At 67.4% G+C, this 192,827-nt stretch carries 163 protein-coding genes, 2 pseudogenes and 1 riboswitch (1 of these 166 only partly in view); of the genes and pseudogenes, 84 read left to right on the plus strand and 81 right to left on the minus strand.

Annotated elements, in window-relative coordinates; genetic code table 11:
• The 3 genes from C4B30_RS02870 to C4B30_RS02880 form a co-directional block, all read left to right on the plus strand.
• A protein-coding gene (locus C4B30_RS02870) for a type II toxin-antitoxin system HipA family toxin (protein ID WP_089501898.1) crosses the window boundary here: on the plus strand, positions 1 to 609 show its 3' end. Its footprint begins 726 nt before the window's first position; the window shows 609 of its 1,335 coding nt (coding positions 727–1,335); its start codon lies off the left edge, out of view; its stop codon occupies positions 607 to 609.
• Between the two features lie 423 nt (positions 610 to 1,032).
• The gene (locus tag C4B30_RS02875) at positions 1,033 to 2,289 is read left to right on the plus strand and encodes an oxalate decarboxylase family bicupin (RefSeq protein WP_027780868.1); all 1,257 of its coding nucleotides are present in this window, start codon (positions 1,033 to 1,035) and stop codon (positions 2,287 to 2,289) included.
• Positions 2,290 to 2,382: 93 nt separating this feature from the next.
• Positions 2,383 to 3,690 (plus strand): Nramp family divalent metal transporter, encoded by a 1,308-nt coding sequence (locus C4B30_RS02880; protein ID WP_105131664.1) that lies wholly within the window; start codon positions 2,383 to 2,385, stop codon positions 3,688 to 3,690.
• Between the two features lie 54 nt (positions 3,691 to 3,744).
• Here the strand turns inward: C4B30_RS02880 and C4B30_RS02885 are convergent, their stop codons facing one another.
• The 5 genes from C4B30_RS02885 to C4B30_RS02905 form a co-directional block, all read right to left on the minus strand.
• Positions 3,745 to 5,334, minus strand: a complete 1,590-nt coding sequence (locus C4B30_RS02885) for an ABC transporter substrate-binding protein (RefSeq protein ID WP_105131665.1) — start codon at positions 5,332 to 5,334, stop codon at positions 3,745 to 3,747.
• 127 nt (positions 5,335 to 5,461) lie between these two features.
• Positions 5,462 to 5,794, minus strand: coding sequence for a sugar ABC transporter ATPase (locus C4B30_RS02890; RefSeq protein WP_105131666.1), 333 nt, complete (start codon positions 5,792 to 5,794; stop codon positions 5,462 to 5,464).
• A gap of 253 nt (positions 5,795 to 6,047) precedes the next feature.
• Positions 6,048 to 6,377 carry a hypothetical protein gene (locus C4B30_RS02895; protein ID WP_027780864.1) on the minus strand — a complete coding sequence of 110 codons (330 nt, stop codon included), beginning with the start codon at positions 6,375 to 6,377 and terminating at the stop codon, positions 6,048 to 6,050.
• A gap of 151 nt (positions 6,378 to 6,528) precedes the next feature.
• Positions 6,529 to 8,088, minus strand: a complete 1,560-nt coding sequence (locus C4B30_RS02900; RefSeq protein WP_105131667.1) for a DHA2 family efflux MFS transporter permease subunit — start codon at positions 8,086 to 8,088, stop codon at positions 6,529 to 6,531.
• A gap of 416 nt (positions 8,089 to 8,504) precedes the next feature.
• Entirely contained in the window at positions 8,505 to 9,407 is a 903-nt protein-coding gene (locus C4B30_RS02905; RefSeq protein ID WP_027780862.1) for a LysR family transcriptional regulator, read from the minus strand.
• Positions 9,408 to 9,553: 146 nt separating this feature from the next.
• On the opposite strand from C4B30_RS02905, the gene C4B30_RS02910 reads away from it, so the two are divergent.
• Positions 9,554 to 11,584, plus strand: a complete 2,031-nt coding sequence (locus tag C4B30_RS02910; protein ID WP_105131783.1) for an FUSC family protein — start codon at positions 9,554 to 9,556, stop codon at positions 11,582 to 11,584.
• A 14-nt stretch (positions 11,585 to 11,598) separates the two neighbouring features.
• Here the strand turns inward: C4B30_RS02910 and C4B30_RS02915 are convergent, their stop codons facing one another.
• Positions 11,599 to 12,519 (minus strand): bestrophin family protein, encoded by a 921-nt coding sequence (locus C4B30_RS02915; protein WP_105131668.1) that lies wholly within the window; start codon positions 12,517 to 12,519, stop codon positions 11,599 to 11,601.
• A gap of 12 nt (positions 12,520 to 12,531) precedes the next feature.
• Positions 12,532 to 14,856 carry an FdhF/YdeP family oxidoreductase gene (locus C4B30_RS02920; RefSeq protein ID WP_105131669.1) on the minus strand — a complete coding sequence of 775 codons (2,325 nt, stop codon included), beginning with the start codon at positions 14,854 to 14,856 and terminating at the stop codon, positions 12,532 to 12,534.
• Positions 14,857 to 15,008: 152 nt separating this feature from the next.
• On the opposite strand from C4B30_RS02920, the gene C4B30_RS02930 reads away from it, so the two are divergent.
• On the plus strand, positions 15,009 to 16,430 hold the full coding sequence (locus C4B30_RS02930) for an aminotransferase-like domain-containing protein (RefSeq protein ID WP_089501891.1): 1,422 nt from the start codon (positions 15,009 to 15,011) through the stop codon (positions 16,428 to 16,430).
• 58 nt (positions 16,431 to 16,488) lie between these two features.
• Here C4B30_RS02930 and C4B30_RS02935 read toward each other — a convergent pair whose 3' ends face one another.
• Positions 16,489 to 17,730: a mechanosensitive ion channel family protein gene (locus tag C4B30_RS02935; protein ID WP_027780857.1), complete on the minus strand. Its 1,242-nt coding sequence runs from the start codon at positions 17,728 to 17,730 to the stop codon at positions 16,489 to 16,491.
• 455 nt (positions 17,731 to 18,185) lie between these two features.
• Between C4B30_RS02935 and C4B30_RS02940 the strand changes: the two genes are divergently transcribed.
• Positions 18,186 to 19,904 (plus strand): SulP family inorganic anion transporter, encoded by a 1,719-nt coding sequence (locus tag C4B30_RS02940; RefSeq protein WP_105131670.1) that lies wholly within the window; start codon positions 18,186 to 18,188, stop codon positions 19,902 to 19,904.
• Positions 19,905 to 20,026: 122 nt separating this feature from the next.
• On the opposite strand, the gene C4B30_RS02945 is transcribed toward C4B30_RS02940, so the two are convergent.
• The 6 genes from C4B30_RS02945 to C4B30_RS02970 form a co-directional block, all read right to left on the minus strand.
• A complete protein-coding gene (locus tag C4B30_RS02945) occupies positions 20,027 to 21,487 on the minus strand; it encodes a DHA2 family efflux MFS transporter permease subunit (protein WP_105131671.1) in 1,461 nt (486 codons plus the stop codon).
• Positions 21,484 to 22,047, minus strand: coding sequence for a cysteine hydrolase family protein (locus C4B30_RS02950; RefSeq protein ID WP_105131672.1), 564 nt, complete (start codon positions 22,045 to 22,047; stop codon positions 21,484 to 21,486). The genes C4B30_RS02945 and C4B30_RS02950 overlap by 4 nt, the downstream gene beginning before the upstream one ends.
• A 67-nt stretch (positions 22,048 to 22,114) precedes the next feature.
• Complete coding sequence (locus tag C4B30_RS02955; RefSeq protein WP_027780853.1) at positions 22,115 to 22,570, minus strand: MarR family winged helix-turn-helix transcriptional regulator; 456 nt, start codon at positions 22,568 to 22,570, stop codon at positions 22,115 to 22,117.
• 91 nt (positions 22,571 to 22,661) lie between these two features.
• Positions 22,662 to 22,895: a DUF7661 family protein gene (locus C4B30_RS02960; protein WP_105131673.1), complete on the minus strand. Its 234-nt coding sequence runs from the start codon at positions 22,893 to 22,895 to the stop codon at positions 22,662 to 22,664.
• 44 nt (positions 22,896 to 22,939) lie between these two features.
• Positions 22,940 to 24,022: a serine hydrolase gene (locus C4B30_RS02965; RefSeq protein ID WP_105131674.1), complete on the minus strand. Its 1,083-nt coding sequence runs from the start codon at positions 24,020 to 24,022 to the stop codon at positions 22,940 to 22,942.
• 198 nt (positions 24,023 to 24,220) lie between these two features.
• The gene (locus C4B30_RS02970) at positions 24,221 to 24,499 is read right to left on the minus strand and encodes a hypothetical protein (protein ID WP_027780850.1); all 279 of its coding nucleotides are present in this window, start codon (positions 24,497 to 24,499) and stop codon (positions 24,221 to 24,223) included.
• 51 nt (positions 24,500 to 24,550) lie between these two features.
• Between C4B30_RS02970 and C4B30_RS02975 the strand changes: the two genes are divergently transcribed.
• Complete coding sequence (locus C4B30_RS02975; RefSeq protein ID WP_105131675.1) at positions 24,551 to 25,426, plus strand: LysR family transcriptional regulator; 876 nt, start codon at positions 24,551 to 24,553, stop codon at positions 25,424 to 25,426.
• A gap of 71 nt (positions 25,427 to 25,497) precedes the next feature.
• Positions 25,498 to 25,782 carry a transcriptional regulator gene (locus C4B30_RS02980; RefSeq protein WP_105131784.1) on the plus strand — a complete coding sequence of 95 codons (285 nt, stop codon included), beginning with the start codon at positions 25,498 to 25,500 and terminating at the stop codon, positions 25,780 to 25,782.
• A 109-nt stretch (positions 25,783 to 25,891) separates the two neighbouring features.
• On the opposite strand, the gene mgtA is transcribed toward C4B30_RS02980, so the two are convergent.
• The 3 genes from mgtA to C4B30_RS35135 form a co-directional block, all read right to left on the minus strand.
• Positions 25,892 to 28,657, minus strand: coding sequence for a magnesium-translocating P-type ATPase (mgtA, locus tag C4B30_RS02985; protein ID WP_105131785.1), 2,766 nt, complete (start codon positions 28,655 to 28,657; stop codon positions 25,892 to 25,894).
• Positions 28,658 to 29,379: 722 nt separating this feature from the next.
• Entirely contained in the window at positions 29,380 to 31,044 is a 1,665-nt protein-coding gene (locus tag C4B30_RS03000) for a S8 family peptidase (RefSeq protein ID WP_105131676.1), read from the minus strand.
• Positions 31,041 to 31,202 (minus strand): hypothetical protein, encoded by a 162-nt coding sequence (locus C4B30_RS35135; RefSeq protein ID WP_155257265.1) that lies wholly within the window; start codon positions 31,200 to 31,202, stop codon positions 31,041 to 31,043. Before C4B30_RS35135 ends, C4B30_RS03000 begins: the two co-directional genes overlap by 4 nt.
• A gap of 264 nt (positions 31,203 to 31,466) precedes the next feature.
• Between C4B30_RS35135 and C4B30_RS03005 the strand changes: the two genes are divergently transcribed.
• From C4B30_RS03005 to C4B30_RS03025, 5 genes are all read left to right on the plus strand, one after another.
• A complete protein-coding gene (locus C4B30_RS03005) occupies positions 31,467 to 32,363 on the plus strand; it encodes a glutamate/aspartate ABC transporter substrate-binding protein (RefSeq protein ID WP_051421289.1) in 897 nt (298 codons plus the stop codon).
• Positions 32,364 to 32,776: 413 nt separating this feature from the next.
• A complete protein-coding gene (locus C4B30_RS03010; protein WP_105131677.1) occupies positions 32,777 to 33,619 on the plus strand; it encodes an ABC transporter substrate-binding protein in 843 nt (280 codons plus the stop codon).
• 102 nt (positions 33,620 to 33,721) lie between these two features.
• Entirely contained in the window at positions 33,722 to 35,224 is a 1,503-nt protein-coding gene (locus tag C4B30_RS03015; RefSeq protein ID WP_105131678.1) for an amino acid ABC transporter permease/ATP-binding protein, read from the plus strand.
• Positions 35,225 to 35,258: 34 nt separating this feature from the next.
• Positions 35,259 to 36,602, plus strand: coding sequence for an amidase family protein (locus C4B30_RS03020; RefSeq protein WP_105131679.1), 1,344 nt, complete (start codon positions 35,259 to 35,261; stop codon positions 36,600 to 36,602).
• A gap of 61 nt (positions 36,603 to 36,663) precedes the next feature.
• The gene (locus C4B30_RS03025; RefSeq protein ID WP_105131680.1) at positions 36,664 to 37,062 is read left to right on the plus strand and encodes an ectoine synthase; all 399 of its coding nucleotides are present in this window, start codon (positions 36,664 to 36,666) and stop codon (positions 37,060 to 37,062) included.
• Positions 37,063 to 37,131: 69 nt separating this feature from the next.
• Here the strand turns inward: C4B30_RS03025 and C4B30_RS03030 are convergent, their stop codons facing one another.
• Positions 37,132 to 37,806, minus strand: a complete 675-nt coding sequence (locus C4B30_RS03030) for a GntR family transcriptional regulator (RefSeq protein WP_105131681.1) — start codon at positions 37,804 to 37,806, stop codon at positions 37,132 to 37,134.
• Positions 37,807 to 37,884: 78 nt separating this feature from the next.
• Complete coding sequence (locus C4B30_RS03035) at positions 37,885 to 38,745, minus strand: urea carboxylase-associated family protein (RefSeq protein WP_105131682.1); 861 nt, start codon at positions 38,743 to 38,745, stop codon at positions 37,885 to 37,887.
• 333 nt (positions 38,746 to 39,078) lie between these two features.
• Between C4B30_RS03035 and C4B30_RS03040 the strand changes: the two genes are divergently transcribed.
• On the plus strand, positions 39,079 to 40,326 hold the full coding sequence (locus C4B30_RS03040; RefSeq protein WP_105131683.1) for a multidrug effflux MFS transporter: 1,248 nt from the start codon (positions 39,079 to 39,081) through the stop codon (positions 40,324 to 40,326).
• Between the two features lie 80 nt (positions 40,327 to 40,406).
• Here the strand turns inward: C4B30_RS03040 and C4B30_RS03045 are convergent, their stop codons facing one another.
• The 3 genes from C4B30_RS03045 to C4B30_RS03055 form a co-directional block, all read right to left on the minus strand.
• Entirely contained in the window at positions 40,407 to 41,096 is a 690-nt protein-coding gene (locus tag C4B30_RS03045) for a hypothetical protein (protein ID WP_105131684.1), read from the minus strand.
• A 125-nt stretch (positions 41,097 to 41,221) separates the two neighbouring features.
• Complete coding sequence (pbpC, locus tag C4B30_RS03050; protein WP_105131685.1) at positions 41,222 to 43,477, minus strand: penicillin-binding protein 1C; 2,256 nt, start codon at positions 43,475 to 43,477, stop codon at positions 41,222 to 41,224.
• Between the two features lie 10 nt (positions 43,478 to 43,487).
• Complete coding sequence (locus tag C4B30_RS03055) at positions 43,488 to 49,532, minus strand: alpha-2-macroglobulin family protein (RefSeq protein ID WP_105131686.1); 6,045 nt, start codon at positions 49,530 to 49,532, stop codon at positions 43,488 to 43,490.
• A 304-nt stretch (positions 49,533 to 49,836) separates the two neighbouring features.
• On the opposite strand from C4B30_RS03055, the gene C4B30_RS03065 reads away from it, so the two are divergent.
• From C4B30_RS03065 to C4B30_RS03105, 9 genes are all read left to right on the plus strand, one after another.
• On the plus strand, positions 49,837 to 50,343 hold the full coding sequence (locus tag C4B30_RS03065) for a sugar dehydrogenase complex small subunit (protein WP_089501874.1): 507 nt from the start codon (positions 49,837 to 49,839) through the stop codon (positions 50,341 to 50,343).
• Positions 50,343 to 51,962 (plus strand): GMC family oxidoreductase, encoded by a 1,620-nt coding sequence (locus tag C4B30_RS03070; RefSeq protein ID WP_027780833.1) that lies wholly within the window; start codon positions 50,343 to 50,345, stop codon positions 51,960 to 51,962. Before C4B30_RS03065 ends, C4B30_RS03070 begins: the two co-directional genes overlap by 1 nt.
• Positions 51,963 to 51,964: 2 nt before the next feature.
• A complete protein-coding gene (locus tag C4B30_RS03075) occupies positions 51,965 to 53,242 on the plus strand; it encodes a cytochrome c (RefSeq protein ID WP_089501873.1) in 1,278 nt (425 codons plus the stop codon).
• A 173-nt stretch (positions 53,243 to 53,415) separates the two neighbouring features.
• Positions 53,416 to 53,835, plus strand: coding sequence for a DoxX family protein (locus tag C4B30_RS03080; RefSeq protein ID WP_089501872.1), 420 nt, complete (start codon positions 53,416 to 53,418; stop codon positions 53,833 to 53,835).
• Positions 53,836 to 53,898: 63 nt separating this feature from the next.
• Positions 53,899 to 55,005: a porin gene (locus C4B30_RS03085; protein ID WP_105131687.1), complete on the plus strand. Its 1,107-nt coding sequence runs from the start codon at positions 53,899 to 53,901 to the stop codon at positions 55,003 to 55,005.
• A 545-nt stretch (positions 55,006 to 55,550) separates the two neighbouring features.
• Positions 55,551 to 58,055, plus strand: coding sequence for a type VI secretion system Vgr family protein (locus C4B30_RS03090; RefSeq protein WP_027780829.1), 2,505 nt, complete (start codon positions 55,551 to 55,553; stop codon positions 58,053 to 58,055).
• 60 nt (positions 58,056 to 58,115) lie between these two features.
• Positions 58,116 to 61,052 (plus strand): calcium-binding protein, encoded by a 2,937-nt coding sequence (locus C4B30_RS03095; protein WP_105131688.1) that lies wholly within the window; start codon positions 58,116 to 58,118, stop codon positions 61,050 to 61,052.
• A gap of 3 nt (positions 61,053 to 61,055) precedes the next feature.
• Positions 61,056 to 61,631 (plus strand): lysozyme inhibitor LprI family protein, encoded by a 576-nt coding sequence (locus tag C4B30_RS03100; protein ID WP_158683363.1) that lies wholly within the window; start codon positions 61,056 to 61,058, stop codon positions 61,629 to 61,631.
• A gap of 33 nt (positions 61,632 to 61,664) precedes the next feature.
• Positions 61,665 to 61,916, plus strand: coding sequence for a PAAR domain-containing protein (locus C4B30_RS03105; RefSeq protein ID WP_080681162.1), 252 nt, complete (start codon positions 61,665 to 61,667; stop codon positions 61,914 to 61,916).
• Between the two features lie 42 nt (positions 61,917 to 61,958).
• Here the strand turns inward: C4B30_RS03105 and C4B30_RS36175 are convergent.
• From C4B30_RS36175 to C4B30_RS03115, 3 genes and pseudogenes are all read right to left on the minus strand, one after another.
• Positions 61,959 to 62,111 (minus strand): annotated as a pseudogene (locus C4B30_RS36175) (hypothetical protein); the annotation flags it as partial.
• Between the two features lie 316 nt (positions 62,112 to 62,427).
• Positions 62,428 to 63,747, minus strand: coding sequence for an MFS transporter (locus C4B30_RS03110; RefSeq protein WP_105131690.1), 1,320 nt, complete (start codon positions 63,745 to 63,747; stop codon positions 62,428 to 62,430).
• A 44-nt stretch (positions 63,748 to 63,791) separates the two neighbouring features.
• On the minus strand, positions 63,792 to 64,976 hold the full coding sequence (locus C4B30_RS03115; RefSeq protein ID WP_105131691.1) for a M20 aminoacylase family protein: 1,185 nt from the start codon (positions 64,974 to 64,976) through the stop codon (positions 63,792 to 63,794).
• Between the two features lie 182 nt (positions 64,977 to 65,158).
• Here C4B30_RS03115 and C4B30_RS03120 point away from each other — a divergent pair, with 182 nt between their 5' ends.
• Together C4B30_RS03120 and ppnP are read left to right on the plus strand one after the other, a co-directional pair.
• Positions 65,159 to 66,061, plus strand: a complete 903-nt coding sequence (locus C4B30_RS03120; RefSeq protein WP_027780824.1) for a LysR substrate-binding domain-containing protein — start codon at positions 65,159 to 65,161, stop codon at positions 66,059 to 66,061.
• 187 nt (positions 66,062 to 66,248) lie between these two features.
• A complete protein-coding gene (gene ppnP, locus C4B30_RS03125) occupies positions 66,249 to 66,569 on the plus strand; it encodes a pyrimidine/purine nucleoside phosphorylase (protein WP_006478890.1) in 321 nt (106 codons plus the stop codon).
• Between the two features lie 98 nt (positions 66,570 to 66,667).
• Here ppnP and C4B30_RS03130 read toward each other — a convergent pair whose 3' ends face one another.
• The 4 genes from C4B30_RS03130 to C4B30_RS03145 all read right to left on the minus strand — a co-directional run bounded on the left by C4B30_RS03130 (position 66,668) and on the right by C4B30_RS03145 (position 71,002).
• Positions 66,668 to 67,000, minus strand: a complete 333-nt coding sequence (locus C4B30_RS03130; protein WP_175888591.1) for a hypothetical protein — start codon at positions 66,998 to 67,000, stop codon at positions 66,668 to 66,670.
• Between the two features lie 484 nt (positions 67,001 to 67,484).
• Positions 67,485 to 69,272 carry a chloride channel protein gene (locus C4B30_RS03135; protein WP_105131692.1) on the minus strand — a complete coding sequence of 596 codons (1,788 nt, stop codon included), beginning with the start codon at positions 69,270 to 69,272 and terminating at the stop codon, positions 67,485 to 67,487.
• 20 nt (positions 69,273 to 69,292) lie between these two features.
• Positions 69,293 to 69,706, minus strand: coding sequence for a MarR family winged helix-turn-helix transcriptional regulator (locus C4B30_RS03140; RefSeq protein WP_027780821.1), 414 nt, complete (start codon positions 69,704 to 69,706; stop codon positions 69,293 to 69,295).
• Between the two features lie 123 nt (positions 69,707 to 69,829).
• Entirely contained in the window at positions 69,830 to 71,002 is a 1,173-nt protein-coding gene (locus tag C4B30_RS03145) for an HPP family protein (protein WP_105131693.1), read from the minus strand.
• A 364-nt stretch (positions 71,003 to 71,366) separates the two neighbouring features.
• Here C4B30_RS03145 and C4B30_RS03150 point away from each other — a divergent pair, with 364 nt between their 5' ends.
• Entirely contained in the window at positions 71,367 to 72,335 is a 969-nt protein-coding gene (locus C4B30_RS03150) for a LysR family transcriptional regulator (protein ID WP_089501863.1), read from the plus strand.
• Between the two features lie 25 nt (positions 72,336 to 72,360).
• Here C4B30_RS03150 and C4B30_RS03155 read toward each other — a convergent pair whose 3' ends face one another.
• Both C4B30_RS03155 and C4B30_RS03160 read right to left on the minus strand, forming a co-directional pair.
• Positions 72,361 to 73,725 (minus strand): MFS transporter, encoded by a 1,365-nt coding sequence (locus C4B30_RS03155; protein ID WP_105131694.1) that lies wholly within the window; start codon positions 73,723 to 73,725, stop codon positions 72,361 to 72,363.
• A gap of 64 nt (positions 73,726 to 73,789) precedes the next feature.
• Positions 73,790 to 74,728, minus strand: coding sequence for a 2-hydroxyacid dehydrogenase (locus tag C4B30_RS03160; RefSeq protein WP_105131786.1), 939 nt, complete (start codon positions 74,726 to 74,728; stop codon positions 73,790 to 73,792).
• 113 nt (positions 74,729 to 74,841) lie between these two features.
• Here C4B30_RS03160 and C4B30_RS03165 point away from each other — a divergent pair, with 113 nt between their 5' ends.
• The 3 genes from C4B30_RS03165 to C4B30_RS03175 all read left to right on the plus strand — a co-directional run bounded on the left by C4B30_RS03165 (position 74,842) and on the right by C4B30_RS03175 (position 78,338).
• Positions 74,842 to 75,750, plus strand: coding sequence for a LysR substrate-binding domain-containing protein (locus C4B30_RS03165; protein WP_105131695.1), 909 nt, complete (start codon positions 74,842 to 74,844; stop codon positions 75,748 to 75,750).
• Positions 75,751 to 76,407: 657 nt separating this feature from the next.
• Positions 76,408 to 77,178, plus strand: coding sequence for a hypothetical protein (locus C4B30_RS03170; protein ID WP_027780815.1), 771 nt, complete (start codon positions 76,408 to 76,410; stop codon positions 77,176 to 77,178).
• Between the two features lie 20 nt (positions 77,179 to 77,198).
• On the plus strand, positions 77,199 to 78,338 hold the full coding sequence (locus C4B30_RS03175; RefSeq protein ID WP_105131696.1) for a transporter substrate-binding and LysM peptidoglycan-binding domain-containing protein: 1,140 nt from the start codon (positions 77,199 to 77,201) through the stop codon (positions 78,336 to 78,338).
• Between the two features lie 86 nt (positions 78,339 to 78,424).
• Here the strand turns inward: C4B30_RS03175 and C4B30_RS03180 are convergent, their stop codons facing one another.
• Entirely contained in the window at positions 78,425 to 79,513 is a 1,089-nt protein-coding gene (locus tag C4B30_RS03180; protein ID WP_089501860.1) for a calcium:proton antiporter, read from the minus strand.
• Between C4B30_RS03180 and C4B30_RS35560 the strand changes: the two genes are divergently transcribed.
• The 6 genes from C4B30_RS35560 to C4B30_RS03205 all read left to right on the plus strand — a co-directional run bounded on the left by C4B30_RS35560 (position 79,512) and on the right by C4B30_RS03205 (position 85,788).
• Positions 79,512 to 79,697: a hypothetical protein gene (locus C4B30_RS35560; RefSeq protein ID WP_199779032.1), complete on the plus strand. Its 186-nt coding sequence runs from the start codon at positions 79,512 to 79,514 to the stop codon at positions 79,695 to 79,697. The genes C4B30_RS03180 and C4B30_RS35560 overlap by 2 nt on opposite strands.
• A 358-nt stretch (positions 79,698 to 80,055) precedes the next feature.
• The gene (locus tag C4B30_RS03185) at positions 80,056 to 81,612 is read left to right on the plus strand and encodes a 3-hydroxyacyl-CoA dehydrogenase (protein ID WP_105131697.1); all 1,557 of its coding nucleotides are present in this window, start codon (positions 80,056 to 80,058) and stop codon (positions 81,610 to 81,612) included.
• A 55-nt stretch (positions 81,613 to 81,667) separates the two neighbouring features.
• Positions 81,668 to 82,990, plus strand: coding sequence for a phenylacetate--CoA ligase PaaK (gene paaK / locus C4B30_RS03190; RefSeq protein WP_105131698.1), 1,323 nt, complete (start codon positions 81,668 to 81,670; stop codon positions 82,988 to 82,990).
• A gap of 38 nt (positions 82,991 to 83,028) precedes the next feature.
• The gene (locus tag C4B30_RS03195) at positions 83,029 to 83,829 is read left to right on the plus strand and encodes an enoyl-CoA hydratase-related protein (RefSeq protein WP_089501857.1); all 801 of its coding nucleotides are present in this window, start codon (positions 83,029 to 83,031) and stop codon (positions 83,827 to 83,829) included.
• 137 nt (positions 83,830 to 83,966) lie between these two features.
• Entirely contained in the window at positions 83,967 to 84,638 is a 672-nt protein-coding gene (locus C4B30_RS03200) for a MarC family protein (RefSeq protein ID WP_027780810.1), read from the plus strand.
• A 169-nt stretch (positions 84,639 to 84,807) separates the two neighbouring features.
• Positions 84,808 to 85,788 (plus strand): aldo/keto reductase, encoded by a 981-nt coding sequence (locus C4B30_RS03205; protein ID WP_105131699.1) that lies wholly within the window; start codon positions 84,808 to 84,810, stop codon positions 85,786 to 85,788.
• A 21-nt stretch (positions 85,789 to 85,809) separates the two neighbouring features.
• On the opposite strand, the gene C4B30_RS03210 is transcribed toward C4B30_RS03205, so the two are convergent.
• The 3 genes from C4B30_RS03210 to C4B30_RS03220 form a co-directional block, all read right to left on the minus strand.
• Positions 85,810 to 86,676 (minus strand): CPBP family intramembrane glutamic endopeptidase, encoded by an 867-nt coding sequence (locus C4B30_RS03210; RefSeq protein WP_105131700.1) that lies wholly within the window; start codon positions 86,674 to 86,676, stop codon positions 85,810 to 85,812.
• A gap of 84 nt (positions 86,677 to 86,760) precedes the next feature.
• Positions 86,761 to 87,417, minus strand: coding sequence for a VC0807 family protein (locus tag C4B30_RS03215; protein ID WP_089502373.1), 657 nt, complete (start codon positions 87,415 to 87,417; stop codon positions 86,761 to 86,763).
• A 303-nt stretch (positions 87,418 to 87,720) separates the two neighbouring features.
• Positions 87,721 to 88,785 (minus strand): 2,3-butanediol dehydrogenase, encoded by a 1,065-nt coding sequence (locus C4B30_RS03220; RefSeq protein ID WP_105131701.1) that lies wholly within the window; start codon positions 88,783 to 88,785, stop codon positions 87,721 to 87,723.
• A 499-nt stretch (positions 88,786 to 89,284) separates the two neighbouring features.
• Here C4B30_RS03220 and C4B30_RS03230 point away from each other — a divergent pair, with 499 nt between their 5' ends.
• Together C4B30_RS03230 and C4B30_RS03235 are read left to right on the plus strand one after the other, a co-directional pair.
• Complete coding sequence (locus tag C4B30_RS03230; protein WP_105131703.1) at positions 89,285 to 90,496, plus strand: MFS transporter; 1,212 nt, start codon at positions 89,285 to 89,287, stop codon at positions 90,494 to 90,496.
• A 58-nt stretch (positions 90,497 to 90,554) separates the two neighbouring features.
• Positions 90,555 to 91,031: a DUF3331 domain-containing protein gene (locus C4B30_RS03235; RefSeq protein ID WP_105131704.1), complete on the plus strand. Its 477-nt coding sequence runs from the start codon at positions 90,555 to 90,557 to the stop codon at positions 91,029 to 91,031.
• Positions 91,032 to 91,055: 24 nt separating this feature from the next.
• Here the strand turns inward: C4B30_RS03235 and C4B30_RS03240 are convergent, their stop codons facing one another.
• A complete protein-coding gene (locus C4B30_RS03240) occupies positions 91,056 to 92,264 on the minus strand; it encodes a GNAT family N-acetyltransferase (protein ID WP_105131705.1) in 1,209 nt (402 codons plus the stop codon).
• A gap of 174 nt (positions 92,265 to 92,438) precedes the next feature.
• Between C4B30_RS03240 and pdxR the strand changes: the two genes are divergently transcribed.
• The 4 genes from pdxR (at position 92,439) to C4B30_RS03260 (ending at position 97,819) form a co-directional block, all read left to right on the plus strand.
• Positions 92,439 to 93,911: a MocR-like pyridoxine biosynthesis transcription factor PdxR gene (gene pdxR, locus C4B30_RS03245; RefSeq protein ID WP_105131706.1), complete on the plus strand. Its 1,473-nt coding sequence runs from the start codon at positions 92,439 to 92,441 to the stop codon at positions 93,909 to 93,911.
• 215 nt (positions 93,912 to 94,126) lie between these two features.
• Positions 94,127 to 95,713, plus strand: a complete 1,587-nt coding sequence (locus C4B30_RS03250; RefSeq protein ID WP_199779033.1) for a trypsin-like peptidase domain-containing protein — start codon at positions 94,127 to 94,129, stop codon at positions 95,711 to 95,713.
• A gap of 228 nt (positions 95,714 to 95,941) precedes the next feature.
• Positions 95,942 to 97,153, plus strand: coding sequence for an MFS transporter (locus tag C4B30_RS03255; RefSeq protein WP_105131708.1), 1,212 nt, complete (start codon positions 95,942 to 95,944; stop codon positions 97,151 to 97,153).
• A 126-nt stretch (positions 97,154 to 97,279) separates the two neighbouring features.
• On the plus strand, positions 97,280 to 97,819 hold the full coding sequence (locus tag C4B30_RS03260) for a DUF4303 domain-containing protein (protein WP_089502372.1): 540 nt from the start codon (positions 97,280 to 97,282) through the stop codon (positions 97,817 to 97,819).
• Between the two features lie 43 nt (positions 97,820 to 97,862).
• Here the strand turns inward: C4B30_RS03260 and C4B30_RS03265 are convergent, their stop codons facing one another.
• From C4B30_RS03265 to cobA, 6 genes are all read right to left on the minus strand, one after another.
• The gene (locus C4B30_RS03265; protein ID WP_105131709.1) at positions 97,863 to 98,561 is read right to left on the minus strand and encodes a fumarylacetoacetate hydrolase family protein; all 699 of its coding nucleotides are present in this window, start codon (positions 98,559 to 98,561) and stop codon (positions 97,863 to 97,865) included.
• A gap of 118 nt (positions 98,562 to 98,679) precedes the next feature.
• Positions 98,680 to 99,621 carry a helix-turn-helix transcriptional regulator gene (locus C4B30_RS03270; RefSeq protein ID WP_027780797.1) on the minus strand — a complete coding sequence of 314 codons (942 nt, stop codon included), beginning with the start codon at positions 99,619 to 99,621 and terminating at the stop codon, positions 98,680 to 98,682.
• An 80-nt stretch (positions 99,622 to 99,701) separates the two neighbouring features.
• The gene (locus tag C4B30_RS03275) at positions 99,702 to 100,301 is read right to left on the minus strand and encodes a uracil-DNA glycosylase family protein (RefSeq protein WP_105131710.1); all 600 of its coding nucleotides are present in this window, start codon (positions 100,299 to 100,301) and stop codon (positions 99,702 to 99,704) included.
• 148 nt (positions 100,302 to 100,449) lie between these two features.
• Complete coding sequence (locus tag C4B30_RS03280; RefSeq protein WP_105131787.1) at positions 100,450 to 101,499, minus strand: CmpA/NrtA family ABC transporter substrate-binding protein; 1,050 nt, start codon at positions 101,497 to 101,499, stop codon at positions 100,450 to 100,452.
• Between the two features lie 5 nt (positions 101,500 to 101,504).
• Positions 101,505 to 102,098: an ANTAR domain-containing response regulator gene (locus C4B30_RS03285; protein ID WP_105131711.1), complete on the minus strand. Its 594-nt coding sequence runs from the start codon at positions 102,096 to 102,098 to the stop codon at positions 101,505 to 101,507.
• A 165-nt stretch (positions 102,099 to 102,263) separates the two neighbouring features.
• Positions 102,264 to 103,025 carry a uroporphyrinogen-III C-methyltransferase gene (gene cobA, locus C4B30_RS03290; protein ID WP_105131712.1) on the minus strand — a complete coding sequence of 254 codons (762 nt, stop codon included), beginning with the start codon at positions 103,023 to 103,025 and terminating at the stop codon, positions 102,264 to 102,266.
• Positions 103,026 to 103,688: 663 nt separating this feature from the next.
• Here cobA and C4B30_RS03300 point away from each other — a divergent pair.
• From C4B30_RS03300 to C4B30_RS03315, 4 genes are read left to right on the plus strand one after another with little or no spacing between them, the layout of a single operon-like run.
• Positions 103,689 to 105,014, plus strand: a complete 1,326-nt coding sequence (locus C4B30_RS03300) for an MFS transporter (protein WP_105131713.1) — start codon at positions 103,689 to 103,691, stop codon at positions 105,012 to 105,014.
• A 21-nt stretch (positions 105,015 to 105,035) separates the two neighbouring features.
• Positions 105,036 to 107,603 carry a nitrite reductase large subunit NirB gene (nirB, locus tag C4B30_RS03305; protein WP_105131714.1) on the plus strand — a complete coding sequence of 856 codons (2,568 nt, stop codon included), beginning with the start codon at positions 105,036 to 105,038 and terminating at the stop codon, positions 107,601 to 107,603.
• 38 nt (positions 107,604 to 107,641) lie between these two features.
• Complete coding sequence (nirD, locus tag C4B30_RS03310) at positions 107,642 to 107,986, plus strand: nitrite reductase small subunit NirD (protein ID WP_027780790.1); 345 nt, start codon at positions 107,642 to 107,644, stop codon at positions 107,984 to 107,986.
• Positions 107,987 to 108,002: 16 nt separating this feature from the next.
• Positions 108,003 to 112,190: a bifunctional nitrate reductase/sulfite reductase flavoprotein subunit alpha gene (locus C4B30_RS03315; RefSeq protein ID WP_105131715.1), complete on the plus strand. Its 4,188-nt coding sequence runs from the start codon at positions 108,003 to 108,005 to the stop codon at positions 112,188 to 112,190.
• Between the two features lie 191 nt (positions 112,191 to 112,381).
• Here C4B30_RS03315 and C4B30_RS03320 read toward each other — a convergent pair whose 3' ends face one another.
• Positions 112,382 to 113,158, minus strand: a complete 777-nt coding sequence (locus C4B30_RS03320) for an SDR family oxidoreductase (protein ID WP_105131716.1) — start codon at positions 113,156 to 113,158, stop codon at positions 112,382 to 112,384.
• Positions 113,159 to 113,162: 4 nt separating this feature from the next.
• The gene (locus C4B30_RS03325; protein ID WP_105131717.1) at positions 113,163 to 113,603 is read right to left on the minus strand and encodes a GlcG/HbpS family heme-binding protein; all 441 of its coding nucleotides are present in this window, start codon (positions 113,601 to 113,603) and stop codon (positions 113,163 to 113,165) included.
• Positions 113,604 to 113,698: 95 nt separating this feature from the next.
• On the opposite strand from C4B30_RS03325, the gene C4B30_RS03330 reads away from it, so the two are divergent.
• The 4 genes from C4B30_RS03330 (at position 113,699) to C4B30_RS03350 (ending at position 119,414) form a co-directional block, all read left to right on the plus strand.
• On the plus strand, positions 113,699 to 114,613 hold the full coding sequence (locus C4B30_RS03330) for a LysR family transcriptional regulator (protein WP_027780786.1): 915 nt from the start codon (positions 113,699 to 113,701) through the stop codon (positions 114,611 to 114,613).
• Between the two features lie 81 nt (positions 114,614 to 114,694).
• Positions 114,695 to 115,129, plus strand: coding sequence for a hypothetical protein (locus tag C4B30_RS03335; protein ID WP_105131718.1), 435 nt, complete (start codon positions 114,695 to 114,697; stop codon positions 115,127 to 115,129).
• A gap of 413 nt (positions 115,130 to 115,542) precedes the next feature.
• A complete protein-coding gene (gene mprF / locus C4B30_RS03345) occupies positions 115,543 to 118,137 on the plus strand; it encodes a bifunctional lysylphosphatidylglycerol flippase/synthetase MprF (RefSeq protein ID WP_105131719.1) in 2,595 nt (864 codons plus the stop codon).
• Positions 118,134 to 119,414: a virulence factor family protein gene (locus C4B30_RS03350; RefSeq protein ID WP_105131720.1), complete on the plus strand. Its 1,281-nt coding sequence runs from the start codon at positions 118,134 to 118,136 to the stop codon at positions 119,412 to 119,414. Before mprF ends, C4B30_RS03350 begins: the two co-directional genes overlap by 4 nt.
• A gap of 82 nt (positions 119,415 to 119,496) precedes the next feature.
• On the opposite strand, the pseudogene C4B30_RS35790 reads toward C4B30_RS03350, so the two are convergent.
• From C4B30_RS35790 to uxuA, 4 genes and pseudogenes are all read right to left on the minus strand, one after another.
• Positions 119,497 to 119,637: pseudogene (locus tag C4B30_RS35790) on the minus strand (DUF934 domain-containing protein); the annotation flags it as partial.
• A gap of 13 nt (positions 119,638 to 119,650) precedes the next feature.
• A complete protein-coding gene (locus C4B30_RS03360; protein ID WP_105131721.1) occupies positions 119,651 to 120,040 on the minus strand; it encodes a hypothetical protein in 390 nt (129 codons plus the stop codon).
• A 318-nt stretch (positions 120,041 to 120,358) separates the two neighbouring features.
• On the minus strand, positions 120,359 to 121,669 hold the full coding sequence (locus C4B30_RS03370) for an MFS transporter (protein ID WP_027780781.1): 1,311 nt from the start codon (positions 121,667 to 121,669) through the stop codon (positions 120,359 to 120,361).
• 72 nt (positions 121,670 to 121,741) lie between these two features.
• Positions 121,742 to 122,803 carry a mannonate dehydratase gene (uxuA, locus tag C4B30_RS03375; RefSeq protein ID WP_199779034.1) on the minus strand — a complete coding sequence of 354 codons (1,062 nt, stop codon included), beginning with the start codon at positions 122,801 to 122,803 and terminating at the stop codon, positions 121,742 to 121,744.
• Positions 122,804 to 123,066: 263 nt separating this feature from the next.
• Between uxuA and C4B30_RS03380 the strand changes: the two genes are divergently transcribed.
• The 3 genes from C4B30_RS03380 (at position 123,067) to C4B30_RS03390 (ending at position 126,864) form a co-directional block, all read left to right on the plus strand.
• Positions 123,067 to 123,789 (plus strand): FadR/GntR family transcriptional regulator, encoded by a 723-nt coding sequence (locus C4B30_RS03380; RefSeq protein ID WP_105131723.1) that lies wholly within the window; start codon positions 123,067 to 123,069, stop codon positions 123,787 to 123,789.
• A 175-nt stretch (positions 123,790 to 123,964) separates the two neighbouring features.
• The gene (locus C4B30_RS03385) at positions 123,965 to 125,095 is read left to right on the plus strand and encodes an extracellular solute-binding protein (protein WP_027780778.1); all 1,131 of its coding nucleotides are present in this window, start codon (positions 123,965 to 123,967) and stop codon (positions 125,093 to 125,095) included.
• Positions 125,092 to 126,864, plus strand: a complete 1,773-nt coding sequence (locus C4B30_RS03390) for a GGDEF domain-containing protein (protein WP_105131724.1) — start codon at positions 125,092 to 125,094, stop codon at positions 126,862 to 126,864. Before C4B30_RS03385 ends, C4B30_RS03390 begins: the two co-directional genes overlap by 4 nt.
• Positions 126,865 to 126,946: 82 nt before the next feature.
• Here C4B30_RS03390 and C4B30_RS03395 read toward each other — a convergent pair whose 3' ends face one another.
• Entirely contained in the window at positions 126,947 to 127,246 is a 300-nt protein-coding gene (locus C4B30_RS03395) for a DUF4148 domain-containing protein (RefSeq protein WP_105131725.1), read from the minus strand.
• Between the two features lie 274 nt (positions 127,247 to 127,520).
• Positions 127,521 to 127,793 carry a hypothetical protein gene (locus C4B30_RS03400; protein WP_027780775.1) on the minus strand — a complete coding sequence of 91 codons (273 nt, stop codon included), beginning with the start codon at positions 127,791 to 127,793 and terminating at the stop codon, positions 127,521 to 127,523.
• A 619-nt stretch (positions 127,794 to 128,412) separates the two neighbouring features.
• Between C4B30_RS03400 and C4B30_RS03405 the strand changes: the two genes are divergently transcribed.
• Both C4B30_RS03405 and C4B30_RS03410 read left to right on the plus strand, forming a co-directional pair.
• On the plus strand, positions 128,413 to 129,309 hold the full coding sequence (locus tag C4B30_RS03405; RefSeq protein ID WP_105131789.1) for a LysR family transcriptional regulator: 897 nt from the start codon (positions 128,413 to 128,415) through the stop codon (positions 129,307 to 129,309).
• 118 nt (positions 129,310 to 129,427) lie between these two features.
• The gene (locus tag C4B30_RS03410) at positions 129,428 to 130,060 is read left to right on the plus strand and encodes a LysE family translocator (protein WP_105131726.1); all 633 of its coding nucleotides are present in this window, start codon (positions 129,428 to 129,430) and stop codon (positions 130,058 to 130,060) included.
• A 70-nt stretch (positions 130,061 to 130,130) separates the two neighbouring features.
• On the opposite strand, the gene yddG is transcribed toward C4B30_RS03410, so the two are convergent.
• The 3 genes from yddG to C4B30_RS03425 all read right to left on the minus strand — a co-directional run bounded on the left by yddG (position 130,131) and on the right by C4B30_RS03425 (position 133,331).
• A complete protein-coding gene (gene yddG / locus C4B30_RS03415) occupies positions 130,131 to 131,072 on the minus strand; it encodes an aromatic amino acid DMT transporter YddG (protein ID WP_158683367.1) in 942 nt (313 codons plus the stop codon).
• Positions 131,073 to 131,239: 167 nt separating this feature from the next.
• Entirely contained in the window at positions 131,240 to 131,545 is a 306-nt protein-coding gene (locus tag C4B30_RS03420) for a hypothetical protein (RefSeq protein ID WP_234015376.1), read from the minus strand.
• Positions 131,546 to 131,645: 100 nt separating this feature from the next.
• The gene (locus tag C4B30_RS03425) at positions 131,646 to 133,331 is read right to left on the minus strand and encodes a purple acid phosphatase family protein (protein WP_105131727.1); all 1,686 of its coding nucleotides are present in this window, start codon (positions 133,329 to 133,331) and stop codon (positions 131,646 to 131,648) included.
• A 323-nt stretch (positions 133,332 to 133,654) separates the two neighbouring features.
• Between C4B30_RS03425 and C4B30_RS03435 the strand changes: the two genes are divergently transcribed.
• The 8 genes from C4B30_RS03435 (at position 133,655) to C4B30_RS03470 (ending at position 139,813) form a co-directional block, all read left to right on the plus strand.
• The gene (locus C4B30_RS03435; RefSeq protein WP_105131791.1) at positions 133,655 to 133,954 is read left to right on the plus strand and encodes a YXWGXW repeat-containing protein; all 300 of its coding nucleotides are present in this window, start codon (positions 133,655 to 133,657) and stop codon (positions 133,952 to 133,954) included.
• 226 nt (positions 133,955 to 134,180) lie between these two features.
• Positions 134,181 to 134,966 carry an RNA polymerase sigma factor gene (locus C4B30_RS03440; protein WP_105131728.1) on the plus strand — a complete coding sequence of 262 codons (786 nt, stop codon included), beginning with the start codon at positions 134,181 to 134,183 and terminating at the stop codon, positions 134,964 to 134,966.
• Entirely contained in the window at positions 134,963 to 135,382 is a 420-nt protein-coding gene (locus tag C4B30_RS03445) for a hypothetical protein (protein WP_089501829.1), read from the plus strand. Before C4B30_RS03440 ends, C4B30_RS03445 begins: the two co-directional genes overlap by 4 nt.
• Positions 135,379 to 135,882 (plus strand): periplasmic heavy metal sensor, encoded by a 504-nt coding sequence (locus tag C4B30_RS03450; RefSeq protein ID WP_105131729.1) that lies wholly within the window; start codon positions 135,379 to 135,381, stop codon positions 135,880 to 135,882. The genes C4B30_RS03445 and C4B30_RS03450 overlap by 4 nt, the downstream gene beginning before the upstream one ends.
• 258 nt (positions 135,883 to 136,140) lie before the next feature.
• Entirely contained in the window at positions 136,141 to 136,758 is a 618-nt protein-coding gene (locus C4B30_RS03455) for a LysE family translocator (protein ID WP_089502367.1), read from the plus strand.
• A 223-nt stretch (positions 136,759 to 136,981) separates the two neighbouring features.
• Positions 136,982 to 138,376, plus strand: coding sequence for a DUF1800 domain-containing protein (locus tag C4B30_RS03460; protein ID WP_105131730.1), 1,395 nt, complete (start codon positions 136,982 to 136,984; stop codon positions 138,374 to 138,376).
• 2 nt (positions 138,377 to 138,378) lie between these two features.
• Positions 138,379 to 139,536 (plus strand): DUF1501 domain-containing protein, encoded by a 1,158-nt coding sequence (locus tag C4B30_RS03465; RefSeq protein WP_105131731.1) that lies wholly within the window; start codon positions 138,379 to 138,381, stop codon positions 139,534 to 139,536.
• Between the two features lie 58 nt (positions 139,537 to 139,594).
• On the plus strand, positions 139,595 to 139,813 hold the full coding sequence (locus C4B30_RS03470) for a YXWGXW repeat-containing protein (RefSeq protein ID WP_105131732.1): 219 nt from the start codon (positions 139,595 to 139,597) through the stop codon (positions 139,811 to 139,813).
• 27 nt (positions 139,814 to 139,840) lie between these two features.
• On the opposite strand, the gene C4B30_RS03475 is transcribed toward C4B30_RS03470, so the two are convergent.
• A complete protein-coding gene (locus tag C4B30_RS03475; protein WP_105131733.1) occupies positions 139,841 to 141,034 on the minus strand; it encodes a tyrosine-type recombinase/integrase in 1,194 nt (397 codons plus the stop codon).
• Positions 141,035 to 141,328: 294 nt separating this feature from the next.
• Here C4B30_RS03475 and C4B30_RS03480 point away from each other — a divergent pair, with 294 nt between their 5' ends.
• A complete protein-coding gene (locus C4B30_RS03480) occupies positions 141,329 to 141,709 on the plus strand; it encodes a DUF4377 domain-containing protein (RefSeq protein WP_105131734.1) in 381 nt (126 codons plus the stop codon).
• Positions 141,710 to 141,718: 9 nt separating this feature from the next.
• Here C4B30_RS03480 and C4B30_RS03485 read toward each other — a convergent pair whose 3' ends face one another.
• Together C4B30_RS03485 and C4B30_RS03490 are read right to left on the minus strand one after the other, a co-directional pair.
• Positions 141,719 to 143,107 (minus strand): DHA2 family efflux MFS transporter permease subunit, encoded by a 1,389-nt coding sequence (locus C4B30_RS03485; protein WP_105131735.1) that lies wholly within the window; start codon positions 143,105 to 143,107, stop codon positions 141,719 to 141,721.
• A gap of 386 nt (positions 143,108 to 143,493) precedes the next feature.
• The gene (locus tag C4B30_RS03490) at positions 143,494 to 144,720 is read right to left on the minus strand and encodes an acyltransferase family protein (protein WP_105131736.1); all 1,227 of its coding nucleotides are present in this window, start codon (positions 144,718 to 144,720) and stop codon (positions 143,494 to 143,496) included.
• 498 nt (positions 144,721 to 145,218) lie between these two features.
• Here C4B30_RS03490 and C4B30_RS03495 point away from each other — a divergent pair, with 498 nt between their 5' ends.
• The 6 genes from C4B30_RS03495 (at position 145,219) to C4B30_RS03525 (ending at position 149,146) form a co-directional block, all read left to right on the plus strand.
• Complete coding sequence (locus C4B30_RS03495; protein ID WP_027780756.1) at positions 145,219 to 145,455, plus strand: FitA-like ribbon-helix-helix domain-containing protein; 237 nt, start codon at positions 145,219 to 145,221, stop codon at positions 145,453 to 145,455.
• A complete protein-coding gene (locus C4B30_RS03500) occupies positions 145,442 to 145,858 on the plus strand; it encodes a type II toxin-antitoxin system VapC family toxin (protein WP_234015377.1) in 417 nt (138 codons plus the stop codon). The genes C4B30_RS03495 and C4B30_RS03500 overlap by 14 nt, the downstream gene beginning before the upstream one ends.
• Before the next feature lie 433 nt (positions 145,859 to 146,291).
• Positions 146,292 to 146,495: a cold-shock protein gene (locus C4B30_RS03505; RefSeq protein WP_006483056.1), complete on the plus strand. Its 204-nt coding sequence runs from the start codon at positions 146,292 to 146,294 to the stop codon at positions 146,493 to 146,495.
• Between the two features lie 465 nt (positions 146,496 to 146,960).
• Positions 146,961 to 147,224 carry a translation initiation factor IF-1 gene (infA, locus tag C4B30_RS03510; protein ID WP_027780754.1) on the plus strand — a complete coding sequence of 88 codons (264 nt, stop codon included), beginning with the start codon at positions 146,961 to 146,963 and terminating at the stop codon, positions 147,222 to 147,224.
• 429 nt (positions 147,225 to 147,653) lie between these two features.
• Entirely contained in the window at positions 147,654 to 148,901 is a 1,248-nt protein-coding gene (locus C4B30_RS03520) for an alkaline phosphatase family protein (RefSeq protein WP_105131738.1), read from the plus strand.
• Positions 148,898 to 149,146, plus strand: coding sequence for a hypothetical protein (locus C4B30_RS03525; protein WP_105131739.1), 249 nt, complete (start codon positions 148,898 to 148,900; stop codon positions 149,144 to 149,146). Before C4B30_RS03520 ends, C4B30_RS03525 begins: the two co-directional genes overlap by 4 nt.
• An 85-nt stretch (positions 149,147 to 149,231) precedes the next feature.
• On the opposite strand, the gene C4B30_RS03530 is transcribed toward C4B30_RS03525, so the two are convergent.
• Complete coding sequence (locus C4B30_RS03530) at positions 149,232 to 150,611, minus strand: MFS transporter (protein WP_105131740.1); 1,380 nt, start codon at positions 150,609 to 150,611, stop codon at positions 149,232 to 149,234.
• A 91-nt stretch (positions 150,612 to 150,702) separates the two neighbouring features.
• Positions 150,703 to 150,957, minus strand: a complete 255-nt coding sequence (locus C4B30_RS03535; RefSeq protein WP_158683369.1) for a hypothetical protein — start codon at positions 150,955 to 150,957, stop codon at positions 150,703 to 150,705.
• A 53-nt stretch (positions 150,958 to 151,010) separates the two neighbouring features.
• On the opposite strand from C4B30_RS03535, the gene C4B30_RS03540 reads away from it, so the two are divergent.
• Positions 151,011 to 151,259 carry a hypothetical protein gene (locus C4B30_RS03540; protein ID WP_027780749.1) on the plus strand — a complete coding sequence of 83 codons (249 nt, stop codon included), beginning with the start codon at positions 151,011 to 151,013 and terminating at the stop codon, positions 151,257 to 151,259.
• 61 nt (positions 151,260 to 151,320) lie between these two features.
• Here C4B30_RS03540 and C4B30_RS35565 read toward each other — a convergent pair whose 3' ends face one another.
• Positions 151,321 to 151,545: a hypothetical protein gene (locus C4B30_RS35565; protein WP_199779038.1), complete on the minus strand. Its 225-nt coding sequence runs from the start codon at positions 151,543 to 151,545 to the stop codon at positions 151,321 to 151,323.
• Between C4B30_RS35565 and C4B30_RS03545 the strand changes: the two genes are divergently transcribed.
• The 5 genes from C4B30_RS03545 to C4B30_RS03570 all read left to right on the plus strand — a co-directional run bounded on the left by C4B30_RS03545 (position 151,478) and on the right by C4B30_RS03570 (position 155,286).
• A complete protein-coding gene (locus C4B30_RS03545; RefSeq protein WP_027780748.1) occupies positions 151,478 to 151,777 on the plus strand; it encodes a hypothetical protein in 300 nt (99 codons plus the stop codon). The two genes, C4B30_RS35565 and C4B30_RS03545, sit on opposite strands and share 68 nt — an antisense overlap.
• Positions 151,778 to 151,941: 164 nt before the next feature.
• Complete coding sequence (locus C4B30_RS03550) at positions 151,942 to 152,586, plus strand: DUF1326 domain-containing protein (protein ID WP_105131742.1); 645 nt, start codon at positions 151,942 to 151,944, stop codon at positions 152,584 to 152,586.
• The gene (locus tag C4B30_RS03555) at positions 152,583 to 153,374 is read left to right on the plus strand and encodes a DUF2182 domain-containing protein (RefSeq protein WP_105131743.1); all 792 of its coding nucleotides are present in this window, start codon (positions 152,583 to 152,585) and stop codon (positions 153,372 to 153,374) included. Before C4B30_RS03550 ends, C4B30_RS03555 begins: the two co-directional genes overlap by 4 nt.
• A gap of 53 nt (positions 153,375 to 153,427) precedes the next feature.
• Positions 153,428 to 153,775, plus strand: a complete 348-nt coding sequence (locus tag C4B30_RS03560; RefSeq protein WP_105131792.1) for a copper-binding protein — start codon at positions 153,428 to 153,430, stop codon at positions 153,773 to 153,775.
• Between the two features lie 263 nt (positions 153,776 to 154,038).
• Positions 154,039 to 155,286: a collagen-like triple helix repeat-containing protein gene (locus tag C4B30_RS03570; RefSeq protein ID WP_199779036.1), complete on the plus strand. Its 1,248-nt coding sequence runs from the start codon at positions 154,039 to 154,041 to the stop codon at positions 155,284 to 155,286.
• 106 nt (positions 155,287 to 155,392) lie between these two features.
• Here C4B30_RS03570 and C4B30_RS03575 read toward each other — a convergent pair whose 3' ends face one another.
• Positions 155,393 to 155,854, minus strand: a complete 462-nt coding sequence (locus C4B30_RS03575; protein WP_105131746.1) for an Lrp/AsnC family transcriptional regulator — start codon at positions 155,852 to 155,854, stop codon at positions 155,393 to 155,395.
• Between the two features lie 115 nt (positions 155,855 to 155,969).
• Here C4B30_RS03575 and C4B30_RS03580 point away from each other — a divergent pair, with 115 nt between their 5' ends.
• Positions 155,970 to 156,602, plus strand: coding sequence for a LysE family translocator (locus C4B30_RS03580; protein ID WP_105131747.1), 633 nt, complete (start codon positions 155,970 to 155,972; stop codon positions 156,600 to 156,602).
• On the opposite strand, the gene C4B30_RS03585 is transcribed toward C4B30_RS03580, so the two are convergent.
• From C4B30_RS03585 to C4B30_RS03620, 8 genes are all read right to left on the minus strand, one after another.
• A complete protein-coding gene (locus C4B30_RS03585) occupies positions 156,599 to 156,835 on the minus strand; it encodes a DUF6331 family protein (RefSeq protein ID WP_234015378.1) in 237 nt (78 codons plus the stop codon). The two genes, C4B30_RS03580 and C4B30_RS03585, sit on opposite strands and share 4 nt — an antisense overlap.
• Before the next feature lie 7 nt (positions 156,836 to 156,842).
• A complete protein-coding gene (locus tag C4B30_RS03590; protein WP_105131748.1) occupies positions 156,843 to 157,844 on the minus strand; it encodes an alpha/beta hydrolase in 1,002 nt (333 codons plus the stop codon).
• Between the two features lie 22 nt (positions 157,845 to 157,866).
• The gene (locus C4B30_RS03595; RefSeq protein ID WP_105131749.1) at positions 157,867 to 158,439 is read right to left on the minus strand and encodes a TetR/AcrR family transcriptional regulator; all 573 of its coding nucleotides are present in this window, start codon (positions 158,437 to 158,439) and stop codon (positions 157,867 to 157,869) included.
• 107 nt (positions 158,440 to 158,546) lie between these two features.
• Positions 158,547 to 160,475, minus strand: a complete 1,929-nt coding sequence (locus C4B30_RS03600; RefSeq protein WP_105131750.1) for a TonB-dependent receptor domain-containing protein — start codon at positions 160,473 to 160,475, stop codon at positions 158,547 to 158,549.
• A 215-nt stretch (positions 160,476 to 160,690) separates the two neighbouring features.
• A riboswitch (cobalamin riboswitch) is annotated at positions 160,691 to 160,883 on the minus strand.
• Between the two features lie 201 nt (positions 160,884 to 161,084).
• The gene (locus tag C4B30_RS03605) at positions 161,085 to 161,333 is read right to left on the minus strand and encodes a hypothetical protein (protein WP_089501806.1); all 249 of its coding nucleotides are present in this window, start codon (positions 161,331 to 161,333) and stop codon (positions 161,085 to 161,087) included.
• 118 nt (positions 161,334 to 161,451) lie between these two features.
• Entirely contained in the window at positions 161,452 to 162,426 is a 975-nt protein-coding gene (locus tag C4B30_RS03610; protein ID WP_105131751.1) for a threo-3-hydroxy-L-aspartate ammonia-lyase, read from the minus strand.
• Between the two features lie 66 nt (positions 162,427 to 162,492).
• Positions 162,493 to 163,131 (minus strand): helix-turn-helix transcriptional regulator, encoded by a 639-nt coding sequence (locus C4B30_RS03615; RefSeq protein ID WP_089501804.1) that lies wholly within the window; start codon positions 163,129 to 163,131, stop codon positions 162,493 to 162,495.
• Positions 163,128 to 163,649, minus strand: coding sequence for a YbaK/prolyl-tRNA synthetase associated domain-containing protein (locus tag C4B30_RS03620; RefSeq protein ID WP_105131752.1), 522 nt, complete (start codon positions 163,647 to 163,649; stop codon positions 163,128 to 163,130). The genes C4B30_RS03615 and C4B30_RS03620 overlap by 4 nt, the downstream gene beginning before the upstream one ends.
• 403 nt (positions 163,650 to 164,052) lie before the next feature.
• On the opposite strand from C4B30_RS03620, the gene C4B30_RS03625 reads away from it, so the two are divergent.
• The 3 genes from C4B30_RS03625 (at position 164,053) to C4B30_RS03635 (ending at position 168,343) form a co-directional block, all read left to right on the plus strand.
• On the plus strand, positions 164,053 to 165,636 hold the full coding sequence (locus tag C4B30_RS03625) for an isocitrate lyase (RefSeq protein ID WP_089501803.1): 1,584 nt from the start codon (positions 164,053 to 164,055) through the stop codon (positions 165,634 to 165,636).
• 81 nt (positions 165,637 to 165,717) lie between these two features.
• Complete coding sequence (locus tag C4B30_RS35145; RefSeq protein WP_158683373.1) at positions 165,718 to 166,023, plus strand: hypothetical protein; 306 nt, start codon at positions 165,718 to 165,720, stop codon at positions 166,021 to 166,023.
• Positions 166,024 to 166,477: 454 nt separating this feature from the next.
• A complete protein-coding gene (locus C4B30_RS03635; RefSeq protein ID WP_105131753.1) occupies positions 166,478 to 168,343 on the plus strand; it encodes a phosphoenolpyruvate carboxykinase (GTP) in 1,866 nt (621 codons plus the stop codon).
• A gap of 297 nt (positions 168,344 to 168,640) precedes the next feature.
• Here C4B30_RS03635 and C4B30_RS03640 read toward each other — a convergent pair whose 3' ends face one another.
• A complete protein-coding gene (locus C4B30_RS03640; RefSeq protein ID WP_105131754.1) occupies positions 168,641 to 170,305 on the minus strand; it encodes an acid phosphatase in 1,665 nt (554 codons plus the stop codon).
• Between the two features lie 461 nt (positions 170,306 to 170,766).
• Here C4B30_RS03640 and ftsH point away from each other — a divergent pair, with 461 nt between their 5' ends.
• Complete coding sequence (gene ftsH, locus C4B30_RS03650; RefSeq protein WP_105131793.1) at positions 170,767 to 172,743, plus strand: ATP-dependent zinc metalloprotease FtsH; 1,977 nt, start codon at positions 170,767 to 170,769, stop codon at positions 172,741 to 172,743.
• Positions 172,744 to 172,908: 165 nt separating this feature from the next.
• Here ftsH and otsA read toward each other — a convergent pair whose 3' ends face one another.
• The 3 genes from otsA to C4B30_RS03670 all read right to left on the minus strand — a co-directional run bounded on the left by otsA (position 172,909) and on the right by C4B30_RS03670 (position 179,122).
• A complete protein-coding gene (otsA, locus tag C4B30_RS03655; RefSeq protein WP_027780730.1) occupies positions 172,909 to 174,315 on the minus strand; it encodes an alpha,alpha-trehalose-phosphate synthase (UDP-forming) in 1,407 nt (468 codons plus the stop codon).
• A gap of 645 nt (positions 174,316 to 174,960) precedes the next feature.
• The gene (locus tag C4B30_RS03665; protein WP_105131756.1) at positions 174,961 to 176,580 is read right to left on the minus strand and encodes a methyl-accepting chemotaxis protein; all 1,620 of its coding nucleotides are present in this window, start codon (positions 176,578 to 176,580) and stop codon (positions 174,961 to 174,963) included.
• A gap of 463 nt (positions 176,581 to 177,043) precedes the next feature.
• Positions 177,044 to 179,122, minus strand: a complete 2,079-nt coding sequence (locus C4B30_RS03670) for a TonB-dependent receptor (RefSeq protein ID WP_442778442.1) — start codon at positions 179,120 to 179,122, stop codon at positions 177,044 to 177,046.
• 428 nt (positions 179,123 to 179,550) lie between these two features.
• Between C4B30_RS03670 and adhP the strand changes: the two genes are divergently transcribed.
• Positions 179,551 to 180,579 (plus strand): alcohol dehydrogenase AdhP, encoded by a 1,029-nt coding sequence (gene adhP, locus C4B30_RS03675; protein ID WP_089501799.1) that lies wholly within the window; start codon positions 179,551 to 179,553, stop codon positions 180,577 to 180,579.
• 69 nt (positions 180,580 to 180,648) lie between these two features.
• On the opposite strand, the gene C4B30_RS03680 is transcribed toward adhP, so the two are convergent.
• The 3 genes from C4B30_RS03680 to C4B30_RS03690 all read right to left on the minus strand — a co-directional run bounded on the left by C4B30_RS03680 (position 180,649) and on the right by C4B30_RS03690 (position 183,894).
• On the minus strand, positions 180,649 to 182,094 hold the full coding sequence (locus tag C4B30_RS03680; RefSeq protein ID WP_105131757.1) for a sialidase family protein: 1,446 nt from the start codon (positions 182,092 to 182,094) through the stop codon (positions 180,649 to 180,651).
• Between the two features lie 454 nt (positions 182,095 to 182,548).
• A complete protein-coding gene (locus C4B30_RS03685; RefSeq protein ID WP_027780725.1) occupies positions 182,549 to 182,980 on the minus strand; it encodes a MarR family winged helix-turn-helix transcriptional regulator in 432 nt (143 codons plus the stop codon).
• Positions 182,977 to 183,894 carry an alpha/beta hydrolase family protein gene (locus C4B30_RS03690; RefSeq protein ID WP_105131758.1) on the minus strand — a complete coding sequence of 306 codons (918 nt, stop codon included), beginning with the start codon at positions 183,892 to 183,894 and terminating at the stop codon, positions 182,977 to 182,979. Before C4B30_RS03690 ends, C4B30_RS03685 begins: the two co-directional genes overlap by 4 nt.
• Positions 183,895 to 184,096: 202 nt before the next feature.
• On the opposite strand from C4B30_RS03690, the gene C4B30_RS03695 reads away from it, so the two are divergent.
• From C4B30_RS03695 to C4B30_RS03705, 3 genes are all read left to right on the plus strand, one after another.
• Positions 184,097 to 184,342, plus strand: coding sequence for an AbrB/MazE/SpoVT family DNA-binding domain-containing protein (locus C4B30_RS03695; RefSeq protein WP_105131759.1), 246 nt, complete (start codon positions 184,097 to 184,099; stop codon positions 184,340 to 184,342).
• Complete coding sequence (locus tag C4B30_RS03700) at positions 184,339 to 184,737, plus strand: PIN domain-containing protein (RefSeq protein WP_105131760.1); 399 nt, start codon at positions 184,339 to 184,341, stop codon at positions 184,735 to 184,737. Before C4B30_RS03695 ends, C4B30_RS03700 begins: the two co-directional genes overlap by 4 nt.
• Before the next feature lie 99 nt (positions 184,738 to 184,836).
• Positions 184,837 to 185,592 carry a Fic family protein gene (locus C4B30_RS03705; protein ID WP_105131761.1) on the plus strand — a complete coding sequence of 252 codons (756 nt, stop codon included), beginning with the start codon at positions 184,837 to 184,839 and terminating at the stop codon, positions 185,590 to 185,592.
• A 95-nt stretch (positions 185,593 to 185,687) separates the two neighbouring features.
• Here C4B30_RS03705 and C4B30_RS03710 read toward each other — a convergent pair whose 3' ends face one another.
• The 6 genes from C4B30_RS03710 to C4B30_RS03735 all read right to left on the minus strand — a co-directional run bounded on the left by C4B30_RS03710 (position 185,688) and on the right by C4B30_RS03735 (position 192,565).
• Positions 185,688 to 186,620 (minus strand): ABC transporter substrate-binding protein, encoded by a 933-nt coding sequence (locus C4B30_RS03710; RefSeq protein WP_105131762.1) that lies wholly within the window; start codon positions 186,618 to 186,620, stop codon positions 185,688 to 185,690.
• Between the two features lie 34 nt (positions 186,621 to 186,654).
• Positions 186,655 to 188,448, minus strand: coding sequence for an amino acid ABC transporter permease/ATP-binding protein (locus C4B30_RS03715; RefSeq protein ID WP_105131763.1), 1,794 nt, complete (start codon positions 188,446 to 188,448; stop codon positions 186,655 to 186,657).
• 61 nt (positions 188,449 to 188,509) lie between these two features.
• Positions 188,510 to 189,862 carry an LLM class flavin-dependent oxidoreductase gene (locus tag C4B30_RS03720; protein WP_105131764.1) on the minus strand — a complete coding sequence of 451 codons (1,353 nt, stop codon included), beginning with the start codon at positions 189,860 to 189,862 and terminating at the stop codon, positions 188,510 to 188,512.
• Positions 189,863 to 189,872: 10 nt separating this feature from the next.
• Positions 189,873 to 190,922: an LLM class flavin-dependent oxidoreductase gene (locus tag C4B30_RS03725; protein ID WP_105131765.1), complete on the minus strand. Its 1,050-nt coding sequence runs from the start codon at positions 190,920 to 190,922 to the stop codon at positions 189,873 to 189,875.
• A gap of 53 nt (positions 190,923 to 190,975) precedes the next feature.
• Positions 190,976 to 191,929, minus strand: a complete 954-nt coding sequence (locus C4B30_RS03730; protein WP_105131766.1) for an ABC transporter substrate-binding protein — start codon at positions 191,927 to 191,929, stop codon at positions 190,976 to 190,978.
• 75 nt (positions 191,930 to 192,004) lie between these two features.
• Positions 192,005 to 192,565 (minus strand): GNAT family N-acetyltransferase, encoded by a 561-nt coding sequence (locus tag C4B30_RS03735; protein ID WP_105131767.1) that lies wholly within the window; start codon positions 192,563 to 192,565, stop codon positions 192,005 to 192,007.
• Between the last annotated feature and the right edge of the window lie 262 nt (positions 192,566 to 192,827).

The raw sequence follows: 192,827 nt of genomic DNA on the forward strand, positions 1-192,827 counted from the left end.
CGTGTGTTGCATCGTGACGGCGGGTGGCTGTTGCGCTTGCCGCAGGAAGATTTCTGCCAGGCGCTCGGCGTGCCGCCTCACCTGAAGTACGAGTCGCAGGGCGGCCCCGGCGTGCCCGATCTGGCCGGCCTGCTGCGCCGTTCGGAGACGGCGCGGGAGGATCTCGACACACTGTTCGCCGCCCTGATCGTGTTCTGGATGCTCGCCGCACCGGACGGGCATGCGAAGAACTTCAGCCTGCGCCTGCTGCCGGGCGGCCGTTTCCGCCTCACGCCGCTCTATGACGTGATGTCGATCTGGCCGGTCGAAGGCGATGGCGCGAACCAGTGGTCGTGGCACAAGGCGAAGCTCGCGATGGCCGTGCACGGCAAGCGCAAGCACTATGCGATGCGCGATATCACGCGACGGCACTTTAGCGCGATGGCCGAATATTGCCTGCTCGGCGATATCGCGACACCGATCGTCGAACGGCTCATCGCCACGACGCCGCACGTGATCGAGTCGGTCGGCGCTGCGCTGCCGCCCGGTTTTCCGGCAAGGGTCGCGGAGCGCATTCTGGGCGGATTGCGGTTCGCCGCGCAGCGGCTCGCCGACATGCCGCGGGAGTAAGCCGCGGCCCGGCGCGGCCCGGTCAGCCGGTGTCGACATATCGGCGTTCGCCCCGTTTTCCGTTTTTCACGATCGGTTATCCGAATCGACTGCATCGCATTGCATCGGTGATTGCACGTTGCGCGCGTCAATCGTCTCCTGTCGCCATGCGTGACATCACGACCTGACGCGGTCGTATTTCCTCATTCACCGTACCTGACCGATTCGCCGACATCCGTCGCCGTCCGGCATCCCTCCGCGCCGAAATAATTACAAAATTAAAGCCGATCAGATTAAATCATTAATTCAGACTAATAATTCATTTAAGTTTTTCGGGGATTTGGATTTAACTTGCGTCACGGGATGTTTGATTTTCGATAATCCGAAAAGCAGTAAATGTTCCGTAATGGAAATTCTCTCTATTGCAGGAATGAAGAGGAAATCATGACGAATCTTTCTCGACGCAAGATGCTGGCGGGTACGGCCGGCGCCATTGCCGCCGCGGGCATCGCGGTATCGGCCAAGGCCGCCTCGTTCGGCAATCCGGACAGCCCGCCGGAAGGCGCGGTGAATGCGCGCAACCGCCAGAGCCTGACCGACCCGGGGCCTAAAAATCCGGCCATCGCCAATCAATTCCCGTCTTTTCAGAATCCACCGGCCACCGATATCAACGGAATGCCGTTATTCTGGGCGTCTTTCAATAATGCCCATAAACGCATTCAGAATGGCGGGTGGGCGCGCGAAGTGACGCAGGACGATTTCGCGATTTCCGAAACCATTTCCGGCGTCAACATGCGGCTGACGCGCGGCGGCATTCGCGAGATGCACTGGCACCAGCAGGCCGAGTGGGCCATCATGCTCGACGGCCGCTGCCGGATCACGGTGCTCGACGAGCTCGGCCGGCCGTCCGTGCAGGACGTCAAAACCGGCGATCTCTGGTATTTCCCGCCCGGCCTGCCGCATTCGCTGCAGGGCCTCGGCCGCGACGGCGCCGAATTCCTGCTCGCGTTCGATAACGGCCGCGCATCGGAATTCAACACGCTGTTGCTGACCGACTGGATCGCGCATACGCCGCCCGACGTGCTCGCGCTCAACTTCGGCGTGCCGGCCGACGCGTTCAGGAACGTGCCCCTCGACAACCTGTGGATCTTCCAGGGCGACGAACCGGGCCCGCTCGCGGACGCGCAGCGCGCGTCGGCCGCGTCGGCCGGTGCGCCGCCGCATCCGTTCGTCTTTTCGCTCGGCGACATGAAGCCGGTCAGGAAGACGCGCGGCGGCGAGGTGCGGATCGCGGACAGCACCAACTTCAACGTGTCGACGACGGTCGCGGCGGCGCTCGTCACCGTGCATCCGGGCGGCATGCGCGAACTGCACTGGCATCCGAACGCCGACGAATGGCAGTACTACCTGCAAGGCGAGGCGCGAATGACGGTGTTCGACACGGGGCCGAAGGCGCAGACGGCCGACTTCCGCGCGGGCGACGTCGGCTATGTGAAGAAGAGCCTCGGTCACTACGTGCAGAACACCGGCCAGACCGACCTCGTGTTCCTCGAAATCTTCAAGACCGACCGCTATGCGGAGGTGTCGTTGTCCGACTGGCTCGCGCATACGCCGCCGAAGCTCGTCGAAGCGCACCTGAACGTCGCGCCGGACGTGATCGCGCAGTTTCCGCGCAATCGTCCCGACGTCGTGCCGCTGTAACGCCGCCATCGTCCTGCCATGGCCGGCACGCGGCAGGCCGGCCGCGGCATGTGCGCCCGAATCAGCCTTCCTCATTCGAACGGAAACTCCACCATGCTTCCCGTCCCGAGCAAACCTGCCGGCGGCTTCGCGCTGCCGGGCCCGTCCGCCGAGCCAGCCGACGGCGCGGCGCGCGCCGCGCTGGAAGGGCGCCGCACCGGCGTCGCCGCGCTGCTGCCGTTCGTCGGCCCGGCCGTGATCGCGTCGATCGGCTACATGGACCCCGGCAACTTCGCGACCAACATCCAGGCCGGCGCCGCGTATGGCTATCGGCTGCTGTGGGTCGTGCTGGCCGCGAACGCGATCGCGATGCTGTTCCAGGCGATGTCGGCGAAGCTCGGCATCGTGACCGGCCGCAATCTCGCCGAGCTGTGCCGCGACCGTTTCCCCGTGCCGGTCGTGTGGGGCATGTGGATCGCGTCGGAGATCGCCGCGATGGCGACCGATCTCGCCGAATTCCTCGGCGGCGCGCTCGCGTTCGGGCTGTTGTGCCACCTGTCGCTGTTCGCGGGGATGATCGCGACCGCGTTCGCGACCTGCGCGATCCTCGCCCTCGAAAAGCGCGGCTTCCGGCCGCTGGAAGCGGCGATCGCGGCGCTGGTCGGCGTGATCGGCGCGTGCTATCTCGGCGAGCTGCTGATCGCGCCGCAGGACTGGCGTGCGGCCGCGTTCCATCTGGTGGTCCCGCAGATTCCCGATCATGCGGCGCTGACGATTGCAGTCGGGATCATCGGCGCGACGATCATGCCGCACACGCTGTATCTGCATTCGGGCCTCACGCAGGATCGCACCGCGCCGCGCGACGACGCGCAGCGGCGGCGGCTCGTGCGTTTCTCGAACCGCGAGGTCGTGGTCGCGCTCGGGCTCGCCGGCTTCGTGAATCTCGCGATGGTGATGATGGCGTCGTCGGCGTTCCACGTGGCCGCGCCGGGCATGACCGACATTGGCGACGCCTATCACACGCTGATCCCCGTGCTCGGGCCGGCGGCCGGCGCGCTGTTTCTCGTCGCGCTGCTGACCTCGGGCGTGTCGAGCTCGGTGGTCGGCACGATGGCCGGGCAGGTCGTGATGCAGGGCTTCATCCACCGCCGCATGTCGATCTGGGTGCGGCGGGCAGTGACGATCGCGCCCGCGTTCGTGGTGGTCGCGCTCGGCTGCGACGTCACGCGGGCGATGGTGGCGAGCCAGGTCGTGCTGAGCTTCGTGCTGCCGATGCCGATGATCGCGCTGGTCATGCTGTCGGCGCGCAGGGATGTGATGGGCGCTTACGCCATGCGGATGCCGCTCACGATCGTCGCCGGCGCGGCGACGATCGTGATCGTCGGGCTGAATGCGTACCTGGTATGGGCGGCGCTCAATTGAACGGGTGCGGGCCGGCCCTTGCTGCTGCATGTCCGGCGCTTCGCGCAGCCGCGATTATTTCGCGAGCGTCCGGTACGACACGAGGTCGTTGATCGGACCGATTTCCGGTCCGGTCGCGCCGGGGCGCGTGGCGACCTGCACGACTTTCTCGAACATGATGATGAACGGCGAGTTCGCGAGCACGGCCTTCTGCAGCGCTTCGTAACGCTGCGCGCGCTTCGCGGGCGACGGCTCGACGAGCGCGGCCTCGGTGTCCTTCGTCAGTTGCGGAATGTTCCAGCTGTTTCGCCACGCGAGCATCTTGGTCGGCGACTGGTCCGAGTTGTCCGGATTCCACGCGAAACCGCGCGCGTTGCTGTTCGGGTCCATGTAGTCGGGCGACCATTCGCCGATGAAGATGTCGTGCTGGCGCGCGCGGTACTTGCCGATCGCCTGCTTCGCGTCGCCGGGGATCAGCTTCACGCGGATGCCGCCCTGCGCGAGGTTCGCCTGCAGCGCCTGGGCGATCTCGAGGTACGGATAGTCGTTCGGCATGTCCATCGTCGCGTCGAAACCGTTCGGCAGGCCGGCCTTCGCGAGCAGCGCCTTCGCCTTCGCGACGTCGAGCTTGTACGGGTTCGTGTTCAGCGTGCCGAGGAAGCCTTCGGGCAGGAAGGTCTGATGCACCTTGTAGGTCGTGCTGACGATGTTGCGCTGGATGCCGTCGTAATCGACGAGCCATTTCATCGCCTGCTGAACCTCGGGCTTCGCGAGGTTCGGGTTCTTCGTGTTCAGGCTCAGGTACAGGAGCGCCGACACCGGCCACGACGCGACCTTGATCTTGCCGGCCTTCGACAGCGCGGCGAGGCTGTCGGGGCTCAGGTTGCGCGCGGCGTCGGCGTCGCCGTTCTCCAGCAGCAGCCGTTGCGCGGACGCTTCGGGCACGTGGCGCAGCACGACGCGCTTCATCGGGTACGGCGTGCGGTATTTGTCGAAGCGCTGCAGCACGATGGTTTCGTTCGGCGTCCACTTGACGAGCTGGTACGGGCCTGAGCCCGCGTCGTTGGTGCGCAGCCAGCCGCTGCCGAAATCGTTGCCTTGCTGGTGCGACAGCAGCAGCTTCTTGTCGAAGACCGAGGCCGGGCACGCGCTCAGCACGTTGAGCACGAAGCTCGGCGCGTACTTGCGGTCGGTTTCGAGCACGACGGTTTGCGGATCGATCACGCGCACCTTCTGCGTCACGTTCGCCTTCGTCAGGCCGAGATCGGCGAGCACGCCGGCCGGCCCCTTGTCGAGCAGGATGGTGCGCTGCAGCGACCACGCGACGTCGTCGGCGGTGACCGGGTTGCCGGAATGGAAGGTGAGGCCCGGGCGGAGCTTGAACGTGTAGGTCACGCCGTCGGCGCCGACCGTCCACGATTGCGCGATCTGTCCGTCGAAGCGCGTCGGGTCCTTCAGGTCGACGCGCACCAGCCGTTCGTAGGTGTTCGCGACGTATTCGGACGGCACCAGCTCGTAGATTCCGCTCGGGTCGAGGGTCGTGAATTCGCCGAGTTGCGTGGCGACGACGAAGATGCCGGGCGGCGTGGCCGCCTGCGCCGGCAGCGCCGGAACAAGCGCGACGAGCGCGGCGCTGACGAACAGCCGGGACAGCAGGTGCTTCATGCGGGCTCCACTGAAAAGGAATCGTGGTGCGATTCTCTCATCGACGGGCACCCGGATGAAAATATTCGGCAGGCGCGCCGGTTGGCGCGTGGCGACGGGCCGGGCGGACGCCCGGCGCGGGAGGGTGTCAGATCGCGCAGCGCGCGACCGCGAAGCGCATCGCTTCCTCGGCCGGCTCGTTGCCCGAGCCGCGCACGACCTTGATCACCGAGCCGTTGCCCGACGGCGTCAGCGTGACGAAGTACGAATTCGAGCCGACGGCGAGGTCGGTCACGCCGTTGTGCTGCGATTGTTCGGTGCCCGACAGGCGGCTGTCGAGGCAGTTCGCGATCGCGTAGGCCGGACGTTGCGACGACACGTAGATCATCGGCGCCGTGCCCGAGCCGGCCGAGTCGGACGACGGAGCGGAACCGCAGGCGGCGAGCAGGGCGGCGGGAAGGAGCAGCAGGAATCGTTTCATGGTCGGTCGTCGGGTGTCTCGTATCGAGGCTGGGGCGCGGAGGGGCGAAACGCGAAGCTTCGCGACGAAACCGCCCGGAATCGGGCCGTTTTTGACGGACGACGATGCAGCAGGCGGCTGACGACGGAGTATACCCGCAGCACTTGACGCCGTTGGCGCGTTGAAACGATTCGATACAACAAGCACCCGCTGCCGCATCGCGGCAGCGGGCGTTCAGCTCGTGGCGAATGGGCGCTTGCCGGTGTTGTCGGTGTTATTGGCCGATCTTGTTGCTGACCGCATTTTCCTGCTGGTTCAGCACGTGCTTTTCGCTCTTCGTGATGTGGCTGTGATCCTGCGCAGCCATGTCCCGCTCTTCCTGGCGGATCTTGCGGTCGTCACGATGCAGGCGGGCGGCCTGCGCGTGCGACATCTCGCCTTCCTTCACTTCGTGATGGATGCGGCGATTCTGGTTGGCGAGACGCTGGTTGACCTCTTCGCGGCGCGGATGCGCGTTCTGCCACGGCGTGTCGGCGAACGCGGTGCCGGTCAGCACCGACATCAGAGCGGCGGCAATCGCGATGTGGCGGGTAAGGGCTCGCATGGTGGTTTCTCCTGTCGTTGCGCGTCCGGATCGTGGGCGCTTGAGGAAAAAACGCGATACGGGCACCGTCTGTTGACGTTTCCGCCTGTATCGATTGCAAGTCTTTATTACGCCTGCCGCGGCGCGGGGCGCGCGCCGCAGCGGGTCCGGATCAATGCGCGCCGGCCGCCGCCGCATCGGCATCGCCGCCGCCCGAGCGCGACGGTTTCGTGATCCAGATGAGCGGGATGATCGCGATGAAGACGATCGCCGACACGTAGAAGATGTCGTTCAAGCCCATCACGGCCGCCTGCGAATCGACCGACGCATTGAAGAACGCGAGCGCCGAATCGGGGCTCAGGTGCAGCAGCGAACGGCTCGTGTCGAGCTGCTGCGTGAAGACCGGATTGGTGACGCTCGCCTGTTCGGTGAGCCGCACGTGGTGCAGGATCGTGCGGTCGTTCCACGCATTGCCGATCAGCGACGTCCCCACCGCGCCGCAGAACGTGCGGCCGAAATTCGACAGGCCGGCCGCGGCCGGAATCTTTTCCGGCGGCAAGCCCGACAGGATGATCGCCGTCAGCGGCACGAAGAACATCGCCATCGGAATGCCTTGCAGCAGCGTCGGCAGTACGAGATCCCAGCGCGACACGTCGGTGTAGAACGTCGTGCGCATCATGAACACGACCGCGAAGCCCACGAATGCGAGCGTCGCGAGATAGCGCGGATCGGTGCGCGGCAGCAGGCGGCCCATGATCGGCGTGAGCAGGATCGCGAACAGCCCGAGCGGTGCGGTGGCGAGCCCCGAATCGACCGCGCGGTAGCCGAGATAGCCCTGCATCCATTGCGGCAGCAGCACGAGCGTGCCGAAGAACATCCCGTACGCGACGGAGATCGCGATCGTGCCGCCCGCGAAGTTGCGCTGCGTGAAGAGCCGCAGGTCGACGATCGGGTTGGCCTCGTGCAGCTCCCACACGAGAAAGAACGCGAAACCGATCAGCGCGACGATGCCCAGTGCAACGACCACGGGCGAGTTGAACCAGTCGAGATCCTTGCCCTTGTCGAGCATGATCTGCAGCGACGCGACCCACAGCACGAGCAGAAGCAGGCCGACCGTATCGATCGGCAGGCGGCGCGTGGCCGATTCGCGATCGCGGAACACGAACCACGTGACGGCCGCCGCGAAGAAGCCGACCGGAATGTTGATGTAGAAGATCCACGACCAGTTGTAGTCGTACGTGATCCAGCCGCCGAGCGACGGCCCGGCGATCGGCCCGACGAGCGCCGTCATCGACCACAGCGCGAGCGCCGTCGACGACTTCTGCCGCGGCCACGCGCCGAGCAGCAGCGCCTGCGACAGCGGCGCGAGCGGCCCCGCGACCGCCCCCTGCAGAATCCGCGCGGCCAGCAGCGTCGGCAGGTTCGGTGCGATCCCGCACAGCCACGACGCGAACACGAACAGCAGGATCGCCGTGACGAACAGGCGTACCTGGCCGAAGCGTTGCGTGAGCCAGCCGGTCAGCGGAATCGACACCGCGTTCGCCGCCGCGAAGATCGTGATCACCCACGTGCCTTCGTCGACCGACACGCCGAGGTCGCCCGAGATCGTCGGGATCGCGACGTTCGCGATCGACGAATCGAGCACGTTCATGAACATGGCGAGCGATACCGCGATCGTGCCGATCGCGAGCTTGCCGCCCGACAGCGGCGCCTGGGGTGACGGAGATGACATGGTGTTCCTGCGTGATGAAGGGGGCGTGCGGGGCGCAAGCGCCGGCGGCCGCGCGCACGCGCGCGACGCCTGCGCGGGCGAGCCGCGAAGCGGACGGACACGCACCGCGCGTGGGCGGCGCCGCAAACGAGCGGCCGCTCGCGCGCCGCGTGCGGTTCAGGCGTTCAATCGGATCGGCGAAGCCGTGACGGGCTTCGGCAAGCAGGCAGGCCGGTCAGGAGGGCGCGACGCGCGTGACGCGTCGGCGGGCAGCGTTCGCGTGGCTGCCGTAGCGTGTGTGGTGGTTTTTCATCGCCACAGGCTAACGATGCGGCGAACGGCGATCAACGCTTGCGCGCTCATTAATTCCTTTCCTGCGCCGCAACAATGCAGCCGACGTGCATCGATTGCAGGTCGTGCGGCGGTGTTTACATTGGCTAGGGCGCGGTCCGCCACGCAGTGAAGATTTCCGTCAGGAACTCGACGAATGCGCGTACCTTGCTGTCGAGCGTCGCGCGCTTCGGGTAGAGCGCGTGCAGCTCGACGTCGTCGGTGCGATGCCAGTCGGGCAGCACGATTTCGAGTTCGTTGCTCTCGAGCCGCCGTGTGGTGAAGTGGGTCGAAATCAGCGCGATGCCGCCGCCGCTCGCGGCCTGGCGCAGCACCGTGACCGATTCGTTCGAGATCAGCACGGGCCGCACCGGCACGTCGGCGACGTCGCCGGCCGCGTTGGTGAGGCGCAACGTCAGGCCGGGCGTGTCGCGGCCGACAAACAGGATGTCGTGATCGGCGAGATCCTGCGGCGTGTGCGGCCGGCCCGCGCGGTCGAGATAGCGCGGGCTGGCCGCGAACTTCGCGTGCGACCAGCCGAGCGAGCGCGCGACATAGCCGGAATCGGTCAGCACGCCGGTGCGCAGCGCGACGTCGAAGCCGTGTTCGACGAGGTCGAGCGCGCTGTTGTCGTAGATCAGCACGAGCTGGACCAGCGGGTAGCGCCGGCGAAACTCGGCGAGCGCCGGTTCCAGTTCGAACAGGCCGATCGCGTAAGGCACCAGCACGCGCAGCGTGCCTTCGGGTTCCGTGCGCAGCGCGCGCACCTGACGGTCCGCGTCGAGCAGAATCTCCTCGGCGCGCAGGCAACGTTCGTAGTAGTCGCGCCCGGCTTCGGTGACGGACACGCGACGCGTCGTGCGGTACAGCAACTGGACGCCGAGGTCGTCCTCGAGCTGCCTGATCTTGCGGCTCACGCGGCTGAGCGGCATGTCGATTTGCGTGGCGGCGGCAGTGAAGCTGCCGCGTTCCACCACACGCAAGAATATCCGGATGCTCTCGAGGTCCATGCGATTCGTTTCAGTGGTCGGCATGCGCGCATCTTACCGTCGCGGGCCGGATCGCCGCGGGTCGAGCCGATTATCCCGCCCGGCGCAATAACGCATCCCGCCGCTGCCCCGTAGTGGCGGCCGGCACGCGACCGTATGCTCGCCGGATGAAATTCGCATTCCCCAGCATGCCGCCGCTCGCGGCCGTCCGGGCCGCGCTGCGCGACGCATGCCCGACGTTGCCGCCCGGCGCGCTTGCATTCGCACTCCGCAATACCGCCGCGTCGCTGCTGGCGCTCTATATCGCGTTCCGGATGAATCTCGACGATCCGATGTGGGCTGCCTCGACCGTATGGATCGTCGCGCAGGGCAGCCGCGGGATGGGGCTGTCGAAGAGTCAGTACCGGATTCTCGGTACCGCGATCGGTGCGGCCGTCGCGCTCGCGCTGACCGGCGCGTTCGCGCAGACGCCCCAATTGTTCCTGCCCGCGCTCGCCGCCTGGATCGGCCTGTGCGCGGGTATCGCGACGTTCCAGCGGAATTTTCGCGCGTATGCGGCGGTGCTCGCCGGTTATACGGCCGCGATCATCGCGATGGACGCGGTATCGGCGCCGCTGCATGCGTTCGACATCGCGGTCGCGCGGTTCCTGTACGTGGTGGTCGGCATCCTGTGCGGCGCGCTGTTCGAAACGGTCTTCGCGCCGGGCGCGCCGCTGAAGGAGGTCCGGATGCGGCTCGCGCGCTATCTCGACCGTGCGGTGGCGGTCGGCGCGAGCGCGCTGCGCCGCGAGCCGAACGGCGCGGCCGTGCACCGCCTGTTCGCGGATGCGCTCGAACTCGATACCGCGGCAGAATATGCGGCGGCCGGCGCACCGCCGGTGCGCAACGCGATCGGCCATTTGCGCGCGGCGGCGCTCGGCGTGCTGGCTGCGCAGGCGGCAGGGCAGGCGATCCGGGAGCACGCGGCGCGCGCGCACGATGCGCCGGAGCCGCTGGTCGACGAGGTCGCGCACGTGCTCGAAGGGATCGCTGCATCGGGCGACGCGGGGCACCGGATGGCCGCGCTGCGCGCACGCGTGGACGACGCGCTGCGCGCCGAGGCCGTCGCGCCCGCCGCCCCGGACACGTCGCGCCTGCTCACGCTCGACCGGCTGTCGGCGTTGCTCGGCGGGTTCGACCGCGCATTCGCGAGCCAGGCATTGCTCGACCGGCCGGTGCCGCCGCCTGCACGCGTGCGCTACGCGTTCCACCGCGATCCGGTGCTCGCGTGTCACAACGGCATCCGCGCGTTCATCGCGGTGCTGGCCGCGTCGGCGATCTGGGTCTTCACCGCGTGGCCGGCGGGCGGCGGATTCGTCGCGATCACGGCCGTGGTGAGCGCCCTGTTCTCCACACGCCCGAATTCGGTGCGTGCGATCGTCGGTTTCATGAAAGGCACGGCATGCGCGGCGGTCGCGGGTGCCGTCTGCAACTTCATCCTGCTGCCGGCGGTGTCGGGCTTCGAGATGCTCGCGTACATCCTCGGCGTGTTCCTGATCGGCACCGGCCTCGCGATGCGCCATCCGCGCACGGCCGCGATGGGCAGCGCGTTCTCGATCTTCTTCTGGAATTTCACGTCGCCGGACAACACGACCCGCATCGGCGATGCCGCGTTCCTGAATAGCGCGCTCGCGACGCTGCTCGGCATCGCGTTCGGCGCGTTGGTATTCGCGCTGGTGTTCCCCGGCGATCCGGGCACGAGCCGGCGACGCCTGCATCGCGCGGTGCGCCGCGATCTGGCGGGGATCGCGCGCGATCCGCGGGCGTGGTCCGCGAGTGCGTGGCTGAGCCGCACGGCCGATCGTCTCGCGCGCGAGCTCGGTTTCGCGGGCGGCCTGCCGCGGACATTGATCGAGCGCGACATGCGCGACCTGCTCGCGATCTGGGGACTCGGCGACAGCTTGCTGTCGCTCGCCGAACTGGCCGCGCGCGAACCGGCCGTGCGTCGCGCGGCGGCGGCGGTGCGCGGGCGCGTCGCACGGGCGGATTTCGCGCGGCTCGAGCAGACCTGCGACGCCGCGGCCGGCCTGTTGCGGCGACGCGTGGCCGCGCGCGCCGGCGACGACGCGCATGCGTTGCTGAACGGCGTGGTCCTGCTGCGACGGATCGCGGATGCGGCCGCCGAGCATCGCGATTTCCTGCGCGGCCGCCGCGATTGAGCGGGGATGGCCGGTCAGGTGAGGCGGTAGGACGGGCCGGGCGTCACCTCGGCCGGCAGCGGTTCGCGGTTCAGTTCGAGCAGCGTGCGCTCGATCTGCCGCGTCATCGCATCGAGTGCGAGATGGTTCGGCCCGTTGCCGAACGGTTCGGCGATCGCATGCGCGATCGCGTCGAGCGCGATCAGCGTATAGGCCACGAAAACTGTTACAAAAGGTGTCGCCGCGCCGATCGAATCGACGAGGCCGAACGGCAACAACACGCAATACGCATAGATGGTCCGGTGCAGCAGCACGTCGTATGAAAACGGAATCGGCGTCGATGCGATGCGCTCGCAGCCGCTCACCATCGCGACGAGATCGTCGAGGCGCGCATCGAGCATCCACAGGCGCGTGTCGGCGAGACGGCCGGCATCGGCGCGCGCGGCGAACGCTTCGCGAAGCGCGTGCACGATGACGACCGGGCGATACCGGGAAGCGGCGACGCGCGCAAGGGTGGCGCCGTCGAGCCGCGCGCGCAGGTCCGCGGCGGGATCGGTGCCGCGCAGTTGATGCTTTAGCGTGTAGACGAACGCGACGACCGTGCGGACGAACGCGCGGCGCGATGCGTCGTCACGGTCGACCGCGCCGTAGCAGAGCGCCTGCGACACCAGCGTGCGCGTGGCGGTCAGCACGCCGCCCCACAGCTGCCGGCCTTCGCGATAGCGTTCGTAGCTGGCGTTGTTGCGAAACCCCGCGAAGATGGCGAGCGTCAGGCCGATCAGCGTGAACGGCGTCGGGTTCAACGGCACCTTTTCGCCGAGCACGCGGCCGCCGCCCCACACCGCGACGAGGCTGATCGCGAGCGTCAGGACGAGCTGCGGCAGGATGGTCGGCAGCACCGAGCCGTTCCAGACGAGCAGCATCCGCAGCCAGTGCTCGCGCGGCCGAACGATCATCGTCGGGCTCCGTCAGGCGGCGGTCGATGCCGGCGCGGCCGCGCGATGCAGCAACACGGGAATCGACTTCGAGGTCGGCGTGTTGCACACGTCGCCGACGCTGTCGAGCGGCACGAGCGGGTTGGTTTCCGGGTAGTACGCGCCGATGCAGCCGCGCGGGATGTCGTATTCGACCAGCAGGAAGCCGTCCGCGCGCCGCTCGATGCCGTCGTGCCACACGGTTTCCATGTCGACCCATTCGCCGGCCTGCAGGCCGAGCATCGCGAGATCGTCGCGGTTGACGAACACCACGCGGCGCTGGCCGAACACGCCGCGATAGCGGTCGTCGAGCCCGTAGACGGTCGTGTTGTACTGATCGTGCGAGCGCGTCGTCATCAGCGTCATCAGCCGGGCGCCGTGCAGCGCGCGGGCGCGCTGGATCGGCGTGTCGGTCGGCAGTGCGTGCGCGATGAAGTTGGCCTTGCCCGTCGGCGTGAGCCATTCGCGGTCGCGCGACGCGACGCGTAGGTGGAAGCCGCCGGGCCGTGCGATGCGCGCGTTGTAGTCGTGGAAGCCGTCGAGCGTGGCCTCGATCGCGTCGCGGATCTTCGCGTAGTCGTCCTTGTACGCGAGCCAGTCGATCGTGCCGCTGCCGAACAGCGCGTGGCCCATGTGCGCGACGATCGCCGGTTCCGACATCAGGTTCGGCGACGCCGGCTTGTTCATCCCGTACGACACGTGGACCATGCTCATCGAATCCTCGACCGTCACGCCTTGCGCGACGTTGTCCTGCAGGTCGATCTCGGTGCGGCCGAGCGTCGGCAGGATCAGCGCGTCGCGGCCGTGGATCAGGTGGCTGCGGTTCAGCTTCGTCGTGATGTGCACGGAGAGTTCGCAGCGCCGCATGCCTTCCCACGTGCGCGGCGTGTCGGGCGTCGCCATCGCGAAGTTGCCGCCGAGGCCGATCAGCACCTTCACGTGGCCTTCGAGCATCCCTTCGATCGTCTCGACGACGTCGTAGCCGTGATCGCGCGGCGGTTCGAAATCGAACACGTGGCCGAGCCGGTCGAGGAATGCCTGCGACGGCTTTTCCTCGATGCCGACCGTGCGGTTGCCCTGCACGTTCGAATGGCCGCGCACCGGGCACAGGCCGGCGCCGGGCCGGCCGATGTTGCCGCGCATCAGCATCAGGTTCGTCAGCATCTGCACGGTGGCGACCGAATGCTTGTGCTGCGTGATGCCCATGCCCCACGTCGCGATCACGCGTTCGCTGCGTGCATAGCGTTGCGCGAGCGCGTCGATCTGCTCGTACGGCACGCCGCTTTCGGCCGTCAGCGCGGACCAGCTTTCGGCGCGCAGATCGTCGGCGAATGCGTCGAAACCGGCCGTGTGCTCGCCGATGAACGCGGTGTCGATGACGCGTGACGCACCGGCGGCGCGCGCGGCGTCGTCGAGTTCGAGCACGCGCTTGGCCATCCCCTTGATCAGCGCGAAGTCGCCGCCGATGGTCGGCTGGATGAACGTCGATGCGATCTTCGTGCCCGACATCGTCAGCATCTCGAGCGGGCTTTGCGGATCGGCGAAGCGTTCGAGGCCGCGCTCCTTCAGCGGGTTGATCGACACGATCGTCGCGCCGCGCTTCGCGCACTCGCGCAGCTCGCCCATCATCCGCGGATGGTTGGTCGCGGGGTTCTGGCCGAAGATCAGCAACGTGTCCGCATGCTCGAAATCGTCGAGCGTGACCGTGCCCTTGCCGACGCCGACCGACGCCGGCAGCCCGCGGCTCGTCGCCTCGTGGCACATGTTCGAGCAATCGGGGAAGTTGTTGGTGCCGTACCGCCGCACGAACAGCTGGTACAGGAACGCGGCCTCGTTGCTGGCGCGGCCGGACGTGTAGAACGCGGCCTGGTTCGGGTCCGGCAGCGCGCGCAGGTGGCGCGCGATCAGCTCGAACGCGTCGTCCCATGCGATCGGCACGTAGCGGTCGATCTGCGCGTCGTACACCATCGGGTCGGTGAGCCGCCCGTGCTGTTCGAGCTCGAAATCCGACTGTTCGAGCAGTTCGGTCACCGTGTGCGCGGCGAAGAATTCGGGCGTCACGCGCTTGCTCGTCGCTTCCGCGGCCACGGCCTTCACGCCGTTCTCGCAGAATTCGAACGTCGATGCGTGCTGTCGGTCGGGCCACGCACAGCCCGGGCAGTCGAAGCCGTCCGGCTGGTTCTGGCGCAGCAGCGTGCGGTAGTTGCCGCCGGCGACCTTTTCCTTGATCAGGTTGATCGTGACGGCTTTCAGCGCGCCCCAGCCGGCGGCCGGGTGGGTGTACGGTTCGATGCGCGCGGTGGCGGATTTCTTTTTCATGATGCGGGTGTCGGGGTCGATGCGTGCAGAGTACGCGCGGCGCCTGTCCCGCTGTGTGTACACCTTTTCACTTCAAAAAAGAGTACAGTTTCGGCCATTCATACGGTGCGGATCGCAACTGTGTTGCCGAAGGGAAGTTGAAAGGGAGGCGCGTGAAGCGTTACGAACAACTGGCCGACGATCTCCAGGCGCAGATCGAGCGAGGCGTGTACCGGCCCGGCGAGCGGATTCCGTCGGTGCGGCAGGCGAGCCGGCAGCAGCAGCTCAGCGTCACGACCGTGCTGCGCGCGTACCTCGTGCTGGAAAGCCGCGGCCTGATCGAAAGCCGGCCGCAGTCGGGCTACTTCGTGCGGGCGCGCGCGGCGGCGCCGGCCGGAGCCGAGCTGCATGTCTCCGCGCCGGCCGCCGAGCCGTCGGCCGTGGACGTGAGCCGGCTCGTGCTGTCGACGCTGCGCTCGATCGCGCGCGACGACGCGGTGCCGCTCGGCTCGCCGTATCCCGACGCGTCGCAGTTCCCGGTGCAGCGCATCGCGCGCTATGCGCAGGCGATCGGGCGGCGGCGCACGCGCTGGGGCGTGATCGACGACCTGCCGCCCGGCAATCAGGAGCTGATCCGCCAGATCGCGCGGCGCTATGCGGAGCGCGGGGTCGCGGTCGAGCCGGGCGAGATCGTGATGACGATCGGCGCGACCGAGGCGATCAACCTGTGCCTGCAGGCGGTCGCGAAGCCGGGCGACACGATCGCGGTGGAGTCGCCGACGTTCTACGCAATGCTGCACGCGATCGAGCGGATGGGCATGCGCGCGCTGGAAGTCGCGACGCACCCGGGCGACGGCATCGATCTCGACGCGCTCGAGCGGGTCCTCGCGCGCGAGCGCATCGCCGCGTGCATGGTGATGCCGAATTTCCAGAACCCGCTCGGCTTCCAGATGCCCGATGCGCGCAAGCGCGCGCTGGTCGAACTGCTCGCGAAGCACGGCGTGCCGGCGATCGAGAGCGACGTCTATCACGAGCTGCACTTCGGCGACACGGCGCCGAGCGCGCTGAAGTCGTTCGATCGCGACGGGCTGGTGCTGCATTGCGCGTCGTTCACGAAGAGCCTGTCGCCGCGCTACCGGATCGGCTGGGCGATGCCGGGCCGTTATCGCGACCAGGTCGAGAAGCTGAAATTCCTGAATACGCTCGCGACGCCCGCGATCGAGCAACTCGCGATCGCCGAGTACCTGAAATACGACGGCTACGATTTTCACCTGCGGCGCATGCGCAAGCAGTATGCGCAGCAGGCGAGCCTGATGAGTGCGATGGTGCGGCGTTTCTTCCCGGAAGGCACGCGGCTGTCGCAGCCGCAGGGCGGGTATGTGCTGTGGGTCGAGCTGCCGCCGCAGGTCGATGCGATGAAGCTGTATACGCTGGCGCTCGCGCAGCGGATCACGGTCGGGCCCGGACACATGTTCTCGGCCGGCTCCGATTACCGGCATTTCATCCGGCTCAACTACAGCTACCCGTGGTCGCGGCAGATCGAGGACGCGCTGAAGGTGCTGGGGCGGCTCGCGTCGGAGTGCGCGGCGCGGTGAGCGCCGCCGCGCGACGGCAGGGCAGGCGGCGGCCGGCCGCCGGCCGCCGTGGCCGGTATCAAGCCGCGCGCGGCGCCTGCAGTCCGGCTTGCGCGGCATCGACCATCTGCCGCATGTCGAAGCCCGACGGATGCTGGTACACGCGCAGCCCGAACTCCGGCAGCACCGCGATCAGGTGGTCGAACAGATCGGCCTGGATGGTCTCGTAGTCGACCCACGAGGTCGTATCGGTGAAGCAGTACAGTTCGAGCGGAATGCCTTCGGCCGTGAGCGGCAGTTGCCGCGCCATGCAGGTCATGTCGCGGCGGATGCGCGGATGGCACTTCAGGTAATTCGCGACGTACGCGCGGAACGTGCCGAGATTCGTCAGCTGGCGGCGGTTCGCCGGGCAGTCGCCGGCCGCGCCGAGCGTGCCGTTCCATTGCTCGATCGCGTCGACCTTGTCCTCGAGATAGTCCTTCAGCAGCGTCAGGCGTTCGAGCCGTTCGATCTCGTCGTTCGTGAGAAAACGCACGCTCGTCGCATCGACGAACAGCGCGCGCTTGATGCGGCGGCCGCCCGCTTCGGTCATCCCGCGCCAGTTCTGATAGCTCTCGGTGATCAGCTTCCACGTCGGCACCGTGATGATCGTGTGATCGAAGTTCGCGACCTTGACGGTGTTCAGCGTGATGTCGATGACCGTGCCGTCCGCGCCGGCCGACGGCATCGTGATCCAGTCGCCGATCCGCAGCATGTCGTTCGACGACAGCTGCACGCCGGCGACGAGGCCGAGCAGCGTGTCCTTGAAGATCAGCATCAGCACCGCGGACATCGCGCCGATGCCGGACAGCAGCAGGCCGATCTGCTTGCCGGTTGCATCGCCGATCACGACGAGCGCGGCCGTGATGAACATCACCAGCTTGACGAGCTGCATCGCGCCTTTCAGCGACAGGCGCGGCTGGTCGCGTTGCGAGGTGCGGTGCGTGTGCTCGAGCGCGGACAGCGTCGCGCCGATGGTCATCGTCACGAGGAACACGATCAGCGCGAACAGCACCTTGTCGGCGACCTGCGCGGCCACGGTCGGAATGCCGGGCACCGTGCCGAGCCCGAGCTTGATCACGACGAACGGGACGATGCGGTTCAGCCATTTGAACGCGCCGAATTCGAACAGCGCGTCGTCGACGCGCGTGGCGGACAGCCGCGCGAGACGCGCGACCACGCGAAACAGCAGGAAGTGGACGACAGCGGCGATCGCGCCGGCGGCGGCGAACAGGACGAGGATGCCGACGAGCGGCGTCAACCAGGATTCGTTCAGGGTCATAGGGGCGGAATGGGGCCTTCTCGTGCGTTGAATCGGCGCCGCGATGCGGCGCGCGCCCGGTGAAGGGCGCATGAAAGGGACCGTGATTGTGCCATCGGGTTCCGGGCGCGTGTCGTGAAGGCCGGTCGATCGGCTCCCGAATCGGCTCACCTTTGTGCAGGTCTCCTCTGCATCGAGGTGAGGGAGAGGGGCGAATCCGCATCACCGCAAGCCGGCGCGCGCGCCGGTTGCCGGAAGCGGGGTACACCGGGACGCGATGCACCTGAAGCCATGACGGCAGGCCTTCGCGTGTCGATGCGCGCGATCGGCGATCCATGCAATCATGCGGACGTCGCAGGCGTCGTCGGTGTGCTGCTCGCGCTGGCGGGCGGCCCGTCCGGCGACGGTGAGCGACACGCGGCATCGTCGCGCACCCGTTCGCGACCCCCGTCATTTCGACCTCACGCATTTCACGCATGCAAGATTCCAACGAAAGCCGTCCGCCACGCGTGCGGCTGCTGAAAGGCATCCTCCCGATCCGCCGCGCGGGCGCCATCCGCGACGTCTTCGCGGGCATTTCGCTTGCGTCGATGGACATCCCGCAGGTGCTCGGCTACGCGCGCATCGCCGGCATGCCGGCCGTCACGGGGCTCTACACGGTGTTCCTGCCGCTCGTTGCGTTCGCGTGCTTCGGCGCGTCGCGCCATCTCGTGGTGGCCGCCGATTCGGCAACCGCGACGATTTTCGCGAGCCGGCTGTCGTCGATGGCGCCGCCGGCCAGCGCCGACTATGCGGCACTGGCCGGCATGGTCGCGTTGCTGACCGCCGCGATGCTGCTGCTCGCGCGGATCTTCAAGCTCGGTTTTCTCGCCGATTTCCTGTCGCGCACGGTGTTGGTCGGCTTCCTCGCCGGGGTCGGCGTGCAGGTGTCGATCGCGATGCTCGGCGACATGCTCGGCCTGTCCGTGCCGTACCCGGCGTCGCGCAGCCTCGCGCAACTCGACTATGTCGTCACGCACCTGGTTCACGCGCACCGGCCGACGCTCGCGCTCGCGGCGCTCGTCGTCGCCGCGATTCTCGCGTGCAAGCGGTTCCTGCCGCGCGTGCCGATGCCGATGATCGCGGTCGCGGGCAGCATCGCCGCGAGCGGTGCGTTCGGCTTCGCCGCGCACGGCATCGCGGTGCTCGGGCCCGTGGCGGGCGGGCTGCCGCCGCTGCGCTGGCCGTCCGTCACGTGGCAGCAGTTCCTCGATCTCGTGCCGGTCGCCGCTTCCTGCTTCGTGATGATCATCGCGCAGAGCGCGGCCGCCGCACGCGTGTTCGCGCAGCAGTATGGCGAGGATGTCGACACCAATGCCGACATCCTCGGGCTCGCGGCCGCGAACGCGGCGGCGGCGCTCGGCGGTGCGTTCGTCGTCAACGGCAGCCCGACGCAGACGGCGATGGCCGACGGCGCGGGCGTGCGCAGCCAGATCGGGCATCTCGCGTTCGCTGCCGTCGTCGCCGTCGTGCTGCTGTTCTTCAGCCCTTACCTGCAGTATCTGCCGCACGCGGTGCTGGCCGGCATCGTGTTCACGATCGCGCTCGGGCTAATCAACGTGCGCAGCCTCGCGGCGATCCGCCAGGAAAGCCCCGGCGAATTCACGCTCGCGCTGATCACGGCCGCGGCCGTCGTGACGGTCGGCGTCGAGCAGGGCATCCTGCTGGCCGTCGCGCTGTCGCTGATGCGGCACGTGCGCCACAGCTACCAGCCGCACACGATGGTGCTCGAACCCGTCTCCGGCAACGGGCGGTGGCAGCCGGTGCCCACCCGGCGCGGCGCGATGACGGCGCCTGGATTGATCGTCTACCGGTTCGGCTCCGACCTGTTCTTCGCGAACGATCACCTGTTCGCTGCCGAAGTGACCGCGCTCGTCGATGCGGCGCCCGTGCCGCCGCGCTGGTTCGTCGTCGATGCGGGCGCGATCACCGATGTCGACTATTCGGCCGCACGGACCCTGGCCGATCTCGTCAGGGCGCTGCATGCGCGCGGCGTCGGCGTGCTGTTCGGGCGCGTGAGCCGCTATCTGCGCGCGGACATGGATCGTCACGGGATCACCGAGGTGATCGGCGCGTCGTGCATCTTCGCCACGCTGCATCAGGCGCTCGAGGCGGCGGGCACGACGCCCGCGCCGCAGGAGCCGGGCACGGTGTAGCGGGCAGCGGCGCTAGGCGACCGCGCGCAGCCGCGCGAAACCGTTGCGCGGGTAGCGGGCCGGCTCCGTCGCGGCGCTGCGGCTGCCGTAGCGGGAGGCCGCGCACGCGGCGCGGCCCGTCTTCAGCGTGAACCGGCCGGTGTGTCGCGGGCCCCTCGCTCGCCGCCACCCGCACCGGCCGACCGCAACGGCAGCCGCAGCGCCGTCGCGAAGCTCGCCGCATGCAGCGCGCACAGCAGGCCGAACGCCCACGCATACGCGACGGCCTGCGTGCCGCCGGCCGACGTCGATTCGGCCTGCAGCCGCCACGCGAGAAACAGCGTGCATAGCGTCGTGAACGTCGGGCCGCCGAGCCGTTGCACGATATTGAGCGACGTGGTCGCCATCGGCAGGTTGCGGCGCTCGACCGACGCATACGCGGCGGCGATCGACGGCGCGCCGATCGCACTCTGGCCCATGCCGCGCAGAAACAGCGCCGGTACGAGCACGAGCGGATCGTAGCCGGCCAGCGCGAGGAACACGAACGGCAGCGTGGCGACGAGTGCGAGCAACGCTCCGGCGGCGGCCAGCCGGCGTACGCCGAACCGGCTCGTCAGCGCGCCCATCGACGGGTAGGTGACGAGCATGCCGAGCCCGAGCGGCGCGAGCAGCCAGCCCATTTCGCCCGGGGTACGTCCGCATGCCTGGATCAGGAACACGGGAATCAGCATCTGGCCTGCATACAGCGCCCCGTTCGACAGGAACTGCGTGCTGGCTGCCGCGCCGAACACGCGCGAGCGGAACAGTGCGAGATCGATCAGCGCATGCTCGCCCCGGCGGCGCTCGAAGCGCAGGAACGCGACGAGCAGCAGCGCCGAGCAGGCGACCGCCGCGAGGCCGAGCGTCGAGCCGATCCGCTCGACGCCGTACAGGAACAGCACGAGGCCCGGCGACAGCAACGCGAGGCCGATCCAGTCGAGTTCGCGCCGCGGCGCATCGTCCCGGTCGCCGGGCAGGAACCGTGCGGCCAGGGCGAGTGCGAGCGCGCCGACGGGCAGGTTCACCAGAAACAGCCAGCGCCACGACGTGTGCTGCAGGATCGCGCCGGCCACGACCGGGCCGAGGATCGGCGCGAGCAGCACCGGTACCGCCGCGTAGCCGATCACGCGCGCCATCTGCTGGCCGGCGACGCGCGCGATCATCATCTGCGCCATCGGCGCGAGCAAGCCGCCGCTGACGCCTTGCAACACGCGGAACGCGATCAGCGACGTCGCGGACCACGCGAGCCCGCACAGCGCCGACGTGAGCGTGAAGGCCGAGAAGCACCACAGGTAGAGCGCCTTCGCACCGATGCGGTCGACGAGCCAGCCGTTCAGCGGCAGCACCAGCGTCAGCGCGAGCAGGTAGCCGCTTGTCACCCACTGGATCGTCGACAGGCTGGCATGCAGGTCGGTCGCGAGGCTCGACAGCGACACGTTGACGATCGTCGCATCGAGTTGCGACAGCAGCGAACCGAGCGTCGCGACCGCGCTGACTTTCCAGATCGACGGATCGAGCCGGCCGCCCGCGTGGCTCGGCGCCGGCCGGATGCGTTCGTCGCTCACGCGCCGCGTCGATCGAGCAGCGCGACGATGTCCTGCGTCGCGCCGGTCTCGCCCAAGCGCGGGAACAGCCGCTCGATGCTGTTGACGTGCGCGTCCGCGTTCAGGTCGGTCATCGCGTCGACGGCGAGCGTCACGTTGTAGCCGAGTTCGTGCGCCTGCCGCGCGGTCGATTCGACGCCGATGCTCGTCGCGACGCCGGTCAGCACGATCTGCGTGACGCCGGCTGCCTTCAGATGCGCGTCGAGACCGGTGCCGGTGAAGGCGCCCCAGGTCTGCTTCGTCACGACGTGGTCGCTCGGCTGGCGGTTCAGTTCGGGCACGAGTTCGGTCCAGTCGGAGGGGAACTGCGCCGTGCGCGGCGGTTGCTCGGTGCGGCCCGGTGCGCCGCCCGCGACGTTGACCAGCACGACCGGCAGGCCGCGGCTGCGGAATGCGTCGAGCAGTTCGCGGGTGCGGGAGATGACCGGTGCGACCGGGTGCGCGGTGGGGAGGGCGACGATGCCTTTCTGCAGGTCGATGACGACCAGCGCCGTGTTCGTGTCGAGACGGGTTACGCTCATGATGGGACTCCGGGGGAGAGGGCCAGGAAAGCCGTGCGCGCGGATGCTGCGTGGCGCGCGGGCCGGTTCATTGGTCGCCGATGCGGCGGATCAGCGGGATTGCCGCGGCGAGCGTGTCGATGTCTTGCGGGTCGAGCTTCTCGATCGCGGCGCCGAGCCACTTGTGTTTCGCGGCGTTGCGCTTGCGTCGTGCGGCGAGGCCGGCGGCAGTGAGTTTGAACAGGATCTGGCGGCCGTCGGTCGGATGCGGTTCGCGCTCGACGAGCGCATCTTCCTCGAGGCTCGCGAGGATCGACTTCATCGACTGCGGCTTCATCGCCTCGGCGCGCGCGAGATCGGCGGTCGTCATCGGCCCGTGCCGTTCGAGCCGCGCGAGCGCGCTCGTCTGGGACATGCCGAGCCCTTCGGAATCGATCTCGGAGCGCAGCCGGCGGATGAGCTGCCCGACCGCGAGGGTCAGGTCGGCGGCGACGGTTTCGGCGGAAACGCCGGGTTTGCGTGGCGGGTTCATGCGGCGAATCATAGAACACGACAGTTAAACTTGCAAGTTTAACTGTCGAATTGGGCGCCGGCTGGCGGCGCTACCCGACGCTACCCGGCGCTTTCCGATGCGACTACGCGCGTCGATGCGCGACCGGTACGACTTCGCTGTATCGCGGGGTCGCGTTTTCGTGCAGCAGATCGCCGAGGTACTGGCCGAGTTCGTCGGCGGCGAGCGTCGCCGGGATCTGCAGATTGGCCGGGCGCCGCTTGCCTTCGGCGCCGAGATCGAACACGGCCCAGCCGCCATCCGTGCGCACCACGGCGAGCAGCCGGCCGAACGCGTTGAAGCGGTATTCGTGCTGCATGACGTCGCTCCCGTGGCATGAACGCGCCGGCTGCCCGTGTGCGCTTACTGGATCGAACAGGACAGCCAGCGATGGATTCGGATTGCGTCGTTCGATACGCCGGCACGCGTCGGTGCGCCGAGCAGCACGACCGTTTCGCGACGGCCTTTCACGCGCATGCGCATCACGACGCCGTGCCCCGATTCGTTGATGAAGCCGGTTTTCTGCAGCCGGATCGGCAGGCGGCTGTAGCGCACGAGCGGATCGGAATTCACGTACACGAGTTCGCCGTCGCCGGGGCGCACGGTGGTCGACAGATCGGTCGAGAAATAGCGGATCAGCGGATCCTGCGCGGCCGCGCCGACGAGCCGCGCGAGATCTTGCGCCGTCGACACGTTGTGCGGCGACAGGCCGGTCGGCTCGCGGAAGTGCGTATGCCGCATGCCGAGCCGGCGCGCTTCGCGGTTCATCGCCTTGACGAATGCGGCGCGCCCGCCCGGATAGTCGCGGCTCAGCGCGGCGGCCGCGCGGTTCTCCGACGACATCAGCGCGATATGGAACATCTCGCGGCGCGACAACGCCGAGCCGACCTGCAGGCGCGAACCGGTGAACTTGATCGTGTCGCGATCGTGTGCGGTCACACGCAGCACGCCGTTCAGCGGACGATCGGCGTCGCGTGCGACGACGGCCGTCATCAGTTTCGAGATCGACGCGATCGGTCGTACGGTGCGCGCATTGCGGGCCAGCAGCGGGGTGCCGGAATCGACGTCGAGCACGTAGGCCGCGCGTGAATGCAGCGACCGGACCGCGCGCGGCGTGTAGCCGCAACTGGCGAGCAGCTTCGGTTTCGCGGGCGGACGCGGCCGCACGACCGTCGTGCGTTTCGCGCGTCGCGGCTGCGGCGCGGGTGCCGCGTGGCGTTTGACCGCTTGATGCGTCACGCGCGAGCGGCGATGCTTGACGGTCTTTTTCTTGCGATGAGGCTTCTTCTTGACGGCCTTCGTGTGTGCATGCGGCTGCGCATGTGCGGTGCGATGCGGCTGCACGCGTTGCGCGGACGCGTTCGTGGCGAATGCGAGCAGCAGGAACGAAAGGGCGAGGATCAGGGTGGTCCGGGCGCGAGGCAGGCGCGCGATGAGGCCGGTCAAGCGAAAGTCTCCTTTTCACGCGCGATGCGGCTGCGCGGAATGCGTGGGCGGTCAGCGGGTGCGGGAAATTATACGGTCGATCGCGGGGCGATGACGATTGGATGCCGCGCAATGACGCGCGATACGGAAGGATTCCGGTCCTTCTTGCGCTGCCGGGCAGCGGTGCGCGTGGGGAGAAAGGCGGCCAGGTGCGCGATTTCAGCGCGGCCAGTTCCGCCGCGACACGACCGCAAAACTGATCGCGATCGATCCCGTCACCGCGCGTGGCGGCGCGTCTTCAAGCGCGTCGCCGAAGCGAAAGCGGCGGCTGCGCCCGTCCGTGCGTTCGGCACGACGCTTCGGTGCGCGCGCATCGGCGGCAACGGCGCATGCGGTTGCCTCCGCGACATCGGATGATGGCTCGGTCACGCAGTCGGCCGCTGGATCGAGGGACATGAAGGTGAATTCCTGGGAGGGCATGTCCGTATTGAACGCCATTGCATTCGATCGGTAAAATGAATATTTCGATCATTACAATTCCGGAAAAGAATGGAACTGAAACTGCTGCGTACGTTCCTGACGGTCACCGAGCTGTGCCATTTCAGCCGCGCGGCCGATGCGCTGCACATGAGTCAGCCTGCGCTGAGCAAGCAGATCGGTGCGCTGGAGGCGAGCCTCGGCGGCAAGCTGTTCGAGCGCGGCCGGCATGGCGCTGAACTGACGCCGTTCGGCGAGCGCTTCCTGCCCGACGCGCAGGCGCTCGTGCGCGATGCCGACGAAATCCTGGCGCGTGCGCGGGAAGCGACCAGTGGCCAGCGCGGGCATTTGCGGCTCGGCATCTGCCTGTCCGTGCTGACGCTCGTACCGAAGCTGATCGCCGAATTCCGTCGTTGCAATCCGGGTATCGCGGTGACGCTGAGCGACCTGTCGTCGTCCGAACAGACGCGCCGGCTGCGCGCCGGCAAGCTCGACGCGGGTTTCCTGCGTCTGCCTTCCGACGAAGGCTTGTCGTCGTTCAAGGTGATCGACGAAGCGCTCGCGCTCGCGGTGCCGCCGCATCTCGGCTTCAAGCGCGTGCCGGCCAACCTCGAGGCGCTCAACGAGATCGGCTTCATCGCGCTGCAGCGTGCGCGTGGCCCGGGGCTGGCCGCACAGATCGACCGATGGTGCGTCGAGCGCCGTTTCGTGCCGCACGTGATGCAGCAGGCGGAGGACGTGCAGTCGGTGCTGACGTCGGTCGCGGCCGGCGTCGGGGTCGCGTTCATCCCGTCGAGCGCGCGGTACCTGCTGCGCGACGCGACGGTGCTGCCGCTCGACGGCCGGGACGCGAAGTGGCGCGTGGGGCTCGCGTGGCTGTCCGATCGCGACGATCCCGTCACCGCGCGTTTCGTGTCGTTCATGCGCGCGGCGCTCAAGGGCGCGTGACGCGGCGTATAGTGTCCGCGATCGTTTTCTCAATGCATGCCGGCGCGACGTCGGCCGACGAACCCGAACCGATGACTTCCGAAACCGACGAATCCCCGCTCGATCCCGCACTCGTCGCCACGCTCGCGGCGCTGAACGAAGCCGCCAGCGATCCGGCCGGCAAGACGTGGTCGCTACCGAAGATCGCGAAGCGCACGCAACTGCCGATGAGCACGCTGCGCCGCGTGCTGACGCAGTTGGACGCCGCGGGCCTGAGCGCGACGACACTGAACGAGGACGGGACCGGCAGCGCCGCGCTGACCGACGAAGGGCGCGCGGTGTGCGCGCAGCTGTTCGGCGCGAACGACGCCCGATGAACGAAAAACGGGCCGCAGATGCGGCCCGTTCGTCACCGAACGACGGTAGAGCGAGTCGTTCGGCCCGCGCCGGTGGGGCACGGGCCGGCACGTCGTCATCGGCGCGACATCAGAACCATTGCTTGTAGCGGCGCACGTAGATCGTCTTGACGATCTGCGCGAGCACGATGTAGCCGACCATCGTCGCGGCGAGCCACAGCCAGAAGGTGCCCGGCAGGTGCATGAAGCCGATCGCGTCCGCGAACGGCGAGAACGGCAGCCAGCAGCCGATCCCGATCGCGGTGAAGGTCGACAGCAGCACCGGCAGCGACGCCGTGCTCTGCAGGAACGGGATCTTCTGCGTGCGCAGCAGGTGCACGACGAGCGTCTGCGACACGAGGCTCTCGATGAACCAGCCCGAGTTCATCACGATCTGGCCGCCCGACCCGCCGTGCAGGTGATACATCGCGCCCGCACCGAACACGGTCCACATCAGGATGTACGTCGTGATGTCGAATACCGACGACGTGGGCCCGACCCACAGCATGAAGCGGCTGATGTTGCCGGCTTCCCACTTGCGCGGCTTCTTCAGGAACTCGGGGTCCATCTTGTCCCACGGCAGCAGCATTTGCGACGTGTCGTAGATCAGGTTCAGCACGAGCAGTTGCGTCGCGAGCATCGGCTCCCACGGCAGGAATGCGCTGGCGACGAGCACCGAAAACACGTTGCCGAAGTTCGAGCTGGCGGTCATGTTCAGGTACTTCAGGATGTTGCCGAACGTCTCGCGGCCCTTGATCACGCCTTCCTCGAGCACCATCAGGCTCTTTTCGAGCAGGATGATGTCGGCGGTTTCCTTCGCGATGTCGGCGCCGCTGTCGACCGAGATGCCGACGTCGGCGTCGCGCAGCGCGGGCGCGTCGTTGATGCCGTCGCCGAGGAAGCCGACCGTGTGGCCGTTCGCCTGCAGCGCCTTGACGATGCGCGCCTTCTGCAGCGGCGTGAGCTTCGCGAACACGGTCGTGCGTTCGACGACCTGCGCGAGCGTGGCATCGTCGAGCGCTTCGATTTCCGTGCCGAGCATCGGTTTGCCGGGTTCGAGGCCGACCTGGCGGCACACCTTCATCGTGACGGTCGGGTTGTCGCCCGTCAGCACCTTCACCGCGACGCCGTTCCCGCGCAGCGCGGCGAGCGCCGGCGCGGCCGATTCCTTCGGCGGATCGAGGAAGGTCAGGAAGCCGCGCACGACGAGGTCGTGTTCGTCGGCGGTGCGGTATTGCGCGCGTTCGTCGCCGCGCGCAATCATGCGGGTGGCGAGCACGAGCACGCGGAAACCGTCCTCGTTGTACGCGGTGGCCTGTTCGAGCAGCCGCTTGCGGGCCACGAAGTCGAGCGGGCGCACGCCGTCCTCATCCTGCACGTGCGTGGAAACCGCCAGCATTTCCTCGACCGCGCCCTTGCAGATCAGCAGGTGCGTGCCGTGCGTATCCTCGACGACGACCGACAGGCGGCGCCGTACGAAGTCGAACGGCAGTTCGTCGATCTTCTTGTAGCCCTGTGGCTTCACGCGTTCGCCGATCTCGTCGGCGCGCGCGACGACCGCGATGTCGATCAGGTTCTTCTGGCCGCTCTGGTGGAAGCTGTTCAGCCAGCCGAGCCGCAGGATGTCCTCGTTCTTGTGACCGGACAGGTCGAGGTGGTGTTCGAGGATGATCTTGTCCTGCGTGAGCGTGCCGGTCTTGTCGGTGCACAGCACGTCCATCGCGCCGAAGTTCTGCACCGAGTTCAGCCGCTTGACGACGACCTTGCGGCGCGCCATCGCGACCGCGCCGCGCGCGAGGTTCGCGCTGACGATCATCGGCAGCATCTCGGGCGTCAGGCCGACGGCCACCGCGAGGGCGAACGTGAGTGCGCTCAGCCAGTCGCCCTTGGTCAGGCCGTTGATCATGAACACGATCGGCACCATCACGAACATGAACTTGATCAGCAGCCAGCTGACGCTCGCGACACCGCGGTCAAAGCTCGTCTCGATGCGTTTGTGGCTCACGACGTTGCGCGCGAGCGAGCCGAAGTACGTATCTTCGCCGGTCGCGACGACGACGGCCGTCGCCGTGCCGCTGACGACGTTGGTGCCCATGAAGCAGACGTTCTCGAGATCGAGCAGCGACGCCGGTGCGTCGTTGGCGGCGCCGGCCGCATGCGTGCTCGCGGATTTGCCGGCCACCGCGCCGAGCGTGTCGTACTTCTCGACGGGCAGCGCCTCGCCGGTCAGCACGGCCTGGCTGATGAATAGGTCGCGCGACGCGAGCAGCCGCACGTCGGCGGGGATCATGTCGCCGGCGGAAAGATGCACGATGTCGCCGGCGACCACCTCACGCATCGGCACCTCGCGGCGCGTCGGCTCCGACGTGTCGGTCATCGCGCGCTGCACGGTCGCGGTCGTCCGGACCATCGCCTTGAGCTTCTCGGCCGCGCGCAGCGAACGGAACTCCTGTACGAAGCGCAGCAGCGCGCTGATCGTGACCATCGTCAGCAGGATCGTCATGCCGACGTAATCCCGATCGTCGGGGGCCGCGAAGTAGACGTCGGTGCAGAAACTGATGGCGGCCAGCACCAGCAGCACGTAGACGAACGGGTTGTGGAACGAGAGCAGCAACTGGCGGGTCCAGTGCGGCGGCTTGTCGTGCGCGATTTCGTTCGGGCCATAATGCTGCAGGCGGTCGGCGGCCTGGTCGTAGGTGAGGCCGCGCGTGCTGGTGTGCAGCGACTTCAGCGTGTCTTCGAGCGGGCGGGCTGCTTCCTGCGCGGCGCGCATGACGCGTGGGTCGTTCTGCTGGCCGGCGCCGGCCTTGATGAAGCCGCGCTGTTTCTTGTGCGAAGTATTGTGTCGTGTCGTCATGAGTCGCTCCTTGCGCACGAGGCGGCGGGCGGGGAGCGACCGTGACGTCATCGACGCACGAGCGCTCCCCGCCGCGTCGCGTCAGGCGCGATCGGATGTGGGTCGGTAAAGGCGGGAACGCTCGCCGGCGCGCATGATGCGGACGGCATGTCGATGCGCAGCGTCGCACCGGCGAGCGGTAATCGACTACTGTCGTCTGAGTTCATCTGCACTCCTGTCGGTTTCGGATAGTCGGCACGGGCGATCGGCAGCGGCGCGCAACGAGGCGCGCGGCCGGACGGCACGCGAACGGAGAGCGCACGCGGCCGACGCCGCGCGCAACACGAACGCACACGCGCGACGGCGCGTCGCGTGCATTCGACAACATCGAAAATTCGGCGGGGGATCTGGCCGGTAATCAGGCCGGAAGGGCGCCGCATCCTGCTTCCCGGGATGCGGCAGAAGACGAGGCTCTGCGCGTTTTCCTCAGGCAGCAGTCAAGTTGGTCAGGAACCAACTACAACTTGCATCGGTGTTCACAGAACACTCCATGTAATTAGACGGGAGCGATGGTAATGGCTCGTCGTGCGAAGCGTCAACCCTTTTGTCAGCCCTTTTTTCAGCGTTATTTCGAGATACTTGATCGCGCCGATGCACGTTCGCGGGTACGCGCGACAGCCGTCACGAAACAGCCGCGCGCGTGCCATGTCGGCATGCGCGCGGCTGCGTCGAACGGGGGGCTGTTACTGGTTCGCCGTCGCGACGGCGGCCCCTGCATCGAGGATGCCCGAGCCTGCCGGCAGCGCCGTGCACGACGTGCCGGCCGCCAGCTTCGCCGCGCGCGTGCCGCCTTGCAGCTTCTGCAGGATCTGCGCGGGCGTGAGATTGCCGTTCACCGACAGCATCAGCGCGGCGACCCCCGTCACCTGCGGTGTCGCGAGGCTCGTGCCGTTCGCGAGGCCATAGGTGTCCGAGCCCGGCGTCGTCGTGCCGGTGTTCGACGTCGACAGGATGTTGACGCCCGGTGCGCTCAGCGCGACATCGGCGCCGAAGTTGCTGAACGATGCGCGGCGGCCCGTCGCGTCGGTCGCGCCGACGGTGATTACGCCGCGGCAGTTCGCGGGCTGGTCGAGTCCGGTCGACAGGCCGTCGTTGCCGGCCGCGACGACCACGGTCACGCCCTTCGCGGTCACGTCGTCGATCGCCTGCTGGAACGTCGTGCTGCATGCGCCGACGCCGCCCAGGCTCAGGTTGATGATCTTCGCGGGATTCGGATTGTTCGGCACGCCGTTGACGGGAATGCCGGCTGCCCAGCGCATGCCGTCGGCGATGTCGCTCGTCACGCCGCCGCACTTGCCGAGCACGCGCACCGGCAGGATTCGGCTGAGCCACGATACGCCGGCGATCCCGGTGCCGTTGTCGGCGGTCGCGCCGATCACGCCCATCACGCGCGTGCCGTGCCAACTGCTGTTGCTCGGCTCGCTTGCGCAGTGATAGTACGGACCGTTGACGTTGTCGAGTTCCTGCTGCGTGACCCAGTCGCCCGGATCGGTTGCGTCCGGGCCGCGCGTCGAGCCGTTGTTGCTGGTGTTGACGTTGCTGATGAAGCTGTAGCCTTGCTGTATCAGGTTGCCGACGAGATCGCCGTGCGGCCGGTAGCCGGTGTCGAGTACGGCCGTGACGACGGTCGGCGAACCCTTGGTCACGTTCCACGCGGGCGGCAGGTCGATGCCGGCGGCCGGGTCGGACATGTACCACTGCTGGTTGTAGAGCGGGTCGCTCGGCGTGTCGCGGATCTGCATCGGGTGATCCGGTTCCGCGTAGTCGACATCGCCGTCGGCCGCGAACGCCTGCGCGAGCGCGGCGGCATCGGCGGCGGCCATGCGCTGGCCGAGCGACAGCACGGCCGCGCCGTTCGAGATCGTTCGCTCGACCTGCACGTTCACCGGCGTTTGCGGGACCGTGCTCGCGTACGCGCGTGCGCTGCCGGTCACCGGCGCGGTCCAGCGCGTCATCGCACGCTGGATCACCGCGTCGAGTCGCGAGCCGTCGTCGATGGCCGCCATCGCACGCGTGGCCGTCAGGGTTTTCAGCTTGACGATGAGGTGGTCGACCGGCGGCTCGACCGGTGCGGCCTGCGCGGCCATCTGCACGGCGGCCTGCTGCGACGAGCACGCATTGCTGCCGGACGACGAGGGCGGCGTGGTCGGGGCCGGCGCGGGAGTGGGCGCCGGCGTCGGTGCGGGGGCCGGTGCGGGTGCCGCGTTGGACGCAGACGGGTTGCTGCCGTCGCCGCCGCCACCGCCGCAACCGGCGAGGGGCAGCAGGGCGGCGGCGGACAGCATGCCAGCGAGCATGCGCGCATGTGCGGGGCGCGCCAGCGCGAAATTGAATCGTTTGGCTCTCATGTTGAAACTCGATCCTCGTAGATAACCGTCGTGCCGGCGGTGGCGCCGGTCCGGGCGAGCCGGACCTTGTCGTTTTTGTCTGACGGTTGCAGCGGGTTGCTGCGACGCGCCATGCACTGGGTAACGGCGTGCGCGGCGGCTTCTTGAGTGCGTTTCACGAGAAAAACGACGGGTGCCGCAAACGATTACGTTGATGCGTCGCAGCACGAACGCGCGTTTGGAACGGCCGGCACAGACGGCGCGACCGACCCCGCGCGCGGGGCGGTCGGGCGAGACGAGCGGCGCGCGGCGGTTTGCGCGGCACGGAAAACATCTTTCAGGATCAGGCCGCGGCGGAAGGTTGTTTACGCTTCTCCTGATGTGACGCGAATATTGTCGGGCGTAGGATCGCGATTCGATCAACGTTTCGTCAGGAGACACGCATGGATCGCCGTTTCCGTTGGCTCGCCATCGCGCTGGCCTGTGCGCTGGCCGGCACCGCGCACGCGCAGGCCCTTACCGGTACGCTCAAGAAAATCAAGGACACGGGCGTCGTGTCGCTGGGCATTCGCGAGTCGTCGGTGCCATTTTCGTATTCGGACAACCAGCAGAAGAACATCGGCTACTCGCGCGACATCGCGTCGCGCATCATCGACCAGGTGAAGACGGACCTGAACCTGCCGAACCTCGCGGTGAAGGAAATCCCGATCACGTCGCAGAACCGGATTCCGCTGCTGCAGAACGGGACGATCGACTTCGAATGCGGCTCGACGACGAACACGCTCGAACGCCAGAAGCAGGCCGCGTTCTCGAACAGCATCTTTTTGTACGGCATCCGTTTCAGCACGCGCAAGGATTCGGGCGTGAAGGACTTTGCGGACCTGGCCGGCAAGACGGTCGCGACGACGGCCGGCACGTCGGACGAGCGCCTGTTGCGCAAGCTCAACGAAGAGAAGGCGATGAACATGACGATCATCAGCGCGAAGGATCACGCCGAAGCGTTCATGAACGTCACGACCGGGCGCGCGGTGGCGTTCGTGATGGACGAGCCGCTGCTGTACGGCGAGATCGCGAAGGACCGCAACCCGGGCGCGTACACGGTGGCGGGCACGCCGCTCGTCCACGAAAACTACGCGTGCATGATGCGCAGGGACGATCCTGCGTTCAAGCATGTCGTCGACGGCGTGATCGCGAAGATGCAGACCTCGGGCGCGGCCGAAAAGCTGTACAACCAGTGGTTCACGCAGCCGATTCCGCCGAAGGGCGTGAGCCTCAACTATCCGCTGTCGGCGGAGATGAAGCAGCTGTTCAAGAATCCGACGGACCAGGCGCAGTATTGATCGTGTCGTAGCGGTATGACGCGGGCCGGCGCGCGAACGCCGGCCGATCGCGCACCGTTCGGGCAGGCTTCGGCTCCCGCACGCCAGCTCCGTACCGAAAATCGCGACGCCTGCAATCGGCGCGCGTACCTCATCGGCGATCCGTCGCGATCGTCGTCTTCCTCTTGTCGTTTCCCCCTTTTTTGAAACCCGCGTCGGCGCAGAACGACAGCGCATGCGTGCGCGCGTGAATCGTGCATCGCAGTTTCGTCTTCCGCGTAAACCCGGATTCAGTTATCAATTTTTACTGGTCAGAATCGGCCGAAATTGTTCAACAATTTTCGGCGTAAAATCCTGTCGAACCGCATGTGGCGGTGCGTGGGAGGCGTTGCAGCGTTTTCGCGCCGGTGCCGAATAACCTCAGGAGCCACGCCATGTCCGGTCAGTTTTCGTTTCGACGTTTCCTCCGCGGCGCGCTCGTGCCGCTGGCTTTCGCGTGCTCGCTCGCGTCGGCGGCGCCGCTGCAGACGGTGCGGCCCGGCACGTTGCTGGTCGGCTCCGACCTGACGTATCCGCCATATGCCTATCTGGACGGCGGCAAGCCGGCCGGTTTCGACGCCGAGTTCTCGCGGATGCTGGCGCGCCATCTGAAGCTCGAGCCGGTTTTCCTCGATACGCGCTTTCCCGACCTGATCCTCGGGATGAAGGCGCGCCGCTTCGATTTCGTCGCGTCGGCGCTCTACGTGACGCCCGACCGCGTGAAGCAGATCGACTTCGTGCCCTACCTGAAAACGGGCGCGTCGTTGCTCGTCGCGAAGGGCAGTGCATTCCTGCCGAAGACGCCGCAGGACCTGTGCGGCAAGCGGGTCGGCACGATCAAGGGCGCGTCGTGGACGCCGAAGCTGCGCGCGGTCTCGCAGGACACCTGCAAGACGACCGGGCGCGGCGAGATCGCGATCCTTGAATTTCCGACCTCGCCGGAGGCGACGTCCGCGCTGATGTCGAAGGCGGTCGACGTGCAGATCGAGGACGCGGCCGTCGCGCAGGGCATTCCGAAGCAGACGACCGGGCGCACCGAGATCAGTTCGACGACGTTGCTGTATCCGATCGTGATCGGCCTCGGCGTGACGAAGGGCGACACGGGGCTGCAAGGCGCGCTGGCGGGTGCGCTGAACGATGCGAAGCACAGCGGGGAGTACGGCGGCCTCGTGAAGAAATACGGGCTGCAGGAACCCACGGCCGCCGACGTCGCCAACGCGCTCGGCACGGCGAAATAACGGCGGCGCTGCCACCGAGCGCCATGGCGGCGCGCCGGCGCGACCTTTCGCACGACACGCGCCGGGCGCTCGCATCACCTATACGCGGTCGAGGAGTCTTCGATGCAGTTCGATTGGCACTATGCGTTGCAACTCTTGTGGGACAAGGATTTCTGGCGCGCCTGCGTCGTCGTCGTCGAGCTGAGCGTGTCCGTCTGGCTGCTCGGCGTGTTGCTCGGCTTCCCGGTCGCGCTCGCGAGACAGTCCCACCACGCGCTGCTGAAACGCGCTGCGAGCGTGTACATCTGGTTTTTCCGCAGCCTCCCGCTGCTCGTGCTGCTCGTGTTCATCTACAACCTGCCGCAGGTTTTTCCCGCGACCAGCGCGGTGCTGTCCGATCCGTTCACGGCCGGCCTGATCGCGATGGTGCTGAGCGAGACCGCGTATTTCGCAGAGATCCATCGCGGCGGAATCCTGTCCGTGCCGCGCGGGCAACTCGAGGCCGGCCGCGCGCTCGGCATCCGCTTCACGGGCATCCAGCGGATGATCGTGATGCCGCAGGCGATCCGCATCGCGTTGCCGGCCCTGGCGAACGAATTCATCACGATCGTGAAGCTGACGTCGCTCGTGTCGGTGATCTCGCTCGCCGAGATCCTGCTCGTCGGCCAGCGGTTGTACACGCAGAACTTCCTCGTGTTCGAAACGATGCTGGCCGTGGCGTTCTATTACGTGTTGATCGTCACGGTGTTCAGCCGGCTGCTCGGCTATCTCGAACGACATCTCGACGTCAGCCGCCGCACGCCGGCCCGGACCGGCCCCGCGAACGTCGCGTGGCCGCTGTCGACGCCGGCCGTCGCGCCGCGGCCACGCGCACACGCGGAATTCGCACTGCGGCTGGCAGGCATCCAGCAGCGCTACGGTCGCCACGAAGTGTTGAAGGACATCCATCTCGACGTCGCGCCGGGGCAGGTCGTGTCGATCATCGGCCCGTCGGGTTCGGGCAAGACGTCGCTGATCCGCACCATCAACGGCCTCGCGCCGGTGAACGCAGGCGAGATCGACCTGTACGGCGAGCCGTTCATCCGCGCGTCGGGCGCCCATCCACCGCGCGTGTCGCACGATCGCATTCTCGACATCGGCATGGTGTTCCAGAGCTTCAACCTGTTCCCGCATCGCACGGCGCTGCAGAACGTGATGATGGCGCCGTGCTATCACCGGCAGGCCGATGCGGGTGCGGTCCGGCTGCAGGCGCTGTCGCTGCTGTCGAAGGTCGGCATGCTCGAACATGCGAACAAATATCCGCATCAGCTGTCGGGCGGCCAGCAGCAGCGCGTGGCGATCGCGCGGGCGCTCGCCACGCGGCCGTCGATCATGCTGTTCGACGAACCGACGTCGGCGCTCGATCCGGAACTCGTCGGCGAAGTGCTGAAAGTGGTCGAGACGCTTGCGAAGGAGGGCATGACGATGATCATCGTGACGCACGAAATGAACTTCGCGTTCAAGGTGTCCGACCGGATCGTCTTCATGGAAGACGGCAGGATCCTGTACGACGTGCCGCCCGACCGGATTCGCGGCAGCGCCGATGCGCGCGTGAAGGATTTTCTGCGCCACGTTCATTTCGCGTGACTCACGATGAACGATCGATCGACGAGGAGCCCGCATGAATGGGTCTGATTTCCGGCAACGCGATGCACACGAGGCGACCTGCGCCGACCGGCTGCGCGCCTGCCTCGCCCGCGCCGACGCTTTTCCCGACGACATCGGCGCCGCATGGCTTGCGCGCCGCGATGCCGAGGCACTGGCCGAAGCACGCGCATGGGACGCATCGGAGGACCGCGCTGCCGCCGATGCGCTGTTGGCCGGTGCGGTGCTGACGGTCAAGGCCTGCTTCGATTGCGCCGGCTGGGTCACGCATGCGGGCTCGCGTGTGCTGGCCGACGAACTGCCTGCGCGAACCGACGCGGCGCTCGTGGCGGCGCTGCGTCGCGCGGGTGCGGTTTTGGTCGCGCAAACGGCGATGACCGAATTCGCGTACGGTGCGCTTGGCGTGAACCGCGCATACGGCACGCCCGCGACGCCGCTCGACGTGCAGCGCGAGCGCGTGGCCGGCGGATCGAGCTCGGGTGCGGCGGTGTCGGTGGCGCTCGGCGCGGCCGATCTGTCGCTCGGCTCCGACACGAGCGGATCGGCGCGCATTCCGGCCGCATTCTGCGGCGTGGCCGGATTCAAGCCGTCACGTGGCCGTTATCCCGATGCGGGCATGCGTTTTCTGTCGGCGACGTTCGACGTGCCGGGGATGCTGGCCGCGACGGCCGACCTGTGCCGGCGGGTCGACGCGGCGCTGTGCGGCCGCGCGGCCGGCCGCCGGCCAGCGCCGGCGCACGTGAAGGATCTGCATTTCGTCGTTCCCGAACGCTTCGCGACGGACGACGTCGACCCGTCCGTCGGACAGGCATTCGACACGTGGCTGTCGCGGCTGTCCGCGCGCGGCGCACGCATCGAGCGCAAGCGGCTCGATTGCACGGCCGAGGCCGGCGCGGTCGCGCGTGCGGGCGGCATTATCGCGGCCGAGGCGTTCATGCTGCATCGCACGCTGCTGGACACGGCCGCGGATCGCTACGATCCGCTCGTTGGCCCGCGCATCGCCGCAGGCGAGCACGTGCGCGCGCACGACTACGCGGCCGCGCTGCTGCGCCTGAAGGCGCTGGCCGACGCGTATCACGCGCAACTCGGCGATGCGCATGCAGTGCTGACGCCGACGGTGCCGATGTTGCCGCCGCGCATCGCCGATCTGTCGGACGAGCCCTTGTATCTCGCGACAAACGCGCGTGCGTTCCGGCTGACCGAATTCGCGAACCGCCTCGACCTGCCGAGTATCAGCGTGCCGGGCGACCGTCGGGAGAAGCAGCCGATCGGCCTGCTGCTGACGGGACATCGCGGCGACGACGCACGACTGCTCGATGCGGCGGTGCTGGTCGAGCGCGCGCTGGCCGATTCCGAATGAACGACTTTTCGGCGGCAAGCATCGTCTTGCCTTTTTTCATTGTCATTATTCAGAGGTACTCATGATCGTCGTAAGATCGGCCGATATCGCCCATACCGAACGCCATGCGCACGGCCCGGGCTGGGACAGCAAGCGCATGATCGTCAAGCAGGACGGCGTCGGCTATTCCGTTCACGAGACGCGCGTGCATGAAGGCGCGGAACTGCATCTGCACTACAAGAACCACTTCGAAACCAACTACTGCGTGGCGGGCGAAGGGGAAGTCGTCGAAACCGCGACCGGCAAGGTGCACCGGATCGCGCCCGGCACGATCTACGCGCTCAACCTGAACGATCCGCACATCCTGCGCGCGACGCGTGGCGATCTGCATCTCGTGTGCGTGTTCAATCCGCCGCTGACCGGGCTCGAGACGCATCGGGCGGATGGCAGCTATGCGCTGCCGGTGGGCGAGGAAGCCTGACGACGTGCGGTGTCGGGTGCGTGCGTGCCGCATCGTGCCGGCCCGCACGCGGGAGGTGCGACGTCCGGCTCAGGCCGCCTCGCGCTGGCCGCGCTTGATCGCGTCGAGCAGCATCCGCTCGGAATCGTCGAGATAGCGGGCGAGCGCGGTGACGGCTTCGCTGCGACGGTTCTGCGTGAGCAGTTCGTAGATCCGGTATTCGCGCTGGATCCAGTCGGCCGTCTGCACGCGCTTTTCGTCGGGATCGGACGCGAATACGAGGCGCAGTTGCGCCGAGATGGTCCGGAAAAATTCGTCGAGCAGCGCGGACTTCTGCAGCGCGACGATATGCTGGTGAAACCGCAGGCTGTGCGTGCCGACGGCCTGCCAGTTCTCTTTCTCGAGTTCGCGCTCGGACGCACGAATGGCCGACCGCATTTTCTCGAGCAGCGCCGGCTGCGCGAGCTCGGCCGTGTTAAGCGCATGCAGTTCGAGCGTGCGGCGCGCGACATAAAGATCGCGCACGTCCTGGCGATTGAGCGTGCGCACGACGACGCCCTTGTGCCGCACGAACGTGACGAGGCCTTCGCGGCCGAGTTGATGCAGGACTTCGCGAAGCGAATTGCGCGACGTGTCGTACTCGGCCGCGAGATCCATCTCGATCAGCGCGGTGCCGGGCGGCAGCTTGCCGCTGATGATGTGCTCGCGCAATTGATGGCTGATCCGGTCGGCGACCGACTGTCCTCTCGCTTTTTCGCTTGCCATGCTGTTCGTTCGCTCCTCTCCTGATCATGCGCCGCCGGCGTGGCTGGCCGGCGGCGTGGCGTCATTCTACGGGCTTTGTCATGGGGTCTTGTCATGCTGCCAGCCGGCCTGCGGTGGCTGCATCCCGTGCAGGCCCTTGTACGGTGCGACGGGCGGTGACGACCAGCCGTCGAGCAGGCCCGGAGCGAGCCGGTATACCTCGACGCCGAGCGGCCGGCACACGTCGATCGGGTCGCGCGCATCGGGGCCCCACATCGGCACCGACAGGTCGCCGCCCGGGCACGTGGACATCGCGCACAGCAGGTCGATTTCGGCGAAGAACTCGAGATAGTCGCCCGGCTTCGCGGGACAAGCCTTCATGAAGTACTTGTCGTCGTCGTTCAGGCCCGTGCACTGGAACACGTTGAGTACGTCGTGCACGTCGAATTCGGTCAGCCCGTACGGCGCGACCGCGCGCACGAGGTTCGAATGGCAGTGGAAGTGAAAGTCCTCGCCGGTCAGCAGCTTGTTCACGTACGGGTCGCAGCGCGTGCCGAGCAGGTCGTGCACGCGGCCGCCGTCGCCGTCGACGCCATAGCCGGCAAGCGTGTCGTCGGTGATCGTGACCATCGGGCGCAGGTAGGGCAATGTCGACCAGATCCGGTCGAACGTTGTCACATGTGCGGCCTGCAGCTGGCGCGTGCGCGATGCCCACATGCGTTCGCGCGGATTGTGCAGGTTCCACATGTTGAAGTCGGCGACCTGAGGGCCTTCCAGCGTGACGATGCGGAACACGTGGCCGGCCGGCACCGTCCATGCGAAGCCGCTGCGGATCGGCACGACGTGCGATTCGATGCGTTGCCGGGCGTCCTGGCGTTGCGCGATCGCGGAATAGAAGGACCGGTCGACGTGCAGGACAGAGCCCTGGGTGACCTGATAGGCGGCGGGATAGTTCGACATGACGCGGTGCTCTCGGTGAAAGTGGGCAGACACGAATATCCGGCCGGAATCATTGGTGCTGGCCGGTCAGGCGTCAATTATCATGCAGGATTGTTCAACAATTATTGGCGCTTCCGGGAGTATTGGCGAAGGCGGGGAGGCGTGTCAATGGGGGGGAAGTGCGAAGTGCCGGCGTCATGCAATCGGCGTTCAACCTCTCACGCGCCGTGGGAATCGCGTCGACTTCGGCAACAACGGGCACAATACGCAATTCGGCACGCTGCGTACGCGCGTTCGTAGTGCGAACGCGCCGGATGTACCGCGTCGTCGTCGCCTTAATCCTTCCCCGCTGTCATGAACGCCACACTCACTCCCGCGCGCGAGTCGAATTCGCCGCGCTTCCTGTTGTTCCTGATCTGCCTGTTCGCGTCCGCCGGCCAACTTGCGATCGACATCTATGTGCCCGCGCTGCCGGACATGGCCCGTTCGTTCGCGACCACGCCGCAGGCGATCCAGTCGAGCGTGTCCGGCTACATGGCCGCCTACGCGCTCGGCCAACTGATCTTCGGGCCGATCGCCGACGCATACGGCCGCAAGCGCGTGCTCGCGTTCGGGCTCGTGATCTACACGATCGGCTGCCTGCTGTCGCTCGGCGCGCCGAACCTCGAGACGTTCGTGCTGGCGCGCTGCCTGCAGGGCTTCGGCATCGCGACCACCAACCTGCTGGCGAAGGCGATCATCACCGATTCGTTTTCCGGCCAGGCGCTGATGCACGCGTTCACGTACATGTCGATCGCGTGGGGGCTCGCCCCGATCATCGCGCCGGTGATTGGCGCGCACCTGCAGGAATGGTTCGGCTGGCGCGCGTGCCTCGTGTTCCTGCTGGTTTACTCGTTGGCGATGTGGGCGCTGCTGTGGCACTACCGCGAAACCTTGCCGAAGCCGGTGCATCTCGAGCCGCGCACGTTGATGGTGAACGCGGGCAAGGTGCTGGCGAGCCCGGTGTTCCAGAGCTGTTTCCTCGCACAGGGGCTGTGCTACAGCATCCTGCTGGTGTTCAACATCGTCGGGCCGTTCATGGTGCAGACCACGCTGCACAAGCCGCCGACCTTCTTCGGTTATCTCGCGCTCGGCATCGGCCTCATGTATTTCCTCGGCGGCCTGTCGAACCGGATTCACGGGCGCGGGCTGCCGAGCGCCGAGCAACGGCTGCGGATCGGTGCGCGCGTGATGGCGATCGCGTCGGTCGTGATGCTGGTGCTGGCGCTGACCGTCGGCCTGCGCGTATGGACGCTCGCGACGCCGGTGCTCGTGATGGGCTTCTGCGCGGGCGCGATGTATCCGACGCTGATGGCCAAGGGCAATTCGCTGTTTCCGCATATCGCCGGCCTGACGAGCGCGATTCTCGGCTGTGCGCTGTTGCTCGTGTCGTCCGCGATGATGGGCCTGGCCGGTTTCGTGTCGATTCACGTGCTGACGCCGCTGGCGGTGTTCTTCGTCGCGTTGTCGTTCATCGTCGTGTGGATGGTGACGAAGTTGCTGCGGTATCTGTCGCAGCAGCAGGCGGCGCCGGTGGTGTGCGGGAGCGGGGAGGCGGCGTAAGCGCCGGCTGGTGACCGACTCATGAACCGGATCCTGCTGAATCGCGTCGCCCGGTCCGACGCCGTCGATCTGGTCGCCGCTTACAGCGGATGGGCGGCCCCGGCCTGCTGCAACAGCGAAACGGCAACCGGATCCGGCAGTCCGTTCGGGTCGATCGCCCCGGCCTTGGCCAGCGCCACGAGATCGCTGTCGACGCCCGGTTGCCCGACCACGAACGAGGTGGTCAGGAACGCCGGTGCGGCGAGCGTGACCGCATAGCGCTGCTGCAGGTTCGTCACCACGGCCGATTGCGCGGCCTGCACGGTGTCCGGGCTGTTCATCGCCCGCTGGTAGCGCAGGGTGCCCTGAAAATTACCGATCAGCCCGGCCGTGTTCGTCCCGAGTTGCGCCGCGAGATAAACGAGCATCAACTCGGTCTCGACCGTCGTATTGAAGGTGCCGCCCGCGTAGGCGAGCGAATGCAGACTCGTGCCGCCCGACGCCACGGTGATGACGCATGGCAGCGCGGCGTTGAGCGTCGCATGGTAATTGCCGCCGCCGTCGGTCAGCGTCGTTGCCGAGCCCGCCGCGCAATTGATCGTGACCTGGGCGCTCGCGAGCGCATCGCCCGTCGCGGCCGTGCCTGACAGCGAGATGGTCTGCGTGTTGTCGTCGAAGCACACGTCGACGCCGAAGCAGGCATCGCCGTTGCAGGCCTGGAGTACGGCGAGCGTTGCAACGCACAAGACGCCCAGTGCGGGGCGGATGAAGCGTTCATGGCAGATGTTCATGGTCGCGGGCAATCGGGAAAATGAGGCACAGCCGGTGTGCGTCGGGAATGCGGCGCTGCTGTCATTCTATGTCCTGAACCGGGTGAAAGCGAATACGGCCAGCCAGTAAGGCCGGCCCTGCCGGCTCAGGGCTTGCGCGCGGCCGGCTTCGCGAACGCGCCGCGCACCTCGAAGCCGATCGCATCCGCGACGTTGCCGCGCGCATCGACGAGTTCCAGCCGGTGCCGGCCGGGCCACGGTAGCCACGCGACGCGGTCGGCATGCCCGATCACCTTGTCGTCGAGCCGCCACGCGAATTTCGTCGCGTGGCCGGCGGAGCGTTCGAACCAGATCCGCTGGTTCTTCGGCGGAATGTCCGGGTCGATCGCGAAGATCGTGCCGTCGGTCGGCGCGCCGATCGTCAGCGGTGCGCGCGCGCCGTCCTTGCCCGGCGCGACGGGCGCCGCGAGCCGGATCGTGTCGACCGCCGTGCCCGCGATGAACCACTCGTTGCGCGCCGGCTCGATGTCGCGCTCGAACGAGATGCGGCGCGTCTCGACGCCGGCCGGCGCGCGCGGCGCACGGCTCGGCAGGTCGCGGTGCAGATAGCCGACGACGGCCGACCACACGGGCGACGCACCCGTGACGCCCGACACGTCCCACATCGGCGAGCCGTCCGCATTGCCGACCCACACGCCGACCGTATAGCGTGATGTGAAACCGATGGTCCAGTTGTCGCGCATGTCCTTGCTCGTGCCGGTCTTGACCGCCGAGAAGAAGCGCGTCGCGAGCGGGTTGTCGAAGCCGAACGTGCGCACGCGCGCGTTGTTGTCGGACAGGATGTCGGTGACGACGAAGCTGGCTGCCTCGCTGAACACGCGCGTGCCGGCGTCCGTCCGCGCGGGCGACGATGCACCGGAGGCCGGCGTCGGCGGCGCGGCCGGCAGGTCGACGATCTTGCGCGCGACGCCGCCGTTCGCGAGCGCGCGGTATGCATTGGTCAGCGACAGCAGCGTGACGTCCGCACTGCCGAGCGCGAGGCTGAAGCCGTAGTAATCGCCTTCCTGCGCGAGCGGCAGGCCGAGCGCGGTCAGCGTGCGCGCGAAGCGATGCGGTGTGACGAGCACCAGCGTGCGCACGGCCGGCACGTTCAACGAGCCGCCGAGCGCACTGCGCACGCTTACCCAGCCCTTGAAATCCTTGTCGTAGTTCTGCGGAATGTACAGGCCGCCGCCGGCAGCGAGGTTGATCGACGCATCGTCGAGCAGCGACGCGGCCGTCAGCCGTTTTTCGTCGAGCGCCTGCGCATAGAGGAACGGCTTGAGCGTCGAGCCGGCCTGGCGCGGCGCGAGCACGGCGTCGACGTCGCGCGCGCTCGACAGCGCCCCCGACGAGCCGACCCACGCGCGGATCTCGCCGGTTGCGTTGTCGATCACGACCACCGCGCCGTCCTGCACGTTGCGCCGGTGCGCGGGCGCGTTGAGTTCGGTCAGCGCGCGCATCAGCGCGTCGCGTGCGAAGCGCTGCAGCCGCGCATCGAGCGTCGTGCGGACCTGCGCGCCGGCCGCCGGCTTGACCTCGGCCGCGATGCGCCGCGCGAAGTGCGGGGCGAGGGCGGCGCCGTCCGCCGTGATGTCGTTACGCACGGCGTTGGCCGGACGCGCCGTGACGAGCTGCACGTAACCGTCGAGCGACGCGCACGCCTGCGCCGCATGCATGTCGCGCAGGATCCGGCACGCGCGCTCGGCGATCTTCGCCGGCGCCGCATTGGGCGCACGCACGAGTGCGGCCGCGATCGCGGCCTCGCGTGCATCGAGGCCCGACGGCGCCTTGCCGAACAGCACCTGCGACAGCGCGCCGAGTCCGATCGTTTCGCCGCGGAACGGCACCAGGTTCAGGTAGGCCTCGAGGATCTGGTCCTTGCGCCAGCTGCGTTCGAGCCACAGCGCGTTCACGGCCTGCGTGGCCTTTTGCGGCAGCGAGCGCTGGCCCGAGCGGCGCGGCGAATCGCTGAGCAAGCCCGCGAGCTGCATCGTGACGGTCGACGCGCCGCGCGTGCGTTCATTCCACAGGTTGCCCCACGCGGCGCCGGCAATGCCGCGCCAGTCGACGCCGCTGTGTTCGTAGAAGCGCTTGTCCTCGGACACGACGATCGCCTCGCGGAACGCGGGCGATACGTCGGCGAGCGACACCCATTCGCCGCGCCGTTCGGTGACGTCGATGCGCGTGCGCTGCAGCGGCGTGCCGTCGCGGGCGAGCAGCACCCAGTCGGAGCTGCGCCAGTTGCGACGCACGTCGTCGTAGCCGGGCAGGGCATGCGCGACGAGCGGCGCGGCCAGCACGACGGCGACGAATACGCGGCCGGCGAAACGCGCCGGCCGCGACAAAGCCAGATCCATCATCGCGGTCTCGTCACTTGCCCGCGTCGGCCGGCTTCACGGTCATCGGCGGGTTCGGCCACAGGCCGTACACGGACGGTGCATACAGTGCCTCGACGCGCGTCGGCGGCAGTCCGAACGTGCCGACGTTGTTCAGCCGCACCGTGTACTCGACCGAGAATTTGCCCTTCGGCAAATAGTCGTAGTACGCGCGGTAGCCGTCGAAGTCGCGCTCGATGAACGTCGGCCACGCGCCGTCCGGCGTTTTCTCGTCCTGCGTCGCGGCTTCGGAATCGCGGCCGAGGCCCGACCCGAGGATCGTCGCACCGGCGGGGATCGGATCGTTGACGGCGACCCACGTCATGTCGCTCTGCGCATCGATGTCGAGATGCACGCGCACGACGTCGCCGCGCGTCAGCACGCCCTTGACGGCGGGCGACACGGGCGTGACGGTCTTCGTGACCCGGTAGCCGGCCGCGAACGGCGAGCGCAGCGGCACGGCCGCGAGACTTTCGACGGTCGCCCACGGGCGGCCGGTGCCGTCCTGCGTGACCGACAGCGTGGCCGGCCCCTGCGACGCACGCGGCCACGGCAGCAGCACGCTGCGCGCGGCGGCCGCGCGGGTCGCGGGAGTGGCCGACGCGGGCGTATCGGCGGGCGCGGCCGATGCCGCCTGCGACCACGAGATCGAGCGCGCGTCGCCGCCGAGCGCAACCTTCGTCGCGCCGGCGACCGGCGTGCTCTCGTAGGTCCGCGAGAAGCGCTCGACCGCGAGCAGGCCGAGCGCGTTCGACGTCGTCGTCTGCCATGCGCCCTGGCGTTGCAGCGCGAGCAGGCCGGCCGTCACGCGCGGCATTTCGTCCTTCCACGCCGGGTCGCCGGCGAATTCCAGCGCGAGACGTGCGGCGTTGGTCTCGTTGCTGGTCATCAGCCACCACAGGTCGTCGTCGCGCGCGGTCGAGAACACGAGCTGCGTGCCCTGGTAGGTCAGGCGCGCCCGTAGGATCTGGTCGACCTGCGCGCGTTTCTCGTCGCGTTGCGGGATGTCCTTCACGCGCGTCAGGATCGCGTGATAGTCGATCACCGCCGACGTCGGCCACTGGTTCGGCGCGATCTCGATCGAACCGAGCATGCGGCCCTGCGCGGCGCCGTAGCGCGACAGCGCCTCGATCGCGGCGAGCTTGCGCAGGTCGCGATCCTGGCGCGGCGCCCACGCGTTGCGCTCGAGGCGGCCGTCGACGAAGCGCGCGAGCCCGGCTTCGAGCTGCGTGCGCAGGTCTTCCGGCAGTGCGAAGCGCGGATCGAGACGGCTGGCTTCGTCGGATACCACGAGCAGATACGACGACAGCGTCGGGCTGCCGTAGTGTGAATCGTCCGACGACGGCGGGAAGTAGCTCGCCAGGCCGTCGCTGTCGAGGTAGACGGGCATGCGGGCGATCAGCGCCTGCCATTGCGCGGGGTCGCGCAGCCCGATCGCACGCGAGGTCTGCTGTTCGAGGCAGCGGTACGGATAGCGCTCGAACCAGCGCCGCACGCCGGGCAGGCCGTCGGCGAGCTTCGACTGCAGCGACACGGCGATGCCGCCGCGCGGTGCGCCCTGTGCGTTGCTCGCCGCGCCGGCCGGGGCCGACACGGGCACCGTCAGCGTGCCGTCGACCTGCGCGAGCGTCGCCTGCTGCACGGTTACCGGCAGCGCGGGCACGACCTTCTGCGCGACGGCCAGCGCGTCGGACGCGCGCTTGCCGCCTTGCTCGGCCGCCTCGATGCGCCAGTTCAGCGCACCGGCCGCATCGAGCGCCTGCTCGGGCACGGTGATCGTCCACGCGACTTCGGTCGCCGCATTCGCCGCCAGCGACACGGTTTGCGGGGCGACGTCGAGACCCGTCACGCGCGGCGTCACGACGACCTGCATCGCGCGGTCGGTCGTGTTGCGCAGCGTGACCTGCGCGCGGAACGCATCGCCTTCGCGCACGAGCGGCGGCAGGCCGGAGATCAGTTGCAGATCCTGCGTGCTGCGGATCGACGTGCTGCCCGTGCCGAAACGGTCGGGGCCGACCGCCGCGATCGCGACGATCCGGAAGCGCGTGAGCGCGTCGTTCAGCGGCACCTCGACGGTTGCGCTGCCGTTCGCGTCGAGCGTCACGCGCGGGTTCCACAGCAGCAGGGTATCGAACAGCTCGCGGGTCGGCGCGCTGCCGCCGCCGCCGCCGGCCGGCACGGCCTTGCGGCCGAAGTGGCGGCGACCGACGATTTCCATCTGCGCGGTGGCCGTCTCGACGCCGTACGCACGCCGGCGCAGCATCGCGTCGAGCAGGTCCCAGCTGTTGTTCGGCATCAGTTCGAGCAGTGCTTCGTCGACGGCCGCGATCGCGATCTGCGTGCCGGCCGGTGCCGGCTGACCGTTCGGCAGCGTGACCTTCACGTGCGCCTGCGCCTTGCTGCGTACCGTGTAGCGCGTCGCGTCGGTGGTCACGGTCACGCCGAGGCGGTGAACGCCCGTGCCGACCTTGATCTCGCCGAGGCCGTAGCGGAACGCGGGCTTCGACAGGTCGACGAACGCGGTCGGCGCCTCGTAGTGGCGGCCTTCGCGCCAGAACGCGCGCGCCCATTCGACCGGCGCCTTCCAGCCCCACGTGAAGAACGAGTACCACGGCACCTCGCGAATCCGGCCGCGCAGCGCGAGCACCGACACGTAGACGTTCGGCCCCCACGATTCGCCGACCTTCAGGTCGACGGTCGGGTTCTTGCCGTTCAGCTCGACGATGTGCGTTTCCATCACGCCGCCGCGCTCGACCGCGACGAGCGCGGTCGCGTAGCGGAACGGCATCCGCACCTGGAAGCGGGCCGTTTCGCCCGGCTCGTACGAGGTTTTCTCGGGGATCACGTCGATCCGGTCGGTGTTGTCGCCGCCGAACCAGAGTTCGTCCTCGCGCGTGACCCATACCGACGTCGATGCATTCGACGTGCGGCCGTCGCCGTCCTTCGCGACCGCGATCAGCTGCACGTTGCCGGCCTGCTCGAGCGTCGCGTCGCAGGCCATGCGGCCCTTGTCGTCGGTCTTGCCCGAGCACAGCACGCCGAGGTCGCGCGTGTCGCTCTTGTTGTCGTACGCATAGAAGCCGCCGACCATCCGCTTGCGCGACGACGTCGTGATGCGCGCGACCCCCTTGATCTCGATCGGCACCGACGCGCGCGGCTTGCCCTGCAGGTCGACCGCCAGGGCCTGCACCGGCACGCGCTGGCCGACCGACACCCACCGGCCGGCTTTGATGCCGGCCACCACCGCGGCCGGCCACAGGATCGTGTCGCCGCGAATCGTCTGCACTTCGCCGTTCGGATCCGCGAAGGTTGCCTCCAGCGCGATGCGCTTCGGTGCGTCGACGTCCGGCAGGCCCTTGAGCGTGACCGAGCCCGCGCCGTTGCGGTCGAGCGTCAGCGGCAGCTTGTCGGCGATCAGCTTCGTCGCGTCGGGATCGTTGTTGTTCGACGACGACGCGTTGTCGCCGTCCTGCGCATCGTCGTCGGCGTTGCCGTCGCTCGTGTCGGGGCGATATGGCGTGAAGCTGAAATCCTCGAAGCGATCCGCGAACGGCGGCGACGCCCATTTCATCAGTGCCGACACCTGCACGGGCAGGTTCGATGCGCCGCCGCCCGACACGTAGTCGATCTGCACCGCGAGCGGCGCTTCCTTCACGGCGACGAGCGGGCTCTTCTGCGCGTCGCGCGCGCCGATCGAGCCTTTCAGCACCGGCAGGCGGAACGCCTCGACGCGGAAGCTGCCGCTGTAGTAGGTGGCGGTGGGCGCGTCTTCCGGGCCGCCTTGGAGTTCGACGCTGTACTCGCCGAGCTTCGCGGCGGCCGGCAGCGTGAACTGCGAGTCCGCGGTGTGGTCGGCCGCCCACGTGAGCGGCAGCTTGTAGGTCTGGCCCGTGCCGAGATGGCGGATCGTCATGCGCGTCGGGTATTGCGACGGGAACGCGAGGCTCTGCAGCGTCTCGGTGCGGATGAAATGCTTCATCGACACGGTTTCGCCGGCGCGCAGCAGCGTGCGGTCGAACACCGTATGCGCGCGCACGGTCGGCGCGCTGTCGGTGTCGGTCGGCACGTTGAAGCGCCACGATTCGATCCCGCGGTTCCAGCCCGAACTGACGAACGCCATGTCGGGGCCCGTCTTCGGATCGTCGACGCGGGCCGAGACGAAGTAGTCGTCGAAGCGCTCCGACGAACTGCACGCGCGCTTCGGCTCGAACGGCCCGTCGATCTTCAGCAGGCCCTGCGCGTCGGTCTTGCCGGCCGCGATTTCGTCGCCGTTGCAGTCGGACACGCGGATCTGCGCGTTCGGGACCGGCTTGCCCTTGTCGAGCGTCGTGACCCACACGAGGTTGTTCTCGCGGCCCTGCTTCAGGTGCACGCCGAGGTTCGTGACGAGCACGGTGGTGCGCACGTACATGCTCGACGGCTTCGCGAGCAGCGAGCGGCCGAGCGCGGGCGACGCAAGTTCGAGCACGTAGAAGCCGGGCTTGTCGATCGGCACGCCGACCACTTCGAACGGGCGCAGCGTCTTCGGGTCGGCCTTCGGCAGCGTCAGCACCTGCGCGCCGGGCTCGCCGGTCAGCAGCGACAGCGAGCGCACGTCGATGCGACGGTTCTGCGGCGCGGGCTGCTTTTCGCCGGCCTGGAGCGGCACGTAGACGGGGTGTTGGCCCTTGCGTTCCAGCAGGCCGGGCATCTGGTCGTCGATCGAGCCGGCCGTCATCGACCAGTTGTCGAAGCGATCGACGGTGCGCATCCATTGGCGGATCGCAGTGTCGTTCTCGACCTTCAGGTTCGCGAATTGCGCGCCGCCCGCATTGAGGCCGGCGATATGCAGGTCGGCCTCGACGTTGCGCAGCGTGACGGGCACCAGCGCGGGCGTATCGGGTTCGGCGAAGCGCTCGACGATCCCGAAGGTGCCCGACGAGAATTTCGCGAGCGGCGGCATCGGCGCGGTGCGCGTCGCGAGCGGGAACAGATCGGCGTTGGACAGCGGCCGGTCGGTCACGTCGTGCAGGCCCGACGGAAGCTCGACGGTCAGGCCGGCCTGCGCCGGCAGCGGCGGATTGAACGTGACGGTCGTCACTTCCTCGCTGTGATCGTCGGCCGCGAAGGTGGGCGACAGCGAACCGTCGGGGCCGCGCAGTTTGATCGCTTCGGCCTGCTTGCGCGAGATCGGGGCGTTGAACGACAGCGTGAGCGGGCGCAGCGGCGTGCAGGGCGCCTTCGCGTTCTCGCGTTCGCACGAGAAGCTTGCGGCGAACGGTGCGCGCACGGTGAAATCGAAGCGCCGTTCGGTTTCGTTCGCGATGCCGCTCGGGCTCGCGACGCCCTTGCCGTATACGAGCTGCATCTTCGCGCTCGCCGGCAGCGCCTGCGAGCACGACAGCGTCAGCACGCGCGCCGCCTCTTTCTTCAACCCGAAATGATCGAGAAGCGCGTTGCGCGTAGCGTCGTCGGTGGCCGTGACGGGAATGCGGTTGCCGATGCCGGACGCTTCGCACCAAATGTTCGCGAGCGCCGAGCGCGGCTCGGCCGGGCCGTTCAGCTTCATCACGAAGACCTGCCGCTCCTCGATCTCGCGGGAGCCGGGGCGCACCGACACCGGAAACGGGCCGCCCGTCTGGAACGTGAAGCGACGCGGGCCGCTGGCCGCATTGCCGGCGACCGAACGCAGCGTGTCGTTGAGCGCGACCGAGCAGCGTACGCCGGGCGGCAGGTCGCTTTCGAAATCGTAAACCCAGGTCTTGTCGTCGAGCCAGTGGCCCTGGCCGCGTGCGGCCGCCGAATCGTTGCAGGTCACGCGCGCCGGATTCGGCGCGGAGGCCGAGCCGAAGGCGACCATCGGTTCGTCGAACTTGACGACGCTCTGCCGGACTTCGGTGACGGTGCCTTGCGGCGACACGCTCACCGTGCGCGCCGCGCCCGCATGCAGCGATACGGCCGCGATGCCGCCGAGCGCCGCGACGGCGCCGATGCGCCAGAGCAGCCGGGTCGTGTGGTTGGTTTGATGCGTTTCTTTGTTGTGTTTGTCGCGCTGCTTCATCGCTCGATTGCCCTCGGAGGGAAGCTTTCTGTTTGATTGCACGGGATTCTAACCGACCGTCATGCGTGCGCAGCGCGGCGTGCAGTGTGTCGTCGGCGCGCGACACGGGCGGACTTGCCACGGACTTGTCGCGTCGACGACACAAAAATGCAGCGAAATGTCGATTGTCACGGATTGCGGAACATTAAATGGACTATAAAAAGATTGTTTGATCCGGCTTGTGCGCGTACATTGCAGGTCCGCGCCAATGTTTGAGAAATATCAAGCGTGGTTTTCCCGAATCCGGTGTTCGAGAGAAGGAAACATGCACAACGACAACACCCCCCACTCGCGTCGTGACAACGACGCAGCCGCAACCGGCATCACGCGGCGTCAATGGCTGCAGGGCGCACTGGCGCTGACGGCGGCGGGCCTCACGGGCTCGCTGGCGTTGCGGGCCCTGGCCGACGATCCCGGCACCGCGCCGCTCGATACGTTCATGACGCTTTCCGAAGCATTGACCGGCAAGAAAGGGCTGAGCCGCGTGACCGGCCAGCGCTATCTGCAGGCATTGCAGAAGGGCTCGTTCAAGACGGCCGACAGCCTGCCGCAACTCGCCGGTGCGCTCGCATCCGGCTCGCTGAATCCCGACCAGGAATCGCTCGCACTGACGATTCTCGGCGCGTGGTATCTCGGCATCGTCGACAACGTCGTGATTACCTACGAAGAAGCATTAATGTTCAGCGTGGTGTCCGATACGCTCGTGATCCCTTCGTATTGCCCCAACAAACCCGGCTTCTGGGCCGAAAAACCGACCGAGAGGCAAGCCTGATGGCCGATACCGATACGCAAAAAGCCGACATCGTCGTCGTCGGTTCGGGTGTCGCCGGCGCGATCGTTGCGCACCAGCTCGCGATGGCGGGCAAGTCCGTGATCCTCCTGGAAGCCGGCCCGCGCATGCCGCGCTGGGAAATCGTCGAGCGCTTTCGCAATCAGCCGGACAAGACCGATTTCATGGCGCCGTATCCGTCGAGCCCGTGGGCTCCGCATCCGGAGTACGGCCCGCCGAACGACTACCTGATCCTGAAGGGCGAGCACAAGTTCAACTCGCAGTACATCCGTGCGGTGGGCGGCACGACGTGGCACTGGGCCGCGTCGGCATGGCGCTTCATCCCGAACGACTTCAAGATGAAGACCGTGTACGGCGTCGCCCGCGACTGGCCGATCCAGTACGATGACCTCGAGCATTACTATCAGCGTGCCGAGGAAGAACTCGGCGTGTGGGGCCCGGGCCCCGAGGAAGACCTGTACTCGCCGCGCAAGCAGGCGTATCCGATGCCGCCGCTGCCGTTGTCGTTCAACGAGCAGACCATCAAGAGCGCGCTCAACGGCTATGACCCGAAGTTCCACGTGGTGACCGAGCCCGTCGCGCGCAACAGCCGCCCGTACGACGGCCGGCCGACCTGTTGCGGGAACAACAATTGCATGCCGATCTGCCCGATCGGTGCGATGTACAACGGCATCGTCCACGTCGAGAAGGCCGAGCAGGCCGGCGCGAAGCTGATCGACAGCGCGGTCGTCTACAAGCTCGAGACCGGGCCGGACAAGCGCATCGTCGCCGCGATCTACAAGGACAAGACGGGCGCCGACCATCGCGTCGAGGGCAAGTACTTCGTGCTCGCCGCGAACGGCATCGAGACGCCGAAGATCCTGCTGATGTCCGCGAACCGCGATTTCCCGAACGGCGTTGCGAACAGCTCGGACATGGTCGGGCGCAACCTGATGGACCATCCGGGCACCGGCGTGTCGTTCTACGCGAACGAGAAGCTGTGGCCGGGCCGCGGCCCGCAGGAGATGACGTCGCTGATCGGTTTCCGCGACGGCCCGTTCCGCGCGACCGAAGCCGCGAAGAAGATCCACCTGTCGAACATGTCGCGCATCAATCAGGAGACGCAGAAGATCTTCAAGGCCGGCAAGCTGATGAAGCACGAGGAGCTCGACGCGCAGATCCGCGACCGTTCCGCGCGCTACGTGCAGTTCGACTGCTTCCACGAAATCCTGCCGCAACCCGAGAACCGCATCGTGCCGAGCAAGACGGCCACCGACGCGATCGGCATCCCGCGCCCCGAGATCACGTATGCGATCGACGATTACGTGAAGCGCGGCGCCGTGCACACGCGCGAGGTCTACGCGACCGCCGCGAAGGTGCTCGGCGGCACCGACGTCGTCTTCAACGACGAGTTCGCGCCGAACAACCACATCACGGGCGCGACGATCATGGGCGCGGATGCGCGCGACTCGGTCGTCGACAAGGACTGCCGCACGTTCGACCATCCGAACCTGTTCATCTCGAGCAGCTCGACGATGCCGACCGTCGGTACGGTGAACGTGACGCTGACGATCGCGGCGCTCGCGCTGCGGATGTCGGACACGCTGAAGAAGGAAGTCTGACCGTGCGGAAATCTACTCTCACCTTCCTCCTCGCCGGCTGCCTCGCGCTGCCCGGCCTCGCACGCGCGGCGGATTCGGCCGATCCGGCGCAGGTCAAGCGCGGCGAATACCTCGCGGTCGCCGGCGACTGCATGGCGTGCCACACCGCGAAGGGCGGCAAGCCGTTCGCGGGCGGCCTCGGCATGCCGGTGCCGATGCTCGGCAAGATCTATACGAGCAACATCACGCCCGATCCCGATACGGGCATCGGCAACTGGACGTTCGACGACTTCGAGCGTGCGGTGCGTCACGGCGTGTCGAAGAACGGCGACAACCTGTACCCGGCGATGCCGTACGTGTCGTACGCGAAGATCAACGACGACGACGTGCAGGCGCTGTACGCGTACTTCATGCACGGCGTCGAACCGGTCAAGCAGGCGCCGCCGAAGAACGAGATCCCCGCGCTGCTGAGCATGCGCTGGCCGCTGAAGATCTGGAACTGGCTGTTCCTGAAGGACGGCGTCTACCAGCCGAAGCCGGCGCAGAGCGCCGAGTGGAACCGCGGTGCGTATCTCGTGCAGGGCCTCGCGCACTGCAGCACGTGCCACACGCCGCGCGGCATCGCGATGCAGGAGAAGTCGCTCGACGAAACGGGCGGCAGCTTCCTGTCGGGCTCGGTGCTCGCGGGTTGGGACGGCTACAACATCACGTCCGACCCGAACGCGGGGATCGGCGGCTGGACGCAGCAGCAACTCGTCCAGTACCTGCGCACCGGCAGCGTGCCGGGCCTCGCGCAGGCGGCCGGCCCGATGGCCGAGGCGATCGAGCACAGCTTCTCGAAGATGACCGAAGCCGACATCGGCGCGATCTCCACGTACATCCGCACGGTGCCGGCCGTCGCCAGCGGCGACGCGAAGCAGTCGCGCTCGTCGTGGGGCAAGCCGGCCGAGGATGGCCTGAAGCTGCGCGGCGTCGCGCTCGCGTCGTCGGGCATCGATCCGGCACGGCTGTATCTCGGCAACTGCGCGACCTGCCACCAGATGCAGGGCAAGGGCACGCAGGACGGTTACTACCCGCCGCTGTTCCACAACTCGACGGTCGGCGCACCGAATCCGACCAACCTCGTGCAGGTGATCCTGAACGGCGTGCAGCGCAAGGCCGGCAGCGAGGACGTCGGGATGCCGGCGTTCCGCCACGAGTTGTCGGATGCGCAGATCGCCGCGTTGACGAACTACCTGACCGGGCAGTTCGGCAATCCGGCCGCGAAGGTGACCGAGCAGGACGTCGCGAAGCTGCGCTGACGCGGCACGCGACGAAGCAGGGCGACAACGTAAAAGAGGAGGAGCACAGCACATCGGGCGGACCCCGATGCCGGTTGTTGCAGAGCGGGGCGGGCGGCGCGGATGGCCGTCCGCCCCGGTTCAAAGGCAATCCGGTGCGTGCGGATGCGCGCATCGTTTTCGTTGATCACACCATGACACCGAATCAACCGTTTCTCGCGTCCCAGCGCGATGTGCTGCTGCTGCTTGCCCGAATCCTGATCGTGATCCTGTTCGTGATGTTCGGCTGGAAGAAAATTATCGACTTCTCCGGTACGATCGCGTTCATGGGTTCGGAAGGCGCGCCTGCGCCCATCGTGTCCGCGGCGATCTCCGTCGTGATGGAGCTGTTCGTCGGGATTGCGATCCTCGTCGGTTTCCAGACGCGGCCGCTCGCGCTGTTGCTTGCGCTGTATACGATCGGCACCGCCATTATCGGTCACCACTACTGGACGATGACGGGCGGCGAGCAGATCAATAACATGATTCATTTCTACAAGAACATCGCGATCTCGGGCGGCTTGCTCGCGCTCTGCGCGGCCGGCCCCGGACGTTTTTCGCTCGATCGCGGGTAAGCCGACCCGAGGCGCGTGCATGGGGCGCGCGTCGGACGGTCGAGACTTCGAGGGGGCATCATTTTGCGACTCAAATACTTCGCATGGCTGATTGCGGCCGCCACGCCTGCGGCCGCGCTTGCACAGACGAGCGTCACGCTATACGGCCGGATCGACGGCGGCATCGAATACCTGAACCACATCGCGAAGCCGAACGGTGGCAGCGGGACGCGCTGGAGCGCGGAAAGCGGCGACTGGGGCACCAGCATGTTCGGGTTGAAGGGCGTCGAGGATCTCGGCGGCGGGATGTCGACGGTGTTCAACCTGGAAACCGCGTTCCAGGTGATGAACGGCCAGACGGGCGGCGGGCGCATGTGGTCGCGGCGCGCGTACGTCGGATTGAAGAGCAACACGTGGGGCCAGTTGCAGGCCGGCCGCAACCTGTTCATCGACAGCGACGGCGTGTGGGAATTCGATCCGTTCGTCCAGCAGGCGTTTTCGTCGGCGTCGCTCGTGCGCGGCCGCAACTGGCAGCAGAGCAGCAACAACATCGAATATCACAGCCCGGTGATCGGCGGCTTCGACGTGCAGGCGCAATACGCGTTCGGCAACCAGTCGCGCGGCTTCAACTACGGCGCGGCCGACGATTTCGGCCGCTCGGACGGGATCATGATCTCGTACCACTCGCCGGTGCTCGACGTGCGCGGCATCTACGACGAGCTGCGCGACAACAACGGCAAGTTCAGCAACATCTTCACGGCGTCGCGCGAGTACTTCGTCGGCGCGAACGTGAAGGTGTCGAAGTTCAAGATCCAGGGCGCCTATACGCACTACCAGGCGCCGGACAGCCCGGCCGGCGTCGCCGACCGCGCCGATCATTACTGGCTCGGCGCGACCTACTCGGCGACGCCGCAGTGGGCCGTGACGGGCGGCGGCTATTACGTGAAGGTGGGCGACGGCGGCGGCGATGCGGCGCACGACCCGTCGGGGCACGCGATGATGTACGTGCTCGGCACCACGTACAACCTGTCGAAGCGCACGTTCCTGTACGGCACGGTTGCGTATGTGCGCAACGGCGGGAATTCGAACTTCTCGCTGCTCGCGACGCCGCGCGACGCAACGTCGGGGACGAGCCCGATGACGGGCGAGTCGCAGACGGGCGCGTATGTGGGGATGATGCATACGTTCTGAGCGCGGGCGGTTTGTGTAGGGGAAAAAGGCACGGGCGGTGAAGGTCCGTGTCTTTTTGCGTTTACGGCGGTTGCGAGGGTCATATAGCGGCCGCTCGTCGCGCAGTCATCGGTTCGCCGAGTGCGCATGACGTGCATGAGCATTGCGTTGCCAGCGGTACGCGCTCGATGGGTTCACATTCTCTAACATTTACTGCCTGGAAATTTGAAGCAAACAACGGTTATACGATTTGTCGCTATCTGGCTGGCCCGGGCTACAACGGGCGCTGTCGCTACCGCTGCCGAATGCAGTGCCCTCACGGCCTGCGTGCTTGTGCGGCCGAACGATATCGTTGTGCTCGAAAGCGTGACGTAAGTTGCATCCGAATTGGATTTGATATGATGAATTCCAGCTCGGTCCGGTGTGCGGCTTGAATCGTGTCTATGCCGAAGACCGCAGCAGTGGCCGGAAAATTCTGAGCTTTTTCCTATTTCGACGAGATACCAATCCGCCGCCCGGCGCTGCCCGGCGGCCGTTTTTGTTACAACACGGTACGGGGTAGCCTGATGGTTTCCGATCTCCTGAACAAGGCACTGCGCACGCAATACGTGCAACACGGACGAATTGTCCGCCTCGATACGCCGCTTGGCGAAGACTGGTTGGTCCCGCTTTATGTCCGGGGGCGCGCGTGCCTTGGGCGAGACTTCGAATTCACGATCGACGCAACGTCGACGCGACTCGAAACGATTCCGGCGAAGGCGCTAATCCGGCAATCCGTGACGCTGTGGATTCGGCAAACGGACGGCAGCGAAATGCCGATTCACGGTTATGTGACTGCGTTCAGTCGCTTGGGCGGGGACGGAGCCAATACGTACTATCAACTCCGCTTCAATTCATTCCTCGCGCTGCTGCGCCTCGGCAGTGACCGGCGCGACTGGATCGAGACACCTGCGCAACAAACCGTGTCCGATGTGCTGGGAAAGTATCCGCAGGCTGCCGGTAACTTTACCTGGCAACTGCGCCAAGCGTTGCGTTCGTATTCTCAGCGGATGCAATGGGAATCCGACTGGAATTACGTGCATCGTACATTCGAAGAGCTCGGTCTTTTTCCGCGTTTCGATATTGCGCAGGACGGCAAGTCTCACAAGGTCGTCATCATGGACGATCTTTTCTCGGTTCCCGAATTGAAGCAAAAAACCATTTCGTTTAGCCGCTCGGTACAGGACGAGGAATTCGATGGTCTTAGCGAGTGGATCGACTCGCAAGAAATTCAGACGGCCGAACTCGACACGGGCACGTTCGACTACAAGCGTCCGGATCTTTCGAAGCACGTCATGATGCCCGCGTTCGATCTTGACGATGTACCGGGGCTGGGCGAGCAGTACGAATACACGGGGGCGCATACGTGGTCCGATCGCGACATGGGCGAGGCTCAGGCAAACGTTGTCACCGAAGAATGGCGCTCACGCGCGCAACGCTTCTACGGTGTGGGCGCGTTGCGTTGCGCATGGCCTGGCCGCTATGGGGTGCTGACCGGGCACCCCGTCCATGATGCGCAGCCGGATCAGGATCGTGAAATGGCGATTCTCTCGGTAAGCTGGCTCATCCAGAACAACGTGCCGGGACTCGACAACCTGATGCGTTTTCGCAGGAGCCTGCGCGCTGAAGTCGAGCAGGCGCGCGCGAGCGGTGCGGGTTCGTCCGTGCGTCATGACGACGGCGGCGTTGGATTCTTCCGCGTCGAAATCGAAGCGCAACGGCGCCGCGTCGCGTTTCGTAGCCCATTCGAACACAAGAAACCGATCATGCAGCTTCAGACGGGCATCGTCGGCGGGCCGGAGGGCGAAGAAATTTATACGGATGCGATGCTGCGAGCGAAGATCCGGCTGACGTCCAATCGACTCAATGACGGCGACCAGAACGTATCGGCGTGGATACGCGCGGCGATGCCGGACGCGGGCCACAAGCGCGGCGGCATGTTTCCACTGCGCAAGAACGATGAAGTTTTGATCGGCTTCATCAACGGTGATTGCGATCGCCCGGTGATTCTGTCGAGAATGCACGGCGGCGAAAGCATGCCGGAATGGCACACGCATGGGCTGACCTCGGGCTTGCTGTCGCGCGAATACGGCGGTGAAGGTTATAACCAACTGATGATGGATGACGCCAGCGGGCAGAACCGCGTGCACTTGTACTCGACGAGTTATAGCTCGCATCTGCATCTGGGCTATCTGATCCAGCATTCGGGCAACACGCGTGGTGCGTTCATCGGGCAGGGCTTTGACCTCAAGTCATTGGGCTACGGTGCGGTGCGGGCCGAACAAGGGCTCTATGTTTCGACGCAACCCGCCGCGACCCAGCCGCTGAGTGTGACGGCAGCGTCCGAACAGCTTACCCGCGCCGAAGCAATGCTGGCGACGACGTCGAAGGCGAGCCAGACGAATCGGGCGCAAAGCCAGCAAAGCGGCCACGACGCGCTGAAAGCCTTCACCGATGCCACGCAGCACGTAGTGGCGGGCACGAGCAAGGGCGGGCGTACGGCGGGCGGCGGCACGGGCAACGCGAACGGTTTTGCGAAGCCGATCATGCTGCTGTCGAGCCCGGAAGGCATAGCCGCATCGACCCAAGGATCGGCGCACATCACAGCAAACAAGCAGACCAACTTGGTTGCGGGGGAAGACATTAACCTCGCGGCCGGACGGGCGTTACTCGCCAGTGTGCTGGAGCAAATCAGCCTGTTTGCGGAAAAACTCGGCGTCAAGATCTACGCGGCGAGCGGCCCGATAGACCTTCAGGCGCAGAATGATTCGATGAGTTTGGCTGCTTCGCAAGATGTGAAGATTACGGCGGGCAAGAAGATGTATCTGTCGGCCGATGAAATCTGGATCGGCGCGAACGGCTCGTATATCAAGCTGACAGCGAACATGATCGAGAACGCAACGTCGGGCCAGATTGTAGAAAAGTGCGCGAATTGGGAGAAAGCAGGAGCGGCAAGCGGCACGCTGAAAAATCCGCTGCATTCGTCGCCGGTATCGGCCGACGGAGGTCGTTTCACGGTGTTCTCCGGTTAAACCGCGCGGGGGGATCGTTCCAATACAAGAAATCCTGAAACCGAATCCGAGTCGGGAATCATGAGCAAGACAACGCCTAAAAAGAAGCACCATCCACCGGCCGCTCCAAAATCGGCCCCCAAACCTGCCGAACCGGCGGATACGCCACTGAGTTGGGCTTACCCGTTCACGCCCGTAGGCAAGAACGACGCAGCCGACCCGATGACCTATTTCACGGCGCTGGCCAAGTGCGAAAACGGCTTTTATCCGCTCGGTGTCAGCGGCATGTGGCACGGCGGCGTGCATTTCGCCGACGGCAGCGCGGAAATGCTGAAGCAGGACAGCGGCGTGCGTGCGATTGCGGACGGCAAAATCGTGGCGTACCGGCTGAACACGAAATACGAGGAAACGACGTACCCGAACAACGTTGGTCTGGCGCACTACTCGACCGGCTTTGTACTGGTTCGCCACGAACTGAAATTGCCGCCGAAACCGGCGCCGACAGAACCCGCGAAACCGGCTTCGGCACCGGCGTTGGCTCCCGCGCCCGCATCGAGTACCGCCACGCCTCCGACACCCGCTCCCGCCGACAACCCGCCCAGCAGCAAACCGGCGAAGGACAAATCCCTCGTGTTCTTCAGCTTGTATATGCACACGATGGATTGGGAAACCTATCAAAAGGGGATGGGGCAAGCGAAAACGGACCGGCATCCGGACCAGCCACTTCCGTCACCGATGTCATATTGGGAAGGCGACCGGTACTATCGGGTGGGCGACAAGGCGAAGGACAAGCAAGCCGTTCCGAAGCCGAAAGCGCCTGCGCAGCTGCCCGCGAAGCGGACCGATGGGGCTGACGATCTGCCGATTAACAACACCAATCAGGACGCACCGCCGCCTCCGAATAGCGATCAAGATGCCGCACCACCGGCTCCCGAGACGGGATTGCACATTCGAGAGTTGCCGGATGGCAAGAGCAAGATTATCGGGATATTACCGACCGGAGCCGAAATCATTGCGGGCGAAGGCGACCCTGCACACCCGGACTGGATCAAGATCAAGGCCATAAAACCGGGCACGGTTTTGTCTGCCGAAGTGGGTAAGCCGGTATCTCCCCAAGCACAGTGGAGCTACGTGTTCAAAGGGGAACTGGACGCCGTTGTCGATCCGAAACCGCTTGATACGGTCGTGATCCTGAAGGAGCCGCAGCACGTCAAGGCAGGCGAAGTCGTCGCGCATGTCGGTCAGTATCAATGGCCCATGAAGGCCAGTCCGATACCGCCCAAGTCGAACTACCCGATGTTGCATCTCGAAGTGTTCGCGGGGCCGGACCTGAAAGACTTCATTGATCAAAGCCGTGCGCGTGCGAAAGAACTGAACGATAAAAACAAACCGCTTCTGGAAATCGAGCCGGGGGCCAAGCTGGTAAGCGAAGTGCCCGCGCCGGATCAGAAGCTGACCCAATCCGGGTTGAAGCTCGTGCCGATAGGCGATGCAAAGGGTTCGCGCTGGATCAGGGTTCAGCCCAAGAGTGTGACAAATGTGCCCGCGAAGGGCAAACAGAAGGCCAAGCAAACGTTCGCGGACGTTGGCAAACCGCTGTGGGTCGAAAGCAGTCTGGCGAACACGATCAGCACGGCGAACGTTGCTGGATGGCAGAACTTTCCGCTGGACGTATCCAAGGCGAGCGAGCCGGGAGCGGATTTCCGAGACGTGCTTCGTCGTACCGAACTTGACAAACTCGGTGAAGGCAGCGTCGCAATTGATGACAAGGGCCATCATTGGTGGAATATCACGATTGGTTTGAAGGACGGTTCGGAACTGAAAGGCTGGGTGTGCGACACAGATCACCCACACGTACAGTTTCGTAGTCCTTGGGAATGGCCGGGTTTCGAATTGGTCGACAACGGCAGCGTCAGCCCTGCCGACATGTTCAAACGCCATATCCATACGACCGAACAATATCTAGCGGACGAGGAAGGGACTGAGTTTATGGGGGAATCGGCGAAGGTCAACGCTGGCGAACTCATCACGAAGCTTGAAAAGGCAATCGATACGGACCACGACGGGAAGGTGACGGCGAAGGAACTGAAACACGCACTGGAAACGCGGTGGATGGCCGAAGCGGTGTCGCATCTTGTGGTGCGCAATGAAACTGAATGGGGCGGCGGTCTGGGCAAGTGGGAAGAACTCAGCCCGCTCATGCAGAAGCAGACCGAGATGTGGAAGACAGAACTGGATCGGCTCGCGAAGCTTCAGTGGTGGGAGGAAATCAAGGGTGTCGATGGCTTCCCCACGGACCTTTCGCCTTGGCACCTCCATCCGATCGGTTTGATTGGAAATTTTATGGCTGGTTGTAGCCAAAAATGTAAAACTGACGTGCTGGAATTTCACACCACGGAGGGAATGTTCTATGCTTCCGTGGAAGGTTTTCACCTTATTCTCGATTCGGAAGGATTTGGTGAAATTCCGTATGTTCCTAAAAATAGCCAGTCCAGTGGTGTAACAATTGGTTACGGCTATGACTTGGGACAACAAACCGAAGCAATGGTTCGCGTTGATTTGGATGGATTCTTTACTGAGGAAGAGATTTCCCTGCTATTAACCGCGCTCGGGAAGCGAGGGGACGCGGCGCGTGCATTTATTCCGTCTTTTAGTGATATAAAAATATCCGAACCCAAAGCCCTCGAGATGGCCAAGAGGGTTAAGCAACGTTACGCTCAATTTACCGTTGATGCATTCCCAGGTACGACAGAACTACATCCTCATTGTCAAGGGGCGCTGCTCAGTTTAGTCTATAATCGCGGGGCTCAGCTTGAAGACAAGCCCGGACAAAAAACACGGGTTCACATGAGAAACATTAGAGCAGCCATTCAGAATAAGAACCTCCCGGAAGTTGCGGCACAGTTACGTGCCATGAAAGTACTATGGGAAGGAACCGGGAACGACGGCCTGCTCAAACGGCGAGAGAAGGAGGCAGTTCTGTTCGAGAAAGGTATGACTTGTGATTGTTGGAGATAAATTGTGACGAAGAATATTGCTTTTTTTGTACTGGTGATGATTTCGAGCGCAGCCTTTTCGAAGGTAGTCTGTAATGGCCAAACCAATGCGGAGTTAACCAATTGTGCACAAACAAATTACGAGGAGGCGGATAAAATATTAAACAGAAGCTACAGTGAATTTCTGGGGAAAGCGGCTCCTCTGGAGAAGCAAAATCTCATCTTAGCCCAAAGGGCGTGGGTTACATATAAAGAGAAATATTGCAATGCGGCTTTTGACGCCACCGCCCCGGGAGCGGAGGCGTCTATCGACAAATGGACTTGTTTGACATCGGCGACAGAGATGAGAACGAATGAAATTCGCTACTTAGGATCATCTATTGGCATGGATGATTTCAGACGATCGCTCTCCGTCATGGCGAATCTTTACGAAAACGGAGACACTAACAAGGTAATATCTAAATTGATAAAAAGCACACCAGATGGAAGCAATCCAGATTGGGTTAAATATGTGGATTTGAATTGCAAGATGACCGCAGCAAAGTTGCGGGAAGAGCACAACGCCTGTGTGGCCAGACTTAATTTCTTTAAAAACTGGTGAATTTGTTCTTCACTTCCCCCGGGTACCCGGCAGATGATCAATTTTATTCGAGTCGGCGATGATACCGATCACGGTGGCAAAGTCGAAACGGGTTCATCGAGCATGAAATTCGATGGCCGCTACGTTGCCCGCAAAGGTGACCATGTATCGTGCCCGGAGCATCCGGACGTGTCGCCGAACGTCATCGAGGAAGGCGACGAGTCGATGAAGGACAACGGCATTCCGATAGCGCGGCACGGCCATCGCGCTACATGCGGTTGTCACGTGATTTCGAGCCTTGTGTAACGCTACAACATCGGACATCCGCGCGAGGCTCGGCCGCATCGGGCAACGAACGATCACGGAGCCGTCGTTCTTCGATAACAAGACGAACTGCGTGAAGCTGTTGGCGGAGGTGTAGCGCGACAGGTAGAGGTCGAGCAGAGGGATCGACGTTTTCAAGCTGTTTTCAATGAACGCGCTTTCGTCTGTCGCTATCATAATTTCGAAGCCTCACAACAGTCGAATGTGGCTTGACCGGCAGTAATCGTTCGACGACGTTTCGCTTGGCGAACGAAATTGCTCCAACGTGTTCAGTGCGTCGGTCATCCGGTATAAGCTGGGCATGAGTTCCACGAAGCGGAACCCTCGCTCGCATGTCAACTGTGTCAGATTGACCGTCGTTAGCGCAATCAGGCGAGCCCGGCTAAGGCGTTCGCGCGGGGCGTAGTCGAAGTGTGGTCGTGGTGTGACGATGGAGCGCATCATGCTTGATGCGCGTGCGCCGCGTCATCACGTGCCGCGCACCGGCCGCTGCTCAATCCAACGCCTTCCCCGCCTTCTCGTCCATGCACCGAATCGCAAGCAACGTCATCGCGCCGCAGCCGATCGCATACCACGCCGGCGCATTCGGATTCCCGGTCGCCGCGATCAGCCACGTGACGAAGAACTGCGCGAAGCCGCCGAAGATCGCGACGCCGACGCTGTACACGAGCGCACCGCCCGTCGCACGCACCGCCCGCGGAAACAACTCGCCGAGCATCGCCCCCGTCGCGCCAATGTTGATCGCATGCACGATCGACAGTGCAGCGATGATCGACAGCAGCGACACGGCGCCCGGCCAACGGTTCAGCGCGATGAACGCCGGATAGATCGCGACCATCAGCACGATGCGCGTCCACCAGACGATCCGGTTGCGCCCGTACACGTCCGACAGATGGCCGCCGATCGGCGTCACGAGCATCAGGATCGCACCGGCGACACAGCCCGCCGTCATCGACAACCAGGTCGGCAAGTGCAGCACCTGCACGCCGTAGATCGCCATGTAGAACACGATGATGTAGTGGATCGACGTGCCGCCGATCGTCACGCCGAGGCCGGCGAACACGGCCTTGCCGTGATGGCGCAGCACGTCGGCGAGCGGCAGCGATGCGACCGGCTCGTCGTGCGTGGCGGCCGGCACGGCGGCAGGCACTTCCTCGACGGTACGGCGCAGCCAGTAGCCGATCGGCATGAACAGCGTGCCGATGATGAACGGCACGCGCCAGCCCCAGCTTTCGAGTTGCGCGGCGCTCAGCGTCGACGTCAGTGCGACGCCGGTGAGTGCGCCCGCGAGCGCGGCGAGCCCCTGGCTCGAGAACTGGAACGACGCATAGAAACCGCGTCGATGCTGCGGCGCCTGTTCGAGCAGCAGCGTCGTCGATGCGCCGACTTCGCCGCCCGACGCGAACCCCTGCAGCAACCGTGCGAGCACGAGCAGCAGCGGCGCGGCGATGCCGATCTGCGCGAAGGTCGGCGCGACCGCGATCATCGCGGTGCCGAACGCCATCAGCAGCAGCGTGAGGATCATCGCCTTCTTGCGGCCGGCGCGGTCCGCGTACATGCCGATCACGAGCCCGCCGAGCGGACGCGTGACGAAGCCGACGCCGAAGCTCGCGACCGCGAGCATCAGTTGTCCAAACGACGAATGCACGGGAAAGAACAGCTTGCCGATCAGGATCGCGAAGAAGCTGTAGACCGTGAAGTCATAGAACTCGAGCGCGTTGCCGACGGCGGCGGCTGCGATCAGCCGGCGTTTCTTGGCGGCGGCACGGGCATCGACCGGCGTGCCGGCGAACGAAAGGGCGGACGTTTCCATGGGGTTCCCTTGCTTTGAGCGCGGAACTGCGTGATGAAGGGCCGTCAGGCCGCGAGCCAGGCTTCGGCGACGCGAACCCAGTAGCTCGCGCCGATCGCGAGGATGTCGTCGTTGAAGTCGTAGCCGGGGTTGTGCACCATGCAGCCGCCCTTGCTGCCGATTCCGTTGCCGATGAACGCGTAGCAGCCGGGGCGCGCTTCGAGCATGAACGCGAAATCCTCGCTGCCCATCAGCGGCGCGGCTTCGGATTCGACGCGCTCGGCGCCGAGCATCTGGCGTGCAATGTCGACCGCGAACGCGGTCGGTTCCGCGTGATTGACGAGCACCGGGTAGCCATAGTCGTAGTCGACTTCCGCGGTGACGCCGAAGCTTTCCGCCTGGCCCTTCACGAGCGCTTCGATGCGGCGCGCGAGCAGTGCGCGCACGTCGGCGTTCAGCGCGCGCACCGACAGCTTCATCACGACGGTTTCGGGAATGATGTTGAACGTTTCGCCGGCCTGCACGCTGCCGACGGTGATCACGGCCGCATGCTGCGCGTCGACCTCGCGTGCGACGATCGTCTGCAGCGCGACCATGATGCTGCCGGCGGCCGACATCGGATCGCGCGCGAAATGCGGCATCGCGCCGTGGCCGCCGACGCCGCGCAGCGTGATCGTCACGCGGTCGGCCGACGCCATCGCGGCGCCGGTGCGGAACGCCATGTCGCCGGCCGCGCGGCCCGGCATGTTGTGGATCGCGAAGATCGCATCGCACGGGAAACGGTCGAACAGGCCGTCGTCCATCATCGCCTTCGCGCCGCCGAAGTTTTCCTCGGCGGGCTGGAAGATCAGGTTCAGCGTGCCGGAGAACTGGCGCGTCGCCGCGAGGTGGCGCGCCGCGCACAGCAGCATCGCGGTGTGGCCGTCGTGGCCGCATGCATGCATCTTGTTCGCGTGGCGGCTTGCGTAGGGCAGGCCCGTGGTTTCCGACAGCGGCAGCGCGTCCATGTCGGCGCGCAGTCCGACCGTGCGCGTGCCTTGCCCTTCGCGCAGCACGCCGACCACGCCCGTCTTGCCGATACCGCGATGCACGTCGTAACCCCAGCCGGTGAGCAGCTCGGCGACGAGGTCGCTCGTGAGCGTTTCTTCGAATGCGAGTTCGGGATGGGCGTGGATGCGGCGGCGCACTTCGACGAGCTCGGGGGCGATCGCGGCGATGCCGGGGATGACGGGGTTCACGGCTTGCAGCATGGTGTCTCCTGTGGGGCCGGTGGGGCGTTTGACGCGCATATGACGGCCAAGCATATAAATTTCTTTTGCGTACCAGAAGCTGCTAAATTGCTTTGGTGCACACCGTCGGTTGCCGCTCGGGAATACCCTGAGCCACTGCACGGCGCGGCGCCCAGGGTTTCCACGGATCACGCATTGCCGCCATGAAATACCATCAGCTGAAAGCGTTCGTCACCGCTGCGGAGGAAGGGAGCATTCGTGCGGCCGCGCGGCGCCTGAACGTGTCGCCGGCTGCGCTCACGAAGGCGGTCAAGGAGCTGGAGATCGCGCTCGGCGTATCGCTCGTCGTGCGCACCGCACGCGGCGTGCAGCTCACCGCGTTCGGCCAGAAACTGCAGGTGCGCGCGCGGCTGATCGTCGCCGAAATGCAGCGCGCCCGCGACGACATCGAGCAGGCACAGGGCGCGATGACGGGTTCCGTCGCGGCGGCGATCACGCCGGCGGCGGCGGTGACGATCCTGCCCGACGCGTTTCGTGCGTTCCGGCGCCGCTTTCCGGTGGCGCGCGTCAATCTGGTCGAAGGGTTTCCGGGCGTCGCGTTGCCGCGCCTGCACGACGGTTCGCTCGATTTCGCGGTGGCCGTCGTCGTGCCCGAACTGCTGGCGGCCGAGTTCGATCATGCGGAGCTCTACGCGAGCCGTTCGCTCATCGTGGCGCGCAAAGGGCATCCGCTCGCGTCGGCCACGTCGCTCGCCGATCTCGTCGAGGCCGACTGGCTGATGAATCCGTCTCCGGAAAGCTCGACACAGGTGTTGTTCAACTCGTTCGTCGCGTACGGGCTGCCGGTGCCGGCGCGCGTCGTCGAATGCCCGAGCTTCGGTCTTGCGCACAGCCTGATGACCGGTTGCGACCTGATCGCATCGATGCCGGAGCAATTGCTGCAAGGCGAATGGGCGCGCGACCAGCTCGCGGTGCTGCCGATCCGCGAGCGCTTGCCGGGCGTATCGGTGCAGGTCGTCACGCGGCGCGACAGCCCGCTGACGCCGGCCGCGGCGATGCTGCTCGATTGCCTGCGCGATTCCGCGCGGCGCAAGGGATTGCGGTGAGCCCGCGCCCCGCGCAGATCACGTAGTGATCCTGACGATCGTGGGGGCGGGCATGCGCTGGCCGCGGATCATTGCGGCCCATATTGCGCGAGCCGGTATCATAGCGGCCGGCCCGCCGCTATGGCTCGCCGCTACGGCCGGCCTTCAACCCCATCGCCATCCGGCATCCAGCAATCAGAGGCATCACATGACCAGTGCAACCCAATTCGACAACGTATCGGTCGTCAAGCGCGCGAACGTCTATTTCGACGGCAAGTGCGTGTCGCATACCGTGCTCTTCCCGGACGGCACGCGCAAGACGCTCGGCGTGATCCTGCCGTGCGCGCTCAACTTCGGCACGGACGCGCCCGAATTGATGGAAGTGCAGGCCGGCAAGTGCCGCGTGAAGCTCGACGGCAGCAGCGAATGGCAGACCTACGGCGCCGGCGAATCGTTCTCCGTGCCGGGCAAGAGCCGCTTCGACATCGAAGTGCTCGAGACGCTCGATTACGTCTGCAGCTACCTGTAAGACGCTTCCCGCGCGGCAAAGAAAAAGCCCCGCCGAAGCGGGGCTCGTCGCAAGCGGATGGCGCAAGGCCATCCGGAGCGCCTGTTCTCGTTACATCGTTACAGGCAGGCGTTGATATCGCCGGCGGACGCTGCGTCGCCGCGCACGCCGACCCACGTCTTCGCACCCGGCTTCCACGACGGACGAACCATCGCGGCGGCGCCGTTCGGCGGCTGCTGGCCCGGTGCGTACACGTCGGTCGCGAGCCCGTTGGCCAGCACGTTCTGCGAGATCACCTGTTGTTGCGACTTGTCGGCCCAGGTCTTGGCGATGCACGCCGAGACGTCGGGAGCCGCTTTCTGGCTTTGTCCCACGTTCTGCACGGCAGGTTCGGCGGCATGAGCAGAAATTGCCACGGTCAATGCGATGAGCGGTAAGTATTTCACGTTCACGTTATCTCCCTCGAGTCGTGATTGATTGAGTGGGATGCGCAGCAGTGCTGCGTGCAAGTGAGATTCGCATCGGGCAGGCGCGGTTCCGGTCATTCCGAAACAAGTTGTTAACGCGCTTGCCAAACGGCGGCTCGGATGCTGCGCATGTTGCTGCGGTGCGGCATGCGTCGCGTACGGCTCGACGTCATGCCTGGCGTGGTCGGTGCGCTGCCCGGTCGTGGTGTGGTGAGATGGCGGCCGCGGCTTGCGGCATGTGCGTGCATGCCGCGCCGCGACTCTTTATCTGATGACGAAGTGGAATGGCTGATGGATGGCCCCGTCGCATGAGCACCATGATGACAAACTTTCGTCTGCCGAATTGTTAACCAACTTTAAACGGAGAAGGTGTGGGGCCGCGATGCGGCGTGCGACGGGCGCGCGGCATCGGGCAGCAAGGCGAGGCGGGGAAGCGGTGCGCGGCCGGACGCCGCGCACGCGGGCCGTGTCAGCCGATCTTGCGCGAGCCGACGTCGCGCAGGTTGGCCGGGACGACCGGACGGAAGCGCTCGCGCTTGTGTTCGTCGTCGAAGTGCTGGAGCGCCGGCTTGATCAGGTCGCTGCGCGACACGATGCCCGTGATGCGCAGCGATTGCTCGTCGGCGACCACCGGCAGGCGTTCGAGGCCGAGCATCGCGAGGCGCGACGCGACGACGCGGCACGTTTCGTGCGCCAGCGCGACGGCCGGTGCGCGGTTGGCGAATGCGGCCGAGATCGGCGCGTCGGCGCCGGCTTGTGCACGCTGCGCATCGAGCGTCGCGCGATCGACGAGGCCGAGCAGGCGGCCGTTCTGCACGACCGGATACGCACGATGCGTCTGCTTCGCGCCGAAGTATTGCGTCTCGACGGTATCGAGCGTCGCCGAGCCGTCGATCGCGACGAGCCGATCGGCCGACGTCATCACTTCGCCGATGTCGTGCCGCTCGAGCGGATCGACGCCGTATTCGCGATAGATGTGGTAGCCGCGGCGTGCGATCTTTTCCGTCATGATCGAGCGCTTCATCACGATGGTCGCGAAGCCGTGCGCGACGAGCGTCGCGGCGAGCAGCGGCAACAGCGCATTGGCGTCGTGCGTGAGGCCGAAGGCGAACACGATCGCGGTGAGCGGGGCGCCGAGCGTCGCGCCGAGCGTCGCGGCCATGCACACGAGCGGCCACAGCGCCGGATCGCCGCCCGGCAGTACCGGCGACAGCACGGTGCCGAGGCCGGCGCCGAGCATCAGCAGCGGGGCGAGCACACCGCCCGAGGTGCCCGAACCGAGCGCGATCACCCACATCACGGCTTTCACGATCAGTAGCGCGAGCGCGATCTTCAGCGCGATGTGCTGGTGCAGCAGGTCGCCGATCACGTCGTAGCCGACGCCGAGCGCGCGCGGCTCGAGCCAGCCGCCGATGCCGATCACGATCGCGCCGAGCGCGGGCCACCACATCCAGTGCACGGGCAGCTTCGCGAAGGCGTCTTCGACGCGGTAGAGCGCCGCCGACAGGCCGCACGCGAGCATGCCCGACAGCAGGCCCGCGACGATGCACGACAGCAGCGCGACGGGCGTCGGCGCGGCGGTCGTCACCGGAAACAGCGGATCGACGCCGAAGAACACCGCGCGTGCGAAGCCCGCCACCGCGCACGCCAGCGCGACCGGCAGGAAACTGCGCGGACGCCATTCGAACAGCAGCAGTTCGACCGCGAGCAGCACGGCGGCCACCGGCGTGCCGAACACGGCCGTCATGCCGGCCGCCGCACCGGCGACGAGCAGCGTCTTGCGCTCGGCGGCGGTCACGTGCACGCATTGCGCGATCAGCGAGCCGAGCGCGCCGCCCGTCATGATGATCGGGCCTTCGGCGCCGAACGGGCCGCCGCTGCCGATCACGACGCCGGACGACAGCGGCTTGAGGATCGCGACCTTCGGCGACATGCGGCTCTTGCCGAACAGAATCGCCTCGATCGCTTCGGGAATGCCGTGGCCGCGGATCTTCTCCGAACCGAAACGCGCCATCAAGCCGACGATCAGGCCGCCGATCACCGGAACGGCGATCACCCATGCGCCGAGCGTGTTGTTCGCGGGCGAATGGTCGGCGAACGAGAACTGCTGGAAGAAGAACAGGTTCGTGAACAGGTGGATCAGGCTCAACAGCACGAATGCGGCAAGCGTGCTGAGCAGGCCGATCCCGGCGGCAAGCAACGCGATCCTGGGCAGGCGTTCGTTGGTCGAAAAATCGCGTTTGTGTGGTGCGTTCATCGGAGTGGCAAGGGCAAGGGTCAGTAATCGATCTGGGGAACCTGGAACGCGTCCTTGAGCGACTTCAGCTCGGCGCGGTGCATGGCCGCGAGACGGGCGAGCAGCGTTTCGCCCGCCTGTTCGAGGTGGACTTCGACCTGGCGACGGTCGGCTTCGCTCGGCTTGCGCTTCACGAGCCCGAGCGCTTCGCAGCGCGTCACCAGCGCCACGACACCGTGGTGCTGCGCCTGCAGGCGTTCCGCGAGTTCGCCGATGGTCGCCCATTCGCGATGCGGGTAGCCCTTGATGTGCAGCAGCAGCAGGTATTGCAGCGGCGTCACGCCTTCGCTTTGCGCGGCGCGTTCGGAGAAGCGCTCGAAGCAGCGCATCTGGTAGCGGAACTCGGACAGTTGCTGGAAATCGCTTTTCGCGAGCGCGCGTCGGGTATCGTTCATCGAGGTCGGTCGGGCAGTCGGTTACGGTGGCGGTAAATATATCACAACATGATATAAATGGCCGAAATCTGGCGAAACGAATGTATTCCGCGTTTCGCAGGCGGTTGCGTCGCGCGATGCGCGCTACGCGGCCTCGAGCATCTGGGTCTGCTGATAAAGGCCCGTGACGAGATCCGTCTGCGTAATGATGCCGACGAGCCGGCGCGATGCATCGACGACCGGAATATGGTGGTGGCCCGAATGCGTGAACAGCGGCACGAGCGCCGTGATCGGCATCGTTTCCGGCACCGACGCGACGTCGCGCGTCATCACGGACGCGACGCTCGCGGGCTGGCCGCCGAACGATTGCGGCAACCGGGCGGACAGGCGCTGCCACAGCGGCGTCGGACGGCGCAACTGACGCGTGAGGTCGGCGCGCGTGACGATGCCGGTCAGGCGGCCTTCGCCGTCGACCACGGGCAGCGCCTTCACGCGGTGACGGTCGAGCAGCGTCAGCGCGGCCGCGACCGACGTCGACGGCGCGACCTCGATCGCATTCTTCGTCATCAGGTCCGCGCACTTCAACTGGCCGAACGTGCGCGTATAAGCCTGCATTTCGGTTTCGCGCAGCAGCGCTTCGAGATCGTCCGGATCGACGTCGAGCCATTCGCTGCGGCGCTTCAGCACCGCGTCGAGGTCGCCGCGCGTGAAGCCACCGCGCGCCGGTGCGGCGCCTGCCTGTTGTTTCGCTTCGGGGCGCACGCCGCCGTGCGGGTAGCGGTGCCCGGTCAGCGCGTGGTAGACGAGCGCGGCCGACAGCAGGATCGCCGATTGCAGCGCGATCGGCTGCAGGACGAAGCCGAAGCCGAGCGAATGGATCGCCGGGCCGCCGACCACGGCCGTGAGCGCGACGGCGCCCGACGGCGGGTGCACGCAGCGCAGCACGAACATGCCGCCGATCGCGCAGGCGATCGCGACCGCGGCGGCTGTGATCGGATCGGCGATCCATTGCGCGCATGCGACCCCGACCGTCGCCGCGACGAGATTGCCGCCGATGATCGACCACGGCTGCGCGAGCGGGCTGGCCGGCACCGCGAACAGCAGCACGGCCGATGCCCCCATCGGCGCGACGAGCAGCGGCACGAGGCCCGGCACGCCGGGCAGCAGCCGCATCGTGACGCCGACCGTCGCAATGCCCACGAGCGCGCCGGTGCACGAGCGCAGGCGCTCGCGCCAGCCGAGTGTCATCGGATGGGGAATGAAGCTGTGCAGCCATTGCCGCAACGTGCGGCGCGACGGGGAGGAGCCTGACGACATGGACGGTAAGCGGTAAAAATGACGATGCGGGGAGGCGCGGCGACAAGCCCGCAATTATATCGTGTTGTGATACATATTGTCGCGCTGCATCAAGCCGTTGCAGACGTGCGACGTGCAAGTCTTGCAAAATCTTTTCGTCGGATGGGAACTTGCCCACGCGGAACCGCGCAAATTTGTCTGCAGCGGCGTACAATTCGGCGCAGTCAATTCCCCCCGTCATGCCAGAACCCCGTCCGCGATGCCCGCTCTCCCGCCTTCTCCTCGGCACGGTGATCGATTCGACGTGGTTCGCGGCCGCGCTCCGTTGCTCCTCTGACGCGAGCGCCGCCGACGCCTCCCCACTGACTCTCCCCAAGCCAATTCAATGGACATGCTCGAAAACATGCGCCTGTTCGTGCGCGTTGTCGAAGCCGGCAGTTTTACTGCGGTCGCGAAGGAAATCGACGCGACCACCGCGCAGGTGTCGCGCGCGGTCTCGAACCTCGAAGCCCACGTACAGACACGCCTGCTGCATCGCACGACTCGCCACCTCGGCCTGACCGAAAGCGGCGAGCGTTATTTCGAGCGCGCGAAATCGATCCTCGCGGAACTCGACTACGCGAACGCGGAGGCGCGCAACGCGCTGCTGCGGCCGAGCGGCAAGATGCGCATTCATGCGATGACGGGGCTCGGGCAGAGCCATGTCGTGTCGTCGATCGTGCGCTACCAGGCGGACAATCCCGACGTGTCGGTCGAGCTGACGCTGGCGCAGCGGATGCCGAATCTGGTCGAAGAGGGCTACGACGTGTCGATCGTGACGGCGTCGCAGTTGCCCGATTCCGGCTATGTCGCGCAGACCTGCGGTACGAGCTGCAGCGTGCTCGTCGCGTCGCGCGAATACCTGGCGCGGCACGGCACGCCGCAGACGCCCGACGAACTGCCGAACCACGTGTGCCTGCGCCTCGACACGCCCGCGTCGCCGGCCGGCGAATGGCGGCTCGAGCGCAGCGACGGCGAGGAGACTGTCTACGCGCTGCAGCCGGCGCCGTTCCAGGTCAACGTGCCGGACGCGCTGTGCGTCGCGGTGCGTGCCGGGCGCGGGATCGCGTGCGTGGCGCTGTATACCGTGCTCGACGATATCCGCGAAGGGCGCCTGATCCGCGTGCTGCCCGAGTACCGGCTGCAGACGGTGAGCGTCTATGCCGTGTATGCCACGCGCCGCTATCTCGATGCGAAGATCCGCACCTTCCTCGATCACCTGCGCACGACGCTCACGCCTGCGCTGGAGAACGATCTGCGCGAGCTCGACCGGCTGACGACGGAGCACATGCCGGGCGGCCGCCGGCGCGCGTGACGACGCGTGCGTGCCGCCGCGACGTTCATGCGGCCGGCGCGATGCGGATCCGCTCGAAGCGGCCCGCGAGCCACGCGTACGCGGCAATGCCGATCAGCCCGTGCGCGGCGACGAACCATAACGCGCCGGCGAACGAACCCGTGCTGGCGACGAAGTAGCCGATCACGAGCGGCGTGACGATCCCTGCGATGTTGCCGAGGCCGTTGAAGACGCCGCCGCTCAGCCCGACCATGCCTTCCGGCGCCGTGTCGGCGAGCACGGCCCAGCCGACTGCCGCGAGCCCCTTGCCGAAGAACGCGATCGCCATCAGCGCGATCACGACCGCGTTCGACGATGCGCCGTTCGCGAGCACGAGCAGCGTCGCCATCGCCATCCCCGCGACGAACGGCGTCTTGCGCGCCCTCGACGGATGCATGCCGCGCCGGATCAGCCAGTCCGATAGCACGCCGCCGAGCACGCCGCCCGTGAAGCCGCAGATCGCCGGCAGCGCGGCGACCCAGCCGGCTTCCATGATCGTCATCCCGCGCCCCTTGATCAGGTAGATCGGGAACCACGTGATGAAGAAGTACGTGAGCGCCGTGATGCAGTATTGGCCGATGTAGATCGCCCACAGGTTCCGGTGGCGGAACAGTTGCGACACGTCGTGCCACGACGCGCGCGGGCGCTCGCGCACGCGGTTCGCCTCGAGATCGACGAGCGCGCCGTGGGCGCGCAGGTAGTCGCGCTCCGCGTCGGTCATGCGCGGGTGGCCGTGCGGCTCGCGATACCACGCGAACCACAGCGCGGCGAGCGCGATGCCGAGCAGCCCCATCCACAGAAATACGTGCTCCCAGCCGAGCGCGTGCGTGAGCCACGCCATCGCCGGCGTGAACAGCACGACGGCCATGTATTGCGCGGAATTGAACAGCGCCGATGCGGTGCCGCGTTCGGCGGTCGGGAACCAGCATGCGGCGATCCGCGAATTGGCCGGAAACGCCGGCGATTCGACCAGGCCGAGCATGAAACGCATCACGAACAGCGTGAGCGTCGCGGCCGCGCCTTGCACGGCGAACCCGCCGACCGTGCCCTGCAGCATCGTGAATACCGACCACAGCAACAGGCTCAGGCCGTACACGCGTCGCGCGCCGAAGCGGTCGAGCAGCCAGCCGCCCGGAATCTGGCCGATCGCATAGGCCCATGCGAATGCCGAAAAGACGACGCCGAGTTGCACGGGCGTGAGCCCGAGGTCGTGCGCGACGCCAGTGCCGGCGATCGACATCGTCGCGCGATCCGCATAGTTGACGACGGTGACGGCGAAAATCAGCGCGAGGACCGCATAACGGACGCGGCCGATCGTGCGCGAGGCGGCGGGCGATGCGGCGACGGCAGCGCCGCTGGATCGATTGGACATGCGTGTCTCCTGGCCTCCGTCGTGCGGAGGCATCCGGTGTTGTAACGAGAGGGCGGTGCCGCGTTCAGCGCGTGACGCTGGTCGGCGGCCGCTGGCCCGCGAAGCACGCGGCGAGGTTGGCGAGCACGAGGCGGCCCATTGCCTCGCGCGTTTCATGCGTGGCGCTCGCGCGGTGCGGCTGCACGACGACGCGGTCGAGTTCGAGCAGCGCGGCCGGCACGTGCGGTTCGTTCGCGAACACGTCGAGACCGGCGCCGGCGATCGTGCCGTCGGCCAGCGCACGCACGAGCGCGGCTTCGTCGACCAGCTTGCCGCGCGCGACATTGATCAGGAATCCTTTGGGGCCGAGTGCGGCGAGCACGTCGGCCGTCACGAGCACGTTGCCGTGATCGGCCGAGGCCGCGATCACGAGCACGTCGCTGTCGCGCGCGAGCGCGGCGAGGTCGGGCACGAAGCGATAGCCGCTGTCGAGATGCTCGCGCGGGCCGAAGTAACTGACGGGCATCCGGAATGCCTGCGCGCGCTGCGCGATCGCGCATCCGACGCGGCCGAGCCCGACGATGCCGAGCCGCTTGCCCGTGACCTGCGTCGCGAGCGGCTGGGCCGTTTTGCCCCAGCGGCCGGCGCGCACGATCCGCTCGCCCGCGCCGAGGTCGCGCAGGGTCATCAGGATCAGCCCCAGCGCCATGTCGGCGACGTCGTCGGTCAGCACGTCGGGGGTCGTCGTCACGTGGATGCCGCGCGCCCGTGCGCGGTCGAGATCGACCGCGTCGGTGCCGATACCGTTGATCGCGACGATCTCGAGCGCGCCGAGCCGGTCCATCAGCGCGGCGGACAGGCCGTTCGCGCCGCCGGTCACGACGCCGCGAATGCGCGGCGCCACGCGATCGAGCAACGCGTCCGGTTGCTCGGCCGCATACAGTCGATGCACGGTGTAACGGGCGGACAGTTCGGCGTCGATGGTGTCGGGGAGCGGCTGGGTCAGCAGGATGTCGATGGTCATGAAGGTCTCGGTCGTCGTGCGCGGCGCGGGCCGCGCATCGGGTGGAACCGAGTATAGAAATCGCATCGATATCGGTCTAACATCAAAAGACTATCGATTGATTCAAGATTTGAATGATTGAACTTCATCAGCTTCGCTGTTTCGTCGCGGTTGCCGAAGAGCTGCATTTCGGCCGTGCGGCCAGACGGCTCTTCATGACCCAGCCGCCCCTCAGCCGGCAAATCCAGTTGCTCGAGCACGCGCTCGGCATCGCGCTGCTCGAGCGCAGCAGCCGGCAGGTCAGCCTGACCGCGGCCGGCGAACGCTTCCTGCGCGACGCGCGGCACATCCTCGAGTTTTCCGCGCGGGCCGAGCAGGCCGCGCAGCGGGTCGCGCATGGCGGGGCCGGGCGCATCACGCTCGGTTTCACGGCCGTCAGTGCGTACCGGATGATTCCGGTGCTGCTCGCGCACGCGGCGCATGCGTTGCCGGACGTCGACGTCGAACTGCGCGAGATGGTGTCGACCGTGCAGATCGACGCGCTCGCGTCGCGGATGCTCGACGCGGGTTTCGTGCGCCAGCGCGCCGCGCGCCAGCCGCTCGAATACCGGCTCGTGCAGCGCGAACCGATGCTCGTCGCGGTCGCGGAAGGCGCGCCGCTCGCGGCCTACGAGCGGATCGGCCCCGACGAGCTCGACCGGCAGCCGTTCATCGCGTATTCGCCGAACGAGGGCAAGTATTTCCACGACATGATTTCGGGGATGTTCGCGGGCGCCGGGCGGCTGCCGAACTACCTGCATTACGTCGGCCAGACGCATACGATCCTCGGCCTCGTGCGTGCGGGGCTTGGCGCGGCGCTGGTGCCGGCGTCGGCGCGCGAGCTTCATGTCGACGGCGTGGTGTTCCGGCCGCTGGCGGGCGTCAACGTGGCGGCCGAGTTGTATCTCGCATGGCGCGCGGACAACGACAATCCGGCGCTGCCGGTGTTCAACGCGATGGTCGAGCGGTTTCTCGTGCAGGAGCCGGATGACGCGACGGCGTAATGCGCCCATGTTGCGTAACAAGCTTTCAATCCGGAAGCTTGCCGCATGCAATGACAAGCAATCCTGATCGAACGCGGCAGCCGGGCGTCGTGCGAATCCTTACCGTCATGAAAGCTGGCGCGATGTCTGCGTTTCAACGGCGCGGTGCGGCGGTTCGCTGCACTGCGACAACCGCTTGACGCTGCATGCCGGCCGGCGCACGATACGTCGGTGCATTTGGAGCGGGCCGCGCCGGCTGTGCGGTTCCTGCACCCGCGATACGCAAAAGAACAACGATGAGCCTTTACGCACTCTTAACGGAACCCCGGCCCCGCATCGATCGGCCTGCCGGCGCAACGATTCTCCCGACGCCCGTCGCGTCACGTATCCGTCATCCCGTTTCGTACCGTGCGTCGGTACACTTTCCCGTCTGCGCGATGGTCGCGACGATGTCCGGCGTTGTTCGGCGCCGCCGCATCGCGCCGCAGCCTCCCGCCCCCGATTTCCGCATCCTGAACGGTGCCTACACCGGCGTTTCGTGACGCCCGCCGGCGCCCGTCCGTGTATTTCGCCGCCGGCTTTCCCGATCGTCCGGCGGCACCGGAGTCCGACGCATTTCGATTGAGCTTGAAGCAGCACACGCACGCAGTTCGGTTCGAGGTACAAGGAGAAAAACTCATGTCGCAGCTTTCGAATGAAGCAAACGGCAGTTCGGGGAATGGCAAGGTCAAGCTGATCAAGTGGGCGATCATCATCGCGGGCGTCGCCATCGCGGCGCCGGCCGCACTGTTCATTCTGAAGGGAATGATCGCGTTGATCACGGCAGGCGTCATCGGCCTCGGCGCGATCTATTTGGCGCCGGTCGTCGCGATGAAGTTCGCGAACCAGAAGGTGAAGATGATCGTCGAGGAGGCGCAGGCGAATCCGATCGAGACGCTGATCAACCAGCTCGCGGAAAAGCGCCAGGCGGCACAGAAATTCGCGGACAGCATCACCGCGTTCCGCACCGAGGTGAAGAACTTCGAGGGCAAGACGGAACTGTTCGAGAAGCAGTATCCGGACGATGCGCCGCGCTTCCGGTCACAGCTCGATACGATGAAGCAGCTCCTCGCGTTTCGCGAGGGCCGCTACAAGCAGGTGCAGGCCGAACTGAAGAATTTCGCGTCGGCGATCGATCGCGCGAAGGCGATGTGGGACATGTCGCAGGCAGCGCAGCAGATGAACAAGCTCGCGGGGCGGCAGGCGGCCGACACGTTCGAGCAGATCAAGACAGACGTGGCCGTCGATTCGGTGATGCGCTCGGTCAACAAGGCGTTCTCCGAAATGGAGACGTCGCTGATGGATAACCCCGAGGTCAAGCAGGCGCAGCAGCAGGCGGTGATGAACGGCAGCCATGTGCCCGGGCCCGATGCGGCGAATCCCGCCGTGTTGCAGTCGAAACAACAATAACTTCCCGCAGGCACGCAACCATGAAAAAACTTCTCGGTGCAGTCGTGTTTCTGGTGGTGCTCGTCGGCGTATGGCTGGTGCATGAGGGCGGCCTGTCGACGCTGATTCCCGCGCATGACGCGGCCCCGGCCCCGGCCGCGACGTCCGCCCAGGCTGGCGACGCGGGCCAGCCCGCGCAGTCGTCGCCGTCGGCCAACGTGCTGCCGGCCGGTTTCACGCCGCAGGCCAGCACGCTGAAGTCGATTGCCGAAAACGGCATCGTGCGAATCTCGGTGCAGAACCCGAGCGAACCGTTCTTCGGCGAGGACAAGGGCGCGCCGCACGGCTTCAACGTCGAATTCGCCCGGCTGCTGTTCGCGGATCCGTCGTTCTCGCACGGCGGCAAGCCGGTCGCCGTCGATACGCGTCACGAGGTCGACACGTACCCGGGCGTGCCGAAGCAACTGCTCGATACGGATGCAAAGGGAAACCACGTCGTCGATGTGGCGATGGACGGGCTGACGTTCCCGGACAACACGCCGGCGGGCATCGTCTATTCGGTGCCGTATGTCGACGATTTCGGCTATTCGCTGATCGTGCGGCAAGGGTCCGCGATCCGCTCCGCCGACGATCTCGCGGGCAAGACGGTCGGCATCCTGAAGGGCGATCCCGACGTGCGCGCGTTCGTCACGCGCCAGTATCCGAACGTCCGGTTCGTCGAGGTCGACGATTCCGATCCGGGGTTCATCGCGAAGAGCATCGACGGCCATACGGTCGACGCGTTCATCTACGACTATCCGTTCGCGGTCCGCTCGATCAAGGACACCGACCTGAAGTTCGCGGTGACCAAGCTCGACGGCTCGAACATCGCGTACAAGATCGGCGTGCGCGCCGCCGATCAGGATCTGCTGATCTACCTGAACGCCGCGATCGCGAAGCTCAAGCAGTCGCCGCAGTATCTCGACCTGTTGCGCAAGTACTTCGTCAGCGACCAGGCGGTGACGACCGCGGCCGCGTCGGGCGAGCACACGTACGTGGTGAAGGCGGGCGACACGCTGAACATGATCGCGGCCAGCAAGCTCGGCAGCGGCCAGCGCTATCGCGAGATCCAGCGCCGCAACAACCTCGCCAATCCGAACCTGATCCTGGCCGGCCAGCATCTGGTGATTCCGGTGCGGTAGCGCTCGCGTGAAGTGAAGGCGTGTGAAGGGACGTGAAGGAAGCGCGCGGCACGGCGGCGATTCGCCGTGCCGCGCGCGTATGGGCGTCAGTGGGTGATCGACAGGAACAGGTACGCGGCGAACAGGGACAGGTGCACGACGCCGTGCAGCACCGTCGTGCGCCCCTGGCTCAGCGTGAGCGTGCTGACCAGCAGCGTGAGCGCCAGCAGGACCGTTTCCATCGCGCCGATCCCGAGCGTGAGCGGCTGGCCGACCCAGATGAACACGGCCGCGACGGTCGGGATCGTGAGCCCGATGCTCGCGAGCGCGGAACCGAGCGCGAGGTTCATGCTGGTCTGCAGGCGGTTCGCACGCGCGGCGGTGACGGCCGCGAGCCCTTCCGGCAACAGCACGAGCGCGGCGATCACGATACCGACTGCGGCTTCGGGCGCGCCGAGCTTCAGCACCGCATGCTCGACGGCCGGCGACAGCAGCTTCGCGAGCAGCACGACCGCGACGAGGCTCGCGAACAGCAGCACCATGCTGGTGACCGCGGTGCGATTGCTCGGCGCCGCCGCGTGTACCGCTTCGTCCGCGCTGTCGTGCTCGGCGAGGAAGTAGTCGCGGTGGCGCACGGTCTGCACGAACACGAATGCGCCGTACAGCACCAGCGACGCGACGCCGGCGAACGCGAGCTGCGATTTCGAGAAGAACGGGCCGGGCGCGGCGCTCAGGTAGTTCGGCATCACGAGCGACAGCACCGACAGCGACGCGAGCACCGCGAGCGCCTTGCTCGCGCCGCGCCCCTGGAAGTCCTGTTCGCCGTGCTTCCATGCGCCGACCAGCAGGCAGATGCCGACGATGCCGTTACAGATGATCATCACGGCGGCGAACACGGTGTCGCGGGCGAGGCCCGATTTCTCGGGGCCCGCGCCGAGCATCACCGACACGATCAGCGCGACTTCGATGACGGTGACGGCGACCGCGAGCACGAGCGTGCCGAACGGTTCGCCGACGCGGTGCGCGACGACTTCCGCATGGTGGACGGCGGCGAACACGGCGCCGGCGAGCGCGGCGGCGAATACCGCGATGACGAGGCCTTCGGCTGGCACGACGCGCGACAGCGCGAGTACCAGCCATGCGGCAAGCGGGGCCCAGAGGGTCCAGCGCGGGAGCTGGTTGGACGAGAGCGGCATGAAGGGTTTCCTTATGCGGGTGACGGCGCGCGACGCGCCGTCACGGATTGACGAAGCCCGGCCGTACTATCCGCCGAACGAGAACGATGAAACCGAAGAGGGGCGGCGCGCAACGGTGCTGCCCAGGGTTCGCTGCCGCGAGGCGGCGAGGGGCGCGGGCGGGCCGAAGCCCGTCGCGGGATGAAACGGTCGATGCGGTTACCCGCGGACGGCGAGACGAGCACCCGTGGTGGCGCGCGGGCCGGAAGCTCGATTCGACCCCGAAACAGGGCGATGGACGGCGGTGACGGCGCGACACGCATTCCCCCTGGAATCCGGCAATTTGTCGAATTTTATCAGGCGTTCGGGGGTCACTATCTCATATTCGAACCCTTACGTTGACCTTTCGGTTTACAAAAAGTGCCCCCATCTTTCGATTTTTTTGTCGTTGCAGGTTTCGTAACGGTCTTTTGCACGACACATTCGGGCTCGCCCTGACATAAATCTACCGACCGGTCGGTTTATAATCGCTCGCACTTCCACTTCATGACGGATCGCAAGCGATGGCTGTTTCCTCTGCACATTCGGTGAACTCGGGCGCGCTGGCGCCGTCGGCCGTCGTCGGCGTGATCGGCGCCGGCGCGATGGGCGCGGGCATTGCGCAGGTCGCGGCGGCGGCCGGCCATGCGGTGCTGCTGTACGACCTGAACGAAGCGGCCTGCGACAAGGCGCTGGCCGGCATCCGCGCGCAGTTCGCGCGGCTGGCGGAGAAGGGCCGGCTCGAACCGGCGCAGGCCGATGCGGCCGGCAGCCGGATCCGCGCGGTGCGCACGCTGGCCGATTTCGCGGGCGCCGCGCTGATCGTCGAGGCGGCGGCCGAACGGCTCGACGTGAAGCGCGAGATCTTCGCGACCCTCGAGCGCCATGTCGACGACGCATGCGTGCTGGCGACCAACACCTCGTCGATCTCGATCACGTCGATCGCGGCCGGGCTGCGCGTGCCGCAGCGCGTCGCCGGCCTGCATTTCTTCAACCCGGCGCCGCTGATGGCGCTCGTCGAGGTGGTCAGCGGGCTCGCGACCGCGCCCGACGTTGCGCGGGGCCTGTATGCGACCGCCGCCGCGTGGGGCAAGCAACCGGTGATGGCGAAATCGACGCCGGGCTTCATCGTGAACCGCGTCGCTCGGCCGTATTACGCGGAGGCGCTGCGCGTGCTGAACGAGCAGGGCGGCGCGCCGGCTTCGATCGACGCGGTGATGCGCGAAGCCGGCGGCTTCCGGATGGGGCCGTTCGAGCTGATGGACCTGATCGGCCACGACGTGAACTTCGCGGTGACCGAGTCGGTGTTCCGCGCATATTTCAACGACCCGCGCTACACGCCGTCGCTGATCCAGCAGGAACTCGTGAATGCGGGCTTCCTCGGGCGCAAGTCCGGGCGCGGTTTCTATTCGTACGCGGATGGCGCGACACCGCCGGCCCCGGAGCTCGAAGCGCCGCGCGCCGCGCCGGCCGACGTCGTGTTGTTTGCGCAGGACGGCCCGGTCACCGCGCTGCACACACGCTTCGCCGAACGTATCGAAGGCGTCCGGCACGCCGGCGCACAGCCGGACGACCTGCTCGCCACGGCCGGCCGCGCGTCGATCGCGCTGACCGATGGCCGGACGGCCACCGCGCGCGCCGCGCAAACCGGCGTGGCGGATCTCGTGCTCGTCGACCTCGCGCGCGATTACGCGCAGGCCGGGCTCGTCGCATTGACGCGTGCGCTCCAGTGCAGCGATGCCGCCTATGCGGATGCGGTCGGCCTGTTCCAGCAGGCGGGTTTTCGCGTCGTCGGCGTCGCGGACGTGCCGGGGATGGTCGCGATGCGCACCGTCGCGATGCTCGCGAACGAAGCGGCCGATACGGTCAACCAGGGCGTGTGCTCGCCGGCCGATCTCGATCTCGCGATGGAGAAAGGCGTGAACTACCCGTGCGGCCCGCTCGCGTGGGCCGATGCGATCGGCATCGGCCGCGTGCATCGCGTGCTGTCGAACCTGGCGGCGAGCTACGGCGAGGACCGCTATCGCGTGTCGCCGCGCCTCGCCGCGCTGCACGCGGCCGGTCGCACGTTCCGGTCATGACCGCCTTGGCACCTCGAACACGACAAAGACATTACTCCATTGGAGGAGCACCCCGATGACTCACCCGACGCATCCCGCCGCCGCCCTCGAGCCGATCGAGACCGCCAGCCGCGACGAACTGCAGGCGCTGCAGCTCGAACGCCTCAAGTGGTCGCTGCGCCACGCGTACGACAACGTCTCGCACTATCGGCGCACGTTCGATGCGGCGGGCGTGCATCCGGACGACCTGAAGTCGCTCTCCGATCTCGCGAAATTCCCGTTCTCGACCAAGAACGACCTGCGCGACAACTATCCGTTCGGCCTCTTCGCGGTGCCGCGCGAGCAGGTCGTGCGCGTGCATGCATCGAGCGGCACGACCGGCAAGCCGACGGTGGTCGGCTACACGGCGCGCGACATCGACACGTGGGCGAACGTGACCGCGCGCTCGATCCGCGCGGCCGGCGGCCGCCCGGGCGATACGCTGCACAACGCGTTCGGCTACGGCCTCTTCACGGGCGGTCTCGGGATTCACTACGGCGCGGAGCGGCTCGGTTGCATGGTCGTGCCGATGTCCGGCGGGCAGACCGAGAAGCAGGTGCAACTGATTCGCGATTTCGAGCCGAAGATCATCCTCGTCACGCCGTCGTACATGCTGAACCTGATCGACGAGATGGTGCGGCAGGGGATGGACCCGGCCGAATCGTCGCTGAAGATCGGCATCTTCGGCGCCGAGCCGTGGACGCAGGCGCTGCGAGACGAAGTGGAGACGCGCGTGGGTATCGACGCGCTCGACATCTACGGGCTGTCGGAAGTGATGGGCCCGGGCGTCGCGTGCGAATGCGTCGAGACGAAGGACGGCCCGGTGATCTGGGAAGACCACTTCTACCCGGAGATCATCGATCCCGTCACCGGCGAAGTGCTGCCCGACGGCAGCCAGGGCGAGCTCGTGTTCACATCGCTGACGAAGGAAGCGATGCCGGTGATCCGTTACCGCACGCGCGACCTCACCGCGCTGCTGCCGCCGACCGCGCGCGCGATGCGCCGGCTCGCGAAGATCACGGGCCGCTCCGACGACATGCTGATCGTGCGCGGCGTGAACGTGTTCCCGAGCCAGATCGAGGAGATCGTCGTCGCGCTGCCGCAGTTGTCGGGCCAGTTCCAGATCACGCTGTCGCGCGACGGTCACATGGATCGGCTCGACCTCGCGGTCGAGTTGCGCTCCGAAGCGGCGGCGTCCGTCACCGACGGCGATCGCGCGGCACTCGCGCGCGAGCTGCAGCACCGGATCAAGACGATGGTCGGCGTGTCGTCCGGCGTGACGGTGCTGGCAGCCGGCGGCATTCCCGCGACCGCGACCGGCAAGGCCCGGCGCGTGATCGACCGCCGCCAGGCCGCCTGATTCCGATGTTGGCTGTTCTACCCGAGGAAACCTGTTCGATGGATGGATTGAAGACCCTGGCCGTCGCGGTCGATGCGCGCGGCATCGCGACCGTGGCGCTGCAGCGCGGCGACGTGCTGAACGCATTCGACGAGACGATGATCGCGGAGCTGACCGACGCGTTCACGACGCTCGGCCGGCGCGACGACGTGCGCGCGATCGTGCTGCGTTCGGACGGTCGCGCATTTTGCGCGGGCGCCGACCTGCAGTGGATGCAGCGCGCCAGCACGAACGATGCGGCCGCGAACCTGCGCGACGCCGAGCGGTTCGCCGCGATGATGCGCGCGATCCGGCAGTGCCCGAAACCGACGGTCGCACGCGTGCAGGGCCACGCGTTCGGCGGCGGCGTGGGCCTGTGCGCCGCCTGCGACATCGTGATTGCGAGCGACCACGCGCGATTTTCGGTCAGCGAGGCACGCTTCGGAATCCTGCCGGCCGTGATCGGCCCGTATCTGGTCGAGGCGGTCGGCCAGCGCCAGGCGCGCCGGCTCGCGCTGACGGCGACGCAGCTCGCGGCTGCCGAAGCCGTCGCGATCGGTCTGATTCATCAGGCCGTGCCGCTTGATGCGCTCGACGACACGCTCGACCGGACGCTCGCGGAACTCGGCCGCAACGGCCCGCACGCGCTGATGGAGATCAAGCGCTTTTTCGATGCGATCGGCGAGTACCCGCCGTCGGACGAACGTGCGGCGTTCACCGCGCAGACCATTTCGCGCGTGCGGGCGACGCCCGAAGCGAAGGAAGGCTTCGCGGCTTTCTTCGCGAAGCGGCCGCCGGCCTGGGACGCGGGCGCCGAATAAGGCTGCACGACGAACCTTCACGACGATCGACGGCGAAACCGGGCCGGCCGCATTTTGCGTCTCGGGCACGGGCGCTTGCACTACAATGCGTGACCCCCGGCCCGCTGCCGGCCCCGTCCCGACCGCTGCTTCGCACGATGATCGTCAATCGCCTCGTCTCCGAGATCCTGTTCGGCTTTACCGGCCTGATCGGCATCATCAATCCGATCGGTATCGCGTTCCTGTTTCTCGAACGGACCGAGGCGCTCACCGCGCACGAACGGGATCTGCTCGCGAGGAAGGTCGCGTTCAACGCGTTCGTCGTGCTGATGGTCGCGTTCTTCGCCGGCACGCCGGTGCTGCATTTCTTCGGGATCTCGATGGAAGCGCTGCGCATCGGCGGCGGCTTCGCGGTTGCCGTGGCCGGCTGGCAGATGCTGAACGAACCGGACGGGCCGGGCGGCGGCGACACGCCGGTCAAGCCGATCGACGCGAACGCGATCATGACGCGCGCGTTCTTCCCGTTGACGGTGCCGCTGACGGTCGGCCCCGGCTCGATCGCGACCGCGATCGCGCTGAACGCGAACCGCACGCACAAGCTGTCGGAATTCATGCTGTCGAGCATCGTGTCGATTGCCGTGTCCGTGCTCGTCGCGCTCGTGATCTGGCAGGTCTACAGCCGCTCCGCGCTGCTCGCGCGCTACCTCGGCAGCGAAGGGACCAAGGTCGCGAAGCGCGTGTCGGCGTTCCTGCTGCTGTGTATCGGCGTGCAGATCATGCTGACCGGCTTCTCCGCGTTCCTGCAGCCGATCGCCGACCAGGCCAAGTAAGCGGGTCTTCCGGTTCGTCCTTTTTCGTCCTGTCCTTTTTGTTCCTTTCACGCAGCCTGCACGCGGCGCGCGGTCATACGCGTTCGCGGCATGCGGGATACCATGCGACGTCTGGCGGATGCGCGGCGCGCATCCGGCCGCAACCCCAAATCGAGTGGCGAGGCGCGCAATGGAATACGTGAAATTCGGATCGACCGGGCTGGACGTGTCGAAGCTGGTGCTGGGCTGCATGACGTTCGGCGAGCCGTCGCGGGGCACGCACCCGTGGACGCTGCCGGAAGCGGAAAGCCGCCCGATCATCCAGCGGGCGGTCGAGGCCGGCATCAACTTCTTCGACACCGCGAACATGTATTCGGACGGTACGTCCGAGGAGATCGTCGGCCGTGCGTTGCGCGATTTCACGAAGCGCGACGACGTCGTGATCGCGACGAAGGTGTTCTACCGGATGCGGCCGGGGCCGAACGGCGCCGGCCTGTCACGCAAGGCGATCATGACCGATATCGACCAGAGCCTGAAGCGACTCGGCACCGACTACGTCGATCTCTACCAGATTCACCGCTGGGACTACGGCACGCCGATCGAGGAGACGCTCGAGGCGCTGCACGATGTCGTGAAGGCCGGCAAGGCGCGCTATATCGGCGCATCGTCGATGTTCGCGTGGCAGTTCGCGAAGGCGCTGCACACGTCGAAGCAGAACGGCTGGACCCGCTTCGTCAGCATGCAGAACCACCTGAACCTGCTGTATCGCGAAGAAGAGCGCGAAATGCTGCCGCTGTGCGAGGACGAAGGCATCGCGGTGATTCCGTGGAGCCCGCTCGCACGCGGGCGCCTGACGCGCAGTTGGGACGAATCGTCGGAACGGCAGCAGAAGGACGATGTCGGCCAGCGGCTGTACGACGCGACGGCCGATGCCGACAAGGCGGTCGTCGAGGCCGTCGCGGCGATCGCCGCCGCGCGCAACGTGCCGCGGGCGCAGGTCGCGCTCGCGTGGGTGGCGCAAAAGCGCGGTGTCACCGCGCCGATCGTCGGCATCTCGAAGCCGCGGCAACTGGACGATGCGCTCGGCGCGCTCGCGCTGGAGCTGACCGACGACGAAATCGCCACGCTCGAACGCCCGTACGTGCCGCACGCGGTGGCCGGGTTCAACTGAGCGGCAGCGCGGGCGCCGCGATCAGCGCGCGGCGGCGAGCATCGGGTAGGTGAACAGGCCGAAGTGGATGACGTTCAGCCCCACATGCGCGAGCGCGGCGGCGAGCAGGCCGCCGCGCCGCCAGGCGAGCCCGTAGCCGACGCCGGCCACCGTGCCGAGCACGATCCATTGCCAGCCGCCTGCCGCATGCGCGGCGCCGAACAGCACCGCCCCGGCCGCGAGCGCGACCCACGGGCCCCATGAGTAGGCGCGGAACACGCGGGTCAGCCCACCTTGCACGTAGCCGCGGAACAGCGCTTCCTCGGCGAGCGTCACCAGCAACAGGTTGTTCGCGAGCCACAGCCAGCCGGACGGCGGCCATTTGGGCGCCCAGCCGACCATCCCGACCGCGAGCGCGCCGGCCAGGCACGCGGCGGCCGTGGCGACGGCCGCCACCACGCCGGTGCGCAGCGCGCGCAACGGCGCGACGTCGGGCGCGACCCACGGCAGCACCCACAACAGCCACAGACCGACGAGCGGCTTGTCGAAATTCAGGTACATCGTGAACGGCACGGCGTCCGGCGTGAAGCGGGTCGGGGCGATCACGCGCGGATTATGGAAGCCGGGAATCAGATGCAGGCTCAGTGCGATCGCGAGCGCGGCGAAGACGAGGTGCGCGGCGACGCGCACCGCGAGCGGGCGCCCGGGCAACACGCCCCAGCCGGCCGCGATCAGCAGCGCGAACGGCGCCAGCGTGATCGGCGCAAGCTGGCCGAACGCCAGGGCGCCCGCATAGCCGAGTGCGGCGAGGCCGATGCTCAGGCGGTGCAGCGGACGATGCCACGCGAATGCGGCGGCCGCGAACAGGGCGAGCCAGATCGTGGCACACGGAAGGAGCGAAAGAGACATGACGGAAACGGATGGGCGGACGAGACGCCGCGCATCATACAGCAGGTGCGGTGACACGCCGCCGGGCAGCCGGCCAGCCGCGTGTCAGCGGCCGGCGGTTTCGGTGACGCCGCCGCGGCCCGGGATGTCGACGCTGTTGCGCACGCGCATCCGCCGCCGGTACCAGAAGGTCCACAGCAGCAGGCAGCCGAACACCGTGTAGCCCATGACCGGGGACACGACCAGCACGCGCTCGACCGGCCAGTTGATCACCATCCACCAGCGCAGCAGCATCTCGAGCGTCATGATGGCGCCCCACACGAACGTCATCAGGCGCAGCATCTGCCGCAGGCCCGGCTGCGCGTCCCAGACCGCTTCGAAGTGCGCGGCGCCGCCGTCCATCTCGCGGGCCACGGTGGCGCGGGCCAGATAGAAGATCAGCGGGCGCTCGCGGAGCAGCGACAGCAGGAACACGACGCCGATCGTGCCCGACCCGATCGATTCGCGCATCAGCAGCGTGCGCGGACTGCCGCCGAACGCCATCCCGACGATCGACAGCGTGATGCCGAGCAGCACGATGGCCGCCACCGCGTCGACGCGGCGCGAGCGGATGAATTCGACGATCGACCAGACGATCGGCGGAACCGCCGATGCGTACAACGCGCCGGTTTCGCCGAAATACGGATGCGCGACCCGATAGGCCACCCAGGGCAGCACGAGGTTGACGAAGAGTTCGAGAATCAGTCCGGCTCGCGGTTTCACGGTGCGCCATTCCACGCAGGTCGGGGGCGGGCGCGCGAGAGGCGTGGTTGCCTCCGGTTGCCCCGAAAAGGGTTCGGCCCAGTATATCGAAGAATCGCGCCGAGCCAGGGATTGCGAATGTTTCAGCATGCCGCATCCGGATGGAACGCGACATGGCAGCTGTTTCTGTCGATGATGACAGCGGGGAAGGGAGGCGCGGGCAGGCGCGCCGCCCTCCGAACGTGCGACGCTCGGCGGCGGGGCGGCCAGCCTGCGCGGCGGGCGCGAATCGATGCCGAATCGACGCCGCGGCCGCGCGTGCGGTCACGAGACGGCCGGCTGGACGATGATCTTCACGTTGCGGTCCTTGTGGTTGACCAGTTCCTCGAAGCCGTGCGCGACGATGTCGCCGAGCGCGATGCGCCCGGTGATGAGCGGCTGCACGTCGATGCGGCCGTCCGCGATGAAGCGGATCACGTCCGCGAATTCGCCGTTGTACGCGAGCGAGCCGATCACTTCCTTCTCGGTCGACACGATGTCGAAGAAGTTGAACGACGTCGGTTCCTCGAAGATGCCGACCATCACCGACTTGCCGGCCTTGCGGATCACGTCGATCGCGAGCTTCGCGGTGGCCGTGTGGCCGATGCACTCGAACGACACGTCGGCGCCGTAGCCGCCCGTCAGTGCCCGGACTTCGGCGATCGCGTCGGACGTCTTCGGATCGATGACGATGCTTGCGCCGACCTCCAGCGCCTTCTGCTTGCGCGCGGCCGACATCTCCAGCGCGATCACGCGCCCGGCGCCCGTGGCCTTCGCGCACATGATCGTGCACAGGCCGATCGTGCCCGCGCCGACCACGACGACGGTCTGCCCGACGATGTTGCCGGCCTTCTTCACCGCATGCAGCCCGACCGCGAGCGGTTCGATCAGCGCGCCGGCCTCGGTCGGGAAGTTGTCGGGCAGCTTGTACAGCAGTTCGGCCGGCACGTTCACGTATTCGGCGAACGCGCCGTTGTTCATCAGCCCGGTGAACGCGAGGTTCTCGCAGATGTTGTACAGCCCGTGCTTGCAATACCAGCAGGTGCCGCAATGCTGGCACGCGTCGGCCGTCACGCGGTCGCCGACCGCGAAGCCCGATACGCCCGCGCCGAGTTCGGCGATCTCGCCGCTGAACTCGTGACCGAGGATGCACTGGCCCTTCAGGCCGGTCAGCGGATGCGGCGCGTCGACCGGGATGAACACCGGCCCGGCGACGTATTCGTGCAGATCGGAGCCGCAGATGCCGCACCAGTGCACGCGGATCGTGACCCAGCCTGCGGGCGGGCGCTGCGGAACGGGAACCTCTTCGACGCGGATGTCGTGGCGGCCGTGCCAGACGGCGGCTTTCATGCTGGGGGTGGTGATCGGTGCCTGTGTACTCACGTTGCTGTCTCCGTCAGGTTGTCGTCGGGCGCGCGGCAACGCTGCCGGTGTGCCCGTCGCGCGATGGCGCGATCGACCGGTATGCAGGAACGGGGCCAGCGTGAATCGGGGCGATGCGTGGCGGTCGCAGAGCGTGCGTTGGATGCGTTGCATCATTTCGCTAACGGCCGACGCGCAAAGATTCGAAAGGAACGGCGTGTCGAATTTGTTGCGATTGCGAAATCGCGGGCCAGGTGAGACGCCGGGACGTTCGTCTCAGCGCAATGAGACGAATCGCGAGACGGCTTCGGTCATCGCGACCGGTGCGCGCGGCATGAATTCGGCCCATTGGCGCCATCGCCGAAACGGATCGTTGCGCGCGTTACCCCTTTACTTGAAGTTAACTTCAATTTGTATCATGTGCGCCAGTCCGATTGCGGCCGCGTGACACATCCCGTTGCACGCGGCCGCTTCAACGGGGGTGAAGATGACCGAATCGCCTGTCGCGGCCGATGCCGCCACGCTGCCGTCGCGCAGCTACCGGGCCGCCGTCGCGAACGTCGTGCTGGCGAGCATCGTGTCGGCGCTGCACGTCGGCAAGGCGACGATCGCATTGCCGTCGCTTCAGCACGAGTTCGGCGGCTCGCTCGCGTCGCTGAGCGGGATCATGTCGGTGTTTCCGTTCGTCGGCGTGTTCGGCGGGATCGCCGCCGGCCTGCTGGTGCGGCGCTGGGGCGACCGGCGGCTGCTGGTGACGGGCCTCGTCATCCTCGGTCTGTCGAGCATCGCCGGCGCATGGGCGGGCAGCTTCGCGCTGCTGCTGACCACGCGCGTCGCGGAAGGGCTCGGGTTCGTGATCGTGGTGGTCGCCGCGCCGGCCGTGCTGAACCGCGTGACGCCGCCCGAGCGGCGCAATCTCGCGTTCGGCCTGTGGAGCACCTTCATGCCGGCCGGCATGGCGTTGTCGATGCTGGTCGGGCCGCTGCTCGGCGGCTGGCGCAACGGCTGGCTCGCAGCCGCGGCGCTGACGCTCGTCGCCGCAGCCGCGGTGCCGGTCACGACGTCGGCCGACGCACCGTCGCGACAGACGGGGGCGACGCGCATCGGACCCGCGCTGCGCAACGTGCTCGCGGCGCGCTCGACTACGCTCCTCGCACTGGGTTTCGCGACCTACAACGTGCAGTTCTTCGCGGTGATGACGTTCCTGCCGGTGTTTCTGATGCAGCGCCTCGGCGTTGCCGTCGGCGCGGCCGGGCTGATCAGTGCGGCGATCGTCGCCGCGTGCGTGATCGGCAATCTGACGGCCGGCTGGCTGCTGTCGCGCGGCGCGCGACCGGGGCTCGTGATGGCCGCGACGTCGGTCGCGATCGGCGCGGCGGGGGCGGGCCTCTTCAGCGCGGCGACGCCCGCACCGCTTGCGGTCGCGCTCGGGTTCGCGTTCTCGGCCATGGCCGGGATGTTGCCCGCGACGATCCTCGCGTGCGCGCCGGGTTCCGCACCGTCGCCGTCGCTGGCGCCGCTCAGCATCGGCTGGGTTGTGCAGGGCAACTATCTCGGCCAGGTGATCGGCCCGCTGACGATCGGCGCGATCGTCGGTGCGTTCGGCTGGTCCGGCGGCATCGGGCTGATGCTCTCGGCCGGCGTCGCCGGCGCGGCGATCGGCCTGTCCCTCCTGCGCGAACCGATGGGCCGGCGCTGAGTGCGGCGCCGGCGTCGTTCAACCTGCACGGAAATCCGTCAAGCATGCTCAAAACACCATGGAAAGCCCGATCTGCGAAGAAGACCTGTCGTGCGACGTGTCCGCGTCCGCGCTCGGCGACGACGATGCGATGCTGCCGCGCGGCGGCGTGGTCGCGCATCCGCTCGTGACGATCGGTCGCGCGCCGATTCCGGAGCACGCGCCGGCCGCGGCGTCGCCGTTGCGCCCGCAACTGTTCGTCACGGTGCTGGAGGCGGGGCACGACGGGCTGCTGGTGCGATGGGTCGAGAGCGGTCGCTGTCATTACGGCGAGCAACGCTGGCGCTTGCGCGTCGCGTTGCAGCCCGGTCGCTGCGCGCTCTCGGGGCAGCCGATCGAGCCCGGCGAACCGGTGTTCCGGCCGGTACGGCGGCCCGTGCCGGCCAATGGCGACGAGATGATCCGCCCGGCAGCGGTGCCCGGCATGGCCGGCGCGGCGCGCGACGACGCGCCGGAGGACGGCGACGCACACCATCCGGCCGATGTTCATGGCTGAACATCGGCCGTCGGGGGCGCGACGTTACTGCTTCAGATCGTGCCGGTACTGGATGAAACCGGCGTTGTTCGCGAGCTTGTCGTACAGCGCGCGTGCGGTCGTGTTCGTCTCGTGCGTGAGCCAGTACACGCGACTCGCGCCGGCTTCGCGGGCCCGTTCATACACGGCCTCGATCAGCGCGCCGCCCGCGCCTTGCCCGCGTGCGTCGGGCGCCGTGTACAGATCCTGCAGGTAGCAGTACGGCCCTTCGGTCCAGCACGAGCGGTGGTAGATCGCATGCACGATCCCGACCAGCGCACCCGACGCGTCGAACGCACCGAGCACGAACATCGGCTCGGCCGGATCCATCAGGCGCGCCCACGTCGTCGCGAACACCGCGTCGCTCAGCGCGGTGCCGTAGAAGTTCTGGTAACCCTGCCACAGCGGACGCCACGCGGCTTCGTCGGCGGCGACGAGCGCACGGACCGTGACGCGCGTGGCGTCGTTCGCGCGGCTGGCGGCGTCGCGCGCGCGGGCCTGCGCGTGGCGGATCGCGGTGAGCGACTGGCGCTGTTCGCCTTGCGCGTCGAAATTCTCCGCGGCGAGCCACGCGTCGAACGCGGCACGGACATCCGGCCATTCGCCGTCGATGATCGAGAACCACGCGGTGTCGCGATTGCGGCCGCGATAGATGATCGCCTGCCGGAACGTGCCTTCGTAGCGGAACCCGAGCCGCGCAGCCGCCTTGCGCGATGGGGCGTTCAGGTCGTCGCACTTCCATTCGTAGCGCCGGTAGCCGAGCGTGTCGAACGCATACTTCATCAGCAGGAACTGCGCTTCGGTCGACACCGGAGTGCGCTTGAGCAGCGGCGAGAACGTGACGGAGCCAACCTCGATCACGCTCACGCCGTTGGCCGGATCGATGCGCATCAGCGCGAGCGTGCCGACCGCGCGGCCCGTGGCGCGGTCGATCACCGTGTAGTGCAGCGGATCGGTGCTCGCCTGCGCGCCGCGCGCGTAATCGCGGTAGCTGGATTCGTCGGCGTACGGGCCGTGCGCCAGATAGGTCCAGTCGCTGCCGTCGGGCGCCTGGGCGTAGGCGGCGTACAGGTCGGCCGCGTGGCGCTCGGCGTCGAGCGGTTCGAGCCGGCAATAGCGGCCGTCGAGCGCGATGCGCTCGGGGCGCGGACGCGCGGACCAGTCGGGAACGGGTTGGCCGATGGGCTGCTGGAAAGCGTTGGTGAGCGTGGGCAAGGTCGATCTCGCTTCGGTTGGCGGCCGGCGACATGCCGGCATGCAGACGATCGTAGTCCCGGCGAGGTACCATGAGAAGCGCCAGAGAACGGCAAATTTATGGTGCCACGATCGGTGGCCGTCGGCCGTACGCCGTTCACCGTACGGTCGACCTTTTCACGCTGCGACGTTCCGATGACGACTCCCTTTCCTTCCGGCGACGCGCCGTTGCTGCCGCTCGATGCGCCGCTGGCGCGTGCGCCCGGCGCACCTTCGCTGCAGCGCCAGTTGTTGCGCCGCGTGCGCGACGCGATTCTCGGCGGCGCGATGCCGGCCGGCACGCGGCTGCCCGGCACGCGCGCGCTGGCCGAAACGCTCGGTGTGTCGCGCAATACGACGGCCGCCGTGTACGAGCAGCTCGTCGCCGAAGGCTTCCTGCAGTCGGACCGTCGCGGCACGCGGGTCGTCGGGTTGTCGCGGCCCGCGCCGCCGCGCCGGCGTGCCGCGCCGCCGGCCGTCGCGCAGCGGCTCGGCCGGATTCGGCCAAGCCTCGTCGGCACCGGCGAATCGGAGGGTTTCCGGCCCGGCGTGCCGGCGCTGTCGCATTTCCCGGTGGATGCGTGGCGGCACGCAATCGACCGCGCGTTGCGCCGCGCCGGCCGCGACCTGCTGGCGTACGGCGATCCGCTCGGCGAGCCGGCGTTGCGCGAATCGATCGCGCGCCACCTGGCCGTCACGCGCGGGATACGCTGCGATCCCGAGCAGATCGTGATCACGGAGGGCGCGCAGGGGGCGATCGCGCTGTGCGCGCAGTTGCTGACCAATCCGGGCGATACGGTGTGGGTCGAGGAGCCCGGCTATCGTGGCGCGCGCACCGCGATGCAGGCGGCCGACCTCGACGTCGTGCCGATGCCTGTCGACGCGGAAGGACTGCGCGCGGCACCGGACGACTGGCGCGAGCGGCCGCCGCGCCTCGTCTACACGACGCCGTCGAACCAGTTCCCGACCGGCGCCGTGCTGTCGATCTCGCGCCGGCTCGCGCTGATCGATGCGGCGCGCCGCCATCGCGCGTGGATCATCGAGGACGACTACGACAGCGAATTCCGTCACACCGGCGAGCCGATCGGCGCGATGCATGGGCTCGCGCCCGATTCGCCGGTCGTCTATCTCGGCTCGTTCAGCAAGACGATGTTTCCGGCGCTGCGGATCGGTTTTCTCGTGCTGCCCGACGCGTTGCTGGCCGCCGTGCGGCCGGCGCTGCCGGAGATGCTGCGCGGCGGGACGCGCCATGTGCAGCTCGCGCTGGCCGATTTCATCGAGACGGGCGAGTACGGCCGGCATCTCGGGCGGATGCGCCGGTTGTACCGTGACCGGCGGCGTTTGCTGCTCGCCGCGCTCGATAGCAGCCTGAGCGTGCCGCACCAGGTCGAGGGCGGCCCGTGCGGGCTGCATCTCGCACTGCGGCTGCCGGCGCGTTATCGCGATCGCGCGATCGTCGAAGCGGCGCGCGCGCATGGCATCGGGCCGTTTCCGCTGTCGGGTTTCGCGATCGATGCGGGGCGGGCCGGCAACGGGCTCGTGCTCGGTTTCGGCAATACGTCGGCCGATGCGTTCGAGCCGATGTTGCGGATGGTGTCGGCGATCGCGGAGCGAGTCGGCGGGGAGTGAGCGGTCGCAGGACTTGTGCGGATTGACGAACCGCGTACTTTGTTCGAAACGAACGCCGTCGCGGTTCCGCCGCCACGGCGCCTCCCGGCATACGGGTTTCGATTCGTATGTTCCACCCGGCACGTGGGCTATAAATGGTTGGGTGTACCGGTGCTTGTCGGGCGCCTGCGCGTCTCGCGCAACGTGGCGCCGCGGCTGCCGGGGGAGGTTGCGCCGTGGTTTGCCAGACGCTTGCTCGCGCCGTGCTTCGCACCGCGTTGATCGGGGGCGTGTTTGCCGGATGTTTGCCGCCGCCCGCCGCCGCTGCCGGCACCCTCGCGCCGCATGCCGCACCGCCGGCGATGAAGGCGCGGCCGCCCGCCGCGCCTTACGCGATGCCGGTCGATTTCCCGGCGATCGTCGAGCGCTACGGCCCGGCGGTCGTGACCATCCTGGCCGCCACCCCCGATCCGCAAACCGGCGGCGCGGCCTTTGCCGTCCTCGATCCCGACGATCCGCTCGCCGCGTTCTTCCGGCATGGCGCACCGCCGCCCGCGCAGGGGCCGCAGGCGCCGGCGCCCGATACGGCGCCGCGCGCGGTGTCCGGCAGCGGCTCGGGTTTCATCGTCAGCGCCGATGGCCTGATTCTCACGTCCGCCCATGTGGTCGACGAGGCGACCGACGTGACCGTGCGGCTTACCGACCGCCGCGAATTCAAGGCGACGGTGCTGGCCGTCGATCCGCAAAGCGACGTGGCCGTGCTGCGCGTCGACGCGACGAAGCTGCCGTTCGTGCGGGTCGGCGATTCGTCGAAAGTCCGCGCGGGCGAACCGGTGATGACGATCGGCGCGCCGGACGGATCGGGCAACACGGTGACGGCCGGCATCGTCAGCGCGACGTCGCGCCGGTTGCCGGACGGCAGTGCATTCCCGTTCTTCGAGACCGACATCGCACCGAACCCGGACAACTCGGGCGGCCCCGTGTTCAATCGCGCGGGCGACGTGATCGGCATCGCGGTACAGGTCTATACGGGCACCGACCGCTACGCGAGCACGACCTTCGCCATTCCGATCGCATTCGCGGCAAAGGTGCGCGCCCAGTTGCGCGCGCAACAGCAGGCGCAGATGCAGACGCAGCAGCCTCAGGCGCCCGTGCCGGGCGCGCCGTCCGTCAATGCATTCGGCATCGACGTGCAGGACGTCGGCGTCGGTCTGGCCGCGGCGTTCGGGCTGCCGCGTCCGGCAGGCGCGCTCGTCAACGGCGTCGAGCCCGGCTCGCCGGCCGCCGTGGCCGGCTTGAAGCCCGGCGACGTGATCGTGAAGATGGGCGACAAGGCCATCGGTCGTTCGGCCGAACTGAACGACCTGGCCGCCGCGCTGCCGCCCGGCGGGAAGGCGCCGCTGCGCGTGATCCGCAACCGTGCGCCGATGATGCTGACGATCACGGGCGCCGACGAAGCGGGCGGGAGCGCGGCGGCGACGGTCGGCATGGCCGCGCCGAAGGCCGCCGTGCGGCCGGGGCCGGGCACTGGCGACACAGGCGACAGCGGCGACAGCGGCGACCGTCTCGGACTGACGATGCACGCGTTGAGCGACGTCGAACGCCGTTCGACGGGGCTCGCGGTCGGGATGATGGTGGACGCGGTGCACGGCCCGGCCGCGCGCGCAGGCATCCAGCCGGGCGACGTCGTGCTGGAGCTCAACGACACGCTGCTCGAGACGCCGGACGAGGTGCAGACGCTCGAAGCGACCGGCGGCAGCGTGATCGCCGTGCTGATCCAGCGCAACAACGCGCGGAAGTTCGTCTCGGTGCACGCGCGTTAGGGCGTTGACGCGACTGCTGTCGTCCGCCTAACATCGTCCGGTATCGCTGGCGGTCCGCCACGCATTCAGGAGCCATTCGGCATGAAAACGGCTTGCTTCATCGTAGTAGTCCACAGGCGCAGGGTCCGGTAGCGGCACCGCGCCGGCATCCATGCGCCCCCGACTCGTTCGGGGGCTTTTTTTTGCATTGCGCACGCCCATGCGGCCCGTGCGTGGGAGGGCATCCGCTTGTCATCGAACCTGTCGACCGCTTACGACCCGGCGTCGCCGCGGCATGCAACGTTGATCCTGCTGTGCGCGTTGTCGGTGCTGCCGCTGAGCCTGTTCCTGCCGTCGCTGCCGGCGATCGTGCGCGACCTGCACACCGACTATGCGCTCGTCGCGCTGTCGCTCGGCGGGTATGCGGCGGTGGCCGCGTCGCTCGAATGCGTGACGGGGCCGCTGTCCGACCGGTTCGGACGGCGGCCGATCGTGCTGACGAGCGTCGCGATATTCGCGCTCGGCTCGCTCGGTTGCGCGATGGCGACCGATATCCGTGTGTTTCTCGGCTGCCGGCTGATGCAGGCGGCGATCACGTCGGTTTATCCCGTGTCGATGGCGGCGATCCGCGACGCCGGCGGCGGCGCGCGCGCGGCGAGCCGGATCGGCTATGCGGCGATGGCTGCCGCGTTTGCGCCGATGCTCGGCCCGACGCTCGGCGGCGCGCTCGACCAGACGGTCGGCTGGCGCGCGAGCTTCTGGTTGCTGGCCGCAGTCGGCATCGCGCTGTTCGCGTGGGGCGCGCTCGATCTCGTCGAAACCCATACGAATCGGCCGTCGAGTTTCGGGCAGCAGCTTCGCGCGTATCCGGCGCTGCTGGGTGCGCGCCGTTTCTGGGCCTATGCGCTCTGCATGGCGTTTTCGACGGGCGCGTTCTACGCGTTTCTGGCCGGCGCGCCGCTCGCCGCGAAAACGCTGTTCGGCATCGCGCCGGCGGAGATCGGCTTCTACATGGGGACGATCACGGCCGGTTTCGTGTGCGGCAGCTTCCTGGCCGCGCGGCTCGCGCGCCGCCATGCGCTGGCCACGACGATCCTCTGCGGGCGGGTCGTGGCGTGTGCGGGCCCGCTGATCGGCCTCGTGCTCGTGTTCGGCGGCGCGACCCACGCGCTCGCATGGTTCGGGCCGTGCGTGCTGGTCGGCATCGGCAACGGGCTGAGCAATCCCGGCGCCCATGCGGGCGCGGTGTCGGTGCGGCGGGAGCTGGCAGGCAGCGCGTCGGGGCTGGCCGGCGCGATGACGATCGGCGGCGGCGCCGCGCTGTCGTCGCTGACGGGCGCGCTGCTGACCCCGGCCAACGCGGGCTACCTGCCGCTCGCGATGATGCTGCTGTCGGCGGCGGTCGCGCTGGCCGCCGCCGTGTGCGTGCGGGTGTTCGACGGGCAGGACGCCGGGCGGTGAGCGCGGGTGCGCCCCGGTACCGGCGCGCGGCCGAATGACGGACAATCCGCCGCATGCCGGGAGACGACGCACGATCCGCGCGCCGCGTGTCCCGACGAGCACGAAAGGCGACTGGACGAGGATGCGATGAGCGACTTTTCTGATTTCCAGCGGGACATTGCCGATGCCGCGAGGGCGACCTTCAGGGCGCTGCGGGCGTTGCACCCGGACGAGCATTTCTACGCGTTTGCGTTGTACACCGACAGCGGCGCGATGACGGTGGTGCCGGCAGCCAATTCGGTCGAAGGGCTGCGCCGGATCAGCGCGCAGCAGGCGGTTGCGGACGACGATCCGTCGTTCGTGTGGGGCGTTTCCGAATGGGCGTACGCGGCGGCCGAGGCGTCGCCGTTCAACGCGATCTGCGGCAGGCTGGCCGACGAAGTGCTGAGCCCGCAGTTCGTCCGGTCGCGATTCACCGAATTTTCGCGGCAACTGCACGCCGACATGATCGAGGCATTGCGCCTGCTCGATCGCGACGGCGTATTCGGCACGGGCGACGACAGGGCGGCCATCACGCTGTTCGTGTCGATCAGCGACGACGATGCAGCCGAGGCGCTGGAAAACGCATCGGCGAAAGCGCTGAACCCGCCGGCCGTCGCCGATGCCTTCCTGCGCCGCTACGACTGACCGGCATCGGGGTATCGCGGGGGCGCTCGCCCCGCGTGCCGCGTTACGGCTTCGTGCCGATCACGAATTCGAACGTCGCGATGCCGTCGACGCCGCCCGTCACGCGATCGCCCGGCTGCAGCGCGCCGACGCCGGCCGGCGTGCCGGTGAAGATCAGGTCGCCGGCCTTCAGCTCGACCGAGCGCGACACGTACGCGATGACGTCGGGCACGGCCCAGATCATGTCGGCGAGGTCGCCTTGCTGGCGGGTCTCGCCGTTGACCGCGAGCCAGATGCGGCCGGTGGCCGGATGGCCGGTGGCCGTCGCCGCGCGCAACGCGGTCACGGGGCCCGATGCGTCGAAACCCTTCGCCCAGTCCCACGGACGGCTCAGCTTCTTCGCCTCGGCCTGCAGGTCGCGGCGTGTGAGGTCGACGCCGACGCCGTAGCCCCACACGTGCGACAGCGCGTCGGCCGCGTCGATCGACCGGCCGTCCTTGCCGATCGCGACGACCAGCTCGATTTCGTGATGGAGATCGTTCGTCAGCGGCGGATAGGCGACCGTGCCGTTGGCCGGGACAATCGCGTCGGCCGGTTTCGTGAAGAAGAACGGCGGCTCGCGGTCGGGGTCGGCGCCCATTTCGCGGGCGTGGTCGGCGTAGTTGCGGCCGACGCAGAATACGCGGCGCACCGGAAAGCGCGCGGACGACTGTTCGACTTCGACGGAAGGACGCTCGGCGGCGTCGATGACATAGGCGGACATCGGATGGCCCTCGTTCGGTAGGAAGACGGATGGCCGGCGCACCGTGCCGGCATGCGTGCAACGATACCCGACGCGCGTGCGCCCGGATGCGACGCAACTGCGTTTTACCGGGACAAAACTACGCGTCGGCGGCCGCCGGCGCATCGTCGTCGGCGGGCAGCGCGGCGTTCGCGTCGCGGTACGCCTTCGGCGACACGCCGACCCGCGCGCGGAAGCGCCGCGCGAAATACCCTTCGTCGCGGAAGCCGACCGAGCGCGCGATGTCCGCGATGCGTCGGCTGGTATGGGCCAGCAGCGATTGCGCCAGCGCGATCCGGCGCTCGGTCACGAGATCGGTGAAGGTGCTGCCGGTTTCCTTGCGGACCAGGTGCGCGAGGTAGTTCGGGGAGAGGAACGCGGCTTCGGCGGTCGCGGCGAGCGTCAAGTCCTCGCGGGTCAGGTTCGCACGCACGTGGCGCAGCACGCGGGCCAGCGCGTCGCGCCGGCCGGCGCGCTGGGCGCCGCGCTGCGCGAGCTTGTCGAGCGCGCCCGCGTACTGCGTGCAGACGAGCCCGATCAGTTGCAGCAAGTAGCCGCGCAGCAACGTGGTGGAGCCGAAGGTGCGCACGCGATCGGCGTCGAGCATGCACAGCGCGAGGCGGCGCGCTTCGTCGTACGTATCGCCGGTCAGGATGAAGTCGAGATGCTCCTGGAAGCGGAACGGCGTGAGCTCGGGGAAGCGGTGCGCGGGCACGTCCTCGAGATCAAGCGGATCGACGTCGAGATCGGCGCGCAGGAACGCCTGGCTGAAGTTGATCACGATGAAGTGCGCGCCTTCCGGATGCGGAATCAGGTGCTCGCGGTGCGGCAGCACGAACGCGAGCGCGCCGCGCGGAAACGGCCGCGTGACGCCGCCGATGCGCTGCTCGGTGTCGCCGCCGAGGTTGAACTGGATCTGGAAATACGCGTGCCGGTGCGGCTCGGTGATCGCCTGGCGCGACGCCTGGTCGCGGATGTAGAAATCGAGCCGGTCGCTGCGTTCGGGCATCCCGTACAGGCGCGGCGGGGCGGTGGAGGGCATGAAGGATTCTGCTGTTCGTGACGCGGTGGAGCCGCGATGGTACAGCGAACCGGGCGCGACGGGGATGGGCGCCTGCGCGGTCAGCCCGCCACGAGCGGCGCGACCCGGCGCCGCAGCTCGGGCACGACCTCGGCGTCGAACCAGGGATGGTGTTTGAACCATGCCTGGTTGCGTGGCGACGGATGCGGCAGCGGCAGGATCGCGGGGCCGTAGTCGCGCCATGCGTGCACGGTGTCGGTCAGCGTCGCCTTGCGCGTGCCGTGCAGGAAATGCCGCTGCGCATACTGGCCGATCAGCAGCGTGAGCCGGATCGACGGCAGTTCGGCCACCAACCGGTCGATCCACAGTTGCGCGCATTCGGGGCGCGGCGGGTTGTCGCCGCTCGCGCCGCGGCCCGGGTAGCAGAAGCCCATCGGCACGATCGCGAAGCGCGTCTCGTCGTAGAAGGTGTCGGCGTCGACGCCGAGCCAGTCGCGCAGCCGCTTGCCGCTCGCGTCGTCCCAAGGGATGCCGCTCGCATGGACGCGTGCGCCCGGCGCCTGCCCGACGATCAGGATGCGTGCGTCGCGATGCGCGCGCACGACGGGGTGTGGGCCGAGCGGCAGGTCGGCTTCGCATGCGCGGCACGCGCGGATTTCGGTGAGCAGCACGTCGAGCGGCGCGCGCGTTCGTTTCGGCATCGATTCGGAGCGGGGACGGAGTGGCAAGGCGCTATCGCACAAGCGGTACGAGCGGTACGAGCGGCACGAGCGGCACGAGCGGCACGAGCGGGCAGCGGCCGGGCGCCGTGGCCCGGCAGCACATGTCGGCTGCACCGCGCGGCGCGCGTCACGCCCGCGATGGGCCTGCGCCGCCTTCGGCGACCGCAGCATCATACAACGCGGTCTGCGCGATCGCCGCGGCGATGCCCGCGTCGTCGTGCGGCCCGTCGAGCATGCCCCAGCGCCGGTATTGCGTCAGGAACCACCGGCCTTCGCGCGGATCGGGCCGGTTCACCGCGCCGCCGTCGTGGAAACGGATCGGCAGCGGCGGCGTGGCGAACGGCCCCGCGCCGTAGTCGCCGAGCAGGCGCGGTGCGATCAGCCGGGCCGGCACGCCGAGCGCGTCGGGCGACGCGAGCCAGTCGGCCGCCTCGCGGCGGTGCGCGGCGCTGTCGAGCCACGCGCACGCATCGACGAGCGTGCGGATCAGCGCGCGTGCGGTGGCCGGATACAGCGAGACGAAGTCGCGCCGGGTCGCGAGCACCTTCTCCGGATGATCGGGCCAAATCTCGCTCGTGACGGCGACGGTGCGGCCCGCGCCGCACGCTTCGGCGACCGCGTGCCACGGTTCGCCCGCGCAGAAGCCGTCGAGCTCGCCGCCCGCGAGCGCGGCGACCATCTCGGGCGGCGGAATCACGACGCTGCGCACGTCGCGCAGCGGATCGACGTCGTGCGATGCGAGCCAGTGGTTCAACCACATCGCGTGCGTGCCGGTCGGGAACGTCTGGGCGAGCAGCGGCTTGCGGCCGAGCGCCGCGAGCGCGTCGCGCACGCTGCCGCGCTCGCGATACGCGTCGGCGAGGCCGCGCGAGAACGAGATGGCCTGGCCGTTGCGGTTCAGCACCATCAGCGCGGCCATGTCCGCCTGCGGACCGCCGATGCCGAGCTGCAGCCCGCAGACGAGCCCGTACAACGCATGCGCGGCGTCGAGCTCGCCGCTCAGCAGCTTGTCGCGCACGGCGGCCCACGACGGCTGGCGGTTCAGTTCGAGCGTCAGGCCGTGCGGCGCGCCGAGGTCCAGGCGTTGCGCGACGATCAGCGGGGCCGCGTCGCTGAGCGCGACGAACCCGAGGCGAAGATGCGCGCGTTCCGGCGCGGCGGGGGGCGAAGTATTCATGGCGGTCATGACTGGGGTGACGCATCGAGCAACTGCTGCGCGACATCGACGATGCGCAGGCCCTGATCCATCGCGCGCTTGCGCAGCGCCGCATACGCATCGTGCTCGGACAGCCTGCGCTGGTCCATCAGCACGCGTTTCGCGCGGTCGATCAGCTTGCGCTCCGCGAGTTCGCGCTCGACGTCGGCGAGCCGGCGGCGCAGCGCATCGTCGTGCGAGAAGCGCGCGAGCGCGACTTCGAGAATCGGCGCGAGGCGCTCGGCCGACAATCCTTCGACGAGATACGCGCTGACGCCCGCGCCGACCGCCGCGCGGATCAGCGCCTGATCGCCGTCGTGACTGAACATCAGCACGGGGCGCGGCGCGGTGGCGTTCATCACCGCGAGTTGCTCGAGCGTGTCGCGCGACGGCGAATCGGTATCGATGATCACGACGTCGGGGCGTTGTTCCTCGACGGCCGCCGGCAGGCGCGCGGGCGTCGCGACGTCGTTCAGCATCTCGTAGCCGAGGCGCGCGAGCGCGTCGCCGAGCTCGCCGATCGGCTTGTCGGTATCGGTGACGAGCAGCACGCGCAGGCGGGGCGGGGCGGACGAACTCATGAGGCGAGCGGAAGCGGCGGAAGGGCGGCGCGACGCGCGAACGGCATGTGGCGGCCGAGTCGGCGCGTGGCCCCGTTACCGTGCGTGCGCGGCCGGCGGCCGGCGCGAACGTGGCCAATGGATTCGGAGAAGGTGAGCGGCCGGCGCCGCGTGATGCAGCCCATGCTACGCGGCCCGGACCAGCGCCGCGTCGCGCGCGGCATCGTCGTGCTGCACGGCCGCCTCGCCGATCGCGCCGCCGACGAGGATCACGGCCGGGCTGCCGAGCCGCGCTTCGTCGATGCCGCATGCAAGGCCGCCGAGCGTGCCGGTCCAACGGCGTTCGTCGGGCGTGCCGGCCCATTGCACGGCCGCCGCCGGCGTCGACGCCGGCAGCGCGGTGAGCAGGCCCGCCGCGAGGCTGTCGACGCGGCTCATCCCCATGTAGATCGCGAGCGTGGTGCCGGTCGCCGCGAGCCGCGCCCAGTCGGGTTCGCCGTGGTCCTGGCGGTGCGCGGTGACGAACGTGACGCCCTGGCAGTGCTCGCGGTGCGTGAGCGAGATGCCGAGGCTCGCGGCGGCCGCGAACCCCGACGAGATGCCGTTGACGATCTCCACGGGAATCGCGGCCGCGCGCAGCGTCGCGAGCTCTTCGCCGGCGCGCCCGAACAGCAGCGCGTCGCCGCCCTTCACGCGCACCACGTGCGCGCCGCGCAGCGCGTAGCGACGCATCAGCCGCTCGATGAACGCCTGCGGCGTGGAGCGGCAGCCGCCGCGCTTGCCGACGCGGATCACGCGCGCCTGCGGCGCGAGTTCGACGATGCCGGGCGCGACGAGATCGTCGAGCAGCAGCACGTCGGCGGCGGCCAGGGCTTTCACGGCCTTCAGCGTGAGGAGATCGAGGTCGCCGGGGCCGGCGCCCAGCAAGGTGACTTTGCCTGTCGTCATGTCGTGTTCCTGTGCCGCATCGCATCCATGCGGCGGTCTGATAACGCGTTGTTGCGCGGCGGCGGCGGGCGGTCGAAACGCACCGGCATCCGGCCGTGCCGAGCACGGGGGACGCCGTTGTCCTGGATGGCTCGCCGTGAAGGGCGAGCAGGGTTTTGCGGGGACTGCCCACCGGCGCCGTTGCCGGTGTGATGGATAGGGTTCAGCAATATCCGGGCCAACCGGCGCAACGTACGGCCATCGCGCGCCGCGATGCACCGCGCGATGGCCGTACGCATGCATGCGCTTGCCGCGCACGGGCCGGCGCGATGCCGCATCGGTGTGCATCGTGCCCCGTCAACGCGCACCGCAATGTCGCACGGCGACAGTGCTGCAGCGCACCACAACTGTGCCTCGCTGCATCGCGGCGCATCGTGCGCCGCGTGCCGGAGGGCGGTGCAGCCTGGCCGGCGAGCCTTGCGCGGCGGGGCCGCCAGCGCGACTCGGGCCGACATGGCACGGTGTTTGCATAAGGTGGTTCGGACGCGTCAATGGCGATGCGTCCGCAGTACCGATTACAGAAGCGCCCGGCAACGGGCTTCATCATGGGCAACGGCGTCCTACGCATCGGGTCTCTCGACGAGACCGGGTGCGCAGGACGCCGTTTTTCGTTTGGCGGATGACATGACCGACAAAGCTACCCGTATCGATCTCTTCAGCTTCCGCAGCGCGCCGATGCGCGCGTTCCATCTGACGTGGATGGCGTTCTTCGTATGCTTTTTCGCGTGGTTCGCGTGCGCGCCGCTGATGCCGCTGATCGCGCGCGAATTCCATCTCACGGCGGCGCAAGTCGCGAACGTCAACATCGCCGCGGTGGCCGCGACGATCGCCGTGCGGCTGCTGGTCGGTCCGATGTGCGACCGCTTCGGTCCGCGCCGCGTGTATGCCGGGCTGCTGCTGCTCGGCGCGATCCCCGTGTTCGCCGTGTCGTTCACGCACGATTACCTGTGGTTCCTGATCTGCCGGCTCGGCATCGGCGCGATCGGCGCGGGCTTCGTGATCACGCAGTACCACACCTCGGTGATGTTCGCGCCGAACGTGGTCGGCACCGCGAACGCGACGACGGCCGGCTGGGGCAATGCGGGCGCGGGCGCGACGCAGGCGCTGATGCCGCTGCTGGTCGCCGCCGGCCTGATGCTCGGCCTCGGCGAACACTCGTCGTGGCGCGTCGCGCTGGTCGTGCCGGGCGTGGCGATGCTCGTGATGGCGTGGGCCTACTGGCGCTTCACGCAGGACTGCCCGCAAGGCGATTTCGTCGCGCTGCGCAAGCAGGGCGTGACGGTCGACAGCGGCAAGAAGGGCGGCTGGGCCAGCTTTTTCGCCGCATGCGGCAACTACCGCGTGTGGATGCTGTTCGTCACGTACGGCGCGTGCTTCGGCGTCGAGGTGTTCATCCACAACATCGCCGCGCTGTACTACGTCGATCACTTCAGCCTGTCGCTGAAGGATGCCGGTTTCGCGGTCGGCCTGTTCGGTCTGCTCGCGCTGTTCGCCCGCGCGCTCGGCGGCTGGCTGTCGGACAAGATCGCCGCCCGCCGCAGCCTCGACGTGCGCGCGATGCTGCTGTGCGCGCTGATCATCGGCGAAGGGCTCGGGCTGATCTGGTTCTCGCATGCGCAAGGCATCGGCATCGCCCTCGTCGCGATGCTGACCTTCGGTCTCTTCACGCACATGGCGTGCGGCGCGACCTACGCGCTCGTGCCGTTCATCGACCGCAAGGCGCTCGGCGGCGTCGCGGGGATCGTCGGCGCGGGCGGCAACGTCGGCGCGGTCGCCGCGGCTTTCCTGCTGAAGGGCGTCGGCGACGTGCAGCACACGCTGAGCCTGCTCGGCCTCGCGGTCACCGCGACCGCGTTGTGCGCGATGGCCGTGCGCTTCAGCGAAGAACACAAGGCGCGCGAAGCCGAACTGCGCGATCGCGCGCTGGCCGCCGCCGGCGCCGCGAACTGATCGACCGAAGGAACCGTCATCATGAAACTCATCGTCATCGGCCACGGCATGGTCGGCCACAAGCTTCTCGAATGCGTCGCGGCGCAAGCCGGCACGGCCGGCGCGCTGCAGGTCACCGTGCTCGGCGAGGAACCGCGCCCGGCCTACGATCGCGTGCACCTGTCGGAATTCTTCGCGGGCAAGTCGGCGGACGACCTGTCGCTCGTCGAAGCCGGCTTCTTCGAGCGCCATCCGCAGTTCGACCTGCGCCTGAACGCGCAAGTCGCATCGATCGACCGCGCCGCGCATACGGTCACGCTCGTGTCGGGCGAAACGCTCGCGTACGACAAGCTGGTGCTCGCCACGGGCTCGCGTCCGTTCGTGCCGCCGGTGCCGGGCCGCGATCGCGCGGGCTGCTTCGTGTACCGGACGATCGAGGATCTCGAAGCGATGCAGGCGTGCGGCGCGCACGCGAAGCGCGGCGTCGTGATCGGCGGCGGGCTGCTCGGCCTCGAATGCGCGAAGGCGCTGCACGACATGGGGCTCGACACGCACGTCGTCGAATTCGCGCCGCGCCTGATGGCCGTGCAGGTCGACGACGGCGGTGGCCGGATGCTGCGTTCGAAGATCGAGGCGCTCGGCGTGACCGTGCATACCGGCAAGAACACGCTCGAGATCGTCGACGGCGAAGCAGGCACGCACCGGATGGCGTTCGCCGACGGCACGCATCTCGACACCGACATGATCGTGTTCTCGGCCGGCATCCGGGCGCGCGACGAACTGGCCCGCGCGTGCGGGCTCGACATCGGCCCGCGCGGCGGCGTCGCGATCGACGACGCATGCCGCACGAGTGACGCCGACATCTACGCGATTGGCGAATGCGCGGCCTGGAACGGCATGGTGTACGGCCTCGTCGCGCCCGGCTACGACATGGCGCGCGTGGTCGCGAAACAGCTCGGCGGCGAGGCCGACGACGCCGCCGCGTTCGCAGGCGCCGACATGAGCACGAAGCTGAAGCTGATGGGCGTCGACGTGGCGAGCATCGGCGACGCGCACGGCACGACGGCCGGCAGCCGTACTTACCAGTACGCGGACGAGCGCCGCCAGGTCTACAAGAAGCTCGTGGTGTCCGACTGCGGCAAGTTCCTGCACGGCGCGGTGATGGTGGGCGACGCAACCGAGTACGGCACGCTGCTGCAGATGATGCTGAACCGCATCGAGCTGCCCGAATCGCCGGAATTCCTGATCCTGCCGTCGTCGGACGGCGTGGCGAAGCCGGCGATCGGCGTCGATGCGCTGCCCGCGGCCGCGCAGATCTGCTCGTGCAACAACGTGTCGAAGTCGCAGATCTGCGCGGCGGTGGCCGACGGCGCGACGAGCCTCGGCGCGCTGAAGACGTGCACGGGCGCCGGCACGTCGTGCGGCGGCTGCGTGCCGCTCGTCACGCAGATCATGAAGGCCGAGATGAAGAAGCAGGGCCTCGCGGTCAACAACCATCTGTGCGAGCACTTCCCGCATTCGCGCCAGGAGCTGTTCCATCTGATCCGCGTCGAGCGCATCACGACGTTCGACGAACTGCTGCACAAGCACGGCCGCGGGCTCGGCTGCGACGTATGCAAGCCGGCCGTCGCGGGCATCCTCGCGTCGTGTTTCAACGAGTTCGTGCTGAAGAAGGAACACGCGGGGCTGCAGGATTCGAACGACTACTACCTCGCGAACATCCAGCGCGACGGCACGTATTCGGTGGTGCCGCGCATGCCGGGCGGCGAAGTCACGCCGGAAGGGCTGATCGCGGTCGGCCAGGTCGCGAAGAAATACGGCCTGTACACGAAGATCACGGGCGGTCAGCGCGTCGACCTGTTCGGTGCCCGCGTCGAACAGTTGCCGTCGATCTGGGAGGAACTGATCGCGGCCGGCTTCGAATCGGGGCATGCGTACGGCAAGGCGCTGCGCACCGTGAAGTCGTGCGTCGGGTCGACGTGGTGCCGCTACGGCGTCGGCGATTCGGTCGGCCTCGCGATCGACCTGGAGAATCGCTACAAGGGGCTGCGCGCGCCGCACAAGATCAAGTTCGGCGTGTCCGGCTGCACGCGCGAGTGCGCGGAAGCGCAGGGAAAGGACGTCGGCATCATCGCGACGGAGAAGGGCTGGAATCTGTACGTGTGCGGCAACGGCGGGATGAAGCCGCGCCACGCGGAGCTGCTCGCGTCCGATCTCGATCGTGACACGCTGATCCGCTACATCGACCGTTTCCTGATGTTCTACGTGCGCACGGCCGACCGCCTGCAACGCACCAGCGTGTGGCGCGACAACCTCGAAGGCGGCCTCGACTACCTGATCGACGTCGTCGTGCACGACACGCTCGCGATCGCGGCCGAACTCGAAGCCGACATGCAGCACGTGATCGACACGTACGAGTGCGAATGGAAGAAGGCCGTCACCGATCCCGAAACGCGCAAGCGCTTCCGCCACTTCGTGAACAGCGAGGCGCCGGACACGACCATCGAATTCGTCGAGACGCGCGGCCAGATTCGGCCCGCGACGCCCGGCGAGCGCGCGGGGGGCAAGCCCGTGTCGATTCCCGTCGTCGCCGAACCCGCAACCGTTTGACCCTGACCGACACCAGCGTCTTTTACAAGGAGCCCATCATGAACGACCGTCTTCCGCTGTCCTGGACCCGCGTGTGCCCGCTCGACGACATCGTGCCGAACACCGGCGTGTGCGCGCTCGTCAACGGCGAGCAGGTCGCGGTGTTTCACGTCGCGCACGCCGACGGCGGCGTGTTCGCGATCGACAACGTCGATCCCGTGTCGCGGGCCGCCGTGATGTCGCGCGGACTGATCGGCAGCCTCGGCGAGCGCGTCGTGGTTGCATCGCCGCTGTACAAGCAGCACTTCGACCTGCGTACCGGCGAATGCCTGGAAGCGCCCGAGCAGTCGGTGAACGCGTATCCGTCGCGGGTCGAGGACGGCTTCGTGTGGATCGCGGCCTGAGCGCTCTGGAGCACGCATGACCGCCACCCCCGTCAAGAGCGTGTGCCCGTACTGCGGCGTCGGCTGCGGGATGGTGCTGCACGTCGAGGACGGCGAAGTCGTCAAGGTGTCCGGCGACGCCGACCATCCGACCAACTTCGGGCGGCTGTGCACGAAGGGTTCGTCGGCGCACGTCGCGCTGCGCCGCTCGGGGCGGCTCGACCGCGCGTTCGTGCGACGCGCGCGCGAGGACGACCTCGTGCCGCTGCCGGCGCGCGACGCGATCGCCGAGACCGCGCGGCGGCTGCGCGCGGTGCTCGATACGCACGGGCCCGATGCGCTGTCGTTCTACGTGTCGGGGCAGATGTCGATCGAGGCGCAGTATCTCGTGAACAAGCTCGCGAAGGGCTTCGTCGGCACCAACAACATCGAGTCGAACTCGCGCCTCTGCATGGCGAGTGCGAGCACCGGCTACAAGCAGTCGCTCGGCGCCGACGGCCCGCCCGGGTCGTATCAGGATTTCGATCGCGCGAACCTGTTCTTCGTGATCGGCGCGAACATGGCCGATTGCCACCCGATCCTGTTCCTGCGGATGATGGATCGCGTGAAGGCCGGCGCGAAGCTGATCGTCGTCGATCCGCGCCGCACCGGCACCGCCGACAAGGCCGACCTGTTCCTGCAGATCCGGCCGGGCACCGATCTCGCGCTGACGAACGGGCTCCTGCATCTGCTGCACGCGAACGGCCGCACGGATGCCGCGTTCATCGCTGCCTACACCGAAGGCTGGGACGCGATGCCCGCGTTCCTCGCCGACTACACGCCCGAGCGTGTCGCCGAGATCACGGGGCTGGCCGAAGCCGACATCCGCACGGCCGCGCAATGGATCGGCGACGCGCAGGAATGGATGAGCTGCTGGACGATGGGGCTCAACCAGAGCACGCACGGCGTGTGGAACACCAACGCGATCTGCAACCTGCATCTCGCGACCGGCAAGATCTGCCGCCCGGGCAGCGGGCCGTTCTCGCTGACGGGTCAGCCGAACGCGATGGGGGGGCGCGAGATGGGCTACATGGGGCCGGGGTTGCCGGGCCAGCGCTCGGTGGCATCCGACGATGACCGCCGCTTCGTCGAGAACCTGTGGCGCGTGCCGGCCGGCACGCTGCGCAAGGAGACCGGCCAAGGCACGGTCGATCTGTTCGCGCGAATGGCGGCCGGCGACATCAAGGCATGCTGGATCGTCTGCACGAACCCGGTCGCGACCGTGCCGAACCGGCGCAACGTGATCGCCGGGCTGCAGGCGGCGGAGCTCGTGATCGCGCAGGACGCGTTCCTCGACACCGAGACCAACCGCTACGCGGACATCCTGCTGCCCGGCGCGCTGTGGGCCGAGGGCGACGGCGTGATGATCAACTCCGAGCGCAACATGACGCTGATGCGCGCCGCGATCGCGCCGCCCGGCGACGTGCTGCCCGACTGGCGCATCGTCGCGGAAGTCGCGCGTGCGATGGGTTTCGGCGATGCGTTCGATTATGCGTCGGCGGCCGACGTGTTCGACGAGATCGTGCGTTTCTCGAATCCGGCGACGGGCTACGACCTGCGCGGCGTGAGCCATGCGGCGCTGCGCGAGGGGCCCGTGCAGTGGCCGGTCGCGCCGGGCACCGCGTGCGAGCGGCACCCGATCCGCTACCTGAACGACGGCGTGAGCCAGACGCCGCGCACCGCGGCCGACGGCAGCGACGCCCCGCGCCTCGCGTTTCCGACGTCGTCGGGCAAGGCGCGCTTTTTCGCGCGGCCGCACGTCGATCCGGCCGAGCTGCCCGACGACACGTTCCCGATCGTGCTGAACACCGGGCGGCTGCAACATCAGTGGCACACGATGACGAAGACGGGCAAGGTCGCGATGCTGAACAAGCTGAACCCGCGCCCGTTCGTCGAACTGCACCCGGACGATGCGAGCGCGCTCGGCATCGCCGCGAAGGACAGCGTCGAGATCCGTTCGGCGCGCGGCCGCGCGGTGCTGCCGGCCGTCGTGACCGAGCGCGTGCGGCGCGGCAACTGCTTCGCGCCGATGCACTGGAACGACGTATACGGCGACGATCTGTGCATCAACGCGGTGACGAACGACGCTATCGACCCGGAATCGCAGCAACCCGAACTGAAATACTGCGCGGTCGCGCTGACGCGCGTCGAGGCCGACGCGTTCGCGTCCACCGACGACGACACCGCGCGACCCGATGCATGCGCCGACGACGCGCGGCTCGCGCCGGCGATGGTGCAGGCCACTGCTTCACAGGAATCCGACATGGCAGACATCGACAGTTTCGCGGCCGCGCTCCGCGTCGCCGATCTCGCGCCGCCGCCGCTGACCGACACCGAACGGCTGTACGTGGCCGGCCTCGTCGGCGGGCTGAAGGCGAGCGCCGGCCGTCGCGAAGGCAGCGTGCCCGTGCTGCCGGCCGGCGCGCCGCTGACGCCGCCCGTACGGTTCTGGCTCGACGGCATGCTCGCGGGGCTGTTCAGCCGCTCGCTGCCGGCCGGTGCGCAGATTGCCGTGGCGCCCGCGCTGCCGGCCGACGCCGCCGCGTCCGGCGGTGTGCGCATCGTGCGCACGCGCCCGAAGGTCGTGCTGCTGTGGGCCTCGCAGACCGGCAACATCGAATCGTTGACCGAGGATTACGCGACGAAGCTGATGAACGCGGGCTTCGAGATCCGCACCGCGTGCATGTCCGACTATCCGGTCACGTCGCTCGCCGGTGCGCAATACGTGCTGCTGATGACGAGCACGTTCGGCGACGGCGATGCGCCCGACAACGGCGGCGAGTTCTGGGACGCGCTGCAGGCCGGCAGCGCCGCGCGTCTCGACGGCGTGCATTTCGCGGTGCTCGCGTTCGGCGACCGCAATTACGACCAGTTCTGCGGCCATGGCCGCCGGCTCGACGCGCGGCTCGCGGAACTCGGCGCGGCGCGCCTGTGTGCGCGCGTCGATTGCGACGTCGAATTCCAGCACGATGCCGATCAGTGGCTCGAGCGCGTCGTCGCGCGGATCAAGGAGGCCGATGCCGCGCTGCACGCGGTGCCGTCCGGCGGGTTAAGCCCGTCGGGCCTGCTGCCGACGAAGGCGCATCCGGCGCCGTCGAAGCTCGTCGCGAACCTGCGGCTGAACCGGCCGGGCGCCGCGAAAGACACGCGCTATGTGTCGCTGTCGACCCAGGGCGCGAACCTCGAATACGAAACCGGCGACGCGCTCGGCGTATGGCCCACCAACTGCCCGGAACTGGTCGACGAACTGCTGTCCGTCACCGCGCTGAAGGCCGATGCGCCCGTGTCGGTGGCGGGCATCGGCGATATCCGGCTCGGCGATGCGCTCGCGCGCCACTTCGACATCACGCGCCCGCATCCGGACACGCTGGCCTTCATCGCATCGCGCAGCGCGAACGGCGCGCTGAAGTCGCTGCTCGGCGACGATCGCAAGGCCGACCTCAAGCAATGGTTGTGGGGGCAACAGCTTGCGGACGTGCTGCACGAATACCCCGTCGAGCTGTCGGGCGCGGAGCTGGTCGGCATGCTCAAGCGCATGCAGCCGCGCCTCTATTCGATCGCGTCGAGCCCGAGCGCACACGAGGGGGAGATTCACCTGACCGTGTCGGCCGTGCGCTATCACAACGGCCGGCGCGCGCGCAAAGGCGTCGCGTCGACGTTCCTCGCCGATCGCGCGGACGACGGCCGCGTGCCCGTGTTCGTGCAGAAATCCGCGCATTTCCGGCCGCCGGTGAACGGCGACGTGCCGATCGTGATGGTCGGCCCGGGCACCGGCGTCGCGCCGTTCCGCGGCTTCCTGCACGAGCGGCAGGCGCGCGGCGCGCGAGGGCGCAACTGGCTGTTCTTCGGCGAGCAGCACGCGCAGACCGACTTCTACTACGGCGACGAGCTGGGCGCGATGCACGACAGCGGGTTCCTCACGCGGCTCGATCTCGCGTTCTCGCGCGACCAGGCCGACAAGGTCTACGTGCAGGACCGGATGCGCGAACAGGGCGCCGAGTTGTTCGCATGGCTGGAGGAAGGCGCGCACTTCTACGTGTGCGGCGACGCCGCGCGGATGGCCAAGGACGTCGATACGGCGCTGAAGGCGGTCGTCGCCGAGCACGGCGGGATGTCGGACGAAGCCGCGAACGACTACGTCGCGCGGCTTTCGAAGGCACGGCGCTATATGCGGGACGTGTATTGAACGCAGGCGGCGCGGCTTGATGCCGCCGCGCCGGCACGCGGGCTCCGTGCGGCGGCTGGCCGCGCGTCGGCCGCCGGCAGGCCGGGCTGTCGGGACGCCGTCGATGGCGAACGCTGCGCGTGGCGTGACGTGGCGTGGCCGGCGGCTGGCGTGTTACCTCTGCATGAACCGTCTGCCGCCGCCGGTTTGCCTTACTGCTGGCGATCCCACGCATGCGCCTGCTCGGCGCAGACGAATGCCTCCGCCGACCGCGGCAGCAGGTTGCGGAACGCGCCGCCGTCGCCGTCGATCACGTCCACCATCTTCGCGATCATTTCCTCCGGATCGTGTTGTTCGAGCGGGAAGCTCAGCTTTTCCGGCGTCACGGTGTGAACGGCCGGATCGCGCCAGCGTTGCGGCGTCTCCATCATCCGGTCGTTGAAGCCGGTGCTGTACGGGCCGGGATTCACGACGGCGACGCGGATGCCGTGCGGCGCCAGTTCGGCATGCATCGCCTCGGCGATCGATTCGACCGCATGTTTCGACGCACAGTACGCACCCGTGAACGGGCCGGTGATCAACCCGGCAATCGACGACACGAACACGATCTTGCCGTGGCGACGCGCGAGCATGCCGCGCGCGATCTGTTGCGTGAGCTCGAGCGGCCCCAGCACGTTGACGTCGAACAGTTCGCGCACGATCTCGATCGGCAGGTCGACGAGCGCGCCGGCTTCGCCGACGCCGGCGTTGTTGACGAGCACGTCGACCTCGACATCGGCCGCGCGGGTCCGGTCATACGCGGACGTGACGTCGAGCTTGACGACGCGCAGCGTCGCGCCGCGTCGGGCGGCGGCGCTCGTCACGACGTCGATCTCGGCGGCGGCGCGGACGCCGGCCGTCACTTCGTGGCCGCGTTCGGCGAGCCGTAGCGCGACTTCGAGGCCGAAGCCCGAGCCCGCGCCGGTGATGAGGATGCGTTTTTGTGCCATGTGCCTACTCCTTGCGGTTGAGTGTTGCCAGGAAATGATCGCTGCAGGCTCGCGCGATCGCTTCATCTTGTTCGACGCTGCCGCCCGACACGCCGATCGCGCCGACGCAGCGCCAGTCGCCGTCGATGAGCGGCTCGCCGCCGCCGAACGTGACGAGCCCGCCGTGACTGTGCTCGATGCCGCGCAACGACCCCTCCACGCCGGACATCGCGCCGAGCGACGCGGTCGACGCGCGAAAGCGGATCGCCGTCAGCGCCTTGCGCTGCGCGAGGTCGATCGCGCCGAGAAAGCAGTCGTCGGTGCGCGCGAATGCGAGCAGGTTGGCGCCGGCGTCGACGATCGCGATGGCGACACCCGCGATCTGCCACGCGGCGGCATGCGCGAGTCCTGCGTCGATCGTGCGTTGGGCGGCTGCAAGCGGCAGTGAGGTGCTGAACGGGTTCATGCGGGGCTCCGATTGGACGACAGGGCCAGTTTAGGCAGTCCGGTTATATGGGAGAATCGCCATTCCGCTCGAAAGAGTTTTAAGTTTTTCTAATGATGAGCCGACGCGATCCGATGGCCGGGCTGCACGTCTTCATGAGTGTCGCGACGTCCGGCAACTTCACCCGGGCGGCCGCCGCGCTCGGCCTGACGCCCGCCGCGGTCAGCCTCGCGATCGGGCAACTCGAAGGCGAACTGAACGTCAAGCTGTTCAACCGGAGCACGCGCGGCGTGAGCCTGACGGAAGCGGGGCAGCGCTATTGGCGGCAGACGGAGCCCGCGTACCGGCAAGTCGTGCAGGTGCGGGAAGAACTGAAGGACGCACGCAGCGAGCCGAGCGGCCTGCTGCGCATCACGGCGCTGCCGCTGGCGCGCACGCTCGTGATCGCGCCGATGCTGGCGGAGTTCCGCCGCCGCTACCCGAAGGTCCGGCTCGAGATCCATTACGAGAACGAACTCGTCGATATCGCGAAGGACGGATTCGATGCGGGGATTCGTCTTGCCGACCGGCTGCAGCCGGGCATGATCGGCGTGCGAATCGCCCCCGCGTTGTCGTGCGCGCTCGTCGCGTCGCCGGACTACCTGGCGCGGCACGGCACGCCGGAGGCGGTGGCGGATCTCGGCGATCATCCGTGTATCCGCTTCCGCTTTTCGGAAAGCGGGCGCCTGCACAAGTGGCTGCTGCGCGATGGGCGCCGCGACGTCGATCTCGATCCCGACGGCGCATTCGTGACCAACGACGCGGATGCGGTGATCGACGCGGCGCGCGCGGGCATCGGCATTGCATTCGCGTTCATGCGCGAGCGGATCGAGCAGGATCTGCGCGACGGGACGCTCGTCGAGGTGTTGCCCGGCGCGTGCCGGACGCTGCCGCCGATGTGGCTGTATTACGTGAACCGCAAGCATGTACCGGCCAAGCTGCGGGCATTCATCGATCTGCTGCGCGAGCGCGAAGGCGCGGACGCGGCGTAATCGCATCGGCGTGGCTCACTGCAGCAATGGATCCGGCGGTGCATGATGACGGCTCCAGCCACGAAGCCATGGAGTCGCGTGATGACCGTATTCCCGCATGTTCCGATTCGAACGCTCGTGATTGCCGCAACGTTGGCGGCGGCCGCGATCTCCGGCGCGCCGGCCGTCGGTCAGGCGTCGACAGTGCCGGCCGGTTCGGCTGTCGCCACGCCCGACAACGCGGTACTGCTGACCGTCTTCCTGAAACACGACGAATCGCGCCCGCTCGCGGAGCTGAATGCGCAGCTTGCAAAGCAGGGGTTCTACAAGGCGTTTCCGCCGCCGGGTGTCGAGGTGGTGAGCTGGACGGTGACGATGGGGATCGGGCAGATCGTCGTGCTGCGACTGCCGGCGTCGCGGCTACGCGAGGTCAATCGCGTGCTCGAGGATACGGCCTGGGGGGTGTACCGGACGGAGTTCTATCCGACTTACGACTACAAGGCGATCGGGTTGGGGGAGCATGAGCGGGCGAAGTAAGGGAGGCAGGATGTTTCCGCGCTGGCGCGGACGTCCAAATCAATCCGCCCCCATTCCGGTAAAGCCTCGCGACGCGACGCGTTCGTCCTCGCGGGGTAGAGCCCATCCGGCGGATTCTTCCCAAATGGACGACAAGTCATTCATCCGATGAAAAAACCGCCCCGGTTCCCGGTATGATGCGCACCTTGCGTTCGTAGGACGCACTGTCTCTTTATGCGTTTTGATGTGCGAGAAACCACAAATCCGCACAAAGCCGACGTGAAAGATTCTGTAATATTAATTCCGTATACTCGTAAGTTCTGATCCAGGCGCTCCGAGCCCGTCTTCGGCCGGCGCCCACGCAGAACAACCAGATACGTCGCCGCCCGGCCATCCCGCGCCGCGACACGCTATGCACCACCACTGAACAACCTATGTCTTCCCGCCACCCTGGGTCGCCGGGCCGTGCCGCGGCGGCGATCGCCCGTACCCGGGCGCTGATCCGCAACGAGCGCGTGCTGTCGCCGCTGCTCGCGCTCGGCATCGGCCTGTTGCTGATCGTGGTTTTCCAGCATCTGTCGGAATCCGTCGACTACCGGTCGGTGATCCGCCAGTTGCGTCACCTGTCCGTCGGCGAGTGGGGCGCGTCGCTGGCCGCGACGGCCCTCAGCTATCTCGCGCTCGTCGCCCGCGATGCGGTCGGCCTGCGCTATGTCGCGGCCAAGGTGCCGCGCATCGCGCTGTGGATCGGCGCGATCGCCGGTTCCGCGCTCGGCAATGCGACCGGCTTCGGCGCGTTGACGGGCGGTGCGGTGCGCGCTCGCGTGTACGGCGTGTCGGGCGTCACGCCTGCCCAGATCGGCCGGATGACGGTGTTCACGAGCGGCACGCTGGCGCTCGCGATGGTGCTGATGACGGCGGTCGGCATGGTCTGCGTGCCGGAGGCGCTCGCGGCGATGCTGCACGTCGCGCCCGGCGTGCTCACGTGGACGGGCGCTGCACTGCTCGTCGCGCTCGCCGCGCTGGTCGTGCTGTGCGGCAACACCGCGCGCCCGGTCGTCACGCGCTTCAAATGGCTGTCGTTCGACGTGCCGGCGCGGCGCGACCTCGTCGCGCAGGTCGTCTACGCGGTGCTCGACGTCGTTGCCGCGGGCCTGACGCTGTGGGTATTGCTGCCGGCGGCGCCCGTCGGCTTCCCGACCTTCATTACCGTTTACGCGGCCGCCTTGCTGCTCGGGATGATCGGCCATACGCCGGGCGGGATCGGCGTGTTCGAAGCGGCGATGGTCTTCACGCTCGGTCGCGAAGTGCCCGCGCACGCGATGGTCGCCGCGCTGATCGCCTATCGCGCGATCTATTTCGGCGTGCCGCTCGTGCTGTCGGCCGGCCTGCTGGCCGGGTTCGAGGGCCGCGCGCTGCGGCGCCGGCTCGTGACGCGGCAGGCCGTGCGCGTGTCGCAGCTCGCGCCGGTGTTCCTGAGCCTCGTGACGTTCGCGGTCGGCGGGATGCTGGTGATCTCGAGCGCGACGCCCGCGTTCTGGCACCGGATCGCGATCCTGCGCCACATCGTGCCGCTGTGGGTGCTCGAAGGCTCGCAGGTGATCTGCAGCGTGCTCGGCGTCGCGCTGCTGTTCGTCGCGCGCGGGCTGCTGCGCCGGCTCGACGGCGCCTGGTGGATGACCTTCGCATTGACGCTCGCGAGCCTCGCGCTGTCGCTGGCCAAGGGCCTCGCGTTCGTCGAGGCCGGTGTGCTCGGGACGCTGCTCGTGCTGCTGCTCGTCAGCCGTCGCCGGTTCAACCGTCATTCTTCGCTGCTCGCCGAGCGCTTCACGGTGAGCTGGTTCGTGTCGGTGGCGATGGTGCTGATGCTGGCCGTGTGGGTGCTGTTCTTCGCGTTCCGCGACGTGCCTTACACGCGCGAGCTGTGGTCGCACTTCTCGTTCGATGCCCGCGCGCCGCGGGCGCTGCGCGCGACGCTCGCGTCCGGCGTGTTCGTCGCGCTGTTCGCGCTCTGGCAATTGCTGCGTCCGGCGCCCGGTCGTTTCGTGAAGCCGGCGGAGCAGGACCTGGTCGACGCGGAGCAGATCATCCGCGCGCAGGAGTGCAGCGATGCGGGCCTGGCGCTGATGGGCGACAAGTCGTTCCTGTTCTCCGAGTCGCGCCGCGCGTTCCTGATGTACGCGAAGAACGGCCGCACGTGGGCCGCACTGCACGACCCGGTCGGGCCGCGTGAAGAGTGGCCGGCGCTGATCAGCAAGTTCATCGCGCTCGCGCATGCGCACAGCGGCCGCGCGGCGTTCTACCAGGTGCGCGCGAACGCGCTGCCGCTGTATCTCGACGCAGGGCTCACGCTGATGAAGCTGGGCGAGGAAGCGCACATCGCGCTCGATCAGTTCGATCTGAAAGGATCGAACCGTTCGCACCTGCGCTACGCGCTGCGCCGCGGCGACAAGGATGCGCTGGCGGTCGAGGTGATCGCGCCGGACGACGTGCCGGCCGCGTTGCCGGCGCTGCGCGGCATCTCCGACGGTTGGCTCGACAGTCGCGATGCGCGCGAGAAGAGTTTCTCGGTGGCCGCGTTCCACGACGGCTATCTCGCGACGCAGTCGGTGATGCTGGTGCGGCAGGCCGACAAGCCGATCGCGTTCGTCACGTTCATGACGACCGACCTCAACACCGAGGCGACGGTCGGCGTGATGCGCCATCTGCCGGAGGCATCGCCGTACGCGATGGAGTACCTGTTTACGCAGCTCGCGCTGCATCTGAAGGAAGCGGGGTTCCGCAAGCTGAGCCTGGGCATCGCACCGTTCTCGGGGATGGGGGCGGCGAAGATGCCGTCGCCGTTCCACCGGCTCGGCCTGATGGTCTGGCGCTTCGGCGGCCGCTTCTACAACTTCCGCGGCTTGCGCGCTTTCAAGAGCAAGTTCGAACCGCACTGGGAGCCGCGTTATCTCGCGGCCTCGGGCTCGGTCGGCGTGTTCGTCACGCTTGCGGATCTGTCATTGCTGGCTGGAGGTCGGCGTTCATGATGTTGAAGAAGGTAATCGCGCGGGCGGCAGCCGCCTGCGCGGGAATGATGCTGGCCGGCGCCGCGTGCGCCGCGCAGCCGGCCGCCGTGAAAGCCGAAACCGTGTCCGGCGGCCGCTACGGACCCGTGACCGTGACCAAGCCGAGCGGGCCGCTGCGCGGGTTCGTCGTGCTGTTCTCGCGTGAGGCCGGCTGGCATGCCGCCGATCAGCAGGCGGCCGACGCGCTCGCGAAAGCCGGAGCGATGACGGTCGGCGTCGACTCCGGGCGTTACGCCGCGAACCTCGCCGCGAAGCAGGAGACCTGCCATCACCTCGACGGCGACGCCGAGGCGGTCAGCCATCAGCTCGAACGTCTCGCGCAGTCGTCGCGCTATTTCACGCCGATCGTCGCGGGCGTGGGCCAGGGCGGCGCGATCGCGAAGCAGATCCTGTCGATGGCGCCGGAGAACACGATCGCCGGCGTCGTCGCGGTGGGGCCGGCCGCGAAGCTCGATCCGCGCTTCAAGCCGTGCCCGCCCGATCCGACGATCGTGCGCCGCGCGATGCCGGGTTTCGTCGAAACGGCTGCCGCGGGCGACACCGCGAAGCTCGTGTCGCTCGTCACGTCGCACTTGCGCGACACCAGCAGCAGCGACGAGCTCGACGTGTCGGACCTGCCGCTCGTCGAGCTGCCGGCCAAGGGCGGCAGCGACCGGCTCGCGATCGTGATCTCGGGCGACGGCGGTTGGCGCGATCTCGACAAGACGATCGCCGAGGCGTTGCAGCGCGACGGCGTGTCGGTGGTCGGCATCGACAGCCTGCGTTATTTCTGGAGCGAGAAGCCGCCCGCGCAGGTGAGTCGCGATCTTGCCCGCGTGATGCGCACCTACATGGCGCGCTGGCATGCGAGCCGCGTGGCGCTGGTCGGCTACTCGTTCGGCGCCGACGTGATGCCGTTCGCGTACAACCGGCTGCCGGCGGACCTGCGCGACAAGGTCGCAGTGATGTCGCTGCTCGGCTTCGCGCCGTCGGCCGATTTCCAGATCCGCGTGACGGGCTGGCTCGGCATGCCCGCGAGCGACAACGCGCTGAAGGTCGCGCCGGAAATCGCGAAGGTGCCGCCGCAACTCGTGCAGTGCTTCTATGGCGCGGAAGAGAAGGACACGATGTGCCCGGCGCTGGCAAACACGGGCGCCGACGTGATCAGGACGGAGGGCGATCACCATTTCGGCCGCGATTACATCGCGCTCGAGAAGAAGATCCTCGGCGCATTCGGCAAGCCGGCAGCGGCGCACTAACCGCCGGCAGCGCCCGCGCGACGGCGGGCGCCGGCCGGTTTGCTTCCGGTTCATTGTACGGGCGGCCAGCGAGCCGCCCGTTTCATTTTCCTGCCTGCGCTGCCGCGTCCTGCGGCGGCATGGTCGTTCTCGCATCGCGCTGATGGAAACCCGGAAACCGGTCGAGCTGCCGTCATGCGGTCGCGAGCTCGGCATCGTCGCCGAACATCACGCTCGAACACCCGTGCGTTCCGCGATCACGCGTCGACGACGAGCGCCGGATCGAGCGCGCGGATGCGCTGGTCGATGAAGTAGCCGCCGCCTTCCTGGTAGCGCAGGAACAGGCGGCCGCACGCGCGGCAGCGGCCGACGGTGCAGCGGTTGTACGGGAAATGGCGCAGCGCGATCGGCGCGTCGTCCGACGCGTAGCGCGTGCCGGCCGGATGATGTTCCGAGTAGGTCGGCTCCGCGTCGCCCGGCGGCGCGAGCGTGGCCACTTCGATCAGCTGCGTGTCCGGCAGCGACAGCGGTAGAGTCGTCCAGCCGGCGAGCGATGTCTTCGTGCACGTGCACGGCTGCGTGACGTGCGCCGCTTCGGCCGTCAGTCTCAGCAGTGCGTCGTGATCGAGGTAAGGCAGTGGGCTCATGAGCAATCGTGAAAGGGCGGGGAGGCCTGCAATGTAACCCGCGTGCCGATCGGCTGCATGGCCGTGACGCAGCCGGCGCAGCGCGCTCGTCGTGCGATTCGGCCGGCCTTGCGTGCCGACGGCTGCGCGACCAGTTCGCCGAGCACGCGGATCGCGCGTTCGATGTCGCGGCTCCACGGATGGCGGAAATTCACACGCACGCGGCGTTCGCCGCCGCACGCGAGCCGAGGCGGCGCCGCGCCGGCGGGCGCGGCTCATTGTCCGATGCGCGGCCCCAAAAGGAACGCGCGGGTGTTTCGGCCGCGCCGTCCCGCTGCGTCAGGCCGCGTTCGGCTCGACGTTCCGCCCGTTGCTGCCGCGCCGCAGCGGCGGCAACGGCTCGACCTTGCCGACGATGAACAGGTACGATAGCGCGCCGACCACGCACAGCGCGCCCGCCACCGCGAGCGGCACGACGAACGAGCCTTTCGTGATCGACAGCATCACGCCGGTGAAGGTCGTGATGAAGATCCCCGCGAGATTGCCCGCGAAGTTCTGGATGCCGCCGAGCGATGCGACGTGCGCAGGCGTCGGCGCGACTTCGCCGACGAGCGTCCACACGTTGGCGCCGGCGAACGACAGGCTCGCATACGCGAGCGCGAACAGGCCGAGGCAGGCCCACACGCTTTCGACGAACGCGGACAGCGCGATCGACGACGACAGCAGCATGCCGAGCACGAGGCAGGTCTTGCGCGCGGCGGTGGCGCTCCAGCCGCGGCGGAACAGGCTGTCCGACACGTAGCCGCCGAGCCAGCCGCCGGGAATCGCGAGCAGCGCGGGCAGCATGCCCCACGTGCCGAGCGACGCGAGCGAGAAGCCGCGCGACTGCAACAGGTAGCTCGGGAACCACGTGATGAAGAAGTAGATCGCGAAGTTCAGGCAGAACAGGCCGATCATCATGCCCCACACGGTGCGGTAGCGGAACAGGTCGAGCCACGACACCTTCGGGCTGTCGGTTGCGGACGCAACCGTCGCTGCGCCGCGTTGCGCGAGCAGCGCATCGACGGCGTCCGGCGCGATCGCGCGATAGCGTTCCGGGTCGCGATAGACGAACCACCATGCCAGCGCCCAAACGATGCCGATGCCGCCCGTGATCACGAACGACCCGCGCCAGCCGACGATCGAGATCAGCCACGCGACGAGCGGCAGCGACAGCGCGGAGCCGACGCGCGAGCCGCTGTCGAAGATGCTGCTGGCCAGGCCGCGCTCGCTGCGCGGAAACCAGTTGAACGCGACCTTCGCGAACGAGGGGATCGCGGCCGCTTCGCCGACGCCGAGCATCAGCCGCACGCCGACGAGTTGCGCGAGGCCGCGTGCGGCGCCCGTCGCGACCGTGAACACCGACCACCAGCCGACGGCCAGCGCGAGGCTCACGCGCACGCCGACCTTGTCGATGAACCAGCCGGCCGGCAATTGCAGGAACGCATAGGTCCAGAAGAACGCGCTCAGCACGAGTCCCATGCCGACCGCGTCGAGGCCGAGGTCGGCACGGATGCTGGGCGCAGCGATCGCGAGGTTCGCGCGGTCGATGAAGTTGATGACGTTGGCCAGGAAGCACATCAGGATCATGGCCCATCGGATGCGTGGCATGCAGGTGTCTCCGCGCGGAATATCGTGGTGGACGACCGGCGATCCGCTGCGCCGGCCGCCTCGAAGGGCGAATTACCGCGACGCTTGCGGCGCGTGATCGAACTTCGCCAGCGCTTCCCACAGGCCGTTCAGGTAGACCGCGCCGAGCGCGCGGTCGTAGAGGCCATAGCCGGGCTTGCCCGTCTCGCCCCAGATCATGCGGCCATGGTCGGGGCGCACGTAGCCGGTGAAGCCGGTGTCGTGATACGCCTTCACGATCGCGGCGATGTCGAGCGAGCCGCAGCTCGACAGGTGCGCGGTTTCCTCGAAATCGCCGTTCGCGTCGACCTTCACGTTGCGGATGTGCGCGAAATGGATCCGGCCCATCGCGCCGAATTCGCGCACGAGCGCTTCGACATCGTTCTCGGGGCCCGCGCCGAGCGAGCCCGAGCACAGCGTCAGCCCGTTCGCGGGCGAGTCGACGATGCGCACGATCCGCGCGAGATCGTCGCGGTTCTTCACGATGCGCGGCAGCCCGAAGATCGGGCGCGGCGGATCGTCGGGATGGATCGCCATCTTCACGCCGGCTTCCTCGGCGACCGGAATGATGGCCTTCAGGAAGTATTCGAGGTTGGCCCAGAGCGCGTTCTCGTCGATATCGCGGTAATCGGCGAGCAGCGCCTGCAACTGTTCGGGCCGGTAGCTCGAATCCCAGCCGGGCAGTGCGATCCCGTCGTTCGGATCGATCCGGTCGACCGCGTCGGTGCTGAATGCGAGGCAGGTCGACCCGTCGTCGAGCGTCTTCGACAGCTCGGTGCGCGTCCAGTCGAACACAGGCATGAAGTTGTAGCAGACGACGCGGATGCCGGCCGCGCCGAGATGGCGGATCGTCTGCCGGTAGTGGTCGATCAGGCGGTCGCGGGTCGGCTTGCCGAGCTTGATGTTCTCGTGCACGGGCACCGATTCGACGACGTCGAACTGCAGGCCCGCGCGCTCGATCGTCGCCTTCAGCGCGTCGATCTTGTGCACGGGCCAGACCGCGCCCACCGGCTCGTCGTAGATCGCGGACACGATATGCGTGACACCGGGAATCTGGCGGATGTATTGCAGCGAGACCGGATCGGACTCGCCGTACCAACGGAAAGACATCTTCACTGGAGCAGCTCCTGGCTGGCGGTTCATGCGGTGGACGACCGGGCGGCGGCGTGCCGGCCCGTCATCGGTGTCGGGATTATGATTGGTATGCCAATTGTGTGGGATAGTGGTTTACCAGTTATTGAGGGGGAACGATGGTCAGCGTGACATTCGAGGAAACGGCTGGTCGGGCTCGCCGGCAGGCCGCACCGGCTTCGGACCAAATTGGTGTACCATTTCGGCGATCCAGCGCCGCAGCGGCGCAGCCTGTTGCGAGCCTTTCGATGACCGATCTTTCCAGCCTGTCCGCCAGCCGCGACACCGATGCCGCGGACCGCTCCTATATCGGCCTTGCGCGGCAGATTCACGCGATGGTGGCTGCCGGCGCGTTCAAAGCCGGCGCACGGCTGCCGTCGGAGCGCAGCCTGGCCGACCAGTTCGGCGTGAGCCGCACGCAGGTGCGCGAGGCGATCATCGCGCTCGAAGTGCAAGGGATCGTCGAGGTGCGGATCGGCTCGGGCATCTACGTGTCGGCGGCCGATGCCGCGCGACCGGTGACGTTCGACGTGCCGCGCGGGCCGGGGCCGATCGAGACGCTGCGCGCGCGCGGGCTGATCGAGGCGGAAATCGCGGCGCTCGCGGCGACCGAACGCAAGGATGCCGATCTCGACCGCCTGTTTTTCTCGCTGACCACGATGCGCGAGCAGATGAACGACAAGGCCGCATACGACGCGGCCGACCGCCAGTTCCACCTGCGAATCGCGGAATCGACCGGCAATACGGTGCTGCTGCACATGGTCACGGCGATGTGGGACTGCGCACGCAGCGATCCGCTGTGGGACAAGATCGAGGAGCACTTTCACTCGACCGCGCTGCGCGAGGCGTCGCAGGAAGATCATCAGCGGATCTTCGCGGCGATCATGGCGCGCGACGCCGACGGGGCGCGCGACGCGATGCGCGCCCACCTGTCGCGCGTGATCGCCGAATTCACGCAGGCCTGGCACTGACGGTCGTGTTCGCGTAATCGCGTATTCGCGGCCCGACGTGGGACCCCTGTAATTGGGTCGCATTCAGCCGTGAGGCCAGTGAATATGCGCGATGTGCGGCTTGTTCCGATTGCGTGACCATGCGTTTTATGGTCTCGTTGCGGGATATCGCATCGACTCGAAAAAGGACAGTCGAATGCAGCCGGGCGATTCACGCGGGGTGCGATTGATCAGGGGAATCGGCGTACGCACACGCGCCCGCGGCGCCGTGCGCATGCTGCTCGTCGTATTGACGTTGGGCTTGCTTGCGCGCGCTCTGCCGGCCTTCGCCGTCTCTCCCGAAACCATCAACGACAACGTGCTGCGCGTGCTGGCCTGGCCCGGTTACGCGGACAGCGATGTCGTCAGCGCATTCGAGGCGCAGTTTCATGTACACGTCGAGGTGACGCTCGTCGATTCCGACGAAGCGTTGTGGACGCGGATGCACAGCGCTTCGCCGCCGCCGTACGACGTGCTGGCCGCGAACACGGCCGAGATCCAGCGCTATGCGCATGAACACCTGCTCGCGCCGATCGACCTGTCGCGCATCCCGAACCGGCGGCGGCAATTACCGAATTTCCAGCAGCTCGCGACGATCGGCGGTCTCGTGCAGGGCGGCGCATCCTACGCGATCCCGTTCACGTATTCGTCGATGGGGTTGATCTACGACCGCAAGCAGGTGCCGGCCGCGCCGCACTCGATGCGCGAGCTGTGGAATCCGCGCTATCGCGGCAAGGTGCTCGACTTCAACAGCGCGCAGCACAATTTCTCGTTCACGGCGCTGGCGCTCGGCTATCCCGATCCGTTCCACCTGTCGCCCGCGCAGACGCTTGCGGTGGCCCGCAAGCTGATCGACCTGCGCCGCAACCTGCTGACGTACTACACGCTGCCTGAAGAAGCGACCGCGCTGTTCGTCCAGCATCGCGCGGCGCTGATGTTCGGCAACTACGGCACGCAGCAGGTCGAGCAGTTGCGTCGCGCCGGCGCGGACGTCGGCTACGTGATCCCGGACGAAGGCGCGCTCGCGTGGCTCGATTGCTGGGCCGTCACGCGCGGCGCGCTCCGTCCCGAGCTTGCATTCGCGTGGATCGACTACATGCTCGAACCGGCGATCGGCGCGCTGCTCACCGAGCGTCAGGGGCTCGCGAACACGCTCGAACCGCCGCGCGGCCTGGATACCGGGCACCAGCATCTCGTGTGGATTCAGCCCGTGGAGGACATCGCGCGCCGCGAGTCGCTGTGGAGCCGTATCGTGTCGGGCGATCGGCCGGAGCGATTCGAAAAATGATCCGGCTCGGGCTCACGTCGAAGCTGTCGGTGCTGTTCGCGTGCATCGGCGTGATCGCGTCCGGCACGACCGGCTACTACGCGTATCGCGCCAACCGCGCGATGCTCGTGCAGGAAGCGGAGCACAGTCTGCTGATGTCGACGCAACTGCTCGGGCAGCGCTTCACGACCGCGCTCGCCGATGTTGCCGACGATGTGCTCGTGCTCGCTCAGTTGCCGTCGTCCGCGTTCGTCGCGGGCGGCGACCATCCGGACAACGCGCGACGCATGCGGCTCGAGCAGGTGTATTACAGCTTCATGAGAAATCATGCCGAATATCTGCAGATCCGCCTGATCGCGAGCGGGCATTTCGGGATTGAACGCATTCGCCTCGACCGCGATGCGCGCGGCATCGTCGTGCTTCCCGAAAGCGTGTTTCAGGAGAAAGGGCAGTTCTCCTACGTATTCGATACGCTCGCGACGGCGCCCGGCCATATCTACCTGTCGCCGATCGCGATCGATCACGAGACGGTATCGCATGCGGCGGAAGGGCTGCCGATCCTGCGCGTGGGGACGCCGGTGGTCGACGCATCGGGCGAGACGGTCGGCGCACTCGTCGTCGACGTCGAGCTCTCTCGGGTGTTCGACCGGCTCGAACGCGATCTGCCGGACGACTATGCGGTCTATCTCGCGAACGAGTGGGGCGATTTTCTCGTGCATCCCGATCCGCAGCAGACGTTCGGCTTCGATCGCGGCCGGCGCGTGCTGATGCAGGATCGCTTTGCCGTCACGCGTGCGCTGTTCGACAGCGGGCGCACGAACGTGACGCTCAATGGCCTCGCGCAGCCCGACGAGGCGCCGGGCCAGATGTTCGCGTTCGTGCGCACGCCGTTCGGGCACGACGAGGGCAACCGCTTCGTCGTGCTCGGGATGGCCCGCCCGCTGGCGGACGTGCTCGTGCCGGCCGGCATGCTGGGCGAACGGATCGTCAGGATGGTGCTCGTATCGAGCGTGCTGGCGGTGATCCTCGCGATCCTGTTCGCGCGTGCGATCACGCGGCCGCTGCAGACGCTCGCGCGCGCCGCGACGCATGTGTTCGACGATCAGGCCGCCGAACGGCTGCCCGTTGCGCGGGCCGACGAGATCGGCGTGCTCGCGCGCTGTTTCGACAGCATGCGCGTCGAAATCCGCACGCAGATGGCGATGTTGCGCGCGAAACAGCTGGAGCTGACGCACCTCGCCGGTCACGACCCGCTGACCGGCCTGCCGAACCGCCTGCTGTTCATGGAGCATCTCGATGCCGCGATCCGGCATGCGGCTGCGGTGCGCGAGGGGCTGGCGGTGATGTTCGTCGATCTCGACCGCTTCAAGCAGATCAACGACCAGCACGGGCACTCGGCCGGCGACCGCACGCTCGTCACGGTCGCGAAGCGGTTGAGCCAGGTGCTGCGCAACGGCGACATGGTGGCACGGCTCGGCGGCGACGAATTCGTCGTGCTGATTTCGGACGTGCGTTCACCGGCGGTGATCGGCGATGTCGCGACGCGCATCCAGATCGTGATGGCCGAGGAACTGGAATTCGACGAAGGGCGCATGGCCGTCGGCGCGAGCATCGGCGTCAGCGAGTTTCCGGCGGATGGCGCGTCGGCCGAGGAGTTGCTCGTCAAGGCCGACGCGGCGATGTACGCGGCGAAGGCGTCCGCGCAATGCGTGTGCGTGCGCTATCAGGATCTGGTCCGCGGCGGCGGGCCTGACGAGACGGGCCGCGTCGCGTCGGGCGGCAACCGCTGACGGCGCCGGAACGCAACGAGCCCGTCGCGGGACGGGCTCGTTGTCGGTGCGGGCTGCACGCGCGGAGCGCGCAGCGGCACGCTTAGTGGCCGAAGTAGACCGAGTCGCGCGGGTTGTGTGCGCGGACGGCGGGTGCGCCGCCCTCGACGGCCGCGGCCGGTTGCGAACCGAAGCCACTGTTGTCGATGCCGTGCACGCGGGCTTGCGCGGCCTGGATGTCGGCCGGGTAGTACGGGCTCGACTGGCCGGGCTTGTAGCCGGCGTTCTCGAGCTGGACCAGTTCGTTGCGCACCTGGGCGCGGGTCACGGTGCTTTGCGCGAATGCGCTGAACGAGGCGGACAGTGCGACGGCGGCGGCGACTGCGGAAACGAGCGATTTCATGATGACCTCCGATGTTTATTGGCTTTCCGCGTTCGACACCTTGTCGTCAGCGGTTGATTACATCGTAGGTGTCGGTTCGCCTAGGGTAAACGTGGGTTTTAGTGAAAGATCGTTGCGCTGAAGGTAATAATTTCGATGCGAGCGCGTACTGTCCCCATGTTGTATTGCGGGGATGGCAGGCAATGGCGGGAGAGTGAGGGGGCGGGATGTCGCGCACGGGCAGATGCCCGGCCGGGGAGGACCGGCGAACATCTCGTTCGCGGCGGAATCGGGGCTAGGAGTTGCCGGATCCGACCCCGTCGTCGTCGATTTCCTTGCGCTCGCGGCGTTCCTCGTTGCCGCGGCGCGCGCGCAGGCGCTGGCGCGACAGGACGGCGATCACCTGCTGGGTCGGCGCGCCGGACGGCAGCTCGTTGCGGATGCGATCGGGGACCATCGGCAGGCCCGCGCGCTGCCGGCGCAGCGCCTTGGCGATTGCCCGGCGGCATTCGTCGCCATGGCAATCCCATTCATCGCGGATTCTCTGACAATAACGGCATTGTTCCATCCAAATAGTCTAACGCGTCTTCGGAAATGGAGCAGGACGTGGCGTCGGACGTATTGCGCGAGGGCGGCAGAGGCGGCCGGCGGTTCGGGGCGCGGGCGACGGCAGACTGAATCGGACTGCGAATCAAGTGAGCCGGAACGCTTCGCTGCCACTACGGTTTCCCGTCCTTCTCCATACGGATTCCTTGCGCGCGGACGGAGCCGGCGCGCGTCATCGGAGCGACCAGATACCCCAGATCGCGATCAACAGGCCAAGGCCCAATCCGCAGCCCAGCAACACATAGGTTTCCATTTCGTGCCTCTGAAAGCATGGCAACGCCGACATCGACAATCGGCGTAGTGGCGGCAAAGCAGGTTCCGTATCGTCCGTGCTGTCGGTCGACACGATATGCCGGTCTGCGAATACTACGCGTTGCAGCTTTCAGAACGCATGCGCGATCGGTCGCATGCAGCATGCCGGCGGTTCGATCGTGCATCGTGCCCGAGCGTTGCGCGGAACATTCGGTGCGTGCGTGACGAGGTACGCATGTCGGCTGCGTGCCCGTCGCATCGGTTCAATATAATTCAAGTGAATCGTGCGCTTCATGCGCAGCATGCATGCCACCGAACAAGGAAACCCGATGACGCTTGCCCAGTTGCAGGCCCTGGCTGCCGTGGTCGAACTCGGCTCGCTGACGGCCGCGGCGGACCGGCTCAGCCGCAGTCAATCCGCGATCAGCCATGCGCTGACGGAGCTGGAGGACATCACGCAGGTCAAGCTGCTCTGGCGCGACCGGCAACCGGTCGTTCTGACGGCGGCCGGCGAACGCCTATGGCCGTATGTCCAGAGCGTGGTGCGGGAAGCGCAGATGCTGCGCCAGCAGTTCAGCCTGTCGCGCGGCAAGCTCGAAGGGAAGCTGGTGGTTGCGTCGCTGCCGAGCGTGTCGCTGGCGTTTGTCGTTCCCGCGCTCGAGGCGTTGAACGAGATGCACCCCGGCGTATCCGCGGTGCTGCTCGAAGGCACGGACAACGAAGTCGAAGGTTGGATCGACGACGGGACGGCCGATGTCGGCGTGGTGGCCGGCACCAAGACGTTTGCACACAATCTGCCGCTGCTCGACGAGGATTTCGTCGCGGTGGCGGCCGACGACATGTTCGCCGGCCGCAAGAGCGTGTCGGCCAAGCAGTTGGCCGCGGCGCCGTTCATCTTCTCGAAGGCGGGATGCGGGCCGGTGATCGCGGATTACTTCGCGCGCGGCGGCGCGCCGCTTCGGGCCGCGTTCAACGTGGTCGAGATGCGCACGATCCTGTCGATGGCGGAGGCGGGCATGGGCGTATCGATCGTGCCGCGCATCACGCTCACGTACACGCCGTTCGGCGGCCGCGTGCTCGCACTGTCGCCGCGACTGCATCGCTCCGTGCGACTGGCATGGAATACCGCCGGCAACGCGGTTACCGAGGAGTTCGTGCGGCTCGTCGACGCGCAGCGTGCGAAGGCCGAAAAGGCGATCCGGACGCGCGCGAAAAAGAGCAGGTAGCGACCGGCTGGCACGATGAACGGCGCTCATGGGCCGCTTGCAGTTTATTCATGCCGACGATGGCCCAGATGCAATACATTGTTCGGACCTCGTCGTCGTTACCCTGAAGGAGTGTGCCGTGCCGGCCCTGCCCACCCTGTTTGCGTTCGGACTCGTGTCGCTCGGCATGGTGCTGACGCCCGGACCGAACATGATCTATCTGGTTTCGCGCTCGATCTGCCAGGGCCGTCGCGCCGGGCTGGTGTCGCTCGGCGGTGTCGCACTCGGATTCGTGTTCTACATGGTGTGCGCGGCGGTAGGCATCACCGCGCTGCTGATGACCGTGCCGTATGCGTACGATGCGCTGCGTTTTGCCGGCGCGCTCTATCTGGCGTACCTGGCGTGGCAGGCGCTGAAGCCGGGCGGGCGCTCCGCGTTCCAGGTCCGGCAGTTGCCGCACGACAGCCGCGTCAGGCTGTTCGCGATGGGCTTCGTCACGAACCTCGCGAACCCGAAGATCGCGGTGATGTATCTGTCGTTGCTGCCGCAGTTCATCGTGCCGGGGCACGGCAGCGTGCTCGCGCAATCGCTGGCGCTCGGCTGCGTGCAGATCGTGGTGAGCGTCAGCGTCAACGCGCTGATTGCCTGCGCGGCCGGTTCGATCGCGGGTTTTCTCGCGGGGCGACCGCTCTGGGCGACGGTTCAGCGCTGGCTGATGGGGACGGTGCTGGCCGGGCTGGCCATGCGGATCGCGCTGGAATCGCAACATTAGTGCGCGGCGGCCGACGCTGCGGCGCATGGCCGGCCGCGATCCGGCCTTCCGTCGACGGCACCGGCCATCGTCACCCGTGGCAATTGCCCTCGGCCTCCTTGGCGGTCCGCACGGGCTCCGCTTCGCCACGCCGGCTGCGCGTCGCGAGCCAGCACAGGATCGAGCCGCCGCACACCATCGACGCACCTTGCCAGAATTCGGCCGACAGCGGCGCGTGCAGCAGCGTGGCGGCGAAGGCGGCGGCGAGCACCGGCGTGAAGTACGATGCGCCGACGATGATCGTCACGTTGCCGTGCATGATGCCGGTGTTCCAGGCCGCATAGCCGAACCCGAGCGCCGACGCCGCCAGCACGAGGTACACGACCGCATGAAAACTGAACGTCATGCCGCCGCCGCCTTCGATCGCGAATTTGATCCAGAGCACCGCGGCGACCAGCATGAAGAACGGCGTGACGCCGTTCTTGCCGTCGGCGATGCGCGCGGTCAACGTGCAATAGCCGGCCCAGATCAGCGCGCCGACGAAGGCCAGCCCGTAGCTGAGCGGATTGTCGGCGACGTTGCGCAGCATGCCGGCCGGATCGAGCCCCTGGTCGCCGCCGAGCACCCAGCAGATGCCGAGCATCGACAGCAGGACGCCGGGCACGACCAGCAGGTTCGCGCGCTGCTTGTTGAACACGATGGCGGCGACGAGCGTCAGGCTCGGCCACAGATAGTTGACCATCGCGACTTCGATCGCTTGCCGACCGTTGCTCGCATAGCCGATCGACAACGACAGGCACAGCTCGTACGACACGAACAGCAGCCCGCCCCACAGCAGATAGTTTTTCGGGAACCGGCTCAGGTCGGGGAAGCCGATCGAAAACAGCAGAAGCACGGACGCCACGGTATAGATCATCGCCGCACCGCCGGTGGCGCCGAGGCTTTCGCTGACCCCGCGAACGAGTGCGACCACCGAAGCCCATAACAGCACCGCGCCGAGCCCGATGAGCGTTGCCTTGTTCTTGCGTTTCATGCTTGCTGCCTGTTTCAACATGCCCATTCGATTTCGGATGATTCGATTCCGGCTGCGCGTGCGGTCATCACGAGCGGCGATACAACGAGAAGATTTCGCCGGAAACGCGCATTTTACGGCGGCGCGGCCGTTGCGGCGATGCAGCCGGATCGGCGTGTACGATCGATTCAGTCGCGCGAGCCGGTCACGCGTCGTCGATACGCCAAGGGGCGCCGATTCCCGACAGCGCATGTCCGATCGCGTCGAGCAATCGCATTGCGCGTCGGGCCGAGCGTGGCGACAAGGGAGAAACCGGCTTCTTCGATCGACAGGTCGATCAGCGGCCAGCCGCCGGCCGCATCGCGAATTGCAAGCCGCCGTTCGTGTGGATCGACGTCGATGTCGCCATGCGCTTGCCGCAGCACATTGGCGATGGCGTCGAATGCGTCGGCCGAAGGGGGCGTGTGAATGCGGTATTCGAAACTCATCAGCATGGACCGGTGTGCGAGGCGGGCAGTCTAACGCGCGCCGCGCCTCCCGTCCGTCGACGGTAACGCATCAGGCGCCTGCCGTGGCGGGCGCCTGATGCGTCGATCACCGCTCGTGCCGCTTCTTGCTCAGCTCGATCGTCTCGAACAACTCGTACTGCGCCGTCGGGTGCTGATCGGCGCCCGGCGCATGGTAGTAGCGCATCGTGATCGTCGTGTGGCCGCCCGGCTTGCCCGGATCGTGGTCGAACACGGCGATCCCGTAGCCGGTGCCCGTGTCGCGGCGCGCGGACCAGACCGCATCCTCGAGCGCATCGGCCGGCTCGCGCACGAACGTGTTCGGCGCGGTGCCGGGCACCGGCCGGTTCGGCTTCGTGAACACCTTCGCCTGCGCAAAGCCGGTCGACGGGTTTTCGCCGTACACGTCGAGGGGCGCGCTGGTGCCGCCGCCGCCGAGGATCAGGTGGATCGTGCCGCGGCTCGTGTCGAACGTCGTACGATTCGGATCGTTCGAGCCGACCGGGCGCGGCTGCAGCGTTTCGACCACTTCGCCGGTCTTCGCATCGACGCCTGCGCGGTGATTGCAGCCGCGCACCGGATAGCTGCGCTCGTAGTCGTGATCGTGGCCGCACAGCACGAGATCGACGCCGTAACGATCGAACAGCGGCAACCACGCTTCGCGAATGCCCTTGTCCGACCCGTTGCCCGTCTTCGACGAACTGAGCGCGTCCTGGTGCATCTGCACGACGATCCAGTCGATGTCGTCGTCATGCGCGGCGTGACGCAGCGTGCGTTCGAGCCAGCGCGTCTGCTCGCCGTTGCTGTAGCCGCGCACGTAGAACGACGTGCCGGGCTCGATCGGCGGGCGGCCGGTGCTCGCGGCCGGCACGAGCGGCGCAGGGCCGCCGACGAACGCGGCGGCGTCCTGGTACACGACGTCGTCCGCGTCGAGCGACACGAACAGCACGGAGCTCACGCGGAAGCTGTACCAGCGGCCGGGGAAATGCGTGCCGTTCTCCGGCAGCGTATAGCGTGCGAGGTACGAGTCGAGCCCTTGCGGACCGTTGTTGAATTCGATCTCGTGATTGCCGGGGCACGGCATCCACGGGCGATTCGCGGCCGACGTCTGGTTGTTGTTGCCGAAATCGCGCCACACGTCGGGCTGGTGCGCGGGGTTCAGGTTCGCGTAGCAGAGGTCGCCGTTCAGCAGGTGGAACAGCGGCTGGAACTGCTCGACGGCCTGCACCGCGAAGCGGCTTTGCGGCGACGACAGCACCCATGCGCCGTTCGGCGTCGCGAGATCCCCGTAGCTCGTGAAACGGAACGGCGCCCGGCCGCGCGGCGCGGTCGAAAAATTCGCGGAGAACGGCTGCGCGGCATTGCTGTCGTTGTCGGCGGTGATCTCGTAGCGGTAGTGCGTATCCGGCTTCAGGCCGTGCACGCGCGCGTGGTAGGCGAACACGGTCTCGCCGTTCAGGCCGTCGGTGTACAGGCGCTGGACGCCGTGCACGGTGCGCGCCGGCTCGCCGTCGGCGACGATGCGCGCGCGCGGATTGACGGCCGGGGCGAGCGACGCCCAGGAGATCACGACTTCGGACGTCGGGTCGTTGCCCCACGTCAGGTGAACCTGCTCGGGTGTGCCGTCCGGATTCGACGCGCCGGCGCGGGCTGCCGCGAGCCCGCCGGCGGCGGTCGCGAGGCCGGAGACGCCGGCGAGTTTCAGGAAGCCGCGACGCGACACGGAGGCGGCCGGCTCGTTCGGCTGGTCAGGGAGAGTGTCCTGGTTCGACATGATCGGTATTTTCGTTGATGGGGCGCGAGATGCGGAACCGCGCGGCCATGCGCGAGCACGGCCGGGGCGTGGGCCGGAAACGAGCGGGATCCCGGTCGCATGCATTGTCGAAGGGCAGTTTTGCCGCGTTGTGACAGTACCGCAACCTCGTGGGTGCGGCGGCCGATACGTACGATCGCGCGTCGCGCGCCTGCGGCCTGCTCCGAAGCAGGGAGGGGCCACCGAAAATTTATTTGCCGGCGCCGCGACGGATTACGTCTGCCGGCTCCGTTTAACGCATGAACGATCGCTTCCGGTCGATGCCCGTTATTTCGGAGTCTTTCATGAAACTTTCTGTTCCATTGCGATTGGCCGCCGGGTGCGTGGCGGCACTCGCGACGTCGGTCGTATTCGCGCAGGCCGTCATCGTCGCGCCTTACGCGCCGCCGCCGCCGCGCGTCGAAGTGATGCCGGCGCCCCGCGCGGGTTACGTGTGGGATCAAGGGCACTGGCACTGGCGGCAGGGCCGCTACGTATGGATTCCGGGCCACTGGCAGGTCGTGCGCGTCGGTTACCACTGGGTGCCCGGACACTGGGCCGCGCGCGGCCCGGCCTGGCGTTGGGTGCCGGGCCACTGGGCCTGACGTGCACGCCGCCGCGCGGCACGCGGTACCGGCGCAGCGGATTTTTCACGCAACATCATGAGTCGTGGCGATGCCTTTTCGAATCATCGTGATACTGGCGGCCGCAGCCATCGTGCTGGCCGGCTGCGTCGTGGTGCCGGCCCGTCCGGTGTATTACCGGCCCGCGCCGGTCGTCGTATATTGAGCGCGCCGGCCGACGGTCGCGCGGCCGGCCGACAGGATCGACATGCGGCGCGAACCGGATGTCGATGAAACCGACACGGCCGACGCCGTGTGCGATGCCGGGCGCCACGCGCGTGGCATTGACGAACCGTCGGCATGGCGCCGTCCGGCGATGGCCCGACGCATGCAAGGAGAGCACGACGATGAGCTTCAGCCGGGCGGCGGATACCCATGCCGTGACAGTGCGGCGCCCACGCGCCACGCGACGGGGCAGGCGGCGTTGAACGATCGCGGCGACCGCGATCCGGACGCGGAACTCGTCGCGCGCGTCGGCGCGCGCGATGCGTCGGCGGTACGCGTGCTCGTCGCGCGCAAGCTGCCGCGGCTGCTCGCCTTGGCGACGCGCATGCTCGGCGACCGGAACGAAGCCGAGGATGTCGCGCAGGAGACGTTCTTGCGAATCTGGAAGCAGGCGCCGCGCTGGCGAGAAGGCGAAGCTCGTTTCGACACGTGGCTGCATCGCGTCGTGCTGAACCTGTGCTACGACCGGTTGCGAGGCCGGCGCGAGGAGCCTGTCGATACGCTGCCCGACGTGCCCGACACGCAACCGGAACCGGCCGCGCATGCGGAACTGCGTTCGCGCGACGCGCGCGTGCGGCAGGCGCTGGCCGCGTTGCCGCCGAGGCAGCGGGAAGCGCTGGTGCTCCAGTACTATCAGGAAATGTCGAATGTGGAAGCGGCCAACCTGATGGGCATCACCGTCGATGCGCTGGAAAGCCTGCTCGCCCGTGCGCGGCGCAACCTGCGTGCGCAACTGGCCGGCGACCCACCTAGCGAGGACAAGCGATGACACCCGAACGATTTCGTACCATCGTCGCCGCGTACGGCTCGGACGCGCGGCGCTGGCCGGCCGGCGAGCGCGCGGCCGCCGAAGCGTGGGCGCATGCGAACCCGCGCGAAGCGCTGCTGGCGCTCGACGATGCGGCCGACCTCGATGCGTGGCTGGCGTACGACACGGTCGCGCCGCCCGCGCCGGCGCTCGTCGAGCGCATCGTCGCGACGGCGCCCGCGCCGCAGCGCGCACGCCGGCGCGGCGCCGTATGGTGGTCGGGCGCGGCGTTCGCCGGCGTCGGCCTGGCCGGTGCGCTCGCGGGGGCGGTGGCCGTGTCGATGCTGATGCTCGGCAGTGCACCGTCGGCACAGCACGAGCCGGGTTATCTGACGACGACGTTCGGCGGTCCGAGCGTGGACGGGGGGGACGAATGACCGAGCGCGGATGGAAATTCACCCTCGTCGGCTCGGTCGTGCTGAACGTGTTTATGCTCGGCGCGATCGGCGGCGGCGCGTATCAGTGGTTCTCGACGCATGGCGACCTGCACGCGGCCGGCACGCCCACGTCGCGCACGGCGTTGCGTTTCGCGGCGGACGAATTGCCCGATGCGCGCCAGCGCGAGTTCGCCGCCGCGCTGAAGGCGGCGCGCAAGAGCGGCCGCGATTTCGCGCGGGAAGGGCGCGACGGGCGGATTACCGTGCTCGACCTGCTTGCCGCGCCGCAACTCGATCGCGCGGCGATCGATGCGGCGCTCGACCGCACGCGCGCGGCCGACACCGCGATGCGGGCGCAGGTCGAGCGCAGTGTTGTCGATTTCGCGGCGACGCTGACGCCCGACGAGCGCGCGAAGTTCGTCGACGGATTGCAGCACAGCGGCAACTGGCGTTTGCCGCCGAAGCTGCAGAAGAAGCCGGATGCATCGGCGAGCGAGTAAGCGTCGGGCAGGGTGACACGCGGAACGCGTGTCGCCAGCACTTGCCTTCGGTCACGCGCAATGCGTGCGTCGGACTGATCGCGAGGCCGTTGCGCGTCGACGACGTACGGAAAAATATTGGATCTTCGCGGATTTCCGGAGGGATTACTTGCGGACAGGTCGTAGTCGGCCAACAGCGGTCAGTCGTGAATTGCTTCAGAATACTGGCAGATGAGGCAACTCCACGTTTTGTACAACGACAATTCACTGAGGCTAAAAATGGTTGATTGGTCTGCTATTGCGACAGTCTTTTCTGTCTATGCGGCAGGTGTCGTCATACCCGGGCCGAACTTTGTCGCAATCACTCACAAGGCGGTAGCCGGCACACGCTCCGATGCGCTCGCGCTTGTCGCCGGCATCGTGACGGTGAATCTGTTCTGGGCGACTTGCGCCATCCTTGGTATCGGAATGGTGTTCGCTATTTTCCCGTGGCTCGCTGTCGGCATCCGGCTTGCTGGCGCGGCCTATCTGATCTGGTTCGGGCTGCGGCTCGTTGTGTCGGCACGAGCAACCCCCTCAGGAGCACCTCGCCAAACGAACGCGCCTCTGTTTCGTGCCGCCTTCCTGCAAGGTATCGCGACAAATATCGCGAACCCGAAGTCCATCGCCTTTTATGCGGCGGTGTTTTCCTCAGCGGTGCCCACCCACGTTTCAACGCCGACGTTCTTCGCAATGCTTGCTACCGTCGGTGCATCAGCGACGTGCTGGTACGGAGCAGTCGCGCTCGTTCTATCGCACGCGGCGATTGCGACGACGTATCGTCGCGCGAAGGCAAGGATCGACCTAACGTGTGGGGGGCTCATGATTGCGCTGGGAATCCGGCAGGCATTTCGCTAACAAAGCGCCCGGCGGAGCGTATCCGAATGGCCGCTTTGCGTGTGGGCGACCGTCCCTTGCGGGTCGAGAGCCGACCTAGGACTGGGTAGCGTCGAGCGGCCGAGAAGGGTCGGCAAGCGCCTTCCCCGGAAATCCGCGACGAACAAAAAATATTCGCCATCCCGCGACGGATTTTGCTGTGCTTCCACGTTGAACGTGGGTACGCACTGCAAGAGAGCCCGTCATGGACCACCCGAACGACTCCACGCCGGCCGCGATCGCGCTGAACCGCTTCGGTCTCGGCGCGCGGGCCGACGAAGCACCGCCCGCCGACCCGAAGGCCGCCTTGCTCGCCCAGTTCGACCGCTACGACGTACGGCCCGCCGCATGGGCCGGCGAGCCGGACGCGGTCACGCTCGCCACGCGCTTCGCGAACACACGCAACGCGATGACGAGCGACGACGCGGCCGCAAAGCGCGCAACCGCGCAGTCGATTCGCCGCGACGGCTACGACGCGTATCGCAGCGCCGTCGCCGCGCGCATGAACAGCGCGCTGAGCACGCCCGCGCCGTTCGTCGAGCGTCTCGTACATTTCTGGGCGAACCATTTCGCGGTATCGGTCGACAAGGGGCAGGTGGCCGCGTACGCGGGCGCATTCGAACGCGACGCGATCCGTCCGCACGTGCTGGGCCGTTTCGAGGACATGCTCGTCGCCGTCGAGCAGCATCCCGCGATGCAGGTGTTCCTTGATCAGGCACGCTCGGTCGGCCCCGACAGCCCGGCCGCGCTGCGTGCGCAAACACGCAATCCGTCGGCGAAGCGCGGGCTCAACGAGAACCTCGCGCGCGAAATCATGGAACTGCACACGCTCGGCGTGCGCACGGGCTACACGCAAGCCGACGTGACGGAATTCGCGCGCGCGCTGACCGGCTGGAGCATCGCCGGCGGACGCGGGCCGCAACCGGGCGACGCGGCGCCCGGCGCATTCATATTCCGCCCGAATCTGCACGAACCGGGCCCACGCACGGTGATGGGGCGTACCTACGATCAACCGGGCGAAGCGCAGGCGCGCACGATCCTGCACGACCTCGCGCGATCGGAGGCGACCGGCCGGCACATCGCGTTCCAGCTCGCCCGTCATTTCGTCGCCGACAATCCGCCGCCCGCGCTGATCGAACGGCTCGCACGGGCGTTCGATGCGAGCGGCGGCGACCTGCCGACCGTTTATCGCGCGCTCGTCGACGCGCCCGATGCGTGGTCGCCGACCAACCGCAAGTTCAAGACGCCGTGGGAGTGGGCCGTATCGTCGCTGCGGGGGCTCGGCTGGCGCGACACCGGCGATCTGAAGGCCGCGCCGCTGCTTGCGCAACTCGGCCAGCCGGTGTGGCGGCCGGGCTCGCCGGCCGGCTACGACGACGTCGCCGCGAGCTGGGCCGCGCCCGACGCGCTCGTGCGCCGCGTCGAGATCGCGCAGCGCCTGGCCGCGCGTACCGGTGACCGGCTCGACCCGCGCACGCTCGGCAACACGCTGCTCGCCGGTTCGATGAGCGCGCCGACCGCGGCCGCGCTCGCGCGCGCAGAAAGCGCGACGACGTCCCTCGCACTGCTGCTCGTGTCACCCGATTTCCAACGGAGATGATCATGGCACTGTCTCGCCGACAATTCCTCAGCGTTGCCGCCGCCGGCGCGGGCGCGATCCTCGTCGCGCCGCGGATCGTGTTCGCGAATGTCGACACCGACCGGCGCTTCGTGTTCGTGATCCAGCGCGGCGCGGCCGACGGCCTGAACATCGTCGTCCCGTATGCGGAGCCCGCGTATGCGTCGCTGCGCGGCCCGCTCGCGATCGACACGGCGGCCGCGACGCGGCTCGACGGTACGTTCGCGCTGCATCCGTCGCTCGCGCAGACTGCGCAGTTGTACCGCGACGGTCAGGCGCTGTTCGTCCATGCGATTGCATCGCCGTATCGCGACCGCTCGCATTTCGACGGCCAGAACGTGCTCGAAACGGGCGGCCGTGCGCCGTACCAGGTGAAGGACGGCTGGCTGAACCGGCTCGCCGCGCTGCTGCAGGCGACGCGCGACAGCGCGATCGCATTCGCGCCGACCGTGCCGCTCGCGCTGCGCGGCACGGTGCAGGCGTCGTCGTATGCGCCGTCCGGTTTGCCGTCCGCGCCGGACGATCTGCTCACACGCGTGTCGGCGCTCTACGAAGCCGACGCGCAGCTCGGCCCGTTGTGGCAATCGGCGATGGAGGCGCGCGGCCTCGCCGGCGATGCGCATGCACGGCAGGACCCGGCCGGCGTCGGCAAGCTCGCCGCGACGTTTCTCGCGCGCGACGACGGCCCGCGGATCGCGATGATCGAGACGGGCGGCTGGGACACGCACAGCGCGCAGAACGCGCGGCTCGCGAATCAGCTGAAGGCGCTCGACACGATGCTCGCCGCACTGCGCGATGGCCTCGGGCCTGCGTGGCAGCAGACCACGGTGCTGGTTGCGACCGAGTTCGGCCGCACGGCCGCGGTGAACGGCACGGGCGGCACCGATCACGGGCAGGCGTCGGTCGCGATGCTCGCCGGCGGCGCAGTGGCAGGCGGTCGCGTGATCGCCGACTGGCCGGGGCTGCGGCCGGGCGACCTGTACGAAGGGCGCGACCTGAAGCCGACCGCGTCGCTCGACGCGCTGATCGCGGGCGCGGCTGCCGAAAGCCTGCGGCTCGACCCGAGCCGTACCGCGGCTGCGTTATTTGCGGAAAGCGGCGCCACACGGCCGATGAGCGGCCTGATTCGCGGGGCCGCGTGATGCGGCGCGTTGCCGCGTCCGCTCCCGCTAACCGATTACACAACAGGGAGAATCGACGATGAAGATCCGATCCGTTTCGCTCGCCGTGTTGGTGAGCGCGAGTGCCGTGCTGATGTCCGCCTGCGTGGTCGAACCGGTGCGGCCGCCGCAGCCGGCGCCCGTCGTCGAGGCGGCGCCGCCGCCGCCCGCGCCCGGCTATCGCTGGGCGAAGGGGCACTACCGGTGGGCCGGCAATCACTGGGCGTGGGTGCCCGGGCACTGGGTGGCCGTGTACTGATCGTGCACGATGCGCCGCGCGGCGCGCCTACCACCCGATGCGGTGTTTTTCCTCCGTCTCGCGATGGCGCCAGTCGTCGTCCGCGTGAAGATACTGGCTCGTCGTCGTGAGCGATACATGGCCGAGGTTGTCGCGCACGAGCCGCAGGTCGACGCGGCCGTCGGCCATGTGCGAGCCCGCGCTGTGACGCAGCCAGTGCGCGGACGCCTGTTCGAGCACACGCGCCGCCTGCTCGCCGGCTTCGCCGTTCGCGCGCAGCCGGTCGGCCGCGTGCCGGAACACCTGCTTCACGATCCGGTGCAGCGCCGCGCGCGTGAGCGGCTTGCGCGTTCCGCCGACCGGCAGCACGAGCGGCGTCGGTTCGCCGTCGAACGGCAGCGCGGGCAGGCCGTGCGCGCGCCGGTAGCGCGCCAGCTCGGCCATCATCTCGTCGGTGGCCGGCACGAGCCGCTGCCGGCCGCCTTTGCCCGTCACGTCGAGCCACCAGCGCTCGTGCCCGTTCACATCGCGCCGGCAGAAGAACTGGCCCATCGTCGTATCGGCCGCTTCGGTGATGCGCAGCCCGCCGAGATACAGCAGCGTGAACAGCCAGCGCGCGCGATCCGCATGGAAGCACGCGCGTGCATCGTCGCGCGGCATCGCGGCGATCGCGTCCTTCACCGATTGCCACAGCGGCTGCCCGAGATGGCGCGTGATGCGCGGCGAGGGCCGGCGCTGCCGCTGTCGCGACAACGCGAGCGGGTTGCCGGCCAGATAACCGGCCTGCACGAGCCACGAGAACATCACGTTCAGGATCACCAGCGCCTGCCGCTGGCTGGCTGCCGACAGCGGCCCGTAAAACGGCCGCCAGCGCGGATCGTCGCGCGGATGCTTGCGGCCGCCGTTCGCGCACCACAGATCGGCCGGCGCGGGCGCGAGCAGGAATTGCCGGTAGACGACGAGATCCTCGTGCGTGAGCGACGACAGCGGCTTGCCGCACGCGATCACGGCCCACAGCAGCAGGCGCTCGGCTTCCTTGCGGTAGTTCTGGAACGTGGTCGGCGTATCGACGAAGCGGGCGAGCCATGCGCGCACGGCGTCGAGGTCGTTGGTCGCGGCGATCTGCGGATGCGCGCTGCCCGAGCGGTTGGTGCCCGTGCGTCCGTCGAGCGCGGCCGGTACGGCCAGCGTATCGATCGGCAGCGGGCGCAGCGCGGTGTCGGACGGAACGGATGAGATCATGCGAAGGAAACGCGCCGCGCGAACCGCACGGGCGGGGCCGGGCGGACGAACGCAGCGTGCCGAAGCGTATCGGGAAGCGTCGATGGTACACGATCGCTACACGGTGAAGCCGCCATCGACGGCGATTGCGTGGCCGGTTGAAGCGCGCGGCGGAACCGGAACACCGTAATGTATCGGCTCGCACACGACATCCGCTAAATGACGGTCCTCGAACGCGTTCTGTAAGGTGTTTGTGAACCTTCTCGCCGGGTGGCTCGTCTAATTGGCCCTCCAACGCTCCCAGAGGCATATCCGATGATTCACAAGACCCGAACGCTGCTTGGCGCGGCCGTCCTTGCCGGCAGTACGCTCCTCGCCGGATGCCAGACCGATGCGGCGGCCACCGCGCCGAATGCCACCCGCCCAGCGGACGACAAGCCCGTGGCCAAGACTGTCTACGTCGCGCCGCAGTCCGCGCGCTGCACGGGCGTCGCGCCGATGGAGTGCCTGCAGGTGCGCAGCAGGCCGAGCGAGCCTTGGAGCCTGTGGTACGCGGGGATCGAAGGGTTTGCGTACCAGCCCGGCTATCTGTATACGCTCGAAGTCGACGAATACCACGTCGCGCGGCCGCCGGCCGACGGTTCGTCGATCCGCTGGGTGCTCAAGCGCGTCGTCGAGCGCCGCCAGGTGAACTGACGGCCGCGATCAGGCGGAAGGGCGCGCCGCCGCACCGGCCGGCGGCGCGGCCGTATCGATCCGCCGGAACACGACGGACGACAGCAGGGTCACCGCGCCCATGCACGCGAACGACAGCATGAACCCGTGCGCCATCGAGCCCCGATAGGTGGCGAACAGGTTGACGAGCCCGCCGCCGATCGACACGCCCAGCCCCATCGCGAGCATCTGCATCATCGTGAACAGGCTGTTGCCGCTGCCCGCGTCGGCGTGCGACAGCCCCTTGAGCGTCACGCCGTTCATCGCCGCGAACTGCATCGAATTCGCTGCGCCGAACACGATCAGCAGCGCGCTTTCCAGCACCGGCGCGGGCCGCGCCGACACCAGCGCGAACCCCGCGATCGCGCAGCCGACGATCCCCGTATTCACGACCAGAAACGCCGCATAGCCGAAGCGCTTCACGAGCGGCGCGATCCACCGCTTCGCGATGACGCCCGCGATCGCGGCCGGCAGCATCATCAGCCCCGATTGCAGCGGCGTATAGCCGAGCTGCACCTGCATCAGCAGCGGCAGCATGAACGGCACCGAACTCGTGCCGATCCGGCACAGCAGGTTGCCGAGCAGCCCCGACCCGAAGTTCGGCTCGCGGAACAACCCGAGCCGAAACAGCGGCTGCGTGCGTCGCCGTGCGTGGGGCAGGTACGCCAGCGCGCTCGCCAGGCCGAGCCCCGCGAGCCCGGCCGCCCACGCGGCGCGGTGCGCGGACATCGGCGGGTCGATCGCGAGCGACAACGCGATCATCGCGGCCGACAGCAGCGCACAGCCGATGAAGTCGAAAGGCGGCGGTTGTGTCGCCTGGTCGTGCGGCAGGTAGCGCTGAACCGCGACGAAGCCGATCGCGCCGACCGGCACGTTGACGATGAACACCCAGTGCCACGAAATCGCCTGCGTGAGCCAGCCGCCGAGCGTCGGCCCGACGATCGGGCCGAGCTGGCCGGCGATCGACACGAACGCGATCGCCGCGACGTACTGTTCGCCCGGCACGCGGCGCAGCACGGCCAGCCGTCCGATCGGCAGCAGCATCGAGCCGCCGATGCCCTGCACGGCGCGCGCGACGACGAGCTGGCCGAGCGTGTGCGACGCCGCGCAGCCGATCGACGCGAGCACGAACACGAGGATGGCGACCGAGAACACGCGACGCGTGCCGAACCGGTCGGCGAGCCAGCCGGAGGCCGGCGTGAGCATCGCCATCGTCAGGGTGTAGACGACCACGACGGGCTGCATCGCGAGCGGCGACGCCTGCAGGCTTTGAGCGATCGAGGGCAGCGCGGTGTTGACGATCGTCGTATCGAGCGACTGCATGAAGAACGCAGCGGCGACGATCCAGAGCAACGCGGAATGTGTGGGTTCCCGGGACATGGCGAAATCGGTGGTACGAAAGTCCGGCGCCGGTGCACGGTCGCGCGGCGCCCGCTCGATGGTACCGATTCCGCCGGTCGTCGGGAAGCGGTCTCGCCAACCGCATCGGGGAGATGTTCGTCGTCGGCGGTTTCAACGCCATCCGGCGGAGGTCGAGCGGTTGATCGCCGAGCATCCGGCGATCAGGCAGGGCGCGCGGGTAGGCGTGCACGTCGATCATCGCAGCGGGCGTAATCGTCGGCAGGGGCGGCGCGGCGGCCGGGCCGGCGAAGAGCCCGGTGCTGGTCGCGAGCGGGCTCGACTCGCTGCGGCAGATGATGTCCCGCTATCGGTGGTATCCGGTCCTGCAGATCGGCATCTCGTACCGCTTCTGAGCCGCGAACAGGTCACGTCGTGGCCGTTTGACGCTCGCGAGCGATTTCGGCCGCGCGGCGTGCCGACCGAGTGTCGTTGCGTTTTGCGATGAACGGATGCTCGACGTAGCGGTAAGTCAGCAGCGCACAGAAGACGGCAACCAGCGCGGATGCCAGCGCGAGCGCCCAGATGCCTGAGTCGTCGGCCGAATTGATCGGGAAAACGAACTTGTCGAACGCGTGAACGATCATGTACACGATCACCATGTGGATCATGTAGATGCTGAAACTGGCGGTGCCGAGCAGCGCGAGCGGCCGGGTCTTGAGCACGCCGTAGAACGTGTTCCCGCTGGCGATGCAGAGAAACACCGGAAGCAGCGGCAGCGCGCCGGCGAGCGAATAGCGTTCGGCCGGAGACGGAGATATCGCGAGGATCAGCAGCGCGACGGTCGCCGCCGGTTTCGTCGCGAGCCGCGCGCGGATCGCGGGATGCCGCGACACCTCGTAGGCCACCGCGCCGAACGCAAACAGCAGCGCCATGCCACCGGGCGGCCCGAACAGCGCCGCGCAGGCCGTGACGATCGCGAGCGCGAGCAGCTTGCGCCACGCACGCGTGGCGACGAACCACGCGAGAAACGGAACGGCGACGTAGAACCGCCATTCGTAGGCGAGGGTCCACCAGACGCCGCTCAGATACGGGGTTCGCTCCGCTCCGTTGATCGGGAACGCGCCGAACCAGCCGAGCGAAACGGCCTTGAGCAGGTCGGCCAGCAACTGCGTCGGTGCGCCGACGGCGTTGCGGGGAAACCAGTAAAGCGTGCAGATGACGATGACGGCTGCGTAAAACAGATAGAGCGGCGCGATGCGTCGCACGCGTCCGACGAAGAAGGTCCGCATGTCGAGTGCGCCTCTGCATGCGCGTTCCCAGAACAGCAGCCCGGTGACCATGAAGAACATCGCGACGGGAATCGTCCCGAGATTGCGCAGGAAGTCGGTGCCGGCACCCCAGACGCCGGTCGACAGCAACGCCTGGTTGCACGCGAAGTGATGGAAGACCACGGAGGTGGCCAGGAGGCCGCGGAACCCGTCGAGATTGCGATAGCGCATCGACAGCGACTTGTCGACGGCCGATCGGTAGAACGGCACGTGTCGGGCGACGAGCCACGCGATGATCGCCACGGCCGCAACGCATGCCGGGAAGTAGAGTTTGTCGGGTGTCGGGGAGAACAGGGTTTCCAGAGAGGGCGTAACAAAGTCCACTGAAGAGCGTCTCGTGTCTTGGATCGGGATTTCAGGCACGGATGGTCCGCGTCGATGCAAGGTCTTCTGCGCGCTTCGCACGGCGTTCGATCGCCGGTCTTGTGATCCGATGGTATCAAACGACGGCGATGATCGCGGCGCGTTGTGCAACACGATGTTTCAGCGCGAATCGATGCGACACCCCGTACTCGGAGCGCATGTCGCACGACGACGCTCGCGCCGCAATTCCCGTTCCTCGCCGGCCCGACATTCGCCGTTATCGATGCGATGCACTCGACTGGCCATCCGGCCGGCTTCCACATCGTCCCGCTCCGGCTTACCTTGAGCGACAGCAGTTCGGTGCGTCGGAGCAGCGGCGAATGAGGGACGAAATTCTCATCGTCGGCTGCCGCTGGTCCACGCCGACTCAGTGTTCTGTCCGGTCACGAAGGTGATAGCAATGCTTGCAATTTACCTTCGCGATGCTATCATTGATAGCAAATCTGGATGGAGGTACTCATGGCAAATCTTCTGGTGCGTAACGTGGATGACACTCTCGTTCAAAGCCTGCGCGAGCAGGCTGCGGCCAATGGCAGGAGCGCCGAGGCCGAACATCGAGCCATTCTGGCCGAAGCGCTCGGCCGGCCGAAGCGGCGGACCTTTGCGCAAGCGCTGATGAGCATGCCAGAGGTTGGCGAAGACGCGGATTTCCAACGTGTTCAGGATTCAGGCGAGGTCAGGCGTGTTTTTGATTGATACGAACGTCATCAGCGAAATCAGGAAGGGCAAGCGAACCAACCGCGGCGTGCGGGCGTTCTTCGCGCAGGCCGAAGCCGATGCGAGCCCGCTTTATCTGTCCGTCGTGACGGTGGCCGAGTTGCGGCGCGGTGTCGACCTGATTCGTCATCGCGGCGATCACAGCCAGGCGTCGGCGCTCGAGGCCTGGATCGGGATGATCCTGTCCGGCTATGCGCCGAACATCCTGCCGGTCGATATCGACATCAGCCAGATGTGGGGGCATTTGCGCGTGCCCGATCCGACGCACGAACTTGACAAGCTGATCGCGGCCACCGCGCTGATCAACGATCTGACGGTTGTCACGCGCAACGTCGACGATTTCGCTCGTACAGGCGTCCGGTTGCTGAATCCGTTCGACTAGCGTCGCGGCGGCCGCCGCCGTCGCGCGAAGCCGGCGAGGCGGCTCGCTGGCAGGCTGGCGCACGACGTCTGGCTCCCGTGGCCGGTTCGACACGGTCGCCACGTTTCACGCTCCTGGCACCGAATCCGCTGCCGCGCGTTTTCACGCCGCAATCCCTGCCTTTTACCGCCCGTCCTCGCGCTCCGACAGGCGATGTAACGCCCTCGACCGGTTGGCGTCCGTGACGGCGCCCGGAGGTCGGCACTTGTGCGTCGCATCAAAATAACTTGACGAAGCGGCCGTTACCGCGTAGTGTCCGAGACCGAAGTCGTCAAGAAGTTCGATTGCTCATCATTGGCCGCACACCGTGCGGCAGTCGTTGGTCTCTCCCTCTTTGATTCTTTCTGTGCCCGCCGAGGGCGCATGTTCAATTATTTGTATTAAGGAAGTATTTGTGGATACCGGTACCGTCAAGTGGTTCAACGAAACCAAGGGCTTTGGTTTCATTTCCCCGGACAACGGCGGCGACGATTTGTTCGCCCATTTCTCGGAAATTCGCGGCACGGGCTTCAAGACCCTGGCCGAAGGCCAGAAGGTCAGCTTCGAAGTGAAGCGCGGCCCGAAGGGTCTGCAAGCGTCGAACATCACGCCGCAGTAAGCCGCATCGGCAGCGGTCGCCATGCGGCGGCCGAGGCCGGATGGAGTATCGCGCGGGCGCCGCATGACGGCGGCCCGTGCGTTCCGATGCGCACGACCGATGCATCGCGACATTCACGATGCATCGGTCGTGACGCCTCCCTCATCGCATGCGTGACCCGCGTGCGACGCAACGCCCTCGCGAAGCGCTCGTCGCTTCGCCAGCGCATCACCGCTTCAACGCATCAACCCGAGCAGGCCGCCGCCATGCCCCGTAGCCGGCGCGGTCCCGACTTGCGCGGCGCGCTCATTGCGCCGCCGCCACTGACCGCCCGACCGCCGCAATGCGCCGGGCTCCGATCGCAAGACAGGCCCATGGCCCGTCTGAACGAACCGATCCCGGCCGCCTGCCGGCCGCCGTCCCGTTGCGGGAGCCGGCGCCGGGCAGTCGCCGCGGCCGCGGTCAATCACCTCTGGAGGAATTGGTTTGGCAAAAGAAGAACTGCTGGAACTGGACGGAATCGTCGACGAAGTGCTGCCGGACAGCAAATACCGCGTCACGCTGGAGAACGGCGTCGTGGTCGGCGCGTACGCGTCGGGCCGCATGCGCAAGAACCACATCCGCATTCTCGCGGGTGATCGCGTGACGCTGGAACTGTCGATGTACGACCTCACCAAGGGCCGCATCAACTTCCGGCACAAGGACGCGAATTCTCCGCGTCCGCCGCGAAGCGGGCAGCCGCGCCGCTAAGCGGCCACGAACGGTGCGCAACAGTGCGCACCGTTCGACACTTGTTCGGCCCCTTGGCTGGACGAGCCGGATGAACGGCGCACGATGTGCCGTTCGTCGATCGCCGGCGGCGCCGTCGCGCCGCAGCGACTTCTTTTGCCTCTCGCCTTTACCGGCGCCGCGCGTGTACGACGCTCAGGCAGCCGCGTCCCGCAGGAAATCCCCCCGTCACGCACCGCTCGAGCCGGCGAAACGCATCGTGGTCCATACCGTCGACGACTGACCGCACGCGCTGCGACGCCGTTCGCCCGCGGCTTTACGCGCGGGCCGGCGCGGTCGTACACTCGTCGGCAATGCGCGGCCCGCGCGCGGCTTTCAATCCCTTCAGTGCTTTCAACGGGCCAACGGCCGTGCCGGCCGGACATTCGTCGCGCGACGCCAGGAGGCGCCATGAGTGCAGACGCCGCCCCCGCATCCCCGTCGGTTCGGGATCGCATCCAGCACGTGTTCGTGCTGATGCTCGAGAACCGTTCCTTCGATCACCTGTTCGCGCTGTCGGGCATCGCCGACATCGTCGCCGCGTCGCCGGGCAACAGCAACGCGTACGGCGGCGCGGTCTATCCGTTCGGCGGCGGCGCGCCCGACCGGATGCCGACCGATCCGTGTCACGAATTCACCGACGTGCTCGAACAGCTCTGCGGCGCGGGCGTGCCGTTCGTGCAAGGGCACGCGTATCCGCCGGTCGCCAATTCGGGATTCGTGTCGAACTACGCGACGTCGCATTCCGAGGGCACGCCGCCGCAGCCGGCCGACGCGGGCAAGATCATGCAGGGCGTCGACGCCGCGACGCAGGCACCGTCGCTGTACGCGCTCGCGAATGCGTTCGTGCTGTGCGACGCATGGCATGCATCGATGCCGGGGCCGACCTGGCCGAACCGGTTCTTTCTGCACGGCGCGTCGTCGGCCGGGCTCGACCATTCGCCGACCAAGGAAGAAATGTGCGGCTGGGATGCACTGGACGGGTTTCCCTACCCGAAGGGTTCGATCTTCGCCGCACTCGGCGACGACAACTGGCGCATCTACCAGGACCAGACGGGCGACCCGCTCGGCCACGTGCCGCGGGTCGCGTCGCTGAAGGGCATCAGCTTCTTCGATATCGACGATCTCGCGCATTTCGAAGCCGATCTCGCGGCCGGCTACACCGCGCGCTACACGTTCATCGAGCCCGGTTATGGCGACATCGTGCACGGCACCTACCGGAACGGCAGCTCGCAGCACCCGATGGACGGGCTGGCCGGCGGCGACCAGCTCGCCGCACGCGTGTACAACGCGATCCGCAACTCGCCGGTATGGAACAGCAGCCTGTTCGTGATCGTCTACGACGAGCATGGCGGCTTCTACGATTCGGTCCGGCCGGGCGCCGCGCCGCCCCCGAACGATGGCGCGCCCGCGACGCTGAACGCGAGCGGCTTCGGCTTCGACGTGTACGGCGTGCGCGTGCCGGCGATCGTGATTTCGCCGTGGGTCGCGGCCGGGCACGTCGATCACACGCAGTATGACCACGCGTCGGTGGCCGCGACGCTCGAGCGGCTGTTCGGCCTCGCGCCGCTGACCGACCGCGATCGCCTCGCCCATGACCTGCTCGCGCTCGTCACGGCGACATGCCGGACCGATTGTCCGCAAAGGATCGGAACATGAGTACCACCCCGACCCCGGATCCGCGCGATGCGCTGCCCGTGCGCGACGGCACGAGCCTGATCGCCTATCTGCAGATCCTGAGGAAAGCGCATGCGGCGTTGGTCGGTCAGGACAAGGCTCACCGGCGGTTCAGCGAGATCGTCACGCGCGGGCAGGCGCGGCAATACATCGAGGAACTGATGCCAGCGCTGTTGCAGAAGCGTGCCGCACATCGGGCGCGCAAGCATGGCGGAAAGCATCGTTGATTCGGCGGCAGATATCGGCTGAGGCCATCGTCTGCGACTGGCGCATGCGACCCGCGGCGGCGCTCGTGCAGCCGGTCGCGCAGCGTCACGCCGATTGGCGCGCGCGTCGCACACTGATCGCTGCCCCGACAGCGCCCGCCAACTGCACCGCCGCACCGACGAACATCGCCGCGCGCAACCCCGCGGTACCGCCATGCGCGGCCGCGAACAGCGTGCCGAGCACCGCGATCCCGAGCGTCGCGCCGGTCATCCGCGCGACGTTGACGAGCGCGCTCGCGGTGCCCGAGCGCGCGGCCTCGACGGCGCCGACCGCGACGGTCATCAGCGGGCCTGTCGCGATCCCCATCCCGAGCCCCGTCATTGCGAGCCCGATCTCGGCACCAAGCAGGCTCGACGAACCGGCGGATGCACCGATCGCGGCGAGCCCGCTCGCGATCACCGCGACGCCGCCGGCCGTCGTCACCCGTGTGCCGATGCGTTCCGACAACCGCCCTGAGCACGGCGACACGGCGACGAACACGAGCGCCATCGGCAGCAATGCGAGGCCCGCGCCGGTCGAATCGAGGCGGCCGGTGCTCTGCCACGTGAGCGGCAGCAGGAACAGCACGCCATACATCCCGAACGTCATGCCGGTGGTCGCGGCGATCGCGCCGCGAAACGCGCCGATCCGGAAAATGTCGAGCGGCACCAGCGCGGATTCGCCGTGGCGGCGCTCGATCGCCACGAACGCGACGAACGACGCGACCGCGATGCAGCCGGCGATCGCGCATGCGACCGGCGCCTCGCGGAACACGATCGCCGCATACGCGAGCCCGCCGAGCGCGAGTGCGCCCGTGACTTGCGCCGCGCCGTCGAAATGCCGGCCGTGCGGATCGGACGATTCGGGCACGGCCGGGATCGCGAGCAGCATCGCGGCGACGCTCAGCGGCACGACGACGAAAAAGATGCTGCGCCAGCCGAAGTGCCGGATCAGCACACCGCCGAGTGTGGGGCCGATCGCCATCGCGACGCCGTTGCACGCGGCCCAGATGCCGAGCGCGCGGCCCCGCTCGACCGGGTCGCGCCATACGACCCGCACGATCGCGAGCGACGCCGGCAGCAGCAGCGCCGCGCCGACGCCGGCCAGCGCGCGGGCGGCGATCAGCACCGACACCGACGGCGCCAGCGCGCACAGCAGCGACGCGATCGTGAAGACGGCCGTGCCGGCCATGAAGACGCGGCGGCGACCGTACAAATCGGCGAGCAGCCCGCCGGTCAGCAGCAACACCGCGTACGTGAGGTTGTAGCTGTCGACGACCCATTGCAATGCGCCGACGCCGGCATGGAAATAGGCGCCGATCGCGCGCGTGGCGAGGTTGACGACGGCCGTATCGACCTGGGCCACGAGTACGGCGATGCACAACGTGAGCAGGGTCACGCCGCGGCGTTTGAGGGCGTGGTCGGCGAGTTCCGCGGTATGGGCCATGGCGACGTTCCTGGGCAGCGATCGTGCAACCTTAAGCGCCGCCTGCTGCCAGCGTGCTGTCAGCAGGCGAGGGCATCAGCCCACGCAAGCGTCATGCCCGCACGCGCGCATGCGCCCAGGCCGCCGCGTCTCCCCGCGCCCGCACCATTGTCGGCAGCGCATTAGCGATCATGTCTGCGCGGCTGCCTTCGAGCACGCGGCCGTTCTTCAGCGCATTCCTCGATGTTCGCGAGCGTGCCCGGGCGACGGGGCGCGACGACTCCGTTGCGACGATTTCGCCGTGCGCGACCGGTTGCACGCACGATGCCGCGTACACCATCGGTCGATACCGGATCGATTGCGTCACGCATCGCCATTGGCTTAAGATCGGCGGGAGATCATTCCACGCCTTCAGCGTCAATGAAAAAGAGCATAAGCCTGCGGGTCGCCGTCATCGCTTCGGCCGTTGCCGTGTACAGCATCTACATGCATATCCAGCAGTTGGTCAGCGGCTGCATGTGGATCAGGGGCTATCAGCGCTGCAGTTTCGAAAACAGTACGAATTTCCAGGGCTGGATGGATCTTGACCTGATGATCACCTGTTGCTGGGTCGCCGCGGCCGTGGTCGGGTGGATTTCCGTTGCGCAGGGCACGAAGAAGCCGGGTTAGCGGCGCGACGCGCGTCCTTGTCAAACGGGTACGACACAACCACTCGATCGGGCCGAATCCGTCAATCGGTGACAACGCGCATTCGCTGTTCGGCCGCGAAGGCGCACGCCATGCGTTCGAGCCGGAAATGAACGCGTGAGTCCGCGCCGGCGGACGCGATCATCGCGATCCCCGGCTGGATGAGCGGCAGCGCGCCTGCCGTGCGAAGGGAGGTTCCCGTGCAATTTCCGACAGGATCGGTGGTCGCGCTCAGCTCGGCCTCGGCGACGATGTCCTCGATGGGCATGCTGTTTCTCGGCTACTGGGGATTGCACGAAGCGCTGCCCTGGCGAGTCGGCGACTGCGTCGTGATCGTGCCCGCGCTGGCGGGTTTCGCGTGCCTCGTCAGCGTGCCGTTTCTCGCGACCTCGCCAATGAAAACACCCGACGACGAGTCGCGAATGTTCGTCGCGCGGCGCGCGTTTCTGTGCGGTGCCGGCGCGGTGTGGTGCGCGATCGTCGCGTCGTTGTTCGTGTGAGAACGGGCGACGGGACGGTTTCCGGAACAGCGCGGCGAACGCATCCCGAAACGTCTTACGTGAGGCAGGCGCCCGCGGTTTTCACGCTGCCATTGCTGCTTTGCTTTCCCCGATCGCGTGCACTAGATTCGAAGCGTTCGTCCGTTTCAGCGCGAGGTGGAGCCATGACGCCGTGGGAAATTCAGGGTACCGAAATGATCAGTTGCAATTGCTCATACGGTTGCCCTTGCCAGTTCAATGCGTTGCCGACCAACGGCAACTGCGAAGCGATGGGGGCGATTTCGATCGACAGCGGCCACTACGGCGACGTGGTGCTCGACGGCGTCAGGATCGCGGTGGTGTTCCAGTGGCCGGGCGCCGTTCACGAAGGCATGGGCAAGTGCCAGCCGATCGTCGACGAGCGCGCCAGTCCGCCGCAACGCGACGCCGTGCTGAAGATCATGACCGGTCAGGATACCGATCCATTCGCGACGATGTTCTCGGTGTATGCGTCGACGCTCGAGCACGCGTTCGATCCGATTTTCACGAAGATCGATTTCGACGTCGATGTCGATGCGCGGCGCGGCCGGATTCACGTGGACGGGGTGTTCGACGTCATCGGCGAGCCGATCCACAATCCGGTGACGGGTGCCGAGCATCGCGCGCGGATCGACCTGCCGCACGGTTTCGAATACGAGCTGGCCGAGATCGGTTCAGGCACGGGGCGTTCGCAGGGCAACATTGCGCTGAATCTCGACGGAACGTATGCGCAATTCGCGCGGCTGCATCTGAACAACCACGGGCTGATCCGGCATCGCGCCGCGGCATGACGCCGTTCGACACCTGGCTCGCGCGCGAGCGCGCCGTCATGCTGACCGGCATGGCCGCGCTCGTCGGCCTGTGCTGGTTCTACCTGTGGACCGGCGCGGGAACCGGCATGTCGGCGTGGGAGATGACGGCCGTCGCGTTGTTTCCGCATCGGCTGGCGGACGGCATGGGCAGCATGGATCCGTCTCTGCCGACCGTGATCGCGATGTGGTGGGTGATGATGATCGCGATGATGACGCCCGGCGCGGCGCCGCTCGTGATGCTGTACCGGCGCGTGCTGCGGCAGCACGGCCTCGGGGCGGCGGGATCGGCGTTCACGTCGGCGGCGCTGCTGGCCGGCTATCTGACGACATGGCTCGCGTTCTCGATCGGCGCGGCGTTGCTTCAGGCGCTGCTGCAGCCGGCCGGGATGATCTCCGCGATGATGTTGTGGTCGAAGAGCGCACTCCTTTCCGCCATCGTGCTGGCGATGGCCGGGCTCTATCAATTCTCGCCGCTGAAACGCGCGTGTCTGTGGCAATGCCGCGCGCCGGCGGCGTTTCTCGTCGCGCACTGGCGTCCTGGCGTTGCCGGCAGCTTCCTGCTGGGCGTGCGGCACGGCATGGTTTGCGTGGGCTGCTGCTGGTTGTTGATGGCGCTGCTGTTCGTCGGCGGCGTGATGAATGTCGTGTGGATCGTCGCGTTGTCGCTGTTCGTGTTCGTGGAAAAGGTCCTGCCCGGCGGCGATCGTGTCGGCCGCGTGCTGGGTGTCGTGCTGATTGCCTGGGCCGGCGTGACGTTGATCGTGTGATGTGTGGCATCGACTGGCAGCAGAAATGCGCCGGGCCCGGGGGGAGACGCTCGATGAAAACCTGCTTTCACGCTGTCGCCATGTCGTGCGCGATGGCGGTCGTTGCCACGCCGGTGATTGCGGGTGGCGACATGCCGGGCATGAAGTCGGGCGATACGAACGTGCCGGCGCCGGATGCGAAGCTGACCGATGCCGAGGTCAAGGAAATCGATGCCGGGCGCGGACTCGTGACGCTGAAGCACGGCGCCCTCGACAACATCGGGATGCCGCCGATGACGATGGCGTTCAAGGCCGGCGACGCGGCGATGATCTCGTCGCTGCATGTGGGCGACAAGGTTCGGGTTCGGGTGGAAAACGTCAACGGCACCCTGACGATCATGAAGCTGGTGAAGCGGCCGTGACGAGGATGTGGCGCGGGCGCGGGTAGACGCCGTCGGCTTTCCGGGTTCGTGCTACGTAACGCAGGGCCGGTGTTACGTCAGTGCTATCGACATGTCGGGACGGGCCGAACCGTGAGGCACCATCCGCATGCGATGCGCTGTGCCGAGCAGTGCGGTCTGGATGGTCATTGCAAGGCGTTTGTGAAACTGTTAAGGAAACCAAAGGAGATGGCATGGTAGATGCTTGATGAAATGTTCGCGCTGATCAGCGGACTGGGGCTTCCATGCAAAATCATTTCATCAAGACGAACGTTACGCTCGCCGCTATTGCCGTGGCGTGTACGCTCGCGGCGTGCGGCGGAAGTGACATTACGGCGCCGACGCTTGCTGGTAACAACATTGGGACGAGCACGAGCGGGACGAGTGGGACTAGCGGTAGTAGCAGCGGCACGAGCAGCAGCGGCACGAGCAGCAGTGGCACAAGCAGCAGCGGCACGAGCAGCAGCGGCACGAGCAGCAGCGGCACGAGCAGCAGTGGCACAAGCAGCAGTGGCACGAGCAGCAGCGGCACGAGCAGCAGCGGCACAAGCAGCAGCGGCACAAGCAGCAGCGGCACAAGCAGCAGCGGCACGAGCAGTGGCAACACCAGCGGCTGGGGCACGAGCGGCGCGCCGGGTACGAACGGCATCGTCACCTCCATCGGCGGGATCGTGATGGACGCGGGCGCCACGCTCGGCAGCGCGAGCGTGCCCGGCATCAGCAAGGGCGTCACCGTCGGGCCGGCCGATACGGTGATCGGCGTCGGCACGATCATCCGCGATACGTCGGACGCCGTGAGCGGCGGTCTCGGCCAGATCGGTATCGTTCCGAACCCGGTCGGCACGACGGTCGGCGGCCTCGGTACGGTCGTAGCCACGACCGGTAACCCGGTCGGCGGCATCAGCGAAACCGTCAAGGCGCTCGGGTCTGGCCCGCTGTCGCCGCTGGCGCCGATCACGACGCCGGTCGGCGGGCTGCTCGACACGGTGGCGAGCGGTCTGCGCACGGGCGGCGCGACGCTCGACGCATCGCTGTCGTCGGCCCCGGTCCAGCAGGCGACGCAGGCGATCAGCACCGCGATCACGCCGCTCGTGACGACGGCGGGCCACCTCACGCAGCAGGTCGGCACCGCAACCGGCCTCGGGCAGCCGGTCGCGGGCCTGCTCGGACAGGTCGGCGGGGCGATCACGTCGGCCGGATGGAAGGTGACCGCCGCGTCGCCGCAGCCGATCGTCGGTGGCGTCGGCGATCTCGTCCGTGCGGTCGGCAACACGGTAACCAATGTGGGCGGCCTCGTGAACCCAACCGGTGCGAACGGCGCCGTGCCGATCTCCGGGTTGGTGACGAGCGTGGTCGGCGGCATCCCGGCCACTGTGCACGACGGCGCCGCGACCGGTACGGGAGGCAGCTCGCCGCTGGGCGGCCTCGCCAATCCGCTCGCGCCGGTGACGTCGCTGGTGGGCGGCCTGCTCGGCGGCGCGGTCGGCAAATAGCCGGCGCGTACCGATCGTCACGCGGGAACCGGGCCGCATGACCGGCGATGGCCGGTCGTCGCCGGTCCCGGCCGAGACCGGCCGACGATCGTGAAACCGCGGCTCGCTACCTGCGCGTGTCGCCGGACTTCGACGCCGGCCGCGCCAACCCACGCGCCGGCAGCGGCGTCGACATCACGATCGATGTGCGCGTTTCGCCGTACAGGTTGATGCGTTCGATCAGGTGTTCGAGATGGACCATGCTGACGGCGACGAACCGCATCACATACGAATCCGCGCCCGTCACGTGATGGCATTCGACGACTTCGGGAATCGTCTCCAGCAGCTTGAGGAACTTCGCTTTCGCCGGTTGGGGCACCGTGATGCCGATCAGCGCGCTCACCGGATAGCCGGCCGCGGAAGGATTGATCCGGGCGGTGTAGCCTTCGACCACACCGGCTGCTTCGAGACGCTTCACGCGCTCCGTCACCGCCGGCACCGAAAGGTGAACCTGGCGCGCGAGCTCCGTATAGCTGATGCGCCCGTTGTCCTGCAGCAGCGCCAGTACCTTCCAGTCCAGATCGTCCATCGCAGTGGAATTTTTAAGGTAGAGCCGCCATTTTTCCTTAAAAACCGCATTCAGCGGGGGCCGGACTTTCCCTACGATGCCTATTCGATCCACTGGAGGTTGCAAGGGGCAGGCGATGCTGTTCATCAAATCCGTCGTGATGGGGCTGTCGATCGCGGTGCCGGTCGGCCCGATCGGCATGCTGTGCATTCAGCGCAGCCTGAGCCGCGGCTTCCGGGCGGGATTCGCGACGGGCATCGGCGCGGCGTGCGCCGATGCGATTTACGGCCTGCTCGGGGCGCTGGGCGTCGCGGGCATCGTCACCGCGTTCCCGATGCTGACCGTCGGCCTGAAGATCGGCGGCGGCGCGTTTCTCGTGTGGCTCGCGTGGGCCATCGCGCGCAAGGCGCCGGCCGCACCGGCGGGGCAGCGCGAATTGCCGCGTTCGACCGTCCTGCGCGATTTCCTGACGACGTTCGGTCTCACGCTGTCGAACCCGATGACGATCGTGTCGTTCGTCGGAATCTTCGCGGCGCTCGGCCCGCTGCCGGGTGCGCGGGAAGGCGCGATGTGGGCGACCGTCGCGTGGATGGTCGCCGGCGTGTTCGTCGGTTCGGCCACGTGGTGGCTGTGCCTGAGCAGCGCGACCGCCGCGCTGCGCGCGAAGCTGTCGTTCGCGTTCATGCACGGGCTGTCGCGCGTGTCGGCGGCCGTCGTCGCGGTATTCGGCGCGATCCAGCTGGTCGCGGGCGTGCGCGGGTTGATCTAGGCGCGCGGGGCCGTGTCGAGCGCAGCGGTGATTTCGTCCGGCCAGAAGCCGAACGCGTCGATGCCGCAGCATCCGGCGAGACAGTGGATCTCCAGCGCGTCGATCAACGGCATGACGGCCGCCAGATGCGGATCGACGTCGACCGCATGCCCGTGGCCGCCCGCGAGATCGCCGCATTCGATCCAGCGATCCGGGCCGATGCCGATGTCGTCCTTGCGGGCTTTCCCGTTCATCGCCGGCTCAATTCGATCCATGCGAACGCAAATGCGCATGCACGAAGCGCGCGATTTCCTGGCTCAGCTCGATATCCTCCGGCGCGCCCATGAACCCGCCATGCGGCATCCCCTCGAACACGTGCAGCTCGGTCGGCACCTGTGCGCGCCGCAATGCGCGATGCAGGCGAACGGCGTTCGACAGAAACAGATCGCGGGTGCCGCTCTGGATGAAGGTCGGCGGGAAGCCGGCGGCGAAATCGCCGAACAGCGGCGACAGGTACGGATGCGCGAGATCGGCACCGTTCGCGTAGAGCAGGTTGTTCGCCATCAATGGCCCCGGCAACACGACATCGACCAGCCGGTTGGTCTCGAAACTGTCGCCGGATTCGGTCAGGTCGGCTTCCGGCGACAACAGCACGAGCGCGGCCGGCAGCGGCAGGCCCTCGTCGCGGGCGCGCAGCACCATCGCGGCTGCGAGATTGCCGCCGGCCGAACGGCCGCCGATGACGACGTTTTCCGGTGCGTGACGCTCCAGCACGTAGGCATAGGCCGCGATGCAGTCGTCGAGCGCGGCCGGATACGGGTGTTGCGGCGGCATCCGGTAGTCGACGCCGTAGCAGCGAATGCCGAGCCGGTCGGCCTGCATCTGCGCGCTGGCGCGGCACGCGGCGCCGCCGCCGGCGACCAGCGCGCCGCCGTGCAGGTCGATGGTCGCGTAGGCGCCGGAAGCCGCCGCTTCGGGTGTCGCGACATGCACGTCCGCATCGCCGACGCGAATCGTCTCGACGCTCGAACGCAAATAGCCGGCGAGTTGCTCGACCGCAGCCGCGTAATGGGCGTCGGCGCTGGCCTTCACGCGCATCCACGCATCGATATCGTCGGGCGCCGGCATCACGTGCAACGCATTCAGCGGCACGCCGTCATCGCCGGTCAGGCGTCGCAGCGCCGCTCGCGCTTCGTCGCTGATCGAGGTCGGGAAGGGAACGACACGGCTCGGCAGCACGACGCCGTCTGGTTTGTCTTTCATGGCTTGGGTTCCGTTCGGTGTGTCATGCAGCCGAAGGCCAGTGGCGCAACATCACGTCGAGCGCATCGAGGCTGCGCGACCACGACGCGTCGGCGTCCGGCGCGCTGTGCGAGAAGCCGCCGGCGCTTTCGAGCGTCACGTAGCCCATGAAGAAGCCGCCGAGCAGGCGGATCGCATGCGCCAGTTCGGTATCCGGCAGGCCGTAGCCGCGCAGCACCGCCGACGTCATCCTGACGAGCTGCCCGCCCGCGCTCGCGGCCGCGCGCTCGGGGCTCACCGGATGGCGCGCGGCCGCGAAGCGGCCCGGATGCGCACGCGCGTAGTCGCGATAGACGTTCGCGAGCGCGGCCAGCGCGTCCTTGCCGGTGCGGCCGGCCAGCGCGTCGGTGGCGCGATCGGCCAGCTCCTGCAGCGCGAACAGCGCGATCCGGCTCTTGAGATCGTCGAAGCTCGGGATATGGGAATACAGGCTCGCCAGCTTGACGTCGAAATGTCGCGCGAGCGCCGCGCCGGTGAGCTGCTCGAAGCCGATTTCATCGGCGAGCTGCGCGCCGGCTTCGACGAGCTTGTCCACGGTAATGCCGGCACGCGCCATGACGAATTCTATGCGGGTTAGTCAAGAAACTAATTCTATTAGTTTTTGCCGCGATGTCAATTTCCCGCGCGTGCCGGTGTGGCGCATTGCGCCGATGCGCCGGGCCGTCAGAACGTATAGCTGACCTTGCCGAACGCGGTGCGCCCGAGCGTGTTGTAGCCGTACGCGGTCATGTACTGCCGGTCGAACAGGTTCGACAGCGACGCCGACACCGTCAGGTGCGAATTGATCCGGTACGACGCGCGCAGGCTCACCGTCAGGTACGACGCCAGATACTGCCGGTTGGCCGGATCGTCGAACGTCGAGCCGCCGTACAGCAGCGACGCGCCCGTGCTCAGCGCGTGCAGCTTCAGTTCGTCCCACGTGTGGTCGACGTTCAGGCTGACCGTCTGGCGCGGCCGGCGGTTGAGCCAGGTCTGGTTGGTCTCGTCCTGCGGATTCAGGATGCCGACGGCAACGCTCACCGGTGTCGAGCGGCCGATCGTCCCCTTGTACGACAGGTCGATGCCGCGAATGTGCGAACGGCCGATGTTCATCGGCGAGAATGTCGCGGGGTTGTACGCGATCAGGTTGTTGACGCGCGTGTCGTAGATCGCCGCGGTGAACGTGCCGTACGCCGTGTTCGCGTCGAGCGCGGCCTCGATCGACGTGCTGCGTTCCGGGCTGAGGGCCGGGTTGCCGTAGCCGGGGTAGTACAGGTCGTTGAACGTCGGCAGATGGAACGCATTGCCATACGACACGCGGGCCGTGTAGACCGGCGTGATCGCCCACGACAGCGCGGCGTTGCCGGTGTTCACCGCTTGCCCGGCGACGACCTCGTGACGGCCGGCGACGAACATCGTCACGCTGCCGAGCGTCGCCGACTGATGCAGCGAGAACGCGGAATCGTTGCGCGTCGGCACGCCGCCGGGAACGTCGACCGGCAGGAACGCCTGTTCGCGCGTGAAGTCGTAGGCGAGCTTCGATTCGCCCGACAGCGGCAGGCCGAACAGGTGAAAGCCGTGCTCCTGATGGGTCAGCGACGTCGATGTGCTGATCCGCTGCGAATTGATCTGATCCGTCGCGAGGGCCGGGTTGTCCGCGTGGATGAACTGGCGGTCGTTCGCATAGCCGAACGACTGATCGAACTGCGTATCGGGCGTGATGTCGAGATGGAACGCAACGCCGGTCGTCAGTTGGTGATCGAGCTCGCGATTGGCGTAGCCGCTGTTGTCGTAGGACAGATCGGAGCGATGGTACAGCGCGAACGTCGAGATCGACCAGTTGTGGCGCGCATAGCCGAGCCGCGCATCGAGATCCTGCGCGTGATACGGATTGCGGCCGTCTTCGTGGCCGTAGAAGAACGGCCGCGTCGCATCGATGCCGGCCGTGTTGTAGTCGTGCAGCCCGAGCGAATAGGTGAGCCCGCCGAGCGCGGCCAGCGGCCCCGTCGACGGCACCGTGCCCGACGTGCGGAACTGCGTGTCGAACGTCTTGTTCGAGCCGCCGCCGAACGACACGGTGGTCCGGTTCGGCTGGTTGGCGGCGCGGCGCGTGAACAACTGCACGACGCCGCCCATCGCGTTGTTGCCGAACGACGCGGCGGCCGGGCCGGAGATCACATCGACGCGCTCGAACGCTTCGGTCGGCAGGTCGGCCCACGGCGCGATGCCGGTGGTCGGCGAGCCGATCCGGATGCCGTCGATGAACACGGCGACCTGGCTCGCCGACGAGCCGCGGATGCTGACCGACGCGGACGAGCCGGGCCCGCCGTTCTGCGCGACGGTCACGCCCGGCAGCGTCGCGAGCGCCTGCGTGATGCTCGGGTCGGTCGGCGACAGCCGGTCGAGATCCTCACGTGTGAGCACCTGCGTCGACGCGTAGCGCCGGTCGAACGATTCGGGCAAATGCCGCGTGTCGGTCACGCTGATCGTCGGGAGGTCCGCGCCTGGCGCGGGCACGGTGGGCTGCGCAAGCGCCGTGTCGCCAGCCGCATGGGCGAGCGGGGACAACAGCGCGGTGGCGGCGGACGTGGCAAGCAGGTGGCGAATGTGCATGAGGCGGCGGGACAAAGCGTGTGGCGGGTACGGCGATCGTGAGCGCAGGGCGAGCAGGGGGCGCATGCCAACGGCGTGTCGGTGCGACGCTTCCGGCCGGGAAGCGGGTTCGGGAACGATGGACATCTGACGGATCCTGAGGTCGGGTCGTCCATGCAACGGGCGACCGCCAACGGCGGTGCTTGCACATCGGGACACCCCGCCCGGTGCGGCTGCTGGACCTCGGGTCGATGGCAGGTCTCCTGGCTCGCGGGTCGCCATCCGTGCAGGCCTTCCCGGTTTCCCAGTGGCACGCGGTGGCACGGATTCGCCGCTCACAGTTGCGGGGGCAGCCGCAGATTCGAGGCATTGCCTCGCCTGCGTTCCCTTTTGATCCCGTCTCCGGGAACCATCAGCGCGCAAGGGTAATGGCGTGCGCTCGGGCGCGTCAATCGTCCGGCTGCGCGCGGATGCGAAAAAACGTCATTGTCCGGCGTCGGCTTTCCAAATCCTTTCGTTCGATGCGCGCCGACAGTGTTTCAGGTCTGAAGAAACGGCCGGGTTCGAATGCATGCCGCCGCGCCGGAACCGGTTACCGTCGTTCCGGATGCCGACGGCCGGCGCGTGTCGTTACATGTGCGTGCCGCCGTGCGTGCGGCCGCCCGGGTCGTCTCCTCGATCGGGCGGCGTATTGTTCTGATCGATCTTCGCGAGCACGAAGCCGGCGGGCGGCAACATGGCGGGCGAACGGTGCATCGCTTGCCCGACTGCAGGGTGAGGCGAGGCGGCGGGAAAACCGGATGACGTCACGCCCGGTTGAGCGAACGCCGACAGGGAAGCGGCCGCCAAGGCGGCGGCGACGATCGCGTGCGTATTCATGGCGACTCCTATACGACTGACTTCGGGGACGACGCAATCAGTCTAGGGCGCGAAACTTAACGCGACGTGAAGGGTGGGCGGCGCGCGCATGACAGGATCTTCATGCGCGCCGTGACGGTCAGGCCGGTGCCGACACCAGTGCGCAGAAGTTCTCGAGATCGACGTTGCCGCCGCTGATCACCACGCCGACGCGCTTGCCCTGAAGCGCATCCTTCATCCGCCGCGCGGCGGCGAACGACAGGCAGCCGGTCGGCTCGACGACGATCTTCATGCGCGTGGCGAAGAAGCGCATGCAGTCGACGAGTTCCGCGTCCGTCGCGGTCAGGATGTCGTCGACGTCGCGGCGCAGGATCGGGAACGTCAGGTTGCCGAGATGCTGCGTCTGCGCGCCGTCGGCGATCGTACGCGGCGTGTCGATGTGCACGATCGTGCCGGACCGGAACGATTGCTGGGCGTCGTTGCCGGCTTCGGGCTCGACGCCGTACAGCTTCGCATGCGGCGACAGCGCACGCGTGGCGAGCGCGGTGCCCGACAGCAGCCCGCCGCCGCCGAGCGGCGTGAACACCGCGTCGAGCGGGCCGACTTCGTCGAACAGTTCCTTGGCCGCGGTGCCCTGGCCGGCGATCACGTCCGGGTGATCGTAGGGCGGAACCAGCGTGAGCCCGTGCTTTTCCGCGAGCTCGCGCCCGATCTGCTCGCGATCCTCGGTGTAGCGGTCGTAGGTCACGACGTTGCCGCCGTAGCCGCGCGTCGCGGCCATTTTCGCGGCCGGCGCGTCCTGCGGCATCACGATCGTCGCGGGAATGCCGAGGATGCGCGCCGACAGCGCGATCGCCTGCGCATGGTTGCCCGACGAGAACGCGACGACGCCGTGGCGCCGCTGTTCCGCGTTGAAGCGCGACAGCGCATTGAACGCGCCGCGGAACTTGAAGGCGCCCATGCGCTGCAGGTTCTCGCACTTGAAGAACACTTGCGCGCCGAGCGCGTCGTCGATCGTCCGCGACGTCATCACCGGCGTGCGGTGCGCGTGGCCTTCGAGCCGGGCCGCGGCGGCGGCGACGTCGTCGTATGTGGGGAGAGTCGGAGAATTCATGGTCGCTCGAGGGTCGAAAAGATCAGTCAACGGGAAACTCAAAACGGGAACGCCGGGCGCGGCGCGTCACTTCGCATCGTTGTAGACGGTGGCGCGCGAGACGCCGAGATGCTGCGACACGATCTCCATCGCACGGCGCACCTCGAGGAAGCCGTCGGCCTTCAGCGTCTGCATCAGCTCGCGGCGCTGGTCGGTCTTCAGCTCGCGCGGCGTCGTCGCGAGGCGCGTCGCGAATGCGTCGATGCGCTGCCGGATCGCGTCGGCGCTGGCCGGGTCGAGCGTTTCGACGACGGCTTCGCCGTCCGTGCGGCAGAACTGGTTGAGCATGCCCTGGAAGCCGCGGAACAGCGTGACGTCGGCATTCAGGCACAGCGCGGCCACGTAGCGCCCGGTCGAATCCTTGATGCCGATCGACGTGCTTTTCGCGGTGCGGCCGTCGGCGAAGCGGTTCGGGTAATTCGCGAGCACCTGCGGGAACTCGTCGTCGGCGATGCGGGCGAGGCCGAGTTCGGTCGCGGGATCGCCGACCGCGCGTCCGGACAGGTTGTTGTGGATCGCGAGGATCGCGTGCTCCGGCGTGCGCAGGTCGTGCACGACGACCTCGGTGAACGGCGCGAACATCTCGCCGAGCCCTTCGGCGATGCGCTGCACCTGCTCGATCAGCGATGCCTGCTCCGACGGCAGCGGTTTGCGGTTCGTGCTCATGCGTGGTCCTGGGGGGCGGGCGTGTGCGTCGTTTCCGGTCGCGTGATGTCGGCCAGCAGCGGGCGCGCGATCCGGACGTAGTCGGCCGTGTCGAGCACGACCGAGCGGTCGAGGCGCCCCGCGTTGAACGCGATCTCGGCGTTGCGCTCGACCAGCGCCGGATCGACGACGAGCGTCACGTTCGAATCGAACACGAATGGCGGCACGGCGCCCATTACGCAGCGCGTGACGGCGGCCGCGACGTCGGGCGATGCGAGCGTCGCCTTGCGCCGGCCCACCGCATCGGCGACCTTGCGGAAGTCGATCTTCAGATGGCCGGGAATCACCGCGAGCGCGGCGGCGTCGCCGCCGTCCTTGAACGTGCAGAGCATCGCCTTCGCGCCCTGTTCGGGGCGTGTGCCGCGCAGCGCGGCGATCGCGTCGGACTTGCCTTCCGCCGGATGCTCGAGCACGCGGAAACGCGCGCCGGCTGAATTCAGCAGTTCGCAAAGGGTGTCGAAGACGGGAGAGTCGTTCATGTCGCTCCGGAAAGCTGGCCGATGCGCTGACGCGCGCGGATCAAATAATCGTCCAAGTATAGACGTTTTGTCATGACTGTGATGAAGCGCGACGGCCCGCGTTGCCCCGGCCGGATCAAAGCCTGCGCGTCCTTCAGTAGCCGAAAGGGCATTTCATATTGCGGAATTAGTGCCAACTTCCTGCCGCCGCGTTTTACCGCCGCTTGAAACCGTGTTTTGCATCGCAAAAACGACCGGCTATCTCATTGAAAAACAACAGAAATTTATATCTTATGTCTTATATAAGACTTGATCGAATTCGCGCCGGACAGGATTACCATTGAGTCCATGCAGTTCGCTTCGTCACACGCGGCGGGCACGCTGAATCCTTTACTCAAATGCGCTTCGTTCCCAGGAGATAGACATGTCCCAATATCAAGACGACATCAAGGCAGTGGCTGGATTGAAGGAAAACCACGGCAGCGCGTGGAATGCCATCAGCCCCGAATATGCCGCCCGCATGCGTGCCCAGAACAAGTTCAAGACCGGCCTGGACATCGCGAAGTACACCGCGAAGATCATGCGCGCCGACATGGCCGCCTACGATGCCGATCCGTCCAAGTACACGCAGTCGCTGGGCTGCTGGCACGGCTTCATCGGCCAGCAGAAGATGATCTCCATCAAGAAGCACTTCAACAGCACCGAACGCCGCTACCTGTACCTGTCGGGCTGGATGGTCGCCGCGCTGCGCTCGGAGTTCGGCCCGCTGCCGGACCAATCGATGCACGAAAAGACCTCGGTCAGCGCGCTGATCCGCGAGCTGTACACGTTCCTGCGCCAGGCCGACGCCCGTGAGCTGGGCGGCCTGTTCCGCGAGCTGGATGCCGCGAAGGACGCGACCGCCAAGGCCGCGATCCAGCAAAAGATCGACAACCACGTCACGCACGTCGTGCCGATCATCGCCGACATCGACGCCGGCTTCGGCAACGCGGAAGCGACCTACCTGCTGGCCAAGCAGTTCATCGAAGCGGGCGCGTGCTGCATCCAGATCGAAAACCAGGTGTCGGACGAGAAGCAGTGCGGCCACCAGGACGGCAAGGTCACGGTGCCGCACGAGGACTTCCTCGCGAAGATCCGCGCGATCCGCTATGCGTTCCTGGAACTGGGCGTGGACGACGGCATCATCGTCGCGCGTACCGATTCGCTGGGCGCCGGCCTGACCAAGCAGATCGCCGTGACCAGCACGCCGGGCGACCTGGGCGACCAGTACAACGCGTTCCTCGATTGCGAGGAACTGTCGGCCGACCAGCTGGGCAACGGTGACGTCGTCATCAAGCGCGACGGCAAGCTGCTGCGTCCGAAGCGCCTGCCGAGCAACCTGTTCCAGTTCCGCGCCGGCACGGGCGAAGCGCGTTGCGTGCTCGACTGCATCACGTCGCTGCAGAACGGCGCCGACCTGCTGTGGATCGAAACCGAAAAACCGCATATCGCGCAGATCGGCGGCATGGTCAACGAGATCCGCAAGGTGATCCCGAACGCGAAGCTGGTGTACAACAACAGCCCGTCGTTCAACTGGACGCTGAACTTCCGTCAACAGGCCTACGACGCGATGAAGGCTGCAGGCAAGGACGTGTCGGCTTACGACCGTGCGCAACTGATGAGCGTCGAATACGACGAAACCGAACTGGCCAAGCTGGCCGACGAGAAGATCCGTACGTTCCAGGCCGATGCATCGCGTGAAGCAGGCATCTTCCACCACCTGATCACGCTGCCGACGTACCACACGGCTGCGCTGTCGACCGACAACCTGGCCAAGGAATACTTCGGCGACCAGGGCATGCTCGGCTACGTGGCGGGCGTGCAGCGCAAGGAAATCCGTCAGGGCATCGCCTGCGTGAAGCACCAGAACATGTCCGGTTCGGACATCGGTGACGATCACAAGGAATACTTCAGCGGCGAAGCGGCGCTGAAGGCAGCGGGCAAGGACAACACGATGAACCAGTTCTGATCGTCGTCCGACTCGAAGCACGACGCCAGCCCCTTGGGGCTGGCGTTTTTTTGTCGGCCTTGGCTGGGGCGTTACCGGCGCATGGCCTTCACGACGTACTGGCTCGTCGGCATCCCATCGATCTCGTCGAAATCGATGAAGCGCCCGCAACTGTCCATCCATCATCCCGACACACATCGGGCCGGGATTTTGCGTGTCGCCAACCGCGTGGAAGAAATGCAGGCGGGTCGCTCATTGCGGCGACCGGAAGTACTCCTCGACGATTCGCGTCGTAGCCGGACGCGTATTACCCCGGATTGCCGCGCGCACCGTTATGAGCAGTGGCTGCATCGGGCATTCGATCGGGATGTTTGTGTACGCAACCTAATTCAGGGTTTGCCTGAGTAGCGAAAACGCGAATGGGCGCCGCGCGTGCTCGTATCGTCGGCACGGACGCGTCGCAGGTTGAAATTGCCGCTCGCGCGAAACCCTTGCCGGGCGGCTGTTGCGGCCGTTTTGTCCCCCCAGCCGCCTGCGACGACGCCGTAAAAAACACCCGCCTGCAACGCGCGTGCCGGTGCGCCGTCACAGTTGTTTCTTGTTGCAACGCAACGCCGGCCCAATAACGGCGATGGTATGCTGGCCGGCATGGAGTTGTATGGCAGGTTGCTTGCATGGCGAAACTCGCGTTCGCACCCTCTAACGAGACTTCACCTTCTCTCGCACGCATCGCGGCATCGACGCGCGCTCCGCTCGCGCGTCCCGTCCTGCGTGCCGCATCGTCCTGCGCTCCGCACGCATTCCCCATCTCGCGGGCTCGCCCCGCATCCCCATCCCCGTCCAATAATCTGGAGACATCCCCATGTCGCAAAATACTTTGGCCGAAGCGACACACGGCTCGCTGATCGCTCCGCCGGCTTTCGTCAAACATCGCAAGCTGATCGACTGGGTATCGCGCATCGCGGCGCTCACGGAGCCCGAGCGCGTCGTGTGGTGTGACGGTTCGCAGGAAGAATACGATGCGCTGTGCCAGGCGATGGTCGACCAGGGCACGCTCACGCGCCTGAACCCGGCGAAGCGCCCGAATTCGTATCTCGCGCAATCCGATCCGTCGGACGTCGCGCGCGTCGAGGATCGCACGTTCATCTGCGCGGCGTCGCGCGACGACGTCGGCCCGACCAACAACTGGATCGATCCGGCCGAAATGCGCGAGACGCTCAACGGACTGTTCCGCGGTTCGATGCGCGGCCGCACGCTGTACGTCGTGCCGTTCTCGATGGGACCGCTCGGCTCGCCGATCGCGCACGTCGGCGTCGAGTTGTCCGACAGCCCGTACGTCGCCGTGAACATGCGGATCATGACGCGCATGGGGCGCGACGTGTACGACGTGCTCGGCGAGGACGGCGATTTCGTGCCGTGCGTGCACAGCGTCGGCCATCCGCTCGAGGCCGGCCAGCAGGACGTGCCGTGGCCGTGCAATCCGGTCAAGTACATCGTGCACTTCCCGGAAACGCGCGAAATCTGGAGCTTCGGCTCGGGCTACGGTGGCAACGCGCTACTCGGCAAGAAATGCTTCGCACTGCGCATCGCGTCGACGATGGGCCGCGATCAGGGCTGGCTCGCGGAACACATGCTGATTCTCGGCGTGACGTCGCCGGCCGGCAAGAAGTATCACGTCGCGGCCGCGTTCCCGTCCGCGTGCGGCAAGACCAACTTCGCGATGCTGATCCCGCCGCAGGGCTTCGACGGCTGGAAAGTCACGACGATCGGCGACGACATCGCGTGGTTGAAGCCCGGCCGCGACGGCCGCCTGTATGCGATCAATCCGGAAGCCGGTTTCTTCGGCGTGGCGCCGGGCACGGGCGTGAAGACCAACCCGAACGCGATCGCCACGCTGAAGGAAAACGTGATCTTCACGAACGTCGCGCTGACGGAAGACGGCGACGTGTGGTGGGAAGGGCTGACCGACACGCCGCCCGCGAAGCTGACCGACTGGCAGGGCAATCCGTGGACGCCGGAGATCGGAAAGGAAACCGGACGCAAGGCCGCGCATCCGAACTCGCGCTTCACCGCGCCGGCCGCGCAGTGCCCGTCGATCGACGACGACTGGGAAAACCCGGCCGGCGTGCCGATCGACGCGTTCATCTTCGGCGGCCGCCGCTCGACGACGGTGCCGCTCGTGACCGAGGCGCGCGACTGGGTCGAAGGCGTGTACATGGCCGCGACGATGGGCTCCGAGACGACCGCGGCAGCTGTCGGCAAGCAGGGCGTCGTGCGCCGCGATCCGTTCGCGATGCTGCCGTTCTGCGGCTACAACGTCAGCGATTATTTCGCGCACTGGCTCAAGCTCGGCAAGCAGCTCGAAGCCGCCGGCGCGAAGCCGCCGAAGATCTATTGCGTGAACTGGTTCCGCAAGGATGAGAACGGCAAGTTCGTGTGGCCGGGCTTCGGCGAGAACATGCGTGTGCTGAAGTGGATGCTCGATCGTCTCGAAGGCACCGGCGGTGGCGGCGAGCATGCGTTCGGCGTGTCGCCTGCGTATGAAGACCTGCACTGGGACGGCCTGGATTTCACACGCGATCAGTTCGATGCGGTGACGTCGATGAACGCGGACGAATGGCGTGAGGAGCTGAAGCTGCATGCGGCGCTGTTCGATACGTTGAAGCTGCGCTTGCCGGCTGAAATGACCGACACGATGAACAGGATCGAGCAGCGTATCGGCGGCTGACGCGCGGAATCGACGTCACGAGTCGAACGAGGTATGAAGGTCCCGTCGCCGGCAAGCCTCTGCGGCGGCGGGACGTTGTCGTTTCGACATCGATGTCGCAAGGATCGGCGTCGCGGCGGCCGGCGAAACGTCCGAGGAAGTCGAATGCGGTACGCAGATGCGGGCCGTCCGTCGCGCACGTCGTGCGCGGCACATTGCGCGGCGCCGCCTAGCCTCGCCGGGCCGGAAACGAACGACGCCCCGGGCCATCCATCGGGTGGCCCGGGGCATCGTCGTTTACGGTGATCAACCCGGCGATCAGCCGAGATCGAGCGCGTTCGTCAAATCGCCCGGCGGTGTCGCGCCGCGTGCGGCGAACGCGTTGTTGCGCAGGACCACGCCGTCGAGCGGCGCGAGGCCGTGCACGCGGCTGATGAAGCGCAGGATCGAGTTCGTGTCGTACAGCGTGTGATCGACGAAACCCTTTTTCGCGAACGGCGAGATCACGAGCGCCGGGATCCGCGAGCCCGGGCCCCAGCGATCGCCGACCGGCGGGGCGACGTGATCCCACCAGCCGCCGTTCTCGTCGTGCGTCATCACGATCACGGTGTTTTCCCATTGCGGCCCGCGCCGGATATGGTCGATCACGGTCGCGATGTGACGGTCGCCCGATTCGATGTCCGCATAGCCCGCATGCATGTTCAGGTTGCCCTGCGGCTTGTAGAACGTGACGGCCGGCAGGCGGCCCGCGTCGATGTCGGCGATGAAGTGGTTGGTCGACGGCTCGTCGCCGAGCCCCGCATCGCGCAGGTGCCGCCGGCGGCCCTCGGTGCCGGGCGCGTAGTTCACGAAGTAGTTGAACGGCTGGTGATGGTACTGAAAATCGGGCACGGTGCCCGTGTCGCGATGCTCGAGCGCGTACTGCCACGCGCCGCTGTACCACGCCCAGTCGATGTTCTTTTCCGACAGGCGGTCGCCGATCGTCGCGTAGCCCTGCGGCGGCATCACGCGATGGTCGGCCGGATCCGCATACGCGGCGTTGCCCGGATCGGGCGGCGGCACGTAGCTCGGCTGGTACGGCGGCGCCATCGTGTTCACGCCGTAGCCGTCCGGCGTCAGCGGGCCGTCGACAGCGAACTTCGGCGGGCCGTCGAGCGCGGACGCGGGCGAATCGTCGGCGAGCTTCAGGCGCGTGCCGGCCGGATCGTCGCCTTCGACCTTCGACAGCAGTTTCGCCGCATGCGGATGCTTGTGCGCGTCCGGATACAGCGGCGGTTGCGCGGAGATCAGGAACATGTGGTTCATCCACGAACCGCCGAAGGCCGCCATGAAGAAGTTGTCGCACAGCGTGTATTGCCGTGCGAGATTCCACAGCCGCAGCGTGTCGGCCGAATTGCGGTAATGGCCCATCACGAGGCCGCCCGAATCGGCCCACGCGGCGAACTGGTTGTTGCGGCCGCCCGCGATCTGCATCTGGTTCTGGTAGAAGCGATGCCACAGATCGCGCGTGATCACGCCGTTCGGCAGGGGCTTGCCTTGCGCGTCGGAAATCCGGAACGGCGCGTTCGGCAGCTTGTCGATGTCGCGCTCGGCGATCGCGTAGCGCTTGCCGTTCACTTCCTGCGCCTGCGGCACGAGTCCGCCCCAGATCTTCGGCAGTACCGGCAGCGGCGTCTTGCCATCGCGATCGAACTGCTGCGCGTGTTCGGGCCGCACTTCGCTGAGCGGATGACGCACGCCCGGGAAATCGCCGTACAGGTTCGCGAAGCTGCGGTTCTCCGCATAGATCACGACGATGTGGCGCACGCGCTGGCGCAACGCTTCGTCGATGCGCAGGTCGGCGGCCGAACGTGGCGCGTTGCCCGCGGTGGTCTCGCAGCCGGCGAGCGCGACACCGGCGCCAAGGGCGGCGATGCCGCCGAGTACACGGCGGCGGTCGGGATCGACGGGCAGGTCGTCGGGGCGATCGGGGGTGTCGTTCACGTCGTGGCTCCTCGGATGGGCGGGTGGGTGTTGTCGTTCGATGCGTGCCGGCGCCGCGGGCTGCCGCGACGCAGGGCGGAATGCTACGGCCGGCATCGCGCGCGGCGGCGCGACGCGACTGTCACGAAAATGTCATGAATGCGACTATAACGCGCCAAGGGGGCAGATGAAAGCTGCTTGTCGGACGATTCGATGCTCGCGCGGCGAGCGGTGCGCGACGCCCGCGCGCGAACTAGACTGGAACCAGGGGCGGCGCGCGGCGGTGTGCCGCCCGGGCGAGGATCGCCATGCGACGCCGGCCCACGGTGTTGCCGAGGCGGCATCGATGCGACGAACGACGCGAGACAGCGAGGCGACGATGGCGTGGATGCATGCCGTTTCCGCATGGCGGCCGCGTACCGGTTCCGCGCGCGTGCCGGTGTGAGCGCACGCGGCGCAGCAGATACGGCCGGCCCGATGCCATGGACAGGAAATTCGACTACCCGGGATTGCTGATCGCGGCGGGCTTCTTCGTGCTGTTCGCCGCGCAGTTGCTGATGCTGCACCCGACGTCGACACCGATCGCGTACAGCGATTTCCACCGGCTCGTCGCCGCGCGGCTCGTCGACGATCTCGAGGTCGGCCCTGCGTCGATCTCGGGCGCGCTGAAGATGCCGCAGGCCGGCACGATGCTGCCGGCGTCCGACGCGGCGGTCGTGCAGCAGGCCGGCGCGCCGTGGCGCTTCACGACCAGCCGCGTGAGCGACGAACACCTGATCGACACGCTGACCGCCGCCGGCATCCGCTATCACGGCACGCCCGACACGGGGTGGATCGCGTCGCTCGCGTCGTGGCTGCTGCCGCTCATGCTGCTCGTGTTCGTGTGGAACATGATGCTGCGCAAGCGCGGCGGGCTGCAGGACTTTACCGGGATGGGCAAGAGCCGCGCGCGCGTATACGTACAGCAGGAAACCGGCATCACGTTCGACGATATCGCGGGCATCGACGAAGCGAAGGCCGAATTGCAGCAGCTCGTCGCATTCCTGCGCAATCCCGATCGCTACCAGCGGCTCGGCGGCAAGATCCCGAAAGGCGTGCTCGTCGTCGGCGCGCCGGGTACGGGCAAGACGCTGCTCGCGCGCGCGGTGGCCGGCGAGGCGGCCGTGCCGTTCTTCTCGATCAGCGGCTCCGCGTTCGTCGAGATGTTCGTCGGCGTGGGCGCCGCGCGCGTGCGCGACCTGTTCGAGCAGGCGCAGCAGAAGGCACCGTGCATCGTGTTCGTCGACGAGCTCGATGCGCTCGGCAAGGTGCGCGGGGTCGGCCCGATGTCGGGCAACGACGAGCGCGAACAGACGCTCAACCAGTTGCTGGTCGAGATGGATGGCTTCCAGGCCGGCTCTGGCGTGATCATCATGGCCGCGACGAACCGGCCCGAGATCCTCGATCCCGCGCTGCTGCGGCCGGGCCGTTTCGACCGGCACATCGCGATCGACCGGCCCGACGTGAACGGTCGCCGCCAGATCCTCGGCGTGCACGTGAAGCACGTGAAGCTCGCGGCCGACGTCGATCTCGGCGAGCTTGCGTCGCGCACGCCGGGCTTCGTCGGCGCCGATCTCGCGAACGTCGTCAACGAGGCCGCGCTGCATGCGGCCGAACTCGGCAAGCCGGCGATCGGCATGGCCGATTTCGACGAGGCGATCGACCGCGCGCTGACGGGCCTCGAGCGCAAGAGCCGCGTGATGAACGAGCAGGAGAAGCTGACGATTGCATATCACGAAGCCGGCCATGCGCTCGTCGCGGAAAGCCGCGCGCATTGCGACCCGGTGAAGAAGGTGTCGATCATTCCGCGCGGCGTCGCGGCACTCGGCTACACGCAGCAGGTGCCGACCGAGGATCGCTACGTCCTGCGCCGCAGCGAGCTGCTCGACCGGATCGATGCGCTGCTCGGCGGGCGCGTGGCGGAAGAACTCGTGTTCGGCGACGTCTCGACCGGTGCGCAGAACGACCTGGAACGCGCGACCGCGATGGCGCGCCACATGGTCATGCAATACGGGATGAGCGAGAAGATCGGGCTCGCGACGTTCGACGACGGCGACGTGCGCCAGGGCATGCCCGGCGCGTGGCATGCGGACGGCGGTCGCTGTAGCGAGCACACCGCGCGAATGATCGACGAAGAGGTGCGGACGCTGTTGACCGATGCGCATGCGCGCGTGGCGGCGACGCTCGGCGAGCGCCGCGACGCACTCGAACGCATCGCGCGACGGCTGTTGCAATGCGAGGTGCTCGAACGCGACGCGCTGCAGGCGCTGATCGACGGGCGGATCGAACCGTCGTCGGCGACGTCGGTGTCACCCGGCGACGAAACGAACGCGCGCGGCGGCGCGATCGAAACGGAGCAGGCCTCCACCGTCGAGCGCGATTTCATCGCGTATCGCCGGCCGCACGAACCCGATCGCTGATGCCGGTGCGCGGGCCGGCGACCGGTGCGCGTCGGTATTCCGATGCCGTGCGCTTTCTTTTCTATCTTTCCCGTCACGGAGTCGCCATGAGCGACGCGCACGTCTCGATCGAACGGCGTCGCGCTCGAATGCACGATGACGAGGGCGTGAGCGCGCGTCGGCGCGTCAGGATTCGGTCGCGGCCGCGACTTCGGCCGCTTCGGCGAGCGCTTCGAGAAAGCGCGTGCGCCACCAGTGCACGTCGCTCTTGCGCACGATCGCCATCAGCCCGGCGTGACGCTGGCGGCGCTCTTCGAGCGGCATCGTGAGGGCCCGCTGGATCGCCTGCGCGGTGCCTTGCGTGTCGTACGGATTGACGAGCAGCGCCGACTTCAATTGCTCGGCCGCACCCGCGAAACGCGACAGCACGAGCACGCCCGGGTCGGCCGCGTCCTGCGCGGCGAGGAACTCTTTCGCGACGAGGTTCATCCCATCGCGCAGCGGCGTGACGAGTGCGACCCGGCTCGCGCGGTAGAGGCCCGGCAGGCGCTTGCGCGCGACGGTGCGGTGAATGTAGCGCATCGGCATCCATTCGAGCTCGCCGTAGTCGCCGTTGATCGCGCCGCACAGGCTGTCCATCTCGCGCCGCAGGTCGTCGTAGGCGCCGAGATCCTCGCGGCTCGGTGCGGCGATCTGGATCAGCGTCGCACGGTCGCGGTTCTCCGGATACTGTTCGAGCAACTCGCGGAACGCATGCACGCGCTGTGGCAGCCCTTTCGTGTAATCGAGCCGGTCGACGCCGACCAGCAACTGGCGGCGCGAATATTCGTCGCGCATTCGTTCGAACATGGCGAGGCCGTCGCGATCGCGCGCGAGCGATTCGAATTCGTCGACGTTGATGCCGATCGGGAACGCGCCGGCCGACAGCGTACGGCCGAACGCGCGCAGTCGGCCGTCCGGCAGCCGCGCCGCGCCGGCTTCCGCTTCGACGTAATGCTCGAAGTGGAGCAGATCCGATTCGGTCTGGAAGCCGACGAGATCGTACGCGAACAGCGAGCGCATCAGCCATTCGTGCTCCGGGATCGCGGCCATGATCGGCGGCGGCGGCATCGGGATGTGCAGGAAGAAGCCGATCGGATTCGTGCAGCCCATCGCGCGCAGCTCGGCCGCGAGCGGAATCAGCTGATAGTCGTGGACCCAGATGGTGTCGTCGGGCCGCAGCAGCGTGCGCAGCTTGCGCGCGAACAGCTGGTTCACGCGTCGGTAGCCGTCGGCGAAGCGCCGGTCGAACTGCGCGAGATCGAGCCGGTAGTGAAACACCGGCCATAGCACGTTGTTCGAGTAGCCGAGGTAGTAAGCGTCGTAATCCTGCGGATCGAGATCGACCGTCGCGAGCTGGATGCCGCCGACGTTCTGGATCTGCACGTCGTCGCCATGCGCGGGCTGATCGTCGCCGCCCCGTAGCCTGCCGCTCCAGCCAAACCAGACGCCGCCGGTTTCCTGCAGGCTGTCCTTCACGGCTACGGCGAGGCCGCCGGCCGCGGCTTTACGGGGATCTGCGATGCGATTGGATACGACGACGAGTCGGCTCACCAGCTCTCCTGAAGATTGTTGGGGAAGGTTCGTGCGGCCAGGGCGCGAGAGGCAGACGCCGCCATCGGCGCGCGCTGCGCGATACGACGGGGCCGCATGGCGATCGGACGGGAGTCAGGGCACGCGATTCGCCGTCCGGTCGAAAAGTGCTTTTTTAGGATACTCGTCATTCGTGCGTTTTAAAAGTCCGTGTCGACGAATGGCGCGGGCGAGCGTGTCGCGCGGGATCGACGGCGGCGGCGCGGCAACAGGCGATGCGCGAGCGGGACCGAAACTTGCGCCGCACTTAGAAGCCGTGTGTCCAAGGCCGTGCGGCGAGTGGGGCGAATGGCGAGTGAGGGTGCCGAGGATGCGTATGCGTGCATGACGGCTCATGTGTATCGACTGGAATGATCTTCGATGCGGATGTGGCGATTACATGCCGTGCGCGGGCCTCGCGGGCCTATATGCACGCATGCCGCGAACGTGCGACGCGCAGCGGCACCGCGCGCCGCCGTGTGCGTGCGCTTCCCGGCGCATCGGACGACGACGATGCGCCGGCGCATCGCGTGCCGCGCGCGGCCGCGCATCGTGCGGTGCGCGCCAGCGCGACACAGGCGGACAAGCGGAACAGCGTGCGCATCGTCGTCTCCTTCCCGTATGCCGTTACGCGGCAGCCGGTTGCCAGCGACGCAGGTCGGCTTCCTGCGCATGCGTGCCGGGCAATGCCGCATGGGCGCCCGCCGGCATCCGGAATACGGCGACCGTTTCGGACAACTCGCGGCCCTGCGCCTCGAGCGACTTCGATGCGGCCGCCGCCTGCTCGACGAGCGCCGCGTTCTGTTGCGTCGTCTCGTCCATCTGCGTGATCGTCAGATTCACCTGATCGATGCCGCGGCTCTGTTCGGCCGACGCGGCCGCGATCTCGCCCATGATGTCCGTCACGCGCGCCACGGCCTGCGTGACGTCGGACATCGTCTTGCCGGCTTCGCCCGCGAGCGCCGAACCGTCGCGGATCGTCTGCACCGACGCGGAGATCAGCTCCTTGATTTCCTTCGCCGCCGTCGACGAGCGCTGCGCGAGACTGCGCACCTCGCTCGCGACGACCGCGAAGCCGCGACCCTGTTCGCCCGCGCGGGCGGCTTCGACCGCCGCGTTGAGCGCGAGGATGTTGGTCTGGAACGCGATGCCTTCGATGATGCCGGTGATGTCGGCAATCTTCGACGAGCTTTGGCCGATTTCCGTCATCGTGTCGACCACGCGACCGACCACCGAACTGCCGCGATGCGCGACGTCCGACGCATTCGCGGCGAGCGTGCTCGCCTGCTGCGCGTTTTCCGCGTTCAGGCGCACGGTGGACGTGAATTGCTCCATCGTCGCCGCTGTTTCCTGCAGCGATGCGGCCTGTTCCTCGGTGCGCTGGCTCAGGTCGAGGTTGCCCGATGCGATCTCGCTGACCGCGTGCGCGATGCTGTTCGACGAGTCGCGCACGCGGCCGACGATGCCGATCAACCGCTCGTTCATCGTCCGCAGCGCGTCGAGCAGGTCGCGCGTTTCGTCGTTGCCGCGCACCTCGATGCGGCTGCCGAGATCGCCGTTCGCCACCGTGCGCGCGACGTCCACGGCCGAGCCGATCGGCACCGTGATCTTGCGCGTCAGCCACAGGCCGCCGCCGGTCGCGATCGCGATGGCGAGCAGGCTGATGCCGGCCAGCAGGTTGCGCTCCACCGCGTAGCGATCCGCGAATGCCTGCGCGATCTCGATTTCGCGTTCATGCGTATAGGTCGCGTAGGCGTCGGTCGCACGCACCAGTTGCGCGAGCAGCGGGCGGCAATTGTCGTCGATGTCGGCGATTGCCTCGTCCTTCTTGCCGGCTTGCGCGAGCCCGACGATGCGCAGCGCGACGGGCCCGTAGCGGGTTTCGATGCGCACGATCTCGGCCACCAGTTCGCGTGCGCGAGCGGAGGTGTCGGTGGCGTCCGCCATGAGTTCCTTGAGCTTCGCGAGATGGTCCTGCACGTCCTTGTGCGCGCGGTTCACCTCGGCCAGCTCGGCCTCGATGTCGGAGGGCCGGGTGACGAGCACGAGATTGCGCGCGGCGATCGCGCGCCGGTCGACCGCGGTGCGGATTTGCGCGGACAGGTTCGCCCGCGCGTTGATACCGTTCATGTAGCGTGAAAACTCGGTGTTGGTGTCGGACAGTGCCTTGAGGGCCATGCCCGATACGGTCACGACGACCGCGGCGAGCAGGCCGAAGCCGCCAAGGAGTTTTGTTTTGATGCTCATTCTGGCGATTTTCACGTGGTGCCCCTGCGCGTGTGGTTTGGTAAATTGAATTTATCGTGCGACCAGATACGGGCTCGTGCCGGATTTAACGGGCATTCGGGATGATTCTTTAGCCTTCGAAAACCCTTACATTCGTTTTCTTGACGCTGACGGCCTTATCAGGTGGGCTTCCTTGATCTGGATCAAAAATCTCGCGGGGCGCGGTTTATTCAATTTGTTATGCGCATGATTTGAAGCCGGTTTTACTGGCAAAACAAAAAACATCTTTTTTATAATAATCGTCAGATGATTTTGTTCTGATTGACTGGCGAATAAAGGAATTTCGTTACGATGCGCGGGTTCGACGTGAACGGTGTAATCGACGTAATGGCGCGATGGATTGACGAATAAAACGGAACGACGCGGATGGTCGGGGTTCGCGCCGGTAACAGGCCCGCGGCGGGCGCCGCGGGCCGTACGAGGGTCAGAACGTGGTGCGCAATCCGGCCATCACGCTGCGGCCGCCTTCCGGTGCGAAGCCGCGCACGACCGAAGTCGAGTAGCGAATCTCCTGGTTTGTCAGGTTGTCGCCGCGCAGGTACGCGAGCCAGTGCGTCGAGCCGACGCGGAACTTGTAGGTCAGCATCACGCCGAGCGACGTGTAGCCGTCCGTCGAGAAGTCGTTGTCGGGTACCCGATGCTGCGACCACGCGTGCGTGACCTGCGCACGCGCGCCGAACGGGCCGTAACCGTAGTCGGCCGCAAGCGTCGCGCGCAGCGGCGCGATGCGCGGCAACGGCTGGCCCGTGTCGACGTTGCGCGCGTGCGTATAGTCGGCCGTCAGTTCGAGATCGACCGTATGGCCGCGCCGCGCGAATGCACGCCACTTGCCGTCCAGCTCGATGCCGTAGAACTCGGCGCGCACGCCGCGATAGATCGCCTCGTTGAGCGAGCCGTCGGTGCCGGGCGCGACGGGCTCGCCGTCGCCGTCCACCACGCGGCCGGTGTTGTACTCGGTCAGGTAGTTGGAGAAGCGGTTGTAGAACACGCCGACGCTGCCGCGGTTCGGCCCGCTCGCATAGCGCAGCGACAGGTCGGTCGACACGGCTTTTTCCTTCGACGCGTTCGGGTTGCCGATCAGGAACTGGCCGGTCGCATCGTGCGGGCCGTTCGAATACAGCTCGTAGAAGGTCGGCGCGCGTTCGGTGTAGGCGACGTTCGCCGCGATCGACCATACCGGCGTCAGCGAGAACAGCGCGCCGGCCGACAGGCTGCCGGCGTTGAAGTCGCGCGGCTGCGCGAGCGCGAATTTTTCGACGCCGGCCGGATCGGGATCGACCTTCACGTGCTCGAAGCGGCCGCCGAGGCTCAGCTTCAGCGCCGGGACGACCTGCCATTCCTCGAGGCCGAACAGCGCGACGCTGTTCGTGCGCGTGGACGGCACGAGCAATTCGTCGCCGAGGGCGGAGAACGTGTTCTGGCCGAACTGCACGCCGATCGCGCCTTCGAACGGGCCGATCTTGCGATGGCGCGCCTCGATGCGCGCCTCGTAGCCGCGGTTGCGGAAGGTGGTCGCCGTCTCGCCGTTGTCGACTTCCTTGTGGCGGTAGTCGGTGTACGCAAAGTCGAATTTCAGCTTCGTGAACGGTCCGCTCAGGTTGCGTACCTCGGAGGCGAGCGCGAGGCGTTCCTGGCGCATCCGCAGCCGCACGTCGCTTTCCGCGACGGAGCCGTAGTTCGACTCGTAGCCGCTGTACGACAGGCCCGCGAAACCGTCCGCCCACGTGTACGACGCGCCGACCGCGCCGCCGTGCACGCGGCCGTCGCTGTTCGGCACGTTGCCTTCCGGTTGCGGCGTGTCGGGGCCGTCGAGCGCGCGTTGCTGGCTGCTGCGCGCGTAGCCGGGAATTCGCAGCTTGCTCGTCTCGCGATCGAATGCATCGACGTGGAACGCGAAGCGGCCGTTGCCGCCTTCGACCTGCGCGGCACCCGCGCGCACGGAATTCGCGCCGCCGTAGCGTGCGTCGAGCGCGCCGGTCACGCCCTCGATCGCTTCACGCGGAATCCGGTTGTCGATCGTGTTGACGACGCCGCCCACCGCATTGCCGCCGTACAGCAGCGCGGCCGGGCCGCGCACGATCTCGACGCGCTCGATCGACAGCGGATCCTGCGGCACCGCATGGTCGTACGACAGCGACGACGCGTCATAGGCCGCGACGCCGTTCTGCAGCAGCCGGATCCGGTCGCCGTCCATCCCGCGGATGATCGGACGGCCGACCATCGGCCCGTAGGTGGTGGTCGACACGCCGGGCAGCCCGTTGAGCGTTTCGCCGAGTGAATCGGCCTGGCGGCGCGTCAGCGCATCGCCGGAAAGCTGGACGGTCGGTACGATCAGTTCGGTGTCGCCCAGCGGGTTCGCGGTCACGAAGATCGGTGCGAGCGGTGCGGCGGCCGGCGTGCCGGACGCGGCGGGCGCATCGGTCTGCGCGTGGGCGACGGCGGCGAACAGCATCAGCGACAAGGACGAGAGCGGGCGAAGCGGTAAGCGAGGGTGGTCGCGCATGGTCGGTGAATCGGTTGGAATCGGATCGGATAACGAGCGATGCGGGTCACCGCTGGATACGATATATTGTTGCGTCAATGGCGCGCAATGACCCGTTGAAACATGGCTCGGCGAGGCTCGGCCACCTCGGTTGGAATGGCGTCGGCGGACGAGCACGCGAAATGATATGTTATATCATTTCAAATTCCAAGCCGAATGGCAGGATCCCGTCGGGTTTCCGTTGGATCGGCGATGGCCGTGGGAGCGGCGGGGCGGCGACGCGGCGTGCAACCGCCGGCTCGAGCTTTCCGAGCTTTCGCGTCAAACGACGCCGATCGTGGCGAAGCCGCGTTGACCGTGGCATGCGCCCCGATGCGTTGACGCGTATCAACGTGCTCCGATTCCGAAACCGGATACTGGGTTGCTCATCGACCAGACAGGAGCAACGCATGACCCAGACCATGAAAGCGGCCGTGGTACACGCGTTCGGCGAGCCGTTGCGCATCGAGGAAGTCCCGATCCCCGCACCGGGGCCCGGCCGGATTCTCGTCAACATCAAGGCGTCGGGCGTGTGCCATACCGATCTGCACGCGGCCGACGGCGATTGGCCCGTCAAGCCGTCGCTGCCGTTCATTCCGGGCCATGAAGGCGTGGGGATCGTCGCGGCGGTCGGCGCGGGCGTCACGCACGTGCGCGAGGGCGACCGTGTCGGCGTGCCGTGGCTCTACACGGCCTGCGGTCATTGCGAGTACTGCTGCACGGGGTGGGAGACGCTGTGCCATGGCCAGCAGAACACCGGTTATTCGGTGAACGGCAGCTACGCGGAATACGTGCTGGCCGATCCCGATTACGTCGGCCAGTTGCCCGCGCAGGTCGAGTTCGACGAGATCGCGCCGATCCTGTGCGCGGGCGTCACGGTCTACAAGGGCATTCGCGTCACCGACACGCGTCCGGGCCAGTGGCTGGCGATTTCCGGCATTGGCGGCCTCGGGCACGTGGCCGTGCAGTATGCGCGTGCGATGGGCCTGCACGTCGCGGCCGTCGACATCTCGCCCGACAAGCTCGCGCTGGCGCGGCAACTGGGTGCACACCTGACGATCGATGCATCGGTCGACGATCCCGCGAAAGTGATCCAGAAGGAAATCGGCGGGGCGCACGGCGTGCTCGTCACGGCCGTGTCGCGCGGCGCGTTCGCGCAGGCGCTCGGGATGGTCCGGCGCGGCGGTACGGTGGCGCTCAACGGCCTGCCGCCGGGCGATTTCCCGTTGCCGATCTTCTCGACCGTGCTGAACGGGATCACCGTGCGCGGGTCGATCGTCGGCACGCGGCGCGATCTGCAGGAGTCGCTCGATTTCGCGGCGGACGGCCTGGTGCGCGCCCACATCCACCGCGACCGGCTCGCCAACATCAACGACATATTCGCGAAGCTGAGGCAAGGGAAGGTCGACGGGCGCATCGTGCTGACCGACATGCATTGATGCGCCGAACCTGCGCCCGCCCGCCGCGCGGCGCATGGCGTCGCGCGGCGGCGTGACGTCATCTTCGCATCACGGCGCGAAGAACACGTCGGTGCGGTTCGTCAGGTTGCCCGCGTTGGTCTGGACGAAGAACGGATGGAACGACGACGACGGGAGGACGTCGAGCCCCTGGTAGTCGCCGATGAAGAACCCTTCGGCATTGGGCGCGAGCTTCATGTCGAACGGGCCGCCGACGCGCCGCTCGTCCGCGAACGTGGTGCCGCCGTCGTGCGAGATCTTGCGCCAGAAGCCGGTCGGCAGCGTCGTCGTGTTGCCGGCCTGCAGGTCGCGGAAGTCGTAGTACGTGACCATCACCGCACCCGTGTTGTCGACGCGCACCGATGGATTGAACGCGGGGCGCCCGGTCGGCGTGTTTACCTGTTGCGGCGTGCTCCATGTCGCGCCGCCGTTCTTCGACGTCGATATCGCGATCTCGTCGTACGTGCCGCCGTTGAAGCGGCTGTCCTGCCACACGACGTAGAGCTGCCCCGATGCCGGGTCGATCGCCGGCTCCGGAATGATGTCGCCGGTGCGCACGGGTTCGCCGGTGTTCGGATCCGTGACGCCGACCGTCTGCAGTCCCGCGATCACCTGCGGCTTGGTCCACGTCGCGCCGTCGTCGGTCGACTTGATGAACGCGACCTTGCCGGCCGCCTTGCTGAACGGCGGCTGGATCAGGTCGAAGAAATCGTAGAGCGTGCCGCTCTTCGGATCGACGACGATCTGGTTGCCGATCGTCTGCTGACGCGACGGGACATTGACGATGACCTTCGCGGCGCTCCACGTCTTGCCGCCGTCGGTCGTCTTCGAGAACAGCGTCGGCCCGCGGAATGCCTGCGTGTGCAGGTTCGCGTACGGGTTGCCGTTCGGCAGTTCGAGGCGGTCCCATACCGCGTACGCGGTGCCGGCCTTCACCGGGTTGGCGGTCACCGATTCCTTGTCGTTGAAGAATTGCGTCGTCGGCTCGTCGTTCGCGATCAGCAGGGCCGGGCTGCTCCACGTCTGTCCGCCGTCGGTCGAGACGGACGCGGCGACCGCGTTGCCGTTGTTCGACTGATTGAACGAGATCGACACCGAGTACGCGGTGCCGTCCGGACCGAACGACACCCATGGATCGGATGCGCGCTCGTACTTCAGTCCGCCCGGCGCGCATGCGCTGAACGGCTGCGGCGTGCGCGCCCAGGTTGCGCCGGCATCGAACGAGTAGCCGGCGACGAGCCCGTGGGCGCCGCCGTTCGACCAGCGGTCCTGCTGCCACACGCCGATCATGTTGTTCGGATTCGCCGGGTTGACCGCGAGCCACGGTTCGACTTCTGCATTCACGTAGTTGGTGCCCGGGCCGCCGATGGTGCACGCGGCGAACGGGCTGGGGCCCGACACGACGACGGGTTCGGCGTGCGCCGCGGCAGCGGCGGCCAGCGCCATCGCGGCGGACAGGCGGGTGACAAGCGGATGGGACACGATCATGCGTCGCATGGACGACTCCTCGGTGAGGTGCGGATGCGATGGCGAGGCACGGCGAGACGACGCGAGCCGGGGCGCGGCCAATCGAGCCGCGCACGTCGTTACGTGCCGTTCAGCATGCCGCTTCGGTCATCGCCATCCGCGTGCGCTGGATGCCGCCAGCGCTTCGGTTAAGACTCCTCTTCATTTTCATTGCTTGTCGGGTGTGCCTGCGATGTCGACCCGACGGGAAAGCCGGCCCGGGCATGCGACGAATGCGTCGAAGTGGATTGCAATGTAGGCGATTCGAATGCCGCGCGACAGACGGTTTTTTGTAACAGTACGTAGCCGGAAAGCGTTGCCGGAAGCGGGCGCGGGCACGCAAGATTTGCCGCTGCGGCGGCATGAAAATCGAATCGAAAACGCGAATCGCAATCGCTTGCGATTGATGTCGGCGCTAGCCGCTCGTGAGCGCGTGGCGCGCTGCTCAGCGCTCCGCTGGAAACCGCTCCTGCAATGCGTGCAGCCAGCGCGCGACGACATCGAGTTCGTCGTCGGAAAACCCGTCGCACAGCTTGCCGTTGAGTTCGCGCAGCAGCACGCGTGCGCGCTTGAGTGCCGCGAGGCCTTCGTCGGTCAGGTACAGCCGCGTCGCGCGGCCGTCGTCCGAATCGGCATGACGCGTAATGAGGCCGGCTTTCGCCATGCGGTCGGCGAGCCCCGTCATCGCGGACGGCGCGAGCTGCAATGCGGCGCCGACTTCGCCGATCAGCGCGCCGTCCTGCTTCGCGAGACAGAACAGCGCACCGGCCTGCGCGGCGCTCGCGCGCGTCTCGGTTTCGGCCTTGCGGTCGATCCAGCGCTGCACGCGCCGCTGGCCGATGTTCAACATGAAAAACAGTCGTCGGTCTTCGCTCAAGCTGGGTTCCCGGCTGCAATGGAAAGGGAGGGGCGGCTCGCGGTGCGCGGCGTGTCGAGTGCCTGTGCGAGCCAATCGGCGACGTCGGGCCACAGCACGGCGCCGGGCCGGCTGCGAAAGAAGCCCATGTGCCCGACCGGGCCGCTGCCCGCCGCGCGCGGATCGATCTGGCGGCGTTCGACCTTCGCGCGGGTCAGATAGCTTACCAGCAGGCCGATCGCGGCCGGGTTCGCCCACGGATCGTCGTCGAAGCCGAGCGCGAGGATCGGCAACTGCTGCTTCGAGAAGCGCTCGGCCGCGCCGAGTGTCGGATCGTCGAAGAAATAGTGCGGCAGCGTCGTCCAGCGGCTCCATTCGCGGAACACGCCCGCCGGCAGATCCTCGCCGAGCCCGAGCCGCTTGCCGGGCACGTAGCCGAGCAGCGCGGACATCAGCGGGCCGAACACGCGCAGGATCAAACGCACCTTCAGGCGCTCGGCCGCCCGTTCGATCAGCCGCGTGCTGCCCGCATGCGCGGCGACGAGCACGGCGGCGCGCAGATGCGGCGTCGCGCCGGACAGCCCGATCGCGTGTCCGCCGACGCTGTGGCCGACCGCCAGCAGCGGCAGCCCTTCATACGTGTGCCGGGCCCACGCGGTCGCGGCGGCCACGTCGAGCTCCATCCAGTCGCGCATGCGGGCCTGCAGCGCGCCCAGACGCGCGGGCCGCGATGCGCCGATGCCGCGGTAGTCGTAGGTCAGCGCCGCGAAACCGCGTTCGGTCAGAAAGCGCGCGAAGCCTGCATACAGCCGTTCAGGGACGGCCGTCGCCGGATGGATCAGCACCAGTGCGCGCGGTTCGGCGTCGGGTGTCCACAGCGTGCCGCGCAGCGGATAGCCGTCGATGGCGGAGAACTCGATGGGTTGGGCAGTCATGGTCGTCGTCGTCCCGGGAATTTATTTCGTATCCGAAATATAATGCGAAGCTTATTTCGTGTGCGAAATATATGTCGAGGAATCGTTCGAAGGCTACGCGCGGGGGTGAATGTGCGCGGAAGGTCGTGCGGCACGCGCCGGCGCGTGCTCTTGCAGTTCCATTTGCCTTACCTTAAAGTAAGGAATATTGGAGGTGTCACCCATGACAGCAGCAACGCTCACTTCAAAGGGCCAGGTCACCATCCCTGTGGATGTGCGCACTCGGCTCGGCTTGCAATCAGGCGACCGGATCGAATTCAGCTTCAACGAGGCGACGGGCCGGTATGAGGTTTATCCGGCCACGCGGTCGCTCGCGTCCCTCAAGGGCATCGTCAAGAAGCCGGCGAAACCGGTGTCGATCGAGGACATGAACCGGGCGATCGCCGAGCAGGGGGCATCCGCGCGATGATCGGACTGGATACGAACGTGCTGGTTCGCTATTTCACGCAGGACGACGCCGTGCAGTCGACGAAGGCAACGGCGCTGATGGATTCCTTGTCGGCCGAACGACCGGGGTACGTTTCGCAGGTCGCCCTGGCCGAAGTCGTGTGGGTACTCGAGCGATGCTACGGCGTCGAGCGCGAGCAGATGAAGGACATCATCGACTCGATGATCGGCACCAAGGAACTGGTCGTCGAAGGTGCGGACACGGTGCGAAAGGCACTTCGCGTGTACGCGACATCTTCGAAGGCGGATTTTGCAGACTGCCTGATCGAGCGTTCCGGCCATGCAGCCGAGTGCGAGTACACAGCTACTTTCGATGGCGCGGCTGCCAAGGTCGCAGGGATGCAGTTGATCAAGTAATCACCGTACTAGCCGATAAACTGGAAAAGCGAAAGCCTGCTTGACTATCCCCAATGGGGATATGTACCGACGAATAGTGAACCTCGCATCGAGACGCAAATGCCGAACCAAACTGCAGCGCTGCTGAACATGATCGACGCCAACAAGGCGACGCTCGATGCGGCGCGTCCGCTGCCGCCGAACTCGGTGGCTTCGCTGCGCGAGAAGCTGATGTTGGAGTGGACGTATCACTCGAACGCAATCGAGGGGAACACACTGACGCTGCGCGAAACCAAGGTGGTACTCGAAGGCATCACGGTTGGCGGGAAGTCCCTTCGAGAGCATTTCGAAGCAACGAACCACCGCGACGCGATTCTCTACGTCGAGGACATCGTGTCGAAGGGGGAAGCGCTGTCGGAATGGCAGATCCGTAACATCCACAGTCTCGTGTTGAAAGGTATCGACGCCGAAGAAGCGGGCAGGTATCGCCGCGAAAACGTGGTGATCGCGGGCGCGAGTACGACGCCGCCGGACTTCATGCATCTGCCTGCCGAAATGGCCGCGCTGATCGGCTGGTACGAGGCTGCCGGAGACATGCATCCGGTCGAGCGGGCTGCGGAACTGCACACGCGATTCGTGAAGATCCATCCGTTCGTTGATGGCAACGGGCGGACGGGACGGCTGCTGCTCAATTTCGAGATGATGAAGGCCGGCTACCCTCCGGCGATCATCCGCAAAGAGGATCGGCTTGCCTACTACGATTCGCTCGATAAAGCCTGCGTCAGCGGTGATTGCGGCGACATCACGTGCCTGGTCGCCGAATCAGTGCAGCGCTCGCTCGATACGTATCTCGACGTGCTCGGGTTGCCTCATTGACCCTCGCCGGATCTAGCTCCGCCGTCGGCGGGTTTTCGGACGTAATTTAGCCCTCGCCGGAGCGCGACCTCGACGGCGACCCACGTCGCCGCTCGTCAGAACGACGGCAACCCCGGCGGATTGGTCTCCGCCCGCGCGACCGCTTCACTCTGCAATCCCCAACGCGCCAGCGCCTGCCCGTAGCGGCCGTTGCCGATCAATGCATTGGTCGCGACCGTCAGCGCGGGCGCGAGCCCGCTGCCGCGACGCGTCGCGATCGCGACATCCGCATTCGCCGGCCAGCCGGCATTGACGACACCGACACGCCGGATCTTGCCGCTGCGCGCGGCCTCGTACGCGAGCGACGCGTTCGGGTTCAGTTCCGCGTCCGCGCGGCCCGACAGCAGCGCGACGCGCGCCGTTGCATCGTCGTCGAAATAGAGCAGCTCGGCCGGTTTGAGCCCTTGCGCGACGTTGCGTTTGCTCCATTCGAGCAGAATGCGCTCCTGGCTCGTGCCGGCGCCGGTGATGATCCGCAAGCCCGCGATGTCCTTCGGCTCGGCGATTTTCTGGATCGGGCTGCCGGTGCGCACGTAGAAGCCGTGCAGCCCGAGCCTGTAGGTCGTGAAATCGTATTTCTCCTTGCGCTTCTCGGTCACGCCGACGTTCGAGATCACCGCGTCGTACTTGCCGGACGTCAGCCCGAGCGGCCAGTCGGCCCATGCGATGGGCACCAGCACGAGCGTACGGCCGAGCGCGTCGGCAACGAGCTGCGCATAGTCGGGATCGGCGCCGACCACGGTGCGCGCGTCGGTCGCATAAGTCGATACGGGCGGCGCGTGCGGCGAAATCGCGACCGTGAACGCACCGTCGCGCACCCAACGGTAGCCGCTTGCCGCGCGGATGGCCGCGTCGTCGGGGCCGGCGCGCACGCGCCCGGCCTGGCGCGGATCGAGGTCGGCGGTGGCCGCAGCCGCGCGCGCCGCATGCCACGGCAGGCCCGTTGCCGCAACCAGCGCGGCCGTGATGAACTGGCGTCGATCGGTCATCGGGCGGCACCTCGCGAGTCGGAAGCGGCGCGCATCACAGCACCCGCGACAGGAACGCGCGGGTGCGCGGATGCGACGGTGCGTCGAGCACGACGGCCGGCGGCCCGGCCTCGACGATGCGCCCGCGTTCCATGAAGAGCACGTTGTCCGCCACTTCGCGTGCGAAGCCGATCTCGTGCGTGACGATCACGAGCGTCGTGCCCGAGCGCGCGAGTTCCTTGATCACGTCGAGCACTTCGTTGACGAGTTCGGGATCGAGCGCCGACGTCGGCTCGTCGAACAGCAGCACCTTCGGCCGCAGTGCGAGCGCCCGCGCGATCGCGACGCGTTGCTGCTGGCCGCCGGACAACTGGCGCGGATACGCATCGGCTTTGTCCGCGAGGCCGACCCGCGCGAGCAGCGTGCGCGCGGCGTGCTCGGCCGCGTCGCGCGTCAGGCCGGCGGCGGCGACCGGCGCTTCGACCAGGTTCTCGAGCACCGTCAGGTGCGGGAACAGGTTGAAGTTCTGGAACACCATGCCGACGGCCGTGCGCCGCTTCAACACGTCGCGTTCGCTCAATTCGTGCAGCACGTCGCCGTCGCGGCGATACCCGACCAGTTCGCCGTCGATGTCGATGAAGCCGTCGTCGACGCGTTCGAGATGGTTGATCGTACGCAGCAGCGTCGACTTGCCGGAGCCCGACGGACCGACGATCACGGTCACGCTGCCGCGCGGTGCGACGAACGACACGTTGTCGAGCACGCGCTGCATGCCGAACTGCTTCGACACGCCATGCACGGCCACTTCGCCGCCGGTGCGCGACACGGCGGCCGCGGTATCGGTGCGGGTGTCGCCCGCGGCCTGCGTGCCCGATGCCGCGCGGCGCGACGCGACACGCCGCGATAGCCCGCCGATGCGCGCAAGCGCGAACGTGAGCACGGACGGCGGCGGATTGCGCAGCGCACCGCGCGCATAGTGCCGCTCGACCTGCACCTGGATCGCGGACAGCACGGTCAGGATGATCAGGTACCAGACGGTCGCGACCATCAGCAGCGGAATCACTTCGAGGTTGCGGCGATAGATCACCTGCACCGTATAGAACAACTCCGGCATCGCGAGCACGTACACCATCGACGTGCCTTTCGCGAGCGAGATCAGGTCGTTGAACGCGGTCGGCAGGATCGCGCGCATCGCCTGCGGCAGCACGATCCGCGACGTCTGCCGGCCGCGCGGCAACCCGAGCGCGGCGGCGGCCTCGAGCTGCCCCTGGTCGACCGCGAGAATGCCGCCGCGGATCACTTCCGCGGAAAACGCCGCATGGTTCAGCGTGAGGCCGAGCACGGCCGCGAGGAATGGGCTGATGAGGTCGGTCGTCGGCGTGTCGAACCACACGATGTCGGTGAACGGGACGCTGAGCCGCACATGCTCGTACAGGTAGCCGAGGTTGTTCAGGATCAGCAGCAGCACGATCAGCGGAATCGAGCGGAACAGCCACACGAAGGTCCACGCGCTGGCGGACAGCAGGCGCGAGCGCGACAGCCGGGCCAGCGCGACGAACGCGCCGAGCACGAAGCCGAACACCGCGCCGAGCAGCGTCAGCACCAGCGTGCGCGCGAGCCCCGACAGCACCGGCGGCGACAGGAACCATTCGGCGAACACCGGCCAGCCCCATTGCGGGTTGCCGAGGACCGAATGCAGCGTGATCGCGATCAGCACGAGCGCGAGCACGGTGCCGGCCGTGCGCGACCGGTGGCGCGCGGGCACGATCCGCAAACGCGTGCCGGGCTCGCGTACGCCGGAGGAAGAGAGCGGCGGCAGCGCGCCGCCGAGGTGGGTCGTGTCGCTCATGTCGTTGGAATCCTCGAATGGATCGATCGGCGGGCGCGCCGCGCACGGGCGGCGCCCGGCATCAGGCGTGCGCTTCGGCGGCCGTTTCTTTTGCGGCGCCGGGCGTCGCGTAGCGGCTCGCCTTGCGCGGCAGACCGAGGTGGTCGCGCAGCGTGGCGCCGGGCAGGTCGCGGCTGTAGCGGCCGCGCGCCTCGAGTACCGGAATCACGAGTTCGATGAAATCGTCGACGCCCTGTGCCTGTACCGGAAAACCGAGGATGAAGCCGTCGCCGGCGCCGGCGTCGTGCCAGCGGATCAACTCGTCGGCGACGTGCTCGGCCGTGCCGATGAAGTTCGGGCGCGGCGTCGCGACCGCGAGCGCGGTCTCGCGCAGCGACAGGCCTTTTTGTTTCGCATCGGCCTTGATCCGGTCGGTGGTCGAGCGGAAGCTGTTGCGGCCGAGCTCGCCGAGTTCCGGGAACGGCGCGTCGAGCGCGTACTGCGTGAAATCGTGGTGATCGAAATAGCGGCCGAGGTACGCGAGCGCCTCGTCGATCGTCAGCAGGTCGCGGATCGCCTGGTATTTGTCCTCCGCTTCGGCGGCCGTGCGGCCGACGATCGGCCCCACGCCAGGGAAGATCTTCACGTCGCCGGCCTGCCGCGCGTGCTCGATCGCGCTCTGTTTCACACGCCGCGTGAACGCGGCCGTTTCCTCGATCGACGGCGAATGCGTGAACACGGCATCCGCGTATTTGCCCGCGAGGCCGATCCCGGTGTCGGACGAGCCGGCCTGGAAGATCACGGGTTGCCCCTGCGGCGAGCGCTGGATGTTCAGCGGGCCCGCGACCTGGAAGAAGCGGCCGTGGTGATCGAGTGTATGCAGCTTGTCGCGATCGAAGAAGCGGCCGGTCGCGCGGTCGCGCACGAATGCATCGTCGTCCCAGCTGTCCCACAGGCCCTGCACGACCTCGAGGTATTCGTCGGCGATCTCGTAGCGCAGTTCGTGATCCGGGTGCGCCTTGCCGAAATTCTTCGCGGTGCCTTCGAGCGGCGTCGTCACGACGTTCCAGCCTGCGCGCCCGCCGCTGATCGCGTCGAGCGACGCGAGTTGGCGCGCGACCGTGAACGGCTCGCTGTACGACGTCGAGATCGTGCCCGCGAGCCCGATCTTCTTCGTCGCGACCGCGAGCGCCGACAGCACGGTCAGCGGCTCGAAGCGATTCAGAAAGTGCGGGATCGATTTCTCGTTGATGTAGAGGCCGTCCGCGACGAACGCGAACGCGATGCCGGCGGCTTCCGCCTTGCGCGCGACGCCGATCGCGAAGTCGAGGTTGATGCTCGCGTCGGGCGGGTTGCTCGGATGCCGCCACGCGTTCATGTGGCTGCCTGCGCCTTGCAGCATCAGGCCGAAGGGGATCGATCGTCGAGTCGTCATGATGGGAGCGTCACGCGTTCTGGTCAGGGGAAAGGGAGCGGTCGGCCGCGAGGGCCGCCTGCAGCGGTGTGACGGACAGCGCGCCGCCGAGCCATTCGGCCGACGCGAGCCGCGCCGCGTAGTCGGTCACCGGCGAATCGATCACGAACGCGTCGACGTCGAGCCGCCGGCTCAGAGCATCGAGCGCGCGGTGCACGCGTTCGGGCGTATCGGCCAGCACCGTGGGGCGCAGCTCGTCGATCCGGTAGTCGGACGCGCCGCTTTGCCGCGCGAATTCCGCAGCCGCCTGCGCGCTGGCCAGGTTGAAGCTCTGGCCGCCCGCGAACTGCAGCTTGAAGATCTTCAGCGGTCCGATCAGTTGCTCGGCTTCGTCGCGCGTGGGGGCGGCGAACGCGTACAGCGCGACGAGCGGCTTCTTGCCGCCCGCGCTGCGGTATGCGTCGAGCGAGCGTTCGAGATTCGCGTCGTCGCCGTTGAAATGGCCCGCGTAGCAGAAGCGCCAGCCGTTGCGCGCGGCGAGCGCGCCGCTGTCCGGCGAGCCGCCGAGCAGGATGCGTTCGGGTGGTTGCGACGGCACCGGCATCGCGACCGCGCCGGCGAGCGGATGATCTTCGGCCACGCCCCAGCCGAGAAACGCATCGAGTTCCGCGAGCTGGCCCGCGAAATCGGGCTTGCGCGCCTTGTCGTGGAACCACTGCAGCGCGCGCGTGGTCAGCGGCAGCCCGCCGGGCGCCTTGCCGATGCCGAGATCGACGCGGCCCGGCGCGAGCGCGGCCAGCAGCTTGAACGACTCGGCGACCTTGAACGGGCTGTAGTGCTGCAGCATCACGCCGCCCGAGCCGACGCGGATGCGCGACGTGTGCGCGAGCAGGTGCGCGACGACGATCTCCGGCGCCGAGCTCGCGAAGCCCGGCGTGCCGTGATGTTCGGCGACCCAGAAGCGCGCGTAGCCGAGCTGTTCGGCGCGTTGCGCGAGCGTCGTGGTGAAGCGCAGCGCATCGGCGGCGTTCGCGCCGTCGGCGATCGGACTCTTGTCCAGCAACGAAAGCGAATAAGACATGGTGAGCGGCGTTCCTGCGTGAGCGTGGATGGACGGTTGCGGGCGCGCGGCGCTCAGCTCTTCGGCAACCCCGGTGGATTCGCGCGCGACTGGTCGATCGCTTCGGACGCGAGGTTCCAGCGGTCGAGCACCTGCCGGTAGCGGCCGTTCTTGATCAGCCCGTTCAGCGCGACGGTCAGCGGCTCGGCGAGCCCGCTGCCGCGGCGCGTGGCGATCGCGATGTCGGCCGTGCGCGGCCAGCCGCCGCTGATCGCGCCGACGAGCCGCGTCTTGCCTTGCTGCGCGCTTTGATACGCGAGCACCGAGTTCACGCTGAACACCGCGTCCGCCCGGCCCGACTGCACGGCGACGATGCGCATCGCCTGGTCGTCGTAGTACTGGATCTGCACGGGTTTCAGCCCGTGCGCGACGTTCTCGCGGTCCCATGCGAGCAGGATCTTTTCCTGGTTGGTGCCGGCATCGGTCACGATGCGCAGCCCGGCGACGTCCTTCGGCTCGCGAATCGCCTGGATCTTGCTGTCGTTGCGCACGTAGAAGCCGACCTGATCCTTGCGATAGGTCGAGAAATCGAACTTCTGCTTGCGCTCCTCGGTGACGGTCACGTTCGAGATCACCGCGTCGACTTTCCCCGATTCGAGCGCCAGCGGCCAGTCGGCCCACGCGAGCGCGACGATCTTCAGCTTGCGGCCGAGGCTGTCGGCCACGAGCTGGCCGACGTCGGCGTCGAAGCCGATCACCGTGCGAGCGTCGGTCGCATACGAGCTGATCGGCGGCAGGCTCGGCGCGATGCCGATCGTCAGCGTGCCGGGGTCGGCGAACTTGAACGACGCAGGCACCGCGCGCTCGACTTCCGCATCGGCGGCGCCACGCGGGCGGCCGCGCTGCTCGGGGCTCAGGTCGAACGTCGCGGCGGACGCGGCCGTTACGGCGGCGAAGGCGCTCAGGCCGATCAGTGCGGTGGCCAGCGTGCGCACGGCACGGGATGAAAGCGGTACGGCTCGATGCATGAAAACGTCCTGTCGTGGAAGCGTGGAGAGCGTGGAAAGCGGAATGGGCGACGTGAAATGCGGGACGCCGTGCACTCAGCGCGGCAGCACCGGTTCGGGCACGGGCGCCCACAGGTCGGCCAGCGTCGACGTGCGCGACGGATCGAAAAGGTCCTTGCCGAAGCGCAGGTGGAAATACGCTTCGGGATCGATCGACGAATCGAATAGCCGCGTATAGCCGGTGCGGTCGTACAGCGCCCATGCTTCGGGCTGGCGAAAGCCGGTCGTCAGGTAGAGGCGGCGATAGCCCTGCTGCACGGCGCGCCGTTCGAGCGCTTCGACGATGCGCCGCGCGAGGCCCTGGCGGCGCAGGTCGGTGCGCGTCCAGATGCGTTTCAGTTCGGCGGTCTGCGCGTCGTAGCGCTTGAACGCGCCGCCGCCGATCGTTTCGCCGTCGCGCAGCAGCAGCACGAAGGCGCCGTCGGGCGGCGCGAACAGTTCGGCCGGGTAGCGCGCGAGCTCGTCGCGGGCCGACGCGCGGCTGTCGGGGCGGTACGCGTCGTAACGGGTCGAATACTCGTCGATCAGCGCGTCGATCAGCGGCTGCGCGCGGACGTCGAGCGGCGTCGTGTCGATGATGCGGTCGTTCGTGGCCATGGGCATCGCGAATGGCGCGCGATGCGGACGTTCCTGGCAGGGGGCGGGCACGCGGCCCGTCCGGTTCGTTCCGTTATCGCGACGCAGTTGTCGTGATGGCGGCGGCTGTCGTGCTTCGTGCGAGGCATCCGGCGCGCCGCCGCCGTTTTGAACACGTTAGCGGCGCGGCCGGCAAAGGCGAACGAAGCAATTTCGATAAGGATTTCGCGGGAGGTGGAAGAAGGCTTGCAGCGGGAGTGGGGTGGGGTGAGCGGGCGTGGCG

It is taken from the genome of Burkholderia sp. BE12 (assembly GCF_002959955.1).
Taxonomy (GTDB): Bacteria; Pseudomonadota; Gammaproteobacteria; order Burkholderiales; family Burkholderiaceae; genus Burkholderia.

What these genes read in the sequence shown, in the direction of transcription:
- C4B30_RS03590 (WP_105131748.1), bottom strand. Translation starts at nt 157,844, where the DNA reads ATGAAAGACAAACCAGACGGCGTCGTGCTGCCGAGCCGTGTCGTTCCC.
- C4B30_RS03055 (WP_105131686.1), bottom strand. Translation starts at nt 49,532, where the DNA reads ATGAAGCAGCGCGACAAACACAACAAAGAAACGCATCAAACCAACCAC.
- C4B30_RS02970 (WP_027780850.1), bottom strand. Translation starts at nt 24,499, where the DNA reads ATGGCGTTCAATACGGACATGCCCTCCCAGGAATTCACCTTCATGTCC.
- C4B30_RS02910 (WP_105131783.1), top strand. Translation starts at nt 9,554, where the DNA reads ATGAAATTCGCATTCCCCAGCATGCCGCCGCTCGCGGCCGTCCGGGCC.
- C4B30_RS03235 (WP_105131704.1), top strand. Translation starts at nt 90,555, where the DNA reads ATGGAAAGCCCGATCTGCGAAGAAGACCTGTCGTGCGACGTGTCCGCG.
- C4B30_RS03150 (WP_089501863.1), top strand. Translation starts at nt 71,367, where the DNA reads ATGGACATGCTCGAAAACATGCGCCTGTTCGTGCGCGTTGTCGAAGCC.
- C4B30_RS03390 (WP_105131724.1), top strand. Translation starts at nt 125,092, where the DNA reads ATGATCCGGCTCGGGCTCACGTCGAAGCTGTCGGTGCTGTTCGCGTGC.
- C4B30_RS03095 (WP_105131688.1), top strand. Translation starts at nt 58,116, where the DNA reads ATGAGCAAGACAACGCCTAAAAAGAAGCACCATCCACCGGCCGCTCCA.
- C4B30_RS03695 (WP_105131759.1), top strand. Translation starts at nt 184,097, where the DNA reads ATGACAGCAGCAACGCTCACTTCAAAGGGCCAGGTCACCATCCCTGTG.
- C4B30_RS03025 (WP_105131680.1), top strand. Translation starts at nt 36,664, where the DNA reads ATGATCGTCGTAAGATCGGCCGATATCGCCCATACCGAACGCCATGCG.
- C4B30_RS03620 (WP_105131752.1), bottom strand. Translation starts at nt 163,649, where the DNA reads ATGAACGACTCTCCCGTCTTCGACACCCTTTGCGAACTGCTGAATTCA.
- C4B30_RS03715 (WP_105131763.1), bottom strand. Translation starts at nt 188,448, where the DNA reads ATGAGCGACACGACCCACCTCGGCGGCGCGCTGCCGCCGCTCTCTTCC.
- C4B30_RS02980 (WP_105131784.1), top strand. Translation starts at nt 25,498, where the DNA reads ATGACTTCCGAAACCGACGAATCCCCGCTCGATCCCGCACTCGTCGCC.
- nirB (WP_105131714.1), top strand. Translation starts at nt 105,036, where the DNA reads ATGAAACTCATCGTCATCGGCCACGGCATGGTCGGCCACAAGCTTCTC.
- C4B30_RS03035 (WP_105131682.1), bottom strand. Translation starts at nt 38,745, where the DNA reads ATGTCGAACTATCCCGCCGCCTATCAGGTCACCCAGGGCTCTGTCCTG.
- C4B30_RS03350 (WP_105131720.1), top strand. Translation starts at nt 118,134, where the DNA reads ATGATGTTGAAGAAGGTAATCGCGCGGGCGGCAGCCGCCTGCGCGGGA.
- C4B30_RS03385 (WP_027780778.1), top strand. Translation starts at nt 123,965, where the DNA reads ATGCAGCCGGGCGATTCACGCGGGGTGCGATTGATCAGGGGAATCGGC.
- C4B30_RS02885 (WP_105131665.1), bottom strand. Translation starts at nt 5,334, where the DNA reads ATGAAGCACCTGCTGTCCCGGCTGTTCGTCAGCGCCGCGCTCGTCGCG.
- C4B30_RS03270 (WP_027780797.1), bottom strand. Translation starts at nt 99,621, where the DNA reads ATGCCCTCCACCGCCCCGCCGCGCCTGTACGGGATGCCCGAACGCAGC.
- C4B30_RS03000 (WP_105131676.1), bottom strand. Translation starts at nt 31,044, where the DNA reads ATGAGAGCCAAACGATTCAATTTCGCGCTGGCGCGCCCCGCACATGCG.
- C4B30_RS03580 (WP_105131747.1), top strand. Translation starts at nt 155,970, where the DNA reads ATGCTGTTCATCAAATCCGTCGTGATGGGGCTGTCGATCGCGGTGCCG.
- cobA (WP_105131712.1), bottom strand. Translation starts at nt 103,025, where the DNA reads ATGACGACAGGCAAAGTCACCTTGCTGGGCGCCGGCCCCGGCGACCTC.
- mprF (WP_105131719.1), top strand. Translation starts at nt 115,543, where the DNA reads ATGTCTTCCCGCCACCCTGGGTCGCCGGGCCGTGCCGCGGCGGCGATC.
- C4B30_RS03325 (WP_105131717.1), bottom strand. Translation starts at nt 113,603, where the DNA reads ATGAACCCGTTCAGCACCTCACTGCCGCTTGCAGCCGCCCAACGCACG.
- C4B30_RS03730 (WP_105131766.1), bottom strand. Translation starts at nt 191,929, where the DNA reads ATGCATCGAGCCGTACCGCTTTCATCCCGTGCCGTGCGCACGCTGGCC.
- C4B30_RS03735 (WP_105131767.1), bottom strand. Translation starts at nt 192,565, where the DNA reads ATGGCCACGAACGACCGCATCATCGACACGACGCCGCTCGACGTCCGC.
- mgtA (WP_105131785.1), bottom strand. Translation starts at nt 28,657, where the DNA reads ATGACGACACGACACAATACTTCGCACAAGAAACAGCGCGGCTTCATC.
- C4B30_RS03020 (WP_105131679.1), top strand. Translation starts at nt 35,259, where the DNA reads ATGAATGGGTCTGATTTCCGGCAACGCGATGCACACGAGGCGACCTGC.
- C4B30_RS03705 (WP_105131761.1), top strand. Translation starts at nt 184,837, where the DNA reads ATGCCGAACCAAACTGCAGCGCTGCTGAACATGATCGACGCCAACAAG.
- C4B30_RS03205 (WP_105131699.1), top strand. Translation starts at nt 84,808, where the DNA reads ATGGAATACGTGAAATTCGGATCGACCGGGCTGGACGTGTCGAAGCTG.
- C4B30_RS03155 (WP_105131694.1), bottom strand. Translation starts at nt 73,725, where the DNA reads ATGTCCAATCGATCCAGCGGCGCTGCCGTCGCCGCATCGCCCGCCGCC.
- C4B30_RS03115 (WP_105131691.1), bottom strand. Translation starts at nt 64,976, where the DNA reads ATGCTGCAAGCCGTGAACCCCGTCATCCCCGGCATCGCCGCGATCGCC.
- C4B30_RS03065 (WP_089501874.1), top strand. Translation starts at nt 49,837, where the DNA reads ATGCACAACGACAACACCCCCCACTCGCGTCGTGACAACGACGCAGCC.
- C4B30_RS03265 (WP_105131709.1), bottom strand. Translation starts at nt 98,561, where the DNA reads ATGTCCGCCTATGTCATCGACGCCGCCGAGCGTCCTTCCGTCGAAGTC.
- C4B30_RS03585 (WP_234015378.1), bottom strand. Translation starts at nt 156,835, where the DNA reads ATGAACGGGAAAGCCCGCAAGGACGACATCGGCATCGGCCCGGATCGC.
- C4B30_RS02940 (WP_105131670.1), top strand. Translation starts at nt 18,186, where the DNA reads ATGCAAGATTCCAACGAAAGCCGTCCGCCACGCGTGCGGCTGCTGAAA.
- C4B30_RS03680 (WP_105131757.1), bottom strand. Translation starts at nt 182,094, where the DNA reads ATGCGACGCATGATCGTGTCCCATCCGCTTGTCACCCGCCTGTCCGCC.
- C4B30_RS03480 (WP_105131734.1), top strand. Translation starts at nt 141,329, where the DNA reads ATGATTCACAAGACCCGAACGCTGCTTGGCGCGGCCGTCCTTGCCGGC.
- C4B30_RS03015 (WP_105131678.1), top strand. Translation starts at nt 33,722, where the DNA reads ATGCAGTTCGATTGGCACTATGCGTTGCAACTCTTGTGGGACAAGGAT.
- yddG (WP_158683367.1), bottom strand. Translation starts at nt 131,072, where the DNA reads ATGAAACGCAAGAACAAGGCAACGCTCATCGGGCTCGGCGCGGTGCTG.
- C4B30_RS03105 (WP_080681162.1), top strand. Translation starts at nt 61,665, where the DNA reads ATGATCAATTTTATTCGAGTCGGCGATGATACCGATCACGGTGGCAAA.
- C4B30_RS02880 (WP_105131664.1), top strand. Translation starts at nt 2,383, where the DNA reads ATGCTTCCCGTCCCGAGCAAACCTGCCGGCGGCTTCGCGCTGCCGGGC.
- C4B30_RS03180 (WP_089501860.1), bottom strand. Translation starts at nt 79,513, where the DNA reads ATGCCGCTCTCGTCCAACCAGCTCCCGCGCTGGACCCTCTGGGCCCCG.
- C4B30_RS02975 (WP_105131675.1), top strand. Translation starts at nt 24,551, where the DNA reads ATGGAACTGAAACTGCTGCGTACGTTCCTGACGGTCACCGAGCTGTGC.
- adhP (WP_089501799.1), top strand. Translation starts at nt 179,551, where the DNA reads ATGACCCAGACCATGAAAGCGGCCGTGGTACACGCGTTCGGCGAGCCG.
- C4B30_RS03700 (WP_105131760.1), top strand. Translation starts at nt 184,339, where the DNA reads ATGATCGGACTGGATACGAACGTGCTGGTTCGCTATTTCACGCAGGAC.
- C4B30_RS35560 (WP_199779032.1), top strand. Translation starts at nt 79,512, where the DNA reads ATGAAGGGTTTCCTTATGCGGGTGACGGCGCGCGACGCGCCGTCACGG.
- C4B30_RS03230 (WP_105131703.1), top strand. Translation starts at nt 89,285, where the DNA reads ATGACCGAATCGCCTGTCGCGGCCGATGCCGCCACGCTGCCGTCGCGC.
- C4B30_RS03005 (WP_051421289.1), top strand. Translation starts at nt 31,467, where the DNA reads ATGGATCGCCGTTTCCGTTGGCTCGCCATCGCGCTGGCCTGTGCGCTG.
- C4B30_RS02950 (WP_105131672.1), bottom strand. Translation starts at nt 22,047, where the DNA reads ATGAGCGTAACCCGTCTCGACACGAACACGGCGCTGGTCGTCATCGAC.
- C4B30_RS03135 (WP_105131692.1), bottom strand. Translation starts at nt 69,272, where the DNA reads ATGAACGCACCACACAAACGCGATTTTTCGACCAACGAACGCCTGCCC.
- C4B30_RS03520 (WP_105131738.1), top strand. Translation starts at nt 147,654, where the DNA reads ATGAGTGCAGACGCCGCCCCCGCATCCCCGTCGGTTCGGGATCGCATC.
- C4B30_RS02895 (WP_027780864.1), bottom strand. Translation starts at nt 6,377, where the DNA reads ATGCGAGCCCTTACCCGCCACATCGCGATTGCCGCCGCTCTGATGTCG.
- C4B30_RS35145 (WP_158683373.1), top strand. Translation starts at nt 165,718, where the DNA reads ATGGCCTTCACGACGTACTGGCTCGTCGGCATCCCATCGATCTCGTCG.
- C4B30_RS03435 (WP_105131791.1), top strand. Translation starts at nt 133,655, where the DNA reads ATGAAACTTTCTGTTCCATTGCGATTGGCCGCCGGGTGCGTGGCGGCA.
- C4B30_RS03605 (WP_089501806.1), bottom strand. Translation starts at nt 161,333, where the DNA reads ATGAATACGCACGCGATCGTCGCCGCCGCCTTGGCGGCCGCTTCCCTG.
- C4B30_RS03465 (WP_105131731.1), top strand. Translation starts at nt 138,379, where the DNA reads ATGGCACTGTCTCGCCGACAATTCCTCAGCGTTGCCGCCGCCGGCGCG.
- C4B30_RS03485 (WP_105131735.1), bottom strand. Translation starts at nt 143,107, where the DNA reads ATGTCCCGGGAACCCACACATTCCGCGTTGCTCTGGATCGTCGCCGCT.
- C4B30_RS03400 (WP_027780775.1), bottom strand. Translation starts at nt 127,793, where the DNA reads ATGGAACAATGCCGTTATTGTCAGAGAATCCGCGATGAATGGGATTGC.
- C4B30_RS02960 (WP_105131673.1), bottom strand. Translation starts at nt 22,895, where the DNA reads ATGCAGCACGAATACCGCTTCAACGCGTTCGGCCGGCTGCTCGCCGTG.
- C4B30_RS03335 (WP_105131718.1), top strand. Translation starts at nt 114,695, where the DNA reads ATGACCGTATTCCCGCATGTTCCGATTCGAACGCTCGTGATTGCCGCA.
- C4B30_RS03525 (WP_105131739.1), top strand. Translation starts at nt 148,898, where the DNA reads ATGAGTACCACCCCGACCCCGGATCCGCGCGATGCGCTGCCCGTGCGC.
- C4B30_RS03275 (WP_105131710.1), bottom strand. Translation starts at nt 100,301, where the DNA reads ATGCCGAAACGAACGCGCGCGCCGCTCGACGTGCTGCTCACCGAAATC.
- C4B30_RS03090 (WP_027780829.1), top strand. Translation starts at nt 55,551, where the DNA reads ATGGTTTCCGATCTCCTGAACAAGGCACTGCGCACGCAATACGTGCAA.
- C4B30_RS03595 (WP_105131749.1), bottom strand. Translation starts at nt 158,439, where the DNA reads ATGGCGCGTGCCGGCATTACCGTGGACAAGCTCGTCGAAGCCGGCGCG.
- C4B30_RS03045 (WP_105131684.1), bottom strand. Translation starts at nt 41,096, where the DNA reads ATGAACATCTGCCATGAACGCTTCATCCGCCCCGCACTGGGCGTCTTG.
- C4B30_RS03320 (WP_105131716.1), bottom strand. Translation starts at nt 113,158, where the DNA reads ATGGCACAAAAACGCATCCTCATCACCGGCGCGGGCTCGGGCTTCGGC.
- C4B30_RS03555 (WP_105131743.1), top strand. Translation starts at nt 152,583, where the DNA reads ATGACGCCGTTCGACACCTGGCTCGCGCGCGAGCGCGCCGTCATGCTG.
- C4B30_RS03040 (WP_105131683.1), top strand. Translation starts at nt 39,079, where the DNA reads ATGAACGCCACACTCACTCCCGCGCGCGAGTCGAATTCGCCGCGCTTC.
- C4B30_RS03160 (WP_105131786.1), bottom strand. Translation starts at nt 74,728, where the DNA reads ATGACCATCGACATCCTGCTGACCCAGCCGCTCCCCGACACCATCGAC.
- C4B30_RS03710 (WP_105131762.1), bottom strand. Translation starts at nt 186,620, where the DNA reads ATGACCGATCGACGCCAGTTCATCACGGCCGCGCTGGTTGCGGCAACG.
- C4B30_RS03625 (WP_089501803.1), top strand. Translation starts at nt 164,053, where the DNA reads ATGTCCCAATATCAAGACGACATCAAGGCAGTGGCTGGATTGAAGGAA.
- pbpC (WP_105131685.1), bottom strand. Translation starts at nt 43,477, where the DNA reads ATGATGGATCTGGCTTTGTCGCGGCCGGCGCGTTTCGCCGGCCGCGTA.
- C4B30_RS03370 (WP_027780781.1), bottom strand. Translation starts at nt 121,669, where the DNA reads ATGCCACGCATCCGATGGGCCATGATCCTGATGTGCTTCCTGGCCAAC.
- C4B30_RS03725 (WP_105131765.1), bottom strand. Translation starts at nt 190,922, where the DNA reads ATGTCTTATTCGCTTTCGTTGCTGGACAAGAGTCCGATCGCCGACGGC.
- C4B30_RS02900 (WP_105131667.1), bottom strand. Translation starts at nt 8,088, where the DNA reads ATGTCATCTCCGTCACCCCAGGCGCCGCTGTCGGGCGGCAAGCTCGCG.
- C4B30_RS03080 (WP_089501872.1), top strand. Translation starts at nt 53,416, where the DNA reads ATGACACCGAATCAACCGTTTCTCGCGTCCCAGCGCGATGTGCTGCTG.
- C4B30_RS03665 (WP_105131756.1), bottom strand. Translation starts at nt 176,580, where the DNA reads ATGAGCATCAAAACAAAACTCCTTGGCGGCTTCGGCCTGCTCGCCGCG.
- C4B30_RS03330 (WP_027780786.1), top strand. Translation starts at nt 113,699, where the DNA reads ATGAGCCGACGCGATCCGATGGCCGGGCTGCACGTCTTCATGAGTGTC.
- C4B30_RS03070 (WP_027780833.1), top strand. Translation starts at nt 50,343, where the DNA reads ATGGCCGATACCGATACGCAAAAAGCCGACATCGTCGTCGTCGGTTCG.
- C4B30_RS03600 (WP_105131750.1), bottom strand. Translation starts at nt 160,475, where the DNA reads ATGCACATTCGCCACCTGCTTGCCACGTCCGCCGCCACCGCGCTGTTG.
- C4B30_RS03610 (WP_105131751.1), bottom strand. Translation starts at nt 162,426, where the DNA reads ATGAATTCTCCGACTCTCCCCACATACGACGACGTCGCCGCCGCCGCG.
- C4B30_RS03530 (WP_105131740.1), bottom strand. Translation starts at nt 150,611, where the DNA reads ATGGCCCATACCGCGGAACTCGCCGACCACGCCCTCAAACGCCGCGGC.
- C4B30_RS03280 (WP_105131787.1), bottom strand. Translation starts at nt 101,499, where the DNA reads ATGAATACTTCGCCCCCCGCCGCGCCGGAACGCGCGCATCTTCGCCTC.
- C4B30_RS03175 (WP_105131696.1), top strand. Translation starts at nt 77,199, where the DNA reads ATGAAAAAACTTCTCGGTGCAGTCGTGTTTCTGGTGGTGCTCGTCGGC.
- C4B30_RS03570 (WP_199779036.1), top strand. Translation starts at nt 154,039, where the DNA reads ATGCAAAATCATTTCATCAAGACGAACGTTACGCTCGCCGCTATTGCC.
- C4B30_RS03380 (WP_105131723.1), top strand. Translation starts at nt 123,067, where the DNA reads ATGACCGATCTTTCCAGCCTGTCCGCCAGCCGCGACACCGATGCCGCG.
- C4B30_RS03110 (WP_105131690.1), bottom strand. Translation starts at nt 63,747, where the DNA reads ATGGAAACGTCCGCCCTTTCGTTCGCCGGCACGCCGGTCGATGCCCGT.
- C4B30_RS03200 (WP_027780810.1), top strand. Translation starts at nt 83,967, where the DNA reads ATGATCGTCAATCGCCTCGTCTCCGAGATCCTGTTCGGCTTTACCGGC.
- C4B30_RS03210 (WP_105131700.1), bottom strand. Translation starts at nt 86,676, where the DNA reads ATGTCTCTTTCGCTCCTTCCGTGTGCCACGATCTGGCTCGCCCTGTTC.
- C4B30_RS03185 (WP_105131697.1), top strand. Translation starts at nt 80,056, where the DNA reads ATGGCTGTTTCCTCTGCACATTCGGTGAACTCGGGCGCGCTGGCGCCG.
- C4B30_RS03475 (WP_105131733.1), bottom strand. Translation starts at nt 141,034, where the DNA reads ATGATCTCATCCGTTCCGTCCGACACCGCGCTGCGCCCGCTGCCGATC.
- C4B30_RS03690 (WP_105131758.1), bottom strand. Translation starts at nt 183,894, where the DNA reads ATGACTGCCCAACCCATCGAGTTCTCCGCCATCGACGGCTATCCGCTG.
- C4B30_RS03575 (WP_105131746.1), bottom strand. Translation starts at nt 155,854, where the DNA reads ATGGACGATCTGGACTGGAAGGTACTGGCGCTGCTGCAGGACAACGGG.
- C4B30_RS03635 (WP_105131753.1), top strand. Translation starts at nt 166,478, where the DNA reads ATGTCGCAAAATACTTTGGCCGAAGCGACACACGGCTCGCTGATCGCT.
- C4B30_RS03165 (WP_105131695.1), top strand. Translation starts at nt 74,842, where the DNA reads ATGATTGAACTTCATCAGCTTCGCTGTTTCGTCGCGGTTGCCGAAGAG.
- C4B30_RS02905 (WP_027780862.1), bottom strand. Translation starts at nt 9,407, where the DNA reads ATGGACCTCGAGAGCATCCGGATATTCTTGCGTGTGGTGGAACGCGGC.
- pdxR (WP_105131706.1), top strand. Translation starts at nt 92,439, where the DNA reads ATGACGACTCCCTTTCCTTCCGGCGACGCGCCGTTGCTGCCGCTCGAT.
- C4B30_RS03220 (WP_105131701.1), bottom strand. Translation starts at nt 88,785, where the DNA reads ATGAAAGCCGCCGTCTGGCACGGCCGCCACGACATCCGCGTCGAAGAG.
- C4B30_RS02890 (WP_105131666.1), bottom strand. Translation starts at nt 5,794, where the DNA reads ATGAAACGATTCCTGCTGCTCCTTCCCGCCGCCCTGCTCGCCGCCTGC.
- C4B30_RS03395 (WP_105131725.1), bottom strand. Translation starts at nt 127,246, where the DNA reads ATGAAATCGCTCGTTTCCGCAGTCGCCGCCGCCGTCGCACTGTCCGCC.
- C4B30_RS03550 (WP_105131742.1), top strand. Translation starts at nt 151,942, where the DNA reads ATGACGCCGTGGGAAATTCAGGGTACCGAAATGATCAGTTGCAATTGC.
- C4B30_RS03455 (WP_089502367.1), top strand. Translation starts at nt 136,141, where the DNA reads ATGGTTGATTGGTCTGCTATTGCGACAGTCTTTTCTGTCTATGCGGCA.
- C4B30_RS03460 (WP_105131730.1), top strand. Translation starts at nt 136,982, where the DNA reads ATGGACCACCCGAACGACTCCACGCCGGCCGCGATCGCGCTGAACCGC.
- C4B30_RS03470 (WP_105131732.1), top strand. Translation starts at nt 139,595, where the DNA reads ATGAAGATCCGATCCGTTTCGCTCGCCGTGTTGGTGAGCGCGAGTGCC.
- C4B30_RS03260 (WP_089502372.1), top strand. Translation starts at nt 97,280, where the DNA reads ATGAGCGACTTTTCTGATTTCCAGCGGGACATTGCCGATGCCGCGAGG.
- C4B30_RS03120 (WP_027780824.1), top strand. Translation starts at nt 65,159, where the DNA reads ATGAAATACCATCAGCTGAAAGCGTTCGTCACCGCTGCGGAGGAAGGG.
- C4B30_RS02875 (WP_027780868.1), top strand. Translation starts at nt 1,033, where the DNA reads ATGACGAATCTTTCTCGACGCAAGATGCTGGCGGGTACGGCCGGCGCC.
- C4B30_RS03285 (WP_105131711.1), bottom strand. Translation starts at nt 102,098, where the DNA reads ATGAGTTCGTCCGCCCCGCCCCGCCTGCGCGTGCTGCTCGTCACCGAT.
- C4B30_RS03495 (WP_027780756.1), top strand. Translation starts at nt 145,219, where the DNA reads ATGGCAAATCTTCTGGTGCGTAACGTGGATGACACTCTCGTTCAAAGC.
- ftsH (WP_105131793.1), top strand. Translation starts at nt 170,767, where the DNA reads ATGGACAGGAAATTCGACTACCCGGGATTGCTGATCGCGGCGGGCTTC.
- C4B30_RS03010 (WP_105131677.1), top strand. Translation starts at nt 32,777, where the DNA reads ATGTCCGGTCAGTTTTCGTTTCGACGTTTCCTCCGCGGCGCGCTCGTG.
- C4B30_RS02955 (WP_027780853.1), bottom strand. Translation starts at nt 22,570, where the DNA reads ATGATTCGCCGCATGAACCCGCCACGCAAACCCGGCGTTTCCGCCGAA.
- C4B30_RS03315 (WP_105131715.1), top strand. Translation starts at nt 108,003, where the DNA reads ATGACCGCCACCCCCGTCAAGAGCGTGTGCCCGTACTGCGGCGTCGGC.
- nirD (WP_027780790.1), top strand. Translation starts at nt 107,642, where the DNA reads ATGAACGACCGTCTTCCGCTGTCCTGGACCCGCGTGTGCCCGCTCGAC.
- C4B30_RS03720 (WP_105131764.1), bottom strand. Translation starts at nt 189,862, where the DNA reads ATGACGACTCGACGATCGATCCCCTTCGGCCTGATGCTGCAAGGCGCA.
- C4B30_RS03615 (WP_089501804.1), bottom strand. Translation starts at nt 163,131, where the DNA reads ATGAGCACGAACCGCAAACCGCTGCCGTCGGAGCAGGCATCGCTGATC.
- C4B30_RS02920 (WP_105131669.1), bottom strand. Translation starts at nt 14,856, where the DNA reads ATGAAAAAGAAATCCGCCACCGCGCGCATCGAACCGTACACCCACCCG.
- C4B30_RS03670 (WP_442778442.1), bottom strand. Translation starts at nt 179,122, where the DNA reads ATGCGCGACCACCCTCGCTTACCGCTTCGCCCGCTCTCGTCCTTGTCG.
- C4B30_RS03420 (WP_234015376.1), bottom strand. Translation starts at nt 131,545, where the DNA reads ATGCTGATGAGTTTCGAATACCGCATTCACACGCCCCCTTCGGCCGAC.
- C4B30_RS03425 (WP_105131727.1), bottom strand. Translation starts at nt 133,331, where the DNA reads ATGTCGAACCAGGACACTCTCCCTGACCAGCCGAACGAGCCGGCCGCC.
- C4B30_RS03360 (WP_105131721.1), bottom strand. Translation starts at nt 120,040, where the DNA reads ATGAGCCCACTGCCTTACCTCGATCACGACGCACTGCTGAGACTGACG.
- C4B30_RS02915 (WP_105131668.1), bottom strand. Translation starts at nt 12,519, where the DNA reads ATGATCGTTCGGCCGCGCGAGCACTGGCTGCGGATGCTGCTCGTCTGG.
- C4B30_RS03300 (WP_105131713.1), top strand. Translation starts at nt 103,689, where the DNA reads ATGACCGACAAAGCTACCCGTATCGATCTCTTCAGCTTCCGCAGCGCG.
- C4B30_RS03440 (WP_105131728.1), top strand. Translation starts at nt 134,181, where the DNA reads ATGCGGCGCGAACCGGATGTCGATGAAACCGACACGGCCGACGCCGTG.
- C4B30_RS35565 (WP_199779038.1), bottom strand. Translation starts at nt 151,545, where the DNA reads ATGCCCATCGAGGACATCGTCGCCGAGGCCGAGCTGAGCGCGACCACC.
- C4B30_RS03445 (WP_089501829.1), top strand. Translation starts at nt 134,963, where the DNA reads ATGACACCCGAACGATTTCGTACCATCGTCGCCGCGTACGGCTCGGAC.
- C4B30_RS03560 (WP_105131792.1), top strand. Translation starts at nt 153,428, where the DNA reads ATGAAAACCTGCTTTCACGCTGTCGCCATGTCGTGCGCGATGGCGGTC.
- C4B30_RS03405 (WP_105131789.1), top strand. Translation starts at nt 128,413, where the DNA reads ATGACGCTTGCCCAGTTGCAGGCCCTGGCTGCCGTGGTCGAACTCGGC.
- C4B30_RS03540 (WP_027780749.1), top strand. Translation starts at nt 151,011, where the DNA reads ATGAAAAAGAGCATAAGCCTGCGGGTCGCCGTCATCGCTTCGGCCGTT.
- C4B30_RS03140 (WP_027780821.1), bottom strand. Translation starts at nt 69,706, where the DNA reads ATGAACGATACCCGACGCGCGCTCGCGAAAAGCGATTTCCAGCAACTG.
- C4B30_RS03170 (WP_027780815.1), top strand. Translation starts at nt 76,408, where the DNA reads ATGTCGCAGCTTTCGAATGAAGCAAACGGCAGTTCGGGGAATGGCAAG.
- C4B30_RS03030 (WP_105131681.1), bottom strand. Translation starts at nt 37,806, where the DNA reads ATGGCAAGCGAAAAAGCGAGAGGACAGTCGGTCGCCGACCGGATCAGC.
- C4B30_RS03195 (WP_089501857.1), top strand. Translation starts at nt 83,029, where the DNA reads ATGGATGGATTGAAGACCCTGGCCGTCGCGGTCGATGCGCGCGGCATC.
- C4B30_RS03145 (WP_105131693.1), bottom strand. Translation starts at nt 71,002, where the DNA reads ATGTCGTCAGGCTCCTCCCCGTCGCGCCGCACGTTGCGGCAATGGCTG.
- C4B30_RS02935 (WP_027780857.1), bottom strand. Translation starts at nt 17,730, where the DNA reads ATGACCCTGAACGAATCCTGGTTGACGCCGCTCGTCGGCATCCTCGTC.
- paaK (WP_105131698.1), top strand. Translation starts at nt 81,668, where the DNA reads ATGACTCACCCGACGCATCCCGCCGCCGCCCTCGAGCCGATCGAGACC.
- C4B30_RS03450 (WP_105131729.1), top strand. Translation starts at nt 135,379, where the DNA reads ATGACCGAGCGCGGATGGAAATTCACCCTCGTCGGCTCGGTCGTGCTG.
- ppnP (WP_006478890.1), top strand. Translation starts at nt 66,249, where the DNA reads ATGACCAGTGCAACCCAATTCGACAACGTATCGGTCGTCAAGCGCGCG.